At 67.5% G+C, this 230,686-nt stretch carries 185 protein-coding genes (2 of these 185 cut by a window edge); 85 read left to right on the top strand and 100 right to left on the bottom strand.

Annotation, left to right across the window (positions count from 1 at the left end; all coding sequences use genetic code 11):
* Positions 1–883, top strand: partial view of a class II fumarate hydratase gene (fumC, locus tag KY501_RS04920; RefSeq protein WP_224361347.1) — the 3' portion only. It extends 515 nt beyond the left edge of the window; 883 of the gene's 1,398 nt are visible here — the last part of the coding sequence; its start codon lies beyond the left edge, outside the window; its stop codon occupies positions 881–883.
* Positions 884–899: 16 nt separating this feature from the next.
* Here fumC and KY501_RS04915 read toward each other — a convergent pair whose 3' ends face one another.
* Entirely contained in the window at positions 900–1,325 is a 426-nt protein-coding gene (locus tag KY501_RS04915; RefSeq protein WP_224361346.1) for a nuclear transport factor 2-like protein, read from the bottom strand.
* 41 nt (positions 1,326–1,366) lie between these two features.
* Positions 1,367–2,053: a phospholipase D-like domain-containing protein gene (locus tag KY501_RS04910; protein ID WP_224361345.1), complete on the bottom strand. Its 687-nt coding sequence runs from the start codon at positions 2,051–2,053 to the stop codon at positions 1,367–1,369.
* 100 nt (positions 2,054–2,153) lie between these two features.
* Here KY501_RS04910 and clpP point away from each other — a divergent pair, with 100 nt between their 5' ends.
* From clpP to KY501_RS04870, 8 genes are all read left to right on the top strand, one after another.
* On the top strand, positions 2,154–2,759 hold the full coding sequence (gene clpP, locus KY501_RS04905) for an ATP-dependent Clp endopeptidase proteolytic subunit ClpP (RefSeq protein ID WP_224361344.1): 606 nt from the start codon (positions 2,154–2,156) through the stop codon (positions 2,757–2,759).
* A 126-nt stretch (positions 2,760–2,885) separates the two neighbouring features.
* Positions 2,886–3,245 carry a hypothetical protein gene (locus KY501_RS04900; RefSeq protein WP_224361343.1) on the top strand — a complete coding sequence of 120 codons (360 nt, stop codon included), beginning with the start codon at positions 2,886–2,888 and terminating at the stop codon, positions 3,243–3,245.
* 152 nt (positions 3,246–3,397) lie between these two features.
* Positions 3,398–4,822 (top strand): WGR domain-containing protein, encoded by a 1,425-nt coding sequence (locus tag KY501_RS04895; RefSeq protein ID WP_224361342.1) that lies wholly within the window; start codon positions 3,398–3,400, stop codon positions 4,820–4,822.
* Between the two features lies 1 nt (position 4,823).
* Positions 4,824–7,913, top strand: a complete 3,090-nt coding sequence (locus KY501_RS04890; protein WP_224361341.1) for a WGR domain-containing protein — start codon at positions 4,824–4,826, stop codon at positions 7,911–7,913.
* The gene (locus KY501_RS53870; RefSeq protein ID WP_224361340.1) at positions 7,903–9,549 is read left to right on the top strand and encodes an SWIM zinc finger family protein; all 1,647 of its coding nucleotides are present in this window, start codon (positions 7,903–7,905) and stop codon (positions 9,547–9,549) included. Before KY501_RS04890 ends, KY501_RS53870 begins: the two co-directional genes overlap by 11 nt.
* 280 nt (positions 9,550–9,829) lie before the next feature.
* Positions 9,830–11,425, top strand: a complete 1,596-nt coding sequence (locus KY501_RS04880; RefSeq protein WP_224361339.1) for a reverse transcriptase family protein — start codon at positions 9,830–9,832, stop codon at positions 11,423–11,425.
* A 27-nt stretch (positions 11,426–11,452) separates the two neighbouring features.
* Complete coding sequence (locus KY501_RS04875; protein WP_224361338.1) at positions 11,453–11,701, top strand: hypothetical protein; 249 nt, start codon at positions 11,453–11,455, stop codon at positions 11,699–11,701.
* A gap of 117 nt (positions 11,702–11,818) precedes the next feature.
* The gene (locus KY501_RS04870) at positions 11,819–12,442 is read left to right on the top strand and encodes a hypothetical protein (protein WP_224361337.1); all 624 of its coding nucleotides are present in this window, start codon (positions 11,819–11,821) and stop codon (positions 12,440–12,442) included.
* 6 nt (positions 12,443–12,448) lie between these two features.
* Here the strand turns inward: KY501_RS04870 and KY501_RS04865 are convergent, their stop codons facing one another.
* The 3 genes from KY501_RS04865 to KY501_RS04855 all read right to left on the bottom strand — a co-directional run bounded on the left by KY501_RS04865 (position 12,449) and on the right by KY501_RS04855 (position 15,812).
* Positions 12,449–12,778, bottom strand: coding sequence for a hypothetical protein (locus KY501_RS04865; protein WP_224361336.1), 330 nt, complete (start codon positions 12,776–12,778; stop codon positions 12,449–12,451).
* 77 nt (positions 12,779–12,855) lie between these two features.
* Positions 12,856–13,407 carry an ester cyclase gene (locus KY501_RS04860; protein ID WP_224361335.1) on the bottom strand — a complete coding sequence of 184 codons (552 nt, stop codon included), beginning with the start codon at positions 13,405–13,407 and terminating at the stop codon, positions 12,856–12,858.
* A gap of 65 nt (positions 13,408–13,472) precedes the next feature.
* A complete protein-coding gene (locus KY501_RS04855) occupies positions 13,473–15,812 on the bottom strand; it encodes an acyl-CoA dehydrogenase family protein (RefSeq protein WP_224361334.1) in 2,340 nt (779 codons plus the stop codon).
* 147 nt (positions 15,813–15,959) lie between these two features.
* On the opposite strand from KY501_RS04855, the gene KY501_RS04850 reads away from it, so the two are divergent.
* Positions 15,960–17,228 carry a phospholipase D-like domain-containing protein gene (locus KY501_RS04850; RefSeq protein ID WP_224361333.1) on the top strand — a complete coding sequence of 423 codons (1,269 nt, stop codon included), beginning with the start codon at positions 15,960–15,962 and terminating at the stop codon, positions 17,226–17,228.
* A gap of 4 nt (positions 17,229–17,232) precedes the next feature.
* Here the strand turns inward: KY501_RS04850 and KY501_RS04845 are convergent, their stop codons facing one another.
* On the bottom strand, positions 17,233–17,922 hold the full coding sequence (locus KY501_RS04845) for an endonuclease III domain-containing protein (protein ID WP_224361332.1): 690 nt from the start codon (positions 17,920–17,922) through the stop codon (positions 17,233–17,235).
* A 123-nt stretch (positions 17,923–18,045) separates the two neighbouring features.
* Positions 18,046–18,552: a GNAT family N-acetyltransferase gene (locus KY501_RS04840; RefSeq protein ID WP_224361331.1), complete on the bottom strand. Its 507-nt coding sequence runs from the start codon at positions 18,550–18,552 to the stop codon at positions 18,046–18,048.
* Positions 18,553–18,697: 145 nt separating this feature from the next.
* Between KY501_RS04840 and argC the strand changes: the two genes are divergently transcribed.
* The 9 genes from argC to KY501_RS04795 all read left to right on the top strand — a co-directional run bounded on the left by argC (position 18,698) and on the right by KY501_RS04795 (position 32,558).
* Complete coding sequence (gene argC, locus KY501_RS04835; RefSeq protein WP_224361330.1) at positions 18,698–19,762, top strand: N-acetyl-gamma-glutamyl-phosphate reductase; 1,065 nt, start codon at positions 18,698–18,700, stop codon at positions 19,760–19,762.
* The gene (argB, locus tag KY501_RS04830; RefSeq protein ID WP_224361329.1) at positions 19,759–20,607 is read left to right on the top strand and encodes an acetylglutamate kinase; all 849 of its coding nucleotides are present in this window, start codon (positions 19,759–19,761) and stop codon (positions 20,605–20,607) included. Before argC ends, argB begins: the two co-directional genes overlap by 4 nt.
* Positions 20,608–20,804: 197 nt before the next feature.
* On the top strand, positions 20,805–22,706 hold the full coding sequence (locus KY501_RS04825; RefSeq protein WP_224361328.1) for a glycoside hydrolase family 15 protein: 1,902 nt from the start codon (positions 20,805–20,807) through the stop codon (positions 22,704–22,706).
* Between the two features lie 53 nt (positions 22,707–22,759).
* On the top strand, positions 22,760–23,266 hold the full coding sequence (locus KY501_RS04820) for a pilus assembly FimT family protein (RefSeq protein WP_224361327.1): 507 nt from the start codon (positions 22,760–22,762) through the stop codon (positions 23,264–23,266).
* Entirely contained in the window at positions 23,263–23,661 is a 399-nt protein-coding gene (locus KY501_RS04815; RefSeq protein WP_224361326.1) for a hypothetical protein, read from the top strand. Before KY501_RS04820 ends, KY501_RS04815 begins: the two co-directional genes overlap by 4 nt.
* Complete coding sequence (locus KY501_RS04810; protein WP_224361325.1) at positions 23,655–24,710, top strand: PilW family protein; 1,056 nt, start codon at positions 23,655–23,657, stop codon at positions 24,708–24,710. The genes KY501_RS04815 and KY501_RS04810 overlap by 7 nt, the downstream gene beginning before the upstream one ends.
* Before the next feature lie 8 nt (positions 24,711–24,718).
* Positions 24,719–26,527 carry a hypothetical protein gene (locus tag KY501_RS04805; RefSeq protein WP_224361324.1) on the top strand — a complete coding sequence of 603 codons (1,809 nt, stop codon included), beginning with the start codon at positions 24,719–24,721 and terminating at the stop codon, positions 26,525–26,527.
* Positions 26,528–26,740: 213 nt separating this feature from the next.
* On the top strand, positions 26,741–32,107 hold the full coding sequence (locus tag KY501_RS04800; RefSeq protein ID WP_224361323.1) for a hypothetical protein: 5,367 nt from the start codon (positions 26,741–26,743) through the stop codon (positions 32,105–32,107).
* A 70-nt stretch (positions 32,108–32,177) separates the two neighbouring features.
* Positions 32,178–32,558, top strand: a complete 381-nt coding sequence (locus KY501_RS04795; RefSeq protein ID WP_224361322.1) for a hypothetical protein — start codon at positions 32,178–32,180, stop codon at positions 32,556–32,558.
* 14 nt (positions 32,559–32,572) lie between these two features.
* Here the strand turns inward: KY501_RS04795 and KY501_RS04790 are convergent, their stop codons facing one another.
* Genes KY501_RS04790 through KY501_RS04780 form a run of 3 tightly spaced genes read right to left on the bottom strand, consistent with a single transcriptional unit; the run spans position 32,573 to position 35,885 of the window.
* Entirely contained in the window at positions 32,573–33,442 is an 870-nt protein-coding gene (locus KY501_RS04790; RefSeq protein WP_224361321.1) for an ABC transporter permease, read from the bottom strand.
* Positions 33,439–34,350, bottom strand: a complete 912-nt coding sequence (locus KY501_RS04785; protein ID WP_224361320.1) for an ABC transporter permease — start codon at positions 34,348–34,350, stop codon at positions 33,439–33,441. The genes KY501_RS04790 and KY501_RS04785 overlap by 4 nt, the downstream gene beginning before the upstream one ends.
* Positions 34,347–35,885, bottom strand: a complete 1,539-nt coding sequence (locus KY501_RS04780) for an ABC transporter substrate-binding protein (RefSeq protein ID WP_224361319.1) — start codon at positions 35,883–35,885, stop codon at positions 34,347–34,349. Before KY501_RS04780 ends, KY501_RS04785 begins: the two co-directional genes overlap by 4 nt.
* Positions 35,886–36,179: 294 nt before the next feature.
* On the opposite strand from KY501_RS04780, the gene dacB reads away from it, so the two are divergent.
* The 4 genes from dacB to KY501_RS04760 all read left to right on the top strand — a co-directional run bounded on the left by dacB (position 36,180) and on the right by KY501_RS04760 (position 41,133).
* Positions 36,180–38,417, top strand: coding sequence for a D-alanyl-D-alanine carboxypeptidase/D-alanyl-D-alanine endopeptidase (gene dacB / locus KY501_RS04775; protein ID WP_224361709.1), 2,238 nt, complete (start codon positions 36,180–36,182; stop codon positions 38,415–38,417).
* 213 nt (positions 38,418–38,630) lie between these two features.
* Entirely contained in the window at positions 38,631–39,122 is a 492-nt protein-coding gene (locus KY501_RS04770) for a single-stranded DNA-binding protein (protein WP_224361318.1), read from the top strand.
* 121 nt (positions 39,123–39,243) lie between these two features.
* On the top strand, positions 39,244–40,557 hold the full coding sequence (locus KY501_RS04765) for an AHH domain-containing protein (protein ID WP_224361317.1): 1,314 nt from the start codon (positions 39,244–39,246) through the stop codon (positions 40,555–40,557).
* A gap of 12 nt (positions 40,558–40,569) precedes the next feature.
* The gene (locus KY501_RS04760) at positions 40,570–41,133 is read left to right on the top strand and encodes an imm11 family protein (protein ID WP_224361316.1); all 564 of its coding nucleotides are present in this window, start codon (positions 40,570–40,572) and stop codon (positions 41,131–41,133) included.
* 30 nt (positions 41,134–41,163) lie between these two features.
* Here KY501_RS04760 and KY501_RS04755 read toward each other — a convergent pair whose 3' ends face one another.
* Positions 41,164–41,847, bottom strand: a complete 684-nt coding sequence (locus KY501_RS04755) for a succinate dehydrogenase/fumarate reductase transmembrane subunit (RefSeq protein ID WP_224361315.1) — start codon at positions 41,845–41,847, stop codon at positions 41,164–41,166.
* Positions 41,848–42,088: 241 nt separating this feature from the next.
* On the opposite strand from KY501_RS04755, the gene hslO reads away from it, so the two are divergent.
* The 6 genes from hslO (at position 42,089) to KY501_RS04725 (ending at position 51,233) form a co-directional block, all read left to right on the top strand.
* Positions 42,089–42,982, top strand: a complete 894-nt coding sequence (gene hslO, locus KY501_RS04750; RefSeq protein ID WP_224361314.1) for an Hsp33 family molecular chaperone HslO — start codon at positions 42,089–42,091, stop codon at positions 42,980–42,982.
* A gap of 70 nt (positions 42,983–43,052) precedes the next feature.
* Positions 43,053–43,748 carry a phosphoribosyltransferase gene (locus KY501_RS04745; RefSeq protein ID WP_224361313.1) on the top strand — a complete coding sequence of 232 codons (696 nt, stop codon included), beginning with the start codon at positions 43,053–43,055 and terminating at the stop codon, positions 43,746–43,748.
* A gap of 210 nt (positions 43,749–43,958) precedes the next feature.
* The gene (gene selB, locus KY501_RS04740) at positions 43,959–45,875 is read left to right on the top strand and encodes a selenocysteine-specific translation elongation factor (protein WP_224361312.1); all 1,917 of its coding nucleotides are present in this window, start codon (positions 43,959–43,961) and stop codon (positions 45,873–45,875) included.
* Entirely contained in the window at positions 45,872–48,382 is a 2,511-nt protein-coding gene (locus KY501_RS04735; protein ID WP_224361311.1) for an ATP-binding protein, read from the top strand. The genes selB and KY501_RS04735 overlap by 4 nt, the downstream gene beginning before the upstream one ends.
* Positions 48,383–48,450: 68 nt before the next feature.
* The gene (locus KY501_RS04730; protein WP_224361708.1) at positions 48,451–49,839 is read left to right on the top strand and encodes a sigma-54-dependent transcriptional regulator; all 1,389 of its coding nucleotides are present in this window, start codon (positions 48,451–48,453) and stop codon (positions 49,837–49,839) included.
* Between the two features lie 572 nt (positions 49,840–50,411).
* Positions 50,412–51,233, top strand: a complete 822-nt coding sequence (locus tag KY501_RS04725) for a GNAT family N-acetyltransferase (protein WP_224361310.1) — start codon at positions 50,412–50,414, stop codon at positions 51,231–51,233.
* A gap of 8 nt (positions 51,234–51,241) precedes the next feature.
* Here KY501_RS04725 and KY501_RS04720 read toward each other — a convergent pair whose 3' ends face one another.
* From KY501_RS04720 to KY501_RS04685, 8 genes are all read right to left on the bottom strand, one after another.
* Positions 51,242–51,982, bottom strand: coding sequence for a hypothetical protein (locus KY501_RS04720; RefSeq protein WP_224361309.1), 741 nt, complete (start codon positions 51,980–51,982; stop codon positions 51,242–51,244).
* A gap of 170 nt (positions 51,983–52,152) precedes the next feature.
* Positions 52,153–53,718: an NADH-quinone oxidoreductase subunit N gene (locus KY501_RS04715; RefSeq protein ID WP_224361308.1), complete on the bottom strand. Its 1,566-nt coding sequence runs from the start codon at positions 53,716–53,718 to the stop codon at positions 52,153–52,155.
* A gap of 15 nt (positions 53,719–53,733) precedes the next feature.
* The gene (locus tag KY501_RS04710) at positions 53,734–55,440 is read right to left on the bottom strand and encodes a complex I subunit 4 family protein (protein ID WP_224361307.1); all 1,707 of its coding nucleotides are present in this window, start codon (positions 55,438–55,440) and stop codon (positions 53,734–53,736) included.
* Entirely contained in the window at positions 55,440–57,650 is a 2,211-nt protein-coding gene (gene nuoL, locus KY501_RS04705; protein ID WP_224361306.1) for an NADH-quinone oxidoreductase subunit L, read from the bottom strand. Before nuoL ends, KY501_RS04710 begins: the two co-directional genes overlap by 1 nt.
* A 28-nt stretch (positions 57,651–57,678) precedes the next feature.
* Complete coding sequence (gene nuoK, locus KY501_RS04700; RefSeq protein ID WP_224361305.1) at positions 57,679–57,981, bottom strand: NADH-quinone oxidoreductase subunit NuoK; 303 nt, start codon at positions 57,979–57,981, stop codon at positions 57,679–57,681.
* A gap of 3 nt (positions 57,982–57,984) precedes the next feature.
* Positions 57,985–58,491, bottom strand: a complete 507-nt coding sequence (locus KY501_RS04695; protein ID WP_224361304.1) for an NADH-quinone oxidoreductase subunit J family protein — start codon at positions 58,489–58,491, stop codon at positions 57,985–57,987.
* Positions 58,488–59,822, bottom strand: coding sequence for an NADH-quinone oxidoreductase subunit NuoF (nuoF, locus tag KY501_RS04690; RefSeq protein ID WP_224361303.1), 1,335 nt, complete (start codon positions 59,820–59,822; stop codon positions 58,488–58,490). The genes KY501_RS04695 and nuoF overlap by 4 nt, the downstream gene beginning before the upstream one ends.
* A gap of 38 nt (positions 59,823–59,860) precedes the next feature.
* Entirely contained in the window at positions 59,861–60,349 is a 489-nt protein-coding gene (locus KY501_RS04685) for an NADH-quinone oxidoreductase subunit NuoE family protein (protein ID WP_224361302.1), read from the bottom strand.
* Positions 60,350–60,675: 326 nt separating this feature from the next.
* Here KY501_RS04685 and KY501_RS04680 point away from each other — a divergent pair, with 326 nt between their 5' ends.
* Both KY501_RS04680 and KY501_RS04675 read left to right on the top strand, forming a co-directional pair.
* Positions 60,676–61,137, top strand: a complete 462-nt coding sequence (locus tag KY501_RS04680; protein ID WP_373691555.1) for a response regulator — start codon at positions 60,676–60,678, stop codon at positions 61,135–61,137.
* Between the two features lie 71 nt (positions 61,138–61,208).
* Positions 61,209–62,732, top strand: a complete 1,524-nt coding sequence (locus tag KY501_RS04675) for a serine/threonine-protein kinase (RefSeq protein WP_224361300.1) — start codon at positions 61,209–61,211, stop codon at positions 62,730–62,732.
* Positions 62,733–62,847: 115 nt separating this feature from the next.
* Here the strand turns inward: KY501_RS04675 and KY501_RS04670 are convergent, their stop codons facing one another.
* Positions 62,848–63,669 (bottom strand): GspE/PulE/PilB domain-containing protein, encoded by an 822-nt coding sequence (locus KY501_RS04670; RefSeq protein ID WP_224361299.1) that lies wholly within the window; start codon positions 63,667–63,669, stop codon positions 62,848–62,850.
* A gap of 32 nt (positions 63,670–63,701) precedes the next feature.
* Between KY501_RS04670 and KY501_RS04665 the strand changes: the two genes are divergently transcribed.
* The 3 genes from KY501_RS04665 (at position 63,702) to KY501_RS04655 (ending at position 64,857) form a co-directional block, all read left to right on the top strand.
* A complete protein-coding gene (locus KY501_RS04665) occupies positions 63,702–64,052 on the top strand; it encodes a DUF309 domain-containing protein (protein ID WP_224361298.1) in 351 nt (116 codons plus the stop codon).
* 3 nt (positions 64,053–64,055) lie between these two features.
* Positions 64,056–64,250: a CPXCG motif-containing cysteine-rich protein gene (locus KY501_RS04660; RefSeq protein WP_224361297.1), complete on the top strand. Its 195-nt coding sequence runs from the start codon at positions 64,056–64,058 to the stop codon at positions 64,248–64,250.
* A 157-nt stretch (positions 64,251–64,407) separates the two neighbouring features.
* Positions 64,408–64,857, top strand: a complete 450-nt coding sequence (locus tag KY501_RS04655) for an Hsp20/alpha crystallin family protein (protein ID WP_224361296.1) — start codon at positions 64,408–64,410, stop codon at positions 64,855–64,857.
* An 84-nt stretch (positions 64,858–64,941) separates the two neighbouring features.
* Here the strand turns inward: KY501_RS04655 and KY501_RS04650 are convergent, their stop codons facing one another.
* From KY501_RS04650 to KY501_RS04630, 5 genes are all read right to left on the bottom strand, one after another.
* On the bottom strand, positions 64,942–65,571 hold the full coding sequence (locus KY501_RS04650; RefSeq protein WP_224361295.1) for a response regulator: 630 nt from the start codon (positions 65,569–65,571) through the stop codon (positions 64,942–64,944).
* 60 nt (positions 65,572–65,631) lie between these two features.
* The gene (locus tag KY501_RS04645) at positions 65,632–66,186 is read right to left on the bottom strand and encodes a KdsC family phosphatase (RefSeq protein WP_224361294.1); all 555 of its coding nucleotides are present in this window, start codon (positions 66,184–66,186) and stop codon (positions 65,632–65,634) included.
* Between the two features lie 28 nt (positions 66,187–66,214).
* Positions 66,215–67,039 (bottom strand): 3-deoxy-8-phosphooctulonate synthase, encoded by an 825-nt coding sequence (gene kdsA, locus KY501_RS04640; RefSeq protein WP_224361293.1) that lies wholly within the window; start codon positions 67,037–67,039, stop codon positions 66,215–66,217.
* Positions 67,036–68,682, bottom strand: a complete 1,647-nt coding sequence (gene pyrG / locus KY501_RS04635; RefSeq protein WP_224361292.1) for a CTP synthase — start codon at positions 68,680–68,682, stop codon at positions 67,036–67,038. The genes kdsA and pyrG overlap by 4 nt, the downstream gene beginning before the upstream one ends.
* A 672-nt stretch (positions 68,683–69,354) precedes the next feature.
* Complete coding sequence (locus KY501_RS04630) at positions 69,355–71,118, bottom strand: ABC transporter ATP-binding protein (RefSeq protein ID WP_224361291.1); 1,764 nt, start codon at positions 71,116–71,118, stop codon at positions 69,355–69,357.
* A gap of 121 nt (positions 71,119–71,239) precedes the next feature.
* Here KY501_RS04630 and KY501_RS04625 point away from each other — a divergent pair, with 121 nt between their 5' ends.
* Positions 71,240–72,088 (top strand): aldo/keto reductase, encoded by an 849-nt coding sequence (locus KY501_RS04625; RefSeq protein WP_224361290.1) that lies wholly within the window; start codon positions 71,240–71,242, stop codon positions 72,086–72,088.
* A 42-nt stretch (positions 72,089–72,130) separates the two neighbouring features.
* Here KY501_RS04625 and KY501_RS04620 read toward each other — a convergent pair whose 3' ends face one another.
* Positions 72,131–72,997, bottom strand: a complete 867-nt coding sequence (locus KY501_RS04620) for an AAA family ATPase (protein ID WP_224361289.1) — start codon at positions 72,995–72,997, stop codon at positions 72,131–72,133.
* 436 nt (positions 72,998–73,433) lie between these two features.
* On the opposite strand from KY501_RS04620, the gene KY501_RS04615 reads away from it, so the two are divergent.
* The 3 genes from KY501_RS04615 to KY501_RS04605 all read left to right on the top strand — a co-directional run bounded on the left by KY501_RS04615 (position 73,434) and on the right by KY501_RS04605 (position 79,900).
* Positions 73,434–75,275 carry a hypothetical protein gene (locus KY501_RS04615; RefSeq protein ID WP_224361288.1) on the top strand — a complete coding sequence of 614 codons (1,842 nt, stop codon included), beginning with the start codon at positions 73,434–73,436 and terminating at the stop codon, positions 75,273–75,275.
* 117 nt (positions 75,276–75,392) lie between these two features.
* Complete coding sequence (locus KY501_RS04610; protein WP_224361287.1) at positions 75,393–79,400, top strand: TOMM system kinase/cyclase fusion protein; 4,008 nt, start codon at positions 75,393–75,395, stop codon at positions 79,398–79,400.
* Positions 79,401–79,579: 179 nt separating this feature from the next.
* On the top strand, positions 79,580–79,900 hold the full coding sequence (locus KY501_RS04605) for a hypothetical protein (protein WP_224361286.1): 321 nt from the start codon (positions 79,580–79,582) through the stop codon (positions 79,898–79,900).
* A gap of 10 nt (positions 79,901–79,910) precedes the next feature.
* Here KY501_RS04605 and KY501_RS04600 read toward each other — a convergent pair whose 3' ends face one another.
* The 3 genes from KY501_RS04600 to KY501_RS04590 form a co-directional block, all read right to left on the bottom strand.
* Positions 79,911–81,071 (bottom strand): amidohydrolase family protein, encoded by a 1,161-nt coding sequence (locus tag KY501_RS04600; protein ID WP_224361285.1) that lies wholly within the window; start codon positions 81,069–81,071, stop codon positions 79,911–79,913.
* A 9-nt stretch (positions 81,072–81,080) separates the two neighbouring features.
* Positions 81,081–83,291: a TOMM precursor leader peptide-binding protein gene (locus KY501_RS04595; protein ID WP_373691554.1), complete on the bottom strand. Its 2,211-nt coding sequence runs from the start codon at positions 83,289–83,291 to the stop codon at positions 81,081–81,083.
* A gap of 81 nt (positions 83,292–83,372) precedes the next feature.
* Positions 83,373–84,698 carry an amidohydrolase family protein gene (locus tag KY501_RS04590; RefSeq protein WP_224361283.1) on the bottom strand — a complete coding sequence of 442 codons (1,326 nt, stop codon included), beginning with the start codon at positions 84,696–84,698 and terminating at the stop codon, positions 83,373–83,375.
* Positions 84,699–84,884: 186 nt separating this feature from the next.
* Here KY501_RS04590 and KY501_RS04585 point away from each other — a divergent pair, with 186 nt between their 5' ends.
* Positions 84,885–86,279 carry a SagB/ThcOx family dehydrogenase gene (locus KY501_RS04585; protein WP_224361282.1) on the top strand — a complete coding sequence of 465 codons (1,395 nt, stop codon included), beginning with the start codon at positions 84,885–84,887 and terminating at the stop codon, positions 86,277–86,279.
* A 1-nt stretch (position 86,280) separates the two neighbouring features.
* Here KY501_RS04585 and kdsB read toward each other — a convergent pair whose 3' ends face one another.
* The gene (gene kdsB / locus KY501_RS04580; protein WP_224361281.1) at positions 86,281–87,033 is read right to left on the bottom strand and encodes a 3-deoxy-manno-octulosonate cytidylyltransferase; all 753 of its coding nucleotides are present in this window, start codon (positions 87,031–87,033) and stop codon (positions 86,281–86,283) included.
* Between the two features lie 94 nt (positions 87,034–87,127).
* On the opposite strand from kdsB, the gene wecB reads away from it, so the two are divergent.
* Positions 87,128–88,255 (top strand): non-hydrolyzing UDP-N-acetylglucosamine 2-epimerase, encoded by a 1,128-nt coding sequence (gene wecB, locus KY501_RS04575; RefSeq protein ID WP_224361280.1) that lies wholly within the window; start codon positions 87,128–87,130, stop codon positions 88,253–88,255.
* A 20-nt stretch (positions 88,256–88,275) separates the two neighbouring features.
* On the opposite strand, the gene KY501_RS04570 is transcribed toward wecB, so the two are convergent.
* Positions 88,276–90,387, bottom strand: a complete 2,112-nt coding sequence (locus KY501_RS04570; RefSeq protein WP_224361279.1) for an ATP-binding protein — start codon at positions 90,385–90,387, stop codon at positions 88,276–88,278.
* A 212-nt stretch (positions 90,388–90,599) separates the two neighbouring features.
* Here KY501_RS04570 and KY501_RS04565 point away from each other — a divergent pair, with 212 nt between their 5' ends.
* Entirely contained in the window at positions 90,600–91,631 is a 1,032-nt protein-coding gene (locus tag KY501_RS04565) for an RluA family pseudouridine synthase (RefSeq protein WP_224361278.1), read from the top strand.
* Between the two features lie 89 nt (positions 91,632–91,720).
* On the opposite strand, the gene KY501_RS04560 is transcribed toward KY501_RS04565, so the two are convergent.
* From KY501_RS04560 to KY501_RS04550, 3 genes are read right to left on the bottom strand one after another with little or no spacing between them, the layout of a single operon-like run.
* Entirely contained in the window at positions 91,721–94,858 is a 3,138-nt protein-coding gene (locus tag KY501_RS04560) for an efflux RND transporter permease subunit (RefSeq protein ID WP_224361277.1), read from the bottom strand.
* Between the two features lie 13 nt (positions 94,859–94,871).
* Complete coding sequence (locus KY501_RS04555; protein WP_224361276.1) at positions 94,872–96,062, bottom strand: efflux RND transporter periplasmic adaptor subunit; 1,191 nt, start codon at positions 96,060–96,062, stop codon at positions 94,872–94,874.
* Positions 96,059–97,393: a TolC family protein gene (locus tag KY501_RS04550; RefSeq protein WP_224361275.1), complete on the bottom strand. Its 1,335-nt coding sequence runs from the start codon at positions 97,391–97,393 to the stop codon at positions 96,059–96,061. Before KY501_RS04550 ends, KY501_RS04555 begins: the two co-directional genes overlap by 4 nt.
* 229 nt (positions 97,394–97,622) lie before the next feature.
* Between KY501_RS04550 and KY501_RS04545 the strand changes: the two genes are divergently transcribed.
* The gene (locus tag KY501_RS04545) at positions 97,623–98,609 is read left to right on the top strand and encodes a sugar ABC transporter substrate-binding protein (RefSeq protein WP_224361274.1); all 987 of its coding nucleotides are present in this window, start codon (positions 97,623–97,625) and stop codon (positions 98,607–98,609) included.
* A gap of 51 nt (positions 98,610–98,660) precedes the next feature.
* Entirely contained in the window at positions 98,661–100,172 is a 1,512-nt protein-coding gene (locus KY501_RS04540) for a sensor histidine kinase (RefSeq protein ID WP_224361273.1), read from the top strand.
* Here KY501_RS04540 and KY501_RS04535 read toward each other — a convergent pair.
* From KY501_RS04535 to purF, 3 genes are read right to left on the bottom strand one after another with little or no spacing between them, the layout of a single operon-like run.
* Positions 100,169–101,533: a sigma-54-dependent transcriptional regulator gene (locus tag KY501_RS04535; protein ID WP_224361272.1), complete on the bottom strand. Its 1,365-nt coding sequence runs from the start codon at positions 101,531–101,533 to the stop codon at positions 100,169–100,171. The two genes, KY501_RS04540 and KY501_RS04535, sit on opposite strands and share 4 nt — an antisense overlap.
* Positions 101,530–103,152 carry a sensor histidine kinase gene (locus tag KY501_RS04530; protein WP_224361271.1) on the bottom strand — a complete coding sequence of 541 codons (1,623 nt, stop codon included), beginning with the start codon at positions 103,150–103,152 and terminating at the stop codon, positions 101,530–101,532. Before KY501_RS04530 ends, KY501_RS04535 begins: the two co-directional genes overlap by 4 nt.
* 21 nt (positions 103,153–103,173) lie before the next feature.
* Positions 103,174–104,649 (bottom strand): amidophosphoribosyltransferase, encoded by a 1,476-nt coding sequence (gene purF / locus KY501_RS04525; RefSeq protein WP_224361270.1) that lies wholly within the window; start codon positions 104,647–104,649, stop codon positions 103,174–103,176.
* A gap of 201 nt (positions 104,650–104,850) precedes the next feature.
* Here purF and KY501_RS04520 point away from each other — a divergent pair, with 201 nt between their 5' ends.
* The gene (locus tag KY501_RS04520; RefSeq protein WP_224361269.1) at positions 104,851–106,170 is read left to right on the top strand and encodes a hypothetical protein; all 1,320 of its coding nucleotides are present in this window, start codon (positions 104,851–104,853) and stop codon (positions 106,168–106,170) included.
* A 160-nt stretch (positions 106,171–106,330) separates the two neighbouring features.
* Complete coding sequence (locus KY501_RS04515; protein WP_224361268.1) at positions 106,331–106,930, top strand: hypothetical protein; 600 nt, start codon at positions 106,331–106,333, stop codon at positions 106,928–106,930.
* Positions 106,931–106,954: 24 nt separating this feature from the next.
* Here the strand turns inward: KY501_RS04515 and yhbY are convergent, their stop codons facing one another.
* From yhbY to KY501_RS04455, 12 genes are all read right to left on the bottom strand, one after another.
* Positions 106,955–107,245 carry a ribosome assembly RNA-binding protein YhbY gene (gene yhbY / locus KY501_RS04510; protein ID WP_224361267.1) on the bottom strand — a complete coding sequence of 97 codons (291 nt, stop codon included), beginning with the start codon at positions 107,243–107,245 and terminating at the stop codon, positions 106,955–106,957.
* Positions 107,246–107,301: 56 nt separating this feature from the next.
* Entirely contained in the window at positions 107,302–110,166 is a 2,865-nt protein-coding gene (locus KY501_RS04505) for a DnaJ domain-containing protein (RefSeq protein ID WP_224361266.1), read from the bottom strand.
* 186 nt (positions 110,167–110,352) lie between these two features.
* A complete protein-coding gene (locus KY501_RS04500) occupies positions 110,353–111,168 on the bottom strand; it encodes a hypothetical protein (protein ID WP_373691552.1) in 816 nt (271 codons plus the stop codon).
* Between the two features lie 126 nt (positions 111,169–111,294).
* On the bottom strand, positions 111,295–112,350 hold the full coding sequence (locus KY501_RS04495; protein WP_224361265.1) for a virulence RhuM family protein: 1,056 nt from the start codon (positions 112,348–112,350) through the stop codon (positions 111,295–111,297).
* Entirely contained in the window at positions 112,347–113,180 is an 834-nt protein-coding gene (locus tag KY501_RS04490) for an AbiJ-NTD4 domain-containing protein (protein ID WP_224361264.1), read from the bottom strand. The genes KY501_RS04495 and KY501_RS04490 overlap by 4 nt, the downstream gene beginning before the upstream one ends.
* On the bottom strand, positions 113,177–115,132 hold the full coding sequence (locus KY501_RS53865; RefSeq protein ID WP_224361263.1) for a DUF3732 domain-containing protein: 1,956 nt from the start codon (positions 115,130–115,132) through the stop codon (positions 113,177–113,179). The genes KY501_RS04490 and KY501_RS53865 overlap by 4 nt, the downstream gene beginning before the upstream one ends.
* Entirely contained in the window at positions 115,129–115,626 is a 498-nt protein-coding gene (locus tag KY501_RS04480; protein WP_224361262.1) for a three component ABC system middle component, read from the bottom strand. Before KY501_RS04480 ends, KY501_RS53865 begins: the two co-directional genes overlap by 4 nt.
* Positions 115,623–116,864, bottom strand: a complete 1,242-nt coding sequence (locus tag KY501_RS04475) for an ABC-three component system protein (RefSeq protein WP_224361261.1) — start codon at positions 116,862–116,864, stop codon at positions 115,623–115,625. The genes KY501_RS04480 and KY501_RS04475 overlap by 4 nt, the downstream gene beginning before the upstream one ends.
* 378 nt (positions 116,865–117,242) lie before the next feature.
* Positions 117,243–117,953: a glycosyltransferase family 2 protein gene (locus tag KY501_RS04470; RefSeq protein WP_224361260.1), complete on the bottom strand. Its 711-nt coding sequence runs from the start codon at positions 117,951–117,953 to the stop codon at positions 117,243–117,245.
* 908 nt (positions 117,954–118,861) lie between these two features.
* Entirely contained in the window at positions 118,862–119,809 is a 948-nt protein-coding gene (locus KY501_RS04465) for a DUF2381 family protein (RefSeq protein ID WP_224361259.1), read from the bottom strand.
* Positions 119,810–119,908: 99 nt separating this feature from the next.
* Positions 119,909–121,906: a serine/threonine protein kinase gene (locus tag KY501_RS04460; protein ID WP_224361258.1), complete on the bottom strand. Its 1,998-nt coding sequence runs from the start codon at positions 121,904–121,906 to the stop codon at positions 119,909–119,911.
* A 219-nt stretch (positions 121,907–122,125) separates the two neighbouring features.
* Positions 122,126–122,929, bottom strand: coding sequence for a hypothetical protein (locus KY501_RS04455; protein WP_309242946.1), 804 nt, complete (start codon positions 122,927–122,929; stop codon positions 122,126–122,128).
* A 119-nt stretch (positions 122,930–123,048) separates the two neighbouring features.
* Here KY501_RS04455 and KY501_RS04450 point away from each other — a divergent pair, with 119 nt between their 5' ends.
* Positions 123,049–123,816 carry a TSUP family transporter gene (locus KY501_RS04450; RefSeq protein WP_224361257.1) on the top strand — a complete coding sequence of 256 codons (768 nt, stop codon included), beginning with the start codon at positions 123,049–123,051 and terminating at the stop codon, positions 123,814–123,816.
* A 9-nt stretch (positions 123,817–123,825) separates the two neighbouring features.
* On the opposite strand, the gene KY501_RS04445 is transcribed toward KY501_RS04450, so the two are convergent.
* The 3 genes from KY501_RS04445 to accC are packed head-to-tail and all read right to left on the bottom strand — an operon-like array spanning position 123,826 to position 126,398.
* Positions 123,826–124,341 carry a YfbM family protein gene (locus KY501_RS04445; RefSeq protein WP_224361256.1) on the bottom strand — a complete coding sequence of 172 codons (516 nt, stop codon included), beginning with the start codon at positions 124,339–124,341 and terminating at the stop codon, positions 123,826–123,828.
* Between the two features lie 4 nt (positions 124,342–124,345).
* The gene (locus KY501_RS04440) at positions 124,346–124,855 is read right to left on the bottom strand and encodes a biotin/lipoyl-containing protein (RefSeq protein ID WP_224361255.1); all 510 of its coding nucleotides are present in this window, start codon (positions 124,853–124,855) and stop codon (positions 124,346–124,348) included.
* A 25-nt stretch (positions 124,856–124,880) separates the two neighbouring features.
* Positions 124,881–126,398 carry an acetyl-CoA carboxylase biotin carboxylase subunit gene (accC, locus tag KY501_RS04435; protein WP_224361254.1) on the bottom strand — a complete coding sequence of 506 codons (1,518 nt, stop codon included), beginning with the start codon at positions 126,396–126,398 and terminating at the stop codon, positions 124,881–124,883.
* 127 nt (positions 126,399–126,525) lie between these two features.
* Between accC and KY501_RS04430 the strand changes: the two genes are divergently transcribed.
* Positions 126,526–127,701, top strand: a complete 1,176-nt coding sequence (locus KY501_RS04430; RefSeq protein ID WP_224361253.1) for a hypothetical protein — start codon at positions 126,526–126,528, stop codon at positions 127,699–127,701.
* 32 nt (positions 127,702–127,733) lie between these two features.
* Positions 127,734–128,120: a hypothetical protein gene (locus KY501_RS04425; protein ID WP_224361252.1), complete on the top strand. Its 387-nt coding sequence runs from the start codon at positions 127,734–127,736 to the stop codon at positions 128,118–128,120.
* Positions 128,121–128,147: 27 nt separating this feature from the next.
* Here the strand turns inward: KY501_RS04425 and KY501_RS54195 are convergent, their stop codons facing one another.
* The 6 genes from KY501_RS54195 to KY501_RS04395 all read right to left on the bottom strand — a co-directional run bounded on the left by KY501_RS54195 (position 128,148) and on the right by KY501_RS04395 (position 134,047).
* Positions 128,148–128,879: an immunity 52 family protein gene (locus KY501_RS54195; protein WP_373691549.1), complete on the bottom strand. Its 732-nt coding sequence runs from the start codon at positions 128,877–128,879 to the stop codon at positions 128,148–128,150.
* Positions 128,880–128,889: 10 nt separating this feature from the next.
* Positions 128,890–130,497: a Tox-REase-5 domain-containing protein gene (locus KY501_RS04415; RefSeq protein WP_224361251.1), complete on the bottom strand. Its 1,608-nt coding sequence runs from the start codon at positions 130,495–130,497 to the stop codon at positions 128,890–128,892.
* 127 nt (positions 130,498–130,624) lie between these two features.
* Positions 130,625–131,524, bottom strand: coding sequence for an MBOAT family protein (locus KY501_RS04410; RefSeq protein WP_224361250.1), 900 nt, complete (start codon positions 131,522–131,524; stop codon positions 130,625–130,627).
* A gap of 83 nt (positions 131,525–131,607) precedes the next feature.
* The gene (locus tag KY501_RS04405; protein ID WP_224361249.1) at positions 131,608–132,210 is read right to left on the bottom strand and encodes a hypothetical protein; all 603 of its coding nucleotides are present in this window, start codon (positions 132,208–132,210) and stop codon (positions 131,608–131,610) included.
* Positions 132,211–132,319: 109 nt separating this feature from the next.
* Positions 132,320–133,888, bottom strand: coding sequence for an acyl-CoA carboxylase subunit beta (locus tag KY501_RS04400; protein WP_224361248.1), 1,569 nt, complete (start codon positions 133,886–133,888; stop codon positions 132,320–132,322).
* Positions 133,889–133,897: 9 nt separating this feature from the next.
* The gene (locus tag KY501_RS04395; protein ID WP_224361247.1) at positions 133,898–134,047 is read right to left on the bottom strand and encodes a hypothetical protein; all 150 of its coding nucleotides are present in this window, start codon (positions 134,045–134,047) and stop codon (positions 133,898–133,900) included.
* 271 nt (positions 134,048–134,318) lie between these two features.
* On the opposite strand from KY501_RS04395, the gene KY501_RS04390 reads away from it, so the two are divergent.
* Positions 134,319–136,004 (top strand): hypothetical protein, encoded by a 1,686-nt coding sequence (locus tag KY501_RS04390; RefSeq protein WP_224361246.1) that lies wholly within the window; start codon positions 134,319–134,321, stop codon positions 136,002–136,004.
* Between the two features lie 93 nt (positions 136,005–136,097).
* On the opposite strand, the gene KY501_RS04385 is transcribed toward KY501_RS04390, so the two are convergent.
* The 3 genes from KY501_RS04385 to KY501_RS04375 form a co-directional block, all read right to left on the bottom strand.
* A complete protein-coding gene (locus KY501_RS04385; protein WP_224361245.1) occupies positions 136,098–137,219 on the bottom strand; it encodes an MBL fold metallo-hydrolase in 1,122 nt (373 codons plus the stop codon).
* Positions 137,216–138,352, bottom strand: coding sequence for a tetratricopeptide repeat protein (locus KY501_RS04380; RefSeq protein ID WP_224361244.1), 1,137 nt, complete (start codon positions 138,350–138,352; stop codon positions 137,216–137,218). The genes KY501_RS04385 and KY501_RS04380 overlap by 4 nt, the downstream gene beginning before the upstream one ends.
* Positions 138,353–138,991: 639 nt before the next feature.
* On the bottom strand, positions 138,992–141,772 hold the full coding sequence (locus KY501_RS04375; RefSeq protein ID WP_224361243.1) for an NHL repeat-containing protein: 2,781 nt from the start codon (positions 141,770–141,772) through the stop codon (positions 138,992–138,994).
* Between the two features lie 378 nt (positions 141,773–142,150).
* On the opposite strand from KY501_RS04375, the gene KY501_RS04370 reads away from it, so the two are divergent.
* The 3 genes from KY501_RS04370 (at position 142,151) to KY501_RS04360 (ending at position 146,702) form a co-directional block, all read left to right on the top strand.
* Positions 142,151–144,985: a CBM96 family carbohydrate-binding protein gene (locus tag KY501_RS04370; protein ID WP_224361242.1), complete on the top strand. Its 2,835-nt coding sequence runs from the start codon at positions 142,151–142,153 to the stop codon at positions 144,983–144,985.
* A gap of 85 nt (positions 144,986–145,070) precedes the next feature.
* Positions 145,071–145,448, top strand: a complete 378-nt coding sequence (locus KY501_RS04365; protein ID WP_224361241.1) for a hypothetical protein — start codon at positions 145,071–145,073, stop codon at positions 145,446–145,448.
* A gap of 102 nt (positions 145,449–145,550) precedes the next feature.
* Complete coding sequence (locus KY501_RS04360) at positions 145,551–146,702, top strand: site-2 protease family protein (RefSeq protein ID WP_224361240.1); 1,152 nt, start codon at positions 145,551–145,553, stop codon at positions 146,700–146,702.
* Between the two features lie 18 nt (positions 146,703–146,720).
* Here KY501_RS04360 and KY501_RS04355 read toward each other — a convergent pair whose 3' ends face one another.
* The 3 genes from KY501_RS04355 to KY501_RS04345 all read right to left on the bottom strand — a co-directional run bounded on the left by KY501_RS04355 (position 146,721) and on the right by KY501_RS04345 (position 151,454).
* Positions 146,721–148,868, bottom strand: coding sequence for a M4 family metallopeptidase (locus tag KY501_RS04355; RefSeq protein ID WP_224361239.1), 2,148 nt, complete (start codon positions 148,866–148,868; stop codon positions 146,721–146,723).
* Between the two features lie 242 nt (positions 148,869–149,110).
* Positions 149,111–150,502, bottom strand: a complete 1,392-nt coding sequence (locus KY501_RS04350; RefSeq protein ID WP_224361238.1) for a hypothetical protein — start codon at positions 150,500–150,502, stop codon at positions 149,111–149,113.
* 91 nt (positions 150,503–150,593) lie between these two features.
* Positions 150,594–151,454, bottom strand: a complete 861-nt coding sequence (locus KY501_RS04345) for an alpha/beta fold hydrolase (RefSeq protein WP_224361237.1) — start codon at positions 151,452–151,454, stop codon at positions 150,594–150,596.
* Positions 151,455–151,671: 217 nt separating this feature from the next.
* Between KY501_RS04345 and KY501_RS04340 the strand changes: the two genes are divergently transcribed.
* Entirely contained in the window at positions 151,672–152,535 is an 864-nt protein-coding gene (locus tag KY501_RS04340) for an alpha/beta fold hydrolase (RefSeq protein WP_224361236.1), read from the top strand.
* Between the two features lie 47 nt (positions 152,536–152,582).
* Here the strand turns inward: KY501_RS04340 and KY501_RS04335 are convergent, their stop codons facing one another.
* From KY501_RS04335 to KY501_RS04315, 5 genes are all read right to left on the bottom strand, one after another.
* A complete protein-coding gene (locus KY501_RS04335) occupies positions 152,583–154,670 on the bottom strand; it encodes a PAS domain-containing sensor histidine kinase (protein ID WP_224361235.1) in 2,088 nt (695 codons plus the stop codon).
* A 12-nt stretch (positions 154,671–154,682) separates the two neighbouring features.
* Positions 154,683–155,051: a response regulator transcription factor gene (locus tag KY501_RS04330; RefSeq protein ID WP_224361234.1), complete on the bottom strand. Its 369-nt coding sequence runs from the start codon at positions 155,049–155,051 to the stop codon at positions 154,683–154,685.
* Between the two features lie 3 nt (positions 155,052–155,054).
* A complete protein-coding gene (locus KY501_RS04325; RefSeq protein ID WP_224361233.1) occupies positions 155,055–155,711 on the bottom strand; it encodes a response regulator transcription factor in 657 nt (218 codons plus the stop codon).
* A gap of 68 nt (positions 155,712–155,779) precedes the next feature.
* Complete coding sequence (locus KY501_RS04320; protein WP_224361232.1) at positions 155,780–156,604, bottom strand: alpha/beta hydrolase; 825 nt, start codon at positions 156,602–156,604, stop codon at positions 155,780–155,782.
* 105 nt (positions 156,605–156,709) lie between these two features.
* Positions 156,710–157,348 (bottom strand): TetR/AcrR family transcriptional regulator, encoded by a 639-nt coding sequence (locus tag KY501_RS04315; protein WP_224361231.1) that lies wholly within the window; start codon positions 157,346–157,348, stop codon positions 156,710–156,712.
* A 95-nt stretch (positions 157,349–157,443) separates the two neighbouring features.
* Between KY501_RS04315 and KY501_RS04310 the strand changes: the two genes are divergently transcribed.
* Positions 157,444–158,244 (top strand): SDR family NAD(P)-dependent oxidoreductase, encoded by an 801-nt coding sequence (locus KY501_RS04310; protein ID WP_224361230.1) that lies wholly within the window; start codon positions 157,444–157,446, stop codon positions 158,242–158,244.
* A gap of 33 nt (positions 158,245–158,277) precedes the next feature.
* Here KY501_RS04310 and KY501_RS04305 read toward each other — a convergent pair whose 3' ends face one another.
* Both KY501_RS04305 and KY501_RS04300 read right to left on the bottom strand, forming a co-directional pair.
* The gene (locus tag KY501_RS04305) at positions 158,278–159,561 is read right to left on the bottom strand and encodes a S41 family peptidase (protein WP_224361229.1); all 1,284 of its coding nucleotides are present in this window, start codon (positions 159,559–159,561) and stop codon (positions 158,278–158,280) included.
* Positions 159,561–160,058 (bottom strand): MarR family winged helix-turn-helix transcriptional regulator, encoded by a 498-nt coding sequence (locus tag KY501_RS04300; RefSeq protein WP_224361228.1) that lies wholly within the window; start codon positions 160,056–160,058, stop codon positions 159,561–159,563. Before KY501_RS04300 ends, KY501_RS04305 begins: the two co-directional genes overlap by 1 nt.
* A gap of 103 nt (positions 160,059–160,161) precedes the next feature.
* On the opposite strand from KY501_RS04300, the gene KY501_RS04295 reads away from it, so the two are divergent.
* Complete coding sequence (locus tag KY501_RS04295) at positions 160,162–161,424, top strand: MFS transporter (protein WP_224361227.1); 1,263 nt, start codon at positions 160,162–160,164, stop codon at positions 161,422–161,424.
* A gap of 5 nt (positions 161,425–161,429) precedes the next feature.
* Here the strand turns inward: KY501_RS04295 and KY501_RS04290 are convergent, their stop codons facing one another.
* From KY501_RS04290 to KY501_RS04250, 9 genes are all read right to left on the bottom strand, one after another.
* Positions 161,430–163,865, bottom strand: coding sequence for an ABC transporter permease (locus KY501_RS04290; protein WP_224361226.1), 2,436 nt, complete (start codon positions 163,863–163,865; stop codon positions 161,430–161,432).
* 197 nt (positions 163,866–164,062) lie between these two features.
* Complete coding sequence (sugE, locus tag KY501_RS04285) at positions 164,063–164,389, bottom strand: quaternary ammonium compound efflux SMR transporter SugE (protein WP_224361225.1); 327 nt, start codon at positions 164,387–164,389, stop codon at positions 164,063–164,065.
* Between the two features lie 30 nt (positions 164,390–164,419).
* Positions 164,420–166,393 carry a sulfatase-like hydrolase/transferase gene (locus KY501_RS04280; protein WP_224361224.1) on the bottom strand — a complete coding sequence of 658 codons (1,974 nt, stop codon included), beginning with the start codon at positions 166,391–166,393 and terminating at the stop codon, positions 164,420–164,422.
* Positions 166,390–167,964 carry a spermine/spermidine synthase domain-containing protein gene (locus KY501_RS53860; RefSeq protein ID WP_224361223.1) on the bottom strand — a complete coding sequence of 525 codons (1,575 nt, stop codon included), beginning with the start codon at positions 167,962–167,964 and terminating at the stop codon, positions 166,390–166,392. Before KY501_RS53860 ends, KY501_RS04280 begins: the two co-directional genes overlap by 4 nt.
* The gene (locus KY501_RS04270; RefSeq protein WP_224361222.1) at positions 167,961–169,052 is read right to left on the bottom strand and encodes a spermidine synthase family protein; all 1,092 of its coding nucleotides are present in this window, start codon (positions 169,050–169,052) and stop codon (positions 167,961–167,963) included. The genes KY501_RS53860 and KY501_RS04270 overlap by 4 nt, the downstream gene beginning before the upstream one ends.
* A gap of 155 nt (positions 169,053–169,207) precedes the next feature.
* Positions 169,208–169,570, bottom strand: a complete 363-nt coding sequence (locus KY501_RS04265; RefSeq protein WP_224361221.1) for a cupin domain-containing protein — start codon at positions 169,568–169,570, stop codon at positions 169,208–169,210.
* 38 nt (positions 169,571–169,608) lie between these two features.
* Positions 169,609–170,622, bottom strand: a complete 1,014-nt coding sequence (locus KY501_RS04260; protein WP_224361220.1) for an MvdC/MvdD family ATP grasp protein — start codon at positions 170,620–170,622, stop codon at positions 169,609–169,611.
* Positions 170,619–171,632, bottom strand: coding sequence for an MvdC/MvdD family ATP grasp protein (locus tag KY501_RS04255; RefSeq protein ID WP_224361219.1), 1,014 nt, complete (start codon positions 171,630–171,632; stop codon positions 170,619–170,621). Before KY501_RS04255 ends, KY501_RS04260 begins: the two co-directional genes overlap by 4 nt.
* A gap of 21 nt (positions 171,633–171,653) precedes the next feature.
* Positions 171,654–171,830 (bottom strand): microviridin/marinostatin family tricyclic proteinase inhibitor, encoded by a 177-nt coding sequence (locus KY501_RS04250; RefSeq protein ID WP_224361218.1) that lies wholly within the window; start codon positions 171,828–171,830, stop codon positions 171,654–171,656.
* Between the two features lie 132 nt (positions 171,831–171,962).
* On the opposite strand from KY501_RS04250, the gene KY501_RS04245 reads away from it, so the two are divergent.
* The 4 genes from KY501_RS04245 (at position 171,963) to KY501_RS04230 (ending at position 176,194) form a co-directional block, all read left to right on the top strand.
* The gene (locus KY501_RS04245; protein ID WP_224361704.1) at positions 171,963–172,736 is read left to right on the top strand and encodes an ABC transporter ATP-binding protein; all 774 of its coding nucleotides are present in this window, start codon (positions 171,963–171,965) and stop codon (positions 172,734–172,736) included.
* Between the two features lie 150 nt (positions 172,737–172,886).
* On the top strand, positions 172,887–173,885 hold the full coding sequence (locus KY501_RS04240) for a class I SAM-dependent methyltransferase (RefSeq protein WP_224361217.1): 999 nt from the start codon (positions 172,887–172,889) through the stop codon (positions 173,883–173,885).
* Positions 173,886–173,908: 23 nt separating this feature from the next.
* Entirely contained in the window at positions 173,909–174,721 is an 813-nt protein-coding gene (locus KY501_RS04235) for a hypothetical protein (protein ID WP_224361216.1), read from the top strand.
* 63 nt (positions 174,722–174,784) lie between these two features.
* Positions 174,785–176,194, top strand: coding sequence for a WS/DGAT/MGAT family O-acyltransferase (locus tag KY501_RS04230; protein ID WP_224361702.1), 1,410 nt, complete (start codon positions 174,785–174,787; stop codon positions 176,192–176,194).
* Here KY501_RS04230 and KY501_RS04225 read toward each other — a convergent pair.
* A complete protein-coding gene (locus KY501_RS04225) occupies positions 176,170–176,580 on the bottom strand; it encodes a VOC family protein (protein ID WP_224361215.1) in 411 nt (136 codons plus the stop codon). The two genes, KY501_RS04230 and KY501_RS04225, sit on opposite strands and share 25 nt — an antisense overlap.
* 102 nt (positions 176,581–176,682) lie before the next feature.
* On the opposite strand from KY501_RS04225, the gene KY501_RS04220 reads away from it, so the two are divergent.
* Complete coding sequence (locus tag KY501_RS04220; RefSeq protein WP_224361214.1) at positions 176,683–177,033, top strand: hypothetical protein; 351 nt, start codon at positions 176,683–176,685, stop codon at positions 177,031–177,033.
* Between the two features lie 2 nt (positions 177,034–177,035).
* On the opposite strand, the gene KY501_RS04215 is transcribed toward KY501_RS04220, so the two are convergent.
* Positions 177,036–178,427, bottom strand: coding sequence for a sigma-54-dependent transcriptional regulator (locus tag KY501_RS04215; protein WP_224361213.1), 1,392 nt, complete (start codon positions 178,425–178,427; stop codon positions 177,036–177,038).
* Entirely contained in the window at positions 178,412–179,962 is a 1,551-nt protein-coding gene (locus KY501_RS04210) for a sensor histidine kinase (RefSeq protein ID WP_224361212.1), read from the bottom strand. Before KY501_RS04210 ends, KY501_RS04215 begins: the two co-directional genes overlap by 16 nt.
* A gap of 162 nt (positions 179,963–180,124) precedes the next feature.
* Here KY501_RS04210 and KY501_RS04205 point away from each other — a divergent pair, with 162 nt between their 5' ends.
* The 8 genes from KY501_RS04205 to KY501_RS04170 all read left to right on the top strand — a co-directional run bounded on the left by KY501_RS04205 (position 180,125) and on the right by KY501_RS04170 (position 188,288).
* Entirely contained in the window at positions 180,125–181,012 is an 888-nt protein-coding gene (locus KY501_RS04205; RefSeq protein ID WP_224361211.1) for an AraC family transcriptional regulator, read from the top strand.
* A gap of 39 nt (positions 181,013–181,051) precedes the next feature.
* Positions 181,052–181,468: a DUF2000 domain-containing protein gene (locus KY501_RS04200; RefSeq protein ID WP_224361210.1), complete on the top strand. Its 417-nt coding sequence runs from the start codon at positions 181,052–181,054 to the stop codon at positions 181,466–181,468.
* Positions 181,469–181,637: 169 nt separating this feature from the next.
* On the top strand, positions 181,638–183,227 hold the full coding sequence (locus KY501_RS04195; RefSeq protein ID WP_224361209.1) for a CotH kinase family protein: 1,590 nt from the start codon (positions 181,638–181,640) through the stop codon (positions 183,225–183,227).
* On the top strand, positions 183,224–183,991 hold the full coding sequence (locus tag KY501_RS04190; RefSeq protein ID WP_224361208.1) for a VTC domain-containing protein: 768 nt from the start codon (positions 183,224–183,226) through the stop codon (positions 183,989–183,991). The genes KY501_RS04195 and KY501_RS04190 overlap by 4 nt, the downstream gene beginning before the upstream one ends.
* A gap of 45 nt (positions 183,992–184,036) precedes the next feature.
* A complete protein-coding gene (locus tag KY501_RS04185; RefSeq protein ID WP_224361207.1) occupies positions 184,037–185,290 on the top strand; it encodes a porin in 1,254 nt (417 codons plus the stop codon).
* On the top strand, positions 185,290–186,969 hold the full coding sequence (locus KY501_RS04180) for a dTMP kinase (protein ID WP_224361206.1): 1,680 nt from the start codon (positions 185,290–185,292) through the stop codon (positions 186,967–186,969). Before KY501_RS04185 ends, KY501_RS04180 begins: the two co-directional genes overlap by 1 nt.
* Entirely contained in the window at positions 186,956–187,624 is a 669-nt protein-coding gene (locus tag KY501_RS04175; RefSeq protein ID WP_224361205.1) for a DUF4956 domain-containing protein, read from the top strand. Before KY501_RS04180 ends, KY501_RS04175 begins: the two co-directional genes overlap by 14 nt.
* A 37-nt stretch (positions 187,625–187,661) precedes the next feature.
* Positions 187,662–188,288, top strand: a complete 627-nt coding sequence (locus KY501_RS04170; protein ID WP_224361204.1) for a DUF47 domain-containing protein — start codon at positions 187,662–187,664, stop codon at positions 188,286–188,288.
* Between the two features lie 135 nt (positions 188,289–188,423).
* Here the strand turns inward: KY501_RS04170 and KY501_RS04165 are convergent, their stop codons facing one another.
* The 4 genes from KY501_RS04165 to KY501_RS04150 form a co-directional block, all read right to left on the bottom strand.
* Positions 188,424–191,183: a valine--tRNA ligase gene (locus tag KY501_RS04165; protein ID WP_224361203.1), complete on the bottom strand. Its 2,760-nt coding sequence runs from the start codon at positions 191,181–191,183 to the stop codon at positions 188,424–188,426.
* Positions 191,184–191,398: 215 nt separating this feature from the next.
* Entirely contained in the window at positions 191,399–191,962 is a 564-nt protein-coding gene (locus KY501_RS04160; RefSeq protein WP_224361202.1) for a hypothetical protein, read from the bottom strand.
* The gene (locus tag KY501_RS04155) at positions 191,955–192,275 is read right to left on the bottom strand and encodes a hypothetical protein (RefSeq protein WP_224361201.1); all 321 of its coding nucleotides are present in this window, start codon (positions 192,273–192,275) and stop codon (positions 191,955–191,957) included. The genes KY501_RS04160 and KY501_RS04155 overlap by 8 nt, the downstream gene beginning before the upstream one ends.
* A gap of 41 nt (positions 192,276–192,316) precedes the next feature.
* Complete coding sequence (locus tag KY501_RS04150) at positions 192,317–193,129, bottom strand: siderophore-interacting protein (RefSeq protein WP_224361200.1); 813 nt, start codon at positions 193,127–193,129, stop codon at positions 192,317–192,319.
* Positions 193,130–193,363: 234 nt separating this feature from the next.
* On the opposite strand from KY501_RS04150, the gene KY501_RS04145 reads away from it, so the two are divergent.
* Complete coding sequence (locus KY501_RS04145; RefSeq protein WP_224361199.1) at positions 193,364–194,725, top strand: sensor histidine kinase; 1,362 nt, start codon at positions 193,364–193,366, stop codon at positions 194,723–194,725.
* Here KY501_RS04145 and KY501_RS04140 read toward each other — a convergent pair.
* From KY501_RS04140 to KY501_RS04125, 4 genes are all read right to left on the bottom strand, one after another.
* Positions 194,626–197,490: a GspE/PulE/PilB domain-containing protein gene (locus tag KY501_RS04140; protein ID WP_224361198.1), complete on the bottom strand. Its 2,865-nt coding sequence runs from the start codon at positions 197,488–197,490 to the stop codon at positions 194,626–194,628. The two genes, KY501_RS04145 and KY501_RS04140, sit on opposite strands and share 100 nt — an antisense overlap.
* A 52-nt stretch (positions 197,491–197,542) precedes the next feature.
* Positions 197,543–198,775: an RDD family protein gene (locus KY501_RS04135; RefSeq protein ID WP_224361197.1), complete on the bottom strand. Its 1,233-nt coding sequence runs from the start codon at positions 198,773–198,775 to the stop codon at positions 197,543–197,545.
* Between the two features lie 166 nt (positions 198,776–198,941).
* On the bottom strand, positions 198,942–199,208 hold the full coding sequence (locus tag KY501_RS04130) for a GlsB/YeaQ/YmgE family stress response membrane protein (RefSeq protein WP_224361196.1): 267 nt from the start codon (positions 199,206–199,208) through the stop codon (positions 198,942–198,944).
* Positions 199,209–199,320: 112 nt separating this feature from the next.
* Positions 199,321–200,055, bottom strand: a complete 735-nt coding sequence (locus tag KY501_RS04125; RefSeq protein ID WP_224361195.1) for a 16S rRNA (uracil(1498)-N(3))-methyltransferase — start codon at positions 200,053–200,055, stop codon at positions 199,321–199,323.
* A gap of 129 nt (positions 200,056–200,184) precedes the next feature.
* On the opposite strand from KY501_RS04125, the gene KY501_RS04120 reads away from it, so the two are divergent.
* Positions 200,185–201,510, top strand: coding sequence for an adenylate/guanylate cyclase domain-containing protein (locus tag KY501_RS04120; RefSeq protein ID WP_224361194.1), 1,326 nt, complete (start codon positions 200,185–200,187; stop codon positions 201,508–201,510).
* Between the two features lie 27 nt (positions 201,511–201,537).
* Here the strand turns inward: KY501_RS04120 and KY501_RS04115 are convergent, their stop codons facing one another.
* Complete coding sequence (locus tag KY501_RS04115; RefSeq protein ID WP_224361193.1) at positions 201,538–202,029, bottom strand: Mpo1 family 2-hydroxy fatty acid dioxygenase; 492 nt, start codon at positions 202,027–202,029, stop codon at positions 201,538–201,540.
* Between the two features lie 101 nt (positions 202,030–202,130).
* Positions 202,131–203,150, bottom strand: a complete 1,020-nt coding sequence (locus KY501_RS04110) for an AraC family transcriptional regulator (RefSeq protein WP_224361192.1) — start codon at positions 203,148–203,150, stop codon at positions 202,131–202,133.
* 107 nt (positions 203,151–203,257) lie between these two features.
* Here KY501_RS04110 and KY501_RS04105 point away from each other — a divergent pair, with 107 nt between their 5' ends.
* Positions 203,258–204,535, top strand: a complete 1,278-nt coding sequence (locus KY501_RS04105) for an MFS transporter (RefSeq protein WP_224361191.1) — start codon at positions 203,258–203,260, stop codon at positions 204,533–204,535.
* Positions 204,536–204,541: 6 nt separating this feature from the next.
* Here KY501_RS04105 and KY501_RS04100 read toward each other — a convergent pair whose 3' ends face one another.
* Positions 204,542–205,408, bottom strand: coding sequence for a 50S ribosomal protein L11 methyltransferase (locus KY501_RS04100; protein WP_224361190.1), 867 nt, complete (start codon positions 205,406–205,408; stop codon positions 204,542–204,544).
* Between the two features lie 40 nt (positions 205,409–205,448).
* Here KY501_RS04100 and KY501_RS04095 point away from each other — a divergent pair, with 40 nt between their 5' ends.
* The 8 genes from KY501_RS04095 to KY501_RS04060 all read left to right on the top strand — a co-directional run bounded on the left by KY501_RS04095 (position 205,449) and on the right by KY501_RS04060 (position 214,579).
* The gene (locus KY501_RS04095) at positions 205,449–205,811 is read left to right on the top strand and encodes a hypothetical protein (protein ID WP_224361189.1); all 363 of its coding nucleotides are present in this window, start codon (positions 205,449–205,451) and stop codon (positions 205,809–205,811) included.
* Positions 205,808–207,073, top strand: a complete 1,266-nt coding sequence (locus KY501_RS04090; protein ID WP_224361188.1) for a hypothetical protein — start codon at positions 205,808–205,810, stop codon at positions 207,071–207,073. Before KY501_RS04095 ends, KY501_RS04090 begins: the two co-directional genes overlap by 4 nt.
* Positions 207,074–207,246: 173 nt before the next feature.
* On the top strand, positions 207,247–209,586 hold the full coding sequence (locus KY501_RS04085) for a carbohydrate-binding domain-containing protein (RefSeq protein ID WP_224361187.1): 2,340 nt from the start codon (positions 207,247–207,249) through the stop codon (positions 209,584–209,586).
* 20 nt (positions 209,587–209,606) lie between these two features.
* Positions 209,607–211,283 (top strand): DUF1501 domain-containing protein, encoded by a 1,677-nt coding sequence (locus tag KY501_RS04080; RefSeq protein ID WP_224361186.1) that lies wholly within the window; start codon positions 209,607–209,609, stop codon positions 211,281–211,283.
* Between the two features lie 54 nt (positions 211,284–211,337).
* Positions 211,338–212,102: an AAA family ATPase gene (locus tag KY501_RS04075; RefSeq protein WP_224361185.1), complete on the top strand. Its 765-nt coding sequence runs from the start codon at positions 211,338–211,340 to the stop codon at positions 212,100–212,102.
* Positions 212,103–212,113: 11 nt separating this feature from the next.
* Positions 212,114–213,469, top strand: a complete 1,356-nt coding sequence (locus tag KY501_RS04070; RefSeq protein WP_224361184.1) for an AHH domain-containing protein — start codon at positions 212,114–212,116, stop codon at positions 213,467–213,469.
* Positions 213,470–213,479: 10 nt separating this feature from the next.
* The gene (locus KY501_RS04065) at positions 213,480–214,043 is read left to right on the top strand and encodes an imm11 family protein (RefSeq protein ID WP_224361183.1); all 564 of its coding nucleotides are present in this window, start codon (positions 213,480–213,482) and stop codon (positions 214,041–214,043) included.
* 146 nt (positions 214,044–214,189) lie between these two features.
* Positions 214,190–214,579: a hypothetical protein gene (locus tag KY501_RS04060; protein ID WP_224361182.1), complete on the top strand. Its 390-nt coding sequence runs from the start codon at positions 214,190–214,192 to the stop codon at positions 214,577–214,579.
* A 549-nt stretch (positions 214,580–215,128) separates the two neighbouring features.
* Here KY501_RS04060 and KY501_RS04055 read toward each other — a convergent pair.
* The 4 genes from KY501_RS04055 to KY501_RS04040 all read right to left on the bottom strand — a co-directional run bounded on the left by KY501_RS04055 (position 215,129) and on the right by KY501_RS04040 (position 221,508).
* Positions 215,129–216,046, bottom strand: coding sequence for an HNH endonuclease (locus KY501_RS04055; protein WP_224361181.1), 918 nt, complete (start codon positions 216,044–216,046; stop codon positions 215,129–215,131).
* A 161-nt stretch (positions 216,047–216,207) separates the two neighbouring features.
* Entirely contained in the window at positions 216,208–217,170 is a 963-nt protein-coding gene (locus KY501_RS04050) for a helix-turn-helix transcriptional regulator (RefSeq protein ID WP_224361180.1), read from the bottom strand.
* A 564-nt stretch (positions 217,171–217,734) separates the two neighbouring features.
* A complete protein-coding gene (locus tag KY501_RS04045) occupies positions 217,735–218,844 on the bottom strand; it encodes a hypothetical protein (protein ID WP_224361179.1) in 1,110 nt (369 codons plus the stop codon).
* Between the two features lie 66 nt (positions 218,845–218,910).
* Entirely contained in the window at positions 218,911–221,508 is a 2,598-nt protein-coding gene (locus tag KY501_RS04040) for a M16 family metallopeptidase (protein ID WP_224361178.1), read from the bottom strand.
* 190 nt (positions 221,509–221,698) lie between these two features.
* On the opposite strand from KY501_RS04040, the gene KY501_RS04035 reads away from it, so the two are divergent.
* The 4 genes from KY501_RS04035 to KY501_RS04020 all read left to right on the top strand — a co-directional run bounded on the left by KY501_RS04035 (position 221,699) and on the right by KY501_RS04020 (position 227,733).
* On the top strand, positions 221,699–223,993 hold the full coding sequence (locus KY501_RS04035) for a coiled-coil domain-containing protein (protein WP_224361177.1): 2,295 nt from the start codon (positions 221,699–221,701) through the stop codon (positions 223,991–223,993).
* A gap of 7 nt (positions 223,994–224,000) precedes the next feature.
* Positions 224,001–225,206, top strand: coding sequence for a radical SAM family heme chaperone HemW (gene hemW, locus KY501_RS04030; protein ID WP_224361176.1), 1,206 nt, complete (start codon positions 224,001–224,003; stop codon positions 225,204–225,206).
* An 81-nt stretch (positions 225,207–225,287) separates the two neighbouring features.
* Positions 225,288–226,094, top strand: a complete 807-nt coding sequence (locus KY501_RS04025; protein WP_224361175.1) for a tetratricopeptide repeat protein — start codon at positions 225,288–225,290, stop codon at positions 226,092–226,094.
* 109 nt (positions 226,095–226,203) lie between these two features.
* Positions 226,204–227,733: a DUF4388 domain-containing protein gene (locus KY501_RS04020; RefSeq protein ID WP_224361174.1), complete on the top strand. Its 1,530-nt coding sequence runs from the start codon at positions 226,204–226,206 to the stop codon at positions 227,731–227,733.
* 20 nt (positions 227,734–227,753) lie between these two features.
* Here KY501_RS04020 and KY501_RS04015 read toward each other — a convergent pair whose 3' ends face one another.
* Together KY501_RS04015 and KY501_RS04010 are read right to left on the bottom strand one after the other, a co-directional pair.
* Entirely contained in the window at positions 227,754–228,371 is a 618-nt protein-coding gene (locus tag KY501_RS04015; RefSeq protein WP_224361173.1) for a hypothetical protein, read from the bottom strand.
* A gap of 127 nt (positions 228,372–228,498) precedes the next feature.
* Positions 228,499–229,719 (bottom strand): ABC transporter substrate-binding protein, encoded by a 1,221-nt coding sequence (locus KY501_RS04010; RefSeq protein ID WP_224361172.1) that lies wholly within the window; start codon positions 229,717–229,719, stop codon positions 228,499–228,501.
* Between the two features lie 184 nt (positions 229,720–229,903).
* On the opposite strand from KY501_RS04010, the gene KY501_RS04005 reads away from it, so the two are divergent.
* Together KY501_RS04005 and sufB are read left to right on the top strand one after the other, a co-directional pair.
* A complete protein-coding gene (locus KY501_RS04005; RefSeq protein WP_224361171.1) occupies positions 229,904–230,386 on the top strand; it encodes an SUF system Fe-S cluster assembly regulator in 483 nt (160 codons plus the stop codon).
* Positions 230,383–230,686 carry the beginning of a Fe-S cluster assembly protein SufB gene (sufB, locus tag KY501_RS04000; protein ID WP_224361170.1) on the top strand. 1,133 nt of this gene lie beyond the right edge of the window, so 304 of the gene's 1,437 nt are visible here — the first part of the coding sequence; it begins with the start codon at positions 230,383–230,385; the stop codon falls past the right edge of the window. Before KY501_RS04005 ends, sufB begins: the two co-directional genes overlap by 4 nt.

Below are 230,686 nucleotides of genomic sequence, written 5' to 3'. Positions count from 1 at the left end.
GCTCGCGAAGAAGGCTGAGGACTTCCGCGACATCGTGAAGGTGGGTCGCACGCACCTGCAGGACGCCACGCCGCTGACGCTGGGCCAGGAGTTCAGTGGGTACGTGGCGCAGCTGGACCATGCGCGCAGCCACCTGGAGCGCACGCTGCCTCACCTGCTCGAACTGGCGCTGGGAGGCACGGCGGTGGGCACGGGGCTCAACGCTCCCAAGGGCTATGCGGAGCGCGTGGCGAAGGAGATAGCCCGGCTCACCGGCCAGCCCTTCGTCACGGCGCCGAACAAGTTCGAGGCGTTGGCGGCCAATGATGCGCTGGTGCAGGCGCACGGGGCGCTCAAGGGGCTGGCGGCGGCGCTGTTCAAGATCGCCAACGACGTGCGGTGGCTGGCCTCGGGGCCGCGCTCGGGGATTGGAGAGATCACCATCCCAGAGAACGAGCCGGGCAGCTCCATCATGCCGGGCAAGGTGAACCCGACTCAGTCCGAGGCGCTCACGATGCTGAGCGCCCAGGTGATGGGTAACGACGTGGCGATCAGCCTGGGAGGGGCCTCGGGGAACTTCGAGCTGAACGTCTTCAAGCCGCTCATCATCCACAACTTCCTGCAGAGCTGCCGGTTGCTCGCGGATGGGATGCGCAGCTTCCGCCTGCACTGCGCGGTGGGTATCGAGCCGAACCGGGCGCGGCTGAAGGAGAACCTGGAGCGCTCGCTGATGCTGGTGACGGCGCTCAACCCGCACATCGGCTACGACAACGCGGCGAAGATCGCCAAGAAGGCCCACAAGGAGGGCAAGACGCTGAAGGAGGTTGCGGTGGAACTGGGCCTGCTGACGGCCGAGCAGTTCGACCAGTGGGTGCGCCCGGAGAAGATGATCGGCAACCTGTAGGACAGGTGGACGGGTTTCAGAGCTTCGGCCGCAGACCGCCCGTCCCGGGCACGACGATGTACCACTTCCCGTCGTGCCACCTCAGGGCGATGGTGTCCGAGCAGTCGCGGTCGTACGGCATCTGGCCCAGCGCACGGAAGGTCGCGGTGCACTTGAACCTCACTGCGGCCTCTTCGTCCGGGCGTGTGACGAGCGCCTCATCGATGGAGAGATCGATGTCCCGGACGTCCTGGAAGACGCTGTAGTAGAAGGCCGCGACTCGCTGGGGGCCGCCGGACTTCGACAGGCTGTCTGGATCGACCATCTCGGCGAGGTCCATCCAGTCCTGGGACTCGATGGTGGAGTAGAACGACTTGATTGTCCCCTCGGGACTGCCCTTGGGGCCTCCACATCCTGCGACCAGAGTGAGACCCAGGGCTGCGAGCAACACGGCGCGTGGCATGGCGCCTTCATACTCCATCCCGGCAGCGCCCTCCATACTCGCTATTCGAGCGCGGCCCACAGGTCATCGAAGGCCCGGCAGAAGGGCTGGACGAGGCGCGAATCATCCGAGACGAGCACGTTCTCATGGTTGGCGTCCGCGGCTGAGCGGGTCCAGTTGTAGCTGCCGGTGAGCAGGCGCAGCCGGTCGAACACGGCGAATTTGTGGTGCATGTGGGACGGAGCCCGGTCCAGGCGGACGGGGATGCCGGCATCGCGCAGGCGCTCCATGTCCGAGCCGGGATCGAGCGCCTTCTCGTCATCGCTCACCACTCGCACGCGAACGCCGCGCTGGTGGGCCTCCACGAGGGCGCGGGCGAGACGGTCATCCGTCACCGTGAAGACACAGACGTCGATGGATCCACGGGCCTCCTGGAGGAGCTTGACGATGGCGCGCAGGGGGCCGTCGCCGGGAGAGAAGTGGGCCTCCGTGCGAGAGGCCTCGGGGACGCGGCGGGTGGGCAGCAGGGCCTGGACGGTGTCCTCGAGCCAGGAGATGACCTGGCGGGCGCGCGGGTCTGTCACCGAGTCCCGGGCCAGGGCAAAGGCGCGGGAGCGGAACAGGGCGAGCACGGCCTCGCCTGCACGCCTGTCATCCAGCACGGCCTGGAGGGCGCGGCGCTCGGAGCGGGTGAGCTGCCGGTCCGCCAGGGTGGCGGTCAGGATGGCGTCGATCTCAGAGGCGTCCATGGAGACCCGCCGGGGGCGGGGGGGCCAATCGTAACGCAGCGTACGCTCTGTGAAGAACAGACGAGCGTGCGGGCTGGAGGGGGATTAGGGTAGGGGAGCCATGAACGTCCCCTTTGTCATCGAGACCACGCACCGCGGCGAGCGGGCGTACGACCTCTACAGCCGGCTGCTGAAGGACCGGATCATCCTGTTGGGCACGCCCATCAATGATGAAGTGGCCAACGTCATTGTCGCCCAGATGCTCTTCCTGGAGTCCGAGGACCCGGACAAGGGCATCAACATCTACATCAACTCACCTGGCGGCGTGGTGACTGCGGGCCTGGCCATCTATGACACGATGCAGTACGTCAAGTGTCCGGTGTCGACGATCTGCATCGGGCAGGCGGCGTCTGCTGCGGCGCTGCTGCTGCTGGCGGGGACGAAGGGCAAGCGCTACGCGTTGCCGAACGCGCGCATCATGATCCACCAGCCGCTGGGTGGGGCGCAGGGCCAGGCGACGGACATCGAGATCCAGGCGAAGGAGATCCTGCGCCTGAAGGCCTACCTCAACGGGCTGATGGTGAAGCACACGGGGCACACCATCGAGCGCATCGAGAAGGACACGGAGCGCGACTACTTCATGAGCGCCGAGGATGCCCGGCAGTACGGCATCATCGACGAGGTGGTGGTGAAGCAGGGCGTGCCGTTGCCCAACAACAAGACCTGAATGTGCTGGTAGCGGCTCCGGCGCGAACGTCCTGCGCGCCGGTGGAGGAGGGCGCAGGCTTTGCGCCCTCTTCGACGTTCAGGGCCTGGGAGTGGTCCTGGCACGGCGCATGCTCAACGTGAGGGCATGATTCGCTCAAGCCTGTCCTCCCTGATTCTCTTGTCCCTGCTGATGACTGCTTGCGCCACGACGGCGACGGAGCGTCCTCCCCAGCCTCCCGCGTCGCCGACGGTGCAGGCGGAGCTGGGCTATCGCGAGGTGCTCCAGGCCGGAGAGGAGTACGCCCGGATGCAGGGCTACGCGCTGGCGGAGAAGCGTGAGGCGATCGAGGTTCGCCCGAACTACTGGAGGCTGCGTTTCGGGTTGGCGGAGAAGGACTCGGGCCGGTTGCTGGACCTGGAGTTCGATGGGGCGTCGCGCTCGGTGGTGAACGAGGTCGTCGTGCCCGAGGCTGCGGGTAGCTCCGCAAATTCGCTGAGCCCATAACTACGAGTGGCTTCCGAGCCTGAGCGACGCTGCTCTCTGTTGTGGGTAGGCCGCAGCTCCCGTGGGGCCGGATCCAGTTGGCAAGGGGCTTCCGGAATGTCAGTCCGTAAGGCTACGCTCCACGTCGTTCGCCATGAGGGGGCAACAAGGGAATGGCTGATCAGACGACGTACCTGGAGTTGTCGGAAGACGGTGGCAGTTCGCACAAGTTCTACGAGGTGAAGGTCGAGGGCAAGAAGCTCTCCATCCGCTATGGCCGCATCGGGGACTCCGGCCAGCTCAAGGTCACCGACTTCCCCAGCGCCGACAAGGCTCTCGCCGAGGCGCAGAAGAAGATCGCCGAGAAGAGCAAGAAGGGCTACGCCCCCGCCGTCATGGGCGTGCGCAAGAAGCGCGCCGTCACCCGCCGCGAGATCACCAGCGGCACCTCCTCTGCCAACCAGGCTCCCATCCGCTGGAAGTTCGCCACCGGCGACCGCGCCTTCGGCATCTTCGTCGATGACGCGCGCTGCTGGGTCGGCAACGAGAGCGGCAACATCTACTCGCTCAGCCATGACGGCAAGGTGCTCGACCAGTTCCGCCTGCCCGATGGCGTCAAGTGCATCGTCGCCGATGACCGCTGGCTCTATGCCGGCTGCGATGATGGCAACGTCTACGACTTGGGCGGCAAGGTGCCTCGCAAGGCGTATGAGATCGCCGAGGACGTGGACATCTTCTGGCTCGACATCAAGGACGCCGTGCTCGGCGTGTCCGATGCCAACGGCAAGCTCACCTCCATCAACCACGAGGACGAGTCCGTCTGGTCCCGCCAGAGCAAGGGCACCCACGCGTGGATGGTCCGCTGTGACGAGGTGGGCATGTACCACGGCCACGCCAAGGGCGTGACCATGTACGACTGGGAGGACGGCCGGGAGATCTGGTCCAAGCCCACCCAGGGCCACGTGATGTTCGGCTGGCAGGAGGAGTCCACCCTCTACGCCTGCACCAACACCGGCTACGTGCACCGCTTCTCCAAGAAGGGCGAAGCGGGGCCGGTGATGAAGTGCGACTCGGCGGTGTTCTCCTGCGCCGCCGTGGATGACGGCAAGTACGTCTTCGCCGGCGACAACATGTCCAGCATCTACTGCTTCAACGACAAGGGCGAGCGCCTGTGGAAGCTGTCCACCGGCTGCGGCTCGGCCTTCTCGATGCAGTTCTTCAAGGACCGGCTCTACGTCGTCACCACGGATGGCGCGCTGGCCTGCATCGATGCGAGCGAGGCCGCCATCCAGGCCGCGCAGAAGGGCACCATCCCCAAGGCCGTCACCGTCAAGGCGCCCAAGCCGCTCGCCGCCGCTCAGGTCGGCACGGTGGAGACGACTCGCAGCGCGGGCTCCGGCGTCATCGTCGAGTGCTACGAGGATGGTGGCCACGTTCGCGTGCGCGTGGTGTCCCCGGGCTACAAGAAGGACTGGCACGTGCAGTTCCCCAAGGACATCCGTGAGGCGGGCTCCCGCTTCGTGGTCGAGGGCGTGCGCGAGTCCGCTCGCGGCGGCTTCTATCGCGCCTATGGCGACATCAAGAAGCTGGTGAACTGACGTGAAGCTCATCGAGCAGGTGACGCTGCTCTTCCAAGAGGGGAAGAGCGACAAGGTGTATGAGGTGGACCTGCTCGAGGTGGGGGCGGGCCAGTACGTCGTCAACTTCCGCTACGGCCGGCGTGGCACCGCCCTCAAGGACGGCACCAAGACGCCCACGCCTGTTTCCATGGCCGAGGCGCGGAAGGCCTTCGACAAGCAGGTCCAGTCCAAGTTGGACACCGGTTATGTCCGCGCGGGCCATCCCTCCACCGGCCTGCCGCCTCCGGCGCCTCGGCCTGCCGCTCCTGCTCCCTCGGCTGCTGCTCCTGCTCCGGCGGGGGCTCCACCGGGGGCCTCTGCTCGCGAGAGCACCCTGCTGCAGCAACTCACCCAGGAGGTCAGCACCCGCCGCTGGTTCCGCAGCACCGAGGTTCGTGCGCAGCCTCGGCCTCTGGAGCGCGTCATCTGGCGCGTGGGCGAACTGCGCATTCGTGCCGCCGAGCCCATCCTTTTGCCCATGCTGGAGCGGGCCACTCCGCTGCGTGCGTACTGCATTGCCGCGGCGCTCGGGCGCCTGGGTTCGGCCCAGTCCATGTCCGCGCTCGGGCGGCTCTATGGAGACCCGGGCACTCCGGACATGGTGCGCCGCGTCGCCACCGAGGCGCTGCTCCAGCTCTCCGATGAGGCCACACGTGCCGAGTTCCGTCAGGACCTGATGGGCAAGCTGCCTCCCGCGCTGCGGGACGCCGCTCAGGCCGGCAATGCCGAGGCCTTTGGTCAGGCGCTCGACAAGCACCTGGCCGCTGGAGGCAAGGAGCCGTACTCGGTGCTGGAGACCGTGTACCTGGTGGACTCGCCAGTGGTGCGGCCCGCGCTGCTGCGCGTCCTGAGGACGACACCCTTCCAGCGCAGCGCGGTGAAGGCACTGCGCCACGTCTTCAAGATGGCCGAGTATCGCCGCGACGGCGAGGTGTTCGGCCTCATCGGCTGGCGCTACGAGAAGGAGCGCTCCACGAATCGAAGCTCGCGTGACGGTTTCGCGAAGGCCACGCGTATGTTCCTCCGCCGCCGTGTCTGGCGTGCGCTGCGCCGGCTGGGCCAGATCGAGGATCCCGACTTCGTGAAGATGGCCGTGGGCGTGCTGCTGGCCTTCAGTGATGCGGATGCCGTCGCGGAGTCCACGACGAGTTCGGGCTATGGACGCAACCGAGAGGAGCATCACTGGGAGGCCTTCGCTCCGTACTGGGCCTTCAATCACCTGCTACACGGGCGAAGCCGCCGCTTCGTGGCCGTGGACCGCAAGCTCTCCTTCTATGCGAAGTGGAAGCTCCGCTCGAGCGAGACATTGCCCGACCGCGAGGAGACCTTTCCCCAATTGTGGGACCGCACTCCGCAAGGGCTGATGCACCTGCTGGATGAGAGCCGCTGCGCTCCTGTGCATACCTTCGCTGCGCGTGCGCTCCGCTCCCTGCCTGGATTCCTCGCTCAGCTCGATGCGGATGCGGTGGCGATGCTGCTCGAGAAGCCGTATGCGCCCACGGCCCAGCTCGGCCTGGACCTCGCCGTGCAGCGGGTGAATGCGGTGGGAGAGCCTCGGGCCTTGGTGCTCGCTGCCGCGCGCTCTCCCTATGCGCCCGCGCGCCAGCAGGCCTTCCGGTGGCTGGACCTGCTGCGTGACGTGCTGCTGAAGGATCTGGCCTTCCTCGCCGCGCTGGCCATCTCGCCCCAGACCGAGACCCGCCAGTATGTCGCCAACCTGCTGCGCGGCTCCGTGCTGCCCGACGATGTCGCCGAGGCCTTCATCCGCCAACTGCTCCAGGCTGCTCGGAAGTTGGGGCCCAACGATGGGCCGCTCGCGGCCGATGTGAAGCAACTCGTGCTCGCCGCGCTGGGACCTCTGGGTCGCCCTCCGGGCACCGAGGTCCTCATCGAGTTGCTCGGCCATCCGCTCGTCGAGGTGCAGGAGCTCGGCGGAGAGCTGCTGCTGCGCCGGGATCTGCGCACCGAGCCCGTGCCTCCCGAGGTGCTCGGTCACCTTCTGCAGTCTGCGAGCGCCTCGCTGCGTACCCTGGGCCTGCGTCTGCTCGGGAAGATGCCGGATGCGGCTTTCCTCGCGAACGAGGAAGTGCTCGGGCGGTTGGCTTCCAGTCCCCACGCCGATGTGCGCCAGGGCATCCGCCCGTTGATTGGGCGCCTCGTCACGCTGGATAGGGCAGCGGGGGCTCGAGTGGCGGAACTTCTCCTCGCCGCGCTGCTGCGCCGCAGGCTTCCCGAGGGTGTTCCGGAGCACGTGAAGGCCCTGCTCACCGGCGAGCTGGCCACCGCGTTCCAGGGCATCTCCGCCGAGACGCTGTGGCGGCTGCTGGATTCCGAGGACGCCACGGCGCAGAGCCTGGGCGCCGAGCTGCTCGAGAAGAGGGGAGATTCGCTGCCGGTGGATGTGGCGCGGGCCGTGAAGCTGGCTGGCCATGACGTGCTCAAGGTGCGCGAGTGGGCCTGGCGCTGGCTCGAGGGGCATGTGCCCCAGGTGGGCCAGGAGCTGGCCACGGCGGTGCAGTTGCTCGATACACGCTGGGACGATGCGCGGGCCTTCGCCTTCCGCTACTTCCGCGAGCGCTTTGCTCCCGAGCAGTACTCGCTGGAGGTGCTCGTCTCCGTGGCCGACAGCGTGCGGCCGGATGTGCAGGCGTTCGGGCGGGAGATGCTGGCGCGCTCCTTCCGGGATGCGGACGGGCCGGAGCTGTTGCTGCGCCTGTCCGAGCATCCCGCTCCGCCGGTGCAACTCTTCGCCACGCACTACCTGGAGCGCTTCGCCAGCGGCAACGCGAGCATGGTGGAGAAGCTGGTGCCCTACTTCGTCCGGGTGCTGAGCCAGGTGAACAAGGGCCGCGCCGCGCGAGGCCGCGTGCTGGAATTCCTTCGCAAGGAGGGCCAGCGCAACGAGGTATCCGGCCGCCAGGCGATGGATGTGCTGCACCGATTGTCAGCGACGATTGCTATAGAGAACCGCGCTGCGGCGCTGGAGGCCATGCTCTCCATCGGGAAGGCGCAGCCGGCCATCCCGCTGCCCGTGCGCTTGAAGCCGGTGGAGGTCCGTCGTGGAGTTTGAGTACGCCTATCGGGGCAACACCACCGTGGAGAACCGGGGCGACCGCACGGACCTGTCCTTCTCTCCGGACACCAAGCGCCCCCCCACGTACTTCTCGGGAGAGCTGAGACAGAACGTCGCCTTCCGCGAGGCCATCTCCGCCCTGCACAGCGTCGTGGTGTCGGACCTGCGCTTCAAGCCCAAGGACAAGACGGCCTACAAGGCCTGGGCCGCGAAGCAGGAGGACCGCGACATCGATTCCATCCTCGCCCAGCGTCAGGCGGTGGCCAGCCGGCTGAAGGGCCTGCGCGAGGAGTTGACGGAGCTGGAGAAGCAGAGCGCTCGGAGGATGGGGCCGTTCCTGGAGGCCCGGCGCCGCTACTTCAACTACCTCTACGAGCGGAACAAGGACTTCTGGTTCGTGCTGGATCCGGTCATCACCGTTCATCCGGACGAGGCCTTCTTCGAGTGCTTCAGCCAGGACGAGTCCAGCTACGGCCGCCTGGGCGCCAGCTACGAGGTGTTCCAGAACGTCGGCGAGTTCTCCTGCGGAACCACCAACATCGACTACTCGTCGCCGCTCTATGACGAGTTCCAGAAGATCCGTTCGTACAAGCGCACCCGCTTCGAGGTGGACCCCACGGGCTTCACCACCCAGACGGGCGCGGACGCGGCGTATAAAGAAGTGAAGATCGACCTGCCGGACTCGTGGGTGCGCGGGTTCCTGCAGGTGAACTCGGCGATGAGTCTGCAGGCCACGCGCGTGAACCTGCACCCCATGGACGTGCACAACTTCCTCTTCGTGCTCAAGCGGCGCAAGGAGAAGAAGGGCCCGCGCTCCATGCGGTACAAGCTCTCTCCCGGCCAGCCGGTGAAGATCGTCTTCGAGCCGTGGAACCTCGAGGTGACGTGCCCGCGCTCCATCTTCGAGGGCGAGGGTACCCATGACATCCGAGTCTGGGGCCGCCGCCGCCTGCTCATCCTCGAGCGGCTCATCCCCGTAGCGCGGCGCTTCACCGTGCACCTGCTCGGCAGCGGGATGCCGTCCTTCTACGTGGCGGACCTGGGAGATTTGTCCTTCACGCTGGGGCTCTCGGGCTGGACGGCCAATGACTGGTCCACGGCGGGCAATTTCGACCTGATGGCCCCTCGCACAGAGGTGGATGAATTCACCCGTCGCCGTGTCTTCGACGCGCTCAAGGAGAACTGGCGCGAGGCGCCGGAGGCGCTAGCCGCGCGGCTGGGGTTGGATCGGGCCACGGTGCTCGGCGCGCTGGGCGCGTATACGCAGGCGGGCCGCGCCATCTGGGATCTGAACAAGAACGTGTACCGCGCACGCGAGTTGAGTCGCGAGCCCCTGCCCATGGAGAAGCTGCGCTTCTCCAACGAGCGCGAGGAGAAGGCCACGCGCTTCCTCGAGGCCAAGGCGGTGATGGTGCAGGCCCAGCCCTCGAATGTGGATGGCTCGCTGGAGCTGAAGGGGACGGTGCGGGACGCGAGCAAGGTGCATCGCGCAGCTTTGCGGCTCGATGGGGATCAGCGTATGGTCTCCGCCGAGTGCACCTGCAACTTCTTCCAGCAGAACAAGTTGTTCAAGGGGCCTTGCGAGCACCTGCTCGCGCTGAGGCTCCAGCACTCGAAGTCGTATCGGACATGAAGAATGGGAGGGTTCGCGCACGCGGCGGTCAGAGGGCGGTACCTTGCAACCCGGGCGGCGTTTCGCCGTCCTTGCCTGATGGCCTGTGATGCATCACTGGCCCGCTCTTGACTGTGCCGTACCTCCCTACCCCAGGCGTATGGCGGTTTGGATTCCGTAAATCCATAGCGCCCGGGGTAGGGGGTACGGCTTGAGTCGAGACGAGCCAGTCCTGAGAGCAGTACGAAGGTGCTCTCGGACCGCCGCGTGGACGGACCCTCCCAGTTCTTCGTGAGAGCCCATGTCCCAAAAACCCCCGAGAAACCGGCAGGAGTTGTACGAGCGCATCCAGGGCAGCTCCAAGGATGAAGTCGTCCTCGAGGAGATGGTGCGGCTGGGCTTCTGGCCGGCCCGCAGCGGCATGCCCGGGGATCCGGCGGATGAGATTCACCGCAAGGCGGAGCTGGAGAAGCAGATCCGCGCGCTCACCTCCGAGCAGGCCCGCCTGGGCAACCTGGAGCGCCTGAAGAAGGACCTGCGCAAGAAGCGGCTCGCGGAGAGCAAGCTCAAGCAGAAGGAGACCAAGGAGCGCCGCGAGCGCGAGCGGGTGGCTCGGGCCGAGGCGTGGAAGGCGCGCAAGGCGAAGGAGATCCTCTTCCTGGGCCGCGGCGTGTCCGGTGGGTTGAATCACCGCACGCTGGATGTGCCCAGGCTGGAGCGCCAGGGGCTGCCGAAGCTGGAGACCCCCGAGGCCCTGGCGCAGGTGTTGGGGCTCACGGTGGGGCAGCTGAGGGCGCTGTGCTACGCGCGCACGGTGTCCACGCGGACGAACTATGTGCGCTTCGCACTGCCGAAGAAGACGGGAGGAATGCGGATCATCTCCGCGCCCCTGCCTCGGCTGAAGGCGGCACAGCACTGGGTGCTGAAGAACCTGTTGGAGAAGCTGCCGATGCACGATGCGGCCCACGGCTTCCGGCCCGGGCGCTCCATCGTCAGCAACGCGCGGCCCCATGTGGGCGCGGCGGTGGTGGTGAACCTGGACCTCAAGGACTTCTTCCCCACGGTGGTGTACCCGCGGGTGAAGGGCTTCTTCGTGAAGCTGGGGTACAGCGAGGCCACGGCCACGGCGCTCGCGCTGCTGTGCACCGAGCCCGATGTGGAGGAGGTGGAGCTGGACGGACAGCGCTACTTCGTGGCCCAGGGAGGCCGGCGGTTGCCACAAGGCGCGCCCACCTCTCCGGCGCTGACGAACTTGCTGTGCCAGCGGCTCGACCGGAGGTTGAAGGGCGCGGCCGGCAAGCTGGGCTTCACCTATACGCGCTACGCGGATGACCTGACGTTCTCGGTGGCCCGGGGCGGCAAAGGGGACGTGGGGAAGATGCTGCGGCTGGTCCGGTTCGTCGTCCGGAAGGAGGGCTTCACCCCGCACCCCGAGAAGACGCGCGTGCTGCGACGTGGGGGCCAGCAGGAGGTGACGGGCGTCGTCGTCAACGACAAGCCTGGTGTGGATCGCGACACGCTGCGGCGCTTCCGGGCGCTGCTGCACCAGATCGAGAAGAGCGGACCCGACGGCAAGAAGTGGAACGGGTCGACGGACGTCATTGCCTCCGCGGTGGGCTTCGCCAACTACGTGGCCATGGTGGATCCGGCCAAGGGCAAGATCTTCCAGGACAAGGCTCGGGCCTTGGAGCAGAAGTACGGACGCAAGACGCCTCTACCGCCCAGGCCCAAGGTGGGCGCTCCCGCGCAGCCGGGCACTGCCTCCACGGCCCCGTCCACGCCTGCGGGTGGTACCTCCGCGACAGGGGGTACCTCCGCGACAGGGGGTACCTCCAAGCCCGAGGATCCGAAGGATCCCAACGAGCCGCCGAAGAAGAAGTGGTGGAAGGTGTTCTGAGCCTCGTGGCCCTAGAGGAGGTAAGGAGTGGAAGACAGTCCGGCGCTGATCATCGTCGCCTTGATCGTGGTGGTCGTCATCCTCGGGTTCCTGCTCCGGGGCACTGAGGCCCAACGGCTGCGGCGCGCCTGGTTTCGCAACACGCCCCTGCCCCGGACGCAGGCTGAGGAATCCCTCGCGCGGCACGTGATGGCGTTGAAGGAGCGGTTTCCCGGCCGGACCGAGGCCTGGTACCTGAGGAAGATCCTCGCGGAATTGCAGCGGGACCGGCGCTGAGAGGCGGTCGCGCCCTGTTTCCAAGGGGACAGAGGGGCGCGCATCTTTCTTGAAGGTCCGTTAGCCTATGCCTGTCCGGGCCCGCCTCCATGGGCTCCGAGCAGGAGGCTGTCGCACATGGAGAACCTCGACTCGCGGATGGAGCGGTTGGAGCGTGGCTACCGGCGCATGCAGGGCATTGCCTTCGCGGCCATGGCCCTGGCTGGCGTGGGGCTGGGCGTGGCCGTGCTCAAGGACGAAGCTCAGGGGGGCTCTTTGGTGGTCTCCCGGCTGACGTTGACGGATGCGCAGGGCCGCACCCGTGCCACGCTCGCTACCCAGGGAGATGGGAGCGCGGGGCTGGTGCTCAGTGATGCCTCGGGAAACCCAAGGGCACTGCTGGGGGTGACGCAGGACGGCTCGCCGAGGCTGCGCTTCTCCACGGATGACGGGAACACGCTCGCGGAGCTCACTGTGTACTCGAACGAGGCGCCGCGTCTGGCGTTCGCGAAGAAGGGTGGGCCGGAGTTCTTCGCCGTGGGGCTGTTCGCGGACGGTTCGTCCCGGCTGGAGCTGGCGGACCCGGATGGCCGGCCCCGAGCCATTCTCGGGGCGGATGAGTACGGCTCGCCGGGGTTGTTGCTCGTGGACCGGACGGGGCAGCCCCGGGCGACGCTGCGGGTGTCTCCGTCCAACAGCGCCAGCCTGGTGCTGGAGGGCCACGACGGAGAGGTGTTCCGCGCGCCCTCCAGCGTGCAGTGACGAGGACTACTGCTCCAGGGCTGTGGCGCGCCGCTCCAGGTTGTCGACGCGGGTGTTCAGGCCTTCGTAGTTTCCGCCGAATGATGGGAGCTCGGTGAGCATCGTCGCGATGCGCTTGACGTAGCCGAGAATCTGCACGTTCGACGCTTCGAGCTTGTCCATCCGCACTTCGAGTTTGTCCATCCGGCCTTCGAGTCTCTCCATCCGGCTTTCTAGCCTGTCCATCCGGCCTTCGAGTCTCTCCATCCGGCCCTTGAAGTCCTGAAACTCCAGGTCGAGCCGCTGGACCCCCTGAACCAACTGCACCATCGCCTCTCCACTGATTGCTGTCGCCATCGGCGCCCTCCACATCGGTTCAACACCGCCACTCTATCGCGGTGAGGAGGACCCTACCAAGGGGGTCTGACAGAGACTCAGGACTCAGCAGGTGAGGAGGCGGGAGTTCCGGAAGAACCCGGGGAAGCTGGAGCCGGGGGCAGGAGCTTGAAGCCCTGCTGGAGCAGGAAGCCCAGCTGATCCGTGATGTCCCAGGACTCCACGAGCTTCGCCCCCTGCAAGCGCAGCAGCGAGTGTCCCTGGAGCTGGAGCTGCTTCGGCTTACCCGTCTCGTCCAGCGCCTTGGGGTTCGTCCCCGTCGCGTTCCAGTGGACGAGCACCAGATCCCCCTCGGCCACCACGTGCTGGATGTCGAAGTGCAGATCGGGGATCGAGGAGAGCATCTCCTCCGCCTGCTTGCGCACGAACTCGGGCCCCTTGTGGTCGGGCGTGGCTCCCGGCGAGTGGTCCACGAAGTCCGGTGCCACGAACTGGGGCGCCTTGTCGAACTGGCGCTGGTTGTAGAGCTCCTCGATGAAGGCACGGGCCACCTGTTTGTTCTCCTCCTCGGCGGAGAGGTTCCGAGTTCCGGACGTGGTGGCACAGCCCGTCAACAGCGTGAGTGTCAGCAGCAGCTTGAATCGGTTCATAGGAGCCGGAGTGTGCCACCGGCCCCGGCTCACGTCAGCCGACTGTCTTCACGTCCCCGTCCACCTCATGGAGACGGCCGGCCCAGGCCGATGGGCGCCGCCAGACACGCCTCGGGGATGCCGAAGGCTCGCGTCAGCGCCACCGCGTCCGGCCGCAGCTCCGCGCACAGGCGCGTCACCTCCTTGCGGATGGCCTTGGCCTTCGAACTCTCGATGTGGTCGTTCTCCAGGAACCAGGCGCTCGCATCCAGCAGGCAGCCCAGGCCGTAGAGATCGCACAGCTTGCCGAGCACGGCTTTCAGCGCCGGATCCTCCACCTGCTCCACGCCCGCGAGGAACTGTTCCAGCACCACGCGCTCCACGTGGGCATGCGCCAGCGCCTGCAGGTGATCCTGCACCTGGATGAAGGCCTGGAACGAGTCCACTCCCGAGCCCAGCCGCTTGCGCAGCCGCCGCGCCGCGGAGGCCAGTAGATCCGACTCCCGGAAGCGAAGAGCGCGCAGCTGGAAGTCCCCGTCTCGCAGGTGCTCGCTGCCCGTGCGCCGCACCTGGAAGGGGTTGCGATCCGTCAGCGCTCCCGAGGCTCGCTCGACGATGAACTTCATCACCGTGAAGACGCGGTCATCCTCGAACTGTTGCCGGTAGCCTGTGAGCAGGCTCTTGGCCACCAGCTGCATCAGCACCGTGTTGTCACCCTCGAAGGTGGTGAACACGTCCGTGTCCGCCTTCAGCGAGGGCAGTCGGTTGGCCACCAGGTAGCCCTGGCCGCCGCACGCCTCGCGGGCCACCTGCAGCGTCCGTGTGGTCTGCCACGTGCCGTACGCCTTGAGTCCCGCGGCCAGAGCTTCCACCTCCAGCGCGTCCTCCTCCTTGCGTCCCACGTAGCGCTTCACCAGGTACTTGAGCGCGAAGTCCATCGCGTACGTCGTCGCCAGCGGCCGGAGCAGCCGGAGTTGGTGGGTCTGGTAGTCCAGCAGCCGGGCCTCCGGTGCTCCCGCCGGGCCGAACTGCCGGCGCTCGTCCCCGTAGGAGATGGCGATGGCCAGCCCGCTCTTGGCCGCGCTCAGCCCCGCGCACGCCACGCTCACCCGGCCCGCCACCAGCGTGCCCAACATGGTGAAGAAGCGCCGCGAGGCGCTGCGGATGGTACTCGTGTACTCGCCCTCGGGGCTCACCTGCGCGAAGCGGTCCAGCAGGTTCTCTCGGGGCACGCGCACCTGGTCGAACCAGATGCGTCCATTGTCCACGCCGTTGAGCCCCATCTTCAGCCCGCAGTCCTCCACGCGGACACCGGGGAGCAGATGTCCACCCTCGTCTCGCAGGGGCACCAGCAGCGCATGCACACCGTGGCGCTCGCCGTTCACCTCGAGCTGCGTGAACACCGTGGCCATGCGCGCGTGCTGCGCCGCATTGCCGATCCACTCCTTGCGTGCCGCCTCCGAGGGCGTGTGCAGCACGAACTCTCCGCGCTCGGCGTCATAGCGGGCCGTCGTCTCCACATCGCGCACGTTGGAGCCGTGGCCCAGCTCGCTCATCGCGAAGCAGCCGGGCAGCTCCAGCGAGGCGATCCGGGGGAGGACCTCGCGGTGGTGCCGCTGCGTGCCGAGGAAGTACACGCTCCCGCCGAACAGCCCGAAGTTCACGCCCACCTTCACCGTCAGGCTGAGATCGAAGAAGGCCAGCGTCTCGAAGGCCGCGATGAACGCGCCCAGGTCCACCTTCGTGAGGTCATCCGGATAAGCGATCTTCCCCAGGCCTTTGTCCGCGAGCTGCTTCAGCCAGGAGAACACCTGCTCCCGATAGGTGGCGGTGTTTCGCTCGTCCGCGTAGCGGAAAGACGGGGCGGAGAGCCACTCGCGTACGCGGGCGCGCTCGGAGGGGTAGGTGCGCTCCAGCACCGCGCGCAATGCCTCCACGTTGAAGGAGGGTGGGGTGGCGGAGCTATCCGCCGTGGCGGGCGTGCGAGGGACCAGGGTTCGCACGGCCTCGGCGCTCGAGATGCCCAGGGCCGTCTCCAGCGGAGCCAGGGTGCGCGCCAGCTCCGCCAGGGAGGTGGGCAGGGCGTCCGTGCCGCCGAGAACCTCCGCGAGCTGTGCCCCCAGCTCCGCCAGGCTTTGCTGCCCGCTGGAGCCCAGGCGCTCGGCGGTCTGGCGGATGTGCTCGCGCAGTTGCGCCAGGGCGCGAGGCGTGGGCGGAGCGAGCGGGTCCAGCCAGCGGGCCAGCACGGCACTGGAGCGCAGATCCAACCACGGCTGGGCGCGAGCCGCGGCACCCAGGGCGCGGATCTCCTCGTGAGTCAGCTCTCCGTCCGTCCAGGCCACATAGAGCATGGGGACGAGTGGCGCCAGGCGGGGAAGGGACAGCAGTTCCTGGGCGGAAGGGTCCTGCACTTCATCGGTGGCCATGGATGTCTCTCCGGAGAGCAGGCGAACAGGCACAGTTCGCCACGGTGTGCCCATTGGGGCAATGGGAGGTTGCAGCGTTGCCGGGGCGACAGGTGGGAGATGTGCACAGGCTGGCTGTGACTCAGTGCATCCCTAGCTTGGCACGGCATGGACATGGATGTGACCGATGGGGTGCTTCCGCAACCAGGGGCGCATGGATGGGACGCGAAGGACGGCCAGCGCCATGAGATGAAGGGGCCGTTCCATCTGCCCCCCGGACCGGACGCCTTCTCCTTCGTGCTGTACCAGTCCACCGGCGTGTGCCTGGAAGAGGGGCACCGGGTGGAGTTGCTGGAGAACGGCACGGTCTTCGACCGGATGCTGGAGGACATCCGCCAGGCGAAGGAGAGCGTGCACATCCTCGTGTACATCTGGCGCCCGTGCGAGCTGTCCGATCGCTTCGTGGAGGCGCTTCAGGAGCGGGTACGCGCGGGAGTGAGCTGCCGTGTGGTGGTGGATCCGGTCGGCAGCGAGGAAGTCTCCGGCGACAAGGACTTCGACCAGAAGATCGAGCGTCGCCTCGTCGAGTCCGGCGTGGAGGTGCACTACTACCGGCCGCTGGCAGGCAAGGTGCTGGGGCGGCTGCTGGGGCGCAACCACCAGAAGCTCGTCATCGTCGACGGGCGCATTGGCTACACAGGGGGCTTCGGCATCTGGAAGGTGTGGGAGGGGGATGGCCGTGCGCGCGAGAACTGGCGCGACACGCACGTGCGCGTGGAGGGCCCCGCCGTGTGCCGGATGCAGCTGACGTTCTCCCGTTCGTGGCAGGAGTCGGGAGGCAGCCTGCTGCACCCGAAGGATCTGCCTGGGCCCTGCCACGTGGGGCCTGTGCGCGGCGGGTTCGTGGACAGCATTGGCAAGCTGGGGATGACGGACGCCGAGCGGATGGTGCGCATCGTCATCGCCGCCGCGCGCAAACGGCTGTGGATTGCCAATGCCTACTTCACGCCGCCCAACGCCGTGCTCGAGCAGCTCGTCCACAAGGTGCACGAGGGCGTGGACGTGCGGGTGCTGGCGCCGGGCCCCATCCATGACGTGCCCATCGTACGCGCGTCGCAGCGCTCCACGTACGAGAAGCTGCTGAACGCGGGCGTACGCATCTGGGAGTACCAGCCGTCCATGATGCACGCGAAGACGCTGCTGGTGGACGACTGGCTCACGGTGGTGGGCTCCACCAACCTGGACGCGCTGTCGCTCAACAAGCTCGGCGAGGGCTCGCTGGTGCTGGCCGACCCGGAGTTCGCCGCGAAGCTGGAGCGGTGCTGGGAGCGTGACCTCGAGTGTTCGAAGGAGATCACTCTCGAAGCCGGGGGCAGGACCAACCCCTGGCGGCGGCTGGCCCGGCGGGCCACGCAGTTGGTGGGCCAGGACCGGTAGCGCGTTAGCGCGGATTCGTCACGCCGACCTGACGGCACATGGACAGCACGGGGCACGTGGAGCACTTTGGCCGTGTCCCCGTGCACACGTGCTTGCCGAATGGCACCAGCAGCCGGTTGAGTTCGGTCCAATACGGTCGAGGCAGCCGTGCCTCCAGCGCCGCCAGCGTCTGCTCCGGCGTGCGTGCCTGGACATAGCCCCAGCGGTTCGTCACCCGGTGGACGTGGATGTCCACGCTGATGGCCGCGTGCCCACACGCGATGCCCAGCGCTAGGTGGGCGCACTTGGGACCCACGCCCTTGAAAGACTGCAGCACCTGCGCGTCACAGGGCAGTTGCCCGTGGAACTCCTTCACGGTGCGCACTGCGATGGCATGGATCTGCTTCGCCTTCGGCTCGGGGTATGTCACCGCGCGGATGAGGGATTCGATCTCCCGAGGTTCGAGACGGCTCATCTCCTCGGGAGTGCGCGCTCGTTGGAGCAGTGCCAGGGAGGTGGGCAGGCTCACCTCGTCCAGGGTCCGGATGGACAGGATGCACGCGACGAGCTGCTCGAACAGCGTGGTGTGCCCTTGCGCTGCCAGCGCGAACATCGCCGCGTCCGCGAAGCTCCGGACCGCCTCCCGGATGTGCCGCAGGACCTGATCGATGTCGAACTGTTCCTTCTCCGCTTCCGTGCTCCCTGTGGGCCCCATGTGACCTCCTGACCCAAGCTAGGAGGTAGGGTGGCGGCAAGGCAACCTGGGACGTTGGTTCAGCCCGGTCTGGGGCCGCGCGGATGATCGCTGGGTGACAAAGTGACTCGAAAGGGGGCCCGTTCAGCCGCTGAGGGGCCGGTTCAAGTCCCGGGTGTAGAAGCGGTTGCAGCCGAAGTGGCCGGTGTTCCCCATTGCCTTGGGGATCTGCCCGAAGCCCACTTTCTCGTAGAGCTTCTGGGCCTGGTCCATGCCCGTGAGCGTCTCCAGATAGCAGAGCTGGTAGCCCGCCTCTTTCGCGAAGGCCAGGCACTCTTTCAGCAGACGCTCACCCACGCCACGCCCTCGCGCCTCTGGGAGGAAGTACATCTTCCGCAGCTCGCACACCGACGGGTCTCCCCCTGTCAGTGGCGCGATGCCCGCTCCCCCAAGCACCCGGCCGTCATGCGCCACCACGAAGTACCGGTGCCTTGGACGGGAGTACGATGCGCTCATCGTGTCCACCTCCGGGTCGTGGATGGCGAAGCCCGGGCCGCTGGCTCCGAACTCCGGCATCACCTTGCGGATGATGGTTGCCACTGCCGCGTCGTCTCTCGATTCGATGGGCCGCAGGATCCACTCAGTGCTCATGTCCGCACCGTTCCACAGCGCGTTTCGAGTAGTCAACGGTGCGCCTGTCCGCCAGGAAGGAAGGACACGGAGGCTCTGAGCGGGGTGGATTCGCGCGCGGCAAGCCCCTATACACCCGCTCGGAACTTCTCAGGAGTCCAGGCACATGGCCAACAAGGTCAAGGCGGTTCTCATCGGTGGTACGGGCTACGGCGGCGCGGAGATCCTCCGTCGGCTCCTCTTCCACCCGAACGTGGAAGTCACCCGCATCACTGCCGTGGACAACATCGGCAAGAAGGTGGGCGACGTCCACCTCAACCTCGCCGGGCTCACGGACCTCACCTTCCAGCAGATGCCTCCCGCCGAGGCCGTCGCGGGCGCGGACGTGGTCTTCCTGGCCATGCCCCACAAGACGACCGCCCAGGTGGTGGTGGAGATCCTCTCCTCGGGCGTGCGCATCGTCGACCTGTCCGGAGACTTCCGCCTGCGCGACCCGGCCGCCTATACGAAGTACTACGGCGTGGCGCACCCGGCGCCCCAGCACCTGACCGACGGCACCTTCGTTTACGGCATGCCCGAGCTCAACCGCGACGCCATCCGCAAGGCGCGCTATGTCGCCAGCCCGGGCTGCTTCGCCACGACGATTGCCCTGGGCCTGCTGCCGCTCGCCAAGGGCGGCAAGCTCCGGGGGCCCATCCACACCGTGGCGGCCACGGGCTCGTCGGGTAGCGGCGCCAACCCGCAGCTCACCACCCACCACCCGCTGCGCGCCAGCAACCTGCGCACGTACAAGCCGCTCGAGCACCAGCACATCCCCGAGATCCTCCAGACGCTGCGCACCGCGGGCGCCGCGCAGGACCTGTCGCTGGAGTTCGTCCCCGTGTCCGCGCCTCTGCCGCGCGGCATCTTCGCCACCTCGTTCGCGGACGTGCCCGCCTCCACCACCCAGGAAGAGCTGGATGCGCTGTGGAAGGAGACCTACGGCAAGGAGCCGTTCATCCGCATCATCGGCGGCGGGCGGCAGCCCGAGGTGGTCGGCGTGTCGGGCAGCAACTACGTGGAGGTCGGCTTCACGCTCGGCCCGGTGACGGGTGACACCCGGCGCGTGGTCTGCTTCTCCACCCTGGACAACCTGGTCAAGGGCGGCGCGGGCCAGGCCATCCAGAGCTTCAACGTGATGATGGGCTTCGACGAGCGGACCACGCTGGCCGAGCCGGGGCTGTGGCCGTGAGCGGGCTCGCGGCGTTCAAGGGTCGCTGGTTCGTGGTGAAGATTGGAGGCGAGCTGGCCGCCGACAAGCCGAAGCTCGCCGCCAGCGTGGGCGCCGCCGTGCGCGCCTTCCTGGATGCCGGGATCCGCGTCGCCGTCATCCACGGCGGCGGGCCCCAGGCTACCGAGCTCACGCAGAAGCTCGGGTTGACGCCGAAGATGGTGGGCGGGCGCCGCGTCACCGACGAAGCCACTCTCGAGGTGATGAAGATGACGCTCGCGGGCCAGGTGTCCGTGGACGTCGCCGCCGCGTTCCGCATCGCGGGCGTGCCGGCGCTGTGCACCACGGGCGTGTCCGCGGGGCTCATCGAGGCGCGCAAGCGTCCGGCCAAGGTCATCACCGGTGCCGGGCCAGACCCCATCGATCTGGGACTCGTGGGCGATGTCTCCGGGGTGAACACCGCGCTCTTCGAGAAGCTGTCCGACGCGGGGCTGGTGCCCGTGCTGGGCTCGCTGTCCGGAGACGGGCAGGGCAACGTGTTCAACATCAACGCGGACACGGTGGCCACGCGCGTGGCCGCGAAGCTCAAGGCCGCCAAGCTGTTCCTGGTGTCCAACGTGCCCGGCGTGCTCGCCAACAAGGATGATCCGTCCACCCGGCTGCCAACGCTGACGCCCGCCGAGGCCAAGGAGAAGATCGCCTCGGGTGTCATCCAGGGCGGGATGATCCCGAAGGTGGAGGAGAGCCTCGCCATGCTGGAGGAGGGCATCGAGGCCATCCACATCGTCGGTATTTCTCCCGCGACGGCGCTGCTGGGAGAGGCGGAGAAGGCCGGGAGTTTCGGCACCGCGTTCCTGCGGGGGTAGGTGAAGCAGCCAGGCGGGCCCGTGGATCCGCTGGCCGGCCGAGCGCCCGCTTTGTGCGTTGCCGCACGGCGCATGCTCTCCTGCCAGGAGTCGAAGCGCGCCCTCGGAGTCCAGGGCGTGTCTCGGGTTGCGCCCGCTCCGTGCCGTCACCAAACCGAAGGGAGGCGCCGGATGCTGGCGTGGCTCGTGGAGGCGGGATGCGGCAGCGGATCGACGACTACGCCTTGCTCGGCGACTGCCACTCCGCCGCGCTCGTGGGCCGGGATGGGTCCATCGACTGGGCGTGCTTCCCCCGGTTCGACTCGCCTGCCGTGTTCTGTCGCATCCTCGATCTGAGCAAGGGGGGCGCCTTCCAGGTGTGCCCCGAAGGCCCCTTCCAGTCCAAGCGCCAATACCTCGATGACACCAACGTGCTGGTGACGACCTTCACCACGCGTACCGGCGTGCTGGAGCTGACCGACTGCATGCCCGTCCGCATCGGTCAGAAGCGCGGCCCTCGCGTGGGGGCACGGTATTCGCTGCTCCGGCGGGTCCGCTGTATCGGAGGCGAGGTGACGGCGCGCGTGATGGTGGCACCGCGCTTCGAGTATGGCGCTTTCGTTCCGAACATCCGGCTGACTTCCTTATATACGGCGGAACTCGTGGGCGGCGCAGACGCGCTCTGGGTCACGGCCACGCGTCCCCTGGTGGCCTATGAGAAGGCACTGCGCGCTCGCTGGCACCTGTGCGCGGGAGACGAGGCCTGGGTGGAGGTGGCCTGGACGCCCTCGCTCGTGGAGCGCACTCCCGAGGAGATGCCGGACCTGGCCACCCTCCGCCAGCGGCTGGATGACACCGTGTCCTTCTGGCGCGAGTGGATCTCCCGCTGCGCCTACGAGGGCGAGTACGTGCGCGAGGTCCGTCGCTCGGCACTGGTGCTCAAGGCGCTGACGTATCTGCCCTCGGGAGCCATCGTCGCGGCTCCCACCACGTCCCTCCCCGAGGAGCCTGGCGGCGTGCGCAACTGGGACTATCGCTACACGTGGCTGCGGGACACGGCCCTCACGCTCATCTCCCTGATGCTGCTCGGCTACCAGGAGGAGGCCATCGCCTTCCGACGCTGGCTGTGGCGCACCAGCGCGGGGCGCATCGAGGACATCCAGATCATGTACGACATCCGTGGGCACCGGCTGCTGCCCGAGCTGGAGCTGGCGCACCTGGAGGGCTATCGCGGTTCACGGCCCGTGCGCATCGGCAACGGCGCGGTGAAACAGCTCCAGCTCGATGTCTTCGGGGAGCTGCTGGAGGCGGCGTGGCTGTTCTCGAAGATGGGCGGCATCCTGCGGCTGAACACCTGGGACTTCCTGCGCAGGCTGGTGGATGTCGTATGCGAGCGGTGGCGCCAGCCGGATCAGGGGCTGTGGGAGATTCGCGACGAGCCCCGGCACTTCATCCACTCGAAGCTGCTGTGCTGGGTGGCGCTGGACCGGGCGCTGCGAATTGCTCGGGCGCGGCGGTTTCCCGCCCCGGTGGGACGATGGCGGCGTGAGCGGGAGCTGCTTCGGGAGTACCTGTTGCAAGAGGGCAAGCGGTGCGGGTGGTTCCCCCAGGCGGTGGGTTTTGAGCGGGCGGATGCCTCGGTGCTGCAGATGCCCGCGCTCGGCTTCCTTCCCGCGACGCACCCGCTGATCATCCGCACCGTCGACCAGGTGCGGCAGCGGTTGGAGAAGGGCGGACTCCTCTACCGGTACCACGCACCGGATGGTTTGAGCGGTGGAGAGGGGACGTTCCTCCTGTGTTCCTTCTGGCTGCACGACGTGCTGGTGCACTCCGGAAGGACGCAGGAGGCAGAGGCGCTGCTGCGGCGCCTGCTGCATCTCGCCAATGACGTGGGGCTCTATGCGGAGGAGGCCGTGCCCGGCACGGGCGAGGCGCTGGGCAACTTCCCCCAGGCCTTCACCCACATGGCCCTGGTCTCCTCGTGCGCCCAGCTCTCCGCGGCTCGGAGGTTCCAACTGCCTCGGCCCGGCGCCTATGACTTCGCGGATTTGGCGCTTACCTACCATCTGGGGCAGCGCTCGCTCTTCATGTCCCACTTCTCGGCGGAAGCCGTGTCTTGAGCCCGTGAGGGGGAGGTGCCCTCCAAGGCGGGTTCATGCTCTGCTAGGGGCGGATGCGCGGCTACACCCTCATGGAGCTGATGGTCACGGTGGCGCTGCTCGCCATGATGAGCGCCATGACGGCTGTCGGTCTGCAGCCGCTGCAGGCGCGCTTCCGTCTCCGCAAGGCTGCAGATGCCACCGCTCAGATGCTGGTGCGCGCCCGCCAGCGGGCCGTCGAGACCGGTCGCTGCCATCAGGTCGAGGTTCTCGCCGAGGGCATCCCCGTGAAGGCGGGCACGCCTGGCGACGCGCTGAGGATGAGCCGCCGGCGAGATGCGGACTGTGAGGCTCCCGCGGATCCGCTTGCCCTCGACGAGGTGGAGCGCATCCCGCTGCCCGATCGCATGCACGTCGTCCAGGAGAGGGGGGGCTCGCTGGTGTTTCGTCCCACCGGGCGGACCTGGGATGGCGTTGCGGGGCGCTACCGGGTGGGAGTCATGGAGGAGTTCCTCATCGTGGTAGCCGCGCCGAACGGGCCGGTGTGTACCCTCGAGGCGTCGGGGGAGAGCTGCCCGTGAAACGGTGGGGCTCGAAGCGGAGGAGGGCAGGCCACCTGCTCGTGGAGGCGCTCGCGGGCGGAGTCCTGTTGTCGCTGGCCCTCGCCGCGCTCGCCTCTGGAGAGGTGGCCTCCCATCGGCTCCTGGCTCGCGGCATCGATGATCTGGAGATGGAGCGGGCCGCCACCGAGCGGCTCGAGTATCTGCGTGCCCAGCCCGCGAACTCTCCCCTGTGGACACAGCCCTCCGGAGGCACCGTTCCGGGACACCCGGAGTGGGCCTGGACCATCGAGCCCGAGCTCGTAGAGGACAGCAACGTCCACATGGGCTTCTCCTCGTTCCACTATCTGCGAGCGAAGGTGACCATCTCCGCGGGGGATGGGCGCACCGTGGTTCGGGAGGCGCTGCGATGGTAGGCCGCGCGTCCACTCGAGCACGGCGGGGTTTCACGCTCATCGAGGTGATCGTCGCCAGTGGTATGGGGGTGATCATCCTCACGGCGCTCATGGGCTATCTGGTGCACCGCGCGCGGATGGACCAGCAGGAGGCGCAGCTCGGCCGGCTCAAGCAGGATGCCAGCCTGGTGTTGGGGCAGCTCGGCCGGGAGCTGAGGCAGGCCGGGCTGGGGCGTCCCACGCGAGCCCGCAGTGAGGGCGTGGGGGAGCTCTACCCCGGACCGCTGATCGCCGCGAGCGAGGCCTCCGTGGCCTTCGTCGCGGACCTGCCCCGCCCGGATGCGAGCCTCAATGGCGTGTCGGCCTTCGCCGCCAACCAGTTCGCGCCGCCGCTGCCCGCTCGGGGTGTGGCGCTGCTGAACGAGCTGAACGGCGGCTGTGACGTGGACGGCTCCTCGCCTACGGCCTGTCGCACCGATGAGGCCTCGTTGCTGCTCAGGCCGTCCGGGGTGGACTGCCGCAACTCGCCCGATTCCGCGCCTACCTGTCCCTGGGGACTGAAGAAGTACCGGCCCGGTGAGTGGTTGGTGTTGGTGGACGGCGCGGGACGCTGGGTGGAGCGCCAGGTGTCCTCGAACCTGTTCGCCCAGGCGCTCGGTCGCACGGCCCTGTTGCTCGACGAGCAGCTGCCGGAGGACTTCTTCGATGTGCCCAACCGCGGCTGGGTGGCCTCCGTCGACCGCGTGTACTACCGGCTCCGGGACGGCGCCATCGAGCGCAAGCAGTGCTGGGGGCAGGCGGGGAGCCCCGCCTCGGTGAGTGTCCTCGCGACTCCCTGCAGCGCACCGGCGGACGGGACGCCCTGGGAGCCGATGCTGCGCTCGGCGGGCCTCCATGGGCTCGTCTTCCGGTACTTCGATGCTCAGGGCGTCGAGCTCACCCTGCTGCCTCTTTCCGCTCAGGACCTCCGGCGCGTCCGCCTCGTGGAAGTGCGGTTGCACCTGAGCGCTCCCGTTTCGAGCGATTCCGTGACGTATGACACCTTCACCTCCGTCGCGTTGAGGCACTAGGAGCCGCCGTGTCCCTCTCCTCCTCGCGCCATGCTCGGGGCTACATCCTGCTCGCGGTGATGTTGTTGATCGCGGCGCTCGTGCTGCTCGTGGCGATCGCTCAGCAGCGGGCGGGTGATGAGGGCGCCACCGCCAACCTGGAGCGCAGTGATGCCCAGGCCCGGGCCCTGGCCGAGGCGGGGCTGGAGCGCACTCGCGCGTACCTGGGAGGGCTGCTGGAGCGAGACGTGGATCTCGATCGCGCCCTGGATCCGCTCCTGGACACCGACTGCACGCGATTGCCGGTGCTCGTCGATGGTACCGCGGATGATCACCTGCCTCCCTTCGCGGACGGCAAGCTCGTCATCGCTCCGTCCAGCGGGAAGGCCTACTGGCGCGTGCCCCGGGATGACAACGCGGACGGGGCCTACTTCGTGCGCATCGACGACAACGATGATGATGCGCAGGACTCCAGCACCCTCGAGCCCGCGACGACGAACAACCTCGGGCAGAACTGTCTGGAGGGCCCCGCGCTGGGCCCGCTGCGAGATGATCCGGTGCGGGATCGAGATGGGATGGTCTGGGTCACGGTCATCGGCGTTCACCCTGGGACGAGCCTCGAAGGCAATGCCGCGCGCACCACCCTGCGGGTGCTTGTGGGACCGGGTGAGCCGGCCGGCATCGTCTCAGGCGGCACTGTGAGGATGCAGGGCGCATCGCACGTGTGCGGCCAGTTCGGCGACGTGGTGGCCTCAGGCTCCATCGAAGGTGGGTGCCTCTGCGGCGCGTCCTGTTCCTCGGGACCGCCGTGGAACAGTTGCGCCACGAGTGAGGCCTGCATCGCGCAGAGCGCCGGGCCGCTGTGCACGGCCACCGCGGGTCGGCCGACCGAGGAAGACGTGTGCTCCGCAGGTATGTCCGTGCCGCCTCCGCCGCGTGTCTCCGCGTGGGATGTCACCAACGCTCCGCAGGACTGTGTGGGCGCGCCCTGCCTGCCCTTCTATTACTTGCGCATGGAGGACAGGGCGAAGTTGTACGGGTGGAACTATCTCGCCTGCCACTCACCGCGCTCGGCGCCGCGCATCTGCACGCCCTCGGAGTGCACCTCGTGCTGGGCGCTGCTCGATGCCACCCCGAGCAAGAAGCCGCTGGACGTTCATCTGTCGGATGAGGATCCGGGTCTTCGCGCTCAGACACCGTCGATGACCATTCCGAACGACAAGGCGCCGCGGGTCTGGCACGCGGATGGGGAGACCGGCGCCACCTCGGGAGGGACGGGCTGTGATGCGAATGACACGTCGGTCTACCCGGACACGATGGGGCTGAGGCGCAGGGAGGTGCCCAAGGCCACCTTCGAGTATCGCCCCACGGGAGTCGCGTCGAGGCTGCCGCGGGGTGTCTGGTTCGTGGAGGGCAATGTCCGCTTCCCGCAGTTGGACACGCCGGGCTGCGCCGCGCTCAGCGCTGAGCCCAGGTATGGCGTGAGCATCATCGCCACCGGCAGGATCTTCCACGAAGCGGGAGCGCTCTCGCTTCGCCCGGCGAGCCCCAAGGGCTTCGTATTGCTCGCGGGCAGGGACTTCAGGGTGAGCGGCACGTCGCGCCTCTTCACGTGTGACACCAGCGCGGTGGTGATGGTGCACGAGCAGGCTGCACTGGAGAATGACTCGCACCTGGAGGCGCAGTTGGTGGTGGAGAACGCGTCTACCTGTGACTTCAATCTCTATGGGGATGCCGTTCAGATGAGCGGCACCGCGACCGTGTCCGTCCCTCAGTTCCCACCCCTGCCCGTGGGGCCTCCACTGCGCGTGCGGTTCTCCTCCGAGTCGACGCATTGAGGGGGCTGGACAGGGTTGTGCAGCACGGTGCACACCCCGCGGTGCGCACCGCGTCGCGTGGGTTCCAGATTCGAGTGCACGTGGTGCCTAAGTGCCCGAGACTGCTAGGGCCGTCGAGTGGCACGGCTGTTGTTATGGGGGGAGAGCATGTATTGCCCACGATGTGAGCAGGAACGTCTCGGCGGTCGCGAGTGCATCCTCTGCGGGACCGTGATGACGACGCGGGCCCGAGAGGTGCTGGAGACGGAGCTCGCCCATGTGCACTTCCTTCTCAGCGAGCTGAAGCGCTGGGATGCGAGCGAGGTGCCCCCGGGTGTGAGGCGGTATCTCTCGGCTCGGTATGAGCGGCAGACCCGTGTCCTGCTCTCGGTCCTGGCCGAGTCTCCCGAGCAGGTTCTTGTGTCCCCGGAGGCGGACTCCGAGCAGGTCGTCGTGGAGGCGCCGCCCGTTCAGGTGGTGGAGGAAGCGGCGCTGCCGGTGCCCGCTGCGCCTGCCGTACAGGAGGTGATTCCGGTTGCTGTCTTCTCGGAAGAGCTTCCTGCGCCTGAGAGCGTGACGGCCGAAGCGGCCCCGCAGCCTGCTCAGCCCGAGTCTCTCCCTGAGGCAGAGGAGCTCCTGCCTCCGGTGACCACGGAGCCCATCTTCGATCCTCCTCCGGTGCGGAGCATCGCTGCTCGCGTCGTCGAGGAGACCTCCACCTGGGATCGCCTGTGGCGGCCCTTCCTCTACGAGAGCATCGCCTGGTTCCTCGGCGCCTTCCTCATCCTCGCGGGTACCCTGTACTTCGTCTTCGAGAGCTGGGAGGGCATGACGTCGCTCTCGCGCTCGCTCGTCGTCTTCGGGATGACGGCGTTCTACTCGCTGGGCTTCTCCGCCTGGGGCGCCTTCCTGTCGCGACGGCAGGAGCTGACGAACGCGGGACGCATCCTGGGGATCATCGGTTCGGCGGTCGCGCCGCTCGCGGGTCTCGCGCTAGGGCCCATGGGGGGAGCGCTCCCTCTCGGCGCGGAGCTACAGCTCGATGGGGTACAGCCCGTGCTCCTCGTTCCGTTGCTGCTGGGCTGGTCGGCCCTTGCCGCGGTGATGGTGCGGCGGCCCGCGGACTCGCTCGATGCGACCTCGCGCCCTCTCATCCAGGTGGGCATGGTGGGCGCCACGCTGATGATGGGGCTGGCGCCGATCGTCGCGAAGCCTGGCGCTCCGATGTTGTGGCTGAATGTGCTGCCCTGCGTGCTCTTCTTCCTGCTCTCCCGCCGGCCTGCTCCCGAGCCCCGGCAGGGCGCTGCGTTGGCCTTCGCGCTGTGCGCACCGCTCTATCTGCTCGCGCTCTTCGCGATCCGCCTGCACCTGGCACTCGTAGCGGGCGGGACTCCTCCCTCGGTGGGCACCTACGCGCCGTTCATCGCTTTCCTGCTCGCCACGTGCCTGGCCTTCCGTGAGACCCGGGAGGAGCAGGCCGCGGACGCGCTCGAGGTCAGTGTGGCGGCGCTCCAGGTGGGCTGCATCGTCCTCGCGGGGACGGGAGCGGCTCCTGCCTTCTTCGCCACCGCGGCAGTGTTCACCTGGACCATGTACCGGTTGTCGCGCGGCACGCTGCCGAGGCTGCGCTGGCTCTATCCCGCGTATTTCGGGGCGTACCTTGCCTATGGTTCCAGCAGCCAGCTCATCCCGGGCTTTATCGATGCGCTCATCGTGGCCATCAAGGCGAAGCTTGGCTATGCGTCGGCCGAGCCCCTGCCGTTCCAGTTCGGAGCGCTGACCGCTCTGCCGTTCATCCTGGCGGGTGTGGCCCTGGCGGCGCGGTTGATGGCGCGTGCGGAGCGGAATGGCGAGGCGCGCGATTCCGGGATCGCGGAGGTGCTGCTGCGTTCCACGGCTGTGGCCAGCGTCCTCTTCGTCGTGCTGGCGCATATGGGGCCGGACTACCGGCCGGCGCTGTGGAGCGCACTGGCGCTGGGCGCCATCTGTGTCTTCAGCGGCCTGTGGTTCGAGCGCCTCTATCTCTCCTTCGTGGGTGCGCTCGTGACGCTCGCGCTGCCGTTCGCCGCGCATGAGCTCTTCGGTTCGGCACAGGCGTCCGTGGCGGCTGGCGTCGTGGCGGTGATGTACGCGGTCCTGGCCAGCCTGTGCTCGCGCTCCACCCGGCGCATCTTCAACGGGGCGGTGGCGGTGCTAGCCCTGGCGGGCTTCGCCATGGGGTTGGCCTCGGACCCGGGGGTGGCGGGAGCCTTGGGCATCGCGTTCTCGGGTGCTGCGGTCCTGCTGGTGGCCTGGACCGTGGCGGATCCTCGGCTCGTGGCGCTGGCGGGCTTTGTCATGGCCGCCTCGTTGCCCAAGCTGCTGGCGGCCCATGCACCGATCCATGAGGGCTCGTGGGAAGGCGTGTCCCCCGCGATGGCCGTCGCGGCGCTGGGGCTGGCTGGGCTGGGTGAGCGCAAGGGCCTGCTGCGACTGCTCGGCGTGCCGGGCATCCTGTATGCCTTCCTGGCGGTGTGCGTCGCAATGCTGGCGGAGACGCCCGCGCTCGGCATCATCCTCCTGGCCTCGGCGGCGGCAGTGGCCATTGCCTCGCGCAGTTTCCCGGTGATGCGCCCCTTCGCGGTGATCTTCGCGGGGCTGGCGCTGCTGCCTTCCGTTGTTGGCTTCTCTCCGTGGTCCTGGATGACGCCGGAGCTGTCCATGGGGAGCATTCTCCTGTGGGCGCTGGGGGCTTCGCTCGTTGCCGCGCGCTGGGGCCGCAGTCCGAGCACCACCACCGCGGGTTTCGTGGCTCTGGTTGCCGCAGTGGTGCCGGCCATTGTCGTGAAGTCCTGGGACTCGAGCTCGGTGCTCCTGCTCGGGGCGGCCCTGGCGGCGTTGCTCACGGTTCGCGCGGTGCACCCCTCGCTCAGCATCGTCGTCGCGACGGGCTATGCCGGAATGGGCCTCGTCTCGTCTCCGATGGGAGCGCTTGGGCTGGCTGTGGCTCTGAGTGTCATCGCGCTCCTGGAGGAGCGGCCTGCTGTGGTCTCTGTGCTGGCGGGAGGGAAGCGCTTCGCGCTCGCGGCGACGGTGTGCTCGGTGTTCATCCTCGGCGTCTGCATGGTGCCCTGGTGGGGCAAGCCAGGCCTGCCCCTGCTGCTGGGGGCGCTGGTGCTGCCGCTGCTGTGGACGCGGGCCACCCGCCAGCCGTTCTTCCTGGCGCTCGGGGTTCCGTTCACCGTCTGCGCCGTGCTCGTCGCGAAGCACGTCCCTCCCTTTGCTCCCGTGCTGCCGCTGCTCGCGCTCTTGATCGTCCGCGCCGTGGAACACCTGCCCGCCGTGCGCTCGCTGCTGCTGGGCAAGGACGCGGGTGAGAAGCGCGCGCTCGCGCTGTCCGAGTGGATGCAGTTCGCGCTCGCCTTGTTGGGGCTCGGTTTGGTGCCCGTGAGCCGTGCGGTTGACGTGTTGACCGTGAGCGCGGTGGCGCTCGCGCTGATGCCGGGGCGAAGGCCGTGGGTGCGCGTGGGGTTCGCGACGCTGTTGCTCGCCTTCGTTCCCGCGGCCCGTCCGGTGGCGGCTTGCGTGTTGCTGGCAATAGGAGTGTTCGAGTACCACCGCCCCGTCGCGCTGGCTGCCTTCTTCCGCTGTGCGCCGGATTCGGCGCTAAGGCCCTTGGTCACCCTGGGGGCGCTTTGCCTCATGGGTGTGTCCGCGCTCATCGAGCCGACTCCTGGCGCCATCGCGGGAGTGGCTGGAGTGCTCTTCCTGGCGTCGTTCCTCCTCTCCACGCGCTGGCTGCTCACCGCTGCGGTGCTCGCGCTGGCCGCCACATCGCTGGGCCAGACGTCCACCCATGCGTTCCTGGAAACTCGGCCCCTGACCGCGCTCACCTTTACGGCTGTGGCGCTCGCCGCCGCGATCCTGTCCGCACTGTGCCAGTCTGGTCGTGTGCAGCGTGCGCTCTCGACTGCGGCGGCGAAGGTGCTCCCGAGCCTCGAAGAGACGTGGAGCGAGCCTCTCTGGGTGGGTGGGGCGCTCTCTCTCGGCGGACTGCTGGCGTACCTCCTGCTGGATCGCGGTCCTGGGACGTTGCCGCTCGTCATCGCGGTGCCTGCGGGTCTGGCCACGCTCGTGCTCATGGTGACCCGCGAGGAGTGGATGGCGTACGTCGGTGTCGCGCTGCTCGGCGGAGTGCTCCTCGCCGTGGTGCCTCCCGAGTGGCTCTCCGTGGTCGTGGGCGGGACGGGGCTCGCGCTGTGCCTGGCGGGCACAGAGTTGGAGTCTCGTGAGTACAGCGTGGGCCGGGCGCTGCATCACGGTGGGTGGATGCTCTCGCTCCTGGCGCTCGGCGGCCTGGACGGCCTGAGGCACGTGAGTACACCGCTGACCTTCGCACTGGCGACGGGGGCCGCTTGGGCGGTCGTGCACCGGCGCCCTGAGCGCGAGGTGGTGGGCTGGCTCGCGTCGCTCGTCTCCGCCCACGTGGGGGTCATGTACCTGGGCGCGGTGTTCTCCAGCGGCCACGGCAAGGAGTTCGTCCTCCCGCACCTGGGAGCGGCCACCGCGCTGCTCGCCACGTTGGCGCTGTCCCTGGCGGGAGAGAAGGTCCGTCGCGGGGTGGGGCACCTGTTTGCCGCCGTGGCGCTGCTCGAGGTGCTCCTGGGCCTGGTGTTCGTGGATGGCACTCGGGGCGCGCTGCGCGAGGCGCTCGTGGCTGGTGCGGGCCTGACGGTGCTGTTGGTGGCGCTGGTCCGCCGTGCGGCTCGGGAGCAAGACGAGCTGTCCGCCTACTACGCGCAGGGAACCGTCGCCCTGGGCTATCTCGGCGCCCGATTGTTGGGCATGGGCGTCGAGTCCCTGACGGGAGCCGACAGCCTCGTGGCGCTCATGGGTGGCGCGTTCTTCTCGGGCCTCTATGTGTTCGTGCAGCGCGAGGGCTCGGGGCTTCCGGCCTTCCGCCGTCCCGCGCTCGTGGGCGCCTTCCTCTTCCCGCTGGCGGGCCTCCTCACGGCTCCTTGGAATGAGCCGCTGTATGCCGCCGCGCTGCTCGTGGGCCACGCCGCGCACTTCGCCGCGCTTGCCTCTCACCCGTCACGTCGAGGCATGGCCTCGCTGGCGTCCGTCATCGCCTTCAACGCGGCCCTGTTCGTCGTCTGGATGGGGACTGGCGCGGGCGAGCCGCAGTACTACGTCATCCCCGCTGGCCTCTCGCTGCTCGTGCTGTTGCGTGCCTTCAAGGACTCGCTCGCGCCCGAGATAGCGTCGCGGCTGCGCACCTGCGCGGTGACGATCATCTACGTGGCCGGGGCCTGGAGGCCGCTGATGTTCAGCGACTCGGGAGGCATGGTGCTCTGCGTGCTCGTCTGTTTGCTGGGAGTCGCAGCGGGTATCGCTCTGCGTATCCGTTCCTACGTCTACCTGGGCAGTGCGTTCCTGGTGACGTGCATCGTCGCCAACCTGGTGCGCTTCGGGATGAGGGATCACCGGATTGGCGCCGCATTCCTCACGCTGCTGGGACTGCTGGTGGTGGGATTCATGGTGTTGCTCAGCGCGCACCGGGAGCGGTTGCTCCAGAGGTACGCACGGGTGCGCTCGCTGCTGTCCACGTGGGAGGGATGAAGACCTGGGACCGTGTTCAGGGTGCGCAGTGCGATTGAAGGAACTGCCCACATGGCTCTATGGAGGCGGCATGCGAATCCTGATGCTCGTGGGTGTCCTGCTGTTGGCTCCTGGCTGTGTGGTCGTTCCGGCTCGCAGAGGGGCCGCTCCGCCGCCTCCGCCGCCTTCGCGTCAAATGAGCTACGACGAGGCCGTGGGGCTCGGCTACCGGTTCTGCCGCTCGCGCGGATATTCGTGCGACCTCCAGGAAGCCCACAAGACGGGCAATGACGTCTGGAAGGTGAAGTTCCGCGCCTCCGCTCCTGGTGCCAGGGGCCAGCTCCACCTCGACTACAACGCGTACTCGCGCGAGCTGCTCCGGGTGGATGACGATGTGAAGGGGAAGAGGGGCGGCCGGGATGATGACTGGGATGGTGATCACCGTCGTGGCCGCGGGCCCGGCAGGCACTGAGCCCGAGGTGCTGCTCACTGGGAGCGCTTGGGATCCAGAGCGTCGCGCATGGCGTCGCCGAGGAAGTTGAACCCCAGCACCGTGAGCGCCAGGGCGAGCCCGGGGAACAGCGCCACGTGTGGCGCCACGAGCAGGTACTGCGTCCCCTGGTCCACCAGCGCGCCCCAGGACGGTGTACCCGGAGGAGCCCCCAGGCCCAGGAAGCTCAACGAGGCCTCGGCGAGGATGGCTCCGGGAAAGGCGAACGTGGCCTGGATGAGCAGGGGCCCCGCCGCATTGGGCAGCAGGTGGCGGAAGAGGATGCGCGCGTTTCCGCCCCCCAGCGCCCGGGCCGCCTGGACGTAGTCGCGCTCGCGCAGCGTGAGCACCTGCCCACGGGCCAGCCGCGCGTAGCCCGTCCACCCTGTGAAGGACAGGGCGAACACCACGTTCGCGAGGCTTGGTCCCAACACCGACGTGATGAAGATGGCCAGCAGGATGCCCGGGAACGCGAGCAGCACGTCCACCACGCGCATGACGACTTCGTCGACCCATCCGCCCAGGTACCCCGCCAGCCCTCCCAGCGTTACCCCTACGAGGGCCGACACGATCACGGCGAAGAACGCGACCACCAGCGACACCCGCGCGCCATAGAGGACGTGGGTGAGCACGTCGATTCCATTCTCACCCGCTCCCAGCAGGTGGCCCGCCCCCGGCGGAGCCAGCTCCGCGGACAGTTCAATCGCTTCCGGCGAGTACGGACTGAGGACGGGAGCCAGCAGTGCGGTGATCACCAGCAGCACGGCCACTCCCAGCCCGAACCTCCCGCCGAGCGTGTGCAGCCGGAACCCCCTGCGCGAGAAGGCTGCAGGCGCGGCAGCCACCGCTGGCGCGGACTCGCTCACGAGCGCCTCCGCACGCGCGGGTCCACCAACGTATAGGCCACGTCGGTGAGCGTGTTCACGAGTACGTAGCACAGCGTGAACACCAGCACTGTCGCTCGCACGGTGTTGTAGTCGCGCCTCTCGATGGAGTTGAGCAGCAGCGTCCCCATGCCCGGCCATGCGAACACCTTCTCGGTGACGATGGCTCCTCCCAGGAGCGTGCCGAACTCCAGCCCCAACACGGTGAGGATGGGCAGCAAGGCATTGCGGAAGGCGTGCTTCCACAGCACCACGCGCGGATGCAGGCCCTTGGCCCGAGCCACCGTCACGAAGTCCTCTCGCAACGTTTCGAGCATCGCTGCCCGGGTCATCCGCGATAGGAAGGCCGCCAGCGCCGTGCCCAGCGTCACCGAGGGCAGCACTAGGTGTCTCCACGACTCGGCGCCCGACACAGGCAGCCAGTCCAGCCAGAGCGCGAAGACGATGATCAACATGGGGCCGAGCCAGAAGCGCGGTAGGGCCACTCCCGCCACCGCCACGCCCATCGCCGCCGAATCCACCGCTGTCCCCTTGCGCGCCGCCGCCGCCACGCCCAGCGGGATGGCGATGGCCACCGCGATGAGCAGCGAGGCCACCGTGAGCTGCAGCGTCTTCGGCAGTGCCACTCCGATGGCGGGCAGAACCTTCTTCTGGAAGGGGGGCAGCGAGGTGCGCAGCTCGCCCGTGGCGAAGTCCTTCGTGAAGGTCCACAGTTGCGCGTACCAGGGTTGATCCAGGCCCACCGCGCGCCGCAGCGCCTCGCGATCCACTTCAGCGGATTGCTCGCCCAGCATCACGTCGATGGGGTCACCCGGCACGAGGTTGAGGAACAGGGAGACGAGCAGCAGCGCCCCCACCACCGCGATGCTCGCGGAGACCACGCGCCTCATGGCTCCACCCTCCGCGCCCGGGCCAGGGGCGTCAGGAACCCATGGGCGCTGGGCTCGAAGCCTTCGAGCCGCTGTGACACCACGGCCACGCTGTTCTCGTGCCACAGCGGTGCGTAGGGCAGTAGCGCATCCAGCCTCTCCTGCACCTTCGCGTAGAGCTCGGCTCGCTTCGAGGGCTCCGCCTGGCTCGCAGCGTCCAGCAGCGCGTCCAACTCCGCATCTTTCAGGGCGCCTCGGTTGAAGCCGCCCCAGTGGTTCTCCTCCGTGGGCACGTTCCTCGAGTGGTACGCGCCCCGCATCAAGTCCGGCTCGATGACCGAGGCCCACTTCAGCGTCACCATCTCGAAGTTGCCCCGGCGGATGTCGTTGAACAGCGTGCCGAACTCCAGCGAGCGCACCTCGACGGCAATGCCTCCTCGCGCCAGTTGCTCCTGCAGCACCAGCGCCACCGACTTGCGGAACCGGTCCGTGCTCACCTTCAGGCTCAGCGTCAGCCGAGGCTTCCCTCCCGGCCCGTCCGGATCCGGGTAGCCGGCGGCATCGAGTAATCGCGCCGCCTCGGCCGGGTCGTACCGGCAACCTCCGGTCGGTGCGTAGGCCCAGTGTGTGGTGGGCAGCATGCCCGTGGCCGGCTCCGCCAGTCCGTGGAACTTGTGCTCCACGATGGGCCCCACCTCCAACAGGTGGCACACCGCCTGGCGGACCCGTACGTCGGCAAGTGGCCCTGAGCGCAGGTTGAAGCCCAGGTAGGCATAGCCTGTGCCCGGTCGGACAAGAACCCGCAGCCCTGGCTCCTTCCTCAACATCGGCAGCACCGCCGGAGACACCGCGTTGATCACCAGGTCCGCGCGCCCCTTCAGCAGCTCCAGCACCCGTGTCGTCTCATCTCTTACGACCCGAAAGTGCAGCCGGGAGATGGCGGGGGGGCCCGCGTAATACCCCTCGAAGGGTACGAGCGAGAGGTGCTCTTCATCCGGTTGGGCCTCAAATCGGAAGGGGCCCGCGCCCACCGGATGGGCAGCCTGAAGCGCCATTCCCTCCGGGCCAGCCCGTTCGGCTGGCAGGATGCTCAGGGAGAGTTCTGCCAGCAGCGGCGCAAGGGGCCGCCGGAGATGGAAGCGGACGGTGCGATCGCCTACCACCTCCACCTCTTGAATGGCTTCGTACCGGTCGGACCTCGGACTGCGCAGCGCTGGGGCTCGCACTCCGTCATAGGTTGCCTTCACGTCATCGGCTGTGAGCGCCGTGCCGTCATGGAACCGGAGCCCCGCACGCAGAGTAAACTCCATGACAGTGGGGGACAGCGTGCGGAAAGACTCTGCCAGTGCGGGCATCGGCCGGCTGGCATCATCAAAGGTGACGAGGCCTGGGGCGATGAGCTGGCTGATGCGCTGGCCGATGGCTGTCAGGGCAAACCGATCGTCCAGGCTGTCGGGTGGGGACTCGACCAGCACGGTGATGCCATCGGGCGGAGGCTCGGGCAGGCAGCCGCCCGCCAGTGCGAGCAGCATCCCCAGAGCAGCGCGGCGGAGCATAGCGGGCATCCGTTTTGGGTTGTGTCACACCCGGGTGGTAGGGTCGACGGTGTTGCGCACCCCCGACAGGCCCTTATTTCTCCTGAGCATCGTGACAGCGCTGGAACAGCAGGTCGGTCCACGGGGTTGCAGGTGCGTACGACTCTCAGTCCGATGAAGAAAAGTCCACATCCCCGGCACCCCAGCTTCGCCTGGTGGATGAGCGAGCGCCCAGCCGTGGACGCGCCTACTCTTCCACCCTTGATTCTCAAGGATCTGCTTCTCATGATGGCCCGCGTCTTCCCCGGAGCCCTTGTGCAGGTTCACCGAGCCAGAGTCCTCTTGGCCGCGACGGCCGCGATCATTCTTTCGCTTCCCTCAGCCCATGCCGCCCCGGCGGACAAGAAGGCTGAGCGCGAGGCGCTGAAGACGGCGTTGCTCGACGTGCTGCAACGCACGCCGCTCAAGGCGAGCCGCGTCGGCGTCTATATCCAGAGCCTGGATGATGGCTCGGTGGTGTTCAGCCAGAACGCGGACGATCTGCTCAATCCGGCCTCGAACGTGAAGCTGGTGACGTCGGCCGCGGCGCTGGCGAGCCTGGGGCCCGAGTACCGCTTCGACACCGAGTTCCTGGTGGATCCGGAGTTGCCGCCCGACGGCAAGGTCAAGACGCTCTACGTGCGCGGCAAGGGCGATCCGTCGATGACGACCGAGCGCCTGTTCGGCATCGTCGCGGAGCTGTACCACGCGGGTTTGCGTGAGGTGCAGGACATCATCATCGACGACTCGTGGTTCGACACCGAGCGCACGCCTCCGGGCTATGACCAGGAGGAGTCGGACCGGGCCTACATGGCGCCCACGGGCGCGGTGAGCCTGAACTGGAACGCGGCGGCCATCTTCCTGCGAGCAGGGGATGCGCCGGGCGCCAAGGGCACGGTGGAGATGGAGCCCGCCAGCGACTTCTTCGTCGTGGAGAACGGGTTGACCACGGGCGCCCACCGGGCGCGGCGCGTGTCGGTGGCGAGCAAGCCGCTGGGCGACAAGCAGCGCATCATCGTGAAGGGGCAGCTTCCGTCGGACGAGGGTGCGGTGAGTGTCTGGAAGAAGATCGACAGCCCGCCCATGTACTTCGGCTACACCCTGAAGGAGCTGCTGAAGGCGCGAAGCATCAAGGTGAAGGGCAAGGTGAAGCAGGGGCTGGCGCCGTCTCGGGCCCGGCTGGTGCACGTGGCGCAGTCGGACACGTTCGACATCGTCCTCAAGCGGCTCAACAAGCTGTCCAACAACTTCGTGGCGGAGACGCTGCTGAAGACGATGGGCGCCGAGCTCAAGGGCTCGCCGGGCACCTTCCAGAAGGGCATCGAGGTGGTGGAGTCCTTCCTCGAGCGGGATGTGGGCATTCCCAGCGGCTCGTATGTGATGAAGAACGGCAGTGGGTTGAATGACACCAACCGGTTCTCGGCCACGCAGTTGGCTCGCATCCTGCGCTTCATGTACTCGCGCTTCCCGCTGGCTCCCGAGTACCTGTCCTCGGTGGGTATTGCCGGCAAGGACGGCACGCTGAAGTACCGCTTCGAAGGCAGCGAGGCCGTGGGCCGCCTGCGCGCCAAGACGGGCACGTTGGAGAATGTGTCCGCGCTGAGCGGCTACGTGCAGGCCACCGGTGGGGAGATGTTCGTCTTCTCGATGATGGTGAACGACTACCCGGGGCGCTCGGGGCCGGTGGTGCAGGGCCTGGATGCGCTAGGCGCGGCGGTGGCGGCCACGGGCTCGTCGCTGGGGCCCTCTCGCGCGGTGGCGGCGCTGGCGGACAGTCCCAAGACGGGCGGTGAGCTGGGCGCGGTGGTCAGCCGCATCAAGACGTATCTGGAGCTGGGCAAGCAGCGCGACCAGCGCAACATCAGCTTCCTGCGCACGGCGTGGCGCAGCGAGCGGGATCCGGCCGTGCGCGCGGTGCTGGCCGACAGCCTCTATCAGTCCAACCCGAGCGACTACCTGGGGGCGCGCACGCTCCTGGACAGCTACTCGGCGAACAATGACGTGTACGGGCGCCTGCGGGCAGTGGCTCGCGAGCTGTCCGTGGATGTGCCGGGCGTGGGCAGCATGGTGGAACTGGCTGCGGGTGGGAACGCGGAGGCACTGGCTCGCGTGGTGGAGCTGGCAGGGGCGTCTCGCGGGGACACGCCGTCGGAGGCCGAGCTGGCTGTGGCGCTGGGCGAGGTGGCTCGCACTGCTCCGGAGGAGCTGGTGGTGGCCTTGCGTGAGGCGGGAGCACCCGAGCGGGATGTGGCCGTTTCGCTGCTGGCCCGAGGGCTGGTGCAGGCAGGCGACGCGGAGCATCCGTTCTGGAAGTCCCTGCGCAAGCAGCTCGGAGCGCCGGATCCAGCCGTGGTGACGTTCGTACGGAACCTGGATGCCACGCTCTCGAAGAAGGTGGCCGAGCAGAAGGCGCCTCGGGCTCCGGATGCGGCGGAGGTGGCGGCTCCGGGCACGGCGGCTCCGGTGGGGCCTGTGGGTCCGTCGCGGACGGCGGAGACCCGCCCTGGCGGGTAACACCCATCCCTGAATGATTTCAGGGATCTGTCGGGCGAGCAGGCAGGCGTCCAGGGGTGCGAGCGGGAGGGCCGCGCGCGCGTGGGCCCTATCGTGTATACCTGTGAAGTATTCCGCGAGGTGACTCACCTGCGGGATGGCGCCGATCCGTGGTGGATCGGCTACCCAAGGAGCCTGTCCGTGGTGGACGGGCCATCGAAAGGAAGGGCAGTCATGGCTGGAGGCGTGAACAAGGTCATCCTCATCGGCAATCTCGGAGCGGACCCCGAGGTGCGCTTCACCCCGGGCGGTCAGGCGGTCGCCAACTTCCGCATCGCGACGAGCGATAGCTGGACGGACAAGAACGGGCAGAAGCAGGAGCGGACCGAGTGGCACCGCATCGTCGTCTGGGGAAAGCTGGCGGAGCTGTGCGGCGAGTACTTGAAGAAGGGCCGGCAGTGCTACGTCGAGGGCCGCCTGCAGACGCGCGAGTGGACGGACAAGGAGAACCGGAAGAACTACACCACGGAGGTGGTGGCGACGTCCGTGACGTTCCTGGGTGGGCGTGACGCGGGGGCGGGCGAGGGCGGTGGACGGCGTAGCAGCAGCGGCGGTGGTTCGTACTCGAGGGGTGGGGAGGGCGACTACGGCGCACCGCCTCCGGGGATGGACGACGGCGGCATGAATCAGAGTGGGGGCAACGGGGACGACGACATCCCATTCTAGCCTCCCGTTTCCAGGCCTTCTGTGAGGGCCTCGAATAACAAGCCGGCCGCCCCGAGTCTTCGGGAGCGGCCGGTGTTGTTTCCAGGCGGTATCGTGGCGGCCCTTGGAGAAGGGGTGAGCCATGAGTCCGTGGAGGGTGGGGGACTGCCTGCCTGTCGTCCTGTGCGTGGTGCTTTTTGCGGCCTGCGCGACGACCGATGAACTCGTCCGTGAGGAGCCTTCGGGTTCCGAGCCGGACTTGCCGCTGGTGAAGGTGAGCGAGCTCTCGGAAGAGAGGCTCCAGCTGACCTTTCCTCGCGTTCCTTTGGATCCGGCCTTGCGGCGGTTCTCCGTAGAGGATGCTCAGCGCGCCCTGGCTGCGTTCCGTGAGGCTCTGGCGCAAGTCGACCCGCGACTGCTTCAGGCCGCGGAAGCTCGAGCCTGTGCAGGGCTCAGGGAGCCATCAGAGTTGGAGCGCACGCTGCGAGCGCAGTACATCCAGCGCTACGGTGCTCCAGCCGTCCCGCTACCGCGCTGTCTGGAGGACAGTCCTCTGGTGATGGCCCTGCGTCTTTCGCCCCGGTACATGCCCGAGGGTGTGCGTGAGGGGATGGAGCAGCTCGTTCAGGATCCTGTGTTCCTCGCGGGGCTTGCCACCTCGCTGGTGGTCTACGTCATTGCCTGGGCGGCTCCCGAGCCGATCTTCAGCAAGGCTTTCGCTGCTTCCGTCACCCTCGTGCTGGCGCTCACCTTCACCGTGGCGGAGCTGGTTCACGTGGGCATGGTGGCCTTGAAGTTGTACCGGGAGACGGAAGGCTCACGGACGCTGGCGGAGATTGAGGCGGCCGCTGAGCGATTCGGCAAGGCCCTGGGAGGAGCAGGAGCCCGCATCCTGGCTTATGTGGCGTGCCGGGGACTCGCCAGGAGTGTGCAGGGGCCTCCAAATGGGCTCGGAGCCTTGCTGTCACCGCGCCGGTTCGCTCTGCCCGGCGGGTTCAATTGGGGCACGGCGACATTGGCGCGCGCTGTTCCAGGGGAGGGAGCGCTCGTGGTGGCGGGAGTGGCCGCGAGTAGCGCGAGTGGGGCTCTGCGCAGCGCCTGCATGGAGGGCGAAACCAAGTCCCCGGGCTATCAAATCCACCATCTCGCCACCGTCGAGAACGAAGTATCCAGCGCGAGAGGAGGGCCCTGGACACAACGCTTCGCCCTCATTTTTGCCAGGGCGGGAGTGAGCCTTGAGGATCCAGCGAACAAGGTCACCCTTTTGGGCCACTTTGGCCCTCATCCAGAGGAGTATCACGCTGAACTCTTCAGACGTCTCCGGGATGCTGTCAGGGACTGCTCGGTACAGCTGGAATGCAGGGCCAAGTTCCTGGAGGAACTCAAGAAGATCGCTGACGAAGTCTGTACTCCTGGTTCCAGGCTTCATCAGCTGATAGCAAAATCGCCCAAGTGAAGCGGAGGGGGCGTGAAGTACTTCGATCTATTTGATGACATGCGCCACCCAGACCGCTGGCTCCTTGGTGACCCTACGGATGCGGGCGGTGGGGAAATCGATCCTTGGCAGTTCGAGAAGGGAATCCCACTCGAACTGAAAGGCACGGCGCGATTCGCGCAGTACCATCCAGGAGAAGCCTTGGACTTCAGCCTCGCAGGCATGGGCGTTCCCGTTGTTCATCGACGGGTCGTATCCGTGTTCGAGCGGTTGGGTCTCTTCCAGCAGGTGCAGTTCTTCCCCGCTCAAGTGGAGGGCCACCCCGAGCCCTATTTCATCCTGAACGTTCTACGCACCATCCGCTGTATCGACGAGGCACGCTGTGAAGAGGTGCTCTACTGGACGCCGGAGGATGGGCGCCCCGAGAAGGTGGGGCAGTACCGCAACGTCGCTGGCATGCGCATTGATCCCAGCAAGGTCGGCGACGCACATATTTTCCGCCCCTGGGGCTGGCGCGTAGCCTTGATCCTCTCCGAGCACCTCAAACAGGCGCTGGAGGCGGAGGGCATCACCGGCCTCCGCTTCGTCGAAGTCTGAGGCGCGCCAGCAGCGCGCCCAGCACTCCCACTACATCTCGATCGAGTGTCCCGGCCCCGGCCCGAACGCGTCGCCAGCCTGGTAGAGCGCGAAGATGGCGCCCCACGCCATGGCCGTCAGCACCAGGAAGACGATGATGACCACCGGCTCGAAGCGGCGCATGGAGCGCTCGCTGGCGAAGATGCCCCACGCCATGCCGAAGTTCTGCAGCCCGTTGGCCAGGTGGTACGCCACACCCAGCGAGCCCACCAGGTATACGAACAGCGTGGGCCCGTGGAAGCGCATCTCCCGGGCAATGTCATCGAAGGCCTCGGGGCCGTGACCCAGCAGACGCGGCGCCAGGAAGGCCTTCCACAGGTGCGCTCCCAGGAAGAACAGCACGCCCACCGCGCTGACGCGCTGGAGGATGTACTTCAGGTTGCCGTAGTTGTTGTACGCGAGGTTGTTGGGCTTGAAGCTGAACAGCCGCACCAGGCCCCACCCGGTGTGCATCAGCAGCGGCACCAGCGAGATCAAGAACCCCAGGGCCATGGAGAACGGGTGCGCGTACGTCGTCACCGAGCTCTGCCACGCTGCGGCCCCGCTGAAGGCCGCCAGGTTGTCCCACAGGTGGTTGATGGTCCAGAGGGACAGGGGAAACACCGCCAGGAACGAGCCCAGTCGGGACTGGAGGAGCGGGTTCTTGCGAGGAAGAGTGGCGACGTCGGTGCTCATCGGGACTCCGGCAACGCGCGGGCAAGCAACTCCGCGGGTAGGTGGGTCGGACCGTGCTTTATAACCCGTCCCCATCCGCAAGCGACGGGGATCCGCCAGTGGGGGTGGCAGCCAGGGCGCTCGGAGGCATAAGCCGGGCCGATGCCCCGCCCCCGGACTCCTCCCCCCAGGGCAGCCGGGGTGTCGGGCGTCTTACCCATTGGCGAGCGCGGCGCTCTTGGGCACGCTACAGCCTCTCCTTATGGCCGATGAACTCGTCAGTGGACTGTTGAAGGACGTGGACGTCCGGGTCGTGCTTGCCCTCACCTCCGAGCTGTCTCGCCAGGCGCGCGCCACGCACAAGAGCGAATCGGCCTCGGCCGCGCTGTTGGCCCAGGCCCTCACCTCCGCCGCGCTCATGGGCTCGATGCAGAAGGGCGAGGCGCGCATCAACCTGCAGCTCGAGTGCGATGGGCCCCTGCGCGGCCTCTTCGTGGACGGGGACACCTCCGGGCTGGTGCGCGGCTACACCAAGAACCCCCATGTGGCCCACGTGGGCGCCGAGGGCGAGTACCGCTGGCGCCCGGTGTTCGGCAACAAGGGCTACATCTCCGTGCTGCGAGACATCGGCGAGGGCGAGTACTACCGCTCCTCGGTGGAGCTGGAGCGCTTCGTCTTCGAGGAGGATCTGGAGCGCTACTTCATCATCTCCGACCAGGTGGCCACGCAGCTCAAGCTGGAGCAGGTGGCCCTCTCCAAGGAGGGGGGCACCGAGCCGCTCGGAATCGTCGCCGGGCTGCTCCTCCAGCCGCTGCCCAATGGGGACCGGGAGGCCTTTCAGGCGCTCGGCCGCCAGCTCAAGCAGGAGTTGCGTGGCGCGCTCCAGGCCCATGCCGCCGAGGGTGCGGCCGCGGTGCTCAAGGCGTTGCTGCCCGGGCGGAGCGATCTGGAGATCATGTCTCGCTACCCCCTGCGCTTCGGGTGCACGTGCAGCCGGGACCGGGTGAAGAGCGCGCTGCTGGCCATGGGGCGCGAGGAGCTGACGGATCTGCTGGAGAAGGACGGGAAGGCGGAGGCCACGTGCCAGTTCTGCACGACACACTACGTCATTCCCGGCGAGGAGATCCGCGAGCTGCTGGCGGCTGCCGCGAAGTGACGTCTCGCGCACAGCCAGGCGGTGGAGCCCGACGCGGGAAGTAGCCCGCGGGCGTGGCTCAAGATATGACGTGGCCGCACCTCAGCTGGAGTTGTCATCCGTGGCCACGAAGCGGTCAGTGCCCGGCAGGGGCAAGAGCATCAAGAAGAGCAAGCCTTCGCCCAGGCCTTCCAAGAAGAAGGTGGAGAAGCTCGTCTCCATCCCCTCGGACGTCGTGCTGGCGCCTCAGGCCGAGGTCCCGCGCATGCCCACGGGGAGGGATCAGTCCCGGCAGCGCTCCTCCGTACAGGAGCTGACGTGGATGGACTTCGACAAGGCGGTGCAGGAGCTGGCACGCGCCATCCGCCAGGACTTCAAGGTCGAGGCCGTGGTGGGCGTGGCGCATGGCGGCGTCTTCATGGGCGGAGCGCTCTCGAGCGCGCTCGGCTGCGAGTTCTTCCCCGTGCGCATCAGCCGGCGCAGCCGCGATCGCGGCGATGCGAACAAGCCTCAGCTCTTGGGAGGGATGCCCCGTGAGCTGAAGGGGCGCCGCGTGCTCATCGTGGACGACGTGGCCGCCAGCGGCGACACGCTGGAGATGGCCATCCTGCTGGCAAAGAAGGCAGGAGCCCGCCAGGTGAAGACGGCATGCATGGTGGCCCGGCCCGAGGGCTATGCGCCGGACTACCAGGCGATGTCCACCCAGGCGGTCCTCGTCTTTCCCTGGGATTACGAGCCCTCGGGGATGGACCGTTCGGATGTGGATCCGGACCTGGCTGGCGCCTGACCGCTCAGGGCGTCGCCTGGGCGACGCTTCCGCTGCCCTGTTCCCTGCGCGGCCAGGCTTCTACGCGTTGCGTGGGCCCGACCTGTCCCGTAGTCTCGCCGGGATGTAGGACCCCCCGTCTTCTCACGACCTGGGGACGGGGACCCACGGGGGGAGGCGGCTCCATCCCGGAGCTGGCACAGGCGGGCATTTGAGGAGCAGGCCGGCGCGATGATCATCGGGACGGCGGGGCACATCGACCACGGCAAGACGTCCCTGGTGAAGGCCCTCACGGGTATCGACACGGACCGCCTGAAGGAGGAGAAGCGCCGGGGCATCACCCTGGAGCTGGGCTTCGCCCACCTCACGCTGGACGATGGGACCCAGGCGGGCGTGGTGGACGTGCCCGGCCACGAGCGTTTCGTGAAGGCCATGGCCGCGGGCGCCGGAGGCGTGGACCTGGCCGTGCTCGTGGTGGCCGCGGACGAGGGGGTCATGCCCCAGACGCGCGAGCACCTCGACATCTGCCGGCTGCTCGGCGTGAAGGCCGGTGTCATCGCCCTCACCAAGAGCGACCTGTTGGCGGAGCTGGGCGAGGAGTGGCTCGCGCTGGTGAAGGCGGATCTGGTGGCGCTGGCGGCGGGCACCTTCCTGGAGGGGGCTCCCGTGGTGCCCTGCTCGTCGAAGACGGGCGAGGGGCTGGAGCAGTTGAAGGTCGCGCTCTCCCGCGCCGCGCAGGGGCTGCCCCAGCGTCCGTCGGATGGCCCCGTGTTCCTCCCGGTGGATCGCGTGTTCACCATCAAAGGGTTCGGCACGGTGGTGACGGGCACGCTGCTGTCCGGCTCGCTGGCGGTGGAGGAGAGCGCTTCTCTGCTCCCTGGCCGGCCCGGTCCCTTCCGCGTGCGAGGCCTGCAGGTGCATGGCCAGGCCGCGGAGAAGGTCCAGGCGGGCCTGCGCACGGCGGTGAATCTCGCGGGCGTGGAGCCCGAGGAGATCGATCGGGGCATGGTGTTGGTCCGCGCCGGCGAGCTGCCCGAGACGCGGATGCTGGATGTGGAGCTGAGCCTGTTGCCCGCCGTGGAGGAGCCGCTGCCTCGGCGCCGCAAGCTGCTGCTGCACCTGGGCACCGCGCAGGTGGAGGCCACCGTGGCGCTCCTGGATCTGGAGAAGCTCGAGCCCGGGGAGCTCGGTCTGGCACAGCTGCGCCTCTCCGCGCCGCTGGCCGCGCTCGTGGGGCAGCGCTTCATCCTCCGAGGATCTCGCGCACTGCCGGGCCGCGGTGCCACCGTGGCGGGCGGCCGGGTGCTGGCCATCACTCCGCCACGCCGCCGCAAGGGAGCCTCCACCGTGGTGGCGCCGCTGCTGGAGGCGGACGCGGGCGGGCACGTGGCGTGGCTGCTGCGCCAGGCGGGCTACCGGGGCCTCACGCAGGCGGAGCTGTTCGGCCGCTCGGCGCTGACTCCCAAGGTGCTCTCCCGCGCGCTGGAGTTGCTGGGGGCGCGGGGTGGGGCGTTGCTGGTGGATCGCGACAAGCGCCTCTACCTCTCGGGCGAGGTGTTCGAGGGACTCCAGAAGCGAGCCCTCGCGCTGCTGGCCGCCTTCCACGAGCGCGAGCCGATGCGCGAGGGGCTCTCCCGCGAGGAGCTGCGGCAGCGCCTCTCCGCGGAGCTGGATCCGCGCATCTTCCAGCGGGTGGCCCAGGCGCTGGTGGACACGGGCAAGGCGGAGCTGGACAAGGAAGTGATGCGGCTCAAGGGCCGGGGCCGCACCCTCACTGTCAGCGAAGAGGGGGCCCGGGCCCGCGTGGCGGCGGAGCTGTCCGCTGCGAGCCTCGCGCCGCCTACCTTCAACGAGTTGGCGCAGAAGCTTCAGCTCCCAACGCCCCGGCTCCAGGAACTGCTCAAGGTGATGGTGGCCGATGGCGCCATCGTGCGGGTGAGCGAGGAGCTTCACTTCGACGCGGGCGCGCTGGGAGGCCTGCGAGAGCGGTTGGTGGCATGGCTGCGCGAGAAGAAGGAGATCTCCACCCAGGCCTTCAAGGAAATGGTGGGTCAGAGTCGGAAGTTCGTCATCCCCTTGTCGGAGTACTTCGATCGCGAGAAGGTGACGTTGCGAGTCGGGGAGAAGCGGGTGTTGCGTCGGGGATGAGCCAGATTCCTTACAGTCCAGGGGCTCTGCGCACCCTGATCGAGACGTTCCGCAACCCCATGGTGGTGGTGCGCGAGCGGGCGATGTGGCTGGTCAACGAGCCCTTCCTCCGCCTGGTGGGGCTCTCCCGGGAGCAGGTGGAGGGCCGCCCCGCCCTGGACTTCGTCAACCCGGACGAGCATGGCCGGCTGTCCGCCCGGTTCCAGCTGATGCTCGACGGAGAGATTCCCTTCCCGAACGACGTCGTCCGGCGACTCATCCCCTCCTCGGATGGGCGCATGCATGACATGGCGACCTACATCCAGCAGGTGGCCCTCGAGGGAGGCGAGCGGGGGTTTCTCGTCAACTACCTCGAGCTCGTCGAGCGGCCTCCCGCCGTCATCGTCGCCGAGCGTCTGGTGGAGACCTCCGCGCGGCTGGTGGGCGTGCACTCCGAGGAGGAAGTGGTCCTGGTGGCCACGGAGGGCCTCGCCTCAGCCGGCTTCCGTGCGCGCTTCCTGCGCTGGGATGGCAAGGAGCTGTTCGCCCAGGATGGGACTCTTCTGGCCGAGGAGATGAAGCTGGCGGCCGAGGCGCTCGGAGAGGGGCGTGCCATTTACGGAGGCGTGGAGACGTCCGAGGCGACCCACGTCTATCTGCCCCTGGGAGACGCTCGCAACGGCGTGCTGTGGGTGGAGGGGCAGGGGATCGACCCGACGAACGGCTCAACGCTGGCGCTCTTCGCCAAGGTCGTGGGGACCGCGTTCTCGGAGGCCCGCGTCGAGGCCGAGCGCATGCGTGGTCAGTGGGAGCTGCGAGTGCTCGCGGCCGTGGCCCGCTTCGTCGCCCAGCCCGTACCGCCCACTCCCGAGTCCTTCATCGAGAAGCTGGTGGGGCTGCTCTCCGCGGACGCCGCGCTGTTGATGCTCCGGGAGGAGCCGGAGGCACCCCTCGTGCTCTCCGCGCAGGTGGGGCTCGCCGAGCTGCGCAAGGTGGCCGATTCGCTGGGCGCCATCCTGGGAGATACGGCGGTGAAGGTGGAGCAGGGGCGGCTCTCGACCCAGGCGGAGGAGCAGGCGCTCCGTGAGGCCTCGGGCGGGCGGTTCGGCAGTGGCGCGGCCGTGCGCATCACCCGAGGCGGTCAGGTGCACGGCACCCTGCAGTTGTTCCGCGCGCCCGGCAGGCCCTTCCAGGAGGCGGACCTGCGGCTGTTGGGCACGGTGATCGAGCTGCTCACCACGCTGCTCGAGCAACACCGCCTGCGTGCCGAGGCCGCGCGGCAGCTCTCCGAGACGCGCCTCCTGCTGGAGCTGGCTCGTACCACCGCGGGCGTGCTGGACTCCGCGGGCATCCTGGATGTGGCGGCGGACTTCCTCGTGCGCCTGTTGGATGTGTCCAACTGTCACATCATGGTCTACGACGAGCAGGCCAAGGTGCTGCGAGGCGCCGCGGGCTCGGCCGCGCACCGAGAATTCCTCCGCGGCCTGGTTCTCCCGCTGGACAGCGACACTCTCTCGTCCCGCGTAGCCCGGGAGCGCCGGCCCCTCTTCATCGAGGACGTCGACAAGGTGCCGGGTGGCGGCTACAGCCCGGAGCTGGCCCGCCGCTTCAAGGCCAAGGCGATCCTTGGGTTGCCTCTGACTTCCCGTGACGAGCTCATCGGGGTGGTGACGGTGGACGATACGCGGGGGCCACGCGCCTTCGGGCCCGCGCTCATCGAGCTGGCCGAGGCCACCTGTGGCCAGATCGCCCTCTCGATTGCCAACGCGCGTCTGTACGAGTCCCTCTGGGGTTCATATGCGGAGCTGGCGGCGGCCCGTGCGGAGATGGTCAAGCGCGAGCGCCTGGCCGCCCTGGGCGAGCTGTCCGCCATCGTCGCCCACGAGGTCCGCAATCCCCTGGGCGTCATCTTCAACGCCGTCACCTCGCTGCGCCGCCTGCTCAAGGTGGAGGGCGATCCGGCCATGCTGCTGGACATCCTCTCCGAGGAGAGCGATCGCCTGAACCGCATCGTGGCGGACCTGCTCGACTTCACCCGCCCGAGAGATCCCATCCTCCAGCCGGAGGACATGGGCCGCGTGTTGCAGGATGCGATCGAGGCGGCGCGAGCCCAGGGCGGCTCGGACGCACAGACGGTCAACTTCGTGGCCGAGGTGGAGCCACATCTGCCACCTGCTCGCATGGATCGGCGGCTCATCCGACAGGCACTCATCAACGTGCTCGTCAATGCCCTGCAGTCCATGCCTCAGGGGGGTGTGGTGACCGTGCGTGCCCGTCGCGAGCTGCATGGCGGCCGGGACTGGCTGCGCAGCGACGTATCGGATCAGGGCATGGGCATCCCCTCGGAGTTGCTGCACCGCGTCTTCGAGCCCTTCTTCACCACCAAGGCCCAGGGTACGGGGCTTGGCCTCGCCGTGGTCCGGCGTATTCTCGATGAGCACGGCGGCGAAATCACCGTGGAGAGCACCCCTGGCCGTGGCACGACGTTTATCATCCGTCTTCCCCTCCTCCCCCCGACGCTCCCGTGACTGACGCCAGCACCTCCGCCAGCACCCCCGGCAGCACCGCCTCCGCTCACAGGGGACGCATCCTTGTCGTGGATGATCAGCGCAACATGCGCACCATCACGGCCCTGGTCCTGCGCACCGAGGGCTATACCGTCTCCGAGGCGGCCACCGGCCAGGAGGCGTTGGACCTTCTCACCGGCAACAGCGTGGACGTGCTGCTGACGGACCTGAAGATGGAGCCCATGGACGGGCTCACGTTGCTGCGCCGGGCGCTGGAGGTTCAGCCGCGGCTTCAGGTCATCGTCATGACGGCGTTCGGCTCCATCGACAGCGCGGTGGAGGCCATGCGGCTGGGGGCCTACGACTACATCACCAAGCCCTTCAAGGACGGAGTGCTGCGCCACCGCGTGGAGCTGGCGCTGGAGCGCTCCCGGATGAAGTCCGAGTTGGACTTGTTCGCGGACGAGTTCCACCAGCGCCACAACATGTCCGCGCTGGTGGGCAGCAGCCCGGCCATGCGCGAGCTGAAGAACCGCCTGTTGCGCGTGGCGCAGAGTGACGCCACCGTCCTCATCCAGGGCGAGAGCGGCACCGGCAAGGAGCTGGTGGCCCGCTCGCTTCACACCCACAGCCGTCGCACCTCCAAGCCCTTCGTGCCCGTCAACTGCGCCGCCATCTCCGAGAGTCTGCTGGAGAGCGAGCTGTTCGGCCACGCCAAGGGGGCTTTCACGGGCGCGGTGAAGGCCCGGCGCGGTCTCTTCGAGGAGGCGGACGGGGGCACCCTGTTCATCGACGAGGTGACGGAGACCAGCCCTGCCTTCCAGTCCAAGCTGCTGCGTGCGCTCCAGGATGGCGAGGTGCGCCGTGTGGGCGAGTCCACCTCGGTCCGGGTGGACGTGCGCATCGTGGCGGCCACCAACCGCGAAATCGAGCTCGAGGTGCGCGAGAAGCGCTTCCGGCAGGACCTGTACTACCGCCTCAACGTGGTGACGCTGCGGGTGCCGCCGCTGCGCGAGCGCCTGGAGGACGTGCATGACCTGGCCCGGCACTTCCTGGAGCGGGCCAATGCGCGCAACTCGCGGCCCAAGCGGCTGTCGGGCTCGGCCGTGGCGCACCTGATGGACTACAGCTTCCCGGGCAACGTGCGCGAGCTGGAGAACCTGGTCGAGCAGGCCGCCGCGCTGGCCGAGGGCGACGAGCTGATGCCCGAGGACTTCCCGCTCCGGCCGCAGGCGCAGGTGTCGCAGGGAGTGGGTGACCTGGGCACTCCGAGGGCTCCGGGCGGGCCCGTGCAGACCCTGGCCGAGGTGGTGGATGAGGCGGAGAAGCGAGCCATCCTCCAGTCCCTGGAGCGCAACCAGAAGGACCTGGCCCGCGTGGCGGATGAGTTGGGTGTCTCCTCCACGACACTCTGGCGGAAGATGAAGCGCATCAAGCTGCTGGAGACGGGCCCTACGGGTGATCCCCAGGGTAAGTAGGCAGCCAGGCCTCATCCCTGGGTGTTTCACGTGAGCTGTATCTCTACTGGCCCAGAAGAATGCTGTTGACATCCAGTGGATGAAACAAGCACGGGGAATGTCAGTGGATTTTCAGTCTCGAAACCTCGGGACTGAGAGCCGCCCGGGGCCGATGTCGGATGAGCACCCAAGCCCCTGAAGTTCCAGGGCTTTTGGCGCTTCCAGGGGGAGGTTCTCCGACAGCCCGGCGATTTCAATCTTGAAATCATGGCAGCGATTTCAGATCTGAAACCTCGATTTCAGGCCTGCAATGACGAACTTGAAATCGGCAAGACCCGTTACTGTTGGGTCTTTCTTCAAGTGCCTGAGAAAACTGGAGATCTCCTTGGCACGAGGGCTGGCACGCAGACTGCTATATCCCTCGTCGGGACGCATCGAAGCGAGGCTGAAGGTGGTTCCCCCCCACCCCTTCAGCACTTCCGGTGAGTCACCTTTAGAAGACCCGCGGCCCGATACCCTTCTGGGGTGTCGGGCCGCCTTCTTTTATACGCACTCCTCTACCGCGTGGTTTCATCCGCGGGGAGGTCTTCCACATGGCTGAGCGTGCTCCCGGTGAGTGGGCCCTGAGGCCGGCCCGAGGCGAGGACTACAGCGCCTTCGCGCGTCTATTCCTGGAACTGGGGGTGCCTGAGTCTCCCCCTCCCGAGGCGGGGTGGGCTGCGGAGCTGATGCCCCTGACCCTCGTCCTGGAGGGGCCTGGAGGGTTGTTGGCGTACGTGGCGGCGGATGCGCTGGGGGAGCTGGGCTACGTGGTCCAGCTGGTGGTGGCTCCAGAGGCCCGGAGGCAGGGGCTGGGGAGGCGGTTGCTGGCGGTGGTGGCGGACCGCTTCCGAGAGCAGGGCTGCCGGAGCTGGGCGCTGAATGTGAAGAAGGACAACACGGCGGCGATCGAGCTCTACACGGCCCTGGGGATGAGGCCGGTGCGAGAATCCGTCACGCTGGCGGTCTCCCGGGCTCAGGCGGAGGTGCTACCGGCGGCGCCCGAGGGCCTCGAGGTGGTGCCCGTGGTGGCTTCGGAGTGGGAGCCACTGACGGCGGCCTTCCAGCTGCTGCCAGGCAAGCTCGAGCGCTTCGCGAAGCGGGGTTCCCACCAACTGTTGAGGCTCGCGCGGGCCGGTGCGCCCGAGCGGATGGATCTGGGGATGATGGATCTGCGGCCGGGGAACGTGCTGTTCCCCTTCTTCGCGGCCAGTTCCGGGCACGCGCATGCGCTGCTTCTGGAGGCCTTCCAGCGGACGGGAGCCGAGGCCTTCCACGTCTCGGTGACGGATGACGCGCCGCTGGTAGGGCTGCTGAGGGGGGCGGGCGCCATCGTGAAGATGGAGATCCAGCAGATGCAGGGGCCGCTTCGGTAGACCTCTGCTTAGTGGGGAGTGCGTCCTTCCTGGCTCTGCCGATAGGTGGGGATGCGCAGGGAGTGGACGAAGCCCGTGGGGCTGATGCCTCGCCCGGTGCGATAGGGCCAGAAGCGCAGCGTGGCGGGATCCAGGGTCACCTGCTCCACCAGGCGCAGTTCCGCGAGTGGGTGCCAGCGTCCGGCTCCTTCGCCGCGTCGGGGCAATACCTCGAGGGTGAAGCGGGCCTGGCCGCTCTGGAGCGCGGCTTCGAGTCGCTCCAGCCGTGTATGGCCCGGAGCATCCGCGTGACTGGAGACGACGCGCAGCTTCGCCCGGCCGAGCCCGCTCACCTGGAAGGGGGACACGGCGTAGTAGTCATTCTCTAGCCAGTCGTGCACGTCCGTGGAGAGCGGCGCCAGCCCCAACGTCAGCGGCGAGCGCACGGTGGCGAAGAGGAGATCCTGATCCCCCTTCGAGGGTTCCTCAGTCACGGTCTCGTCCGAGCGCAGGCGTACGGCGAGGCCGAGGATGTCCGGCCACTCGCGCTGGTGTCTCCAGAGCGCGCTGGACAGGCGCACCAGAGCGGGCCCGGCCAGGCGAGAGGCCACGGGCAGCAGGCTGTCACGCGTCGTCACTTCCTTCACTTCGGCGCGGTAGGTGATGCCGTCGGGGTGGAAGAAGCGCGCATGCCGGAGCGTCGCCCCCATGCGGATGACAGGTGCCCATAGCGCGCCCATGGCGCGGCCCAACTCCTCCGGAAACGACATGCGGAAGCCTCCTCCCGGGGCAAAGGTGTGGCAGGAACCTGGCAGCGGAAAGAGGCTGAGGGAACGAGGCTGCCTGCCTGCTCGCAGAGTGCAGGGGAGGCGCTGAAAACACGACGCCCGCCCGAGCGAGACGCTGGGGCGGGCGGAGGGTACCGCGGGAGGCGCGAGGGCTACTTGCCGCCGAAGAGGCTCCCGGCCTGGGTGAGCCACTCGGTGAGGGATCCGGGGAGGATGCCCAGCACCACCACGGCGACGGTGGAGATCACCAGGGTCAGCTCGGTGGCCCAGTTGCGCTCCAGCACGTGGGCGCCCTCGGGCACCGGGCGCATGAACATGTAAACGACGACGCGCAGATAGTAGTAGACGCCGGCGGCGCTGGAGAGCACGCCGACGATGGCCAGGCCGATGAGGCCGGTGTCCACGGCGCTGCGGAAGATGAGCAGCTTGCCCATGAAGCCGATGGTGGGAGGGATGCCACCGAGCGACAGCATGAAGGCGGCCATCGCGAAGGCCCAACCCGGCCGGCGCTGCGCCAGACCGCTGAAGCGATCCAGATCCCACGCGGTGCCCTTGTCCTCGTCCTCGCGGCGCTCCAGCGCGGAGATGAGCGCGAAGGCGCCCACCGCCGTCACGGTGTAGGCCAGCAGGTAGAAGAGGATGCCGCGCAGCGAGTCCGCGCGAGCCACATCCAGCGGCGAGCCCTCGCCCATGGCCGTGGCGCCCAGCAGCCGGAACTTCTCGCCGGGCCGGGTGACGAAGAGCGCGGCCACGCCCACCAGCAGGTAGCCGGCATGGGCGATGGAGGAGTAGGCCAGCATGCGCTTCACGTTGCGCTGCGGGATGGCCAGCAGGTTGCCGACGATCATCGTCAGGAACGCGAGCGTGGAGAAGATGGCCAGCGGTATCTGGGGATCGCCCATGCCCTTGGCCACCGAGAGGAACACGCGCACCAGGGACGCGAAAGCCGCGGCCTTCACTCCGGCGCTCATGAGCGCGGTGACGGGGGTGGGCGCGCCCTCGTACACATCCGGCGTCCACATGTGGAAGGGCACGGCGGCGACCTTGAAGGCGAAGCCGGCGGCCACCAGGATGATGCCGCAGTAGACGAGCCCCTTGTGGGTGGCCAGGCCCTGGGCCAGCAAGCCGCTCATCTCGGACAGCTGCGTGGTGCCGGTGGCGCCATAGAGCAGGGCGGCGCCGTACAGCAGCACCGCCGAGGAGAAGGCGCCGAGGATGAAGTACTTGAAGCCGGCCTCGCTCGGCCGGGTGCCGCGCCGCAGGTACGAGGTGAGCGCGTAGGTGCCGATGGAGAGCACCTCGATGTTGACGAAGACGGTGATGAGCTCGTTGGAGATGGCCAGCAGGCTCATGCCGGCGGTGGCGAACAGCATGAGCGCGTAGAACTCACCGCGCTCGGCGCCGCGCTTGTGCAGGAAGGCGGCGGCGCTCAGGGCGGCCAGTCCCAGACCCACGCACAGGATGAGCGAGAGGAAGCTGGAGAATGGATCCAGCACCGCGTAGCCGAGGAACACCAGCTGCGCGGGCTTGAACATCAGCCACACGGAGACGACGGCACCCACCACCGCGGTGCCGGCGGTCAGCACCGCCTGATAGGCACGCGACGAGGTGGCCGAGAGGAAGACTTCCGAGAGCAGCAGCACGCACGCTCCCAGCACCATGATGATGGCGGGCAGCAGCGGGAGGAAGTCTGCCGAGGTGATGTTGGGCAGGTTCATGGCGGGAGGGGCCTCTTACTGCCGGGCGGAGGGGAGGGCAGCCGCCGGGACGACGGCGAGCGGGCTGGAGGGAGCGGAGGGCGCCGCGGCCGTCTTCTCGGGCAGCGGCATGACCTCCACGTTGAGCTGGGACGCGTCCGGGGTGGCGCCCGGAGTGCCCACGCTGGCGCGGGCGATGAAGCGGTTGGTGGAGGGCGCGATCCGATCCAGGAACGGCTGCGGCTTCAGGCCCATGATCAGCACCAGCGCCAGGAAGGGCGCCGCGGTGATGAACTCGCGCAGGTTCAGGTCCGGCAGGAACTGATTCTCGCGGTGGGTGAGGCTGCCGAAGAACACCTTCTGCACCATCCACAGCATGTACGCCGCGCCGAGGATGACGCCCAGGGCGGCCAGCACGCCGAAGCCGATGCCCAGGTTGCTCTTGAAGGTACCCAGAAGCACGAGGAACTCACCGATGAAGCCGTTGGTGCCCGGCACCGCCACCGAGGAGAAGGTGATGATGATGAACGAGGCCGTGTACACCGGCATCACCTTGGCGATGCCGCCGAAGTCCGCCATGAGGCGGGTGTGGCGGCGCTCGTAGAGGAAGCCGAACAGGAGGAACAGCGCGCCCGTGGACACGCCGTGGTTGAGCATCTGGTACGCGCTGCCCGTGGCGCCCTCGGCGGTGAGCGCCAGCATGCCCAGCATGCAGTAGCCCAGGTGGCTCACGGACGAGTAGGCGATGAGCTTCTTGATGTCCCGCTGCGCCAGGCACATCAGCGCGCCGTAGACGATGCCAATCACCGACAGCGTGGCGAGGATGGGCCGCGCCTGCTGGGTGGCCACCGGGAAGAACGGGATGGCGAAGCGCCAGAAGCCGAAGGTGCCCATCTTCAGCATCACGCCGGCCAGAATCATGGAGCCGGCCACGGGTGCCTGCACGTGAGCGTCCGGCAGCCACGTGTGCACCGGCCACATCGGGACCTTGATGGCGAAGGCCAGAGCGAAGGCCGCGAACATGATCGGGCCCCAGGTGTGCAGCGTCCTGGCAAGTCCCGTGATGGAGTCACACGAGCCCGCGGCGGTGCACCGGGAGAGCTCCTGATTGGCGCTCAGCAGCGTGTTGTAGATGGTGGCGTAGTCGAACGAGCGCGCGCCGTTGGGGCCACTGAGGAAGTACAGGGCGACGATGGCCACCAGCATCAGCAGCGAGCCGAAGAGGGTGTAGAGGAAGAACTTCACCGCCGCCATCTGGCGATCCTCGGCGCCCCACACGCCGACCATCAGGTACATGGGGATGAGCATCGCCTCGAAGAAGACGTAGAACAGCAGCACGTCCAGCGACACCAGCGCGCCCAGCATCGTCGTCTGGAGGACGAGCAGCGCCAGGTGGAACTCCTTGATGCGGTGGCTGATGTACGTGGTGGAGGCCAGCACCACCAGGGGGCCGAGGAAGACGGTGAGCAGCAGCAGGCTGGCCGCGATGCCGTCCATGCCGATGTGGTAGCTCAGCCCGAACTCGGTGAACCAGGGCACGCGGTACTCGAGCTGGAACTCGGAGCCGCCCGGCACGTACTTCGCGTACGCCCAGGCCCCGAACACCAGGTCCACGAGCATGCCCACCAGGGTGGCGGCGCGGATCTGCCCGTGCTCGCCCGAGGGCAGCATCAGCACCAGCACCGCGAACACGAGCGGCAGGAAGATGACGATGTTCAGCAGGTGCGTATCGAAGAAGCCCATTAGAACACCTTGAGGATTGCGTAGATCACGCCGCCCAGCAGCGCCAGTGCCATGACCGCGGCGTAGGCCTGCGCATCGCCCGTCTGCACGTAGCGCAGCGCGCTGCCCACGCGAGCCGTGACCCACGCGGTGCCGCGCACCACCACCGTGTCGATGAGGAGCGCGTCCACCACGCGGTAGAACACGAAGCTGATGAACTTCACCGGGCGGATGATGAGGAACTCGTACAGCTCATCCACGTAGAACTTGTTGAGGGCCACCTGGCGCACCCAGCGAGCCAGGGCCGGAGCCGGCTGGCCCTTCCGCGCCGGGAAGAAGCTCAGGTACAGGAAGGCCGCCGCCGCGCCACCCATCACCACGATGATCCACGCCACGCCGTAGTCCCCGAGCGTCGGGCGGCTGGTGTCCAGCTCCACCGTGTTCGCGCCCTTCTCGCCCGCGATGATGCGGGCCGCGTTGAACACCGGGCTGAGGAAGTTCTCCATCAGCGTCTGAGGCGAGTTCTTCAGCAGCGGGAACGCGTAGATGGAGGAGACGACGGCGAGCACCGCGAGGATGACCAGCGGCAGCGTCATGTGCCAGGCGCTCTCGTGAGCATGCTCCACGCGCGCCTCGGGCGAGCGCTTGCCCTCGAACGTCAGCAGGTACAGGCGCGTCATGTAGAAGGCCGTGCACACGGCGATGAGCAGGCCCACCGGGTAGAGGAAGTGACCCACCCAGTGGTACCCCTCCAGCACGTTGTGGTGCACGCCGTGGTAGATGGCGTCCTTCGAGAAGAAGCCCGACAGCGGGAAGATGCCGGTGATGGCCAGGGTCGAGATGAAGAAGGTGACCCACGTCCAAGGCATCTCCTTGCGCAGGCCGCCCAGCTTCTTGATGTCCGTCTCGTCCCCGTTGCCGTGCATCACGCTGCCGGCGCCGAGGAACAGACAGGCCTTGAAGAAGGCGTGGGTGACCAGGTGGAACACGGCCGCCCAGAAGATGCCCATGCCCACGCCCATGAACATGATGCCCAGCTGGGACACCGTGGAGTAGGCCAGCACCTTCTTGATGTCGTCCTGCGCGAAGGCGATGAGCGCGGCCAGCAGCGAGGTGGCCGCTCCGACGATGGCCACCGTGGCCATGGCCGCCGGGCTCAGCACCAGCAGGAAGCTCATGCGGCTGAACAGGTAGACGCCCGCGGTGACCATCGTCGCCGCGTGGATGAGGGCCGAAACAGGCGTCGGGCCGGCCATGGCGTCCGGCAGCCACACGTACAGGGGCAGCTGCGCGCTCTTGCCCGCCGCGCCCAGCAGGAACAGCAGCATCGCCACCGTCAGCACGCCGCCGTAGGTGTGGCCCTCCAGCGGGCCGGAGCTGATGGGCACATCCAGCTTCACGGTGCCGTTGGCATCGGGAAGCGCCCGCGCGAACGTCTCCAGGCCGTGGAAGGTCAGCGGACCCCGCTGCTCCAGGGCGGAACTGTACCGGGCCACGTTGCTGCCCACCGGCTGCAGGTCCGCGTCATTGGACTGCTTCACGTAGGCGCCGACCAGCAGCACGATGAGGAACGAGGCGATGAGGAAGGCGAAGTCGCCGATGCGGTTGGTGATGAACGCCTTGCGGCCCGCCCACGCCTTGGCCGCGTCCGTGTACCAGAAGCCGATGAGCAGGTAGCTGGCCATGCCCACGCCCTCCCAGCCCACGAAGAGCAGGACGAGGTTGTCGGCCATCACCAGCGTCAGCATCATCGCGACGAACAGGTTCAGGTACGCGAAGTACCGCCAGTACCCGTCGTCGTGCTCCATGTAGCTGGTGGAGTACAGGTGGATGAGGAAGCCGACGCCGGTGATGACCAGCAGCAGCGTGCCGGACAGGTGGTCCACCGCCAGGCCAAAGTTCACGCGGAAGTCGCCCGCGCTGAACCACGTCCCCAGGTCATTCCACAGGACGTAGCGAATCTGCGCGCCACCGAAGCTGTTCGAGATGACGGCGAGCGGAGCGTTGTTGGGGTCCGTGGCGCTGCTGGCCCAGAAGGCCAGCACCGCCAACACGAAGGAGCCCGCCACGGCGGAGCAGGCCACCAGGTGCACGTTGGCGCGGCCCAGCATCTTCCCGAACACGCCGCAGACGAACGCGCCCAGCAATGGCAGCGCGATGATCATCCACAGCGACTGGGAGAGGATCTCGGGGGCGATGAGCCCGGTCTTGAGGAGACTGTTGAAGTCCATTCGGAAGCTCGTGAAGGCGCGGACCGCGTCAGTGCTTCATCGTCTTGATGTCTTCGATGTTGACGCTGCCTCGGCTGCGGAACACGGCGATGACGATCGCCAGGCCGATGGAGGCTTCGGCAGCGGCCACGGCGATGACGAAGAAGGCCGACACCTGGCCGATGCTGTCACCGCGCATGCGCGAGAAGGCGAGGAACGTCAGGTTGGCCGCGTTGAGCATCAGCTCCACGCACATGAACACCACCAGGGCGTTGCGGCGCACCAGCACGCCGAACATGCCCAGGCAGAAGAGCGCGGCGGCCAGGAACAGGTAGTAGTTGATGGGAACCATGGCTCAGATCCTCGACTTGGCGACGACCACGGCGCCCACCATCGCCACCAGGAGCAGCAAGCTCACCGCCTCGAAGGGCAGCAGCCACGTCGTGAAGATGGACGCGCCCACCGCTCGCAGCGTGCCGAACGTCGCCTGCTGGCTGGCGTCCAGCACCGCCATCTGGTTGGGCACCCGGGCGATGGCCAGCGCCAGCGCCACGAAGAGCCCGATGGCCGCCCCGCCCCCAAGGATGCGCGAGAGCGTCAGCCGTGGCCCCGAGGTGTCCTCCCCCAGGTTGAGCAGCATGATGACGAAGAGGAAGAGCACCATGATGGCGCCCGCGTACACGAGCACCTGCAGCGCGGCCACCGTGTGCGCCCACAGCAGCACGTAGATGCCGGCCAGGAAGAAGAAGGTGGACACCAGCGCCATGGCCGAGCTGATGGGGCTCTTGGCGAAGATGACCAGTGCCGCCGACAACAGCGTCAGCGCAGCAAAGGCTCCGAAGAGGACCTGTTCGATGTTCAAGACCAATCTCCGAACGCACCCCAGGGCTTGTCGCCGAACGGGCAGCGCTTCTCGTGGATGTGCGCCTCGAACTCGGCGCGGTACCGCATCAGGAAGGAGTGCGTGGGGAGCGCCGCCGCATCACCCAGGGCGCAAATGGTGTTGCCCAGGCCGATCGGCGGGTACGGCGCGATGGACGAGGCCACGTTGCTGAGCAGCTCCAAGTCGCTCGGCTCGGCGCGGCCCTCTTCGATCTTGCGCAGCAGCCGCGTCTGCCACGGCGTGCCCTCGCGGCACGGGGTGCACTGGCCGCAGGACTCTTCCGCGTAGAAGCGCGCCACGCGCCACAGGCAGCGCACCATGCAGGAGCTGTCGTCCATGACGATGACGCCGCCGGAGCCGGCCATCGTCTGCTTCACCTTGAGGGCCTCGAACTCGAGCGCCACGTCCAGCTCATCCGCGCCCAGCACCGGCGCCGACGAGCCACCAGGGATGACGGCCTTCACCTTGCGGCCAGCCGGCATGCCCCGCCCGTACTTGTCGTTGTGGATGAGGTCCAGGATGGTGCAGTCCAGGGGCACCTCGTAGACGCCCGGGCGGTTCACCGTGCCGGACAAGCACACGAGGCGCGTGCCACCGGACTTGTCCGTGCCCAGCTTGGCGTACCAGTCCGAGCCTCGGCTGAACACGTGGGGCACGCTGGCCAGCGTCTCCACGTTGTTCACCACCGTGGGAGCGCCGAACAGGCCCACCACCGCGGGGAAGGGCGGCTTGAGGCGGGGCCAGCCCTTCTTGCCCTCGAGGCTCTCCAGCAGCGCCGTCTCCTCGCCGCAGATGTATGCGCCCGCGCCGCGCACCACGTAGCAGTCGAGGTGGAAGTCCTTGCCCATCAGCGTCTTGCCGAAGATGCCGGCCTTGTACGCCTCGTCGATGGCCGCCTGCGTGCGCTCGGTGGGGAACTTGAACTCGCCGCGGATGTAGATGTAGCAGGTGTGCACCCCCAGCGCGTAGGCCGCGATGGCGATGCCCTCCAGCATCATGTGCGGATCCAGCTCGAGGATGTAGCGGTCCTTGAAGGTGCCCGGCTCGGACTCGTCCGCGTTGACGGCCAGGTACTTGGGCTTCGGGTTGTCCTTGGGGACGAAGCTCCACTTCAGGCCGGTGGGGAAGCCCGCGCCGCCGCGACCGCGGAGGTTGGACTTCTTCACCTCGTCGATGATGGCGGCGGGCTGCATCTCCAGCGCCTTCTTCAGCGCCTCGTAGCCGCCCCGCTTCCGGTAGTGGTCCAGCGTCCAGGACTTCGGCTGCCCCCAGGCGCCGGAGATGATCGGTTCAAAGGCCGTTGTCGCCATGTGCGGTCAGGTTCCCAGGTTCCTTGGAGGAATGCCGATCAGGTGAGCTTCGCCAGCAGCTCATCCAGCTTCGCCTTCGTCAGGCTCTCGTGGTGCTCTTCATTGACCTGCAGGCAGGGCGCGGTGCCGCACGAGGCCAGGCACTCGGTCTCCCGCAGGGTGAACTTCTCGTTGGCCTCGCCCGCCTTCAGCCCGAGCTTGTCTTCCAGGTAGGCGAGCATCTTCTCCGCACCCCACAGGGCACAGGAGAGGTTGGTGCACACGTCCACCACGTACTTGCCCGGCTTCTTCAGGTGGTACATCACGTAGAAGCTGGCGACCTCGTAGGCGCGCTCGGGCGTCACTTCCAGGTGCTTGGCGACCAACCTCATGCCATCGGGGGGACACCAACCCTTGATGTCCTGCAGGAGGCGCAGCGCGGGCAGCATCCCGGCGCTCTTCCGATCAGCAGGGTAGTGGGAGAGGATTTCCGCGATCCCCGCGTCGAACTTCTTCTGCTCTTCAGGGGTGAACAGGGGCTCCGCCATGGCGGGCGCTTCGTATTGCTCAGATGGCTTCCTTGTCAACATAAACCCTCGAAGTTCCTTGGGCGGGCCATGAGCCAATTGCTGAGCGATTTCAACCCTTTGTTATAGGGCCGCACGGACGGTCGGTCCGGGTGCCGCGATCAGGCGGGCGCCACCGCACGCGCGCCGGGCGAGCGTCCACCGTCTGGAGGAAGGCGCTGGCACTTTCTTTTCGGAGGCGTCCGGATCCGGTACAAGTCGGAGAGATCAGAGTCCGGCTGAGGCCGGCGGGCTGGAGACTCGGGGGGAAGTGCCCGCGCGACAGGCCCGAGCAGGACCGGCGATAGGTGGATTCATTGAGTGCGGCAGGACCTCACAGCGACGGGCAGCTCCCGGCGGGCGTCAATCCCGAGGGTTACCGTGTGCTCATCGTCGAGGACAACCCGCACATCATCGAGATGTACGCCTACGTCCTGAAGAAGCTGGCGAGCGGGGAGCTGGCGGGCAAGGTGCCGTTGGAAGTGCACTTTGCTCCGGACGGGCACCACGCGCTGGCCCTGCTGCACGAGCAGCGCTTCAGCCTGGTGATGACGGACCTGTACATGCCGGTGATGGACGGCTTTGCCCTGGTGGAGCGCATCCGCGAGGAGGAGAAGCTGAAGACCATCCCCATCATCGCCATCTCCGCGGGCGGCAAGGAGGCGCAGGACCGGGCCATGCAGCTGGGGGTGGACATCTTCCTGCGCAAGCCGGTGCGCTTCGTGGAAGTGCTGGAGACGGTGAAGCAGCTGCTGCGCATCGGGAAGTAGGGCGAGGGCCCATTTCATTCAGCGCGAAATTTGACGCCAGGGCGCGGAGCCGACGTAAAGTCGCGCCACCCATGCTCAAGCCCGCCGTCAACCGCGAGACCGTGAGTGGCGAGGCGCTGTTCATCCTTCGGAACCTGAGGGAGAACGGGCGCCTGGGACGCTCGAACAAGCTGGCCGATGTGAAGGCCGCGCTCGAGCCGTCCGTTTCACTCGAGTTCGACAGCTACTTCTTCTTCCTGCGCAAGTTTCACTACATCGCGATGGATCGCGAGGCGCAGCTCAAGCTCACCGATCAGGGTGAGCGCGTGGTGGACGGGGACTACCTGGACAAGTTCACCCTGGAGGTGGGCGAGTTCTTCGCGGATCAGATCCTGGGCGAGGACGAGGCCACGCAGGCCGGGAGCCTGGAGGACCTGGGGATGGTGCCGCCGCCTCCGCCGGAGCTGACGTTGGAGGAGTCGGACGTGGCGCGCATCGTGGCGCCTCCGCCCATTCCGCTGCCGCCGGCCCGGGCCTCGCGCACGGCACTGCCGACGGTGGATCCGGTCATTCCGCCGATGCCGGCGGTGGCTCCCATGAGCGCGCCTCCGGTGGCCGCGCCTCCCCCAGTGGCAGCGCCTCCGGTGGCCGCGCCCGCGCCCGCGTCCGCTTCGTTTCCTTCCATCACCTCTCCGCTGACGACTCCCTCTTCCATGCCTCCTCCTGCCGCTTCGTCCGCCGCGACCGCTGCCGCCCCGAAGGGAACCGAGCTGGACCTGCGCTACCAGAAGTTTGATCCCATCGGCAGCGGGCCGTTGGGCACGGTGTTCAAGGGCCGGTTCAACGCGCTGGGGTTGGACATCTCCATCAAGGAGCTGAAGGACATCTTCGGGTACTTCTCGTTCCTGCAGCGGGGCGAGGTGCTCAAGCGGCTGAAGAAGGAGCTGTGCGCGCAGGCCCAGGTGCGCCACCCGGCGATCGCGCAGATCGTCGATCAGAACGTGGACTCGCCGCGGCCGTACTTCGTGGTGGAGCTGCTGCGCGGCAGCCTGAAGGAGAAGCTGGAGGCGGGTGGTGGCAAGGGCGTGCCGGTGCCGCTGGCGCTGCGGTGCTTCCTGCAACTGGCGTACGGTCTGCGTGCGGCGCACGCGGCGGGGCTGACGCACCACAACCTGAAGCCGGAGAACATCCTGTTCGACAGCTACGGGAACGCGAAGCTGGCGGACTTCGGGTTGGGGCGCGTGGTCGAGGTGGATGCGACCAAGGGGATGCCGCAGGTGTTCATGGGCACGGGAGGCATGGCGTACATGGCTCCGGAGCTCATCCACCGGGCGAAGGATGCGGGCCCGGCGGCGGATGTGTATGGGCTGGGCATCCTGCTCTACGAGATGCTCACGGGGCAGATCCCGGGTCGTCGCTCGCCGCTGCCGTCCGAGGTGAACACGGACGCGCCGGGTGGGCTGGACGCCATCTTCGACAAGATGACGCAGGACAAGAAGGAGCACCGCTACCCGGACATCGACGCGATGCTCGAGGATGTCTACAAGGCCTTCCCCGAGAAGGAGTACATGGAGAAGGGTGATCTCGTGCTCTCGTCGGAGCCGAGTCAGGGCTGAGCGGTGGAAGGCACGCCCATCCAGCGTCGCGAGGGTCCCGGTGAGCCGGGTCGCGATGCTGGGGGCCGGTGATTCCTCCCCGGTGTCAGACAGGCCCGCGCGCAGTCGGTGCGAATCAGGACCGCATCCGGGACGCCAGCTCCTTCTGGGTCAGGGCGTTCTTCTCCAGCAGCAGCTCCAGCAGGGCCCGGAGGATCTTCGAGCTCTTCTCCTGGTTCACCCGCACCGTCTCCAGCCGCTGCATCTCCTCTGGAGAGAGGCCCGGAGGCGCCGAGCCACCCGAGAGGATCTCATCGAGCAGGTCAGCGGCGCTCGAGCCCCCACCCGATGGAGGTGCGGCCGCTGCCTGCGAGGGCGCCACATCGGCCATACGCTTCACCACCGTGTTGCCGCTCATGTCGACGACCTTGAACTCGTCCTCTTCTCCGCCGCCGGAGGTGGGGGCATCCTGCCGCTGGGACTCGCCGGTGTAGCGCGAGCTCATGGCCGGCTCCTGGCCCCGGTAGTGGCGCAGGATGGCCGTCTCGATCTCGCGATCACTCGCCACCACCACCACCACCCGCGCGCGGCTCCGGGCCGCCACCTGATCCACCGTGTTCAGATCGGTGGGGTCCGACATGGCGAGCACCAGCGTCTTCCCGTTGTCTTTGAGAGCGACCGGGAACACGCCCTTCTGCTCGGCCAGACTGACGTCCACCTTGGCCAGTGCGCCTGGATCCCGGGTGACGTTCCCCAGGTGGAGGCGCTGAGTGCCCGTGCCCTGGGCAATGGCGCTGATGACGGTCTCTTCCTTGGCGATGCCCATGTCCGTGATGACGCGGGACAGGCGGCCTCCCCATTGATCGTGACGGGCGAGCGCGCTGCGAAGCTGCAGCTCGTCGATGACTTTCGCCTTGACGAGGAGTTCCCCAATACGGTTGCGCGGTGGTGCGGCCATGGGCCCAGTGTAACGTCAGGAACGGGCGAACGATGAATTCCCGCTTCAACGAATGCCTGGCCGAGGGGGTGGCCCTCTTCAACGCCGGCCAATGGTTCGAGGCCCACGAGGCCTGGGAATCCGCTTGGCTCCACGAATCCGGGGACCGCCGGAGCCTCCTCCAGGGCCTCATCCTCGTCGCCGCGGGCTGGCTCAAGCGCGAGGCGGGCCGGGCCGAGGGTGCTCGGACGCTCTTCAGCCGGGCGCTCGAACGCCTGGAGCCCCTGCCCGCCATCTGTGAGGGAGTCGACGTGGGAGTGCTGGTTCCCCAGGTACGCCACTGGCGCGAAGGCGGCGCCAGCGCGCCGCCACAAGTGTCCCTACGCCCCACAGAGGAGGCCTGAGCCATGCAGCCCTTTGCCGACGGAGCCCTCCAGAGCTGTCCCTACTGCGGTGAGGAGGTGGAGGTCGAGGTGGATGCCCTCGGGCCCTCCTCGGAGACGTACGTGGAAGACTGCCCGGTGTGCTGCCGGCCGTGGACGGTCTCCATCACCCGAGAGGAGCAGGACGTCTTCATCCAACTGGGCCGGGATGACGACTGAGGCCCGCAGAAGTCTCGCCTTGACACTCCCCGAACCATGGTTCTCTTGAGTCTAGCGAGGCGCTGACCCCCGATGGGACGGGGGCCGGACTCGAGAACACAAACGACCAGGTTGATGAGCCGTCCGCTGCTCTCAGCGGAACGGAGAGGAGAAGACCATGCTGAACCGTTGGAACACGTTCCCCTTTGGCAATGGCGCGGTGGTTGCGGGTCCTCTGATGAAGGACTTCGAGCAGCTCTTCCAGGAGCTGTCCCACCAGACGGTGCGCCAGGGCCGCGAGTTCGCTCCGGCCACGGACATCTACGAGACCGAGAGCGGCGTCACCCTGCAGGTGGACCTGCCGGGGCATGATGCGAAGTCCATCGAGGTGAAGGTGGAGAAGGGCGTGCTGACCCTGCGCTCGGAGCGCAAGGTGGACGAGAAGGCCAAGGAGGGTGCACGGAGACTGGAGCGCAACTTCGGTGTCTACACCCGCTCCTTCAAGCTGCCGGAGACGGTGGACGCCACCAACGTGGACGCGCGCTTCGAGAACGGCGTGCTCACGTTGACGCTGCCCCGCAAGGAAGAGGCCAAGCCCCGCGTCATTGAAGTGAAGGTGCAGGGCTGAGCGGGGACACGCGCCCCAGTCCCCTCCATTCGGAGGGGGTAGGACGTCACGGAGAAGGGCTTCGCCCAAGGGCGAAGCCCTTTTCTACTTCTTGGTGCCGAGCGCCAGCGGGATGCGGAACAGCTCCAGCACCTGCTGCACGTCCAGCGGCTTGGCCAGGCACGCGATGGCGCCGGCCTGTTTGGATTGCTCGACCACCTCAGGCGAGTGGTTCGACGTCATGGTGATGAGCCGCACGCTCTCCATCTGCTTGCGAGCGCGGATGCGGCGGCACACCTCGAGACCGTCGATGTCCGGCATGTTCAAGTCGATGAGCATGCCGTGCGGCTTCTGCTCGGAGACGAGCAAGAGCGCCTCCACGCCGCTGCTGGTGGTCTGCAGCTCCACCTGCGCCGCGTAGGGCTTGAACGCGCGCTTGATGGCGTCGAGCACGGGGCGCTCGTCATCCACCACCAGGAGCTTCACCGTCCCGCTGCCCAGCTCATCCGGCACCGGCATCTGGTGGGTGATGAGGAATGCCCGCAGATCGGCCGAGCGGACACGCCGGTGCCCGCCGGGCGTGCGGAACGCCATCAGGATGCCCCGGTCGATCCACTTGCTCACCGTCGATGGATCCACCTGCAGCAGTCGACTGATGTCGTGGGTGGTGTACAGCTGGTCCGTCGTGCCCGACGGCAACAATTCTTCCTTTGGCTGACCCGAACCGGTGCTCATGGAATTAAACACCTACCTTGAAACCGAGGTGACTTCAACCTACCCGACTGCCTTTTTGTATCAGGACCTTTTCATCAAACCTACTACGTCTTCCCACCGACCACTCGCCTTCAGACACAGTTCGACCAGTTCCCTCGCGGCGCCGTGGCCTCCGCGGCTCTGGGCCACGAAGTGCACTTCCTGCCGAACCTCCGGCACGGCGTCGGCCGGACAGGCCGACAATCCTACCCGCGACATAGGACCCAGATCGTTCAGGTCATCCCCCATATAAGCACAGGACTCACCGGGTATGGAGAACTGGGTGAGCAGTTCGTCCAAGGCGGGGCCTTTTTCCTTCTTTCCCTGGAGAATAGCGGCAAGTCCCAGCTCGCGCCCACGTACATCGACAATGGTGGATGTGCGGGCGGTGAGAATGGCCGCCGGCAGGCCCGCAAGGCGAGCGAGGACCAGGGCGTGCCCATCCTTCACGTCGAAGCGCTTCATGGCCTCGCCGGTACCGTCGTAATAGAGGCCGCCATCGGTGAGGACGCCGTCCACGTCGAACACGAGCAGGCGCACCCGGGCAGCTCGGGCGACCAGTTCCTGCTTGCTCGGCTTGGGAAGCGAGTCCGTCATGGCCGCTCCACGCCCCCTCCCTCGACTCTCAGACCGCCGGCTCGTGTCCCAGTGCCCGGCGGATGGACAGCACACTTCGTACCACGTCTTCGAACATTTGGGGGTTCAACGAGCAGGGACCATCGCACAAGGCGCGGTCCGGGTCCTCGTGAACCTCGGTAAAGAGTGCGTCAATACCCGCCGCGGCGGCGGCGCGGGCCAGGAGCGACACGAACTTGCGCTCGCCGGCCGTCTCACCGTTGCCGGCCGAGGGCAACTGGACCGAGTGGGTCGCGTCGAAGCAGACGGCGAGGCCAGCCTCGCGCATCTGGAGGAAGCCGCGCATGTCCACCACGAGGTTGTTGTAGCCGAACGAGGCGCCGCGCTCGGTGACGAGCACGTTGGGGTTGCCCACCTCCATGGCCTTGCGCGCCGAGTGGACGATGTCCTTGGGCGCCACGAACTGGCCCTTCTTGAGGTTGACGCCCCGGCCGCTCTGGGCCACGGCCTCCACCAGGTCCGTCTGCCGGCAGAGGAAGGCGGGAATCTGGATGATGTCCACCACCTCGGCGGCGGGGCCCACGTGGCTCGTCTCGTGGACGTCCGTGAGGATGGGCACGCCGACTTCCTCACGGATGCGCCGCAGCACTCGCAGGCCTTCCTTGAGGCCGGGACCGCGGAAGGACTTGCCGCTGGTGCGGTTGGCCTTGTCGTACGAGCACTTGAAGGCGTAGGGCACGCCCAGTTTCTGGGTGATGCCCTTGAGCAGGTGCGCGTGGCGCAGCGCCAGCTCCTCGGACTCGATGACGTCCGGCCCGGCGATGACGAACAGCTTCTGGCCTGGACCGACCTGATGGCCCGCGAGGGTGATCATGATGCCGCCTGTACCTGCGAGGCTCCGCGGAGGGCGTCACGCTGCGTGAGCGCCGCCTTGATGAAGCCGGAGAAGAGAGGGTGGGGAGCGAACGGCTTGCTCTTGAACTCGGGGTGGAACTGGCAGCCGACGAAGTAGGGATGATCCTTGAGCTCGATCATCTCCACCAGGTTGAGGTCCGGGTTGTGGCCGGAGATGACGAGCCCCGCCTCCTGGAGCCGCGCGCGGTAGGTGTTGTTCACCTCGTAGCGGTGGCGGTGGCGCTCCTGGATGATGTCCTGGGCATAGAGCTTGTGGGCGAGCGTGCCGGGTTGGAGCACGCAGGCGTAGCTGCCCAGGCGCATGGTGCCGCCCTTGTCCTGCACCTTCACCTGGCTCTCCATGAGCGTCACCACCGGATGCGGGGTGTGCTCATCGAACTCGAGCGAGTTGGCATCCTTGAGCCCCAGCACGTCGCGGCTGAACTCCACCACCGCCATCTGCAGACCCAGGCAGATGCCGAAGAAGGGGATCTTCTTCTCGCGGGCGTAGCGCACCGCCGCGATCTTCCCCTCCGTGCCGCGCACGCCGAAGCCGCCCGGGACAAGGACGGCATCCACTCCAGCCAGCAGCTTCTCGGCGCCATGCTCCTCCACCTCCTGGGAGTCCACGAAGAGCAGGTTCACCCGGACGTCGTTGGCGATGCCGCCGTGGAGCAGCGCCTCGTTGAGGCTCTTGTAGCTCTCCTTGAGGTCCACGTACTTGCCGACGATGCCGACCTTCACCTCGCCGCGCGCGGGCTGGTAGATGCGGCGGGTGATGTTCTCCCAGCGCTCCAGGTGGGGCGCGCGACTCCAGATGTTGAGGACTTCGGCCAGCCGCTCGTCCAGGCCCTGGCGGTGCAGCTCCAGCGGCAGCTCGTACACGCTCTTCACGTCCGGCGAGGTGAACACGTTGCCCGTGTCCACGTTGCAGAACATGGCGATCTTGTCCTTGAGCTCGCGCGAGATTTCACGGTCCGTGCGGCACAACAGGAAGTCCGGCTGGATGCCGATCTCCCGCAGCTTCATCACCGAGTGCTGGGTGGGCTTGGTCTTCACCTCGCCGGCCGCGCCGATGTACGGCAGCAGCGTCAGGTGCACATAGACGGCGTTCTGGCTGCCCACGTCGTAGCGCATCTGCCGGATGGCCTCGAGGAAGGGCAGCGACTCGATGTCACCCACCGTGCCGCCGACCTCGACGATGACGACGTCCACGTCCTGGGCGGCCTGGCGGATGTTGGCCTTGATCTCGTCGGTGACGTGGGGAATCACCTGGACCGTCTTGCCCAGATACTCACCGCGCCGCTCCTTCATGATGACGGAGTGGTAGATGCGGCCGGAGGTGAAGTTGTTCATCCGGCTCATCCGAGCGTTCGTGAATCGCTCGTAGTGGCCCAGATCCATGTCCGTCTCGCCACCGTCCTCGGTGACGTAGACTTCGCCATGTTGGAAGGGGCTCATCGTGCCGGGATCCACGTTGATGTACGGATCCAGCTTGATGAGGGTGATGTTGAGACCTCGGTTTTCCAGCAGGGCGCCGATGGACGCGGAGGCGAGCCCCTTGCCCAGGGAGCTGACCACTCCGCCGGTCACGAAGATGTACTTGGTCTTCTTCGAACGCATGACCCTTCCTGCCAAGGAGGTTGGGATGCGTCAACGATTCTCTGGGGGCAGGCTGCCTGGTTGGGGCTCCAGCGGTTCAAATTCCGTCTGGACCGCGCGGCCGGGCATGCGCGTAGTCCCGGGCTTCCGGTTCTCCGACGCGTAGGTCGCGCAGCGGACAGTGGCGGCAGCTCCAGCCGTCCCAGGCGCGCTTCACGGCGAGGTGCAGGCAGCGGTCATAGTGGCCGCAGAAGAGGTTTCGCTGAGCCTCCACCGCCTCCTCTTCGCGGAGGGCTGAGGGCAGGGGCGTGGGGCAAGGTGTAATGGACACGTCGGGGCTTCTCCAGAGATGACGGAAAGGCTTTCCCCCCTCCGCGCGCCAACAGGCTGGAGGCGAGGGCATTCCCGACGAAGGAGCCGTAACGCGGGCATAAAAAACCTGCTCTCCCCGTGCGCCCCTTTCGGGTACTGCGCGCTCGGGAGGAGCAGGTCCTCACTGCTTGGCTCCACATCCGCTGGGTAGCGTTAGCGCGCCATGCCAGCGGAGGTGGATGCCTGACTGTTCTGGGTCAAGGCATCACCTCCTTTCGTCTGCGGCACCAGTGTTAATCGAGAAGGAGGTACGTGCGCTAGTGCTTGATGTGTGTCTGGCTGCTGGGCGTGCAGGCGGGCGACTTTGAAACACGTGTTCTCTCAAGCCGCCACGAACTGTCGCTCCACGAGCCGGCGGTACAGGCCTTCCTGGCCCATCAGCGCGGAGTGACTGCCGCTCTGGACGATCTTCCCGCCCTCGAGCACCATCACCCGGTCCGCATCCATCACCGTGGAGAGCCGGTGGGCGATGATCAGCGTGGTGCGGCCCTTCATCAGTCGATCCAGCGCATCCTTCACCAAGTGCTCGCTCTCGGCGTCCAGCGCGCTGGTGGCCTCATCCAGGATGAGCAGGCGCGGATCCTTGAGCACCGCCCGTGCAATGGCCACGCGCTGCTTCTGACCTCCCGACAGTTGCACACCGCGCTCGCCCACCAGCGTCTTGTAGCCATCCGGGAAGCGAGAGATGAAGTCGTGCGCGTTGGCCGCTCGCGCCGCCGCCTCCACCTCCGCGTCGCTCGCACCCACCTTGCCGTAGCGGATGTTGTCCGCGATGGACGAGGAGAACAGCAGCGGCTCCTGCGCCACCACGCCGATCTGTTGCCGCAGCCACTCTGGATCCAGTGTCTTCAGGTCCATGCCATCCAGTAGGATGTGGCCACCCTCCGGGTCATAGAGCCGCCCCAGCATGGCCGCGATCGTCGACTTGCCCGCGCCGGAGGGACCCACGATGGCCACCACCTCGCCGGGTTCAATGTTGAGCTGGATGCCCTGGAGCACCGGAACGTCCGGCCGCGCGGGGTACGAGAAGCGCACCTCCTGCAACTCCACGCGCCCCTGGATGCTGGTCGGCCGCTCGCCGCCCGAGATGGGAATGGCGGGCTGGCGATCCAGCAGCTCGAACACGCGCTCGGCAGCGCCCGAGGCGCGCATGAAGTCCGCCCACAGCTCCGTCAGCGCGCCCAGCGCGAACGCCACGAACATCGAGTACACGAGGAAGGACGTCAGCCCGCCCACCGTGAGCTTGTTGTCCAGCACCAGCCGGCCGCCGTACCAGAGCACCGCCGTCGCCGCCGCGAAGCCACTGAACGACGCCACCGCCATGAAGGTGGAGGACTGGCGGATCCGGTTGCGCGCCAGCTCGAAGGCCTTCTCCACCGCGCTCTGGTAGCGCTGCACCTCATTTCGCTCCGCGGCAAAGGAGCGCACCGTCCTCACTCCGGACAGGCTCTCCTCGGCCACCTCGTTGGAGGTCGCCAGCGCGTCCTGTACCTCCTTGGCCAGCTTGCGCACCCGCCGCCCGTAGGTCACCGCGCCCACCGCCACTGCTGGCACCACCGCCAGCATCACCAGCGTGAGCCGGGGAGAGGTGTAGAAGAGCATCCCAATGCCGCCCAGCGCCTGCGCCCCGTTGCGCAGCACCATGGAGATGTTGGCGCTCACGGTGTTCTGCAGCACCGTGGTGTCCGAGGCGAGCCGGTTGGTGAGTTCTCCCGTCTTCCGCTCATCGAAGAAGGCCACCTCCTGGGACATGAGGCTGGCGAAGAGTTTCTGCCGCAGCCGCGTCACCACGCGCTCTCCCACCGTGGTGAAGAGGTAGAAGCGCAGCGCCACCGCCAGGGACTGCAGTGCCAGGATGAACGTCATCCCCAGCGCGGCCCGATCGATGAGAGCCTGATTCCTCTCGCCGAGCGCCTCGTCGATGATCATCCGCATGGCCTGCGGGTAGAGCAGGCTCATGCCGCTGCCGATGGCGAGGAAGAAGGTGCCGACCAGCAGGGTGCGCAGCTCCGGGCGAGCCAGGCTCAGCAACCGGCGCAGCGTCACCTTGGGCGGAATACGGGGGGACTTGGGGGCTTTTTCCACGCGGCCAGACTAACGCGGCTGTGTCGGGTGCGCAGCGGTTCAAACGGAGAGCCTGCTGCCGGACGAGCGGTGGGGTGCTAAGCCTGCGCCCCGTTTCGAGCACCCAGGAGGGCCGGCGTCCATGGAGGAGCACGTCTTCGGCAGCACCGCGGTGAATGTCCGCGTCATCGGGCAGGGCACCTGGCAGATGGAGAATGATGATCGAGCCGGTGCCGTCCGGGCCCTGCAGGTGGGACTCGAACTCGGTTTGACGCACTTGGACACAGCGGAGCTATACGGCCGCGGCCGCGTCGAGGAGTCCATCGTCGCCGAGGCCATCGCTGGGCGCAGGGATGAGGTGTTCCTCGTCTCCAAGGTGATGCCCTCTCACGGGACGTACGAAGGAACGCTCAAGGCTTGTGAGCGCAGCCTCCAACGTCTGAAGACCGACCGGCTGGACTGCTACCTGCTGCACTGGCCGGGCTCGCACCCGCTGGAGGACACCATCCGGGCCTTCGAGAAGCTGGTGAAGGACGGCAAGCTGCGCTCGTGGGGCGTGAGCAACTTCAGCGTTCCGGAACTAGAGGAGGCGGTGCAGATCGCCGGCCCCGGACGCATCGCCTGCAACCAGGTGCTCTACCACCTGGAGGAGCGCACCATCGAGCGCAACGTCCTGCCCTGGTGCGAGCGCGCCAACATCGCCGTGGTGGGCTACAGCCCCTTCGGCAACGGAGACTTCCCCGGCCCGCGGACGCAGGGAGGCCGCATCCTGGCCTCCATCGCCCAGGCCCACGGTGCGACTCCTCATCAGGTGGCGCTGCGGTTCCTCATTCGCCGGCCCTCGCTCTTCGCCATCCCCAAGGCGAGCCGCGAGGTGCACGCGCGAGACAACGCGGCGGCCCTCTCGCTCCACCTGTCCGCGGAGGAGCTGGCTCGCATCGACGGAGCCTTCCCCGTGGGGCCGGACACCGGTGAGCTGTCGATCATCTGAGCCGCGAAGGCTCGCCTCCAGGCACTTCGAGGCCGCCCGGACTCATGACGGCTCGGTGGGACGGCCGCGCCAGTCCTGCGAGTCATGGAGCGGGGCATTCACTCGCACCGATCCATCCTCGGTCGAGCGCGAGAGCAGCCGGACCTCCTCCGGCTGGATGTACTCGAGCAGCTCGTAGGAGTGCGTGGCGATGATGACCTGAACGGGCGACGCCTGCGGCGTACCGACAGTGAGCCGCCGCAGCAGTCCCGCCACTTCTCCCAGCATTCGCGGCGGCAGCCCCCGCTCGGGCTCATCAATGGTGAGCACATCCGGCATCGGCGTCTGGTGAGGCAGGACCAGGAACGCCAGCAGGATCAGCACGCTGTCGGCCACCTGCCACGGCGTGAACCAGAGGTTCGGCTGCCAGCGGTCCCGGAACCGGAGCTGCTGCGAGCGCGGCCCCGTCTGGTGCAGGCCCACGTCCCCGATGTGCGGCACCAGCCGGCACAGTTGCCCCACCACGAGCTCTCGCTGCGCGGGGTTGAGCGAGGAGAAGACGCTGGCCAGGTTGTCTCCGTTCGCGTTCAGCACGGAAGAGCGACCCAGGGCACTGTCGCTGCGCAGGGCACCCATCTCCAGCGTCAGCCCCTGCACCGCGTGGCCATGCGCGGACCACGAGTCCAACTCCACGAGCGGAAAGGCCAGCCGGACCTGGTTGCCGTCCGAGAACGTCCACTGCAGCGAGACGGGCTGCGTGTTGTCCATGCGCCAGTAATCCGAGTGCTCGCACGCCATCCGGTACTGCAAGCCCTCCAGCAGCGACGACTTCCCAGAGCCGCTCGGCCCCACCAGCACCGTCATGGGTGTCAGGCACACCTCCACCTCTCGCAGAGCGCGGAAGTTTTCGAAGCGAACCGAGCGAATCATGGACTCCCCTTCTGTGGATGTGGCTCGCACACTCTCGGTGGCTGGTTACAGCTGAGTGTTATAATTTATCCTTGGGTGAAATTTCCAGCAGCCGGACCGTAAGGGTAAGCCAGTGTCAGTGGGTGGGCAGAGACCCACACGCTCGGACCAAGAATCCGACACCTGACAGATGCGGCGGGAGCAAAGCGCTCGGTTCTCTGCCGAGCAATGTTCCCTAAAGGACGTCGTTAAGAGTTCCCAAGTCGTCATTCGGAATTTCCGCTCGGAGATCCCAGGCGACATGTTCACGACAAGACAGCCCTGGGGGGGCTTTGTGGATCACGATTCCCTGCTCACTCGCACCTTGGCGGGGGCGTCCCTCCGCTGAAGGTGCATGTGAACGTTTGTCCTCTTCAACTCAAGTCCGACGCCGCTCGTGCATTCACAGAGGTCCACCATGAGAAGAGTGCTGAACTGTGTGCTCGTCGTGGGAGTGCTCGTTTCCTGTGGTCCCCCCCCGTCTCCGGATGAGCTGACGGAGACCTCCGAGTCCCTGGGGGAGTCCATCGATTCGCCGCTCTGGCTCGGGGGGTTCAACAACCCGCTGTCGTGGCCTCAGTGGGGACATGACGCGCAGCACCGGGGGATGACGCCGGTGAAGGGCCAGGACCTGGACCGGGTGCTCGCCGACATCACCTACGATCCCTTCGTCGAGCAGGAGATGGCGGAGCAGAACGGCATCCTCCTGGCGCACTACCAGGTGCCGCTCGTGGACGGCCGGGACGTCTTCATGGAGTTCAAGACGGGGACATATGTCTCCTGCGATCCGCCGGGCTGGGAGAGCAACACCCACGCGCCGTGCGGCGTCAACACCTGGTACACGCAGATCTGGAACGAGCGGCGGCTCGAGTGGCGGAACGGGCAGCTCGTCACGCGGTGGAACTTCGCCTCGGATTGGAAGCCACCGCAGGTACCCGCGCTGAACATTCTCGGCCCGTCCGAGCCTGTCTTCCATTCCCTGCTGGCCAACGGCTCCGTCTACGTGCCGGGCGCGGGCGGGACGTTGTTCCGGGTGTCCCGGCTCAACGGGACGGTGCTGGCCCGCATCAACCCGTTCGGCACCCTGGATCCCCTCACCTATGAGGTGGGGCCGCCAGTGGCGGACCGGTTTGGCAACGTCTACTACCAGGCCATCCAGCTCGCGTCGGCGAATCAGTGGACTACGAACATCCAGGGAGCCTGGCTCATCAAGGTGAGGCCTGACAACACCTTCTCCAAGGTGAGCTTCACCACGCTGGCTGTAGGCGCACCGGCCGCGACAGCGTCCTGCAACCTGAATTTCTCGGAGGATCAGCTCCCCTGGCCGCCCAGCCCGACGGCCGTGCCGCCCTCGACGCAATGCGGCTCCCAGCGGCCTCCCATCAATGGCGCACCTGCGGTCGCGCCGGACGGGACCCTCTACGTGGTGAGCCGGGCGCACATGGCGGACCGGTACTCGTACCTGCTGGCGGTGAACCCCAACCTGACACCTCGCTGGGCCGCGTCCTTCCGCAACCGGCTGAACGATGGCTGCGGCACCTCGACGCTGCCGCCGACTGGCGCGCCGGGGGGGTGCCGGGCGGGCGCTGCCGTGGGCGTGGATCCGGCGACCAACGAGCCGCCGGCGGGCCGGGCTGTAGACCCGGGTACGAATTCACCCGTGGTGACCCCGGACGGCAGCATCCTCTTTGGCACCTATTCCGAGTACAACCGGCTGCGCGGCCACCTCTTCAAGTTCAGCGCGACCGGGCAATACCAGGGCTCGTATGATTTCGGCCTGGACATCACCCCCGCCATTTATGCCCACGGCGGCACGTACTCGATCATCATCAAGGACAACTACTACAGCCTGGGCACCTACTGCACCAACCCCACCTACTGCTCGCCCGATGGATGGTGGGAGGTGGGGCCGTATTACATCACCCAACTCTCGGCCAACCTGCTGCCCGAGTGGCGGTTCGCCAATACCAGCACCCAGGACTGTCAGCGCAACCCGGATGGGACGGTGACGTGCGTGCCGGATCCGAACCACCTGTTCGGCTTCGAGTGGTGTGTCAACGCGGCGGCCGTGGACCGCAATGGTGTCGTCTATGCCAACAACGAGGATGGGTATGTCTATGCCATCGGGCAGGGGGGCGTGGAGAGGAGCCGCCAGTTCCTGAACCAGAGCATCGGGGCCGCATATACACCCATCTCCCTGGGGCCTGACGGCAAGGTCTACGCCCAGAACGCGGGCCGCCTCTTCGTCGTGGGAGACTGACCCGGGCCCTACACCGCTGGTGAGACGTCTCAAAGGGTAACTCGACAGAGGGGCTTTGATCAGAGTTCAATACTGCTCATTGCGTTGCACGCTCTCTGTCCCCTGAAGGGTTGCACATTGGATTCCATCACCACGGGTACAGTGTTCCAGGATCGCTACGAGGTCCTCTCGAAGATCGGAGAGGGAGGTTTTGGACAGGTCTATCGAGCACGCCAGCGGACGACCCACCACGAGGTGGCCATCAAGGTCCTGCGGGCACTGCACACCACGAACGACACGCATATCGCGCGTTTCCAGCGCGAGATGCAGCTGTGCGCCCAGCTCTATCATCCGAACATCGTGCGGCTGGTCGACTCGGGACGGGTGGAGCCGGATCTGCTGTACACCGTCTTCGAGTACGTGCCGGGGAAGACCCTGACGGATGTGCTGGTGGCGGAAGGCGCGCTGCCACCCCCAGAGGCCGCGCAGTTGATGCTCCAGGTGCTCGACGCGCTGGCGTGCGCGCACAAGAAGGACGTCATCCACCGGGACCTCAAGCCCCAGAACATCATGGTCACCACCACGGGCGCGCGTCGCAACGCCATGGTGCTGGACTTCGGCCTGGGGACGTTGCCCTCCGAGCAGCAGGAAGAGCTGGCGAAGATCACCCGCACCCGCGAGGTGCTGGGCACGCCCACCTATGCCGCGCCGGAGCAGCTCCGGGGTGAGCCCGTATCGCCGAGCTCGGATCTCTACTCGTGGGGCCTCATCTTCCTGGAGTGTCTCACCGGGCGCCGGGCGGTGGACGGAGCCACCCTGCAGCAGGTCATCTACAAGCAGTTGGGGCCTGAGCCCGTCGTCATCCCCGATTGGCTCGAGCGCCACCGGCTGGGCCGGCTGCTGCGGAAGGTGACGAACAAGAACCCCGAGCAGCGAATCCTCAAGGCCGAGCTCGTCATGCGCGAGCTGGAGGCCTGCACCGCGGAGGGGTGGCCCGTTGACGAGGCCGGCCCGAGGGCTCCCACGCCCGCGCAGCTCGCGGTGCTCGACACGCTCCCCTCGACGAGGGAGGGCGAGCGCCGGCAGCTCACCGCGCTCTGTTGCAGCCTGCGCTTCTCCAACGGGGAGGGGCAGGCGCTGGACGAGGAGGATCTGGATCGCCTGCTGAGATCGCTCTACTCGAGCTGCGCCGAGACGGCGCGCCGCTACGACGCCCACGTGGGCAGCGTCCTGGGCGAGTGGATGCTGTTCTACTTCGGCTACCCCCGCGCGCAGGAAGATGACGCGCGGCGAGCGGCCCGAGCGGCGCTGGAGATGGCCGCCAGGATGGAGAAGCGCGGCGCGGAGCTGGCGCGCGAGCACAACGGCCGCCTGGACTTCCGGGTGGGCATCCACACGGGGTTGGTGATCAGCCAGGAGCCGCGGGCCGGAGGCTACGGTGGCCTGCCTTCGCTGATGGGCATCACGCCCAACCACGCGGTGCGGTTGGAGGCGAGGGCCGAGCCCGGCACCATCCTCATGAGCGAGGGGACCTCGAAGCTGCTCCGGAGCTACTTCGCGCTCGAGCCCGTGCGCACCGGAGCGAACGCCTCGGCCGAGCCGGTGTTCCGCCTGCTGCACGAGTACCGGGGCTCGCATGCGCTCACCTCCCAGGAGGGCCAGCTCTACGGCCGCGCGCAGGAGCTGGATTTTCTCGAGCAGCGCTGGATGCAGGCGGGAGCGGGCACGGGGCAGAGCCTCCTGCTCACCGGTGAGCCGGGTATCGGCAAGTCGCGCCTGGTGCAGGAGTTGATCCGCCATGCCCGGAGCAAGCCGCACACCTTTCTCGAGTGCCGCTGTGTGCCGGAGGGCCGCAACAGCGCCCTGTCTCCGATGGTGGACCTGTTGGAGCGGCTGCTGGGCCTCAGCCGCGAATGGACGCCGGTGCAGACCGTCTCCGCGCTGGAGGGGCTCCTCTCCCAGTACGGCTTCGTGCTCTCGGAGGTGATGCCGCTGTTCCTGGCGCTGCTCAACATCAAGGGAGGCGAGGACCGCTACCCGCCGCTGGGCGTCGCGCCGAACCGCGCCAAGGAGCTGACGCTCGACGCGCTGGTGAGCCTCTTCTTCGAGATGGCGCAGCAGCAACCGCTGCTGCTGCTCGTCGAGGATCTGCACTGGTCGGACCCGACGACGCTCGAACTGCTCGCGATGATCGTCAAGGACGTCTCCAGCGCGTCCATCTGTCTGGTGCTCACCGCGCGCCCCGAGTTCTCCGCGCCGTGGTCGACGGCCCACCACCTGCAACTGAGCCGCCTGGACCGCAAGCGCGTCGAGGAGATGGTCAACGGCCTCACGCAGGACAAACACCTGCCGCGCGAGGTGCTCGATCAGCTCGTGAATCGCACGGACGGAGTGCCGCTCTTCGTGGAGGAGCTGACCCGCGTCGTGGCCGAGTCCCTGCCCCAGCAGGGCGAGCACCCCTCGCTCTCGTGGACACCCACCCGCCTCGCCATTCCCACCACCCTGCGCGACTCGTTGATGGCGCGTCTGGACCGGCTCGGGACGGCCAAGGAGGTGGCGCAGTTGGCCTCGGCGCTGGGCCGCGAGTTCAGCTACGAGGTGCTCAAGGCCATCTCCGAGCGCGACGAAGCCGAACTGCAGCAGGAGCTCAAGGTGCTGGTGGACGCGGACCTCGTGCACCGCAGGCGTGGGGTGCGCAACCCCACCTACCTCTTCAAGCACGCGCTCATCCGCGACACGGCCTACGAGTCCATGCTCCGGCCTCTGCGCCGCCAGGTGCATGCCCGCATCGCGGCCACGCTCGAGGCGCACTTCCCGGAATTGGTCGAGACGCGCCCGGAACTGCTGGCCATGCATCACTCGGATGCGGGCCAGAAGCGCGAGGCCATCACCTACGCCCAGAAGGCCGGCATGTCCGCCCTGGTGCGCTCGGCCAACGCCGAGTGCGTGGCCTACATCACCGAGGCCCTCTCCTGGCTGGATTCGGTGGAGGACGAGCGCGAGCGCGCGCAGATCGAACTGGGCCTCAATGGCATCCTCACACCCGCCTCCATGGCCACCCGGGGGTGGGCGAACGAGCGCGTCAAATCCCTGATGGAGCGCTCCCAGCAGCTCATCGACTTCCTGGGAGACAGCCCCCAGACGGTGCCTACATTGTGGGGACTGTGGCTGTACCACTTCAGCGGCTGCCACCATGAACAGGCGTGGATCCAGGCCCGGCGCGTGATGGCCATGGCGGAGAAGTCCGCGGACACCAGCTTGAAGGTGATGGCGCTGTGCATGCTCGGCAACAGCGCCCTCACCGAGGACCGGCTGGATGAGACGCGGGACTACTTCGAACAGATGCTCGCCCTGTACGATCCGGCGCAGCACGCGAAGATGGCCTCGCTGCTGGGATTGGACTTCCGGGCCACGGCCTCGCAGTGCCTCTGTCTGGTGAAGTGGCTCCAGGGCTACGCCGGTCAGGCGCAGGCCATCATCGAGGCGGGCCACCGCTGGGCCGAGGAATCCAGGCACGCGGGGAGCCAGGGGCTCATGTACCTCTATCACCTGCCACTGCTCCAAGGGCGGGGCGACCGGGAGAAGACCCGGGTGATGGCGGAGACCGCGCTGGAGCTGGCGCGCCGGTTCGGTCTGGTGACCCAGACCATGTATTTCCAGATGTACCACGCCTGGGCGCTGCGGGATGTGGAGGCGCTGCGCACGGCGCTCGCCATTCCAGACAGCGTGGGCCAGGACCTTGGACGCAGCTACTACAGGGCCCTCCTGGTGGAACTGCTGTGGGAGCTGGGCCGGCACGAGGAGTCGCTCCAACTCGCGGAGGAGATGATCCGCTGGGGCCAGTCCACGGGTGAGACCTACTCGATTTCCCTGCTGCTCCGGTTCAAGGGGCTCAATCAGCAGGCACGGGGAGAGCGCGAGGCCGCCGAGGCCAGTCTGCGCGAGGCCATCGAGGTGGCGCGCCAGCAGGGGGCGAAGATGCTGGAGTTGAAGGCCTCCCTGTCCCTGTTCCAACTCCTCCAGGAGCGCGGGCAGGCTGCCGCAGTGCGTCCTCAACTCGCGGAGTTGGTGTCTTGGTTCACTGAAGGTCTGGATTTGCCAGACTTGATCCAGGCACGAGCCCTGCTCACCGCGCTCCCTGCATAGCGTGTACCGACGTCTCGGTTGAGTGGGGTTTGTCTCGACTCCCCCCGAGTAGAAAATGATTTCAAAATAAGTAATTGCCTATGCAATTAACTCCCTGCATAGGTAATTCAGGCAAAAGACTGGCGCTTTCACCGGTCGGGGCCGCACCGCAGCACGTCGTCAAAAAAAGGGAGGAAGCCGTGAACAACGCCGCTGAGATGGAGCAGTTCGGAGTCGTCTGGCCGCAGTGCGTAGCGCGTGCGTGGGAGGATGTGCAGTTCCGCGAGGCCCTGAAGCGTGACCCGGCAGGCACGCTGCTCAAGGACTACCAGTTCCCTGTTCCCCAGGAGGTTCAGCTCCAGGTGGTCGAGGCGGGAGAGGCCGTCGAGGCCCAGGGCGCCAACACCCTGCGCCTGGTCATCCCCCCCGTGCCCGACGTGGACATGAGGGAGATCGCGCTGGTGGGCCCCAAGGACGGCAAGAAGGAGGCCCGCTTCACCTTCACCGTTACGGCTTGTTGAGCAGGCTCGCTCAGGTGCCTACGCCGTAGAACCGGGCGGGGTTGTCCCAGAGCAGTTTGCGGACGACATCGTCAGACATCCCCGCCCTCAGCGCCATGGCATGTTCGACGATGTCGTCCCCGTGGTCGGCGTGAGGGTAGTCGGTGCCGAACATGAGGTTGTCGGCTCCCAGCAGCCGAACGACGTCCGCGGTGCCCGGCTCCTCCGGCTCGATGGTGACGAAGCACTGGCGGCGGAAGTACTCCGAGGGCTTGCGCCGGACGTTGTCCGCCACCTCGCCCGCCATGTAGTGGTAGGTCTCGTCCATGCGCCAGAGCCAGTAGGGCACCCAGCCGCAGCCGGCCTCGAGGAAGGCCACGCGCAGGTGGGGGTGCCGCTCCAGGACGCCTCCCTCAATCAGTGTCAGCAGGGCCAGCATCTGCTCGAGCGGGTGTGAGGAGGCATTGAGCGCGAAGCGGGTGCTGAAGCGTTCCGCCCCCGCCGTCGGCAGCCGCGCATGGGTTCCCTCGTGGATGGACACGGCGATCGAGTGGCGTTCGCAGGCGGACCAGAAGGGTTCGTAGTCCGGGTGCGAGAGCGTCCGACCTCCGACAGGGTTGGGAGGCACCACGACCACCTTCCATCCGAAGCTCGCCACGCGTTCCAGCTCCGCGACCAACCGCTTCGGATCATGCAGGCTCAGCGCACCGACGCCGCGCAGGCGCTCGGGATCCACGCGGCAGAAGTCTCGCAGCCAGTCATTGTAGGCGTGAGCGAAGGCCGCGGCGCGGGCGGGGTCCATGCCATCAATGCGCAGCAGGAACGAGGCGGACGTCGGATAGAAGAAGGCCATGTCCACGCCGGTGCGCTCCATGGAGCGCAGGTGGTGCTGGGGCGTAGAGCCTGCCGAGGAATCGGCGTGCCGCTGGGAGAGGGTCCATGCCACCTCGAGCATGGCGCGCTCCGAGTACCGGGCGAGGACGGGCTCTCCGTCGAGCATGAGTTGCGGCATGAGAGGGAGCATCCCCTTGGGGCCCAGGCGTGCCACGCGCTGCGCCATCGTCTCGTCCGGTGCGAGCGCTTCGTAATAGGGGGCTGCCGCCCGGTACTCCGGCGGCAGGTATTCCTTCCACATCTCGATGGGTTCGAGGACGTGGCGATCCGAGTCCAGGAGTCGAAGGCCGTCGCGCATGGAAGACTCCTACAAGAAGAGAGGGTACGGGTTGAACTGCGACTCATCCAACGGATGGGCTCTCCAGCCCAGTCGCACGGGGACATCAAAGAGGCGTCCGGGTCCGAAGCGGGGCCAGAAGTGGCGCAGCCCTGGGACGATGACCTTCACCGCATGCAGGCCCACGTCCGGCCGGGTCTGATCCAGCACCAGCGTCTCCAGGCCGGCGCGAGCCGCTCGCGCCACGCAAGTCTTCACGTCCTCGAGGATGTCCTCGTGGGAGGGAGTGGGGAAGTCCGCGGGGGTCCTGAGCGGCACCGTCTCGTCGGGGAGCAGGAAGGAGGAATCCTCGAGATCCGCCTCCGTCCAGGGAGGCGTGAGCTTCTGGTGGGGATCAAAGAGCTGGTTGAACTCGGTGAGCGCGCGCTGGAGGGCGATGCGCGCGTCCAGGTGCGCCCCGAGGCCCATGCAGTAGCGGCCATTCTCCGGGAACCGCCCGAGCGCCACGAAGGTGGGGATGCCCAGGTCATGCGTGAGATCCAACGCCCACAGGCGCCAGCCCAGAGAGCGGTGGTGCTCCATCAGCGCCTGGAAATAGGGCTCGGAGAAGCTGGCGAGGTCCACTCCGGGACGGCGCACGCGGTTGTACCACCAGACGGCGGTGGCATCGCGCTCGGCCAGTTCCAGGAAGCCCTGGAGGATGGCCTCCTCCACGCAGTTGCCAGCCGCGTTGCCGTTGGAGTCCATGGTGCTGAAGCGGGCCTCCGCCGGAGAGGGGTGGCGGTTGTAACAGTACGAAGTGGCCACGTACCGCCGGCGGTCGTGCGTGATCGACCAGACGGGAGTCCAGTCCACCTCCAGGCGATCATCGAAGGGGATGGGAATGGCGGCGCGTGGCAGCCGGTACTCCGCGTTGAGCTTGTCGCGCTCGCGGTACTGGGTGTCGCTGAAGAGCAGCACGTGGTGTGGGTGGACGGCCTCCGCTCCCAGCTCCTCGATGCGCGCGTGGATGCGCGGTTCATCCCCCTGGAAGAGGGAGCTCCAGCGCTCGATCGACTCACCGAGCGCGCTGACGCGGGACTGCGCCGGGGTGCGGCCCTTGCCGAAGCCCAGCGCATGAAACTCATGGAACACCGGCGCCTCACCTCGGAACGGCGTGAAGTACGAGGCGTAGAAGGTCGGCCGGAGCGGGTGGTTGCGATCCTCGACGGTGCCCAGGCTGCTGAGCACACCGGTGATGGGACTGATGTGGTGCTGGAGCCGCGCGTAGGTCTCCTCGGGAGACACGCTGCGGAAGCCGTTGTCCTCGGTGAAGCCTCGCGGGCGGGACTGCAATACGAGCGGCCGGGTGCCACGGGCCTTCAGCAACTCCGGGTCTCCGCATGCCGGGCACTGGGGACGCCGGACCACGGTGTGTTCGGTGAGCTGGAATTGTGGGAACTCCAGCGCCAGCAACGTCTGGCCCAGGGAACCCTGCCGTCCCATCGCCAGCCATCGCGCCAGGGCGGTGGCGGCCAGGTGAAGGCCAGCCTGGAGGCTCGAGGGCAGCTCCGCTCGTGGCGGCAGGAAGGGCTCTCGAGCGCCCGTGCTCTCGCGCAAGAAGGTCTCCACGGGGCGATTCCATCTCAGCCGGTGCGCGAGACAGTCCCAACATGGACCCTCGCCCGGGCGGAACACCGGACCCACCCAGGCCATGGTCCCCGAGGGCTTCACGAGCAACCAAGGTTCACGCCGCTCCATCGCTCGCTGGTTGATCGCCTCCAGTTCGGGCGTGAGGTAGTCGCGGACGAGGATGACTTGAAACGGAGCGCCGTCGCGGACGGTGAGGCCGGCTCCCTCAAGGGCTCGGGCCAGGGGCGCGGGCTCCAGCCCATCCAGGGCAAGGGCCGCCACGGGGGCAGCAGCGAGCCTCGCGGCCGCTTCCGCGGGTGCGACTCCCGAGGCCTGCCAGAAAGCAGCGGCTTCCGGAGAGAGCGCGGAGGAGGCGTCGACGACATAGCCTCGCTTCTCCAGCAGAGAGATTGTGTACAGCACCTCGGGTGCGGAGACCTGGCCTTCGAGCGCGGCGACGATGTCTCGAATGGAGCGGCGTCCATCCAGCAGGGGCGCCAGGAGGACCTGGATCCTGCCGGTGAGCATGAATTGCTCTCGCTCGCCGATGAGGAAAGCCCGCTCCGAACCCACAATCTCCAGACGAAGGTGCGGCTTGAATTGCGGAACTCGGTCGAAGAGATCACTCATGGCGATGGCCAGGAGTGTAATCCGCTTCAAGAGTTTGTTGAACGCGCTCAGGAATCAGACGCGTTCAACAAAAGGCTTGCATTATTGCTTTGCAGTCGCCTGCCGCTCCGCCTGGATATGTGCGCGGTAGGTGTCGCGGTCCAGCTTCTTTCCCAGTTTCCACACCGAGATGATGTTCCGCGTCACCTGGATGTCCGTGGTGGGGTCCCCTCTCACGAGGAGCAGATCCGCCCTCAGCCCTGGCGCGAGGTGGCCGCGGTCCGAGAGCTTGAAGCGGTCGGCGGGCAGGGCAGTCGCCGCGGTGAGTGCTTCGGTGGGGGTGAGCGCTGTGGAGACGAGCATCTCCAATTCCTGGTGAAGGGTGGCTCCCACGGCGGTTCCCGGATTGGCGCAGTCCGAGCCCGCGAGCAACGGAACATGTGAGGCCTTCAGCTGGCGCACATTCTCTTGCATCAATGCGGGCTTGACGCCCTGACCGAAGCCGGGTGGGAACGTCATCTTCAGGCCGCTGAGCCCACTGGGGGGCAGATAGGCCTCGAGCCGTGGGTCTCCGAGGATGGCCGCATCGTTGTGAAAGCCCGCGATGCCGGCGTAAACGGCCAGCGTCGGGATCACGAAGGCCTTGTGAGACGAGACCAGCTCGGCGAAGGCCGGGTCGGAGCGCGTGTTGACGATGGCGTGGGTGAGTCCATCCGCGCCGGCCTCGATGGCCTCGCGGGACTCGCGCAACGTGATGGCATGAACGACCGCCACCACCCCGTGGGCATGAGCGGCCGCGATGCAGGCGGCGAGCACGTCGCGGCCGAAGGTGGGCAGGGTCTGCGCGGACCAGCTCTCTCCCGCGTCGTAGATGATCTTGACGAAGGAAGCGCCCGCGGCGAGCTGGTTGTCCACTGCCTCCTGGCACTCCTTGGCGGAGGTGACCTGCGGCATCGGGAATTCGCCGTACTCGGTGCCATGGCCCTTGGGCGCGGTGACGAGCAGGCTGACCAGGGTGTCCGCCTCATCCGGTGCTCGGTGCGCGAGTCCAGTCAAGGTCGTCTTGATGGCCGCGGCGGAGTACTCGCCGAACATGTCGATCACCGTGGTGACACCAAAGGCCAGCGCGGCCTTGTACGAGTCGGGCCCCTGGAGATGGAAGTGGGCATCAATGAGACCTGGCAGCACGGTCATGCCCTGCCCGTCGATGATCTCGGTGACGCCGGAGAGGTTCAGGTTCTCGCCCACGGCGGCGATTCGCTCTCCACGAACGACGATGGTGCCCGAGGGGATGACTCGCTCGCCATCGAAGATGCGGACGTTGCGGATGGCGAAGGAGGGCTCAGTGGACTCTGCGGCTTCGAGACTCTGTGTGGTCGCGCAGCCAGCCAGCACGAGCATCAAGAGGATGCTTGAGAGACGTTTCATGGTTTTTCTTGGATCAGCGAGAGGGGGGAGTGAGGCGCGGTATCATCTGGCGAGAGGACCTCGATTTCCAGGTAGCGACCACGTCGTTCCTCTGAAGCTCCGGCCCAGGGCTTTTCATCCGCTGACTGGCGCTGTACATCCGTCGAGTCGCTCGAATTCCTCTTCTCCCTTTGATTCAAGGCTGCCATGAGCACACGCGAGACGATTTCCTGGGGAACGGGCGTGAGTGTGTCGCTGGCTGCTGATGGCCGACGCGAGATCACCGGGCGCGTCGAGCTGACATTGCCTCCTGTTTCTCCGAGCGTCGGCGCCGCGCTCGAGGCCTTGAGCGAAGGGGACCGGAGCTTCAGCGAGTTGAGCGCGCTGGCGGGTCACGATGGAGTGACGCACGCCGCCATCTTCCACAGCTTGCTGGAGGGGCTGAGGAAGCAGGGGTTGCTGGCCCGGACGCTCCACGTGGATGGCAGTGTCATCGCGAGGCTCGCTCCCGCAGCTCCTCAGGCAAGGGGACATGCACTCAAGGAGGGTGTGCGCTACAGCCTGTCTCGCTTCGCCTTCATGCATGTGGTGGATGGGAGCCTCATGTTGGAGACGCCGCTGTCCGAGGGGCGTGTGGAGTTGTCGGCCTGGCAGGGGCCCGCTCTCCTGGGCGCGCTCGCCACGCCGAGGTGTATCGAGGATGTCACGGCCGCGGTCCCTGGCCTGCCGACAGAGGCCGCTACAGCCTTTCTAAGGATGCTGGCGGAGGCGGGCCTGCTAACGGAGACGGGCGCGGATGGTGTCTCGGTCGAACCCGGAGTGCTCGCGACCTGGGAGTTCCACGACCTGCTGTTTCACAGGCAGACCCGTTGGGGAAAGCGCGAGAGCATCTATGGGGGAGCTACGTATCGGTTCCGTGACGTGCTCCCCGCGCCCGAGAAGAAACCGCCGCTCCAGGGCGAGCGGTTCTCACTGGAGAAGCCTGATCTCTCAGAGGTGGAGAGGCGCGATCCTCCCTTCTCAGTGGTGATGGAGGGTCGCCGTTCGATTCGCGCACACGGCGCGCGGCCCGTGACGCGCACCCAGTTGGGCGAATTGCTCTATCGGGCGGTGGGCCACCGCCATGTCGTCTTTCATGGGAGGGGCGAAGGAGAAGCGCGGCCCTATCCCTCCGGTGGCGCCATCTATGAGACAGAGGTGTACGTCATCGTCGAGCGCTGCGAGGGATTGGAGGAAGGGCTGTATCACTACCAGGGAGCGGAGCACGCACTCTGCCGCATCTCGGGACGCACCCCGGAACTGGACATGATCCTGCAAGCGGCCATGAGCGGTGCGCTCATCAAGGAGCGTCCGCAGGTGATGATCATCCTGACGGCCCGCTTCGCACGGATGGCCTGGAAGTACGAGACCATGGCCTACGCGGCGATGCTCAAGAACGTGGGGGTCATCTACCAGACGCTGTATCTGGTCGCGACCGCGATGGGGCTCGCGCCGTGCGCGCTGGGAGGAGGCAGCGCGGAGGTCTTCGCCCGCGCCTCGGGGCTGGATCCGCTCGAGGAGGGCTCCGTGGGCGAGTTTCTCCTGGGAACCCGGCCGGAGTGACTCAGCGGCCGATGCCGCGGCTACGCATCACGGCCTCCACCCGGGCCACGTCCTCGGGGACATCCACCGCCACCGTGTTCCAATGCACCTGACCGCAGCGGATGCGCAGGCCGTGCTCCAGTGCTCGGAGTTGCTCCAACTTCTCCGCCTCTTCCAATGGTGTGGGCTGCAATGTGGCCAGCTTCAGCAGCGTCTCGTGCCGGTAGCCGTACAGCCCGATATGAGCCCAGCGCCGCACGCTGCCCTCGTGTCCCGCCTCGCGGATGAAGGGCAGCGCGGCCCGGCTGAAGTAGAGCGCGTCCCCGTTCCGTGCGATCACTGCCTTCACCACGTTGGGGTTGGGTACCTCCGCCGCCTCCAGTGGCCGGACCAGCGTCCCCATCTGTACCTCGGGATCGGCGAACAGGTCCGCCAGCACCTTCAGCGCCTCGGGGTCCAGCAGAGGCTCGTCTCCCTGAACGTTCACCCACACCTCCACGCCCGTGCGGCCCCGCGCCACCTCCGCCACCCGGTCCGTACCCGTGGCACAGGCAGGGCTCGTCATCACTGCTGTGCCGCCAAAGCGCGTCACGGCCTCGCGGATGCGCTCGTCGTCCGTGGCCACGAGCACCTCATCGAAGGCCTCGGCCTCCTGACAGCGGCGCCAGACGTGCTCCACCATGGGAGTGCCGGCGATGAGGGCGAGCGGCTTGCCAGGGAAGCGGGTGCTGGCATGGCGAGCGGGGATGACGGCGACGATCCGAGAAGAGGCCATGGAGGGGCCGTCTATCAGATTCAGGACGTCTCGCCCCACCTGTAGTGCCCCGGACACTGGCCACCGGACAGACAGTGCCTAGCTTCCGGAAGCCATGAAGAAGGTTCTTCACATCGTCGGCGCGCGCCCCAACTTCATGAAGGCCGCGCCCATCCACAAGGCCATCGCCGAGCGCGGCCAGCTCGCCCAGGTCCTCGTCCACACCGGCCAGCACTATGACGTGAAGATGAGTGATGTCTTCTTCACGGATCTCGGCATGGCTCCGCCGGATGTGTACCTGGGCATCGGCTCGGGCAGCCACGCGGAGCAGACCGCTCGCACCATGATCGAGCTCGAGAAGGTCTTCCTGCGCGAGAAGCCGGATCTCGTCTCCGTGGTGGGAGACGTCAACAGCACCCTGGCGGGCGCCCTGGTGGCCTCGAAGATGGGCATCCGTATCTCCCACGTGGAGGCGGGCCTGCGCAGCTTCGACCCGACGATGCCCGAGGAGATCAACCGCATCGTCACCGACCGGGTCGCGAATCTGCTGCTCACGCCGTCCCAGGACGGGGATGCCAACCTCCTCAAGGAGGGCGTGGACCCGTCGCGCATCCACTTCGTGGGCAACGTGATGATCGACTCGCTGCTGGCTTCCAAGGCGCGGGCCGAGAAGCTCTCCACGCTCGCCGACCTGGGGCTCACGCCCAAGGGCTACGCGGTGTGCACGCTGCACCGCGCCTCCAACGTGGATGACCCGAAGGTGCTCAGCGGGCTGCTGTCCGCGCTGTCCCATGTCTCCCACCGGGTGCCGGTCATCTTCCCGGTGCACCCGCGCACGCGGAAGATGCTGGCGGACCACGGCCTGAGCGGCATGCTCGAGCGCTCTCCGGGACTCCGGCTGGTGGAACCCATGGGTTATCTGGAGTTCCTCGCGCTCACCTCGCAGGCCCGACTCATCCTCACCGACTCGGGCGGGCTCCAGGAGGAGTCCACTGCGCTGAGCGTGCCGTGCCTCACGCTGCGCGAGAACACCGAGCGCCCCATCACCGTCGAGCAGGGCACCAACCTCATCGTCGGCACCGATCCGGTGCGCATCAGCGAGGAGGCGGACCGGGCCCTCGACGGGAACGGGAAGAAGGGCCGCGTGCCCGAACTGTGGGACGGGCGCACTGCCCAGCGCGTCGCCGAGTTGTACGAGCGCGTGCTGAGCATCGGCTCTGGAGAGCTGCGCGCGACAGCCTGAGCGCGAAGGGCGTGCCTCCCTCAGCCGGTGGGCGTGGTGAGGCTCAACCCATCGAAGGGAAGATAGACGGTGAAGGTAGTCCCCCGGCCGGGCTCGCTCTGGACGTCGATGCGGCCTCCGTGCCGGGTGACGATGTCACGGCTGATGGACAGTCCCAGCCCCGTGCCCTGGCCTCGCGGCTTGGTGGTGAAGAAGGGCGTGAAGAGCCGGGCGAGTGTCTCCCGTGACATTCCCTTGCCCGTGTCCGAGATCTCCACCACCACCTCGTGCTGCCGCGGTGAGGTGCGGATGCGGATCACTCCTCGGGTCTCGATGGCCTGGGCCGCGTTGACGAGCAGGTTGGTGAACACCTGGTTGATCTGCGTGGGGTAGCAGGTGACGGAGGGCAGCTCTCCAAAGTCACGCTTCACCTCGCACTTGTACTTGAGCTCGTTCCACACCATCCGTAGCGTGGACTCCAGCTCCGTGTTCAGGTCCACGATCTGTGGCGTGCCCTCGTCCTCCCGCGAGAAGGAGCGCAGGCTCTGGACGATCTCCTTGATGCGCCGCGCGCCCGTCAGGGACTCCTGGATGATCTCGGGCATCTCCGTGATCAGGTTCTCCACATCCACTTGCTTCCACAGCGCGCGCAGGCGTGCGAGCAGCTCCGCGGACAGGACGCGCTCCTCGGCGCTCTCGCCGGCCAGCAGCTCTCGCTGCAGCTCCAGCAGGGGCCGGAGCTCGGAGAGCTGCCGGTCGAGCGTCTGGAGGTTGCTCGTCACATAGCCCACCGGGTTGTTGATCTCGTGGGCGATCCCCGCCGCGAGCTGGCCCAGCGAGGCCAGCTTCTCGGCTCGGACGAGCTGGGTCTGCCGCTCTTCCACCAGCTTGCGCTCGGTGATGTTGCGCACGATGCAGACCGCTTCGTCCGGGCCGCTGCGGACGACCCGGGCCTCGTACCGCTGCACTCCCTGTTCCATCCGCTCCAGCTCGTACTCGTAGACGGCCAGGTTCCCCTCGCGGATGACGCGATGGACGTTCGACAGCGTCAGCTCGATGAAGGAAGGTGGCAGCGGGAGCTCCGAGAGTTTCCTGCCCAGGATTTCCTCCAGAGGCAGTGACTTCGGCGCTGGGGTTCCGTCGTGCCAGTCGATGAGGGTGCCGTCGACGCGGATGCGGAAGAGGATGTCCGGGATGGTGCGGATCAACGCGCTCAGCCGCGCCTCGCTCTCCTTCCGGGCGGTGATGTCCACGTCGGTGCCCATGACGCGCACCGCTCGGCCCTGTTCGTCGCGCGCCACCACGCGGGCTCGGGTCAGGACCCATGCCCACTCACCGCTCTTGCGCCGCGTGCGATAGGTGAACTCGAAGGTGGGAACGAGCCCCTTCAAGTGCGCGACGATGTGCTGTTCCGCCGCGGCCAGGTCCTCGGGATGGCAGATGCTCCGCCACGTCGAGAGGGTCGGCGCGAGTTCCCCATCGTCGTAGCCCAGCATCTCGAGGAAACGGCGGCTGAAGTAGATCTCCTGGGTGGGGACCCTCCAGTCCCAGAGCGCGTCCTCCACGCTGGTGAGCGCCTGCTTCAGCTGCTCCAGCAGCAGTTGCCGGGCGCGGTCCGTCTCTTCCTGGACCCGCTGGGCAGGCTCGTGACGCCAGGCCATCAGGAGGAGGGCACCGGTCTGCAGCGCTGACGGGAGCAGAGGGAGGCTGTTCGCGTCAGGAAGACCCAGGGGGTTGGCAATACCCATGAGACCTATCAACTCGTCCGCACTCTGGATGGGCAACAGCCATAGGGAGTCGAGCGGAGGAGTTCCCGGACCCAGCGGGGCGTCGTCGGGGGATTCCAGCCTGTTCCAGGACACGGGTTGTCCCGTCGCGAGGGCCGTGGCCAGGAGGGGACGGAGGCCGGTGGTGGTCTGGGCGCGTGAGGGCTCGTCCAGGGAGACCTCGTGCAGGGTCTCCATCCAGTCCGGTGGGCTGCTGGTGAGGACCTGGAAGCGGGGTCCCGCTTCCGGCGTGGGGTGCACCTCTCCCACGAAGCCGCAGGGACTCTGCGTGTATTCGAGGAATGCGCCCAGCAGCCTGTCGAGCAGGTTGCGCACGGCGACGCCTCGGATGAGCTCCGATTGAATCTCGACGAGTACGTGCAACAAGAAGCATGATCCCGGTGAAGACGTCGAGTGTGACGTCACGATACCAGAGCCCGTGAAACCCCTTGCATGAATAATGGTTCATGTCTCACGGGGGGTACGGGAGCGAGGGTGGATCCATGCCGCCACGCCGCTCCCCCCTTCGGATGGCGGGGGAGGGGGCTGCTACCCCAGCACGGACCTCGCTCCGCGTGTTAGGAGGCGAAGGTGCTGGCATGAGCGAGAAGAGAGCGGACAGTCCCCCTGCGTCTCCACCCTCGGGTGAGGTCGCCGGGAGCTACATCGACATCGAGTATGTCGTGGAGCCCAACTATGCGGGTTGGCGCCTGGAGCGCTACCTTGGGGAGAAGATCCGCCGCCTGTCTCGCGCTCGCATCCTGGGGATCATCCAGCGCGGCCTCATCAGCGAGCATCGCCTCAAGCCCTCCTCGCTGGTCTACCCGGGGTTGGTCTTCCGCATCCGGCGCCGTATCACCGAGGAGCCCGACACTCCCACCGAACTGCCCGTCGTGTTTCAGGACGACTGGCTCCTGGTGCTCGACAAGCCGTCGGGTCTGCCCATCCATCCCTCGGCGCGCTACCAGAACGGCACCCTCGTCTCGTTGCTCCGGGAGCGCTTCGGAGAGAGTTACGCGGAGCCTGCCCACCGTCTGGATCGTGAGACGAGCGGCCTGGTCGTCTGCGGGCGCACCACCGAGTCTTGCCGGGTCCTCGGCCGCCTTTTCCTCTCGCGCGACGTGCACAAGGAGTACCTCGCCATCTGCGAGGGCCATCCGCCCGAGGACACCTTCTTCGTGGATGCGCCCATCGCGGAGGGGACGGAGCTGATCCGGATTGCCGTCCGCATCGATCCCGTGGAGGGGAAGGAGAGCCGCACCCGCTTCCAGGTGCTCCAGCGCTTCACCCGCGACGGCGAGCCGTTTGCTCTGCTGCGCTGCTACCCGGAGACAGGGCGCCAGCATCAGATCCGCATCCACCTGCACGAGGTGGGCTTCCCGCTCGTGGGCGACAAGATGTACGGCCCTGATCCGGGCTACTTCGATCGCTTCAGCAAGCGCTGTCTGGAGCCCGAGGCCTGGGTGCGGCTGCGCTTGCCTCGGCACGCCCTGCACGCCGCGCATATCTCCTTCCCGCATCCGGGGACTGGGGAGACTGCCCGCTTCGATGTGCCGCTTCCCTCGGACCTGGCCGACTTCATCGACGGCAAGCCCGTGGACATGGGGCCTGGGTCCTCCAGCGCCGCGTGAGCGATTGACTCCGCCAAACCAGGGGGGCAGGAGATTCGAGATGTCGGGGCGTCCTCGAAGCTCCCTGCCCTCCCTGGCCTGGCGAATCCTCAGGTGCCGGTCTTGCGCAGTTTCTCGGCGGAGGGCACCACGCGCAGCAGCCGCGCCGGCATCCGGTCCGCTACCCGCTCCAAGCCTTGCAGGAAGAGCCGGTACATCACGGGCAGCAGCACCAGCGTCAGCGCGCAGGCGGACATCGTGCCCGCGACGATGACCACGGCCAGTGGCTTCTGTGTCTCGGAGCCAATGCCGTGGCTCAAGCACGCCGGCACCAGTCCCAGCGCCGCCAGCGAGGCCGTCATCAGCACTGGCCGCAAACGCTCCGTGCAGCCGTTCACGATGGCCAGGTCGAGCGATTCACCCGCTTCGCGGCGCTCGGCGATGGCGGACATGACCAGCACTCCGTTGAGTGCCGCCTGACCGATGAGGGCGATGAAGCCCACTGCCGCCGCCACGGATACCGGCATCCCCACCACGTACAGGCCGAATACGCCGCCCATGAGCGCGAAGGGGACATTGAGCAGCGTCACCACCGCCCGGCCGAACGAGTCGAAGGCCTTGAAGAGCAGCAGGAGCGTGAGCACCAGCGCCACCGGCACCACCGTGGCCAGCCGCGTCATGGCTCGCTCCTTGTTCTCGAACTCGCCGCCCCACTCGAGGCTGATGCCCGCGGGCAGGGGAGCCTCCTGCGTGACGCGGGAGCGCGCCTCGGACACGAACGAGCCCAGGTCCCGGCCGCGCACGTTCATGCGGATGCCGATGTAGCGCCGCCCGTTCTCCCGGTTGATGGAGGCCCGGCCCAGGCCCGTCTCCACGCGTGCCAGGGACTCCAGCGGCACCGTGACACCGCCCTCCACCGGCACCTGGAGCCGGGAGATCTTCTCCACGTCATCCCGCGTGGACAGCGGCAGGCGCATCACCACGTCGAAGCGGCGCTCGCCCTCCCAGAACTCGGACACGGGCCGGCCGCCCACCGCCGTCTGGAAGACGTGCTGGAAGTCTCCCAGCGACATGCCGTGCCGGGCCAGCGCCACCCGGTCCGGTGTGACCTTGATGTCGGGCACTTCACCGCTCTTCACGATGCCCAGGTCCGCCACGCCCTCCACCTTGGCGATGACGTTCTTTACCTTCTCCGCCTGCTCCTGGAGCACCTTCAAGTCGTCTCCGTAGAGCTTCACCGCCACCTGGCCGAACTGGCCGCTGATGCTCTCGTTGACGTTGTCCCGGATGGGTTGGCTGAAGTTCACCTCGAGGCCCGGCACCTCGTCGATGCGGCCTTGCAGGTCCGCGATGACGCTGGCCAGGTCCGGCGTCTGCTTGGGCCACTGTTCGGGTGGCTTGAGCTTCACGAAGAACTCCAGGTTGTTGGTCAGCGTGGCGTCCGTGCCGTCCTCGGGGCGGCCGAGCTGGCTCAGCACGGACTCCACCGCCGGGCCCTGGCGGATGAGCTGAGTCAGCCGAGGCACCAGCTTGCGGCCCTCCGAGAGCGACACGTTCGAGGGCAGGGTGAACGTCATGTAGAGGCCGCCCTCGTTCAGCTCCGGGAGGAACTCGCTGCCCATGCGTGGCAGCATCCACCCCGCCAGCAGCAGCCCGGCGCAGGCCAGGCTCAGAACTACCACCGGGTACTTCAAGCTGAAGCGCAGCGTAGGGCCGTACGCGCGTTCGGCCAGCTTGAGTACCGGTGATTCCTTGTGGCGCACCGGCTTGCGGTACACGAACGAAGCCAGCACGGGGATGAGCGTCACCGAGAAGATGAGCGCCCCCACCAGCGCGCTCACCACCGTGTTCGCCATGGGGGCGAAGATGCGTCCCTCCACCCGCTGGAGCATGAAGATGGGCAGGTAGGCCGCGATGATGATGAGCAGCGCGAACACCGTGGGCCGCACCACCGCCCGTGTCGCCATCGCGATGCGCTCCATGGGGGTCTCTGCCTTGTGCCGCTCGTCCGACAGGCGCGCGAGGATGCTCTCGATGATGACGACACCTCCGTCCACGATGACGCCGAAGTCCACCGCGCCCATGGACAGCAGGTTGGCCGACATGCCTCGCAGCTTCAGGTAGATGAACGAGGTGAGCAGTGACAGCGGGATGAGCACTCCCACCACCAGCGCGGCTCTCAGGTCCAACAGGAAGACGAAGAGCACCAGCGTCACCAGGATGGCGCCCTCCAGCAGGTTGTGACCCACCGTGCGCAGTGTGGTGTTCACCAGATCCGTCCGGTCGTAGAACGGGTCCACCTTGGCTTCATCCGGCACCAGCCGTGCGTTGATGCCGTCGATGGCGGCCCGCACCCGCGCCAGCACCACGGAGGGGTTCTCCCCTCGCCGCATCAGCACGATGCCCTCCACCACGTCGTTGTCCGCCTCCCGGCTCACCACGCCCTGGCGAGGCGCCCAGCCCTCCCTCACCTCCGCTACGTCCTTGATGAAGACGGGAGTGCCATCGTGCGTGGCCACCCGGACGTTGCGCAGGTCGTCCAGCGTGTGGAAGAGCCCCTCGCTGCGGATGACGAACTGCTCGCTGCCTCGCTCGAGCGTCCCGCCGCTGGCGTTGAGCGAGCCGTCCTTCAGTGCCTGCTCCAGATCCGCCAGCGTCAGCCCGTATGAGGCGAGCCGCGCGGGGTTGGGCTGCACGTGGATCTCCTTGAGCAGTCCGCCGTAGCTCACCACGTCCGCCACTCCGTCCACGCGCAGCAGGCCCGGGCGTACCACCCAGTCCTGCAGGGTGCGCAGCTTCATCGGATCCCCGCGCGCTCCCGCGAGCGTGTAGCGGTAGATCTCTCCGATGGGAGTGGCCAGTGGGCCCAGCTCCGGAGTGACACCCTCGGGCAGCTCCGCGTCCCTCAACCGCTCCAGCACCTGCTGCCGGGCAAAGAGCGCGTCCACGCCGTCATTGAAGGTGAGGGTGACGAAGGACAGGCCGAAGAGCGAGAGGTTGCGCAGCCGGCTCAGCCCCGGCGTGCCATTGAGGGCGCGCTCCAGCGGAAGGCCGATCTGCCGCTCCACCTCCTCGGAGGGCTGGCCGTCGTACAGCGTGATGACGTTGACCTGGGTGTCCGTTGGATCCGGGAAGGCCTCGACGGTCAGGTCCTTGAAGGAGAAGTAGCCCCAGATGGCCGCCAGCAGGGTGACGAACACCACCGCCGCGCGGTTCTTCAAGCTGAACTGGACGATTTTTTCGAACATGGTCGTCGCCCGCCTAGTCCGCCAGCTCGATCTGGTTCTCCAGCAGCAGCGCGCCTCGAGCGACGAAGCGCTGCCCCGCGCTCAGGCCTTCGCGCAGCTCCACCTGTCCGTCCCGCTGCCGCCCCGGGACTACCGCCACACGCTCCAGGCGAGAGGATTCCCGAGCCACGAAGACCACCGAGCGCGCTCCGTCCGTCACCACCGCTGAGACCGGCACTCGCACCCGTGCCACTCCGGACGGGGGCTCGGGCGTCACCTCGACGAAGGCGTTGGGGTGCAGCACCCGGTCCGTGTTGGCCACCCGGACGCGCACCTCCACCGTGCGCCGCTGCGGGTCCACCACCTCCGAGATCCGCTCCACATTTCCCGGACGCACCGCGCCGCCGTTCTGCGTGCGCACGGAGACGGACTGGCCCTCGCGCAGATCCGCCGCGTCCGCTTCCTGAAGGTCCGCGACGACGAGCACCTCGTCCAGGTCCGACAGGCGCAGCAGCGGCTTGTCCCGATCCGGCGTCACCTCCTGGCTGGCCACCACATCCAGGTCCACCACCGTGCCCGTTCGCGGCGCCGTCACCCAATAGAGGTTCTTGCCCTCACCGGAAACCTTGAGGCTGGCCTGCCGCGCGCGCGCGGCCTCCAGGGCCAGCTCGGCCTGGCGCTGCTCCGTCTGTGCCGCCAGCAGGTCCTTCTCCGGCGCGGCTCGCAGCGCCACCAGCTCCTTCAACCGCTCGGCGTTGCGCTGCTTCTCCGTCAGCTCCGCCTCCGCGCTGTGCAGCTCGCGGTCCAGGTCCGCGAAGGCTCCCGAGCGCACGGAGAAGAGCCGGTCGCCCGCCTTCACCCGGTCGCCCAAGCGTACGCGCATCTGCTCCACCCGTCCGGCCAGTGGCGCGCCCACGGAGGCCGTGCGGCTCTCGTCGAAGTCCACCCGGCCCGGAGCTGCCAGGGGCGCCAGGGCGGGAGCCTCCTCTGCCACCGCCAACTCCACGTACTGCCACTGCGGAGCCCCGTCCGGGATGACCACGGATTCGCCCTTCACGGAGACCACGGGGTGGGAGAGCCCCGCCTCCGCGGGAGCAGGGGGCGCGAATGCCAGCAGCGCGAGTGCGGCCACGATGCAGGCGCCGCCCGCGAAGGCAATCCACAAGGGCACACGGCGCGAAGAGGGTACGGCAGCAGGGAGAGGCGTCTCGGGGGTAGAGGTCATGATGGGTTCTCCTGTGAGGGGGCTGAGATGGCGTCGCGCAGCGAGGAGGGAGCGGACGGACCCGCGGCGCGCGCGCGGTCCAGCTCCACGGTCAGGTGGAAGGCCGTGAGGTCCAGGTCGGCGGCTCGCAGCAACAGCTCGCCGTAGCTGCGCCGGGCCAGCAACAGATCCTGCAGCGCGGCTCCGCCCGCCCGCACCGCCGCATCCAGTCGTTTCACCACACCCTCGGCGAGCGGAAGCGTCTGGTCTCGCAGCCGGGCGCGCCGTTCCTGCACGGCCTGAAGTTGGGCGGTGAGCGAGACCACGTCGCGCTCGGCCTGGGCGCGCAGCAGTTCGCGGCTCTGCCGCGCGGACTCCAACGACGCGCTCGCCGCCGCGGCGTCCGCCTGGCCATGATCGAAGAAGGTCAGCGGTACGGACAGGCCGACGAAGAGCGAGTCGCGCTGGTTGCCCGAGATGAGGAACTGGTCGCGCACGTAGCCTGCTCGCACCGTCGGATCCGGCAGCCAGCGGCGGCGGGCGAGCGTGAGCGAGGCGCGGGCGCTCTGCTCCTGCGCCGTGAGCGAGCGCAGGTCCGGACGGGCGTCGAGGTCGGCGGGAGCGGGAGCACGGGACAGGCGCGCAGAGAGGAACGCCGCCGCCGTGTCCCGGCCGCCAAAAGATTCGCACGTCAGCCCCGCTGCCCGCGTACAGGAGAGCAGCGCGTCGGATAGATGGGCCCGCTCCTCTCCGAGCGACGTCTGGAGCTGTTCCTCCTCCAGCATCGCCCGGTCCACGTCCAGGCCGGCGGTGTCTCCGTGCTTTTGCCGGGCCCGCTGGAGCCCGCTCAGCTTCGCGGCATCCGCGGCGAGCGCCTCCAACTCGGCCAGTCGTACCTCGGTCGCGGCCACCTCCGCCGCCCGGTCCAGCACCTCATAGGTGCGTGAGCGCAGCGCGGCCAGGGTGTCCAGGGCCGTCGCGGTCAGCGCCGCCCGTGCGGCATTCTGCCGGGGCCCTCGCTTGCCGAGCTCGATGAGCTCCGAGAGCCCCACGTTGTAGTTGGGCACGTCCTTCAGTCGGGACAGGCCCGGCGGGTTGGTGGGGCCTATCGGCAATGTGTTCCACGAGAGGTCTGCCTCCGGGTTTGGCAGCAGGTGCGCGCGAGTCACGTCTGCCTGGGCAGCAGCCACACGGGCTCGCGCCACGGCGAGGTCCGGCGAGTGCTCCCACAGCAGCGCGGACAGGTGCTCCGGGTCCGGAAGCGAGGAGAGGGGGAGGGTGGCGGACGACTCGGCCCCCGCGGCGGTGGCGCCGAGGAGCGCGATGGAGACAAGGAATGGTCGAAGTCGCACGAAGAGAGCTCCCGGTGGGATGACCGGAGTCCCTTCGCAAGCCTCATGCCGCGTCGCGTCTCAGCAGTTCCGAGGAGTTAGGTCCCACGCAGGCTTCAAATTCCTTGTATCAAGCGCGGGCACTTCAAAAGGCTTTCACCGGGTCGAAGGGGAAGATCAACGCACTCGGGATCTTCCATTAGACTTGGAGAGGCCCCGTTGGGGAGGCTCATCATCGGAAGGCGGCCACATGAGCACGCGCTTCAAGGTTCTGCTGGCAGCGGTGATCACGCTGCTGATCGCAGGGGCGGCGGTGGGGATGATGCTCGTCCACCGGGAGGGTACACAGCCAGCCCAGGGCTCGGCCCCCGCGGAGAAACGCCGCCTGTTGATCGGCCTGTCGCTCCATATGACGACGGATGACTACGGCCGCTTCATGAGCCAGGCCTTCAAGGACACGCTCGGCGCCGCCAAGGTCGACTACGTCATCACGGATGCCCAGCACAGCGGACAGCAGCAGCGGGAGGACATCGAGCGGCACATTGCCCGGCGTGTCGATGCGCTGGTGATCGTCCCCACCGATGATCAGCTCATCACCCAGGAGACCAACAAGGCCGCGGACCAGGGCATCCCCATCATCGCCGTCACCGCGATGCCCGGCTCGCGTGTCACCACCACCATCCTGGGGCGCGATCGTGACAATGGCTTCGACGCCGGGACGATCCTGGCGAAGAAGCTCGGTGGCACGGGAAAGGTGATGGTGCTCAACACGCCGACGGATCTCACCCGGTTGAACCTGCGCCATGAGGGCTTTCGCGACGCCATCCGCGACACCGGACTGGAGATCGTCGCGACCAAGCGGAGCATCAGCAAGGAGGGCTGCATGGCGGCCGTCGAGGAGGTGCTTCGCGAGCACCCGGATCTCAAGGGCATCTACGCGCCCTTCGGCACTGCGCTCATCGGCGCCGCGTCTGCTATTCGCGCCAGGGATCGCAAGGACATCGTCATCACGGGGATCGACGCCGACTTCGAGGTGCTGAAGCTCATCCAGGAGGGTTGGATCGCGGCAACGCTCGCGCAGTATCCGAGCGAGCATGGCCGCCTGGCCGCGGAGGCCGCGCTGCGGATCCTTCACGGCGAGCCGCTTGTTCCCTCCGTTGATGCCCCGTTCAAGATCGTCACCCAGGAGAATGCCGCCGCCATGGCGCAGGAGCTCTGGGGACGCGAGCTGCGCTGAGACACCCTGGCGCCCACCCGAGGGACGGGCTATCCAGCGCCGATACACTCCATGAGGACTTCCCGGTATGCAGCCCTGCTGACCTCAATGGCCCTGCTGCTCATGCTGGGCGGGGTGGCCCTCTATTCGTTCCTCAGTCTGCGCCGGGCCATGACCCGGCTGGATCTGATCGTGCGAGAGGTGCTCTCGGCCAACGAGGCCAGCGAAGAGTCGGATCGGCTGCTCCACCATGTCTCCGACGCCATCGTGGCTCGGGACGAGGCGAGCCGGGACAAGATGATGCGTTCGGTGTCGGCGATCCAGGCGCAGATCGAGATCCTGGGCGAGGAAGCCCAGGCACCGGAGGTGGGCCACCGTCTGGAGTCGCTCCGGCGGATGGCGATCACCTGCGGGGAGCAGAGCCAACACATCTTCCATCTCGCCCTGACGAACCGCATCCCCGAGGCTGTCATCGAGAAGGCCGCGCTGGAGCGGACGACCCGGTTCATGAAGGAGGACATCAGCAACGTGGTGTCCGGAGAGCTGATGCACTATCGCGGCCTGCGCGCCGAGCTGAGCGATCGGGCGGCGCGGATGGCGGTGCTGATCGTCACGGCCACGGGGGCCATCCTGCTGGCGAGCTTTCTCCTCCTGGGCTTCGCCTTCCGGGACGAGCTGCGCAAGCGGGAGCGGCTCAATGTCGAGCTGGAGGCGCGAGTGCGTGCTCGGAGCCAGGAGCTGGAGGCCACGCAGCGGCAGCTGGTGGAAGCTGCCCACCTGGCGGGCCGGGCCGAGGTCTCCGCCAGCGTGCTGCACAACGTGGGCAACGTCCTCAACAGCTTGAACATCAACGCCAACCTGTCCGCCGAGGCGCTCAAGCATCTGGCGCTCAACCGGATCGCGCGTACGGGCGAGCTCATCGAGCAGCACCGCGATGAGCCCGGGTGGCTCCGGGATGATCCGCGGGGCAAGATGGTGCCCGAGTTCCTTGGACGGCTCGGCCGGGAGCTGGAGCGGGAGCGGGAGCGGCTCATTGCCCAGCAGCACGAGATGATCGAGCACGTGGAGCACATCAAGCAGGTCATCGCCACGCAGAATGCCTTTGCCAGCCGGCAGCGGCTGGTGGAGCAGCTCCCGCTCACCGAGATCATCGAGCTGGCGCTGCGGATCAACCATGGGGCGTTGCAGCGGCACGCGGTGGATGTGGTGCGGCGCTTCGACAAGCTGCCCGAGGTGCGGGTGGAGAAGCACAAGGTGTTGCAGATCCTGGTGAACCTCATCTCCAACGCGCAGCGGGCCCTGGTGGAGGGGCGAGAGACGGGGAGGCGGATGATCGTTCACCTGGGCTGGGGCGGCCCCGGCCGCTGGCGGATCGAGGTGGAGGACAACGGGATCGGCATCGCCACGGAGAACCTGAACAAGCTCTTCCACTTCGGGTTCACGACGCGAAAGGACGGGCACGGCATCGGGTTGCACTCGTGCGCGCTCGCCGCTCAGGAGATGGGAGGCACGCTCATCGCCCGCTCCGAGGGTCCCGGTCAGGGGGCTCTTTTCCAGTTGGAGGTGCCGATGGAGGAGGCTTAAGGCTCCTCGGCGGTGCCGATGCGCTTGAGGAAGGTGGGGTAGGACAGGCCCAGCGCCTTGGCTGCATCCATGCGCCGGCCTCCCATCCGCTCCAGCACCCAGCGCGCATACGCGCGCTCCAACTCCTCCATGGGAAGGGGTTCTCCGCTCACCACGAAGGAGTCAGGGCTCGCCGCTGCTGGGGCAGAGGAGGACACGGAGCCATTGCCCAGCACCTCCAACTCCAGCTCCGGGCCGGGCTCCAGCACGAGCGCTCGCTCCAGGATGTTGCGCAGCTCCCGCACGTTGCCTGGGAAGCGGTAATGCGAGAGCCGCACCCGCGCCTGTGCTCCCAGGTGCACCTCCTTGCGGCCCAGCTCCCGGCTCAGCTCGGCCAGCAGGCCCTCGGCCAGCGGGAGGATGTCCTCGCGCCGCTCGCGCAGCGGCGGCACGTCGATGCGGAACACGCTCAGCCGGAACCAGAGATCCTCCCGGAAGGTCCCCTCTCGCATCTGCGCCTCGAGATCCCGGTTGGTCGCGGCCACGATGCGCGCCTGGCTCGTCTGCTCCGTCGTCCCACCCAGTCTGCGGAAGCGCCCTGAATCCAGGAACGTCAGCAGCTTGGCCTGGAGCCCCAGCGGCAACTCGCCCACCTCGTCCAGGAAGAGCGTGCCCCCGTGAGCCACCTCCACCAGTCCCCGGCGCGCGGCGCGCGCATCCGTGAAGGCGCCCCGCTCGTGGCCGAACAGCTCGCTCTCCACCGTCTGCTCCGGCAACGCCGCGCAGTTGATGTGGATGAAGGGCGCGCCCTCTCCCTTCGAGGACAGGCCATGCAGGTGCCGCGCGAGCTGCTCCTTGCCCACGCCCGTCTCTCCCAGCAACAACACCGGGCTGCGTGGCGAGCCAGCGATGCGCTCCAGCATGGAGAGCACCCGCTTCATGCGCTCGGACACCGGTGAAACCAGCCGCCGGCGGCCGGACAGCTCCGCCTCGGCCGCCTCCAGCCGATCCTTCAGCCGGCCCGCGTCCACCGCTCTGCGCGCGCGCAGCACCAGGTCCGCCAGCTCCACCGGCTTCGCCAGATAGTCCGCCGCTCCCGCTCGCACGGCGTCCACCGCGCTGGCGATATCCCCGTGCGCCGTCACCATCACCACCGCCGCGCCCGGCGCCTGGGCCTTCACCTCCTGGAGGAAGGACAGCCCATCTCCATCCGGCAGCCTCCGGTCCAGCACCACCAGCTCTGGCGTGCTTCGTGCCAGCGCTCCACGGGCCTCGTGCAGTGAGCGCGCCAGCGTCACGGTGAAGCCCTCGCGCTGCAGTCCCGCCGCGGCGACGGAGGAGAAGGCTCGGTCATCATCGACGAAGAGGGCCGACAGGCTCATGGGTTCGGCTCCTGCAAGGGCAGACGCACCCGGAAGCGGCTGCCTTCGGGGGTTCGTTCGAAGGTAAGACTACCGCCTTGTTGCTCCACCGCCTGGCGCGTCATCGCCAACCCCAGGCCAATCCCCTTGGGTTTGGAGGTGACGAAGGGCTCGAACAGGCGCCCCTCCAGCTTCGCCGCCGGTCCGCCCGCGTTGTCCTCCACCTCCACCACCGCGGAGCCCTCCACCTCGCGCACCCGCACGTGCACGGTGGGTTGGCTCTGTTGGCCCAGATCCTTGGCGGCTACCGTGGCCTCCATGGCGTTGCGCACCAGGTTGTCCAACGCCGTGGTGAGCAGCAGCGGGTCGCAGGTGAGCAGCAGGCTCTCCGGTGCCTCCACCTCCACGCGAACCTCTTCCGCCTCCGGCAGCGTGCGCAGCCCCTCCACCACCTCGCGCGCCAGCCGGGCCAGATCTGTCGGGGTGCGCTGGGGCAGAGGGGGGCGGCCGAAGTGCAGCAGCGAGGTCGCCAGGTGCGCCAGCCGGTCGATCTGTCCGGAGAGGGTGCGAACCACCAGGGCCTGCTCGCCCTGGCCGGACAGAAGGCCCGTGGCCGCCTTCAGCCCGTTGAGAGAGTTCTTCACCTCGTGGGCGATGAGGCTCGCCGCTCCTCCGAGCGCCGCCATCTTCTCCTGCCTCGCGGTGCGCTCCTCCATGTCCAGGAAGAGGCCGTAGACGCGCCGCCAGTGGAAGGCGAACAGCACCAGCGTGCCCACCTGCAACAGGGCGATGACGAACAGCTGCATGAGGAAGCGCGAGTGGATGGAGGCGAGGAAGGTGCTCTCGTCCGCCGCGAGCACCAGCACCAGCTCCGTGCCCGGCACCGGCGTGGCCGACGCGTACACCTCGCGTCCCGAGACCGTCAGCGGCATGCTGCCATCCGCGAGCAGCTCGCGCACGGTGCGGGGGAAGTCCGGCGTGCTCGTCCAGGTCGGCGGAGTCTCTGGGAGGAACACGTCCCCTGCCCGGTTGAGCACCAGCAGCTCCAGGTGCTCGCCCACGGGCCGGCCGCCCGGCAGCGCCGACGAGGCATTGAGCAGCCCCGCCAGCACGCCCACCAGGTGCCCCCGCCGCTCTACGGGCACAGCCACCACGAAGCTGGAGGCTCCCGGCTCCAGCGCATCCACCACCGGCTCGCGCTTGGTGAGCACGTGCTGGAACCAGGGGCGCTCCCGGAAGGACTCGGCGGGCGTGGAGCGCGGCGGATCGCTCCAGCGCACCTGCCCCCGCTCATCCAGGAGCACCGCGCCGGTGTGGAACAGCCCCTGCGGGGTGGTGAGGTCCAGCATGTCCTCGGCGGCCAGGGCTTCGACTTCGAGGCGAGGCCCCAGATCCTTCGTCACCCGCCGCAGCTCCGTCTCCAGGGATTGGAGGTGGAGGCCGAGCGCGTCCGCGTACACGCGCGCTTCATGCACGACGCGGTGCTGGTTCCACGAGCGCACCTCCGCCACGTCACTGCGGTACGAGAGCAGGGGCCCAGCCACCGCCACCAGCCCGAGCAACACGAGCCCTCCCAACACGGAGCGGGCGAACTGCCGCTCCGCGTGGAGGAGCTCAGGCCGGGCAGAGGAGGGGCGCATACCAGCGAGGCGGCGGGCGCCTCATGCGCTGATCGGCCGGGACGGGATGAGCGCTGGGCCCGTGGCCACCGCGGAGTCGGATGCCTCCGCTTCGGCCATGGCCGTCTCCGCCGAGTGGTGGGCCTTGGCGCTCAGGGCCGTGGCCTCCGGGCTCAGCTCGCCCGCCAGGTACTTCCCCGAGAAGCACGCCGTGCAGAAGGTGCTGCGCTCCGGGTCTCCCAGCGCCTTGCCCAGGCCCTCCAGCGAGAGGTAGCCCAACGAGTCCGCCGTCACGTAGCGGGCAATCTCATCCGTCGTGTGGCTGGAGGCGATCAGCTCCTGCCGGCTCGGCGTGTCGATGCCGTAGTAGCAGGGCCAGCTCGTCGGAGGAGACGAGATGCGCAGGTGCACCTCCACCGCGCCGGCCGCCTTCAGCATCTTGACGATCTTCCGGCTCGTGGTGCCGCGGACGATGGAGTCGTCCACCACCACCACCCGCTTGCCCTTGAGCACCTGCCGCACCGCCGACAGCTTCAGCTTCACCCCGAAGTGCCGGATGGACTGCTGCGGCTCGATGAACGTGCGCCCCACGTAGTGGCTGCGGATGAGCCCCACGTCATACGGAATCCCGCTCACCTGCGAGAAGCCGATCGCCGCCGGCACTCCCGAGTCCGGCACGGCGATCACCAGGTCCGCTCCCGGCGCGGGCTGCTCGCGGGCCAGTTGCCGCCCCAGCTCCTTGCGCGACTCGTACACGCTGGTGCCGAACAGCACCGAGTCCGGCTTGGCGAAGTACACGTGCTCGAAGATGCAGCGGCCCAGCCGCGACGGCGCGAAGGGCTGCATCGTCCGCATGCCCTGCGCGTCGATGACCACCATCTCGCCGGCCTCGAGCTCGCGGATGTACTCCGCCTCGATCAAGTCCAGCGCCGTCGTCTCGCTGGCCAGCACGTAGCTGTTGCGCAGCCGTCCCAGCACCAGCGGCCGGAACCCGTAGGGGTCCCTCACCGCCACCATCTGGTTCTGCGTGAGGAAGAGCAGGCTGTAGGCGCCCTTCACCTTGCTCAGCGCCTCGATGACCTTCTTCTCGAAGGTGGGCTGCCGCGAGCGGGCGATGAAGTGGATGATGACCTCGGTGTCCGAGTCCGACTGGAAGATGGCTCCATCCGCCTCGAGCGAGGAGCGCAGCTCCCGGGCGTTCACCAGGTTGCCGTTGTGCGCGATGGCCAGATGCCCGCCCGCGTACTCCACGGACAGCGGCTGGGCGTTCTTCAGCTGGCTCACTCCCGCCGTCGAGTAGCGCACGTGGCCGATCGCCGAGGTGCCCGGCAGCTTCTCGATGACGGGCGCGGTGAAGATGTCCGCCACCAGCCCCATGGCCCGGAAGGTTCGCAGGTGGTTGCCGTCCGCGGCGACGATGCCGGCGGACTCCTGCCCGCGGTGCTGCAGCGCGTGCAGCCCCAGGTAGGTCAGGTTGGAAGCCTCAGGATGGCCGGTGATTCCGAAGATGCCGCACATGGTGGCGCCTTATCCCCTTTTCAAGCGCTCAGCGGAACTGGAACCCGTGCTCCTCTGCCTGGTATTCCACCCGTCGCCAGGGTCGGGCCGTGTGGGCAGGGGCCTGCTTTCAGCAGGCAGGCGGGCAGGAGATGGCCTGGAGTCCACTCCCCGACAGCGAGTCCCCATGCCTCTGGCATGAACAGCTAGGCTGGATTCCTTATGGCGATGCGACGGCGCTCCTGGCGCTCCCTGCTCCCTTTCGCACTCCTCACCGCGGGGGCGGCCTATGCGCTGGCTTCGTGGAACTGGTGTGGCCGCTGGGACGAGAGCGCCCCCGTGCTGCGCGGTCAGGTGAAGGCCGAAGGCCCGCTCCGGGCCGGTGCCGCGAAGGTGGACCTGGTGCCTCCCTTCCCCATCGTCGTCGCAGGGTACCCGCCTCCGCGCCCCGAGGCCTCTCAGGCCAACCCGCCGCTCCATGCCCGCGCCGTCGTCCTGCAGGCCGGAGAGGCCCGCGTGGGCATCGTCTCCCTGGAGTTGATGTTCGTCACGGCTCCCATGGTGGAGCAGATCCGCTCGCGAGCCTCGGACCTGGGGCTCCACGGCGTCCTCGTGTTCGCCTCGCATACGCACTCGTCCTTCGGCGGCTATGACGCGCGGCTCGTGTCCGAGATCGGAGGCACCGGGCGCTACCGCGAGGACTCCGTGGGCGTCATCGTCTCCGCGGCCAGTGAGGCCCTCCATCAGGCCGCGGCTCGGCTCGGCGATGTGTCGCTGGAGGTGGGCGAGGCGGCCGAGCCCGGCTTTGTCTTCTCTCGCTCCGGCGGGGAGACACCGGATGGCAAGCTCACCCGGATCGTCCTCCGAGGCGCCTCGGCCCCTGTCGCGGAGCTGCTCGTCTTCGCCGCGCACCCCGCACTGATTCCCCGGCAGCGGGAGTACGTGGATCCCGACTACCCCGGACGCCTCAGCGAGCTGCGCGAGGCCCAGGGCGGCGTGGTGCTCGTCCTCCAGGGTGCGGTGGGCAATGCCTCCGTTGCCTTCAACGAAGGGCAGGGCGTGGAGCGTGCCTCGGGCTTCGCCCAGGCGCTGTCGGGCCTGGCGGACAAGACGGCGCCCGCGGCCGCTCCGAACCCGGTACGGCTCGCGCTGGCCCGCGCGGAGGTGGCGCTGCCTCGGCCGGATGCCTCGCGGCTCGTGCCCGCGCTCACCCGGGCCGCGGGGGACAACTTCTTGTGCAACTCGGCCGCGCGCACCGCCGAAGTGAGTGCGCTCACGCTCGGACCCGTGGAGCTGATCACCCTTCCCGGCGAGCCCACCACGGGCGCGGGGCTGTTGCTGGCCCAGCGCACCGGCGCCACGCGGGTGCTCGGCCTTGCCGCGGACTACCTGGGCTACGTGGAAACTCCCGAGCTCGTCAACCAGGGCGCCGGCGAGTCCAAACGCCAGTACTACGGGCCTGTATTGCTGGAGCGTCTCAGTGGTGCGGCCCAGCTCGCCTCCGAGGCCGCGGGCTTCAGCCGCGATACTTCCAAGGACTGAGCCCGTAAAAGAGCAGCCTCACCACAACCCAACTGTCTTCACCGTGTCGCTCGGAGGCGGGGCCCTCATCCCACCTGTTCGAGAAACCGTTGAAGTGCTGCAATGGAGAGAGAGAACGGAAGCAACCGCTGTTGCGTCGACGCCTTCAGGGGGGGCATCCATGCGCATGAGCGTGCCGAATCATCTGGGAATCGAGGTCACCGGGAGGGTCATCCCCGCGGCGCTCGAGGCATTTGGGGAGTTCACGGTGCTGGCCGGGCAGATGTTGATGGCCAACGGAGTCGGCCGGCCTGACAAGAACGGGTTCATCCGGGTGGACACCGAAGGCTGGTACCCGCTCGATGGCTATCTGAAGACGTACAAGGAAGTGGAGCAGCAGCTGGGCTCGCGCATGGTCCGCAAGCTGGGCGCGACCAAGGCGCGCTATGCGCTGTTCCCACCCACGCTGGTGGATATCACCACGGCGATGGGTTCCATGGACGTCAGCTTCCACATGAACCACCGGCAGCACGGGCGAGTCATGTTCGATGCGGTGACGGGCGTGATGCTGGAGGGCATCGGCCACTACCACTGCCAGTACACCACCGGGCAGCGGCGCATTTACATGCGGTGTGACAGCCCGTACCCCTGCGCGTTCGACGAGGGCTTCCTCGAGGCGACGGCCCGGCGCTTCGTGCCGACCGCCATCCTCGAGCACGACACTCCCAGCTCCTGCCGGAACAAGGGCGCCACGAGCTGCAGCTACATCGTCTCGTGGTAGCGCCCCGGAGCCGGGGCGGAGGCCTCAGAGGTCGTCGAACTCCGAGTCCTCCTCGCGCTTCTTGAAGAGCAGCGCGGTGCGGCCCAGCAGCTGGACGAGCTCCGAGCTGGTGCCCTCGGCCATCTTCTCGGCGGCCTCGTGGCGGTCCTCGGGGCCCTCGTTGACCTTCACCTTGATGAGCTCGTGATCGTTGAGCGCCTGTGTCACGGCGCTCAGGACACCCTCGGTCACGCCGGACTGGCCGACGATGACCACGGGCTCCATGTGGTGGCCCATCGCGCGCAGGGCTCGGCGCTGTTTCCCGGTAAGCGGCACATCTCCTCCTCTAGAGTGGTGGGGGCGCCTCCCGGCGGCCCCTGGGAGGGCGCACCCTACTTCTTCTGGGTCGCAATGCGGATCTCTCGCTGCGCCTCGATGTGGTCTGGCTGAATCTCCACGGTCCGCTTGAAGTGCTTCTGGGCGCCGGAGTTGTCACCCAGCGTCTTGGCGATGACACCCAGGAAGTAGTGGGCGGCGGCGCAGCGCTCGTTCTTCTTGATGGCGCCGTGGATTTCCCGGAAGGCCTCGGCCTGGGCGACCTTCTTGTCCGTGGCGGCGCAGAAGCGGGCGTAGCCTCGCCAGGCCTGGAACTCGGCCTCCGCTCCGTTGAGCTGGATGGCTTCGTCGAAGATCTTCACGGCCTCGGCGTACTTGCGCGCCTTCATGAAGACGATGCCCCGCTTGAAGCGCTCCTCCGCCTGGAGGATGGCCACCACGTCCACCTCTTGGCTGCCCTCCTCTCCGGCGCTGAGCTGCTCGATGTACTCCTTGCGGGCGTTCTCGTCCGTGAGCGTCCGGTAGGCGTCGCCGATGTAGCCGAAGATCTCGGCCTTGAGCTTCTCCAGCTCCGGAGGCGCGCCGGGCGGCAGCGTGTCCGGGTGGTACTGCCTGGCCGCCTTGAAGTAGGCGACCTTCACCGCGCCGGCGTCCGATTGCTCGGTGAGGCCCAGGCGCTCGAAGTGGTTCTGCGCCTTCATTGCCGCGGCGGTCTGCCGGAGCACGGGGATTTCATCCGCGCTGGAGCCGCTCGCGGGGGCGGCTGCCGGGTGGGTACCCGAGGCTGGGGAGGCGGGAGCCGCGGGTTTGGCGGCAGGTGCTCCGGGGGCTGGAGCCGCGGCCGCTGAGGCGGGCTTGGGTGCTGCGGCGGCCGGAGCCGGATTGGGAGCGGCGGGCCTGGCGGCTGCGGCGGTGGGATCGGGGTTGGGCGCGGCAGGCCTGGCGGCTGCGGCGGCTGGGGCCGGGTTGGGAGCCGCGGGTCTGGGCGCGGCGGCAGCGGCGGGAGCGGGGTTGGGGGCGGCGGGCCTGGCGGCAGCAGCGGCGGGAGCGGGGTTGGGCGCGGCAGGCCTGGGCGCGGCGGCAGCCGGAGCCGGGTTGGGTGCGGCGGGATTGGGCGCCGCGGCTGGAGCGGGGTTGGGAGCTGCGGGCCTGGGAGCTGCGGCAGCAGCCGGAGCCGGGTTGGGCGCGGCGGCCCTGGGCGGCTCGGGAGCTCGCTGGGCGACGGCGGCGAAGGAGACGGCCTCGAGCTCCTTCAGGAGGAACGCGAGCCGCAGGATGTGCTCATGGTCCTGCGGGAAATCGGTGAGCAGTTGCGCGAGGGATCGCACCCCGTCGACGACGGTGAGCACGCGCACCTCTTGAGGGGTGAGGCGCAGGTCACTCGTGGCGACGACGCCCTCGGACTTCATGATGGGCAGGTTCAGCACGGCCTGCAGGCGCCGCTTGAGATCCGCCGTGGGGAGGCGGCGGACCTGATCGGTCAGCACCGCCCACTTGCTGCCGAGCGGCATGGCCTTCGCGGCTGGGAGATCCCGGGCCTCGTAGGTGAAGGTGCCGGACTCCGCGCGCAGCCCCTTGACGAGGATGGAGACCGCGCGCTGGGAGAGGTGGTTGAAGGCGGTGGCCGGCTGCAGCAGCCCCAGGCCGAACAGGGCCGCGACCACCTCGCCTCCGAAGCGGTCTCGAGCGGCCTCGGCCTGCTGGAACTGCTCGGGGGTGAGCAGCCGCGCCTGGGTGAGCATCGTGCCGAGAGCATCCTCGGGGTGCGACGAGTCGATGAACTCGGGGCTGCCCTTGCGGAAGTGGATCTGGATGGCGCGGTCGCTCAGGGTCAGGGTGAGCAGTCCCGTGAGGCTGCCCGCGGCGATCCGGCCATAGAGGGCCACGGGGGAGAGCTGGGCGAGCGAGCCCTGCGCGGGAGGAGCCGGGGGCGCGGCCACCGCGGCGAAGGTACCCGAGGGGCTGGCCACCGAAGGAGGCCTCGCCGCACCCGAGGCGGGCGCGGCGCTCGCGGGAGCGGCCACCGTGGCGAAGTTCCCGGAGGGAGCCCCGGCCGGCTGCGGTCTCTGCGCGGCACCCTGGGGAGCCGCAGCGGGGGCGGGCGGTGCGAGCGGACTTCCCCCGGAGGGAGCCCCTGCGGGCCCGGGACGAGCTCCTGGAGCGGCCCCTGGAGCGGCCCCTGGAGCGGCCCCTGGAGCGGCTCCTGGAGCGGCCCCGGGGGCGACAGGGCGGAAGGTTCCCGAGGGGTTCGCGGGGGTTGCGCCAGGAGGTGCCGCGGCCGGACGAGCCCCAGGAGCAACTCCGGGAACAGCGCCAGGAACAGCTCCTGGAGCAGCCCCAGGAGCGACAGGGCGGAAGGTTCCCGAGGGACTGCCAGGCGTTGCACCGGGGGGAGCCGCGGCGGGACGGGCTCCGGGGGCGCCAGGGGGAGCGCCCGGAACAGGCCCCGGTCTGGGTGCACCGGGCTGGCCTACGGCAGGCATTCCCGTCATGGACGCCGGGCCTCGCGCCACGGCCCCTGGACCGGCTGCAGGCGCTGCTCCGGGGGCGGGTCTGGGCGCGGCGGCCTGGGCGATGGCTCCCGGGCCCGCCATGGGGGTGGCACCCGGGACCGCCGGAGCCGGAGCCACAGGCGGAGCGGCGGCTTTGGGCCCGAGCATTTCGGGGGGCAACTCGGGCCGGGTGAGCTGAACGGTCTCACCGGGGGCAATGACATCTCCCCACTGTTCGCGAGGGAAGGCATCGCGGATGTGCGGGAAGCGTCCCGGGAAGGCAAAGCGGAGCCCGTCCTCGGACACCTGGAGCCGGCCCTGGATGACGCCATTGTCGATGAGCAGCTCAATGGTCGACAGCGTCAGCGGACCCCAGATGGTGCCCTGTTCGTTGCGGACGAAGTACTGCCGGACCTCACCCTCCGCCATGCGCAGTCACGCTCCTTGGAATGTCGAACCCTACCGCCACCAGCGAGCCGAACCAAGCAAGCGGGCACGGGCACAGCTCAGGGCGCGACAGCAAGCAGTTTCTCAGAGGCCCCTTGATGGGCAGGCTGGCCCGGTTCAGCCTTCACGGACACGGTTGGCCAGAGCCGCATGCCGCGGCGCCATGCGTCAGCGCCGGTGGCGCTCGGCGACGCGGTAGAGCTGGGTGAGGGAGAAGTCCAGCAACGCCTGCCGCGAACGCAGGTACTTGAAGGCGCGCACAAATGGCAGCCACACCCGTGAGCCTACGCGCACTTGAGTTTCCTCCAGCTTCTTGCGAGGAATCCACTGGCCATCCAGGTGGCGTACCAGCACCTCGCCCAGGTAGGCGCCCACGCTGGGCACCGCGCGCTGGTCGATGAGCTGGCGCTCGAAGATGCGGGGGAAGTCCTCCCACCAGAGGTGGAAGTCCAGGTCGGTGAGGGACTCGGGGCTGAGCTTGAAGAGAGAGGGCACTTCGGTGTGGCGCATGGCCACCATGTACTCCGCCAGCAGCGAGTAGTGCTCCAGGGTGGCCTTCACGTCCGGCACGTCCGAGGGCAAGGCGGCGTGTACCGGCAGCCACTCCTCGGGCTCAGGGGGCGGGTGGGCATTGAGCTCGGCCACCTGCCGCTGGCGCATGGCCACGCTCCTCCGAGCCACCAGGCGCGAGAACAGGTCGGCCACCTCCGGAGGGAAGCGCGGCTCGACGGGGACGAGGGCGGCGTTGCGCTCGTGCAGCGAGCCCAGCACGGTGTCGTAGACGAGCTCCGGGCGCAGGTGGAGCAGGGCGCGGGCCTGGGCCTGGCGGGCCTCTTCGCGGGTGAAGCCGGCGGCGGTGGGCCAGGTCACCAGGAGCACCGAGCCGTTGGGGAGCTCCTCCACCCGGTGGGCCGGGGTGGACAGCATGCGCTCTCGCCCCAGCTTCTCTACCAGGTGGGGCCCGAAGACGTTCAACCAGCACACGTCGTAGATTCCCGGAGAACTGGAGAACGGGCGTTCTGCCGATCGGTTGCAGGACGGAGCGCTCGGCGCGACGCGCGGGCATCGGGCGCGTGGGTGGGCAGGTGAACGGGGCGAGGGTGCAGCACATCACTTGCCGCGCCCCTTCTTCCCGCGGGTCTGGGCAGGCTTCTTGAGCTGCTTCGCTGTCGCCTCGAAGGCGGCGTCGATCATGCGCGGTTTCGCGTCCTGGAGCGCCTGGTAGCGCTCGTACTCGCGCTCGGCCTTCGCCTTCGCGACTTCTGCCGAGATTGTCCCCGCGTGATCGAGCAGCTTGCGGCCGGACGCCTTGAGGAACTCGTCGAGCTTGTCGACCCAGTCGCGCATCGTCATCGGCTTCCGCTCGAGCGCCTGCAGCTCGGCGAACTCGATGTAGAGGTTCACGATGCGATGGAGGACCTGCAGCTCGGGCTCGGTCAGGTAATTCTTCGCGATCGCGGCGTCGGCCTTGCGGACCACGCCTCCCGGCCGCGTCGTTTGCAGGCCCATGAAGGGCTTCTCGCCGTCGGCGCGCTCGTGGACGATCTCGGCGGCCGTGTGCCCGTGCGCGGCCCAGTGCATCTTGTTCTGCACCGTCGCAAAGAACTGCTGCGAGAGGTCGATGTCGGCCTGATAGTCGACGCTCGTCGCGTAGATGTCGAGGACCTTCTGGTAGAAGCGCCGCTCGGACGCGCGGATGTCGCGAATCCGCTCGAGCAGCTCGTCGAAGTAGTCGGTGTGGCCTGGACCGGGCGGGTTCTTCAGCCGCTCGTCGTCCATCGTGAAGCCCTTGACCAGGTACTCCGACAGGCGAGCGTTGGCCCACTTGCGGAACTGAGTGCCGCGATGACTGCGGACGCGGAAGCCGACGGCGAGGATCGCCTCGAGGTTGTAGTGCTCGATCTCGCGCGCGACGGTGCGCTGCCCCTCGGTTCGAACTATTCGATGGCGTCGAATAGTTGCCTCCGGCGCCAGCTCCCCCTCGGCGAAAATCTCCTTCAGGTGGTGGTTCACCGTCCCGACGCCGATGTCGAAGAGCTGGGCCATGAGCGCCTGCGTGAGCCAGAGCGACTCGTCCTCGAAGCGGCACTCGATGCGCGCGCGCCCGTCCTCGGTTTGGTAGAGGATCAGCTCGCCCTTGGGCGTGACCTCGGTCGACTTCGTCACGGTCGTCTCCCAGCGTCGTGCTTCTTCACGAGGTACGTGACGACCGCAGCGCAGACTGTCGTGACCAGCTCGGCCTCCTCGGCCGACGGCTCTCGGCCCTCCTGAAGGTGTCTGCCGACCTCGGAGGCGTAGCCCCACGCCTTCTCGACTGCCGCATCCAAGGGACGTGGGATCGAGAGCGTGGCTCCGTGACTCTTCAGGAGCGCGCCGAGGGTTTGCTTGGGGTCGCCGCTGATGTCGCGAGCGACGCACTCAAGGGCTGCCATCGAGTGCTGGATCGCACCGGTTCGATCGGGCGCCGGTCGGCGCGACAGGTCGCTCAGTGCCTCGGCGACCTCGTTCTGCGCAGTGCTCCGGTTCGACTGCTGCAGTACATGCCAGGCTGACGCGACGGTCTGCTCGAACGGCTGGTCGCCTCGGTAGATGATCTGCCCACGCTCCATTTTCCAGCCGATGCCCTGCTCGTAGAGGACCTCGTTGAGCTTGCTCTCGAACTCGGTCGCGCTGCCGTTGGGCGCGCCGAATCCACGCTTCGACGCTGCAGCCTCAGCGTAGAACGCCTCCGCGATGTCGTAGACGCGGAACCACTTGCAGGTCGTGATCAGGTCCTCCACCTCGCCCGCGACGTTCGGGTACTCGGACCAGTTGCTCCGGTCTGGCATCACGCGGAGCACGCGGCAGATCAGCGCTCGCTGTGCGGACGGCGTGCCGAAGCCCTCCTCGGCGGCGATCTGCACGACCGCGTGCCGCAGAGCATCGGGTGCGTCCTCGCGCACCGTGATCGGCGCGGCTTGGCCGGAATAGCCGTGGCGTCGGCTGAACGAGGTCACTCGGCGGCTCCTTCCCCAGCGCGCGGCCAGTCGTCGGGCACGAGCTTCTTCCCGCCGCGCCAGCGCTCGACGATGGAGTCGCGGTACCAGTCCTCGTTGATGTCGGCGTGCTCAATGAGGATCACCTGCAGGCCAGGGGCGACGGCTTCGACTGCTTCGAAGATCAGTCGGAACATCTGGAGCACTCTATGCCGATCGTCATCAGGCACGAGGCCCATCGAACCATCGACGTCCTTGTCGGCCGGGAAGTAAACCTGCGACGGCTGGTCGAAGAAGATGAAGTTCGGCACGGGCCGCTTCCTCTGCACGAACCACTGGTGCAGAGCCAGATGGGCGATCAGGTGGAAGCCAACGCCGTTCTCTCCGCTGCCAATGCGGCTCATCGGAACAGCGCCATCGAGCGTGTCGGCGACGAGCGTGAGCTTCTTCAGGTCGAGGCGCATCGGTGACACCGAGTGCTCCAGCCCAAGGCGCCTCGCCCACTCGGTGAGCTTCTCGGAGAGACGAGATGCGATCGACGCAAGCTGCTCTTGGACTCGCTCATCGCTGAGCTCTTCCTCCAGTTGCTTGCTCTTCGCGGTGAGCGACTCCACCTGCGCCTCGAGCTCCTTCGTGTCGGGCACATCAGGCATGCTCTCGAGGTACAAGCTGACGCGGCCGAGGACGTGGGCCTTGCGCGCCGAGTCCGCCTGCGCCTCCGACAGCGCCGCGTTCGCAGTGCGTACTGCCTCCATCTGCGTCCGATTGCGAGTCAGCTCCTGCTGAACCTTCTGCAGACGGCTCTCGAGTTCGCCGATGGCCGCCTCGATGTGCGGTTCGACTCGCGCGACCGAAACCATCTTGCTGGCCACATCTGTAAGGGCACCTTGCAACGCTGCCAAAGGCGGCGGTGCACGTTGCTGCGGAAGCTCCTGGGCACACAGCGGGCACGAGTGTCCCGGCTCGTTCCCGTCGAAGATGCCGATCGTCGTCAGGCGCGCCCGCTGCTCCTTGGCCTCGTGTGAGAACCCCTTCTCGTCCTTGGAGAATGCGCGCGCCGCGTCGATGTCGGCGCGAATGCGACGCTGGTTCTGGAGCAGCTCCGCACGCTCGTTCGAGAGGCGCGTGAACTCACCTCCATCGGGCAGTTTGACGTCGACGGCTGTAAGGGGCGTCTGAAGCACAACGCGGAGCGCCGCTACCGCGTCCTCCCATGTCGTGGTGACGGCGTTCGATAGGCCCGTGTCGCGAGCTTGCGCGAGGAGCGCATCTGCCTTTGTCGCGCCATCTCCGCGTAGCGATTTGATCTCTGCAAGCCGACGTTCGAGGGCGCGCAGCTGCTCGCGGAGACGACGAAGCTCGCCTTGCCTCCGCACGTGGTCGTCGTCGACCGCACCGAGCAGGAACGGGAGCGTGTCCTTCAACGCCATCGCGAACCAGTGATCTGTCGTCCCGTGAAAGAGGTGCTTCTTGCTGGTGATCTCGTCTTGTTGCTGCAGGCACAGCGCCAGCGCGTGCCGCACCGTCGCGGACAGCGCCGCGCGCTTCTGGCCTGCGGGAGGCTCGTGGAGGTTGTCCCGGATACCAACCCACGACGTGAGCGTGGTCGTCGCGCCCTTCAGGTTCGTCGTGGCCCTCAGGTCCTTTGCCTCGGGCACCGAAACGGTACGCGCGGTCGCGATGAAGTACTCATCGCTCGTCTGGGCCTTCGGTGCCGGGCAGCGTCGTGCAACGAAAGCCTGCCCCGACGCGAGCTGAAGTCGGAGGCCATACCAAGACACGTGGAGACGAAGCGGACCGTGGGCAATGTGGCACTCACTGCTGCCGAAGCAGTAGTCGATGATGTCGCTGATGGCCGACTTGCCGGTCTGCGAAGCACCCGTGATGACGTTGACTTTGCCGGGCTTCAGCGAGAGCACGCGCTTGCGGCCGTCATGGCTGTAGAGGACGATGTCGAGGATCTGGACGCTCACGGTTGCACCCCCAGCAGCGCCATTACGGTTTCCGGGCCGCCGGCTTTCTCGAGCCATCTCCCGAGAAACTCGGCGCGCTTGGCGCATTCGCGGACTTCGTCGCTCGTCGTCTTGAGCGCCGCGTTCACGCGCTTCTTCATCTCGTTGTGCGCGCGGACCCCATCCTGCGAGATCGAGAGCAGCCCGTGCGAGCCGCCGAAGACGAGCGCCTCGCGCGTGAAGAGACGCAACATGGCTGCTCGTTCCCCGAGCCGCGTACGAACGAGCGGATGCTCCGAAAGCCACGTCGGCAGTGAGGTCGTGATGGCACGCGGCAGACTCTCCCGCGTCTCGAGGTGCAGTACGAACGGGAGCACGAGGAACGACACCTCGATGGCCATCGGCGTCTTCCGCTCAGAGGCATAGCCCTGCGCCGCGTGCCACAGCAGCGTCGCGCAGAACCCAGGGTTCAGCAGGTTCCGCTCTTCGATTGAGCGCTCGTGCCAGGGAGTCATTCGTCCTTCCCATCCGCATCCGCGTCACCAGGAGGGACGCTGCCGCTCGGGTTGAGAAGCTCGGCGAGCCGATCATGAAAGTCAGGGTGCCACCCGATGCGCGGAGGCTTCTCGTCCGCCAGCATGTGGAAGGAGCCGCGAACGACGAACGGCTCGGTGACGCCAGGTCGAATCGCGATGGTGGTACGCTCGGCCCAGGTGAGAATCGAGCGCGCCGCCTTCCGCTTTTCGGTCTCGGCGGCGGTGGCCTCGATCTCGTCCTTGGCGGCTTCGAAGACCAGATCCCACTCTTCGACAAGCTTCCCTTCGTATCGGGAAAGATCGCCGATGAGCAGCAGTTCCTCGCGGAGCCAACGCGAACGTTGAGCCCCAGCGCGATAGAAGTCTCGGATGGCGGCGGCGACGCGTCCTTTGCCTGCCTCGATCAGCCGGAGCTGGTGGACGAACTGATAGTTCTCGTGCGCCGCGTGGGTCGCGTCATCGAGCGTGAATTTGAGGATGTCGTCGTCGATCGGGAGGTTGTCCTGCTTGAACTGTTCTCGCAGCTCGGCCATCTCGGCTTCGATCTCGACGCTGAGAATTCCTGCTGGCTGCGGGCTCGCTGAGAGCTGCTTGATGACACGGCGGAGCCACCAGCCCTCAAGGCGCTGAAGGAATGCGTCGTGGTGCTTGGGGTCGGCTGTCCAGAACACTTCGGCCTTCAGGTCGTTGTCGATGGTCAGAACGCCCGAGGCCTGGTCGAGCACGATGACGTGATCGAGGATCGTGCGGCGTGCGGTTGCCGACACCGCGTTGAATGCGGTGAACGCGGGAACGAGTGCTTGATTCTGCGAACTCGACGGAACGGCCTCGAGCAGCGTCTGCGCACGCGCGATGTCACGCCCCTCACGTCGAAGGTACGATGCCGCACTTCCTGCGGGGGCTGCTGCCGTTGTGAGGAGATACAGGCTCGTCCCTGCGGGAATCCGGCCGTTGGCGTGGCCCTCGAACCAGACGCGCAGCGACTTCCAGAGATCGCCGCTCATGTCGCTGAGCGAGGCCTCGCGCGTCCGGTGGTGCTTGGTCTGCAGAAGCTCCTCGGCAGTGCCGCCCTTGGCTTCGAACGTCACGTCGTCGAGGGTCTCGAGCGAGACGACGAACTCCCCCTGCTTGATGCGGGATAGCGACCAGAGAAGCGCGACGCGCATCTGGTACAGGTACCCGAGCGCCGAGTCGGCAGCGGAGAACGCGGTGGTCATCAATGGCCGCCCACCGCAGTCTTCGTGGTAGAGCCGTAGTGGGTCACGGGCGGGCGGCAGCTTATCTTCGTTGCTCCCCTCGTGAACGCCTCGTCGGTCGACGCGCCATTCTCCTCGGCCGGCGATGCCGCTTCTGACTTCGCTGCAATCGTAGGCCTAGCCATTCTTGCGCCCCTCTCGCGATTGGTTCGAGACCGACCAGCGGCATCTTCCAGTGACGAAAGCATCCATCCGGACGAGTACGCGATGCGCTGGCCGAGCCGCATCATAAGAAAGGCCACACGCCGCATCATCGGCACGCCAGCCGAACTGTAGACCCGATCTGTCGCCTGCAAGTCCCGCAATAGGTTTCGGGGCGTCAAGGGCATCGGTGCCAGTTCATCGACCCATGACAAGACGGACTCCTCGGCCATACCTGAAGAAGGTTCGTAAAAAGTCGATGGCAATCTCCCGGTAGTGATGGCGAACAACCGCCTCGGCACAGCACGTGAGAGCATGGCCTGCACGCGTGATGGCAAATGAGAGGCCGGGGTCCTCTCCACCCAGCTTGGTCACCGCCTCGTCGAACCCACCGACGGCGAGGAATCCCGAGCGCCGAAAGATGCAGTTGGCGGTTACGAGGTACTTGCACGAGGGCGGCGGGTCCAGAATCCCGTGAATCGTCATGTAGTCGGCGACGAGTCCGGGAGAGGCAGGCAACACTCGGCCACCGATGCCGGCAACGTTTGGTTTCGCCCTCTGTGCCTCGTTCACCAAAGCCCTTAACCATCCGGACTCTGGCTCACAGTCATCGTCAGTGAAGGCAATCCACTCACCGCGCGCAAGCTCAACACCCCGTTTCCGCGCGCGGGCTGGACCAGCGTTTCGAGCCACGCGCTCTACGCGTAAGCAAAACGGAAGGCGTCTCTGTTGCCACGCTCGAAGCAGGTCCTGGGTTGAATCTGAGGAAGCGTCATCAATGACGACGACGTCCGAAGGTGGATGGAGCTGGGCAACCAGTGCTCGAAGACAGCGATCAACCAGTTTGGCGCGGTTGTGCGTAGGCACTACGACGGACACCGCGACCGGCCGTAGCTCAGTTCCACCCATGGTCCCCTCCCAACCCAACTTATACCGTCCCTCAATTCGAGCATCAACGAAGGGGCATCGGCTCCGCGGGAGAACCTGTGGGCGGCACTGGGAACTCTCCTCCGCCTGGAGAATGGGTCCGAGGGAGATGCAGGCGAACGCATCCGCCCTGTGCTCGATAGCGAGCAGCGCGCGCGGTCGATGACCTATGGGCGTGACTGCGAGTCGAGCGCCGAGTGCGAGCCACCGCTCGGCTGCGTGTGGGCCGCCCGGTACAATCGCTCGTACTGCACCGACAGTCAGTGCACCACGGATGCGCAGTGCTCGGAAGGCCAGGTTTGCCGCAAACTCGCCACGGAAGAGCACGGGCAGTTCGTGCGCGTCTGCACCCCTGTGGGCGTTCGGCAGGAAGGCGAGAACTGTAACGACATCCCGTCAGACCAGAAGAGTGCCTGTGCCGCGGGACTGGTATGTGCGGGAAAGGATGGATGGTGTGCCCGCCCCTGTCAGCCAGGCGCTCCGGTGCAGTGTCCCAATGGCTTCTTCTGCGCGGACACCACGCCCGAGCCCGCGTGTCTGCCCACCTGCGAGAAGCGAGGGTGCCCTGAAGGTCAGCAGTGTCTTCGGTTCGAGGAGGGCTCCTCGCAATGCGAGCACGTGTATGGCGACAACTGCCAGCAGACCTCCTGCCCCGAGGGCCAGGAATGCCACATGCTCCCGGCCCCGTCTCAGCCCGGCAAGGCGTGGCTCTGGTGTGTCGAGTTGTGTCGCAAGGATTCGCCTCGTTGCTCCGCCGGGAAGGTCTGCGATGGTTGGAAGTGCATCCCTGCTTGCGATCCCCAGGGCCCTGCCATCTGCGCCGAGGGGTTTCGGTGCCGACAGCAGGAGCCGGACTCGCTCTTGGGATGTCGCCCGGATTGGTAGTGGAGTCAGTGAGCCGTTGAGCCCGGTGCTGGAGGGAAGACCACACCCTCCACCGTGACGCTGCGCGCGCCCCCCGCCTCCCATAGCTTGAGGGTGTAGCTGCCTTGAGCTTCCGTTGTGGAGGCCTCGGCTTCCACCACCACGCTCTGTAACCATCCCAACGCGATCGGTGCGGCCTGCCAGGGCGGGAGCACCGGCAGCTCGCGCCCGTGCGCATCCACCAGCGTGGCGCCCTCTGCAACCCAGGGCGGCTCTCCGGAGAGGAGTTGCAGCCTCAATTCCACCGCGACCCGGGTACTCGATCGGTAGCTCCACACCCGCGCTGGCTTCAGCGCGCTGCCCTTGCGCACGGTATAGCGGCGCGGAGGAAGAGAGAGGTTCTCGGAGGAGATACCGCCCAGGTCCCCACCCATGAGTCCCGCACTCACCAGGCCTCGCAGCCCCTCGGGCTTGTCCTGGAAGTCCCGCAGTTGGGCGTTCTCCTCCTGGCACTGCCGCACCTGCTCCTTCTGCTCGGCCACCTCGCGCTGGTAGGACTCTACCGTGCGCGGTTTGCGTTGCACCTCCACCTGCCGCGCCGCGCGGGCTGGATGCACGTAGAGCAGCACCGTGACCATGGCTGGCGCCGCCCCGTCCCCGAAGCGCACTGTCAGCTTGCGCCACTCGCCGGGCAGCAGGCGTGCCGAGGGCACCAGTGTCACCACTCCGGGCCCTTGTGCCAGCCGAAGCTCTTGCTCGGTGGCCTGCACCTCCACCGCTCCGGGCGCCAGCGGCGTGTCGAAGAGCAAAGTGGTGGCCGTGTCCGGGCCGAGGCAGAGCACAGGCGGCGTGCTCGGTTCCGCGGAGAGCACCAGGGGTTGGGGCGCGGCTTCACAGTCCGGCGGACTGGGAGCAGCCTCCACCCCGGGCGTGGCGGCGAGCACGGCAGACAACAGCGGCAGAGCGGCGAGCACGGCGAGGTGACCTCCTAGGGTGGCAGGCGGCAACGTGTCCTGCCACGTCGCCTCTACCACGCCTCAGCTCCCCGCCACGCCTGCCCTGCTCGCGCGGCCTCACTTGAACTCGCGCACCGCCTTCACGCCGACGGTGGACTCGATTTCGCCCTCATCCGTCCGTGGCTGGTTTGACTCCAGGCAGACCGGGTACGTCTTGCCGTCCATGGTGGCCTGCACCCAGTGCCCATATGCCCGCTTCTCCGAGAGGATGATCCGCCCCGCGAGCAGGAAATTCGGCGGCTCGAGCTGCCCGAGGGCATCGCCCATGCGCAGCGTCGTCCACCCCTCCTTGATGGGCACGGGCCCCACAGGTCCCTTGTGCCAGGTGAAGATCCCATCCGCTCGTTTGCCGATGCGGATGCCCAGCTGCTCCATGGCTTGGAGCGAGCCCGGCGGGCACGGCTCGGCCGTCACCGGGGGGGGACGTACTTCCGCGCCAGGCCCGGTGCAGGCGGGGGCGGTGCAGGTGATGAGCAGGGCCGCCGCCTTCTTCGCGGCCCCCAGGCGCTTGGGTTGCTTCTGCTGCTCAGTCTTCACGGAAGCCTCAGGCTCTTGAGCCGTGGCGCCAGCGGCCACGGGCGCGGTGGGAGTCCCCTCGGTTTCGAGAGGAACCGTGCGCTCAGCTTCCGGTGGTTTCAGAGGGGGCGCTACTTTCCCATCGCTCTCCCAGGTAGGCAGGCTCCCATCCAACCTGAACTGGAACTCCGGGGTTGCAGACACCTCGGCTATGGTGCTCTGGGTGGAGGGCTCCAGGGCCGCTCTGTGCCTCTGTGAAGCGAGCCACGCGGCGAGCCCACCCAGCATGAGGAGCACGCCCACTGTCGCCACTCCCGCCGCACGATGCCGCCATGGCAAGGCCCGGCGAGCCGGAGGCTGAATGGAGGCCACTGGCAACTCCGGAGCAGAGGCTACCTCCGGCACAGGTGCGGCAATGGGAGCAGCGGGACCACCGTCCGGTGCTGGGAGTTGCTGCGGCACAGCCACGCTGCCCGGCTCTGGCGCCTCCGGACGGGCCGGGCGCTTGCCTCGCCGGGGCCTGGAAGGCACCCTCGCCCATTCCTCCTCCTCGTCCACGTCCCCCTCTGCCGCTGGGGGGAGGAGAGGCTCGACGTGAGGCTCGCACAACGGCTCTTCCCACTCCGAGCCCTGCCGCGCGAGCAACTCGTCCACGCCCCGCTCCAACCCCGCCGCGTCCGGCCTGGCTTCGGGCTGCTTTGCCAACAACTTCAGGCACAGCTCACCCAGCTCTCGCGGTACCCGCGGGTTGCGCTCGTGCGGCGGCACCGGCTCTCGGCTGAGCACCCCCTCCACATCCTCACGCTTCTCCACCGGGAAGGGTACGTCGTCCGTCAACAGCCAGTAGAGCACCACCCCCACCGCGTACACGTCATCCGCAGGCCTGGGCCGGTAACGCGCTCCGTGCTTGAAGCCATGTTCCCGCATGAAGCGCCAGGCCTCGGGGCTGCGGTACTCCCAGGTGCCCGGCGGCATCGGCCCTCGCGTCACCGGAGCCGCCTGCTCGCAGCCGCTCACGCCGAAGTCCACCAGCACCGCCGCACCGTCCTCCGCCCTCACCAGCAGGTTGGCCTCCTTCACATCCCGGTGCACCACGCCAGCCGCATGCACCGCGCCCAGCCCCTGGCTCATGTCCCTCAGCAGCTGCAGCACCCGGCGCGCCGACGGGTTCTCCTCGTCGACCCACTCGTCCAACCGCCTCCCCGCCACGTACTCCATCACCACCACCAGGTAGCGCGGCTGAGCCTCAGGCCACTGCCAGAAGCCGCACAGCCGAGCCACCTGGCCGTGGTGCACACGACTGAGCACCACCACCTCGCGCTCGGCCCATCCCGAGTGGTCCTTGAGCGACAGGAACTTCAGCGCGTGCAGTTGCTCGCCCCGCCGCGCCAGGAACACCGTGCCGAAGCCCCCCGCCCCCAGCTTCCGTTCCACCACGTAGGGGCCCACCTCCGTTCCTGGCCCTATCTGCGACACCGAGGAGTGGCGCCGCCTCCGGCGCTCCTGGGCCACAGCGGGCCTGATGGCAGGTTCACTCATGGCGGTCCTCCCTGGCAGGGAGGCTCAGGCTAACACAACCGCTCAGGTAGGTGCGTTCAGCCGCCCATCACGCGGACTTCTCACCCCAAGGGAGGCCTGCGCGGCCCAAGGGAGGGCCCTGCCTGCAGATGACCGGACGTCATGTCATAGGGGCAACTGGGAGGGATGACCTCTCCTCTGCCTGGTCGGGCTGCTCACGAAAGGCGCTTTGCCTGTGGCTCAAGGCTTTGCCCCCTCCAGTGACGCCAGTCCGAGCAGGGCCAGGCACGAGGACTCGGCCTGGAGGGTGCTCGGAGGGTCGAAGCAGCGCACCTCGCTGTCGAACACCTTGCAGATGCCGCGGGGCGTCGTGGCGCACACCACCCGTCCATACGCCGAGGCACACCCGTAGCCACAGACCGCCTGGCCCTCGCTGCTCTTGCACTGAGGGGGTGGGAGCGAGCGCCCGAAGGCGCAGATGGCCTCGGGAGCGGGATCGAAGCAGGTAACGCGGCCCCCCTCGGCCTTGCAGATGCCAAAGGGGGTGGAGGCGCACTTCACTCCCTCGGAGCCCGCGACGCAGCGGTAGCCACAGGCGAAGTCCGTCCCCTGGGAGCGGCATTCGATCTTGGGTGTCTCCTTCCCATAGATGGCGAACACCGAGGCGGGAGGATCGAAGCACTCCACATCGTTGCCACGTCCCCGACAGACTCCGGCCGGGGTTCGCGCGCACCTCAACTTTCCGAAGTACATGGTGCAGGAGTAGCCGCAGGCCACCTCGCCCTCGCCCGCCTTGCACTCGGGGTCCGGCAGCGAGCCGCCATAGGCTCGAATGACATAGGCCGGCGGGTCGAAGCACACCACCTGTCCATCCATCACCTGACAGCGTCCCTGGGGCGTCTGGGCACAGCGCACGCGCATGCCATCCGACTTGCACGCGTAGCCACAGGCAATCTGCCCGTCGATGGCGCGGCAGTTCGCAGCCGAGGGATCCGGCTGCGCGGGAAACTGCGACAGCAGTACGAGCATCACGGGAACGAGCACGGTGAGGACCCTCGGCGGGAAGCGGTCTGGGGATTGATGCTCAGGTTGGGCCGGGGCGCAAGCAAGCGGCCAGCGGGCGTGGTAGTGGGAGCGCCGCCCGCCTGGAGGAGGGCTCCACCTTGGACGTGACCGGCCTCGAACTCGCCCTGTTGTGCCTGGCGGCCCTGTGCGCCGGGTGCGTGGATGCCATCGCGGGAGGAGGCGGGCTCATCACGCTGCCCATTCTGTTGACCACGGGACTGCCGCCGCACGTGGCGCTCGGTACCAACAAGGGCCAGTCCGTCTTCGGGGCCTTCTCTGCGCTGGTGCGCTTCTCTCGCGCGAGGCTGCTGAGCGGGAAGCTGGCGTGGGTGAGCTTCCCGCTGGGGCTGCTGGGCGCGTTCGCGGGAGCGCGGCTGGTACTGTGGGTGAAGCCGGAGGTGCTCAAGCCGCTGGTGCTGGTGCTGTTGATCGCCGTGGCGGCCTTCCTGGCCTTCCGCAAGGGGCCTCCTCCGGGAGACCGGCCGGAGCCGCCCCTGGCGAAGCTGCGGCTGCTCGGGGGCGGGGTGGCGCTCCTCATTGGCGCCTATGACGGCTTCTTCGGCCCGGGGACGGGCACCTTCCTCATCGTGGCCTTCTCCACCCTGCTGGGCCACGGGCTGGTGCGCGCGTCCGCGGATGCCAAGGTCGTCAACTTCGCCTCCAACATCGCCTCGGTGGTGATCTTCACCTGGAAGGGCGTGGTGCTGTGGCACGTGGCCCTGCCGATGGCCGTGGCCCAGTTCGCTGGCGCGTGGATCGGCGCCCACCTCACCGTGAAGGGCGGGGACAAGCTGGTGCGCAAGGTGGTGCTCGCCGTGGTGGCGGCGCTGGTGCTCAAACTGGGCCGCGACCTGCTGATGGGGTGAGCGGCTGGCTCAGCCGATGTGCACCAGCAGCGAGTGCCCGCGCTGCGCCACGTGGCTCACGAACTTCTTCAGCTCCGCGAAGTAGCTGATCAGCTCCTCCAGCGGATCCGTGTCGTCGGCCGGCTCGTCCCAGAGCCCTGGGTAGATGTCGAGCTGCTGGAGCTTCGCGGGATCGAAGCGTTGGCGCAGCGTGGCCTGCGAGAGGCCCTGCAGCGCCTCGGAGAGCTTCTTCACCTCGGCAGGCTTGAAGACGCGCGCCGTGCCCTCATCGGAGGGGATGTCGCCCACGTCCTCTCCTCCGCGCACGAGGAAGTCCAGCGGCGCCGCGCCCTCCCAGGCCGTCTCCGTCAGCAGGTACTGGAGCCCGTGCCACGTCTCTCCGATGTCGAGCTCGAGGAACTTCGCTCCATCGGAGTCCCCGAAGTCCTCCTCGTCATCCAGGAAGTCCTGCATCCGCTCCGGTTCCTTCAACAGCGCCTGGCGCTGGGACTCCGTCGCGCTGCGCAGGGTGCAGAGCATCTCCATGATGTCACTCCACCACCACGAGCTTCGCGTTGTTCTCGACCGTCGTGCCCTCCTTGGCGAGCAGCTCCACCACCTTGCCGGCCTTGGGGCTCTTCAGCTCGTTCTCCATCTTCATGGCTTCCACGACGACCAGGCCCTGGCCCTCCTTCACCTCGTCGCCCAGCTTGATGAGGACCTTCACCACCTTGCCGGGCATGGGCGCGTTGATGACCTGCTTGCCCTCGGCGGTGAAGCCGGCCGAGCCCGCGCGCAGCCGCAGCCGCCGCTCGTCGGCCACATCCACGCGGCTCACCTGGCCGCGCACCAGGACGCCCACCTCGTCCCCGTTCTCCTCGAACTCGACGGGGTAGGAGGTGCCATCCACCAGCATGGACACCGCGCCATGGTCCAGCGTGAGCGCGTCCACCGTGTACGTCTTGTCGTGGAGCGTCAGCCGGTACTGGGTGCCCCCCAGGTGCTCGATGTCCACCGGCACCGCTTCCTTCTGGCCCTGCAGCTTCGCGAAGTAACGCATGGAGTGTCTCGGGAGAGGGGGAGTGCTAACGCCGACGGGTGCGCAGGCCCAGCCGCCACGGGGACATGCCGCCCGCGCTCGCCGCCGCGCCGGCCTTCTGGGGCAGCGTCTTGGCGCGCTTCTGGTCTCGCTGGTGCGCGAACACCGCGCTCGCCAGCAGCGCCACTTCCTGCAACTGCGGATCGTCCTGGCCCAACAGCGTGTTGTGCTCGCGCGTGAGGAAGCTCGTGTCGTAGTCGCCGCCCACGAACTCGGGGTGCCCGACGATGGCCTTCAGGTAGCGCGTGTTGGTGGTGATGCCCTTCACCACGTACTCGCTCAGCGCGCGTTGGGCCCGGGCGATGGCCTCGGTCCGCGTGGGCGCCCACACGGAGAGCTTGGAGATCATCGGGTCATAGAAGTTGGGCACCGTGTAGCCCGCGTACACGCCCGAGTCGTCCCGCACGTTGGGGCCACCCGGCACGCGCAGGTATTGGATCCTCCCGGGGCTCGGCATGAAGTTGCGCGCCGGATCCTCCGCGTAGATGCGCACCTCGATGGCGTGGCCGTGGGGCGTGGGCGCCTGGGTGAAGGGCAGCTTCTCGCCCTCGGCGACCTTGATCTGCAGCGCCACCAGGTCCAGGCCCGTCACCCACTCCGTGACAGGGTGCTCCACCTGGAGGCGCGTGTTCATCTCCAGGAAGTAGAAGTTGCGGTGCACGTCCACCAGGAACTCCACCGTCCCGGCGCCCACGTAGTTCACCGCCTTGGCGGCCTGTACCGCCACCGCGCCCATCTTCGCCCGCATCTCCGGGGAGAGGATGGGGCTGGGTGTCTCCTCCACCACCTTCTGGTGGCGGCGCTGCGCCGAGCACTCGCGCTCGTTCAGGTGCACCACCGTGCCGTGCTGGTCGGCGAAGACCTGGATCTCCACGTGGTGTGGCTTCTCCAGGTACTTCTCGATGTAGACGGCGTCATTGCCGAAGGCGTTGAGGGCCTCGCCCTTGGCGCCGCGCCACGCGGACGAGAACTCCTGGAGGTTCTCCACGCGGCGCATGCCCTTGCCGCCACCGCCGCCCGCGGCCTTGAGCATGATGGGGAAGCCGATCTTCTCCGCGTACGCCCGTGCCTCCTCCTCGGTGGCGATGGGCTCGGCGGTGCCGGGGACCACGGGGACGCCCGCCTTGATCATGTTCTGCCGGGCACGCGTCTTCTCGCCCATGGCGTCCATGGCGGAGGCCGGCGGGCCGATGAAGAGGATCCCCGCCTTCTCGCACGCGCGCACGAAGGAGGCGTTCTCCGAGAGGAAGCCGTAGCCCGGGTGGATGGCGTCCGCGCCGGACTTCTTCGCCGCCTCGAGGATGCGGTCCTGCACCAGGTAGCTCTCTCGGGAGGGCGGTGGGCCGACGAAGTAGGCCTGGTCGGCCATGCGCACGTGCAGTGCGGAGCGGTCCGCCTCGGAGTAGACGGCCACTGTGGCGATGCCGAGCTCCTTGCAGGTGCGCATCACCCGGATGGCGATCTCTCCGCGGTTGGCGATGAGGATCTTGCGAATCTTGGGCATGGGGTGCCCTTTAGCACACGCGGGCACCGGCTCGGTGAACGCCGTGGAGTCCATGGAGAGTGACTCCCCGCTCCGGAGCGAGGATAGTCTGCCCGCGTTGTTCTACTTTGGACTCCCGAGGAGCCTCATGTCTCTGCGACGCTGGAGCCGTGCGTTGCCGTTCGCCGCTCTCGCCCTGGCGGGCTGTAAGTCCAACAACCCTCCGGCCAGTGCGGCCCAGGACGCGGGTGCGCCGACGGCGGCAGTTGCCCCGGCCAAGGCTCCCGCCGCCCCGCCCGCTCCTGAGCCTGTCCCCGCGCCCCCACCTGCTGCCCCCGCTGTGGCTACGGGGCCCGCTCTGTCGTTCTTGAGGCCGTCGGACCCGGAGCGCTGCGATTGGGTGAGACAGCCGCTGCCCTCGGGGGAGCCGACGAAGGTGTTCTCGTTCGACGCGGCGTGCGACCGGTCCATGGTGTCCTGGAGCCCGGATGGGAAGGAGGGGCTCGTGTTCACGTGGCCCTCGGGTGAGGGCGAAGTGCCCAAGGCGTGGCGGGTGGACCTGGTGGCGCACAGCGGCAAGCCGCTCGACTTGAAGACGCTGCCGGGAGGGAAGGATGCGGGGGGACAGGACCAGCCGGCCCTCGAGCAACTGGGCTTCGACAAGGAAGGGGTCCCGGTGGCGTTGATCTCGGATGCGTACGTGGCGCGCAAGGCCGAGAAGGGGCCCGGCGGTAAGAAGTTCATCACCTTCGAGGGGACGCGCTATCCGGTGGGCGGCGGGGAAGGAAGCGCGGGGTTGGCGCACGCGTACCGGCTCGAGGCGGGCGGGTGGAAGCGCATCGAGACGGTCGCGACGTCCTATGGATCGGACCTCTCGCCGGGTGTCCTGGAACTCAAGGTGAACCAGCGCCTGCTGCCGGTGGCGAAGGCTTCGCCCTCGCACCACAATCCTGGCGAGGAGGCTGCGGAGCCTGCGGTGAAGAAGCTGGACAAGGCCTTCCCCGGGCTGGATGAGTCCGGGCAGTGGATGGTCCTCTCGACGCCGGGCGGCAAGCTCTATTACCGGGGGACGCTGGGAGGAGAGTTCCTGTACCCGGGGGCGCCGATTGCCTGGGAGCAGGACGGGAAGCTGGTGGAGTTGGAGGGCCTGTTCGCGAAGCCGAATGACTACCTGGACATCGTGTTGCAGGAGGGCTGGCTGCTGGTCGCCAACTATGGGGATCCGCGGTCCGCGCAGGTCTGGGACGCGAAGACGAAGGAGCGCATCGTGTCGGCGGAGGAGGCCAGTGCTCCGGCTTTCTGGCCCGGGCCCGGCGGACCGTGATAGCGCCATCGCTCGATAGGAGGAATTTCGCCGTGCGCAAAGCTCTTGGACCGATCCTGTTCACCGCGCTGTTGTGGGTGGGGTGTGAGGACGGCAAGCTCGTGACGCCTCCGCCCGCCGAGAAGCCGGCTCAGGTCAGTCCCCCCGAGGCCACCCCATCCCCGGCCACGCCCGCTCCGGAGGCGCCGCGCCAGCACGGTGCGACCGGCGTCGGAGATACGGCACCTGCTCCGGTGCGGGAGCCACCGAAGGGTGCCAGCACGCCGCCGGCCGCGGGCGAGTGGGGGCGGCGGAGTGAGTCGGATGGCGGCACTGCTTCGGATGCGGGGGCTCCGCAGCGCTCGCCGGAGGACGGGGGGGCTCGTCCGGGACCGCGGAGTCCGCCAGCGGGAGAGCGCAAGGGGTCCGGGAGTCCGTAGCTCGGATGAGCTGAGTGGGGCTGGTGCTCAGCGGGCCGCTGGCTTCACGGTGAGCAGCCCCGCGCGGTCCAGGAGTTCGCGGACCCGCTCGGCCAGGGCAACGTGCTCGGGGTTGGAGGCGGTGAAGCGCTCGGGCGTGAGGATGACGAGCGCGCCTTTGTCCTCCACGGGCTCGATGCGTACGGGCGCGGGGAGCGGGGGGACACGGCCCAGACGGCGGGAGAGATAGGTCACCCAACCTATCCACACCTCTGGGGACTTTTGGTCGATGATGTCACGGTGGTCATGAGAAATGGCCACGCCCCAGTCGGGATCCCATGCAGACGCGAGCGCTCGCAGCGCTTGCGTCTGGAATTCGGTCATCAAGACGCGCTCCGAACCCGGTCCTTTATGAGGAGCAGTGAGAAGACAGCTGTTGCCCACATGCTCGGAAGACCCGCCGCAGAAAATCCTCAACCAGGCATCATTTTCCCCCTGGCACCCGTTCCATAGACCCACACTGAAGCCCAGCTGTTCCATGGGTTTCCGCCTGTCGTCGCGCATGAGGTTGCGCTGGACGTACTGGGTGAGGGCGGGCAGGTCGAGTTCCAGTGGCCGTGTGAGTGATAGCTTGAGCGTCTTCGCACCCTTGTACCAACTGGTGAACAGTGGGTCGATCGGCGCCAGACGCTGAATCATGGCTGCCAGACGTTGGGCGCACGTCGCTGCATCCTCCTGGCGCGCTCCCCAGTAAGAGCCGATGAAGTATGTCTCCACCATCACCTCACTCTTATTGCAACGCAGGTGTGTGGACCACCTGAATTCCCTCGACCTTCTCACCGCTCAACAGCTTGCGGATGGCGTTCGCGGCCTTCTCCTCGGCGATGTGCCACCGGATGGGGATACCCGGAGCTACCGTGATTTGGCGTCTCGCCTGCTCGAGGAGTTGCTTGGCTCCTGATTCCGTGAACCACCGCTTCGGTAACAGGTCAGCGCCGAACTTGTTGGCGTATCCAGGTCCTTTGGCCTCGAGGAGGACACCCTCCTCGAAGCCGTCGAACTTCACGCCTCCGCTCTTCAGATCCTTCCCGCCCACCCAGTACGCCTCGCTGGTGGAATGGCCGGTGATCTGCTCCTGATAGCGGGCCGAGCGCTTGCTCATGGATTCACGGGCGGGTCCCCATTCCCCAGGACCTTGAGGGGCTGCGGGCTGCCCTCGCCTCGCCGAGTCGTTGGCTCGCTGGAGGATGATCGCGGCTCCAGGTCCGCCGCTCAGCGCGGTGACGACTCGCCCGACGGGTACCACCACGCGTCCCATGGCCAGCGCCCCATCGGCTGTCAGTGTGAGCGTCGGCACCGAGACCGTTTCCAGCCCACTGTCCACTGCCGCCAACGTGCGCGAGGTACCTCCGGCCGCTCCGTATGTGGACAGCAGCGTGGTGGTCAGCTTCGACAGCGCCCGGATCTGCTCTCCTCGCGTCATCATCCGGAATCGCTCCAGGTACTCCGGCGAGTTCTCGATGAGCGCAGCCACCGCTTCGGGCAGTTGCTCCAGGTCCGTCACGCTCTGGAGGGGGTGGCTCAGCAGCTTCCCGATGGCCAGGGCCAACTCAACGAAGGCCTCTTCCGAGCCGTCCAGGACCCGGCTGATGACGTCCGCGTCGTCATACACCTCAGCCAGGACACCGGATTGCCCGACCTCCCGAAGCTGCTCGTCCACTGCGAAGAATGCCCGGCCTTTTCGGCCCGAGTAGAAGTGCCCCACCTGGAAGGCACGGGCTCGGAACGCGCCGTCCTTCCACTCCACGGGAGCCACGCGCTGTTGCGTCTGGCCTGTCAGTGCCCATGCCAGGTAGCCATCGGGCCGCAACACGGCCAACCCTCGGAAACGTTCCACACGCTCGATCAGGACAGCGCGGGGAAGCTCCTCGTTGCCCTCCATCACCTCGCGCAACAGATAGGAGGCGACGAGCCGCTGGCCAAAGCAGGCCAGGGTGACGGGCTTGTCCAGCAAGCGGTCGTATAACTCCGCCGCGTCCTCTGGCGTGAAAGGAGCGTCGCGGTCAGGCAGGTCTCCAACGTTGTTCAGCCCGGCAAAGGTGAGCACCGCTTCAAAGGGATCCACCTGCACCAGTCCGCCCAGCACCGAGCGGGCCACCATCCCCGCAGGTCCTCCACCACCGGAGCGTGCGAGCTGCTGCTGCTTCCTGCGCGCTGCCGTGTCGGGAGCATCCTCCGGAGTGGAGGGCCGGTAGCGCAGTGCATTGAACGTCGCCACTCCGCCCAATGGCGGCCCTGGGTGTCCCGTCGCGCAGCCCGCAATCAACCCCCAAAGAACCAGCGTTACCCACCATCGAGCGGCGCAGAGATGGAGCAGGTTCGAGCAGCCTGCAGGCATGTGTCCTCCCCCCTCCGCTCATCAGGACAGTCGCGGAGTCAGGGAGAAGTAAAGGGCTCTGCTCGAGCGAAGACCACGCCCTCTCGGGTTGACTCGTGAGGGCAACCTGTCTGCCTCAACTCACGGCTCATCCCCAGGTGTCGACGATCTGGAGCACCGGCTCGACGAAGAGAGGAGAGCTGAGGAGCAGCAGTCCCAGGGTCCACACCCGGTTCCACGGGGCCCGCCAGCGGACGACACCCAGGGCCCGCTCCGCCCACAGGAAGGGAAGCTGCAGCAGGAAGAAGGCGCCCATCACGGCCGCCCAGCCCAACCCCACCGCCGGCACCATGAAGGTGAAGTGGATCAGCGCGCTGACGACGAACGCCAGCGCCAAGCCCAGCTCCGTGTATCCACGGCGGGCCAGCGGCGCGAAGAAGGTCTGCTTCAGGAAGCGGTGCACCGCCCGGTTCCACCGGCGGCTCCAGAACTCCGTGATGCTCTTCGATCGGATCGGATCATCGTGAAGCGGGCGCGGATCGACACCGACCAGGCCATAGAAGAGGATCACGACAGAGACCACTGTCTCCACGGCTGAGTACGTGAACACCACGCCGGTGCTCCATCGCACTGCGAGCCGGGCCGCGCCCGACAGGGAGTGGCTGCTGAAATACACCCCGGCCCAGCCCGCGACCACCAGCGGCCCGCAGATGAGCAGCCGGCTCAACGCGAGCCGATCCAGCGAAGGGGCGATGCGCTGCACCCGCAGCGTGTCCACCAGTCCCACGGTGTGCCAGAGCCGACGCGCCACGGGCACAGGCCGCCGTTCCCGGAGCAGCTCCACGGTGCGAGCCGTGAACCAGATACTGCCCAGCGCCAGGAACGCTCGGTAGGTGGGGTGATCGCTGGGCGCCAGATAGGGCACAGGGGCCGTCGCCGCGACGAGCACCACCGCGGCACCTCGCTGCCAGACGGGACCCGTGGCCAGCAGCGCCGCGATCAGCGCCACTGCATAGACCAGCCCCACGTAGAGGACGAGCAGCAGCACACGGCGAATCTATCACGCGAAGGATCCGCCCTCGTGCTCCCTTTTCTCGCTTCGGGCCACGAAACAGCGGCCCCGGCTCACGGCTACTTGCGCGTGGCGCTGAGGTAGCGCTCCATCAGGGCGCGAGCCTCACTGAGCTTCGCCTCGACGAAGCGATCCTCCTCATCCGGCTCCGGAGGAGGCGCCGGTTGCTCGGCTGCTGCCTTGCCGTCCTCGCCGAAGTCCACCGCGGCGGCCAGCAGGTTGCGCGCCGGGTTGTTGCCCAGCAGGCGGGCGAGCACCGTCGTTTCCACCTCCAGCCACTTCGCCGCTTGACGCAGCACGTCCAGGAACTCGCCCTCCAGCATCTTCGAGGGCCGCCCCGGGCCGCCAACGCACACCCGCGCGTAGCTGTTGGCCCGGTCCGCGAACAGCCCCACGGCGCGATCCCGGAAGTCCTGCGCCAGCGCCTGGGTCACCTTGTCCAGGTGCTCTTCCATGTAGCTCTCCCGAGGCTTGCGGGCCGCGGGCACCGTCACCTCGGCCACATGCCAACCCGCGTCCGCCAGCGCGTTGTGGCTCTGGATCCACTTCACTTCTGGCATGGTCTGTCCGAGTTCCTCACATACCCGCTTCAGTGTCTGGCGCAGGGCAGTGAGGTTTCCTTCGACGTCGGACAGGAACAGGATGAGGCGCGGGTGGGACAAGAAGTTCTCCTGAAAGTGAGCACCGTACAAAGCTCGCGCGCCGCCCGAGAATTTCCCGGACGGCGCGTGCCTGCCTGCTTGGCGGGTGCTCCCGGAGTCCGTCCCGCCCCTACAGCGGGATGTTCCCGTGCTTGCGCGGCAGGTTCTCCTGGCGCTTGTCCTTGAGCATCTCCAGGGCCCGGATCACCTTCGCCCGGGTCTGCTCGGGGCGAATCACCTCGTCGATGTAGCCCAGCTCCGCCGCCTTGAACGGGTTGGCGAACTTCTCCCGGTACTCGTTCACCAGCCGCGAGCGCTCCTCGTTGGCGTCCTTCGCCTTGCCCAGCTCGTTGCGGAAGATGATGTTCACCGCGCCCTCCGGCCCCATCACCGCGATCTCCCCCGTCGGGTACGCGTAGTTGATGTCCGCGCGGATGTGCTTGGACGCCATCACGTCATACGCCCCGCCGTATGCCTTGCGGGTGATGATCGTCACCTTGGGCACCGTGGCCTCGGCGAACGCGTACAGCAGCTTGGCCCCGTGGGTGATGATGCCGCCCCACTCCTGGTCCGTGCCCGGCAGGAAGCCCGGCACGTCCACGAACGTGACGAGCGGGATGTTGAAGCAGTCGCAGAAGCGCACGAAGCGGGCCGCCTTCACGCTCGCGTCGATGTCCAGGCAGCCCGCCAGCACCGCCGGCTGGTTGGCCACGATGCCCACCGGCCGGCCGTTCATCCTCGCGAAGCCCACGACGATGTTCTTCGCGTAGTGCTCCTGCACCTCGAAGAAGTGCTTGTTGTCCACCACCGCGCGGATGATGTCCTTGATGTCGTACGGCTTGTTCGGGTTGGCCGGGACGATGTCCTTCAGGCTCTCCTCGGCTCGGAACGGATCGTCGTCACACGGCTGGACGGGCGGATCCTCCTGGTTGTTGGAGGGCAGGAACGAGAGCAGCTCGCGCGTCATCACGATGGCGGCCTGCTCGCTCTCCGCCGCGAAGTGCGCCACGCCGGACTTCTGGTTGTGCGTGAGCGCGCCGCCCAGCGCCTCCTTCGTCACCTCCTCGTGCGTCACCGTCTTGATGACGTCCGGGCCGGTGATGAACATGTAGGAGGTGTCCTTCACCATGAGGATGAAGTCCGTGATGGCAGGCGAGTACACCGCGCCGCCCGCGCACGGGCCCATGATGAGGGAGAGCTGCGGCACCACGCCCGAGGCCAGGGTGTTGCGCAGGAAGATGTCCGCGTAGCCGGCCAGGCTCTCCACGCCCTCCTGGATGCGCGCGCCGCCCGAGTCGTTCAGCCCGATGACAGGCGCGCCCACCCGGGTGGCCATGTCCATGATCTTGCAGATCTTCTGCGCGTACGCGCCCGACAGCGAGCCGCCGAACACGGTGAAGTCCTGGGCGAAGACGAACACCTGGCGCCCCTCCACCGTGCCGTAGCCGGTGACGACGCCGTCGCCGAGGATCTTCTTGTCCCCCATCCCGAAGTCGCTCGAGCGGTGGGTGACGAACTTGTCCAGCTCGGTGAAGGAGCCAGGGTCCAGCAGCAGATCGATGCGCTCGCGAGCGGTGAGCTTGCCGGCCTCGTGCTGCTTGGCAATGCGGTCCGCGCCGCCGCCCAGCTCGGCCTGCTTCTCCATCTGTTCGAGCCGTGCGCGAAGAGGGTCCTTCTCCGAAGTTCCGTCGATGGGCATGGGCGCCGTCTAGCACGATTGGGGAACGGCAGGCAGCAGGTGGGCCCGGACGTACTCCGCATCCGTCGTGGCCAGCAGCCGGGGCAGGGCGTTCAGGTCCAGGTGGTTGGACGACAGGTGGTCCGCGAAGGCGCGGCCCAGGGTGCCCGCCGGGGGCATGCTCAGTGCTCGAAGATCCACTGGGCCCAGCCGAGGCCGCTCACGCAGAGCCAGTGCTGCGCGAACCGCTCTGTTTCATCACCAACGGAGCCCTGCCTGAGCTTGAGAAGTGTGTGGTGATGTATCCCACTTACCCCTGTGTGGAATCAGGCGAAAAGATGCAAATGGGCTGAATTGCTGGTGTAGGGGAAATTCGCCGGAAATAGCCTTGTGTAACCGAATATCAGCGGACTCCGTACGAGAGAGCACTCCCTCTCCCAGGAGCATACACATGCTGACGACTCGGAGCGTTTCCACTGGTACCCCCCGTCGTGCGGAGCAGCCGAAGCCGGCTCCCGCTCCTGCGCCCGCGAAGGCGAAGCCTTCCAGCCCTGCGGCGGCCTCGACGAATCCTGCTGTCGCCGCCTACCGCGGTGAGAGTTCCTACGCTCCGGCGCAGCGGACGACGGCGTCCACCGTCGCTGGGGCTCCTGGGCCCACGCCGTCCCCCTCTCCGGGTCCTCGGCCCACCCCCGTGCCGGGCTCGATCCAGGAGCTCAAGGACGCCAAGGAGAAGGTGAAGAAGAAGGATGAGGAACTGGCCGGGAAGCTGGCCCACCTTGGCCCCGCGTTGACGGATGCGCAGAAGCAGAAGTTCATCAAGGCCTGGCACGACGAGAACAAGGAGACCTACCAGGCCGAGGCCAAGGCCGCGTCGGCGCTGAAGAAGCAGCTGCAGGATCCCGAGGTGCCCGCGGATCAGGCGCGCAAGGGCTACGCCGCGTTGGCCGACAGCCCCGAGGCCAAGGCCGCGCTGGACTGGGCGTCCAAGGAGTGGGCGAAGCCCGGTTCGCCGCAGTACCACAACCAGGAGGTGGCGGACCTCGCGGCGAAGGCGGGGGCCAACGCGGCTCCGGAGATCATCAGTGAAGCGGAGACTCCCCGGAAGGGGGTGGAGCAGCTCGAGAAGGCGCTGAAGCCTTTCATCGACGGGAAGGACGTCGTCAAAGGCGCGGGCGACGTGCAGCGGGGAATCGAGATCGCCAAGGCCGCCGCTGATGGAAAGTATGATCAGCTGAAGTTCCTGGCCAAGGACTGGAACGAGAAGAGCCCCCTCTTCAAGGCCTTCGCCGTGGGCGGGGTCGTGGCCGGTGCGAGCAAGGCGGCCAAGGAGGGCGCTGACAAGGAATACGCCGCAGCCATCAAGGATCTGGCGGGGGCTGGCAAGGACGGCCTGAATGTCCTGGCGGGGGCCACGCACTCGCTCTCGGAGAGCGGCAAGCTGGCCGATCTGCTCGGGAAGAACGCGCCCAAGGCCGAGAAGCTGGCTGAGCTGGGGGCACGGTTCGCGCCAGCGCTCGGCGCGGTGTCCAGCGCCGCTTCGTTGGCCGATCACGTGGGAGAGGAGGACAAGAACGCGGGGACTTTCGTTGCCATCGCCGGTGACGCGCTCAGCATCGCTGGCAACGTGCTGGAGTTGACGCCCGCTGCGCCGGTGGGAGCCGTGATCAACGGCGTGGGCTCGTTCCTGTCCGCGGCGGGAGACTTCGCCAGCACCCTCATCACCCGCCACGCGGACCAGAGAGAGGACAAGAAGCTGCTCGAGCAGGCCGGAGTCCCCAAGGAGATCGTTGATCCCCTGTCGAAGGCGAGCTCGAATACGCGGCAGTTGGAGAAGTACGGCCTGAAGCCCGAGCAGGTGCAGCAGCTCGTCAGCCACCACTCCGACCTGATCAATCTGGGAGGTTATGGGGAGAGCATCGTGAAGGCAGGGAAGGCGGTGGGCGTGCCGGCGGACAAGCTCGACACGTTCATCTCGAAGCTCGATGAGGCGTACAAGTCCTCCCAGGCCCAGTACGGCGACATCTTCCGGAACATCATCGAGAACGCCGAGACAACTGGGGGCGATTACACCCAGACGCTGCGCGAGCAGATCAAGTCGAGGGCTCCCGAGGCCTACAAGCTCGGGAAGGCCTGAGCCTCGTTCCCGCCAAGGGCGTTCTCACTGAAACGTCCTCGAGACATGGACGGCCCTACCCTTCTCTAGGAGGGCAGGGCCACCTGAGGCTGGTCAGTGAATGAACCACCGACCCTGGCCGCCTGCCGACATGTCCACCGAGCCGTCCTCCTTGAGGACAACGGCAACGAACGGGGCCGCCGACTGCATGGCGGATGTGGATCCCAGCTTCCAACCGGCGGCCTCGACGCGCTTCTGAAGCCCTGCATCACAGGCAGAGATACCCATCTGGGCACTTCGCGAGAGAAGCTCTTTCAAGACAAGGTCGGCTGGTAATGGCGTTGGGGTGAAGGGCGCCAGGACTGACAGGGTCGAATCGTCCGGTTTGCGGTGTCGGTCCCAGGCGGGGGGGTAGAAGGAGTGCCTGGATCCATGATGCGCCACCTTGATCAAATCCAGCTCACGCAGAAGGGGACCATAGCCATCCCGATCCGCATGGGCGATAGCTCCCTTCCAGCCCGAGTGAGGCGAGCGGTTCCCGTTCTCGACGTCTCCTGCGAGTAGGAGCTTCCGGTTCTTCCACCGGATGGCCAACGCCAGAGAAAGAACGTTGGCTGCCAGCGGCAGTTTGGCCTCGCCGCGCAGCAACTTCCCGGCGAAACCTGCCAGCTTGGGCTCTCCCAGGGGCCCCGTGTCGATGATGCGCTGCCACAGTTTCCGGACGCGCCCCTGGTCATAGCTCGTCGGCGCCAGGCACTGGACCTCATACTCCGTCGTGTCGTGTGGCCAGCGCCTGCTGCTGTGGTTGGCCTCGATGACATCTCCCACAGCCTCGGAATAATCATCGATCGCCTTCAGAGCCTCATGAAGTTCCTTGAGGCGCTGGCTGGTCTTGTCTCGGCGGGCCCAGTGCGCCACCAGATCGCGTACATATCCCGCGAACGGATAGCGCCAGATCCGTGTAGGAGAGAATCGCTTGACCAACTCCGCAAGACCGCGAAGGTGATCGAGGTCTGGGTGGCTGAAGACGAGGAGGTGGATCTGGGAAACTCCCAGATGGCTCAACAAGGAAGCAGTCAGGTTGACTCCTCCCTGCATGCACGAATCCACGACGACGCAGCGTCCGTCCGGCAGGAGCAAGACCTGGCTCTCTCCTACTCCCGCACCCAAGACATAGACGACGAGCCGATCCACGCCGGAGCGAGGAGTATTGGCGCCAAACAGCGCTCCGCTCATGTGCCCGGAGTCCCCTCGGGGGCTGCGGGCCGCGCGTTTCTCACGACTCGCGGGGCGAACCGATCGAGCGTGGTGCCCCAGCGGGAGAAGATCTGGCTCAGCTGTCCTTCCTGGTGCCCTCTCTTGAGCCCACGAAGGACTGCCTCGGCGAAGTAGGAGACAGCTTCCTCGTCACCGAACTCCTGGATGTACCGTTTCAGCCCCTTCTCGAAATCACTGAGGACAGGCTCCCCCAGTTCGCCTCGGAACCCCAACCATCGCCCATGATAGAGGGGGTTGTTCGGAACCAGGCTGTGCGCCCTTCTATAGGCGTCGCGAATCTTGTCCCGCTTCATGCCGCCGTGAGCGCGAGCGAGATTGTACCCAAGATACTCCCATGAGTATGGGTCCTGCTCATCGAATTCCTTGACGAGGAGCTCGAAGAGCTCCGCGGCGCGTGAGTGGTCCTGGCGCGCCTTGCTCAGGTAGGTGGCCAATGAGCGGAGCTCATTTCCATAGAAAGCAGCCGTGCTCTTGGCGCGCTCGATGTTTCCTGCTTGTACTGCATGGAAGTGGATCTCGATCTTCTCGTCTGTCGAAGACCCTTCGAGTGGTTGAGCCGATAACCATTCGTGGGTCTGCCGGATGACGTCCGTCATGCTGAACCGCGCATGGCGGGCCACCATGGTGCGGATGAAGCGAGGCATGTAGACCTTGTCCGGGGCCTCACCGGGCGCTTGCTGCAACAATCCCCCCTCCAGCAACTGCGTTACGGCCTTCCGTGGAACGCGCTCTGCACCCACTTCCTGTGAGAACTCGAAAGCCCCCAGGGAACCGTTGAGGTGCTGCGCCGGGCGGACAGCACTCAGGACCTTGGCGGCGTCCTGGCAGGAGGAAGGAAGCGCGTCGTAGGCCACGGCGAGGACGTGCGCATTGAAGTCATCGACCGTCTCTACGATATCCACCAACTCCTGGGGCTTGAGGAGCTGACGTTGCAGGAGCCACGAGACGACGGGACGGCATTCCGGAGCAAACGCCGCGGTTTGTTGTACGCCTGTAGACGCGACGAAGTCCTCCTCGGGTTCCACGACTTCCGCGTCCAGTTCAGCGAGCTTGGGAGATGCCTCCTTCGCTACGCTGGGACGCAGAATCAACCAACCCCCTCGATTGATTGCCTCACATAGGGTGTTGAAGAACTCCGCCCGGCCCCGAGAAGTGTAGGGGTCCTCCCATCGGTCCGCTGTAGTGGGGTAGAGCGCATCGATATCCGCGATCGCAATAAGGAAGCCATGGCTGTGATGGGCCGCTCCTTCGATGATCCGCTTCAAGGCAGAATGTCGATCAGCCCAGGAGGAGCGCTTGTCCCGACAGACCCGAGCCTCCTCCTCTCTGTCTCCCGCTTTGGGAGCAAGGTGATCGGCAAGCAACACCGTCAGTCTGAGGTGATCATCCGAATCCCCATAGGCCGTCAGGCACGGAGGCAAGTGAGTAGCCAGGGGCACGGTTCCTACCGAGATCACTGAGCGCTTGAGAGGACTCATCAGCTTGGAAGACTGCGACTCCAGTACGCCCTTCGCAGGGGAATTCGCGGCAACGCTGCCCGCAGACGCTGCTGTCCCCTCAAGTGTATCAGGAACCCACCTTGTGCGCAGGAGAGTGAGGGCTCAGCCGTTCCTCCTGTTGGGTCCGCATCTCCAGGAGATGACGGTTGCAGGGCCAGTGCGCCAACTCTGAAGGCACAGTTCCAGGGTGGGACTGTGCCTCAGAGGGAGCATGGCCCTGGTCAGCGTGGTTCAGGGAGACTTTGGCAGGACGAAGTACCAGAGGAAGAGATCCCCCGGATCCTGGCTGAGCTCGACCGTGACGCTGCAGGCATCCCCGAGCACGTCGAACGACTCGTTGTCCCGGGTGCCATAGGCCGCGTACCAGACGCACTGATAGCCGGCGGGCGGCGTGAAGGTGAACGTTCGCGTGCCTGTGCCCAGCGGCATGGGCTGGCCGAGGTAATCACCGAAGTAGAACGCGGGCTCGTCGCAGTTCCAGCGGGCCTCGCCGAGTTCGGGCTGGGTGACATGGATTGTGGACCCGAGCCCCGCGGCGGTGATGAAGGGCGTGCCAGGGCAGGGCCCGCGCGTGAGCCGGTTCCCATCGAGCATGTCACTGCCGGAGACCCCCACGGCGCCTGTGACGTTGAAAGTCGCGGGAGCAGCGAAGGGCGTGAAGTAGATCATCACCCGGCCCCGGTTGGCGTCATAGACGTAGAGGTTGTCTTCCGCGTCGAAGGTGGCGCCCACGGCCCATCCATAGAAGTCAGCGAGCTGGCTCGTAGGGCGGGCGTAGGCCGGGTCCCGCGGGTTGCTGGGGTTCACGAGCGTCGGATCGTCGTACACCTGGACGAAGCGCTCGCCGGAGTACGGGTTGAAGCCCACCACCATCCGGTTGGAGCTGTCGAACGCCGGCTCGAAGGTCATGTGAGCGTGAGGGAACTCCGGCGTGGAGTCGCGGGGGAACTCCTTGCTGGCCGCGGGCGCATAGAGGACGGCGGTGGGAGCGCTCGGGAAGAGCTCCTGGCGGAACATCAGCATGCGCCAGTTGCCCTCCGCCTCGAGGAAGTGGTCCGACACATAGAGGTTGCCCTGGCGGTCCAGAGAGAGCGCCCCCGGGTAGCAGAGCATGGTGAGGTCCGCGACCAAGGGGGTGCCGGTATTGGGCGCTGGCACGATGCCCTGGTTGCACTGGGTTCCGGTGGCGCTGGTCTGCCCGAGGATGATGTCCACCACCGGGCTGGCGGTGAGGGGACCCCGGATGCGGAAGACGCGGTGCAACCGCGGCTGCGCCACCCAGAGGTATCCACCCTCCGGAGTGGGCGCTAGGCCGTACACCTCGCCATCGTCGGCGAAGGAGATGCTGCCGCCGCCGAGCACGTTGACGGAGCTGATCGTCTTGAGCGAGGACGCGCCGGTGGTGAGCGGCGCCTGGTAGACGCGGATCTCGTGGGTCTTGGTGGCCCACACGCGTCCGCTGGCGTCGGCCTTGAGCTGGCCGAAGCCAGGAGAGGGGATCTCCGTGGCGGAGGAGGCACCCACGTAACCATCCGGCGCCTCGCCCTGGGTGAGCGTGGCGGGATCATTCCAGAAAAGGAGCCGGCCATCCGAGACAAAGAGCTGGTTCTGCGTGACGGCGACACCGACCCAGGCGGAGTGCTCCAGCCGCCGCGCGGTGGTGAGGTTGTAGCTGCCCGGCGGGGTGAAGAAGTTCAGGTCCTTGAGATAGCTGCCGTTGGCCTGGGGCGTGAGCCGCTCGACGTCCTGGCCATACACATAGGAGGTGAGGAGCATGCGCTTCTGCGCATCGAAGCCAATCGCTCCGCCGCCATGCTGGGTCAGTCGCGGGGGCTCGGCGAGGAGCGTGCCGGTCCACGACCAGAGACGGATCTGCGTGTCCCACACGTAGTGGTTGGTGGCCCAGAGGCCGCGGCCGTCTGGATCCAGCTCCACGCTCATGGGGCCCTGGTCCTGCGCGAAGCTCCCGAAGGTGGCGGTGGCCGCCATTCCACTCGTGAAGGGAGGCTGGAACACGAGGATGCGAGAGTTGTGCAGATCCGCGACGTAGAGCCGGCCATTCGGGTCGAAGGCGATTGTCTGCGGTGCATGCATCCGGTTCATCGCGGAGTCATGGGACCAGTCGCCTCCGGTGGTGAGGTTGGGCTGGCCGAGCACGAGATCCGCCGTCTTGGAGATCTGCCCATTGGCATCCACGGGGAAGCGCAGGACGCGGTTGTTGCCACCGTCGGCCACCCAGAGGTTGCCCTGGGCGTCCAGGCGAACTCCGCCCCCTGAACCGCTGATGGAGCTGAAGCAGAGCGAGGATGCGGTTGGCGCGGTGTTCGAGCCTCCCGTGTTGCAGAGGTTGCTGGCGAAGTCGGGCTGTCCCCACACCTCATCCGCGACGGTGTCGGTGGCCCACGGCTGGATGAACTTGAGGACGCGGTGGTTGCCCATGTCCGGGACGTACAGGTTGCCCTGGCCATCGACGAGCATGTTGGCGAAGGACTTGTCCTCGAGCGTGGTGTGGGTGGACTCGGGCATTCCGCACAGGGTGGAGGCCGAGGACGGGGGACGTTGGGGCCAGCTCTGGAAGCTCGAGTCGCGGTTGCACGCGCCGTGGTCGGACGCGGAGGGCTGGCCGAAGACGAGCGCCGCCGTACAGCGCTGGTTGCTCTGCCGCGCCGCATAGCAGGCGGCGAGATCGATCCCGAGGATGCGGCTGTTGCCCGAGTCCCAGACATAGGCCCGGCCCGGAGAGACGGAGCGGTCGACCACGACGCCGCCAGGGGCACTCACCTTGTCGGGGACGATCTCGCGCGGGGAGATCTCCACGAAGTCGCGCTTGCCCACCTGCATGTCGGCGATGAGATCTCCCGGCAGGCCACGGGTGAGCGTGAGTGCTTGGGCTGTCTGGCGGGTGGAGGCTTCGGGGGTGTGTGCCGGCGTCTTGCTGTCACAGGCCGCGCAGAGCACGAGGAGGACTGGGAAGTGAAGCGCTGCTCTCCAGCGTCTTGGCAATGTATCCATTTGCATCGAGAGGGTCTCCGTTGTCGTTCGTCGCAAAGTTGGAGGGAGTGGGCACTCAGCCACGCGGGACTGACGCTCGGTGAGGGGGCCCGGTTCCCCAATTCTTTGCAGCTCGAGCCCATTCGAGATGCGCGGCCAGCGTTCCAGCGCTCTGGGCACACCGTTTCTTCGGGCGGGAGCCAAGAGTGCTCCTCACGGCGAGAGTCCTGGCATGGCAGTGGAAGGCTTTTGCCCCACTCCCAGTGGCTACCTTCGCGTTGGCTTCTCTACAGGCGTCCCCGAGGAGGGCACATCGTGTGCACGCACTCACCGTCGAGTCGGACGGCATGGGGGCGTGACATGGAATGGAGGAAGTGGCCCAGGAGCGCGGGACTCCTGATGGCCCTGGTGGCATGGGTGGGGTGTGGCGGAGCGGTGACGGACGGGCACGAGCCCGAGGCAGCCGGGCCGGAACCCGAGCAGGGCGCTCGGGAACAGGAACTCGGCACCACCGTCAGCGTCAGTCCGGTGGCAGATGCCTATGTGGAGGAGGCTGCTCCCAACGCGAATCGAGGCACCACCGCGGACCTGCAGACGGATGGCTCTCCTCGCGCCGAGGCCTATCTGCGCTTCCAGGTGCCCGTCTCGAGCGGGACGATCCGCAAGGCCACCTTGCGGCTCTACGCGTTCAACGGCAGCTCGGACGGGCCGCAGCTCTACACCACCTCGACACCGTGGGACGAGCAGACGGTGACGTGGAACACGCGGCCCTCGCACGGGGCCACGCCGGTGGCGGACGTAGGCGCCGTTCCGGTCGACACGTGGGTTGAGTACGACGTGAGCTCCATCGTGCGGAGCAGCGGAGTCTATGCCTTCGCCCTGGTTCCCACGGCCACGGATGGCGTGGACTTCTACTCGCGAGAGAGCACCCAGGCCGCACTGCGGCCACAGCTCGTCATCTCCACGGAGGGTGGCGGTGACACCTGCGCACCGGGAGTGAGGACGCGGCTCTTCACCTTCTCTCCCGTGGATGACACCCAACTGTCCGAGTCCTCTCCAGGCACGGTGGGAGGCGCGACCGATTGGCTCTACTCGGATGCCTCGCCGATGACGGAGACCTACTTCCGGTTCGCGTTCGACTCGCTGGTGGGGCAGGTGAAGAGCGCGAAGCTGCGCTTCTACGCCTGGGATGGCACGAGCGACGGCCCCGCCGTCTACCCGGTGGACACCTATCAGCTGCGCGAGAGCTCGACGACCTGGGCCACCCGCCCGCCGCGAATCGGCCCGGCGATCGTGGATCTGGGGAGCATCACCTCCGGGAGCTGGGTGGAGGTGGACGTCTCGAGCAAGGTGCAGCGTAACGGCATCTTCGGCTTCGCGCTGGTACCGACCTCGTCGGACGGCCTCCGCCTGTGGAGCAAGGAGTACGCAGCCAATCCAGCGCTGAGGCCGCAACTCGAGGTCGTCACCGAGTCCACCGTCACGTGCGATGCCGAGCGCGTCTGTGATGTGGGGGGCACCTGCTGGTTCAATCCGATGCCGCACGGAGTGGATCAGACGGACACGTGGGGCAGCAGTCCCTCGGATATCTGGACCACGGGACCACAAGGCTCGGTCCTGCACTGGGATGGGGTGCGCTGGCGCTCCGTTGACAGCGGCACCCCCAACGCCCTGAACGGCATCTGGGGCAGCGGGCCTCAGAACATCTGGGCGGTGGGGGCGCAGGGCAGCATCGTCCGCTTCAATGGGACGGCGTGGACGGCCGTGCGGCCCGGCAGCACGCTCCAGCCGACGCTGCGCGACGTGTTTGGCACCGGGCCCTCGGATGTCTGGGCCGTGGGGCTGGGCGGGACGATGCTCCACTTCAACGGCACGCAGTGGCAACCGTTCGCCAGTGGCACGAGCGAGGACCTGTACGGCGTGTGGGCGTCGTCGCCGACGAACGTGTGGGTCGTGGGAACCCGAGGCGTCGTGAGGCAGTGGAACGGCACCACGTGGACCCAGCTCGCCTGGCGCGACGATGACGGGTTCTATCTGTACGGCGTCTTCGGCTTCGGGCCGAACGACGTGTGGATCATGGGCAACGAGTCCACGATCCAGCACTGGAACGGGAGCACGTGGACCACCGTGAACTACGACGGCGAGGGTGGTTGGTTCACCGCCGCCTGGGGCAGCTCGCCAAACGACGTGTGGTTCACGGGCCTCTGGATCAAGCACTGGAACGGGAGTTCCCTCGAGACGGTTCAGTTCGACGCTCCCAGTTGGCCGGATCCGATGATCGGTATCTGGGGCACGTCACCTCAGGACGTCTGGGCGGCAGGATGGTCGGGCACGTTCACGCGCCTGAAGGCCGGCAATGAGTGGGAGCTGCTGGGGCCGAAGAATCCCGGGCCAGGAGGCAACGCCATCGTCTATGAGCTGTGGATGGACTCGCCGGACAACGGCTGGGCGGCGGACGACGAAGGGCTGCTCCACTGGGACGGCGCCGAGTGGACCTGGCTGGAGGAGGTGGCCGGCTATCGGACGGGCTTCTACAGCGTGTGGGGCAGTGGCGCGAATGATGTCTGGGCCTCGGGGGCCTGGAGCACCGTGTCCCACTTCGACGGGACGCGCTGGAAGCACATGTATTGGGACGGCCAGCAGATGAAAGAGGGACTGGGCTTCTTCGGCAACTACCCCAATGGCACGACGATCTATGACATCTGGGGCAGCGGTCCGAACGATGTCTGGTTTGTCGGCCCGGGGTTCCTCCTGCACTGGAACGGGACCACATGGACCCAGATGCAGCCGCCCTCGTGGCTGAACTGGTTGACCAGCGTCCACGGCTCGGGCCCGAACGACGTGTGGGCGGTGGGATCCGGCGGGACGATGTTCCACTTCGATGGCACCTCGTGGACCAACTACACCATCGACATGGCGGACACGCTGGAGGCGGTCTGGGTGGCGAGCCCGACCGATGCGTGGGCGGTGGGTTTCTCCGGCAGGGCGATGCACTGGAACGGCACCTCCTGGGCGCAGGTGCCCACGAACACCTCCGTGGGTCTCAACGGTATCCACGGAACAGGCCCGAACGATGTCTGGGCCGTGGGTGATCAGGGCACGGTGATCCATTGGAACGGCACGGTCTGGACGCCGGTGCGCAGCGGAACGGGCCTCGGACTGCAAGGCGTCTTCGCGACGAGCTCAGGGAAGGTCTGGTTCAGCGGCCTCAGGGGAACCATCCTGCGCCGGTGAGCTTCTTCGCGGGCAGCGCACGGGCGGTTCCATTCTGGAAATGGCGGCCGCATATACTCCCGGAGTTCTCAGAAACGAGGGGGATATGAGCCAGAAGGATGCAGAGACCGCCCCGCTGCTCGCGAAGTTCGAAAGCCTTCCGGACCTCCTCGCGCTCGCCCGGCGCGAGGAGGAACAGAGCGGGGGAGACCGCTACGCCATCCAGGAGCGGCTGGCCAAGGAGCACCGGGCGCAACAGAAGCCCTTCGTTCTCGCCACGCCCATGCGCCACATGGAGCACTGCGCCTCGGGGGAGCACCGGTTCGGCGCCGTGCGCTACGAGCTCATCGTCCCTCAGGGTCGAGGCCTCTTCGGGGCGCGGGAGCTCTCGGTGAAGTTCTCCGAGGTGGATCTCCACGAGGTGCGCGAGCACGGGACCTCGTTCGCTCCCGAAATCTCGGACGTGTTGCGCTCACTGCCCTGAGCGCTCCACGAGCGGCCAGCAAGGCCCTCTCCCGCCACGTGCTTCCCTCCCTGGCACGACGGAGCTTTTCCGTGTGCCGGAGTCTTCTCCCAGGAGGCGGTGATGCGAGGAAGGCGTGGTGCGTTCCAGGTGGGCTCGTTCCGGGGCATCCCCATCCGCATCCACTTCTCCCTGCTCCTCGTGCTGCCTCTCCTCGCGTTCCTCTATGGAGGCGTCTTCCGGCAAGCCGCTCGCACCGCGCAGGTGCCGCCGGAGCTGGTGGGCGGCGTGCCCCTGCTCTGGGGCCTCGGGATGGCGGTGGGCCTGTTCGCCTCGGTGCTCCTCCACGAGATGGCCCACGTCCTCTACGCACTGCGCACCGGAGGGCAGGTGCGCTCCATCACGCTGATGATCGTCGGCGGGGTGTCCGAAGTGACGGAGCTGCCCCAGCGCTCTCGGGACGAAGTGCTCATGGCGCTCGTGGGTCCGCTCACGAGCCTGGGGCTGGGGGGCCTGCTCCTCGCGGTCGCGTGGCTGCTGCCCGAGTCCGGCGCCTTCAATCCCCGGTTCGCCCTCTCGTACCTGGGAGGCCTCAACCTCTTCCTCGGCGCCTTCAACCTGGTGCCTGCCTTTCCCATGGATGGTGGGCGCATCCTGCGGGGGTTGCTCGTGGGGCGCATGGGCCTGGTGCGCGCCACGCGCGTGGCCGCATGGGTGGGCAAGGGGCTCGCGCTGGTGTTCTTCCTGCTGGCGCTGCTCTCCCTCAACCCCTTCCTCGGGCTCGTCGCCTTCGTCATCTTCACGGGCGCCGAGGCGGAGTCCCGCCAGGTGCTCCTGCGCCAGGTGCTCGAGAAACTCCATGTGGAGCAGGTGATGACGCCCCGGTTTCACGGGGTGGAACTGAGCAGCTCCGGGGCGGAGGCCCTGGGCGATCTGCGCCGCGCCAGGAAGCCCGCGCTCCCCGCTATCGAGAACGATCGGCCCGTGGGGTGGGTGTTGCTCGAGGACCTCACGCAGGTCTCCGAACCGGAGCGCTCCCTCATCACCGTGCGAGACCGGGTGCGGCCGGCGGTGGAGGTGGCCCCCGAGGACAACGCGTGGCAGGCGATGCGGAAGATGGTGGAAGCACAACCGCCCCTGCTCCTCGTGCTGGAGCAGGGGCGGCTGGTGGGAACCGTGGACGCGGAGGATCTCAACGCGGCGGTGGAACTCCACCTGTCCTCCGAGGAGCGCGGAGGAGGCTGGCCGCGCTGGCGTCAGGAGCGTCCGGCCTGACGCCAGCCCGGAGGCTGACTACTTCTTGGTCTCGACGCCCACCGCGCTCCAGGCGTCCTTGACCTTCTGCACCTCGGCGGAGGTGGCGCCGTACAGGTCCGTGGCCGCCTTGATGCAGGCATCCCGCGCCTGGGAGAACGTGGTCTTCGGCGTCATGTACGTGGTCAGCGCGCGGCCGAAGATCTTCAGGCCCTTCTCCATGCCGATGCCGTCCTTCACTTCCATCTTGGAGGTGCGGTTCGTGCCGCCCTGGACCAGCAGGTAGAAGGCGTTGTTGGCGATGCCGCTGGAGCCGTGCACCTCGGTCTGCTTCGGGTAGTTCTTGTAGTTGTCGACCGAGTACCCGTCCTTCGTCGGGTCGTTCATGTAGCGCAGGGCGTCGTTCGGGTCGCCGTTGGTCGGCGTCCAGGCGTCCTCGCCCACGGAGAAGTCGAACTTCACCGACGGGTTCTTCTGGCTGGCGTACCACTCCACGCCGGTGCCCATGATGTCGCTCATGGCCTCGTTCAGGCCGCCGGACTCGCCGCTGTAGATGAGGCCCGCGGTGCGCTCGGTGAGGCCGTGGGTGATCTCGTGGCCGGCGATGTCCAGCGTGGTGAGCGGGCCGGAGTCCTTGCCGTCGCCATCACCGTAGTTCATCTGCGTGCCGTCCCAGTACGCGTTCACCAGGTTGTTCTCGATGTGCACGTTGGAGATGAGCTTCTCGCCCTTGCCGTCCAGCGAGTTGCGGCCGAGGATGTCCTTGTAGAAGTCGTAGGTCATCTCCGCGCCGTAGTGCGCGTCCACCGCGGCCTTGCTGCGGGGGTCATCCTTGGCCTCGCCCCAGACGTTGTTGGCGTCCTTGAAGTCGGTGGCCTTGGAGGCATCGTCCGCGTTGTGCGCGTCCCTCGTCACCACGCCCGAGCCGCGGGTGCTGTCCTCGAGGCTGTAGGTGCCGTCCGCGTTCTGCTTCGTGGAGAGGTCCACCTTGCCGCTGTAGAGCGTGTTGTCGTCCGCACCGCCCGTCGTCGGGGGCGGCTGCTGGGGCTCCTCCGCCTTGGCGGTGGCCGTCAGCGTCCAGCTCTTCAGCGTGCCCGTGTCCGCCTTGGCCTTGTCCTCGACGGTGAGCGTCCAGTCGCCCTTGGTCTTCTCACCGGCGAACTGGCTCAGGTCGAACGAGCCCTTGATGTCGTCGGCGCTGCCGCCCGCGCGGTCGCTGATGGTGGCCGTCTTGCCCGAGGGGCTGGTCAGCTTCACCACCAGGTCACCGCGGTAGGTGTGGCCCAGGTCCAGGTCCAGCTTCAGCTTGTCGATCGTCACGTCATCCGTGAGGGTGATCTTCGAGCTGGTGGTCTTCAGGTCCTCGATCTTCGCGTTCGGGGAAGCGGTGCCGGTGACGGTGGACGGCGAGGTGGCGCCGGCCTTGGGCTTCTCGATGCCGCCCATCTGGTTGAACTTCTCGACGACCTTCCCCGTGTCGCCGTCGATGAGGTAGTTCATCCGGCGGGGGCTCTTGTTGGCCTCGGTGGTGTTGGTCAGCTCGGCGCGGTAGCCGGAGTGATACTTGCCCTCGGCGTCCTGGAAGATGACCTTCTCGAGCACGGGGGCCTTGTCCGTCTTGCCCGCGAAGTCCTTCTGGGCAATGGCCAGCGCGTCCTTCTCGGAGAGCTTCAGCTGCTTGGTGCCCAGGCCCTCGGGGATGACGGACGCCTCACCGGTGACGCTGTCCATCTTGCCGTCGCGGTCCAGGTGGCCGATGACCTGCTCGCCGAACACCTTGACGCCCTCGTGCGTGCGGTCCATGCGCACGTGCGTCATGCCCAGCTCATCGCGCTCCACGGTGCGCGGGGTGAAGGCCTTGGAAGCGTCGAACGAGGGGCCGTTGCCACCGCGCAGCGAGGCGAGGCTCGCGCCGCCCGAGTTCTGCTGGTTCAGGTAGCTCAGCGTGGTCTGGATGGCGGCCTGGCCCTCCTTGCTGGTGGGGGACAGCGGGCCGGGCAGGGGAACCTCGCGGGCCGCGGCGCCCGTCAGGTTCGTCAGCGCCTTGGTGGCGGGGGTGAAGCCGGACGTGTCGGCCACCGTGTTGCGGGCCTGCGGCGTGGCGGACTTCACGGTGTTGCTCGGCTGCGTCTCCGTCGAGCGGGTGGTGGGAGCAACGGGGGTCTGATCAAGGCGACGGATGGTCACGGTATGCCTCTGAAGTGGGGGATTAATGTGTGAGGGACAACCGGATTATCGGCGTGGAGTGAAAGGTGTTGCGTCGTGGGATTAAATAAGTGGAAGTAGGTGTGAGTCGGTACTGGGCCCACGTGATTCTTGAGTCACGAGAGGAAAGTCCGCCGGGCCTTTCAGCGGAGCCGTAGTTTTCCTGGATGCTAGCACTCCTGGCCGGCAGATCCAGAGGGGGGGGACCTGAGAGGTCTCCCGGCTCAGGGGGACGGCTTGGGGCTGGAGGCGGGGAGAGCCCACGAGAGGGAGAAGCGGTGGGCGCCGCCGGGGGCGCTGTCGAGCCACCCGCTGAGACGCTCGCTGTTGGCGAGGAGCGGGCCGACTTCGGTGCTCATGGCGAAGAGGCCGGCGAGCTGCTGGTTGGACATGATGTCCATGAGGGACACCTGGGAGAGCGCGCGGGCCATGCGCTTGGGGTCCGCGGTGAAGTCGACGGCGTGAGGCAGCTTCGCGCCCTTGTCCGAGAGCGATTGCAGCAGGCCCTTCACGACGGCCTCGTCATTGCCGATGAGCAGGTGGTTGCCCTTCTGCCGCACGAGGACGGAGCCGCCCTTGAGGGCCAGTGCGTACCCGTCCTCCAGGGGTTGGGCACCGGGGAAGCGGGCCAGGGGGGCGAGTGCCTCCTTCACCTTGGAGGGGTCCTTCACCTCGGCGGCGATGACCTGGCGAGGGGCGAAGAAGCGGCCTTCGGGAGTGCGCAGCGAGGCCTTCACCTGCACGCTGTCCACGAGCACGAGGAGGTGTCCGGTGAGCTGCTGGGTGAGGGCCTGGGTGACGGCGTTCACCTGATCCGAGGGGCACTCGGTGCACAGTTGCTGGATGCTCGCGCGCACCGAGCCGACGGCCTGGGTGAGTCCGGCGGGTGCTACCTGCGCGCGGCTGAAGAGGAGACCTGGGAGCGTGATGGCGCCATAGGGGCTGGCGCTCGAGGACTGGAAGGGGGGCAGGGGGAGCTGGGTGGCGGTGCCATCGACCTGGAGACCCTCGGGGGTGCCGTCGAGGCCGAGGGCCATCCGCGAGCCCTGGAGGACATAGACGGCGCCGGGCAGCTTGCCGAGCCGCGCGTCGGGAGCGGGGGCCTTGCCGAGGACCTTCACCGTCTCATTGAGGAGATCGTCATCATCATAGAGGGTGGCGAAGGAGCACACGTCCTGGCCCTTGAGGGCGTAGCCTGCACGTCCAGTGCCTCGCGGGGCGCTGGCGGTGGTGATTCCCTTGGAGGTGGCGGTCTTCACCTCACCACCGGTGGCGAGGGCCTCTTGGGCCTTGGCCTGGAAGAGCTTGGCGTCGGTGAGCCGCACGCAGGAGATCTTCCCGCGCGTCACATAGGAGAGGGTGGCGGAGGCGGTGGAATCGATGCCCACGGTGGAGAGGGACTCGGGGCGCATCGGGTCCAGCGAGAGGAAGGGATGGAACTCGGGGCTCCAGGTGGAGGGGCGAGCCAGGGCGGCATAGGTACCGGCGCGCGACATGAAGGCGTTGAGGCCGGAGAGCTTGTCGAGCCGGGGGATGTGAACGACGGTGTTCGCCGATGCGGTGGCGCGAGGAGCGGGCGCCGCCGCGAGAGTGGTAACCAGGAGGAGCGAGAGCATGGACCCAGGTGAGAGCAGCGGTGCTCCCACCCTGTCAAGCTGAAGGCCCCGGGTTCATTCAGCACGGAGCAGTCGGGGCCTGAGGCTCGAATCAGCTATTCGCGATGAAGCTGGTGATCAGGTCCGCACTGATTTGGGGCGCTTCGTGCTGGGGCCCGTGGCCCATCTGCGGGAACACCATCAGGTGCACGGACTTCGTCTGTGGAGTCACGTCGAACCAGTTCTCGACAGGGAAGACGATCTCCTGATCTCCGGAGATGACGAGGGTGGGGATATCGGTCGCCTTGAGGAAGTCGCGGTAGCCGTTGTCATCGACGAAGATGTCATCGCTCTTGGTCTCGGCCAGCAACTTCATGACGGTCTCGATCGGGATCGCCGGGCTGACGCTCGTGGTCCGTGCCGCGATCCGGTTGTGCGAAGCCAGCGCGGCGGCGCGAGACTTCGGAGAATCCGGATGGAAGAAGAGCACGATCTCATCATCCAGATCGTTCACCGGCTTCAGGGCGCGCTCGTAGAAGATGGGCTTCGCTCCGAGGCGGACCTTGCCCGGCGGGGTGGTTCCGATCAGGACAAGCTTGATGACGCGCGCGGGATTCAGGCGCGCCACCACCTGCGCCGCGATGCCACCCAGCGACCAGCCGCCGATGACGAAGCGCTCCAGGCCCAGCGCGTCGGCCAGGTCGACGGCATCCTGCGCCATCCTCGTGCGCACGTAGCTGGGCTCGCCGGTCGACTGGCCGAGGCCGGAATAGTCGAAGGTGATGACGCGGTTGTGGGCGGCCAGCGCATCCAGGAAGGCCGGGTCCCACGAGTCGAGGATCCCGCGAAACCGCAGGCACAGGATGATGGGGACGCCCTTGCCGATGTCGCGATAGGCGATGCGACGGCCCTTCACCTCGACGAAGCGGGTGGGCACATTGACGGCGGTATAGGTGGGGACAAACGTGCTCATGGTCGGGTCCTTTCTGCAGTGGAAGGAGGCTCGCCTCGTTGTTTCGAAATCGAGACAGAGTATGGAGACGGACTGTTGAACTGTCTTTTGTACGCTTGGGTGAGCCGACCTAAACCTTGGTATGGGTCCTCCACCGCTGAGTACGATGGCGGATCGCCATCCCGAGACTCATCCTTGCGGCGGTTTCATCTCCACGCGCTATCGAAAGGAAGCTCGCATGCCCTCCCTCACCGCTCAGCCCGGAAAGATCTCCGGCAGCTACCTCACCACCCAGGACGGGACCCAGATCTACTTCAAGGATTGGGGCCCGAAGGATGGTCAGCCCGTGGTCTTCTCGCACGGTTGGCCCCTCAGCTCGGACGCCTGGGAGGACCAGATGCTGTTCCTCTCGGATCGTGGCTATCGCACCATCGCTCACGACCGCCGCGGCCATGGCCGCTCGTCGCAGCCGTGGGACGGCCACAACATGGACACCTATGCGGATGATCTCGCCCAGTTGACCGCCGCGCTCGATCTCAAGAAAGCCATCCATGTCGGCCACTCGACGGGAGGCGGCGAAGTCACGCGCTATCTCGGCCGCTACGGCACCTCACGCGTCGCCAAGGCCGTGCTCGTCGGCGCCGTGCCGCCCATCATGCTCAAGACCGACTGGCACCCGAACGGCCTCCCCATCGAGGTCTTCGACGGCATCCGTGCCGGAGTGCTCGCCGATCGCTCGAGCTTCTTCAAGGAGCTGACCCTGGCGTTCTACGGGTTCAACCGTCCGGGCGCGAAGATCTCCGAGGGCCTGCGTGAGAGCTTCTGGCTGCAAGGCATGATGGGCGGCCTGAAGGCCGAGTACGACTGCATCAAGGCCTTCTCAGAGACCGATTTCCGAGCGGATCTCGCGAAGTTCGATGTACCTACCCTGGTGATGCACGGCGACGACGACCAGATCGTGCCGATCGACGGCTCGGCGAAGCTCACGGCCACCCTGGCCAAGGGCGCTCAGCTCAAGGTCTATCCGGGCTTCGGCCACGGCATGGCCTCGGTCAACAAGGACGTCATCAACAAGGACCTGCTGGCCTTCATCAAGGGCTAGCGTTCGGGCTCCAGGGTTGCGCGGGCGCTCGGTCCGCGCAGCCAAGCCTATCGCGCGAACGGCAGGGTGAAGATGAAGCACGCCCCGCCGGACGGGAGGTTCTCGGCCCAGATGCGGCCGCCGTGCGCCTCGATGATGTTGCGGCAGATCGACAGCCCCATGCCGAGGCCGTTCGCCTTGGTGGTGAAGAAGCTCTGGAAGAGCCGCTCCTGGATGGCCGGTGGGATGCCTGGCCCCGAGTCCTTGATCTCGAAGCGCAGCTCTCCTTCTGCCAAGAGGGTCACCATCCGCAGCCGCGGTTGTGGGCAGTGGGCGCGCTTCATCTCCTGCATGGCGTTGAGTGCCAGGTTGACGATGATCTGCTGAAGCTGCACGCGGTCGGCCTCGATGTCCGGCAGGCCGTCGGCGAACTCGAGGCTCAGGTCGACCTCATGCGCCATCAGCTCGTGACGCAGGAACTTCACGGCCTCCTCGATGACCTGGTTGGGCGACAGGCTCTGCCGCTCCGACGTCTTGTTCGAGGCCATGGCGCGGATACGGGCGATGATGTCCGCGGCGCGCTTCGCGTCGCTGACCATGTTGGTGTGGATGGAGCGCACCTCGTCGAGATCCGGCACGGGCCGTGACAGCCAGCGCGCCCCCGCCGCGCCATTGGCGGAGATGGCGGCCAGGGGTTGGTTCACCTCGTGAGCGATGGACGCGGTCAGCTCTCCCAGCATCGACAGGCGCGAGGCATGGGCGAACTCGCTTTGCAGTTGCCGCAACGCCTTCTGCGCCGCCACGCGCTCGGTGATGTCGGTCAGGCCGACCAGCGCCATGTTGCGCGCCCGCAGTTCGGGGGACGCGTTGACGATGAACTGCGTGTGGATCTCCCGGCCATCCAGCCTGTAGTGGACCGTCTCCTCCTCGAAGGTGACGTTCTGCCGCAGGCCGGAGACCAGGGCACGCCGGATGACTGGGTAGGACGGCTTCGGCCAGAAGCGCGTCACGGGCAGACCAATCAGCTCGGAGCGATCCCTGGCGCCCATGATGCGCACTGCCGCCTCGTTGACGTCGCCAATGGTCATGGCGTCCATATAGGTGACGAGGAAGTCCGGGTCGTTGTCGACATGGGCGGCGATGTCTGTGATGCCGCGAGCCATCAGGTCGGCGATGAGCGCGCGCTGGCGCGTGGTGTCGAGCTGGAAGAGCGCTGTCGACATGGCCTGGAACAGGTTCCGGTAGCGCAGCTCGCTGGCGCGGACCTCCTGCTCGGCCGCCACCCGATCCGAGATGTCGATGACGCCCACCAGGACCGTGCCGCGCCCATGGTGGCCCGGAGGCCAGCAGACCGTGAACAGCGCATGGATCGTCCGCCCGTCGAGCGTGGACAGGCGTGTCTCTTGAGACAGGCTGGGCAGGCGGTGGACCGAAGCCAGCAGGCTCTCGGCGTAGACGTGGCGGCTCTCAGGAGGCCAGAAGTGGGTGATCGTGCCTCCGACGAGCTTTTCGCGGCTCCCGGCGCCGAACAGCATCACGGTCTTCTCATTGACGTCGACCACGCGCGTGGCGGCGATGGCGGCGTCGATGAACTCGGGATGCGCCTCGAAGTAGGCGCGGAAGTCCGTGACGCCGCCCTGGGCGAGCTGGGCCAGCATCCTCCGCACCTCCGAGAAATCCAGCTCCCAGAAAGCCGCCGCCATGGCCTGGAACAGGTTGCGGTAGCGGTGGGCCTGCATCCGCGATTCCACCTCGATGTCGCTCAGGCGGGTGACGTCGCGTCCGTATTCGATGATCGACACCGGCTGCCCGCTCGGGTCACGCACCACCGTCCACCGGATGTCGACCTGCTTGTCTCCACCGGACGCGGTGGTCCGCTTCAGCTCGCCTTCCCAGTGGCCCTGCTCGAGCAGGTGCCGCTCGAGGTCCGCCGTGCTCGCCGGGCGATGGGCGGGGAGGAGTTCATGGAGGTTGCGACCCAGCACGGCCTCGCGTGAGTGGCCGTAGAGGGCCTCGGAGGCCTTGTTCCACAGGAGGATGCGGCCGCTCAGGTCTCGGACGATGACGCTCTCCGCCACACCGTCGACGATGGGCGCCAGGAGGCCCGGCAGGTGCGGCATGTTCTCGGCGGACTCCGACCCGTTTCCTTCCGGCATCGGGCCGCGACCTTACAACGCCAGGGCGCGCTCGACACAAGCGACGAATTCGTCGCTATCGAAGGGCTTCTTCAGCAAGTAGGACGGGTTGCTCGCCCGTGCCCGCTGGAGGACGGCCTCCTCGGTCTTGGCGGTGATCATGATGACGGGCACGGTGGAACCCTTCGCATCGAGTTCCCGCTTGAGGTCGATTCCGCTCATGCCCGGCATGTGGATGTCGGTGATGACCAGCCTGGTGCTCTGGAGCTCTCCCGATTCCAGGAAAGCCTCGGCGCTGTCGAAGCCCAACCCCTTCAACCCGAGCGACCGCAGCAGGCTGATCACCGCCTGGCGGACCGACGCGTCGTCGTCGATGACGGAGATGAGGGCTTGGGAAGACATGGGCTAGGGCTTGCGCGCATGGACATAGAGAAGGGCCGCGTCCAGGGTCCTTGGGAGCTTCAGCGCCTCGGCCATGCGCACCAGGTCGGCCAGGGACTCCGCTTCCATCTTCCGCATCGCCGAGCCGCGATGGATCTTGATGGTGATTTCGCTCAGCTCGAGGTCGGCGGCCACCTGCTTGTTGAGCCGCCCGAGCGTCACGAGCGCCATCACCTGCTGCTCACGCGGGGACAGGCTGTCGAAACGCTTGCGCAGGCTCTCCAGGTCCTCGCGCTCGGAGCGCAGGCTGCGATGTTTCTCCACCGCGAGCGCCACGGCGTCGAGCAGATCCTGCTCGCGGAAGGGCTTGGGCAGGAAGTCGACCGCGCCCGCCTTCATGGCGCGCACCGACATGGGGATGTCTCCGTGGCCGGTCATCATGATCACCGGGAGGTCGATGCCAAGCGAGTGGAGCTGCCCCTGGAAGTCGAGCCCGCTGGTTCCGGGCAGGCGCACGTCGAGCAGGAGGCAACCGGGAGCGTTCCCCCGCTCGGCATCGAGGAAGGAGCGCACCGAATCGTAGGCCCTGGCCTTCATCCCGACAGAGCGGAGAAGGGTCTGCAGGGCTGTCCGCAGCGAGCTGTCGTCGTCAACGATGTGGATGACGGCTTCCTCACTCATGCCGGCACCTTGGCATGGGGAAGAAGCCCTCCACAATCATACGAGGGTATGGCCCAGGGCGTGGGGGCTCACGCCGCGCTCGCGGACGCGGCGGGCACGTGGGACCCGGCCGCTTCGACGGCCCAGTCGAGGACGAAGTCGGCCACCTCTTCCCAGCCCTTTTCGAGGCACAGGACGTGCGAGCGGTTCGGGAAGAACTTGTACTCGGTCTTCGACGGCGACTTCGACTGCTTCTTCGTGGTCGCCTGGACCATCGGCGGGGGCACCGTGCGGTCGAACTCCGCGGCCGTGAGCAGCAGGGGCGGGCGCTCCGGGTTGGGGGACTTGATCTTCGAGCCCTTGCCCAACAGGGCCTGGAAGAAGATGCGGCCCGGAGTCTGCACGATGAACTTGTCGTAGGCCGGGCGCAGCTCGGATTCCGGCAGGGTGTTGGCGAAGCCTTCGCGGAAGCCCTCGAAGCTCATGGTCAGGGCGCGGTTCCACGCGTTCCACGTCGTGAAGACGTTCCGGGACGTCCAGACGGCCACGGGGTGTGCCAGGACGCCGGCGGGGGGAGCGGGATCGATGGCGACGCCAGCCGCGCCCAGGCCGCGATCGAGCAGCATCTGCACGATCAGCCCGCCGAAGGAGTGGCCGATCAGGATGGGCTTCTCCGGCAGGGCGCGGATCAGGGCGTCATAATGATCGACGATGTCCTTGAGGTTCAGCTTGGCGAATCGCGGATCAGGGTTGGCCCGGAGCTCTTCGACGCTCCGATCGAGGTAGGGCCAGGACGGCGTGTGCACGGTGAAGCCCTTGGCCTCGTAGTGGGTGCGGAACGAATCCCACGAGATGGGCGTCAGCCAGGCGCCGTGGATGAGCATGATCGTCTTAGAAGGGGTGGAAGCAGGCATTGCGCAACCTCCAGAAGCGTTGATGGGAGCAAGATGCCAGGGAGCAGTTCCAAAGCCCATTCTACGTGGGATTGGGAGAACTAAACCTTGGTATAGCCCCAGGACTCAGGCAGTGGAGCTGGGATCCTCATTCATCAAGACGTCGAACAGCACCTGGAGCCGGGCGGAGAGAGCCGCTGGCTCGGCGTCGAGCAACCCAGGAATTCCAACGACCTGCCGCAGGACCTGAAAGCCCGCGATGATCGCCAGGAACATGGCCGCGCGTTCACTGGGCCTGACTCCTGGAAGGATGTCCGCCAGGGGCTTCTCGAAGTGCGTCGTGAACTTCCTGCGGAGGATCTTCGCGGCGCTCTCGTTCGCCGCCGAGCGGAGCATGAGCAGGAAACCGTCCATGGGAGTGGCCTCCGGAGCTGTTCTCGCCACCAGCGCATCGGCGACGTTCCGGCTGAGTGTTGCCAGCTCCCGGCCCCCCGCCGTGACCTGGCTCGTGAGGATGCCGGGCGCGGACAACGTCACCTCGACGACCTCTTCGAACAACTGCTCCTTGGAGCCGAAGTAGCGGTTGACCAGCATGGCCGTCACCCCAGCCCCCTGGGCAATCTCCCGAACACCCACGCCGTCATAGCCTGAACGCGTGAAGGCCAGGCGGGCCGACTGCAGGATCGCCTGCCGGGTCGCTTCCGCATTCCTTGGGCGCCGTGGAGTCCGGCCAGCCCCTGTCTTCCTGGAGATTCGTGTGCTCATGCATACACCTGTAGACTTGCTTGCGAACTTCGCCGCGCTTGTTAGTCTACACCTGTAGACTATTGGCCGAGAAGGAAATCCCGATGGATATGCAGATGAAGGAGAGACGGGCGCTCGTGACGGGTAGCAGCTCTGGTATCGGAGCCGAGATCGCCAGGATGCTCGCTGCCGAGGGAGTGAGGGTGGTCATCCACGGGCGCGATCAGGCTCGAGTGCAGGCTGTCGCCAGGGAGATAGAGACCGCTGGAGGCCAGGCGGCAACAGCGCTGGGCGATCTGACCACGGATGAAGGAATCACGGCCACGATCGAGGCGGCACGGCAGGCCTTTGGCGGCATCGACATCCTCGTGAACAACGTGGGCGGCTCCGCCAGCGTGGCGCACTCGACCTGGTTCGATGCGTCCTTGGATGAATGGGGGGAGAGCTACCGTCACAACACGCTCGCAGCGGTCCGGCTGATCCAGGCCTTCGTGCCCGGGATGAGGGAGCGTCGCTGGGGACGGGTGATCCAGATCTCGTCACGTAACGCCATCTCGCCTCACGCCCAGTTTGGCGCGTATGCCGCCGCCAAGGCGGCGCTGAACAACCTCACGCTCAGCCTGTCGAAGGCGCTCGCGGGAACAGGCGTGACTTCCAACGGGGTGATGCCGGGATTGATCTATACACCCCAGCTCGACTCCTGGTTCGTCGAAGTAGCGCAGAAGCAGGTGGGGACCGCTGAGCCCAGGGCCGGCCAGGCGTATGTTCTGAAGAACGTCGTCCATCAGACCGTGGAGCGCCTGGGACAGCCGAGGGATATCGCGGCGGCGGTCTGCTACCTGGCGAGCCCACTCAGCGATTTCATGACGGGAACCACCCTGAGGATCGACGGCGGCGCCACTCCGACCGTGGGGTGAGGCGGAGTGACGCTCAATCTCGGGAGAACGGTTCTAGCTCTTCGAGTAGAGGAGTGGAGCGGGGTCGTCCTGCCAGAGCAGCTCCAGCCCCTGGGCTGTGAAGCGCACGCGCAGCATGTCCACGCCCTCGACGGCGAACAGGCCGTCGGCCGTCAGGGGTGACAGGCGCCGCGTGGGGCGATCGGGGCGGGTCAGCCACAGGGCGTTGTCGCGCAGGGAGATGCTGGCTGTACCGTAACGGCCTGCCAGCGCCTTCAGCCGAGCGGGGGAGACAAAGACGGGATTGCGGCGAGCCTCGACCGAGACAGCCGCCCAGGCGTACTCGGCAAGCACGGGGGGAGCGACACCTGGAGCCTGTGCCAGCCGCTTCAAGGCCAGTGACTGGGCGACGTCTAGCGCCTTCTCGGGAGGTGCTTCCACGGTGGGGGGGATGCCCACGCCCTCCCAGTTGGTGTGGCTGATCGCATGAACGGGTCGACCCACCGAGATGCTGAGGAGGAAGCCCGGAGCAATGGGCACGAGGGTGTTGTTGTTGGCCGCGCCTGCCGTTCTGGCACCGACCAGCTCCCCCAGCTTGAACTGCTGGACGTGGTAGGTGAACTCCTCGGCGGCCGAGGCCACACCCCCGTCGATGAGCACGTAGAGGGGTTTGCCTTTCAGCCGTCCCGCGGGGAGGTGGTTCAGTGTCCGTGACTGCGCCCCGCTCAGGAAGGTCAGCAGCAAGGTGTCCTCATCGAGGAAGTGGCTGGTCAGGTACTGGACCGCCGCGGCATCTCCGCCGCCATTGCCTCGCAGATCGATGATCACCGCGTCGCCATCCTTCAAGAACCGCATGGCATCGTCATAGGCCGAGCCCGTCTCGTCCCGGACCCACTCGAAGCCTGTGATCTTCAGATAGCGGATGTTGCCGGGCAGGATCCTCGTCTCGGCCAGCCCATGATGGTGGCGAATGGCCTGGCTGCGCATGAAGGCCTCTACGCCTGCATCGCTGGCTTTGGGCGCCAGGGCCGCGGCGTATTGCGCCGGGTCGAAGCGCAGCGACAGGTGCCTGTCATGGCTGACACCGCGCAGGTCCTCGGTGATGCGCTCGGCGAACAGGAGCGGATTGTCCTGCTCGTAGCGCCCGGCCTGCTGCGCCTGATTCAAGCGCTGGACGATCTGCGAGCGCATCTCGGGAAAGACATAGGACTTCTCGAACTCCGCCTTGATCGCCTGCAGGGCCTTGGCGCGGTCGGTGGCGGACAATGGAGCAGGTTGCGCTGCGGCGCTGCCACAGAGCAGAACGGCGATTGCCATCGCTACGAAACGCAGAGTCATCAACGCACCTTCCGGGTAGATCGTTCCAACTTCGCCGCCGCCTCGGTGATCCGGTCCGAGAAAGGCCGGCGTTCCAGGGCTGCGATCGCCTCGCGCAGCACCTGGGAGAGAGGAGCGGAGAGCTCACCCTCCAGGGCCGCCGCCGCTGCGTTGGTCGCTGCCCACTGGCGCTCGAGCGCGGGAACCATCGTCTCGGCTTCGGGAGTGAGTACGACGATCCGCTCGCGTGCATCCTCTCCGGGTTGGAGGCGGACCAGCCCTCGTGTCGCCATCTGGGACACCGTCTGGCTGACCGCCGAGTGGGTCATCTCGGCACTCTGCGAGATTGCCCGGATGGACGTGGGCCCGAGCGCCATCAGTGCGCGCACGACCGGGGTGTAGCGCGGACGGTAGTCGAGACCCGCGCGCGCATAGGCCTGTTCCACGGCATCGTCGAGCGTCTCGACCAGGTGCCTCAGCAGCGTGCCGAGCGTAGGAGGAGGGGGAGGAGCCTTCATCGTGCCTGGATGTATAAGCGCTGTTATAAATTGCGCAAGCAAGTCTGCAAGGGCCCGAAGCGGGGCTCTGTTCAAGCGGGGCTCGGTGAGGTCAGATGCCAGCGTGCGTCAGAGGCTGCTCTCCATCTTCGGTGGCTCGGTCGGCAACCTCATCGAGTGGTACGACTTCTATATCTACTCGGCCTTCTCGCTGTACTTCGCGAAGGCGTTCTTCCCGAGCGACAACCCCCTGGTCGAACAGCTCAACTCGGCCGGTGTGTTCGCGCTCGGCTTCCTCATCCGTCCCATTGGCGGATGGTTGATGGGGCTCTATGCGGATCTGCGGGGGCGTCGCGCCGCGTTGTCCCTGTCCGTCTTCCTGATGTGCCTGGGGTCGCTCGTCATCGCCGTCTGCCCGACGTATGCGCAGGTCGGCGTGCTGGCGCCGAGCGTGCTGCTCCTGGCCCGGCTGCTCCAGGGGCTCTCGCTCGGCGGGGAGTACGGCACCAGCGCCACCTATCTGAGTGAGGTGGCTACCTCGCGGCACCGGGGTTTCTACAGCTCCTTCCAGTACGTCACCCTCATCATGGGCCAACTTTTGGCGACGGTGACGCTCCTGGTGCTGCAGCGCCTGGTACTCACCCGCGAGCAACTGGAGGCATGGGGTTGGCGCATTCCCTTCGTGTGTGGCGCCGCGCTGGCGGTGGTCGGCTTCTTCATGCGCCGCAACATGGTCGAGACGGAGGCCTTCCAAGCCACGGCGGCGAAGAAGGCCACGCATCAGCCCATGAGCGAGCTGCTGCGCCACCCGAAGGAGATCGCCCTCGTCGTCGGGCTGACCATGGGCGGGACGCTCGCGTTCTACACGTACACCGTCTACATGCCGAAGTTCCTGGTCAACACGGTGGGGCTGTCCCGGGACCAGGCCACGCTCATCTCGGTCGCGTCCCTCTTCTTCTACATGCTGCTGCAGCCGGTGCTCGGCCTGCTCTCGGACAAGGTGGGCCGCAGGCCCGTGCTGATGGGGTTCGGTGTGTTGGGGACGCTGTGCACGGTGCCGCTCCTCACGGCGCTGACTCAGGCGCGCGATGCGTTCACGGCCTTCCTGCTGGTGATGGCGGCCCTGGTCATCGTGTCGGGCTACACGTCCATCAACGCCGTGGTGAAGGCTGAGCTCTTCCCGGCGAACATCCGAGCCCTGGGCGTGGGGCTACCCTATGCGCTGACGGTGTCCCTCTTCGGCGGGTCGGCCGAGTATGTGGGCACGTGGCTCAAGCTGTCCGGTCATGAGTCCTGGTTCTTCTGGTACGTGACGGGCTGCATCTTCTGCTCGCTGCTCGTCTACAGCCTCATGCGGGATACCCAGCGGCACCACCGCTTCGATTGAGGCCTCTACTCGCTGCGCAATGCCTCCACGGGATCGATGCGGAGCGCACGCCGGGTCGGCAGGTAGCTGGCCAACAGCGCCGTCCCCGTCAGTGCCACCACGCCCATGGTGAAGGCCATGGGGTCGGTGGTGCTCAGCCCAAAGAGCAGCCCTTCCATCACCCGGGTGAGCGCGAGCGCGCCCATGAGGCCTACCGCGACACCCGCGAGCACCGCCGCCATGCCCTGTCCCATCACCAGCCGCAGCACGTCCCCGGGCCGTGCGCCAAGCGCCATCCGGATGCCGATCTCCCGCGTCCGCTGAGCCACCGACCAGGACACGATGCCTCCAATCCCCACCGCGGCCAGCCCCACCGCGAGCGCGGCGAACAGGCCCAGCAGCAAGGCCCGGAAGCGTGGCTGAGCCATGACCCCCGACAGGAGCGCCTCCGCGGTGCGCACGTTGAACAGGGGAATCTCCGGATCGATGCGCCGCACCACATTGCGGATGGCGGCCAGTACTGCGTCCGTGTCGCGGTCCGCACGCACCACCAGCGTGTACTGCCACGCCGGGACCTGGAACTGGGACTGGTAGAGCTCCGGCGAGGGCTCCTTGTCGAGCCCGAGCTGCCGCACATCTCCCACCACCCCGATGACCTCCAACCAGGTGGGCCGCGCCGGGTTCCCCACGCTGATCCGCTTGCCGAGCGGCTCTCCCTGCGGGAAGAAGCGGCGAGCCATGGTGCTGTTGATGACCACGACCCGCGGCTGGTTCTCCGTGTCACGCGCGTCGAACAGGCGTCCGGACAGCAGGGGAACGCCCATGGCCCGGAAGTAGTTAGGGCTGCTCGTGCGCTCCTCCGCGCAAGGGGGCAGCCCAGACGCTGGAGGATGCCCTTCCACGATGACGGGCTGGCACGAGTTCACCCCACCCATCGGCAGCAGATTGATGGTGCCGGCCCCGATCACGCCCGGCAGTGCTCGCACCTCGTCCACCAGTCTTTGAGAGGTCGCCAGCACCTGCTCGGGGCGCGTGGTCTGGGGCCTTGGCGTGGTGAGCTCCAGCATCAACACCTGCTCGGGCTGGAACCCCGGGTCCACCTGTTGGAGCCGCCAGAAGCTCTGGAGCAGCATCCCCGCTCCCACCAGGAGGATCAGCGAGAGCGCCACCTGCCCCGCGACGAGCAATTGCCGGGTCCACTTCTGCCCACGTCCCACGGAGGCCGTGCGTCCCGCGGCTCCAGAGGTGGCCTGGAGCGCCAGCCGGGAGCTCTGCAGCGCGGGGAGCACGCCGAGGAGCAGTCCCGTCAACAGTGATACCCCGAGCGCGAAGCAGAGCACCCACAGGTTCACGTGCACCTGTTGCATGCGGGGGAACCGCCCGCCGCTCAGTGAGACGAGCAGATCCGTGAGCCACAGGGAGAGCAACAGCCCCAGGACTCCACCTGCGAGCGCCACCAGGACGTTCTCCACCAGGAGCTGGCGGAGCAGTCGGCCGCGGCTCGCTCCCAGCGCGGCGCGGATGGCCAGCTCCTGATGGCGCATGGCGGAGCGGGCCACCAGGAGGTTGGCCACGTTGGCGCCGGCGATGAGCAGCACGAAGCCCACCGCGCCGAACAGCAGCAGCAGGGCCGGGCGGATCTCCTGGACGATGGAGTCCGCCAACGGCATGACCAGGGCCCGCTGGCCGGTGTTGGTGGCGGGAAAGTCCTTCGCGAGCCGCTGGTTGATGGCGTCGAGCTCCTCCTGCGCCTGGGCTACCGTGACTCCCGGCCGCAGGCGGCCCAGCACCCACATCCATCGGGCTCCGCGCATCGCGGGCGCGGCATTCAGCGAGTGGGACTGCCAGAGATCCGGGGTGCCTCGCCGCTCCACGATAGGAGGCTCGAGCTCCAGCGGCGCCACACCGATGATCGTGCTCGGAGCGCCGCCCACGAGCACGGTGCGCCCCAGTACGGAACGCTCCGCGCCGAACTGCCGCCTCCACAGCGACTCGCTGATGACGATGACGCCGTCCTCGGAGCTGCCGTCCTTTCCCGTCTCGAAGAAGCGGCCGAGGACCGGTGTGACACCGAGCAGGGGGAAGAACTCTGGAGAGACGGAGCCGATGCGCACCTGCAGCGAGCCTGTCGAGTTCACGAGCGAGACGGCTCCACTGCCGTACGCCGCCAGCATCGAGAACGACTGGCTCTCTGCCTTCCAGTCCAGCAGATCGTTGGACGACACGCCGTAGTCATTGCGCCCCGCGTCTCGGGCCTGCTTCGCTCGCTCTTCATCCACCCCCCACACGCGCACCAGGCGCTCCGGCTCGTGGAAGGGGAGGGGCCTCAGGAGTACGGTGTGGATGACGCTGAAGATGGACGTGTTCGCGCCGATACTCAGCGCCAACGTGAGGAGCACCGTCAGTGCCAGCCCGGGGTGTCGGGTCCAGAGCCGAAGGCCGAAGCGAAGATCCTGCCACATGAGCGCATTCTCCCGGGCCGAGTGCCCTGGCGCTGGCACGGTGCAACGTATGTGCCTGGAAAACCGGCCGGCTTGCAAGGGCAGGCCAGAGGAAGCACATCGCTCGACTCCGGGGGATGGGAGCCCGGGTGTTCGCATCCGGGATTCATGCGTCCCAGGATCGGGCGCTCTCGGTTGCCGCCGAACCTATGGGCTCCTCAGTGGGAACTGCCCGAGGTGAGCTTCAGGCCGACGATGGACGTGAGCAGCAGGGCGAGGAAGAAGAGCCGCGCCGCCGTCACCTGCTCATGGAAGAGGACGATGCCCAGCACCGCCGCGCCCAACGCTCCGATGCCCACCCACACGGCATAGGCGGTGCCAATGGGCAGGCTGCGTGCGGCCATCGACAGCAGGACCATGCTGGCGATGATGGCCAGGCCCGTGAGGACCGTGGGAATGGGCCGGGTGAAACCCTCGGTGTACTTGAGGCCGATGGCCCAGCAGACCTCCAGCAGCCCGGCGATGATCAGGAGTACCCATGGCATGGCGTGCTCTCTATCACGAGCACCGCCCCGCTACTCCGCGGCGGGTGAGGCCACCTGGGGCGGAGCGCCGCCCAGGAGCTCACGGTACAGCGCCTCGCGGTCCTTCACGGCGCCGCTGTGCTCCGCGGAGCCCCACCGCTCGCTCCAGTACTGCAGCCAGCCGAAGTACCGGGCCTTGAGCGCGCGCCCCTCCTCCTGCCGCTCCTGCCACAAGTCGTGCCGCTCGCCGGGATCCGCGACCAGGTCATAGAGGCGCTCGTCCGCGACCTTCGTCCCCAGCGGGGCCACGTACATGTACTTGAGGCGACCCTGCACCAGCGCGCCTCGCATGCTGGCCACGTCCAGGTGGCTGATGAGGTACGCCGTCTGCGAGGGGTGCTCGTGGAAGACCGTGCTGCCCAGGTTCAGCACGGGCCGCGAGTCTCCCGCCAGCCACGCCAGCGTGGCCGCCACGTCCTTCTGCTGCACCACCCGGTCATCCCGCTCGCCGTGGAAGAGGCGCGGGTTGATGAACACCAGGGGAATGTGGACGGACATGTCGAAGAGCCGATCCCCATGCGCCGAGCCCGCCTCCGGGTGCTCGCGGAAGGCCTCGCCATGGTCGGCCACCAGCACGAGCACCGTGTTCTCGAATTGCCCGCGCCGCTTCAGCATCTCCACCAGGTCGCCGATGACGAGATCCTGGTAGGCCACCGCGTCCCGGTAGGCCGCGAAGGAGTTGGGCGGGTGCGCGTTCTCCATCGGCTTCGGGAACTGGTACGGCAGGTGCGTGTGGTGCGGCCAGAGGATGGCGCCAAAGCGCTTCCCCGGAGCGCCCTCGATGAAGCGGTCCAGTGCTTTCACCAGCGTGCGGTCGGTGATGGGCGAGTCCAGCTCCGCCATGTCCTTGGGGGTCGAGTAGTACGAGAAGCCTCGCCGGGTGAGGAAGCCGGCCTCCCCCATGAAGGGCACCTCGTTGTGGCTGATGAAGGCGTTGCGCAGGCCGAGCGCCGTCCACCGTTCGCCCACCGAATCCAGCGGGATGTCGGGGAACTTGCCGCCCGCGGTCTCCCAGTAGGGTGAGGGGTAGATGCCGAAGAGCAGCGACTCCAGCCCCTTGGTGCTGAGCGGCTCGTGCGCATAGGCGCGGGTGAAGACGGCCGCGTGGGGCGCGAGCTCCGCCAGGTGCGGCATGGGTGGCGCGTCGGGCGAGGGCCAGAAGACGCTCGCGCGCACCGACTCCAGCACCACCACCACCACGTTGAAGTCGCGCGGCACCCCGCCGAGCGGCTGCCAGCGGGTCTCCAGCCGCGTGGAAGGCGCCCAGTCCTCGGGAGCGGGCCGTCCATGGGGCACCTGGCCCAGCTGCTCGGGCAGGGTGTTCACCACCAGCAGCGTGAGTGGTGAATGGGCCACCGCGGGCACGGCCAGCGGATAGCGCACGAGCCGGTACACGGCACCACCGGCCGCCAGCATGAGCAGCAGCAACAGCACGCGCATGCGGAGCGGCGGGCGCTGCCGCTCCACCGAGCCCTCTCGCCCGAAGAAGAGCGCGACGAGCACCGGCAGCCCCAGCGCCGCGAGCATCTTCGGCTCCAGGTAGCCCCCCATCATCCGGCCCAACTCGGGCAGGGAGAGGCCCGAGAGCTGGAAGCCCTTGGCGTAGGTGTTGATGACCATGAACACCTGGGTGCCCGCAAGGTTCAGCCACAGCAGCGCGAGCAGCCCTCCGCGCGCGAGCCACCGCGCCGCCATGCCACTGCGCGTGAGCCGGCACAGCAGCAGCAGCGAGAGCAGCTCGAAGCACAGCGAGGACAGGAAGAGCTGCACCAAGCCGACTGCCCCCACGGGGTTCGTCCGCCAGTTCGCGAGCAGATCCTTCACGGAGAAGCCCATGCCGTCGGACGCGAACACCACGCCGCGCAACCCCACCAGGAAGAGCGCCACCAGGAGGAGCACGGCTCCAGATCCGAGCCCGCGCGCTCCCTTCTCTGGAGGGCCCAGGGTGATGGGCAGTGGCTTCATTCCAGGCGCCCCCACAAGCTCCCCCAGCTCCGCGCCGGGTCATAGAGGTGCAGGCCCGCCTTGTACTCGGTGGCCATGTTGTCGTCGGTGATGAGCCGCAGGTCTCCACGGGCCCGGAGTGCGTCTCCCTCGTCCGGCAGCGGCATGTGCACCATGGTCTGCAGGGCCTTCTCCCGCTTCGCGTTGTCCGGAGGGAAGACGGGCTGGCCGTGGTGGGTGAAGGCGCGCAGGGCCTGCTCCTTCTCCGCCTCGGTGCGGTTGAAGGGCGTGTCGCTGCCCGCGGCGCTGTTGCGCACCGTCACCACGTGGGGGAAGACCTGGGCCAGCGTGTACTTCACCTCGGGTGCGCCGGTGGTGTTCACCAGCACCGCGCCCCCAGGCGTGAGGTGGCGCTTGCAGAGCTCGAAGAACTCCTGGGACAGCAGGTTGGTGCTGTGGCTGCGCCAGTTGAACGTGGTGTTCATCACGATGAAGTCGAAGCGCTCGTCCGGGTTGCGCACCAGCCACCGCCGCCCATCGTCGATGTGGATGTGCACCCGCGGGTTGTCCAGGAGTGGGGCGTGCTCGGGGTAGCGGCGGATGACCTCCAGGTAGCCCGGGTTGATCTCCACCGCATCCAGGCGCTCGATGGCGGGGTGCTCCGCGAGCACCTGAGCCCACGAGCCGCTGGCCAACCCGATGACCAGCACCCGCTTGGGAGCAGGGTGGATCGCCGGCACCATATACGCGCGCTCGATGCCGTTGACGTTGGCGGCCGGGTCCAGGTTGAAGGCGCCGTCGTACACACCGCCTCCGAAGATGGTGTCATCCCCGTTGGGGCCGCCCACCGAGACGGTGCCGCTGCGTGTCTCCACGACGATCCGGTAGGGCTTGGCCGCGGTGAACTCCTCCTTGAAGTGCAGCCGCTCCAGGAGGAACTGGTACTGGTCGTGGTGCGAGACGGCCACCACGGCGGCCGTGCCCGCCACCGCGGCGAGGAAGCCCACGCGGCTGCGAGCGGGAGCGGGCAGGGTGAACACCGTCACCGCCGCGGCCACCAGCGCCACCGCCGTCACCATCAGGACGATGGTCGGCAGCGGGTAGAGGTCCATCAGCACGAAGGTGGTGAACAGGGGGCCCAGGATGCAGCCCAGCACGTTGAAGAGGTAGAGGCGTGACAGGGACACGCCCACCTCTCCCCCGGCGCGGATGCCGAAGTGGCACAGCAGCGGGAAGAGCAGCCCGCCCGGGAAGCCCACCAGCGCCACGGAGAAGTACGCGTAGGCGGTGCCCGTCGTCTGGCCAAGCTGGAACACGCGGGCAGTCGCGGGCAGGGTGAAGTAGCCGAGGATGGCCGAGGCCAGGAACAGCGAGCCGAGCACCACCGGCGCGGGCAGGCGCTGACTCTTGGAGACGCGCTCCGCGCACAGCGAGCCGATGGCCAGGCCCGTGAGGAAGCAGGCCAGCAGGTAGGCGAAGGCGCTCGGCGCGCCGCCCGTGCCATAGGAGATGATGCGGTACCAGAGGATCTCCTGGCTCAGGGCGATGTAGCCGGCGACCAGGGACAGCAGCAGGGCGACGATGGGTTTCACGCGCTGGCCCTCTGTTGCTCCACGGCGGGCAGCTCCGGAGGCGCTCCGTGCGAGGAGTTTCCCCCGCGCGAGGAGACAGCCTTCATGTACCGCCAGACGAGCGCGCCCACCGTCAGGTTGAGTGCCGCGGCGCACAGCACGGCGGACTGCTGGCCTCCGAGCACGAAGAGGACAGAGGCAGTGAGATAGCTGGAGGCGGCGGAGCCCAGCGTGTTGACGAAGTAGAGGAGCCCCACGGTGCGGCCCACGTGCTGGAAGTGCTGGTTCAGGTAGGCCACGAGGATGGGCAGCGTGGCCCCCATCATGAGCGTGGGCACCGCGAGCAGCACGGAGATGGCGAGCGCGATGACGGGCAGCGAGCTGTGGACCATGAGGGCGCCCGTCGCGTGGATGAGCGGAATGCTGATGATGCCGAAGGCGCCCACCACCACTTCACACAGGAGGAACAGGCGCGGCAGGGCATCCGGGTAGCGCTTCGACAGCACTCCCCCGAGCATCGAGCCCACCCCGAGCCCGAACATGAAGATGGTGACGACGAGGGTGACGGACTCGATGTTGACGCCGAAGGAGGCGAAGAGGACGCGCTGCCAGGTGACCTGATAGACGAGGGCGGCCATCCCCGAGAGGAAGAAGAGGAAGCCCAGCCATCCGGTGGAGCCCAGCAGGCGCGGGCGCGCGGCCGCCTCGGCACGCAGCACCAGCACCAGGTTGAGCATCAGGAACAGGAACGTGAGCGCCAGCGGCATCACAGGCCCGGGCAGACGCAGGCCCGTGGCGCCCACCGCGGTGAGGAGGAAGACGAGCCACGTGGCCGGGTGCCTCGCGCGCACCGACGCTCGGGCGGATTCCTCCGTCACGAGCCGCTCCAGGAGGCTTCGTGCCAGCCGCTGGCCGAGCATGAAGAGCACGGCTCCGGCCACGGCTCCCAGGGCCACTGTCAGCCACAGCTCCTGGCGCGAGGGCGGAGGGGTGATCCGCTCGGCGAGCCGGTTGAGCTGGGTGAAGGCCCCGGTCCCCAGTCCGGCCAGGGGAGCCAGGAGCCCACTCCACGAGCCTGGAGGCGGGGAATGCCGCTCTGTGGCTGTCATGGAGCGGAAGTCTCAGGGGGGATGTGCCGCTTGTAAAGGCGACGACTCCGCTGGCACGGGGAGCGGGCGTGCCTCGCTCCCGAGGGGAGACGCCCTCCTGGTTGCTTGCTGCCCCGGGGAGGACCGCGGCCGGGAGGCAGAGAGCCGAGCGCTGGCTACGAATCCCGGTGGACGGTGTCCGGAGAGAAGGCGGGGAGGCAGACGGCGATGTACTCGGCGCCCTCGTCCCCCGGCGTGCTGTAGCGCACCCACTCGCCGGGCTCGCAGATCACGGCCTGGCCTGCCTTCACGTCGAGCGCTCCACCCTTGTGCTCGACGCGCAGGCTGCCCCTGAGCACCACGGTGAACTCGCGGAACTGGGGCGTCTGTCCGGGCTCCACCCAGCCGCCGGGGCTGCGCATGTGGGCCACGCTGAGCTCCGAGGTCTTCGAGTTCACGCGGCCCACGTACTCGTCGATCAGCTTCGGCTTGTTGCCAGCGGCTTCGATACGGGTGGGGGCGGGGATGAGGGTGGGCACGGTTCGTTCCTCGGGAAGGTGTGAAGGCCGCAAGGCTATCAGCGCGGTGCGGCTCCGGGGGCAACCAAAGGGGGGACCATGCGGCGAGGGGCGCGCCCTGCGAGGACATCCGCGAGCGCCTCGACGATGGGAAGCCCCGGGCTGCGCGTCAGCCACATGAACTCGCCGACTGGGTTCACCTCGAGGAAGACGTGGCGGCCCTCAGGCGTGACGATGAAGTCGAACGCTCCGTAGTTGAGCCCGAGCTCATCCATCAGCTTCAGTGACCGCACACGCACCGGCTCGGGCAGCTCGTAGGGCTTCCACGCATCGATCAGCGTCAACCCCTCGCGCCGCCAGTCGTGCCGTGCGCCCGGCAGGGCCTGTGAGTCGATCGCCGCCGCCATGACCTGCTGCCCCACGACTGTTACCCGCAGCTCGATCTGCTTGGGGATCAGCTCCTGGAACGTCATGGGGCACAGGTCCAAGCCCTCGAGGTCCTCCAGATCCTTGGGCCCCAGGGGGGTGGTGAACACCACGTGCTCTCGGTTCTGCTCGTCGTGCACGGAGAACGCCGTCATCATCTTCGTCACGATGCCTGAGGGACAGCTCGCGGCGAACGCGCGCACGGCGGGCGGGCTGTTCGTTACCAGCGTGCGAGGGACTTCCAGACCCAGCGCTCGTGCCAGCTTGAGCTGGAGCGGTTTGTGGTCCGCCCGCCACACCCGGTCGAGCGGGTCCACCGTGAACACACCGAGCGAGGCCAGCAGGCCGTACACCACGCGGCGGCTCTCCTCCCTCGAGGGGTGGCGGAGCTGCGGATCCATGTCCTGGGGGATGCGGCCTCCCGTCTCGTTGCGGCGATACCAGACGGCGGTGATGTCAGACAGGGCGAGCTCACCCTCGGGGCCCACGAGCCTTCCGCCGCCGGCCTCGTCGAGCAGGAGCTGAAGCTCGGTGGGGAACAGGTCCGTGTCGAATCGGTACGTTCGCTCGCTGCGGGCCTCGAGCGCGCGGGCCACGGCGACGGGTGCGTTCTTGTCCCCGGTGCGAGTGACGATCAGGATGGTCATCCGATCTCCTGTCTGGGGCCGGCTGCGGGGTGGACTGGGGCCGTGAGCGCTTCGGCCAGGGCCGCGGCGATGGGCAGGCCGAGCTCCTTCTCGAGCATGCCCCACTCGCCGCCGGGGTTGACCTCGAGGAACACGTGTCGGCCCTCCGGGGTGACGATGAGATCCACGGCGCCGTAGCTCAGCCCCAGCATCGCCACCAGCCGAACCAGCTGCGTCGCCACCTCTGGAGGGACGGTGCCAGCCTGCCAGGGGCACTCGCCCGGTTTCGAGCGCCGCCAGTCGACCTGGCCCGCCGCCGAGCGCGAGGTGTCGATGGCCCCCACGAAGCAGCGCTCTCCCACGACCGAGACGCGCAGCTCTCGGGCCTTGGGGATCCGCTCCTGGAACACCATGGGGCTGTAGCTCAGCCCCTCCAGCTCATCGAGGTGCTCGGCGCGCAGCTCGTTCGTATAGAGGAAGGGCTCCGAGCCGTTCATGGACTGGCTCAGCGGCGTCAGCATCTTCGTCACGGCTCGGCCTTCCACCTGCGCGAAGAAGGCCCGGACCCGGGAGGCGTCATTGGTGATGAGCGTGCGCGGCACCTCCAGCCCCAGGGCTTGGGCGAGCCGGAGCTGCCGGGCCTTGTTCTGGGCGAGTCGCTCCGCGCCAGGAGCATTGACGAAGCGGCAGCCCGAGGGCTCCAGCGTGTCGAGGAAACCTTCGAGCGTGGCCAGCGACTCGCGCGCACAGGCCTCGCGGTAGGCGGGCTCCAGGGCCTCGTCGAAGCGGGGGAGCACCACGCGGCGCAGCCACACCGCCTGGAGCTCCTGCTCCCGCAGCTCGCCCGCGGGAGTTTTCAGCCAGCCTTCCTGCCCGGGCACTGTTGCCAGCGCCCACTCCGCGGGAAAGCGGTCCGTGTCGAGCCGCACCGGGTGGTAGCCCCGGTGCGTCAGCTCCTCCGCCACGCGATCCACCGTGTAGTAGTCACCGCTGTGGGTGAGCAGGAGAACCACGCGGCGGAGGGCGGACATGCAGGGAATGCTCGCGGTGGCTCAGAGGTCGCTGGGGAGCGAGTGGTCTTCCTTGTCGGAGGGGGACTTGTTGGTGGAGTCGATGGGCTCGGCGTAGCCACCCGCCACGGACTCCAGCTCCTGCGTCTCCAGCAGACGCGCGAAGAACGGCTTCTTGGCCTGCGGCTTCTGCTGCGTCTCGTTCTTCTGCTTCTCCATGGTGCGGCCTCCTGGGGTTGGGGAGACCCACTTGCCTAGTCGAGGCAGCCAGAGCGCGTCAATCCAGTTTGGCCCCTGCTCGGCTATCATCCCCCGCGCCCCGGTGCATGGGAGCGTGCCGTGTCACGACCGATGATCGAGCTGATAGGCGTCCACAAGTCCTTCGGCGAGCAGCAGGTGCTGCGCGGGGTGGACCTGACGGTGGCCGAGGGGACCACCTGCGTGCTGCTGGGCGTGTCCGGCTCGGGCAAGACGGTGTTGATGAAGCACATCGACGGTCTGCTGAGGCCGGACGCGGGCAAGGTGTGCGTGGATGGCGAGACGCTCAACCAGCTCTCCGCTCGGGAGATGGAGGCCGTGCGCCGCAAGCTCGGAATCCTCTTCCAGGCCGGAGCGCTGTTCGACTCGCTCACCGTCTTCGACAACGTGGCCTTCCCGCTGCGCGAGCGCGCCCACCTGCCCGAGGAGGAGGTGGCTCGGCAGGTGCGGCACACGCTCGCGCTCGTGGGGCTGCAGGGCGCCGAGAGCCTCTACCCGGGCGAGCTCTCCGGGGGCATGCAGAAGCGCGTGGCGTTCTCGAGGGCCGTGGTGCTCCAGCCCCGGGTGCTCCTCTATGACGACCCGACGGCCGGCCTGGACCCGTTGACCACCGAGTCCGTCATCGACGTCATCGTCACCGGCAAGAAGCGGGTGGGGGCCACCTCGTTCATCGTCACTCCGGACGTGTCCATGGCGTTTCATGTCGGGGACCGCCTGGCCTTCCTCCACGAGGGGCGCATCGTCGAGCACTCGCCTCCGGAGGAGTTCCGTCAGTGCAGGCACCCCGCGGTGAAGGCCTTCCTCCAGGACTGGCTGCAGCGCGAGGCCCTCCGGCACCCGCGCGGCGACACGCGCCTGCCTCCCTGAACCCGTAATGTTCAGAGGTGGATGGTGGGCTCGTACCGAGGTCCCATGGCCGTCCCCCTCCGAGGCGCAGAGCATGCGGGGCCCGGTCGAGGGAGCTCAGCGAGCGCTTCCTGTCCGGGAGCGGGCTCGATGCCCGGGGGGACTCGTCACATGGTGAACCTTCTCGACCTGCCACGGCAGGCGTTGTTCGATCTCCAGGCGCGGCTGCGCAACCACCCGGTCGTCAACACGCTGCGCCATGTGTTGCCGGACAGCCTGACGCTGTCGAGCCCCGCGCCGCATGACCCGACGCTCGCGGATCCGGCTCGCGTGGAGGCCTACCGAAGCGCCATTGGACGGTACGTGCGGCCCGGGCAGGTGGTGATGGACGTGGGGACGGGGACCGGGTTGCGGGCGCTGCTGGCGGCGCACCGGGGGCCGCGTCGTCTCTATGCGGTGGATCCCTCGCGTCACCTGGACACGGCGCGGTGGGTGGCTCGCCGCCACGGGCTGTCGGATGTCATCGCCTTCGTCCGGGAGGACAGCCGGCGCTTCACGCCTCCGGAGAAGAAGGTGGACGTGCTGCTCCACGAGCAGCTGGGCCCGGCGCTCTTCGATGCGGGGTTGGTGTCCCGGCTGGTGGGCCTGCGGGAGCGGCTGCTGCGGACCGGTGGGCGCATCCTCCCGCACCGCTTCGAGGTGTTCATCGAGCCGGTGCAGCTCCGGGACGAGGCCTGCCTGCCCTTCATCTGGAGCCAGCGCCTGCCCAGCGTGGACTTCAGCTGCCTGCAGACGCTGCGCGAGGCGATGAACCCCTCGTACTTCACGCGGCTCATCCGCTCCTATGAGGTGGCCCACCTGCTGTGCGAGCCGGAGCCCGCGTTCACCTTCGACCTGGAGACGGTGAAGCTCGGGGAGATGCCGCGCTCCCTGCGGTTCACGCGGACGGTGCGACGCGCGGGCCGGCTGGATGGCTTCTGTGTCTTCTACCGAGCATCCTTCGACGAGGAGATGTCCTTCTCCGCCTCGCCCCTGAGGGAGAACAACCCCATGCCGATGATGTTGCTGCGCGTGGACTCGCGAGCCTTCTCCCTGGGGGATGCGCTGAGCCTCGATCTGGAGATGCCGGAACTGGAGGATGTCACCTCCTGGCGCTGGCGCTTCGACTGACGAGGATTACCTTCGTCAGGACGATGGCGCGTTCACTTTGTGTCTTCCTGATCCTGGGCTGGGCGCTGTCCGCCATGGCCCAGGCTCCCGCTCGCAAGCCGCGGACCCTCTCTGGAGGGGTATGCGGCACCACCAACTGGGTCTGCGTGTCCGAATGCATCGATTCGGAGTGCGTGGAGCAGTGCATGCGCGAGGGCTGCGAGCAGGCGCTCGCGCGGCTCCGGGCGTGCACCGAGAAGGCGGGCTGTGCGCCAGATGACAGCACGTGCTCGGCGAAGATGTGTGGAGGCACGTGCCAGCAGGCGTTCGAGCCGGCCCCCCGGAGCCCGGAGAAGGAGAATCCGCAGCCGTGCGCGGGCTTCCAGGCCCAGGGCGGTGGCAAGGGGCTGGAGAAAGTCATCGGGCGGTGGGAGCTGTCGGCGGCGACGCTCACCGGCGAGCCCAAGGAGGAGCCGGCCGAGCTGGATCCGAAGCCCCGCCCCGACTACGTGAGGACGTTGGAGGTGACGCCCTCCGGATGCTTCTTGCTGTCCACGGAGCTCAAGGAGGCCACGCTCGGGCGGGGGAATTCGCTGGCGGTGCGCGCCTGGGGCACGTTCGCCGTGAGTGGAGATGAGAAGGTGGTGCTGCTCCCGAAGGACGGGCAGGCCGTGGGGCAGGTGTGCGGCAAGCCGCGTACCTTCGGGCTGTCGAAGGGCCGGTTCATGGGGCCTCGCTATACGTTCACCGTGGAAAAGGACACGCTCACCCTCGTCGCGGACGACGAGACGAAGCGCACCTTTCAGTTCCAGCGCGTGCAGGGAGATGGCGCGCCAGAGCCTGCGAAGAAGAAGTAGCGCGGGCCTCGCGCAGTCCGTTGCCGCGACACGCGCCGAGGTGAGGTACTACAGGGCGTGACGATGGAACGGATGGCGGGTATCGACGCGGCGTGGCTCCGGATGGAGGAGCCCACGAACCTGATGATGATCACCGCGGTGCTCTGGTTCGACGAGCATCCGGACTGGGAGCGACTGAAGGCCGTGCTGCGAGAGCGGCTGGTGGAGCGCTTCCCCCGCTTCCGGCAGCGGCTGGTGGTGCCCGATGGGCTGCTCTCGGCGCCGTACTGGGAAGAGGATCCGGCGTTCGAGCTGGAGTCACACCTGGGGCATGCCGTGGTTCCGCCGCCAGGAGACCGGGAGGCGCTGGAGACGCTGGTGAGCGAGTGGATGAGCACTTCGCTGGATCGCTCGCGTCCGCTGTGGCAGTGCCACCTGGTGGAGGGCTTCGGGCAGGGTGGAGCGTTGCTGGCCCGCATCCACCACTCCATCGCCGACGGCATGGCGTTGGCGCGGGTGCTGCTGTCGCTCATGGACGACGGCGCGGAGGAGCACTTCACGCCCGAGCCCTTGCTAACGGAGCGGTCCTCGACGCCGGGGTGGATGAAGTTGCTGCGCGGGGCGCGCGCGGTGGCCTCGGGGACTCGTGCGGCGTGGAAGCGCGGGGCGGAGCTGATCTCCGAGCCGATCCATATGGGGGACCTGGTGCGCGAGGGGGCGCGGGGGGCGGCGGCGCTGAGCCGGTTGGCGCTGATGCCGTCGGATCCGCCCACGGTGTTCCGGGGCAAGCTGGGGACGGAGAAACGGGCGGCCTGGTCGGAGCCCATTCCTCTCGAAGAGGTGAAGGCGCTTGGCCGCGCCATGGAGAGCACGATCAACGACGTGCTGCTCGCGGCGCTCACGGGGGCGCTGCGCTGGTACCAGGAGGAGCGGGGCGGGCCGGTGGAGGATCTGCGCGTCTTCATCCCCGTGAACCTGCGGCCGTTGAATGAGCCCATTCCCCGCGAGCTGGGCAACCGCTTCGGGCTGGTGTTCCTGGACCTGCCGGTGAAGGAGGTGGAGCCGCACAGGAGGCTCCGGCTGCTGAAGCAGCGGATGGATGCGCTGAAGCGCTCTCCGGAGGCGGCGCTGACGTTCGGGATGCTGGGGATGTCGGGGATGGCTCCGGCGGCTGTGGAGAGGGCGGCGGTGGATGCGCTGGCCTCGAAGGGGACGCTCATCATGACGAACGTCCCCGGGCCTCGGCATCCGGTGTACCTGGCGGGCACGAAGCTGGCCGGGCTGATGTTCTGGGTCCCTCAGTCGGCTCGGGTGGGGTTGGGCGTGAGCATCTTCAGCTACGCCGGGCAAGTCACCGTGGGAGTCTCGGTGGATGCGGGGCTGGTGCCGGATCCGCATCGGCTGGTGAGCGGCTTCCGGGATGAGCTCCAGGCGCTGGCCTCGGCGGCCTCTTCCTCTACGGAGCGGGGTCAGCCTCCGGAGATTTCGTCGTAACCCCGGCCCTTGAACTCGAGGATGCACAGGCCGTGGCCGAACGGGTCGGCCAGGATGGCGATGCGGCCCCACTCCTGCTCCTTGATGCCTTGCTCCACCGTGGCCCCGTACGCCTGTGCCCGCTGGACTGCCGCGTCGAGCCCCGTCACTACGAAGTCCAGGTGGACCGGTGTCCAGTGTCGGCGGTAGTCCCGCGTGGACGATGCGCTCGCGGTGGCCTGGGTCCCCGCGGGCTTGGCGAGGATGTCGATGGGGGACGATGCGCCCAGCAGTTCCGCCGCCTTGTCTCCAAACCGCCGGCCCAACCGTAGACCCATACCCTGCGTGTAGAACGCGATCCCCTTCTCCAGATCATCGACGTCGATGCAGACGCGCAGCTCCAACATGGACCCTCGCTCAGTGTGAAATTCGTGCAAATCAGGTATTGACTGTCAAAGCCTAAAATGTAGGATGGCCTGGATGATGTCCACCGGGGGAGCCATCTCACCATGAGCACGAAGAGGAATGCCCAGCTGTTGTGGGCCACGCCGCTGGCAGCGCTGCAACTCGCGTGTGGAGGTGGAACCCTTGAAAACAGCGGGCCGGAGGGAACCTCGACGGCTCACGCCATCGTGACGTGCCAGAGCACGACGATGTACGCGAACTACTCGCCGTCCGCGGGTTCGAAGGATCCGATCAAGACCCTGTCCTATGGAGACAAGCTCAGCTTCCGCGAGGACGTGGGCTATCCCTCGTGGGCTGTCACCCTGGGCGAAGGGTTGGACAACTGGGGCTATCTGCTGCGCTCCTGCTACACGCGCTGTTTCGGCGTGAACAACCCCATCCCCGGGTGCTTCTGAGCTCACACCAGCCCGTGCTCCTCGAGCTTGTTGTAGAGCGTGCGGCGGCTGATGCCCAGCAGCCGCGCGGCCAGTGTGCGGTTGTCCCCGGCGCGCCTCAGCGCGTCCAGCAGGGCCTGCCGCTCCGTCTCCCGGCGCTGGGACTCCAGCGTCTTCGGCTCGGTCCCTCCAGGCGTCGCTACGGGCGCGGCATTCGGGGGGGCTACCTGGGGCGGCGCGGGCATCAGCCCCGGTTGCCGTGACAGCTCGCGCGCCACGTCCTCTCCGGTGAGGGCAGGTCCGTCCGACAGCACCACCAGCCGCTCCATGAAGTTCTGGAGCTGGCGCACGTTGCCTGGCCAGGGCTGGGCCTGCAGGGCCTGGAGCGCATCCAGTGCCAGAGTGAAGGGCTGTTTCCCATTGGCCTTGGCGTGCACCTCCAGGAAGTGCCGCGCCAGCGGTTCGGTGTCCTCGGGCCGAGCCCGCAGCGGCGGCAGCCACACCGGCACCACGTTGAGCCGGTAGAAGAGGTCCTCGCGGAACTCTCCCTTCTTCACCATCTCCTCCAGCGGCCGGTGGGTGGCCGCCACGAAGCGCACGTCCACCTTCAGCGTCTGTGTGCCGCCCAGCCGCTCGAACTCCCGCTCCTGCAGCAGCCGCAGCAGCTTCACCTGCACGTGCGGAGTGATGTCGCCAATCTCGTCCAGGAAGAGCGTACCCCCGTTGGCCAGCTCCACCCGGCCCGGCTTGCGCGTGGCCGCCCCGGTGAAGGCGCCCTTCTCGTAGCCGAACAGCTCGCTCTCCAGCAGCGTCTCCGGCAGCGCCGCGCAGTGCAGCTTCACGAACGGGCCGCTCCGGCGAGGGCTCTCGTCATGCACCACCTTGGCCGCCAGCTCCTTGCCCGTGCCGGACTCGCCGCGCAGCAGCACCGTCGCCGTGCCTCCCGCTGCCCGCCGCAGCAGGGACTCCACCTCCGCCATCGCCGCGCTGCGGCCCACGAAGGCGCTCGTCTTCAGGGGCTGGCGCTCCGCGTCTCCCTGCGCACGCAGCAGGGCCTTGCGGATCGTGAAGAGAATTTCCTCCCGGTCGAACGGCTTGAGGATGAAGTCCGCCGCGCCCGCCTTCATGGCCTCCACCGCCATGGGCACCGTGCCGTGCGCGGTGATGAGCACCACCGGCACGTCCGCGTAGGCGCGCGTCACCTCGGCCAGCAGCTCCAGGCCACTCATGCCCGGCATCCTCACGTCGCTCACCACCACGTCGATGGGCTTCTGCCCCAGGACGGCGAGCGCCTCCGCCCCGTTCTTCGTGGTGTGCACCGTGAGCCCCGCCTGCGCCAGCAGCGCGCCGAGCACCTTGGCCACGGCGGGGTCATCGTCCACCAGCAACACGCTTCCCTTCAGGGGCTCGGCCACGGTGCTCCTTCTCCTGGGGCGGACACGCCCTCGTGCGCCTCGGGTGCGGGCAGGCGCAGACTCACGATGGTACCCCGCCCCTCCCGGCTCGTCAGCGATACCGCTCCGCCGTGCGCCTCCACCACCCGCCGCACGAACGCCAGCCCCAGCCCGCTGCCCTGGGCCTTCGTGGTGAAGAACTCGTCGAAGGCCCGCTCCCGCGTGCGAGCATCCATGCCCTCGCCCGTGTCCTCCACGCTCACCATTACCCCTCCGGCCTCCGGATTCTCACGCTGGGTGCGCACGGTGACGGTGCCGCCCTGGGGCATGGCCTCGCATGCGTTTCGCACCAGGTTCTCCAGTGCGTTGGCCAGCAAGTCGTAGTCCCCCGCGCAGCGCGGGAGCTCCGGGTCCAGGGCACGCTCGAACTTCACGTTGGCGTACCCGGCGAAGGCCTGGAGCGACAGCACGTCCGCCACCAGCCCGTTCATATCCAGGGGCCGAGGCAGTGGCTCCACGCGCCCCAGGCGCTGGTACGTGCTCACCACCCGGTCCAGCCGCTCCACCTGGTCCAGCAGCAGGTCCAGGAACTCGCCCTTGTCGTCCCAGGGGCGCTTCTGCGCGTGCTCCTCCTGGAGGTACTGCGCGGCGCCCTTGAGCGCGGCGATGGGGTTTCGCAGGTCATGCGCCATCTGCGCCGAGAAGCGACCCAGGGTGGCCAGGCGCTCCAGGCGCTCGCGCTGGGTGACGAAGGCGCTCACCCCTCGGCGGGCCGCGGCCAGCAGCGCGAACGTGATGGCGGCGGTGCCCACTACCAGTGCGCCCTGCTCGGCGGCGAAGAGCCGGAAGACGATGAGGTACGCCAGCACGCCCACCACCGTCAGCGTCACCGCGTACAGCGCCGAGCCGCTCGGGTCCTTGCCGAAGAGGTGGAAGCGCAGGGCCACGGTGGCCATCACCGGCAGTCCCAGCAGTGTGCCCAGAGTGCCCAGCCGGGGCACGTTCAGCCCCAGGTCCGCCATGAGGTTCGTGCCGGGCAGCGCCACCAGGAGCACCAGGCCCAACAGGAGCAGGGCCGTGCGGATGCGCTCCTCCAGGCGCAGTGCTCGGCGGAGGTGGAGCAGCAGCAGGCCCCACCCCAGGCCCAGCAGCAAGGTGACGAGCAGCAGCGTCAGCCGGGCGAAGGTGAGCGAGTTGGCGCGCGCCGCGATCCACGGAGAGCCCAGCGCGGACAGGGCCACCGCCGCGAAGAGGCCGAAGAGGCCATAGGTGGAGTAGATGACCACGGCGAAGCGGCGCCGCTGGCCGGTGAAGGCGAGGATGAAGTGCAGTGCGCAGGGGGCCGTGATGACCGTGGCGCTGAGCGCGACGAGCCGCCAGCCCTCCTCGCCGGAGACGCCGTACGCGAAGTGGGAGAAGTTCCACGTAGATAGCGCGATGGACAACAGCGAGAGCGGCAGGGCCAGGGGGCTGCGTCCCACGCGCGCCAGGGCCAGCCCCGCCAGTGCGAGCTGCCCCGCGCACGCCACGAGGCTCAGCCAGGCCTGCCCGCTCATGTCTCACTCCCCCTGTTGCCCAACGCGCCCTGCTCCTTGCTCCGCGCCATCATAGTCCGGTCCCCGCGAAGGAGCCCCCCTGTCGGGCCGGACCAGAACCAACCGGTATGCTGGCCATACCAGTTCGCAACTTCTCTGAAGGGTCTAGAGTGCGGGTTTGAGATGTCCGGTCCCCGCTTGCACTCCCCGGGAAGTGCCCGCGCACGCCCGCCTGGTGATGACTGGGTCGACGTCACCCGTGATTCGGCCACGAGCATCGAGACCATCCGCGCCCACTTCACGGGCCATGCGTACGATCCCCACTTCCATGCCGAGTACCTCGTGGGCGTGACGGAGCAGGGGCTCCAGGAGTTCTCGTGCCGCCGAGCGCTTCACCGCAGCACTCCCGGGCGCGTCATCCTCATCGAGCCGGGAGAGACGCATGACGGCCAGGCTCGGGGCGATGAGGGCTTCACGTACCTGATGCTCTACCTGGCTCCCTCCTGGCTGGCCCAGGCCTGCACCCGGGCGGCGGATGGTGCCTTCCCGCACGTGCACCCTGGCTTCCGCGCCACGCTCAATGACGAGCCCCGCCTCGCACTCGCCATCCGCCGGGCCTTCTGGAGGCTCCACGAGCCAGAGTCGCGGCTCGCGCGAGATGAGGCCCTGGACACATTGGCCGCCGCGCTCAATCCGCTCCTCGGAGCGTCCGTTGTCAGCCGGATGGGAGAGACCGCCACCCGCGCCGCGCGCCGTGCTCGAGACCTGTTGCGGGAGCGGATGGAGGAGGACCTCGGGCTCGATGAGCTCTCCCGGCTCTGTGGAGCGGACCGCTTCCAACTGTCCCGAGCCTTCCGAGCGGCCTATGGGCTGCCACCCCACGCCTACCTCGTCCAGCTCCGCCTGGCCGCCGCGCGCCGGAGGCTCGCCCTGGGGGAAGTGCCCGCCTCTGTCGCGGCCTCGGTGGGGTTCGCCGACCAGAGCCACCTGGGCCGTTGGTTCCGCCGCGCCTTCGGGCTGACCCCCGCCGCCTACCGCGCGATGTGCACAAACGTTCCAGACGGGCAGTGACTCCTCCGCTGAGGATTCGCCTCAACAGAGGAGACACCCATGCCCGAGCCGTTCACCACCAAGGTCGCGCTGATCGTGCGCGATGATCTCGCCACCTGGCAGCGCTTGAATGTCACTGCCTTCCTCGCCACCGGCATCGCCTCCGCCGCCCCGGAGGCCATCGGCGAGCCCTACGAGGACGCCGCGGGCCGTCGCTATTGCCGCCTGCTCGGCCAGCCGATGATGATCTTCAGCGCGTCCCGGGCCCAGCTTCAGGGCGCACACCGCGCAGCCGTTGATCGCGGCCTGACCACCGCTGTCTACGTGGGCGCCATGTTCTCGACAGGAAACGATGAAGCCAACCGCACGGTGTTCCGGGCCGAGAACCCGGAGGACCTCGATCTGGTGGGCCTTGCGGTGCGAGGGGATCGGAAACAGGTGGATAAAGCGGTGAAAGGACTGGCCCTTCACGGGTGAATCGGCTGCCAGCCCGGAAACCTGCCATTCAAGGCTTCCGTGGAAATAGTTCGTCACAGTCACGAAACAAACAGGTCACGACTTCCAGGCAGGGTGTCTCCTCGCAGCACCAGGGCCGGCAAGGCGCCGGTCCGGGCAGAGGGCCACTTCGCCCTTCAGGGAGAGTCGTATGCCGGGAGTTTCGAGACTGAGCGCGCTGGGCGCTTTTGTGTTGCTCACAGTCGCTTGTGGTGATGGCCGACCCGAGGGCTGGACCGACGAGACGCACGGCAAGAACGCCCCTCCTGACTACGAGACCGTCTTCCCTGCCGACAAGGTCCAGCGGTTCGACATCGTCATCTCCGCCGAGGACTGGCAGGCGATGCAGGACGACATGACGGACATGCTCGGCGCATTCGGCACGGGCAGCGGAGAGGGCGCTGGCGGAGGTGGAGGAGGTGGAGGGCCCGGTGGTGGAGGTGGAGGGCCTCCGGTGGAGCTGACGCAGGCTTGCGAGGGCAAGGCCGCGGGTGATGCCTGCACGGCGAACTTCAACGGCACCACCATCACCTCCACGTGCGCCCAGTTCATGGATCAGGCCCTCCTGTGCGCGCCTCAGGGCGGACCCGGCGGTGGCGGTGGCCCTGGTGGCGGCGAGGGCGGCCCGGGCGGTGGAGGAGGCGTGGACCTCGTCCCGCGCACGCCCGTGTATGTGCAGTCGACGGTGCAATTCAACGGCAAGACGTGGTGGAACGTGGGGATCCGCTACAAGGGCAACTCCACGCTGTCGGGGGGCTGGCGCTCCGGCGTGGGCAAGCTGCCCCTGCGGCTCAACTTCGACAAGTTCGAGGACGACCACCCCGAGATCGAAGGCCAGCACTTCTACGGCTTCAGCAAGCTGTCTCTCTCCAGCAACCAGGGGGATGTCTCGTACATCCGGGACCATGTGGCCTCGGACACGTTCCTCGCCGCGGGAGTGCCGGCGGCCCACACCGGCTTCATGGCCGTGTACGTGGACCACGGCAACGGTCCCGAGTACTTCGGCCTCTACACCGTCGCCGAGGATCCCCAGTCCTCGCTGCTGGACACGCACTTCGGCAATCACGACGGCGCGCTCTACGAGGCGGACGGCACCGGTGCCCGGCTCGGGACGTTCGATGAGGCTTCCTTCGAGGCCCAGAGCGACGCCGCCGAGAAGGGCTGGGAGAGCGTGCAGGCGCTCATCACCGCGCTCAACTCGGATCGCAGCGACGCCGCGGCCTGGCGCGCGGGGCTCGAGGCGAAGCTGGACGTGGACGGCTTCCTGCAGTGGCTCGCCATCAACACGGTGATCACGAACTGGGACAGCTACGGGTCCATGCCGCACAACTACTACCTCTACGCGGACCCGAACGATGGGAACCGGGTGCACTGGATCACCTGGGACCACAACCTGGCCCTGTCCTCCATGCAGGGGCGCTCGTTGACGCTCTCCGAGGTCACCGCGGACTGGCCGCTCATCCGCTACCTCCTGGATGATGCGGTGTACAAGGCCCGGTACGAGCAGTATGCGCGCGAGTCCATTCTGGGCCCGACCTCCGCGGCGGCGATGAAGGCCCGGATTCAGCAGGCGCATGAGCTCATCGCCCCGTGGGTGGTGGGTGAGAACGCCGAGGTGCAGGGCTTCACCTATACGAGTGCGCAGCAGTTCCAGGACTCCCTCGCCGGCGCGTCGGGCCTGCTCGAGTTCGCCGAGCAGCGTGAGGCCGCGGTGAAGACGACCTTTGGTACCTCCCCATGAGCGCTCTGGCCTGGACGGATTCCTCCATGGAGTGCCACTCACCGATGCTGGATCACGAGCGGCGCTTCCTGCCTCCGCAGGCAGCGGTGGAGGCCTTCTTGAACGCCACGGGGCCCTATACCGAGCCCCGTCTGTACGCCAGCGACTACCCCTACGCCTTCACACGCACGACGTACTTCGACACCCAGGAACTGGCCCTGCTGAGCTCCCGAGGCACGGGCCGGGCGCAGCGCCTGCGGTTGCGCGAGTACGCGGGCGCCGCGGAATTGGGCCAGCCCGCTGTCCTGACAGGCCTGCGGTACTTCGAGCTGAAGGTGACCTCTGGGGAGCGGCGGATGAAGTCCCGCTGCCCTGTCTCCGGGGCAGAGGCGGAGGCGCTGCTGACCGGCGCGCCGCTCTCGGACGAGAGCACGGCGGGCGCACTGTTGAAGCAGTTCCTCGCGACACCGGTGAAGCCGTGGGTGACGGCCTGGTATCGGCGCACCACGCACGAGACGTCCGATGGCCGGGTCCGCATCACGCTCGATGAGGATCTGCTCTTCGCGCTGCCGCCCGCACCGGGGAGCTCCGCGCTCCCCTCCCAGGTGCTCCAGCGTTCTCCCGCGGCCCTGCTCGAAGTGAAGTGGCAGGGGCGCCCGCCGTTCTGGCTGGAGCACGCGCTCCGGTTGCTGGGGCCCTCCGAGAGCCAGGGCTCGAAGTTCGAACAGGGGATGCGCGCCCTCTTTGGTGGCCTGCTTCCCGTTCCGTTGTCCCGAGCACGCTGACCCCCCGCGGCCCTCCTGGCGTGGCTTCTTCAAGGATTCTGCATCGTGTCTGACGCGTTCCTCTCCGACTCCCGCCGTCGGCCCTTCGGGGCCCTCGCTGGCGGGAGACTGCTCCTCGCCGCATTGCTCCTCGTGGGATTCTCCGCCAGGGCGCAGGCTCCTGCTTCGGAGCAACCCGAGGCTTCCGCTCCGGCAACGGAGGCATCTTCGGCTCCAGCCACCCAGGAGTCCGCGGCTCCATCGGCTTCCGGCGCTCCCTCGGTGGCGGACAGCCCCGAGGACTCGACGCCCACGGATGCGAAGGATGAGGCCATCGTGCTCTCCACCGCGGCCGGTTCGGTGGAGGTGGGAGGCCGCCTCGATGTGCGCGAGAACCTCGAGCGCCCTGAGGGTGGCATCTGGGCGGGTGAGCTCTCCATCCCCTCCGCGCGAGTCGAGGTGACCTACCGCTGGAAGAAGCGGCTGCGCGCCGTGGTGGAGTTCGATGTCCGGGCCGAGATCAAGGATGCGTACGCCTGGCTGAAGATCGCCAACGGGTTCGCGGCTCGGGCCGGGCGCTTCAAGATGCCCCTCTCGCTGGTGGAGTCCGAGTCCACCACGAGGCTCCCGCTCGTCCGGCGCGGGCTGCTGCGCGATGTGCTGGATGACTCCTTGAGCCTCAGTGGCCGGCGCCCGGGAGCTCAGCTCGAGTGGAAGTGCCCGAGCTGCGAGCGCGAGCTGAAGCTGCAGGCGGCGGTGTTCCAGACGAAAGACCTGGACGGCAAGGTCGCGCTGGAGCGCGGGATTGGGCTCATGCCCGCGCTGCGCGGCACCTGGGATGTGGGACCCGTGGTGGTAGGCGCCTCCGCGCTGCTGCAGCCCAAGGGCGCCAGTGCTGGGGGCGATCAGGGCAGCTGGCTCGCGGAGTTGGATGTTCGGCATACCTTGAATCTCGGCTCGGGGGCGCTGCGTACCTGGGCCGAGCTCATCACCGGCAAGGCCGCCCTCATCGGCGGAACGGGCAATGCCCTCATGGGCCGCGCGGTGACCGCGTGGCGCATCGGCGGCGCCAAGGCGGGCAAGGGTTACCTCGAGCCTGTCTTGATGGTGTCGGCGATCGATCCCGACCGCGACCGCGCGGAGGACCTGCTGTGGGAGGGCTCGTTGGGCCTCAACGCGGGGATGTGGGAGCGGTGGCGGGTGCAGGCGCAGTTCGAGGTGCGCAAGGTGGGCGCGGGCGTTTCTCCCGCGCTCCTGTCCCTGGATGACGGGCTTGCCTCGCGGCGGGCCCTGTTGGTGCAGCTGGAGGTGGGCTTCTAATGTTGATCGTCTTCGAGGGAATCGACGGGTCTGGAAAGACGACCCTCTCCAACCGTGTGGCTCAGGAGTTGCGCAAGGCGGGCCTCCGGGTCCGGCATGTCCGCGAGGGAGGGACGCTGGCGTCTCCCGTCTCCGAGGGGCTGCGGCGCTTCACGCGGGATCCCGCCAACCTGGCGCTCACTCCCACTGCCGAGTTGCTGCTCTACACCGCGCGAGAGGCCCAGCTGCTGGAAGAGGTGACGCGCCCCGCGCTGGCCGAGTGCGAGGTCGTCATCACCGATCGCTTCTTCTACACGGCTGAGGTGCTCGCGCGCTGGGGCCGTGGGCTGTCCGAGCAGGTGGTTCGGCCCGTGGTCGATGCCTGCACGCGAGGCCTGGCGCCGGACCGCGTCTTCCTCATGGATGTGGATCCCGCCCTGGCGAAGGCCCGCCGGCGCCTGTCGAAGATCCTCACGCCGAAGCCTGGCTCTCCGTCTCGGAAGGGGCTGGCGGGGGCAGGGCTCCAGGTGCGGCTGCGCTCGGGCTATCGGACGCTGGCGGCCGAGTCTCCCGAGCGCTGGCGCTTGCTCGAGAATGCGGGTGTGCCGCTCGAGACGCTCGTCCAGCAGGTGGTCCAGGAGATCCTCCAGGCGCGTTCGGGAGCCGTGCTTGCAGTGCCTGCTTCCCGTCCGATGCCCCCGGTGGTCCGCACGGTGGTGGAGGCCCGTGCGAGTTTCCTCCGTCACATCGACATCTGGGCCGAGGAGGAGCCTTCGCTCGCCGCGTACTTCCTCTCGGGAATGGAGGGAGAGGACATGACGGAGCGGCGGAAGCTGCTCGCTGCGCGCTGCCCGGAGCTGGTGGCGCACAGCCTCGGTAGCCTCACGGATGTGGTCTCCTGGGCACTCCGGCGGCAGCTCGCGGACGCGGCCCCAGTCCAGGTGCTGGGCTCCCTGAGGAACGAGACGGCGGATACGCCGGAGGCCTGGGAGCTTCGCGAGCGGCTGGCGGAGCGGGCGCCCGGGGCGGTGGCAGAGTCCCTGGATCTGCTGGACTCGGAGCAGGCGTGGCGGCTGCGCGAGCGGCTCTACTTCTCTGCCTCGGAGAGCGTGATCGCCTCCTTGGAGGGACTGGATACGGAGCGGGCCTGGGCCGAGCGGTTGAGGTGGCTCTCGGATGCTGGCGGGGAAGAGGCGCTCGGCTTGGAGAAGGTGGCTCGCACGGCGTGCCGCTCCATCCGAGGGCTGGACAGCGAGCAGGCGTGGGCGTGGCGCAAGCGCGCGTGGGCCATTGCTCCGGACGCGGTGCTGCGCTCGGTGGGAGGGCTCATGAGCCCTCGGGCCTGGGAGCTGCGCGAGCAGCACGTGGCGCGTGCGCCTCGGGCCGTCTTGAGCACGCTCGATGGCCTGGACACTCCTCGCGCCTGGGCGCTGCGGGAGTCCTTCGGTGCGCAGTGCGAGGAGGTGCTGGACTCCATGTGGGGTCTGGAAGGCGGCGCGGCCTGGGGGTTGCGCACGGCGCTGGCGGACTCCTGGCCTGCGGCGACGGTGAGGAGCCTGGGGCCTCTGCTGCAGATGGCTCGTGGGCGAGTCCTCGCCGAGCGGCTGCTGGCGAGTCACCCTCAGGACTTCGCCCTGCTGCGCCAGGCCGCGCGCGGTGCACCGGATACCGCTCGGGGAGCCCTGCATGCCACCGCTTGATACGGTGATGCAGGACCTGGATGCGGGTCCGCACAAGTTCAACGCCCTGATGCTGCTGCTTCGCTTTACCCTGGCCCTGGTGCTTGGAGGGATCCTGGCCTACCGGCCGTGGCGCAAGGTGCTGCCGAATGCGCCCGCGCTCGTCTCCCAGACGGCGCAGACGCAGGTGCTGGTGGCCGTGGCGGGCGCGCTGGTGACCACGGTCATTGGCGACAGCATGTCCCGTGCGTTCAGCCTTGTGGGGCTCGGAGGCTTCATCCGTTTCCGTTCTGGCATCAAGGATCCGCGGGACGCGGCGGTCATGTTCGTGATGATCGGCGTGGGCATGGGATGCGGGCTGGGCGCGGCGTCGATCGCGCTCTGCGCGGCGGCGTTCTTCGGCTGCGTGCTGCTGGTGTTGGATGCGACCAGCGAGGGGCGCATGGAGGTGGTGCGGCTGTCGCTGGGGCTCGAGGACCTGAGCGCAGCGATCCCTCCCTTGCGGGAGATGCACCCGACGGCCCGCTTCCTCTCGCTGGAGCAGGCCTCGGAATCGCGAGAGGGCACTGCGGTGGTGGAGCTCACCGTGCCGGCGCGGACGGACGGGCTGGCATTGCTGGAGGCCGTGCGCAAACGGCTGCCCGGAGTCCAGAGCGCATCGATTGATCCGGATTGACGGTGTCTTGCGACGAGAGCGGAGCTCAGGAGGTCGAATGCTCAGGAAGCTGATGCCCAAGACTGACGATTTCTTCAACGACTTCGATGCCCAGTGCGCGATGACCGTGGAGGGCACACGGATGCTGCACGCGCTGCTGAGCGACTACCGTGACGTGGCCAACCGGGTCCAGGCCATCGAGGAGATCGAACTCAAGGGAGACGAGGTGACGCACACCGCCGTCAACCGGCTGCACAAGGAGTTCATCACCCCGTTCGACCGGACGCAGATCCACTCCCTGCTGTCGCGCATCGACGATGTGCTGGACTTCGCCCACGCGGCGGCGGCCCGGCTGCTCTACTACGAAATCCAGACCGGATTGCCAGACGCGGCTGAGCTGGCGCGGTTGCTGGTGATGTGCGCGGAGAAGGTGCAGGAGGTGGTGGCGCTTCTGCGGCTCATCAAGCAACCGGAGCAGATCCTCGCGGGGTGCAAGGCGATCAAGCAACTGGAGACGCAGGCGGACGAGGTGCTGCGCGCGGCGATGGGCCGGCTCTTCAAGAGCGGAGTGGATCCCGTCACTCTCATCAAGTGGAAGGAGATCTACGACTTGATCGAGACGGCCACGGACAAGTGCCTGGACGTGGCGGACGTCATCGAGGGCGTGGTGCTGGAGCACTCCTGAGCCCCTCCGGGCGCGGTCCGAGCCAACTGGTATGCTGGCCATACCAGTTCGGTTCATTCCTGCCGCCAGAGGGGCTATCACTCCAGGCGGGCCCTTGCCCGCCGCTGTTCGTGCGAGGGGCGCGGCCTCCTGGGTTCAGGCGCCGAGCCGGCGGTGCTGTTCGCGCAGGGCGGTCACCTGCTGGGTCCAGTCCGACAGGCGCTGCCGCTCTTGAGCGACCACGGCAGCGGGCGCGTTGTTGACGAAGGTCTCGCTTGCGAGCTTGGTGTTGCACTTCGCGATGTCTGCCTCCAGGCGCTTGATCTCCTTGTCCAGGCGGGCCTTCTCCGCGGACAGGTCGATCAGTCCAGCCAGGGGGATCAGCAGCTTCAGCTCGCCGACGATGCCCGTGGCCGAGGCAGGCGCCTCGCCCTCGAGCCATGCGATGGACTCCAGGCGGGACAGGAACTTCAGCCCGGCCTCGAACCGCTGGGTGCGCTCACGGTCCTCGGCGGTCCCGCCTTGTAGCAGCAACGGCACGGGCCGGGTCGGCGCGATGTTCATCTCGCTCCGGATGCGGCGCAGTTGCGACACGGCTGCCTTGAGCCACTCGATGTCGGCCTCGGCCTGGGAGTAGTCGCTGGTGAAGTGCTTTGGCTCCGGATAGGGCTGAGTGCTGATCGAATCGCCAGCGATGCCGAGCTTCGGCGCGACGGAGTGCCAGATCTCCTCGGTGATGAAGGGGATCAGCGGGTGCAGCAGGCGCAGCGTGTTCTCCAGCACGAACAGCAGCGTGTGGCGTGTACTCTGGGCCGCCTCGCTGTCGCCGCCGGTGAGCGCAGGCTTGGCCAGTTCCAGGAACCAGTCGCAGAACTCGTTCCAGGTGAACTCGTACAGCGCCTGTGAGACGAGATCGAACCGGTAGGCGGCGAACTGGGTCTCGACCTCCCGGACGGTGCGGGTCAGGCGCGAGAGGATCCAGCGCTCGGCATCCGTCTTGGGAGAAGGACTCCCCGTGGCGGTGAAGCCCTCGCAGTTCATCAGCGCGAAGCGGGCGGCGTTCCAGAGCTTGTTGCAGAAGGCCTTGTAGCCCTCGGCGCGCTTGAGATCGAACTTGATGTCTCGGCCGTGAGTGGCCAGCGAGGCGAAGGTGAAGCGCAACGCATCCGCGCCGTGAGCGGAAATGCCGTTCGGGAACTCCTTGCGCGTCGCCTTCTCGATCTTCTGAGCCATCTGCGGCTGCATCAGGCCGCTGGTGCGCTTGGCGAGCAGCGCGTCGAGCGTGATGCCGTCGATGATGTCGATCGGGTCCAGGATGTTGCCCTTGGCCTTCGACATCTTCTGGCCTTCGTGGTCTCGCACCAGGCCGGTGATGTAGACGTCTCGGAACGGGACCTTCCCGGTGAAGTGGTCGGTCATCATGATCATCCGGGCGACCCAGAAGAAGATGATGTCGAAGCCGGTCACCAGCACCGAGGTAGGCAGATATCGATCGAAGCCGTACTTCTTCATCTGCTCCGGGTCGGGCCAGCCGAGCGTGCCGTGCGACCACAGCGCCGAGCTGAACCAGGTCTCCAGTACATCGCTGTCCCGGGTGAGGGCCACCTCGGCGCCGAGTCCATGCCGGGCGCGGATCTCTGCTTCGTCGCGGCCGACGTAGGCCTTTCCGCTGGCGTCGTACCACGCGGGGATGCGGTGTCCCCACCAGAGCTGCCGGCTGATGCACCAGTCCTGGATGTTGCCCATCCAGTGCCGGTAGGTGCTGACCCAGTTCTCCGGAACGAAGCGGACGGAGCCATTCTCGACCAGCTCCAGTCCGCGCTTCGCCAGCGAGTCCATCTTCACGAACCACTGGCTCGTCAGATAGGGCTCGATCACCTGCCCGGTGCGGTCACCGCGAGGCACCTGGAGCTTGTGCTTCTTCTCCTCGACCAGTAGACCGGCCGCTGTGAGGTCAGCGAGCACGGCCTTGCGCGCGACGTAGCGGTCGAGCCCGCGATACTTCTCCGGGGCGTTCTCGTTGAGAGTGGCCTCCGGGGTGAAGATGTTGATCATCGGCAGCGAGTGCCGCTGGCCGACCGCGTAGTCATTGAAGTCGTGCGCCGGGGTGATCTTCACGCAGCCGGTGCCGAAGTCCTTGTCGACGTAGGTGTCCGCGATGATGGGGATTTCGCGGTCGGTCAGTGGCAGCTTGACCTTCTTGCCGACCCACTGCGTGTAGCGCTCGTCCTCCGGGTGCACGGCCACGGCGACGTCTCCGAGCAGCGTCTCCGGTCGCGTGGTGGCCACGACCAGCGAGCCACTGCCATCCGCCAGCGGGTAGGAGATGGACCACAGCTTGCCGTCCTCCTCCTCGCTGACCACCTCCAGGTCGGAGATGGCGGTCTTGAGCACGGGATCCCAGTTCACGAGGCGCTGGCCGCGATAGATGAGTCCTTCCTCGTACAGGCGTACGAAGGTCTCGATGACGGCCTTGCTCAGGCCTTCGTCCATCGTGAAGCGCTCGCGGCTCCAGTCACCGGACGTGCCGAGCCGGCGCATCTGCCGGGTGATGGTGTTGCCCGAACTTTGCTTCCACTCCCAGACCTTCTCGATGAACTTCTCACGGCCCAGGCCCTCGCGGGTGAGGTTCTCGAGCGCGAGGTTGCGCGAGACCACCATCTCGGTGGCGATGCCAGCGTGGTCGGTGCCGACCTGCCACAAGGTGTCGAAGCCGAGCATGCGGCTGTGGCGGATGAGCGCATCCATCAGCGTGTGCTGGAAGGCGTGGCCCATGTGCAGCGTGCCGGTGACGTTCGGCGGCGGCAGCATGATGGTGTAGGGCGTACCCTGGCCGGACGGCTTGAAGCAGCCGCTGGCCTCCCAGCGCGCGTACCACTTCGATTCGATGCTCTGCGGTTCGAAGCTCTTATCCATGAGGGGGGACTTCCAATACTCACGGCCCCCGGTCAAGCAGCTCGTACCTCAGGCCCGGATGACCGTCACCGAGCGTCCGGATGGCGAGGTTGATGACTCAGACCGTGTCCGTACCGCAAGAGGGCCGAGCCCTTTGCGCTGGTCGAAAATCACCAGCCAGCCAGAGTCCAGGTTCAGCCCCGCGAGGTACCTGTCGAGCTGCGCGAGCCCTTCAGTTAGCGGAAGGGAGGCAGTGCCGCACGCGAGGGAAACGAGAGCTCGCGGACAACCACCTCGCGGTAGATGGGGTTGGCGACCTCGAAGGCACCTGCCTCGTTCATCCGGATGAGGCCCAGGTCCGTGGCGAAGCGCACATCATCTGGCGGGAGTGGCCCCGGAATGGTGCCGGCGAGCATGGGCTCGAGGATGGCGCGCACGCGCGGCTCTCGCAGGCGCTCGGTCAGGCTGTCCAGGTGTGTCTCCTGGCGCTCGATCAGCATCGCCTTGGCGCGCTCGATGTCCGCACGCCGGACGGGCTGGGAGGTATCGGGGACGACTTCCTCGACAGCCACTTTCGCCAGGGCGTTGACGAGCCACGGCTGGCCCTGGGTGAGTTCGAAGGCCCGGGTGAGCGCTTCCGGCTCGAAGCGCTGGCCTGTGTCCGCGGTGTGCTGGGAGTAGAGTTCCACCACCTCGTCAGCAGTGAAGTCGCGCAGGGTGAGCGAGCGCACCTTGATGTTGAACGGGCTGGCGGTGCCCAGTGACTCTCTATCCTCCGTGGCCACCTTGTAGTCACGCACATCGCGCAGTCCCACCAGCGCCAGGGAGACGGGGAATCTCCCCGAGGATGGCCGCTTCCGCCGCGCCGATGTCGTCATGGAAGGCGGCACCGACCTCCATCGAGACGAGCGCAGCGACATACCTGCCCTCCGAGGTGAGCTCCTGGGCCAGCGAGAGCAGCGCCGTCGTCCTGCCCACCTGCCGCGGGGCGTGGACGACGAAATACCCCTCCTGGTCGATGAGGCGGCGCACCTCGGGCAGGCGCCTCATGGCCGGAAGCATGTAGTGGTGATCCGGCCGGCAAGGGCCTGCGGTGTTGAACCAGCGGGGCATGGAGCGGAACCGTATCACTCCCGGTCCCCTGCTCACGCCGCTCAGTCGTGGGGCTCGTGGTGGTCCGCGGTGTTTCGCTTCCAGTAGCCGCTCACGCTGAGCCACTTCTTGTCCACCTTGCGCTCCTCGACCAGGTACTCACGCAGCGTGCGGAGCGTGTTGGCCTCGCCCGCCAGCCAGGTGAAGAAGTCTCCCGGTGGGAACTGCAGGTTCCGGAGGGCGTCCTCCAGCAATGGGGTGGAGCCGGCCTCCGCGCCGTTGCGGTGCAGCCAGATGACCTGTGCCTGGGCTCGCGTGTTGAACTGCTGCTCCTCGTCGGCGTTCGCGACCTCGATGAGCGCGATGGCGCGTGCCCCGGCGGGGAGTTCCTCCATCCAGCGGCCAATGGCCGGCAGCGCGGTGGAGTCGCCCACCATCAGGTACCAGTCGAAGTCATGCGGGATGAGCACCGAGCTTCGCGGGCCTCCCACGCCGAGCAGATCTCCCGGCTTGGCCTGCGTCGCCCACGTCGACGCCGGGCCGGTGCCATGCAGCACGAAGTCGAGGTCCAGCTCGCCTCGGGCCGCGTCATGGCGCCGCGGCGTGTAGTCGCGGGAGACAGGACGAGGCTTGCCCTCCGGGAACACCAGCCCGCGCGGACCCACCGAGGGCATGAGCGGCTTGCGCTCTCCGGGCGTGGGGAAGAACACCCGCACGTGATCATCGGCCGAAGGGCTCTGGAAGCCCTGCAGCTCCGGGCCACCCAGCGTTACCCGGATCATCTCTGGGCTCAGCCGGGTGACGCGCAGTACCTCGAGGAGCCGGAACTGGAGGGGGAGCGGGACTCGACGCAGCTCTCGTTCTGTCTGTGCCATCTTTTCGAGATTGACTATCGTTCTCAGAATCACGATGCAAGAGGGAAGGACGGACTGCGTGAGGCCCTGGCCGAAGGGGTGGGGCGTCTGTCCTTCGCGAAACCCTTGCCAGATTTCCTCCGCGAGAGTTGTTCTCTCAACGACTCGGAAATAGTCCGTGATTGCGGAGAAAGATGACTATCCCCACTCTTCTCTTCGATGAGTTCGGGACTTCCATCATCGGCGAGCGAACGGTTGCGTCAGCGGACGTTGGCGCTGTTCGCGGTGATGGTCGTCCTCCTCTATGGCGTGGACTGGCTGGCCCTGGGGCATGCCAGCTGGGAGATGCTGGGGGTACGGGTGATCTGGGCGTTGTCCATGGTGCTGACGGCGCTGGGGATGAGGCGCGCGCGCCCCCTTCAGGCGAGGCTGATCAGTGCGAGTTACGGCGTGGTGGCCGCGCTCTGTTATCTGGGCCTGGTGGCCTTCGGGGGCGGGACTCGGAGCGGGTACTTCTCCTTCTTCCCCGCGCTGCCGCTCATCGTCGCCATGGCATCCACCGAGACGTTCGGGGCCGGCCTGACGTGCGGAATCGTCAGCGCGCTGGGCGGCGGGTCGATGATGCTTGCTGCCGGGGAGTCCCTGCTCGCGGCCTTCCTGTGGTCCTTGGTGATGGTCGTCTTGATGTTCTTCGGGATGCACGGGGGCCTGCAGTTTCGCAAGGTGCGATCCGCGGAGAACGAGGCGCTGCTGGAGCGTTCGCGGCGTGAGGCGCTCGAGAAGCTGGCCGAGAGCGAGCGCCGACGGGCCCAGTCCGAGAAGCTGGCGACCATCGGCCGGCTGGCGGCGAGCGTGGCGCACGAGCTGAACAACCCCATTGCCTATGTGCGCTCGAACCTGGTCTTCCTCGAGCGGGAAGTGCTGCTCGCGGCGGGAGGCTCCAGGGCGGAGCTGTCCGAGGCGCTTCGGGATGTGAACGCCGGCGTGGAGCGCATCCGGCAGATCGCCTCCGATCTCCGAAACTTCTCGCACATGGACGAGACGGAAGAGCCCTCGCGATGCGTGCTCGCGGAGGTGGTGCAGGATGCTGCCCGGCTGGCCTCGGTGCGGCTCAAGCACGTGGCGAGGTTGCAGGTGGAGGTGCCCTCGGAGCTGCCTGAAGTCCATGTCGTGCGCCGGCGGCTGGCGCAGGTCATCCTCAATCTCCTGGTGAATGCGGGCGATGCGCTGGAAGGGCACTCTCGCGGGGACGGAGAGATCCGGGTCCTGGCTCGCGCGGAGGGAGAATTCGTGCAACTCCTCATCGAGGACACGGGGCCTGGGTTCCCGGAGGAGGTGCTGTCACGCCTGTTCGAGCCCTTCTTCACCACGAAGGGCCCGGAGAAGGGGACGGGGATCGGCCTGATGCTGTCTCGGGAGTACGTGGAGCAGTTCGGCGGCACGCTGACGGCGGCGAACCGGGAGGAGGGCGGGGCTCGGCTGTGCATCCTGCTGCCGACCCGCCCGAGCAGCCCGGCTCAGAGCGCGCCGAGCCTGCGGGCCCTGGCCGGATCCACGGCGGCGGATTCCCAGCGGCGCACGGCGGCTTCGCGCTCGGCCTCGGGTGCATCCGCGTAGTAGCCCAGGGTGTCATTGAGCGCGCGGCTGAGCTCCTCGATGGCCGCCAGGCGCACGTCCAGCTCCTTGTGCCGCAGCGCCGCCACCAGCCAGTCCGCGCGGCGACGCGTGCGGTTCTCCGCCCACCACGCCGTCCACTGGCGCGGCTGCAGGCCAAAGGTGGCGCGGGTGATTTCTCGCAGCGCCTCGGCGGCGGCCTGGGCGCACATCTCGTCGTCGCTGCCCGTGAGGTTGATCAGGCCCTCGATGGCGTCGCGATCGTGCAGCGCGCCCAGGGCGCGTGCCGCCAGCGAGCGCCGCAGCGGATCCCGGTTGGCCAGTTCCTGGCGCAAGTCTCTCATCGCCGCGTCGAAGCGGGGCAGGTGCTTGAGCGCCGAGGCCGTCGCGCGCGCGGCGCTGGAGATGTCCGGCTCCAGGTCGAACAGTCCGCGCAGCACGCCGTCCACCAGCTCCACATAGGGCAGGTTGCCGGCGGTGAGCAGCGCGAAGTAGCGCGTGTCTGCGTCTCCCGAGTCCAGCAAGGGCGCCAGCATCTGCGCCGCGGGCCGGCCGAGCCGCGACAGGGCGGCGGGGATGGGGCCCAGCTCATCGGCTTCGGGCAGATCCACCACGGGCAGGCGGCTCCAGGCCGTGGGGCCCGGGAAGTTCGTGGCGAGCACGCGCGCGCTGGCCTCCGGGGTGCGGGTCAGCTCCGCCATCGCGCTGGCGCGCTGGGCGGCATCCGGGCCGGTGAGGCGCTTGATCAGCGGCGCGAAGTCCGGAGGCGGACGCTCCTCGCTCATCACCGCGGGAGGCATCGTCGCGGCGCGACCCAGCGAGCCACTGGCGCGGCCGAAGAACGGGCTCCAGCCCAGGCCCGCCGCGGCCGCGGGAGAGGGCACCGCCGTGCCGAACGTCGGAGTCGCCTCGGGAGGCTCCGTGGGGCGCAGATCGGTGATGCGCTGCTTGCGGAAGAGGATGAGCTCCTGGAAGGCGCTCGGCAGGTCCTGGCAGAAAAGGATGAAGTCGGACAGGCGCCGCTGGCTGATGGGCTTCTGGCCGCAGTCTCCGTACACCAGCGCCACGAGCCGGCCGCGCACCTCCACCGGATAGAGGAAGATGGCGCGAGGCGCCTGGCGGCCGAAGAGCTCCACGTAGTGCTTGCTGAGCGCATCCGGCGGGAGCGGCCCGGCGTAGCTGCCACGGGTGACGGCGACCGTGCGGAAGACGCTGCTGGCATCGAGCGGGATCGACACCTGGGAGAGCTGCTCACCCGTCACGCCATCGCCACGTGCCTCCCAGCCTCCCGCGGAGCCGCGGAGGACGGCGAAGGCCGACACATAATCGAACGTGCGGCGGCCGAAGCGCAGGGCCACATCGATGAGGCGATCGCGGTCCCGGGTCGCATCCTTCAGCGCGGCGCGAGCCTGGGCCAGCGTCCAGTCCGGCACGTCCTGGCTCGCAGGCGGCGCGGGAGGCCGTGCGGGTGGGGGCTGCGGGGCCCCGGGAGCCAGCGAGGTGATGGGAATGGGAGCGGCGCTCGGAGCCGGAGCTGCGGGGGCCGCCGTGGGAGCCGGGGCCGCGGCGCGAGCAGCGGGCGTGGGCGCGGGCGCGGGCGTGGCGGGGGTGGGCAGCGGGAATTCAGGCTGCGTCGACGGCCGGCGCGCGGGAGGGACGGCTGGCGTGGGATTGCTGAAGACGAGGAACTGCGGCTCCTTGGGGATGACGGGCGCGGGAGAGGGCGTGAAGCCCGGCGCGGGCGCGGAGGAGCGTTGAGGGGGAGGCGTGGGCTGCGCGGGCGGAGCCGCGGGGCGCTGCGGTGCCGGGGCCTGACCGGCCTGCATGTTCAGGCGCAGCGGCTCTCGCGTATAGGCCGGAGGAGGAACCGGGGCGGCTGGGGGCGCTGCGGGCGGAGGCTGGGCCGCAGGCCGAGCAGCGGCTGCGGGCTGCTGAGGCGCCTGCGCCTGCTGAGGCGCCTGGGGCTGCTGGGGCGCGGCAGCAGTGGGTGCACCGGCCGGCATGTTGAGGCGCAGCGGAGCGCGCGTGTAGGCCGGCGGCGGGACCGAGCTGGCCGCAGGGGCCGAGGGCTGCTGCGCGGCGGCTGGAGGCGGAGGCGGGGGGGCCGCGGACGGGGCTCCCTCGTTCTTCTTCGTCTCCAGCGGCACGGGCTCGGACGCCACCGAGCGCGCCAGCCGCTCCACCATGGCGGGAGTGAGCGAGCCCTCCTCCTCCATGGCCTCGGGGGGAGGCGGCGGGGGGCCTGAGGGAGCAGCGGCGGCAGGGGCTGGAGCCGAAGCTGCAGCCGCAGGCGTGGGCCGGCCATGAAGGGCGGCGATGAGGCTCGAGAAGCGCTCGGTCAGGGGCTGCTTGTAGACGGCGGAGATCCACTCGCGGACGCGGGCCTCGATGGCCACCCACAGCTCCAGGGGCTTGCCGAGGAGGAAGCCCACCTCGTCCAGCTCCTTGCGCGGTACCGGGAAGCCGCAGGCCACATGCAGCGTGTTCCCGTCCAGCGACAGGGGCACCACGCACAGCCGCTCGGCGATCTTCGGGGGGATGAAGGTGGCGACCTCGGCGTTGGGCTCGAAGTCCGCCAGGTTCACCGGCTTGAAGCCGGAGGCCTCGCCCAGCAGCGAGAGCAGCTCGGGCTCGGGGATCCTCCCTGTTTCCAGCAGAGCGGTGTCGATCAGCCCGCCCCGCGTCTGTTGCTGGCGCAAAGCGGCATCCACCGTCTCCTGGGGGAGGAGACCGCGCGCAACCAGGAGCTGGGCGAGTCGGGCTGGCATGAGAGCCGCGGCATCTTACGGCCACGGCCGCAAGGCACAATGACAGTGTGGATCAGCTGGGTTGAATGACGAAGGTGGAGGTCAGCTTGTCATGAAGCGTCTGGCCGCGCCGGTCGAACAGCGCCATCCAGAAGCCCCCGAGGAACAGTCCGAAGGAGACGACGGACAGCATGGCCCGGATGATGGCACGTGTAGGCGCGGGAGCCACGCCGTGGGTGTCCACGAGCCGCAGCCCCAGCAACAGCCGGCCGAGCGTCCGTCCATTCCACAGGAATGCCGCGACGGCACAATACACGGCGGCCAGCACCACCAGCAGGATGGCGCCGGGCAGCAGCACGGCCTTGAGCGCGTGCATCCACGCCGCGATCGAGTCCAGAGCGGTCAACCCCTGGGACGAGGGGGCCTTCACGCCCGCGACGGACGAGGCCAGGGTGATGTAGAGCGTGGCCACGCCGACGATGGCGGCGGTGTCGATGCTGAAGGACAGCAGGCGGCGCCAGAGCGAGGCCGGGCGCGCGTGGATCTCCTGGACCCCCGGCTCCGGCCGAGCGGCGTTGCTGACCCCGGTCCGCACCTGCGCGGGCGCGGATGAAAGCGGGGGCGGAATGGGCATCGGGAGCCGCGGCGTCAGGTGCTCATCCGAGGGGAGCAGCGCCGGAGAAGTCGGGATGGACACCCTGGCCGGAGGGGAGAACGTCACCACCTCGACGGGGTGCGGCCGCGAGTGGGTACCGGGCTCGGGCGCCACGGGGTGGGAGGGTGGTGCCGTGGGAGGCACGGGCAGCCCCGGGCGCTGTGCCGGGCTGGCCATGGCCGTAGGCGGCGGGGCGGCGAAGGGCGGATATCCCGGAGCGGTCTCCTCGGGATCTCCCCCGGGGGCTGGCACCGCGCTCCGCGGCGGCGGCGGCACCGGGAGAGGCTGGGCCAGAGGCGCGGCGCCAGGAGGCGGGATGGTGGGGGCCTGCGTGCCCATGGGCGGCGTCTGGGTCCGAGGCGCGGCCAGCGGGACTGCAGGCTGGGGCGGAGGCGTGGGGCGCCGCGCGGGCATCATCCCGGGAGGGGCGGCCGGGCCGCTCGCCAGATCCGCGAAGCTGGGAACGGTGGGCTCGGAGACGGCCGGGGTGCGCTCCGGGGTGCGCCGCCGGTCGATGTGGATGTCCTGGTTGAGCAGGCCGGGCACGGCCGGGGGGGCACCCGGCAGGGTCTCCGCGGCGGCGGCAGCGGCGCAGGCAGGGCACTCGCCCACGGGCGGCAGGGCAGCTCCGCACTTCATGCACTTGGACAACGGTTCCTCCAGGCAGCAACGGCAGGTGCTACATGAAAGGACGTCCCCGCGTCTGGAGCAAGAAAAGCGCGAACCCCCGCCGGTTCCTTGGTTGAGGAACCGTCAGGGGCTCACCCCCCTCCACCGCCTCGTTCGTTCGGCACAGGACGTGTGGGGTACCTCACACTCAGGCGTGGATGCGGCGCCGGCCCGCGGCTCCCACCAGCAGGAGCACGACGATGGAGCCCACTACGGACATCAGGATACCGGTCGGGTGCACATCGAAAAGGCGCCCGTCACGCACGAAGAGCGAACCGATGAGGCCGCCGACGAGAGAGCCGACCATACCCAGCAGGGTGGTGGCCAGCAGCCCCATGCTCTGACGACCCGGGAGGATGGCGCGCGCAATGAGGCCGGCGATGAGACCGATGATGATGAAGGCAATGATACCCATGGAAAGGTTCTCCTGTGATGAGGAGCCTGAGGTGGCCCCGGACGCAGGAAACGTAGGAATGGCGACGTGAGGGTGGCAGCCGGTACGGGGCGAGCGCCTGCTCTCCTGGCTGCTACCCGAGTTCTCCGTCCAGGTGGGCCATGACGGAGAGTGCGGCCAGCGCCGCGGTCTCCGTGCGGAGGATGAGAGAGCCCAGGCTGACGCCGCGAGCGCCCAGCGCCCTGAGCGCGGCCACCTCCTCGCGCGCGAGCCCTCCCTCGGGGCCCACCACGAGTGCCACGGGAGCTCCGGGCGCGCAGGCGCGGAAGGCCTCTCCGAGAGGTACCGCGGTCTCCTCCTCGTCCAGCACCAGCAGCGCCGTGCCCGGCGTGAGCGCGCGTGCGGCCTCCAGCAGGGGACGGGGCGTGTGCACCTGGGGCACGTCGTTGCGCCGGCATTGGCGCGCGGCCTCCTCGACGATCTTCGTCCAGCGCGCGGTGCGCTCCTCGGCGCGGCGGGGCTCCAGCTTCACCACGCTGCGCACGGTGGCCACGGGGTAGAAGGCGGCGGCGCCCAGCTCGGTGCCCTTCTGGAGCACCCACTCGAGCTTGTCGCCCTTGGGCAGTCCTTGCAGCACGCTCACCGCGCGGCGAGGAGGGGCGCTTCGGGCAGGCCCCAGCGAGAGGCGGACCTCGTGCGTGTCCACGCTCACCACGCGCGCATCGAAGGCGCGGCCCGTGCCGTCGAACACCTCGAGCGAGGCGCCCTCCGCGAGCCGCAGGACGTGGAGGAGGTAGTGGCGGCGATCTCCCGTGAGCACCACCTCGGTGGGAGGAGTCTCCGGGACTGGGGCGAAGAGGCGGACCACGCGAGGGTTCCTTCCGGTCGGGACGGTTGGCTGGAGCCCGAGTTCAGCAGGAAGCCATCGCTCTCACCAGCGTCTCCGCTTGGGTGGCCGCTGTGCTATGGGCCTGCGCGCCATCCTGGGAAAGAGACGATGATCCATCGCATCTGGACGACGCGGAGGCCCGGCCTCGACACGACCGTGGCCCGGTTCGCCATGGCGGGGCGAGCCAATCAGCAGGGGGTGATCGCCAAGGGAGCGCTCCAGGGGGAGCGAGCCGTCTCCGTGGTGCGGCTGATCATGATCGGCCTGTTGGCGCTGAGCCAGGCGAAGATCGCTCGCCTGTTCGGGGAGGAAGTCATCCGCGATCCTCGCCTGGCCTGGATGGGGCGCGTGTACGTCCTCATGGCGATCATCAGCTGCATCGTCCTGTTCCGCCAGAAGCCCAGCGTCTGGCGCGCTCGGTGGATGCCCATCCCCACGGCGCTGATGGATCACGGCTTCCTGGTGGCGCTCACGTGGCGCACATACAAGCTCGATGGCGGGTTCGACGGGGCCATGTTCGCCGCGTGCAGCGCGGTGATGCTGACGTTCTCGGTGCTTCGCTACAGCGCGCTGCACGTGCTGCTGTCCACGGTGCTCGCCTCGGCGGGGTATGTGTTGCTCGCGTGGGCCACGGGGAACCACTCCGCCGGGCGGGTGAGCTTCGTGCTGGGCAGCTACATCGCGCTGGGGCTGCTGCTGGCGTGGACGAACCGGCAGATGCACGGCATGTTCCTGGAGCTGCGCGGTCTGGACAACCTCACGCGCTTCCTGCCGCCGCAGGTGGCGCAGCGGCTCGTGAAGCAGGGCGAGACGTCCCTGATGCCGGTGCAGCGCGAGGTGACGATCCTCTTCAGCGACATCCGCGACTTCACCACGCTGAGCGAGACGCTGCCGCCGCAGCAGGTGCTCAAGCTGCTGGACGACTACTTCGGGCACATGACGCAGATCGTGATGGCGCGAGAGGGCATGGTGAACAAGTTCCTGGGGGACGGGATGCTGGCGTGCTGGGGCGTGCCGGAGCACACCGAGGATCACGCCGAGCAGGCCATGCGAGCGGCGCTGGACATGCGAGCGAAGCTGGTGGAGCTCAACGCGTGGCGCGAGCAGCAGGGCGAGCCGCCGCTGCGCATCGGCATCGGGCTGCACACGGGGATCGTGGCGGCGGGGATGCTGGGGGGAGCGCAGCAGCACGAGTACACGATCATCGGCGACGCGGTGAACGTGGCCTCGCGGGTGGAGGGGCTGACGAAGGTGCTGGGGGTGGACATCCTGGTGAGCGAGAGCACCTGGAGGCGCGGAGGCGCGCGCTTCCAGGGAGAGCTCATGGGCGAGGAGCGGGTGAAGGGCCGCCAGGAGGCGGTGGTGCTCTACTCGCTGAAGGGGCGGGATGCGGCCCCGATGGCGGTGCTCCCCGAGGCCCGGACGGGCACCTGAGCCGGGGAGCCTCGCAGGCCGTGCGGCTCAGGCGCGCGAGGGAGAGGAGGCGCTGAGCTGCGTGGGCTTGATGGAGTAGTCGCCGGTGAGGAGGGCGACGAAGAACAGGGGCCCGACGAGCGCGTGGACGAGGTTGGTGAGGAAGGACGGAGACTTCTTCTCCCAGAGGGTGTGGCCGGCCAGTTGGATGAGCCACCCGCCCACGGCGATGGCGATGACGGCCCAGACAGGGAGCATGCGGCCGATCGGGAAGCAGAGCGCCATGCCCACGGAGACGATGAGTCCCAGCTTCACGTCGGCTCGCAGGTACCACAGGGTGGCGAGCGCCCAGGCGATGAGGCCCAGGGTGAGGACGCCGCCGGGGAGGAAGGGAACGGCCACCAGCTTCACCCAGTCGAGCATCGCGACGACGTGCAGGACGATGACGGGGATGGCGATCTTGTGGGTGAGGCGGTTGGTGGGGTGTTGGTGCGAGGAGGCGTATTCGTCGAAGAGGGCCAGGGTGCGGGGATTGAGCATGGCGGGAGTCCTCGGAAGGGGCGCTACTGTAAAGGTAGGGGACTCCTGGGAGGATTTCCTGGCCGCACGCGCCAATTTCCTGATGGATGGCGCCAGGGCGCTCAGCCGCGGAACTCGCGAGGGGTCATCCCGGTCCAGCGCTTGAAGGCGCGATCGAAGGTGCTGAGGTCCGAGTAGCCGAGGCGGAAGGCCACCTCGCTGATGCCCAGGTGCGGGTCTCTCAGGTACTGGCGGGCCAGCTCGCTACGCACCGCGTCAGCGACATCCTGGAAGGTGGTGTGGTGTTCGGCGAGGCGGCGCTGGAGGGTGCGAGCGCTGACATGAAGCTGCTTCGCGACGGTCTCCATCTTGGGAGGTCCGTCTCGGAGTGAGCCGCGGATGGCCTCGTGGACGCGGAGGACGAACTCGGGCGGCGCGGGCTCTCGGGTGGGAGGGGTGCCGGCGGCACGCTCGAGGACGGAGAGCAGGACAGGATCAGCGGAAACGACAGGCAGGTCCAGGGTGGAGGAGGCGAGGGTGAGGACGTTCATCCCACTGCCGAAGGAGGGGGCGAGGCCGAAGTGGGCGGTGAGGGGGGCGCAGTCAGGCGGAGCCGGATGGGCGAAGGTGACGGCGAGCGGGTTCCACGGTTGCCCGGCGAGCTGGCGTCCCACGTGGACGAAGAGGGCGAGGCCGAACTCGTTGGCATGGCGGCCATAGGAGAGGGGCTCGCCCGGAACGCCATAGGTGAAGGTGCCGGTGGTGGCGTCCTCATGGAAGGAGGCGACCATCCGGTCATTGAGGAGCGCCATGTACCGCGCGAGGCGGCGGAAGGTGTCTCGGAGGGTGGGGGCGGCCCGGGCGATGTACTCGACGAGGCCATAGGTGCCGCGCTTGAAGGCCTGGGCGGCATGGAGCCCGATGAACGCATCTCCCGATTGCTGCTCCGCGGCATCGAGGAAGGCGCGGAGGGTGGAGAGCGGGAGGGAGATCTCCGGGGAGGATTCGGCATCGGGAGGGAGCTGGAAGTCCCGAACGAGCGCTGCCGGGTCCTGGCCATGCGCCCGCAGCCAGGCGAGGAACGGGCCCACGAGTTGGGTCCGCACGTCCTGGGAGGGTTGTCCACCGCTCTGGGGAATCATCGGCACCAAGCGAGGTTCAGACGCTAGCGTGTTCCGAGAAGAGGCCCAACCGGTGGGGTCCTCTCTTGTGCATATACTCCGGCCCTCCATCCTCCCGTGAGAGCTCCTTGATCGAGACCGAGACGGCCCTCCCCGCCACTGCCACCACTGATGAGCGCTGGTCCTGGCCTCCCTTGTTCGGCCTTCTCGAGATCCAATTTGGCGCCGCCGTGGGCTACCTCCAGGTGGCCGTGCCCTACTGGCTCGCGAAGGACGGGATGCCCCTCGCCGAGATCGGCGTGCTCTCGGGGACCGCCTTCTCTCCCCACGCCTGGAAGCTCCTCTGGGTGCCGCTCATCGATCTGGGGCCCTGGCGCCGGGTCTGGTACGGCGTCTCCACGCTGCTCACCGCGGTGCTGCTCCTGGCGTGCTCGGTTCTCCCCGAGCCCTCGAAGCACCTCGGGGTCTACACCCTGCTGCTCACTGCCCTTCAGGCCGCCGCGACCACCGCCCACGCGGCGCTCAACGGGCTCATGGCCATCACCACCCGCATCGAGGACAAGGGGCGCGCGGGGGGCTGGCAGATGGCTGGCAACGTGGGCTCCACGAGCCTCATCGGTGCACTGGCCATCGGCCTCGCCAGCTCCCACTCCCGCGCGGTGACAGGCATCATCCTGGCCGTGCTCGTGCTCGCCAGCAGCGCTGGCATCTTCTGGATCATCGAGCGGCCGGGAGAGAAGGCCGGGCAGTCCGTCCCCGCGCTGCGTGCAACTTGGGAGCGTACCAAGGGCATCCTGGCCGACCTCTTTCGCACGGCCTTCAGCCGGGACGGCCTCATCATGCTCGTGCTGTGCCTCATGCCTGTGAGCTGCGGCGCCCTCACCAACCTCTTCAGCGCCATGGCGGGCGACTACCACGCCCCCGAGCATGTCGTGGAATGGGTCAACGGATTGGGCATGGGCATTACCGGCGCGGTTGGCTCGCTGCTGGGCGGATGGATCTCGGATCGCATCAACCGCAAGCTCAACTACGCCATCATGGGAGGCCTCACCGGCCTGTGCGCGCTCGCCATGTCCGCCGGGCCGATGACTCCGACGACGTACATCGTCGGAGCGCTCGCCTACAGCTTCGCCAACGGCATGGGCTTCGCCGCCTTCGCCGGCATGGTGCTGGAGATGGTCAGCTCGGGTGCGGCGGTGACCACCAAGTACACGCTCTTCGTGGCCGCCTCGAACTTCGCCATCAGCTACGTCACCGCGCTCGACGGCCACGCCTCGACCTTCCTGGGCATGGGCACTCGCGGGAGCATCGTCTTCGATGGCCTCATCACCTTCGCAGGCATCGCCGGGATGGGGCTGCTCTTCCTGCTCTTCCTGCGCAAGAAGCCGCAGCCCACCACGGCCTGAGTTCGCTCACCGGTGGAAGTCGAGCCGCACCCACTCGCCCTGGGCCGCACCCGCCTCGGGGATGAGCCCCTGGGCGCGGTACGCCGCCTCCACTTCGGCCTTCTGGTGCGCGAGCACTCCGGCCAGTACCAGCCGCTCCTTCACCTTGGGCCCAATCAGCGGTGCCAGCGCGATGAGCGTGTTCGCCAGGATGTTGGCGACCACCAGATCGAACGGGCCCTTCACCTGCGTCAGCTCCTTGCCGGACAGCTCCAGTTCGGGCGTGTTGTTCACCGAGGCGTTCTCGTGTGCCAGCTCCACGGACATCGGATCGTTGTCCGTGCCCACCACGCGGCCCGCGCCCAGCTTCTTCGCCGCGATGGCCAGCACCCCCGTCCCCGTGCCCACGTCCAGCACGCTCGCCCCCGGGTGCGAGGTCATGTACGCATCGATGGCTGCCAGGCACAGCGAGGTCGTCGGGTGGTCGCCCGTGCCGAAGGCCATCTTCGGCTCGATGACGATGCGGATCTTGTCCTGGGGCGCCGACTCCGCCTCCCACGGCGGCCCCACCCAGAGCCGCCCCACCTGCACGGACTTGATGAGCGCCTTCCACTCGTTGCTCCAGTCCTGCTGCGGCTTCTCCTCCAGCAGCAAGCGGGCGTCTGGATGGTCCGCGGCGACCTCGGCCTTGGCGGACTCGGCGGTATCCATCTCCTCGAAGTAGGCGATGACGATGGCCTCGCCCGGGTTGGGGCCGCGCACTCCCGGCATGGGGGGAGCCTCCCGGTCACGCACCTCGAGGCCCATGGCGCCCGCGTCGTGGAGCAGGTCCTGTACGGCCTCCGACTGATCCTCGGGCAACTCCACGGTGAGCGACAGATAGGTCTGGGACATGCGCGCCCTTTATCCCTGGTGTGACTATGGTGGAAGAGCCATGAGACTCCTTGTCCTCGGCCCCCTGGCCCTCACCCTCGCGTGCTCCGGTCCCGAAGCTCCGGACGATGCGCTCTGTCGGGATGTCATCACCCGCGTGTGTCTGGCGCGGACCTGTGCCGGGGTGAGCGAACAGCTGGCCCTGGGAACCGGGGACTGCCAGGCCACGCTCCAGGAGCGCACTGGCTGCGCCTCGGAGGACTTCGCCTTCTCCTCGCCGTCACGTGAGCGCATCCTGAGCTGCCGCCTGCCGCTGGTGCGCAAGAGCACCGACCTGGACAGGGCGCCGTCCTGCGGGGATGTGGCGGAGGTGCTGCAGAGCTGCCCGGACGTCATCAACTTCCTGGGAGGGCGCCAGCCATGAAGTGGAGGCGACTGGCCGGCGGAGTCCTGGCGCTGACGGTGGGGTGCGCGCCCATGCAGTCGGAGCGCCGTGTGGAGCGGGGCCCGCTGTTGCGCACCTATTCCAAGGACGTGGCGCTCGGGGACCGCATGCTGACGGCGCACGTGGAGGCGCACTGGCCTCGGCTCCTGGTGCACTTCGCGACCTCGGAGATGTGCCGCACCGAGCAGCACGAGGAGTACGTGGAGAACGTCATCACCGAGCGCTACGAGCCCTCGGCTGGGCCCGCCATCAGTGCCGGAGCGGCGAACACGGCGGTGGGCGCGGGGCTGCTGCTGGCGCGGTCGCTCTTCTCGGCGGAGCCCAAGCGCGACGTCATCGATCGCGAGGGCCACTACGGCGCCTCCTCGCGGAAGGTGGCCACGGTGTGGGGCGTGGTGCTGCTGTCACTCGGGGCGCCGGCGCTCGTCACGGGCATCATCCAGACGCTGCGAGCAGGGGAGGAGACGGACACGCGCAAGGCGGACTCCGTGGTGAGCCTGCGCGAGGCGCCCTGCCACCCGCAGCCGGCCAGCGGCACGGTGGAGTTCGCTGGAGGGCCGGGTGCACCTCCGGAGCCTCGGCCTCTCACGAATGGCACGCTGGAGTTCACGGCGGAGGAATTGCGAGGCACGGGCTTCGTGGGGTTCCTCGTGGGCACCGAGCCGGCGGCGCTCAGTGAGGAAGACCAGGAGCTGCTCTCCACCTTCCGCATCTGCAGCCGCGCGCTGGTCGAGCGGTTGGATCCGGCAAAGCTCGCCCAGGAAGAACCCGCGCACCTCCAGGCGATGCGCAAGCGGGTGGCGGCGTGCAAGGTCATCCCCGAGGCGCCGGTGGAGGATCGGTTGAAGGCGTTGGACGAGGCGCTGGCCGCGCGTGGCGAACAGCCTGAGCCGCCGGACGCCCCGAGGGTGAACTCCTTCGAGGAGGCGGTGGCGGCCTACAAGCCGGCGCTCACGCTCACGGCGGACAGCCCGGATCTGGAGAAGCTCGAATCTCCGGCGCTGGAAGGCCAGACGGTGCTGCTGCGCGGAGTGCTCGAGCGGCGCGAGGAGCAGAACATCGCTGTGGTGCAGGTGGGCGACACGCGGGTGCTGGTATTCGTGGCGCCGGACCGTTTGTGGGCCCAGGACTTCCCCCGGGGCTCGCGCGTGGAATTGGTGGGCGTGGTGATGGGGCGGCAGCGACTCGGGGTGCTGGAGGCCCCGCTGGTGCGCGCCGTGTGGATGCGCACCGCGCTCTGACAGTGTAGTCAAATCGCGCTGCCGCAAGATTCCACTGACGATGCCTTAGACCCCCAAATAATCTCAGGGGTTTATGAATTGTCTTGGTTTTCAAGGAAACTGTTGAAGAGTTCACCCGACAACTCCGAGTCCGGAGGATCAGGGTGAAAGCGTACCGCCACCATCGATTGCACATGCTCCTGGCGGTTCTCGCCGCGAGCACCCTGGGTTGTTACGGCGAGGCCAGCCTGGAGATCCCCTCCGTGGGCGGGCGGCCGGATTACGACGACCCGAATCCGCAACCTCCCCCCGTGGATGGGACGGGGACGCTGCACTGCCAGGAGTCGAGCGTGCCGGCCAGCGTGAGCCTGGCGACGATCTCGGCGGACTTCGGGCAGGTGGTGTACCCGGCGATGATGCGCCAGGACTCGGGGTGCGTCTCGTGCCACTCCACCACGAGTGGCCGGCAGTTCAAGGTGAGCGCGGACCCGACGGAGACTTTCTACGCGGCGCGCGCGGCGGGTTTCCTGAGCACGCAGCCGGGCTCCATCGTGTCGCGCCTGGTGGCCACGGATGAGAGCGCGCGCATGCCGCGCGGCCAGCCCGCGTGGAGCGCCCAGGAGATCTCCGCGATGGCCAGCCTCACCTGCCAGCTGGCGGCGGTGGAAGTGCGCAGTCCGCAGACGCCTCCGGACGAGGAGTTCCCTCCGGCGCTGCTGCAGGCATACACGGGGCCGCAGGTGGCCACCTATGACAACCCCTTCCTCGGCTACGTGCAGTTGAAGGGGAAGGTGAAGCAGGTGTTCAACGACGACTGGATCCGCGGCGGGGTGGACAAGTTCGCCTCGCACGTGGGCCTGTTCGGCGGCGTGGACTACGAGCAGTACTTCGTCGAGGCGCGCGTGGCCTCGCCGGACTTCCTGCTGGGGTTGGATGATCTGGCGGCGGACGTGTGCCTCCAGGCGGCGCGCAACAAGACGGGGCCCTTCGCGGGCCTGGACACCTCGGCGTCCATCATCGACACGCCACCGGCCGCCACCAAGCAGTACGAGGCGGAGACGACGGCGGACCTGACTCCCAGCACGGGTCAGCGCACCTCCACCGGGTGGGACCTCTATACCAACGGCACCCTCACCACGACGACGGGTTACAACTTCCCCGTCACCGGCACGTACGTGCTCACGGCGCGGGCCTACGGCAGCCAGTGCGGCCCGGACCTGCCTTCCATGGATCTGCGCGTGGACGGCACCACGGTGAAGACGTTCGCCGTGACGGCCACGACGTACGCGGACCACGCCGTCACGCTCCAGGTGACGGCGGGGCTGCACACGGTCTCGGTGGCCTTCACCAACGACTACAACCAGTCGGGCGTGTGCGATCGCAACCTGTACGTGGACTGGCTGAAGGTGAACGGCCCCACGGAGGCCTCCACGGGCACCACGCGCGCGGACGCGGCCAAGGCCAAGGTGGACACCCTCTACCGCCGCATGCTGTTCCACCCGGCCAGCACGCAGGAGAAGACGGATGCCTACACGCTGGTGAAGGATCTCTCGAGCTACGAGGCGGATCTGCCCAAGGCGTGGAGCGGGGTGTGCGAGGGGCTGATGCGTGCGCCGGACTTCCTGTTCACGCTGCCGCCCTCGTACGAGGTGCGCACGGGCGTGGACCGGGACCGGCTGCTGCTGGTGAAGCTGGCGCAGGACCTGGTGGGCCGGCCGCCCAACGCCACGGAGCTGGCGGCCTTCGAGGGTGGGAGCAAGACGTGGGAGCAGATGGTCGATGGGTACCTGGCCTCCACGGAGTTCCGCTCGTACTACTTCCACAAGATGCGCATCCGCACCGAGAGCGAGGGCACGGCGGACACCGACGAGCCCGCGCGGCTGTGGACGTACCTGGCCACCACGGGCACGCCGATGCAGGAGCTGCTCACGGGTGACTACTCGGTGTCGGCGGACTACGCGAAGGTGTCGCGCCCGGCCGAGCACGGCCACACGGGCGTGCTGACCATGAAGGGCTTCATCAAGAACAAGCCGGGCCTGCCGCACTACAACTACGCGGCGCGCGTGATGACGGACTTCATGGGCTCCATCTTCGAGATTCCCTCGGAGGTGTTCGACATGCGCGGGGCTGCGACGGCGGCCTCCACGGTGGACCCCACCAGCATCTGCTTCTCGTGCCACCAGACGCTGACGCCGCTGTCCCACCAGCGGCTGCGGTGGAACGACGACGGCACCTACCGGACCACGGATGATCAGGGCCGCACCCTCGATGACAGCGACCGGGGCCTGGTGGGCACCTACGCCTTCAAGGGGCAGGGCATGCCGGCCTTCGCGCAGCAGGCGGTGAAGAAGGAGGCCTTCATCCGCCGCACGGTGAACGCGCAGTACATGATCTACTTCGGGCGGGAGATGCGGCACACCCAGGATGAGCGTGTCATGTACAAGAAGCTCTGGGACGTGGCGCACGAGAGCGACGGCAACCTGAAGGCGGTGCTGAAGACGATCGCCCTCTCCAACGAGTACACCCACCGCTGAGCCTTACAGGGAAGCGCACCATGAAACGTCGCCAATTCCTCGCCGGCGCGCTCGCTGGCACCGCGATCAGCACCTTGGACTGGCTCCGCTTCTTCCGCAGCTTCGGCGTGCCGGGCACGGCGAAGGAGCTGGGGATCGCCGAGGCCGCTGCCGCCGAGCAGTCCGCCACGCCGCACTTCCTCATCTACTTCTTCCAGGAGGGAGGCTGGGACGGGTACTCGATGTTCAACCCGGTCCACACGCCGAATGACGCCACGCGCGTCATCCCCGCGGGCACGCTGACGCCCACGCCCTCGTGGAGCCAGCACCTGTACCGGCCGAAGGGCTACGGCACTTCGCCTCTCAACCCGCCGAAGACGGCGGGCAACATCCAATACGGGTACCTGGCCGAGGACGCGGTGTCACTGTTCCCGGACATGGCGGTGGTGTCGAGCCACAACGGGAATACGTTCCACTCGGGCGGACGGTGGGAGTACCACTACGGGCGCTACAGCGCATCGCTGTCGGCGTACCGGCAGCCGAACGAGCGCACGGTGATGCAGGCCTTCTGCGAGGCCTACGGCAACGGCTACCTGCTGCCGCATCTCAGTTGGCACCGCTGGCTGTCGGACGGCGAGCTGTCGGTGCCGTCGTATCCGGAGGGTACGGGCTATTACGAGAAGCTGGGGCCGGTGCACGCGCACACGCAGTACGGCAAGACGCCGACGGACATGCGCAACCGGCTCATGTCGCTGGGCAGCGTGTCGCAGGGGCAGCGCAACCAGCGCATCCGCCAGTTCACGGACAACCTGCAGGCCAACCTGCTGGCGGAGAAGAACGGCGAGTCGGTGCGCGCCTTCTCCTCCGCGCTGACGATCCACAAGGCCCTGACGGGGGGCACCAACGTCACCATCAACCCGGCGGCGATGTTCACGGACGCGAACCTGCGTGCCGAGTTCGGTATCACCTCCGCGGACGAGACGACGGAGGCCTCCTCCATCAACGGCAACCCGGCCCGTTCGAAGGAGACGCCGAACACCAACGTCCAGGCGATGATGACGTACGAGATGATGACGAAGGGGCTGTCCATCGGCTTCTTCATCGAGAACCGCGGGCTGCGGCTGTACGACTCGCACCGGGATCGCCGCTTCATCATGAGCAACCAGGGGCAGGCGGACCAGGCGGCCACGATGCGGAAGAACCTGTGGGCTCCGCTGAAGACGCTGGTGGCGAAGCTGAAGGCCACGCAGTACGGGACTTCGGGCAAGAGCTACTTCGACTACACCACGATCGTCCTGGCCTCGGAGATGGGGCGGACGATCAGCGGGGACGTGGCGGCGATCCTGGCGAACACGGGGCTGACGGACACGCAGAAGTACGACGAGATCATGAACCAGGATTGCTGCCAGCACTGGCGCGTGAGCAGCGTGGCGTTCCTGGGAGGCACGGTGAAGGGCAACACGCAGTTCGGGCGGGTGGGCAGCGTGTCGCTGGAGGGCATCCCGATGATGCCGGACGGCACGCTGGACCCGGCGTACAACCCGGACACGGGCTTGCTGATCTCCGGGCGGACGAAGAACGCGAACAGCTTCATCTCGGACCCGGGGCATGTGTACTCGACGGCGCTGCATTTGTCGGGTCTGGATCCGGTGGCGCTGCGCACGGCGGGCAAGGGCAAGAACGACCGGCCGGCGATGACGTTCGTGAAGAAGCCGTGAGTGGAGGCCCTCGCTGACCGGTGAGCCTGTTGAGTGGTATGGCTCCCGGTCGCGATGGCACGGAAGAGTCAGTCAGAGGGTGGCTTCACGGGCGGGATGGATACCTTCCTGCGCTCGGTGACGTTCTTGCGCGAGAACGTGCCGGACCTGGGGAAGTACCCGTTCACCATTCCGGCCGTGAAGGGCCTGGAGACGCTGGAGTTGCATCCGCAGGTGACGTTCTTCGTGGGAGAGAACGGGAGCGGGAAGTCCACGCTGGTGGAGGCGATCGCGGTCGCGGCGGGCTTCAACGCGGAGGGTGGGAGCCGGAACTTCAACTTCGCGACGCGGCGGTCCGAGTCCGACCTGCACAAGTACCTGCGGCTCTCGCGAGGGATACGGAGGCCGAAGACGGGGTACTTCCTCCGGGCGGAGAGCTTCTTCAACGTCGCGACGGAGATCGAGAACAACCTGGACGCGCTGGCGGGCCATGGAGGGATCAGCCACCACGAGATGTCCCATGGCGAGGCGTTCCTGGCGTTGGTGAAGGAGCGCTTCTGGGCGAACGGGCTCTATCTCCTGGACGAACCGGAGGCGGCCTTGTCGCCGCAGCGCCAGCTCGCGTTGCTGAGGGCGATGCATGAGCTGGTGAAGAGCTCCTGCCAGTTCGTGATCTCGACGCACTCGCCGCTGTTGCTGGCGTATCCGAACGCGCGCATCTACCACCTGTCGGAGCAGGGGCTGAAGCAGGTGGAGTACGAGGAGACGGAGCACTACTCGCTCACGCGGGACTTCCTGTTGAATCGGGAGGCGTACCTGCGCCGGTTGCTGGAGGAGTGAAGGAGCCGTTCATGACTCTGTATCGGGCAGGTTTGCTGTGGTTGTTGGTGGTCTCGATCGCGTGCAGCGGCGTTCCGCAGGTAGTCCGCGTGGAGAGAGGCCCGCAAGGGAAGACCCTCCTCCATATCCCCCGTGCCTCCTCGCTGCAGCCCGTGCCCGTGGAGAAAGCGGAGTTCCAGCAAGCCCTCAGACCTCTGGCGCAAACCGTACGGCTGCCCGGCACTCCGCGCGAGACAGTGGAGCAGACGTTTCAGATGGATGCGCTCAGTGGCAACTACCTCTACCTGCAGCGGGACAAGAAGCTGGTACCAGCGGGACCTGGAGAGGCCTGGGAAGGCACGCTGACGCAGGAAGACCGCGACACGGCTGAGCGCTACAGGCTGTGGTGCCGGAGCGTGCACGGCTTCTATGGCGACTGTCTCGGGGGAGCGTTGGTGGGCGGGCGCTACCTGGACATGCAGGGCCGCTACGTGTGGGCGCTGGCGCTGAGCAAGAGCCCGGTGCTGGACGAGATGAAGCGGGCACTGGGGGACATGGCGAACTTCCGAGCTGTCTTCGGCGCGGCTCTGTGGGCGGGAGCGTCCATGCTGCTGATCCTGGTGCTCAACCCTCTGGCGCCCGGGCTGGTAGCGGCGATTGGAGTCGGGTTGGTGCTGTACGTGGGCTACGAGACGCTTCACAGCCTGATCAGCGGTTGGTACCGGTTGATGGAGGACGTGAAGGCAGCCCGTACCTTCGAAGAGATCCGCGACGCGGGGGAGCGCTTCGGAAAGGTGATTGGGACTGAATCGGCGCGTGCGCTGGTGATGCTCGTCATGGCGGCGATCGGGCAGACGGCACAGGGGTTCGCGTCGAAGTTGCCGACGCTGCCGGGCTCGGCACAGGTTGCTGTGCAGGCGGAGACCCAGATGGGGCTTTCGCTACCGGCGCTGGCAGAGGTGGAGGAACTGGCTGTCACGGCGGAGGGCGTGCGCGTCGTGTTGCCGCCGGGGGCTGTGGCGATGGCGGGACGGCCCAGCGGCGGAGAGGATCCCTGCGTCCAGACCCATCACATCGCGACCATCTGCAACGACAAGTCCACCGCACGTGGCGGACCATGGACGCCGCGCTTCCGAGAAATCTTTGCCAAAGCGGGGATGGAACTGGACGATCTGACGAACGAACTCCCCATTTCAGGTCATAGGGGACCGCATCCCCAGCAGTATCACGAGATGGTGTACCAGACGCTGCGCAGGGCGACAGCCAACTGTCGTTCGGTCGCCGATTGTCGACTGCGGTTGACGAGTGCGCTGCGGGAACTTGCCAGCCAGATCGCTACGCCGGGTACGAAACTGAATCGACTCGTCACCCGAACCGAACCGCTGTAGGTGCGACTTCATGCCTCGGCGCTTCTTCGAGTTGTGCGATGACGTGGAGTTTCCGGGACGCTGGCATCTGGGAACCCCTGTTGATGGTACAGGCCTCAAGCTGGAGAGTGAGCGGTTCACGAACGGAAGACCGGTGAGTATCGAGGGGCGCTTGAAAGTCCCTGTCGAGCAGAGGGGAACTCCATTGGACTTCTCGGAGGCTGGCATAGGCGTCGCGGTCGTCCACGTGAAGGCTGCTGCCCTCTTTGCGGAGCTGGCCCCGGAAGACGTGCAGTTGATCCCGGTGGAGGTTGAGGGACGACCCGAGGAGTACTCGATTCTCGTCGCCACACGTCTCATTCCCTGCATCAACGAGGAGCTATCGGGAGTACGGTTCTGGACTCCTGAACACGGTATACCCGAGATGGTGGGCCAATATATCTCGATAGATGATCTGCACATTGATGAGGCCAGAGCAGGCAGCGCCAAGGTGTTTCGCCCCGATGGATGGGAAGTTGCCCTGATCATCTCCCATGAGCTCAAGGAAGCACTTGAGCACCTGGGATGCACGGGAGTGAGGTTCAAGCCTGTGTAGCCTCGTTGCGGGCAGGCGACTGGCGGGACGAGAAAGCTGTGAGTGACTGGGGGCACGCCGTGGCGGATGAACTCTCTGCAGTCGCCTCTAACAGGGATAGGCTGTCGGTATCGAATGGCCGTGTCCGTGGATTCCTCAGGCGGCTCGTGGGAGCACTTGATCTCTTTACGGGCGTGACCGCCATCTGGGGCGGCATCGAGTTGGCAGGCTGGCCGGATGGCACGGGGCCTGTGATTCGGATGCCCCTGTCGATGCTGGAACACAGCCCGTTCCACGACTTCTTCGTGCCTGGGTTGTTGCTGTTCTGGCTCGTGGGCGTGCTCAACCTGATAGCGGGAGTGCTCGTGCTGAGGCGTCACAGGTGGAGCGAGTTCCTCGCGGTGATGGGAGGCGGCTCGCTCACGGTGTGGATCGTGACGGAGATGGTGATGCTGCGCGCCGCCCACTGGCTCCAGGTGCTCTACCTGGTGGTGGGGTTGGGCACCTTGGCGACGGCCCTGGGCCTCTGGCGTCTCCGGACGCTTCGCAGAAGCTGAGAGCAGGCCCTGGGGCGGCGCGCTCTGGCTGAACCGGCATGCTTGTCATACCAGTTGGCGCGTTGCGCGCGGAGGGGGCTGGCCTCCAGCTCTGGATGCAGGGGATTGCCGCATGATTCGGTTCCAGCGCTGTCTCCTACGTAGTAGGTATGTAGAAGCCTGCTAACGTAGTGGGTTGAATGCACCCTTGAGATGAGCTACTGGTTGGAGGTGAGCGAGAAGCGAACGGAGACCTGCACGGCAGCTTCGCGGTATCGCGAATGTCTGGTGGCGTCGTTGGCGGAGGTACTGCGCTCGGGTGCGCGTTGGGGCGCACTGTTCGCTTACCGCCTGGAGGAACTGGCGGACGTCCTGGTCAGTCAGGAAACCCCAGGGCAGACCAACGGCCCCTTCTGCTTGGACTGTGGAGGTAAGGGCTGGCTGCACATGACGAGTGGCCTGCGTGGGCGTGAGGTACAGCGATGCGACTCGTGCCTTGTCTTCTCGACGGACGAAGATGCTACAGAGAAGCATGCAGTGGACTGTGGCTGCGCGTGGGCAGGCAGCCGTTCACGGTAGCTTCGACCGAAAACGATCCCAGCGGGACTTGAGGGCCTCCCGGCTCACCAGACCGGGCTTACAGCCCAGGAGGTTGCCTGCTAGGTGGTCGTAGCCCATGCCTTGGACTTTGGGATGCAGGCTGAGCTGGAGCGTGTCTGGATCGATGCCGAGCAGATCGAGATCGAAGAGCGTGTGGATATCAGCTCGCAGCAGCAGTCCGTTGGCGCGATGGTGATCCTTGACACCTCGATAGGGCGAGATGTGTGCTGCTTCGAGCAGGTCCGGAAGCCTGCATCCAGTCACCACACAGGTGTCTCCAAAGCGCTTACGGAGTGCCTGGCGGAATGCAGCTTGTCCGCGCCGCGCGCGAATCTGCCGTGCGATGAGCTCGCGCTTGTCCTGCTCATCGAGCACATAGGGATCTTCTGAGGCGTCGTGGGCAAACAGGACAATGCCCTGATGTGAATCGCGAACCGACTCGGCCAGGTTGACGAGCCTCCTGGAATCTCCCCGCAATCGCGTCAGGTCCAGGCGCTGGATGGCCAGTTGCCCGTTGTACTTGAGGCAAGCCTGCCGCACCTGCTCGACTGGAATGCGTTCGGGGACCTTGCGGCACGTGCCGTCAAAGTGCGCCTCGTATTGAGTGCAAGGTCTATAGGTGAGGATCGGGGTATCGAACGCGTGTCCAGCCTTGCACCGATAAGGGGGGCGAGTGTTGCTGCGGACCTTGATGGTCGCGATGTTGCACTCGGGACAGCGTCTGAACTCCTTGCTGCCTTCCCGAGTGACGAGTCGGGTCACCTGTGCGACGCGGAGAACCGCATCGTGGTCGCACAGGATCAGCAGGTCTCCTTCGGCCATCTGCTTGTGGTTCGGGACGAAGCTGTCGTAGCGGTAGACCTTGTCCAGGTCATCGTCATATCCCACGTTCCCTGCATACTCGCGCTCTGCTCCTAGAGAGAGCGCCAACCAGGCACGCTGAGGCTCCATGCCCCGCAGTGGAGGTTTTCAGCGGCCAAGGTTGAAGGACTCGGCAGGTTGGGAGATGCAATGAGGAGGTAGTACGGATGTTGGGAGGTCTCTCTTGTTCAGTTGGATTCCACGAGCTCAAGAGAAAGGGAGTCTCTCTCTGCCTTCAATTCGTCAATCTTCTTTTGCAGCGTCGAGGCCAGGGAGTTTCTCAGAATCGCGACGAGCGATTCTCTCAAAGATCTGGGTTCGAGGATCTCCGCATCGCTTCCCCAGCTTAGCACCCATCGGAGCGCCTCAATGCTGCTGACATTCTGACATCTGACAATGTTTCGCCCGTCAGGCAAGGGGTCCACTGTTTGCGTAACGGACAGAGGATAGATGCGTGCCAGAAGGGTGGTCCATGGGGCCATCATTACTGAAACTGTAATCAGTTCTCCGATATCGGTCTCGACGAGGTTGGAAAGTATCTGATCTCCATCGTATGGGAAGCCTCCCTCGGTGTGAATTTTGCCCTGCTGCATCTGGGTGATGCGCGCAGCTTCAATGAGGCAATAATTGGGGGACTCTGTATTCCAGGCGAAGAGATAATGGCACTTGTTGATGGTGTGTATGCAGTATGGGACGAAAACGCTCGACACCGTGCCGGTTGTGCCGGGTAAGATATAGGAAATGTGTAATACCGTCTCCTCGTCGATGGCTCGGTCGATAATTATCAGGGTGGATGGAATGTCGAGTGTGGATATGATTCGCTCATTCTTGCTCTTCTTCCGTGTTCCTGGAGCAGGTGTGTCGGGCTGTGAGTGGACCGGAGGGATTTGATTGGAGTCGGTGTTGGTGCTTGCTATGGGGAGAGAGGGAATGTTTTGAGAAAACAGGATGATGGGATCGTCAGTGTTTGTCGTCTTGGTGAATGGAAGTCCTGCTTCTTTGAGAATCTCGAGGTCGCGCTCAATAGTGGCTTCGCTGGCTTTGAGTGTTTTTCTCAAGTCCTTCATCGAAAGGCCTTCCGGGCTGCTCCGAACGAGCTCCATCAGGCGCCACTGTCGCACGAGCGTTGTCTTGATGCTTTGTTGGGTCATATGGGGCTCTTTCTGCTCTTTGGCTCATCTCTTGTTTTGGATGGCGCAATGGGCTGATTCGTCAGGCGAAATTCCTGTCGAATCTGCGGGGACGGCTTGGTCGGTCTTGCGATAAAACGAGTCTGAGTAGAGCATGCTGTCGATCATCCGTGCAATCAGGTAGTCTGTCGAGGGCCAACTCAACAGGTAAGGTGATTGCTGGAGCGTCATGGTTGAGGTGCCGCCTGCACCGTGACGACAATGGTGTAGGCCTTCCTTTTACTTCTGGGGCCGGTGTCCGCCGATAGACCGCGCTTCGAACCACTTGGTCTCAAAAGGGCCAGATGGGCAAGAGTCGCCCAATAGAGGGCATCTGACCGGTCTAGAGCGGGGACTGGCGTCGAGCGAGAGCAGGGCGGTCGCAGCAGGAAGATCCTTAAGGGGAAAGCAAGCCCCGCGATCTACACGGTCGGTGGTGTGGAACCGTGTTCTTGCGAACTACGCCGAGAAGTTTGGCGGACACTCCATAAGGGAGGCGGGGGCTTCAATCCGCCCCTTACCTGAGTGCGAGCTGGAGGTCCGCTATCACAGCGCGGACTGGACGGCCTGCTCCAACTCCTGGCGCGTCTGCCAGTCCACCGGACGGCGGCCGTTCGTCAGCTCCAGCGTGTTGCCCGTGACGGCCACGTTTGAGCTGTCCGCCACGCTCAACTGGATGCGCTGGAGCTTCTCCCGCAGCGCCGACTTGCCGACCTTGTCCTTCGCCAGCGCCTCCAGCACTTCTTGCGCACGGTCCGCCAGGAACCCGAGCGACCTCAGGTCCTTCGCGGAGGTCGCCTGCACGTCCGTTCCCAGCACTACGCTCACCGTGTTCTCCAGCAAGCTCCGGAGCTGCGTCTCCAGCGCCGCCAGTCTCCGCCGCAGTTGGAGCAGCGAAGGCGTCGGAGGTGCGTCCCGCCGCAGCGATCCGAACGCAGCGGCATCGTGCACGGAGATCGCCTCGATGGTACCCACCGGCACCAGCACCAGATCCTCGTAAGGTACGCCGCTCTCCCGAGGCACGTGCACCAGCGCCACCCGGCCCTCACGGCGATCCTCCAGGATCTCTCGCAGGATGCCCGTGACACCCCGCCCGCTGCGCAGCAGCAGCGTCATCCTCGGCAGCGCCACCGGAATCCCCGCCTGCTGCCGCCAGAACAGCCGCTGCAGCACGCCCATCGTCGAATCCACGCCATGCGCCTTCCACGAAAGGAACGCAGCCAGTGAATCCTCCACGTACGGATCCTCGGGAGCTGCCTCCAGCACTCGCTGGATCGCCTGCTGGCGGTCCTCCACGTCGTCCACGTTGGTGACGGGCTCGTGGTCCAGCGTCAGCACTCCGTCCTCGAAGCGCACCATGCTGGAGCCCGACGACGCCCTCGTCGTGTTGCGGATGACGATGCGCTTCAGGGTGCTCCGCAGTGCCTCGCGGCCCAGCTCATCCACCGTGATGGCCTTCAGCGCTCCCACCAGTGGCGTGAAGTAGATCTTCGGCCACGCCTCCTCGTAGAGGTGCTCGTAGCCCTCCACCGCCAGCGTGCCCCAGTCCACCTCCACCGGCACGTCGAAGTGCGCGGCGGCCTTCACTTCCTTCTCGAGCTTCGGGTAGGCCGTCTCCTCGAACTGGCTGGCGGCCTTGCGCTCCGCGATTCCCATCCGTTCCTCCTCCAGGAAACGCGGCAGTCTTGTCCAACCCCGGGCGCCAGCAAAGCGCCCGGTGGCTCACGGCCCGACGATCGCCTGCGCGCTGCGGTTGAAGTCGATGACGCGCCGGGCCACCTCTCGCACGTCCTCCACCGTCACCGCAGCGATGTGATCCGCGTAGTGCAGGAAGTTCTCCAGGTTCGTCCCGTAGCACGTGTCCAGCGCCAGCAGCCCTGCTCGCGCCGCATTGCGCTGCAGGCCGATCGCGTTCGTGCCGATCAAGTGCAGCCGCGCCCGCGCCAGCTCCGCCTCCGGAACCCGCTCCTCGCACAGCCGCATCAGCTCCGTCTTGATGCCCGCCAGCGCGTCGTTCACCTTCTCCGGGCTCGTGCCGATGTAGGCCGCGAAGTAGCCTGGATCCACCCCCTCCACCGAGAAGCTGCTCACGCTGTAGGCCATGGAGCGCTTGTCTCGCAGCTCCACGAAGAGACGCCCGCCCTGCCCGGAAAGCAGCATGGAGAGCACCTCCAGCGCATGCCGCTGCGGATCATTCAGCCGCATGCCCATGAACCCGTACACCACGTGCGTCTGCGCGCGGGCCAGGACCCGCTTCTCCTGGCGCGGCGCCTCCGGAATCGGATCCACCGGCACCACCGGCGCTGCCTTTGCCTTGCCTCGCGGCTTGCCGAAGTACTCCCGCGCCAGGGCCATCACCTCTTCTACCTTCACGTCGCCCACCACGCTCAGCGACAGTTGCGATGGATCCATGTACGCCGCGTGGTACTCCCGCAGCGCCTCGGGCGTCAGCGCCTCCACCGGCCCGTGCTCTCCCATCGCCGGCATCCGGTACGGGTGCGAGCGGTACAGCGTCTTCCCGAAGAGCTCGAACGCCAACCCCGACGGCTTGTCCTCGCGCGTGACGATGTCCTGCAGCAGCAGGCGGCGCTCCCGAGCCACCTCGGCCTCGGGGAAGGTGGGCTCCACCACGCACTCCGAGAAGAGGCGGAAGGCCTGCTCGAAGTGCTTCGCGAGGAAGTCCCCGCGCATGCCCACCGAGTTGCGCCCGCCCACCCCGTTCAGCGAGCCCGCGTACGCATCCACCAACTGGGTGATCTCCTCCGCGTCCCGCGTGCGAGTCCCACGCGTGAGGCTGCGGGTCACCAGCGTCGTCAACCCGTTCGTGGCTGGAGTCTCGTACCGGAGCCCACCGGCGAACGCGGCCCGAAGCGCGAACAGCGGCACCCCGTGCTCCTCGCGCACGATGATGCGTGCACCCGAGGGCAGAGTCTCCTGGACGATCTCCCCGGTCCCCGAGCGAGAGGGAACCACCCGCATCGCCCCATCCCGCGTCGGCCTGCGCACCTTGCGCTCGGGACGCAGCGTGGGCGACTCGTGGGCCACCTTGTCGAGGAGCTCCTCGGCCTGGGCCCCACTGAAGGCCGTGCCCGGAGGCAACAGCCCGGTCACCACCGCCTGGTCGAAGCGCAGGTAGCGCTCGGCCGCATCCCGCACGTCCTCGGGGGTCAACCGCGCCACTGCCTCGTAGTAGCGCTGCTCCGCCTCCAGTCCGTCCATTCCGGACTGGTAGTAGCCCATCTTCCGCGCCATGCCCTGCACCGTCTCGCGCTGGTACACGGCCTCGGCCTCGAGGATGGCCTTCACCGTGTCCAACTCGTCCGCGGACACCGGCTGGGCCCGCAGCTCGGCCAGCGCCCGCGTCGTCTCCTCCAACGCCCGGTGCGCGTTCGCCGCGGGCAGCGTGAGCGAGGCGCTGAACAGCCCCGGATCCCTCGGCGTGTACGCGGAGGCATGGATCTCGTTCACAAGGTTGTGCTTGCGCTTCACCTCTACCGCCAGCCGGGACGCCTCCCCCTGGCCCGCCAGCATCGCCAGCACATCCAGTGCGGGCACATCCGGGTGCGCCGCGTGAGGGATGCCGAAACTCAGGTGAAGGTAGGCTTCCTTCACATCATCCTCGCGCACCAGCAGCCGGCGGCGCGTCGCGGGAGGCTCGACCGGGCGCGGCGCGAGCCCCTCGAAGGGCCGGCCCCAGTCCCCACCGAAGATTTCATCCACCCACTCGCGCAGCTCCGCCTCGCGCAGGTCCCCCACCACCGAGAGCACCAGGTTCTTCGGTGAGTAGTACCGGTTGTAGAATTCCAGCACCTTCTCCCGAGTGAAGCTGCGCACGCTCTCCTCGGTCCCGATGACGGGCCGACGGTACGGGTGCACCGCATACGCCGTGGCGAACAAGTCCCTCGAGGCGCGCCGGGCCGGAGCGTCCTGGCTGCGCTTGATCTCCTCGCACACCACTTCGATTTCCCGCGCCAGCTCGTCCTTGTCGAACGCGGAGTGCCGCACCGCGTCGCCCAGGATGTCCAGCCCCTTTCGGGCAAACTGGCTGGCCATGACGATGTGGTAGACCGTCTGGTCGAAGGACGTCCAGGCGTTGATCTCCCCGCCATGGGCCTCCACGTCCCGGGCGATCTCCCCCGGGCCCCGGCGCTCGGTACCCTTGAAGAGCATGTGCTCGTGGAGGTGGGCCAGGCCCGCCTGGTCGAGCCGCTCGTCGGCGCTGCCGACCTTCACCCAGACCTGGAAGGCCGCGACCTTGGCGGCGTGCGTTTCCTCGAAGACAACGGTGAGCCCGTTGGGCAGCGCGTAGCGGAGGGGCATAGGGAGCTTCCGAAGCTGGCACCAGCCCTGCACGGAAGCAAGGCGGAGAGTGAGGTTTCCCCTACTCCCTAACGCCGCGCCCACCCCTGGGCGACCCGGAAGCATGTCCGAGCCCCAGGCGGAGGGGCAGGCTGGATTCCGCGCGTGTATGTTGGAGAACACCCCGGACGGGCGATAACCTGCGCTCGTCATGGCCCCGCCCTTGGAAGAGCTGGATCCGCTCGCGGACCTGCGTGAGAGCTTGGACGGTGGTGCCTCGTCCGCACCCTCGCCGAGCAAGCCTGTGGCCGCGGCGGCGCCTCCCCCCTTGCCTCCTCGCAAGAGCGCCTCGCCCCCGGCGCCCATCCCCAGTGGCAGCCAATCCGGCGTGGCCTCGCCCCTGGCCAAGAGCGCCCGTCCGGTGGGCGGGAATGATCCGTTTGGCGAGCCCGCGGAGCCCCGGCTGCCCATGGGCGCCGCGCCGGAGGAGAAGCTCGAGTTCTTCCGTCAGGTCGTCAAGCAGAAGACCGAGACGCTGGCCCGAGCGCGCACGCTGTATTCCGAGAAGGACTCGGAGCTGACCACCCTGCGTCAGTCGGTGACCCAGCTCACCCAGGACCTCACAGCGGCCAAGAAGGAGCTCACCGACGCCCGAGGGCAGCTCGGCGGGCTGAAGGACCTGCCGCAGAAGCTGGCCCAGGCGACGGAGGCCCAGGCGCGCCAGGAGAAGCGCGCGTCCACCGCCGAGTCGAAGCTGGCCGAGGTCCAGGGCGAGCTCGATGCGGTCGAGGCGGATCGCAAGGACCTGTCCCGCGCGCTCGCGGACGTGGAGTCGGAGCTGCCCCGCCTCAGCGACGAGCTGCGCTCGGAGCGGGAGGCTCGGGCGGCGCTGGCCGAGGAGCTCATCGGCGCCAAGGAGGCCCTCTCGCTGGCGCAGGACCGCGTGGCGGACCTGGCCGCGGAGAAGTCCGAGGCCCAGGGCACCATGGAGGCCGTCCAGGAGCAGTTCCAGGCCGCGCTCGCGGACGTGGAGCGGCTGACAGGTGAGCTCCAGACGGCCACCACCGAGCGGGATGGGCTCACCACCGAGCGTGAGGAGCTGTCGCTGCGGGCCAGCCAGCTCGAGGCGGCCCTGGCCGAGGCCAACGGCAACCTGAGCGCGCTGGAGAGCGAGAGCGAGTGGTCCCGCAGCTCGCTCGAGGAGGCGCAGTCCCGCGCCCAGCTGATGGAGGCGGAGCGGGACGAGGCCCGCTCGGAGATCGCCACGGCGCAGCAGCAGGTGACGACGCTCGAGACGGAGAAGCGCACGCTGAAGACGCGCGTCTCCGAGCTGGAGCGGAACCTGGCTCTCAAGGACGCGGATCTGATCGGGGTGCGCGCTGCGCTCTCGGCCCGCACGTCCGAGGCCGGGGCGCTCATTGGCCGCGCGGAATTGGCTGAAGGCAAGGCGGCCACGCTCTCCGAGCGCGTGCAGGCCCTGGAGTCGGAACTGGTCGAGGCCACCGAGCGCGCCCAGAACGCCGAGGTGGAAGTGGCCTCGCTCCGGGGCTCGTTGGAAGCCAGCGAGGCCGAGCAGGTGGCGCTGCGAGATCGCCTCGATGCGGATACGACGGCCCTGACGGAGACGGTGCGTACCGCCGAGGCCCAGGTGGAGGAGCTGAACGCGCTGTTGGCCACGGCGCGCTCCGAGCGGGATGAGACCGTTGGAGAGCTCGACGCGGTGAAGGCGACGCTGCACTCCGTGCAGTCCACGCTGCAGTCCACGCAGGCCGCGCTCCAGTCCACGCAGTCCACGCTGCAGGCCACGCAGGCGGAGAAGACCAGCCTGGCCTCGCGCGCGACGGCGCTGGAGAAGGGCGGGGCGCAGCGCGACACGCAGGTGGCGGAGCTGAACGCCAAGCTGGAGGCGGCGCGCGCGGAGGCGGAGGACAAGACATCGCGGCTCGCCCAGCGCGCGAAGATGCTGGAAGGAGCGTTGGAGACGGCTCGCAACGAGGCCTCCGCCGCGGCGAAGAAGGCCTCCGCCGAGCTGGCGACCGCCGAGACGAATCTCCGGACGGCCCGGAACAAGGAGGCCGAGGCGACCAAGGCCCGCACGGCCGCGGAGCAGAAGCTCTCCCTGGCGGAGGCCTCGCTCAAGTCGGAGAAGGGCAGCCAGGGAGCGATCGGCCAGAAGCTGGCGCAGGTCGAGGCCTCGCTGGAGGCCGAGCAGGCCGAGCGTGCAAGCCTGGAGGCTCGGATCTCGGAGATGGAGACCTCGCTGCAAGCGGAGCAGGCCCAGCGTGCGAACCTGGAGCAGGAGCTGGAGCAGGCGCGTGCCACCCCGGCTGCCCCTGCGGGCGGCGGGGCTTCCGCGGAGCTCATTGCCGAGCGCGACAAGCTCAAGGCGGACATCACCGCCATGAAGAAGAAGCTGGTGGCGGCCGAGTCTGCCATCGAGGCAGCGGCCACCTACAAGGCGAAATTGGCGCGGCTGGAGGCGCAGTTGAAGGGTGGCAAGAAGTAACCACCCCATGCCGTTCTCCGCGCCCATCGATGCCTGGACCGGGATGCCGGCAGCCCGCTTCGGGCTGTACCTGCACTTTCCCTACTGCCTGGCGAAGTGCCCGTACTGCGACTTCGCCGTGACGGTGGCGCGCCAGGTGCCGGAGGAGCGCTACGCCCACGCGGTGCTGAAGGAGCTGGACGCCCGGCTGGCGTCTACTCCAGAGCTCCGGAAACGGCCCCTGGAGTCCATCTTCCTTGGGGGCGGAACCCCTTCACTGTGGCACCCGAAGTGGGTGGCGCACGTGCTCGAGGGCATCGCGGCGAGGCTCCCGGTGGCGGCGGGCGCGGAGGTGTCGCTGGAGGCGAACCCCGAGCTGGCGGACTCGGAGCGGTTCGCGGGCTTCCACGCGGCGGGGGTGAACCGGCTCTCGCTGGGGGTGCAGTCCTTCCAGCCGGAGACCTTGAAGGCGCTCGGGAGGGCGCACGACGCGCAGGGGGCGGAGGCGGCGTTCCGCATGGCGCGGCGCGCGGGCTTCGAGGTGGTGGCCATGGACTTCATCTATGGAGTCCACGGCCAGACGCGGGAGCAGGTGGAGGCGGATGCCCGGCACGCGGTGGCGCTGGAGCCCGAGCACCTGTCCACGTATGCGCTGACACTGGAGCGCGAGGTGCTCGCGGAGGACACGCCCCTGGCGAAGCGGCTGGCGCGCGGAGAGGTGTCCCTGCCTCAGGATGAAGAGGTGGTGGCCATGTCCTCCGCGCTGCGCGAGGTGTATGCCGCTCACGGCCTGCACCGCTACGAGATCTCCAATCACGCGCGAGAGGGCTACAGCTCGCGGCACAACGCGCTGTACTGGACGGGCGGCGAGTACCTGGCGCTGGGCGTGGGGGCCTCGGGCATGCTGCACACGCCGGCTCCCCACCGGTACGTGAACCTGCGGAGCACGGAGGCCTGGCTGCGAGCGGTGGAGCAGGGCGCCCTGCCCGAGGCGAGCCGCGAGGAACTGGGCCCGCAGGAGCTCTTCGAGGAGCGGCTCGCGATGGGGCTGCGGTTGCGCTCGGGCGTGGACTGGGAGGCAGTGTGCGCCGCGTACGGCCAGGATCCGGAGCCTCGGCGGGCAGAGGTGGCGCGGCTGGTGGCGCACGGCCTGGCGACGCTGCACGGTGGGCGCCTGGTGTTGACAGAGACGGGCGCGGATCTGCACAGCGCCATCTGCGCGAGGCTGATTTAAGGTGCTCGTGTATACAACGGCCCTCTGGAAGCCCGGGGCATGGCTCAGGGCCCTCTCCGTCACAGAGCAGGAATCGAGAACATGAGCACGTGGATGCTGTGGATGATCATCTCGTCCCTCACCGGGCGGCCACTGCTGTCGCTGGCGCTGGTGTTCGTAGTGGTGTGGGCGATGGATCGCTACACCCTCCAGCTCCTGCCGCGTCCGCTGCGCTTCATCCACCGGTGGCGGCGCGCGGGGCAGTTGGAGCGGGCCCTGATGGTCAACACGCATGACCGGCGGGCGCGCTTCGAGCTGGCGGAGCTACGCGTGGGGCAGGGGCGCTACGCGGCGGCGGTGGAGCTGCTCAAGCCCAACCTGGAGGCGGGCGACGAGGACGTGGACACCCTCTTCCTGCTCGGGGTGGCGTACCTGGGGGCCGGAGAGGTGGCCAAAGGGGAACTGCTGCTGGGCGAGGCCGAGAAGCTGAACCCGGATTTCCGTATGGGCTCCATCGATCTGGAGCGCGGCCGGTTGCGGTTGACGCACGGCGACGTGAAGGGCGCGATCGAGGCGCTGGAGCGCTTCGTGAAGGCGCGGCATGGCTCCGTCGAGGGGCGGGTGCTGCTGGCCAAGGCGTTGGACAAGGCGGGGCGGGACGCGGACGCGGCGCTGATGCGGGACGAGGCCTGGAAGGACTATGTGGCGGCGCCGGGCTTCCAGCGCCGCCGGGAGCGGATGTGGGCCTGGCGCGCCCGTCCCAGCCGGCCCATCACCTACGGGGTCATCGCCCTGGTGGTGCTGGTGCTGGGCTACCAGGCGCTGAGCCGTGTCTCTCCGCCGATGGATCCTTCGGCGGATCCGTATGCGACACATCCGTATGCGACAGGGTCGGACGAGGACGAGTAACGCGGATGCCTCAGTCCCTCTGTATTTTCCTGTCCATCCAGGTTTCAATGGTGGTGACGCCTCTCTTGGTTTTCTTGGACTTCTGGCCGACATCTTCCAGAGGTAGCTGATGTTCCCCGCCCCATCCCATGTGCTCCGCCAGCGAGAGGGGACGCTCGCGGAGATGCCGCTGCCCTTGTTGCTGCACGCGCTGGCCATGGAGGAGCGCACGTGCACGCTGGAGTTGAGGGCTCGCCAGCGCGAGAAGCGCATCACCTTCGAGGAGGGCGCGCCGGTGGCGTGCGTCTCGAACCTGCTGCACGAGACGCTGGGCAAGTTCCTGGTGGAGAAGGGGAAGCTGAGCGAGGCGGACTACCAGAAGACGCTCTCGGAGAGCATCCAGACGGGGCAGGACATCGGCGCGCTGCTGGTGCAGAAGGCGCTGATCAGCCCGTTCGATCTGTACAAGCAGCTGCAGGCGAACCTGGGGTTGAGCCTGCTGGACTGCTTCCGGTGGACGGATGCGCGCTACAAGCTGATCGCGGACGTGGATCCGCCGGGCACGAGCGTGCGGACGAACACGGCGCAGCTCATCCTCACGGGCGTGGCGAACATGATGCCGTTCGACGTGGTAGCCACGCACTTCACCTTCACGGATGACCGGCGCTTCGCGCAGGTGCCGGGGGTGGATGGGCCCAAGCTGTCGGCGAAGGACGCGCGGCTGTTCCAGTCGCTGCGGATGCGTCCCACCTTCTCGGAGCTGCTGGAGCGGACGGGCTACGACACGGAGGCGGCGCTGCGCCGGCTGTACGCGCTGTGCATCGTGGGCATCGTGGACTTCGCGGACGCGGTGGACGAGCGGGTGGCTTCAGCGCCGGTGCCTCCAGCCGCTACGGTGCTGGAGCCGGAGCCCGTGACTCCCGCGGTGCCTTCGGGGACACCGTTCTCGGACGAGGACGAGGCCGCGCGCAACGAGCTGGTGAGCGTCTTCATGTCGCATCGGAGCCAGGATCCGTTCGGGCTGCTGGGGGTGCCGGAGGACGTGCAGCCGCTGGCGCTGCGCAAGGCGTTCCTGTCGATGGCGGACAAGTTCAGTCCGCTGCGCTTCAACACTCCGGACCTGAAGGAGAAGGCGGAGATCCTCCTGGCGGCGTACGCGCGGGCGTTCGGTGTCTTGATGGAGCCGGACCTGGCGACGCTGTGGCGCAAGCGGAGGGCTGCGGCGCGAGAGAAGGAGAAGGGGACGGGGAGGCCGACGACGGCGGAGCAGTTCCGTATCAAGACGGAGTTGCTGGATGGTCGGACGCAGTTCGATCAGGGCAAGAAGCGGCTGGAGACGCGCAACTTCACGGGAGCGCTCGAGTACTTCGAGTACGCGTGTGACATCGAGCCTCGGCCGATGCACCTGGCCTACCGGGCGTGGGCGCGCTACCTGATCAAGCCGGAGGCGCACGGCAAGCTGGCGCAGCAGGAGTTGAGCGAGGTGCTGCGCCAGGATCCAGGCCTGGAGGAGGGTTGGTTCTTCTTCGGCGAGGTGTGCCGGGGCGAGAGCCAGTGGTCCCAGGCGGAGGACGCGTACCGGCGGGCCTTCAAGCTGAACCCGAAGAATCGCCGGTACGTGGATCTGATTCAGGAGACGATCAAGAACGCGAAGCGCTGAACTCGCCTCGGCTCACGGGATCAGCGCTTCCCGCCCGCCACCTTCTCCAACGGCCGCTGCTCCGGGAGAACGAAGATTGCCGGAGCCACGGTGTTCGGATCCTCTCGGAAGAGGCTGCCGTCCTGGACGTAGAAGGTGTTCACCTTGTACCCGTCCGCCATGGGCACCCCGTTCTGGATGCGGAGATCCCCCACGCACCGCAGACGCGTGCCCGAGTAAGCCCTCACCAGGTGGCCCTCCGGGCTCAGGACGACCAGATGACCATAGCGGTGCAGGTTCTGCGTGAGTGACCGGCGGGAGAGAGGCTGTCCCGAGTTGATCGCCTCCTGCAGGAGGAACGATGCCAGGACACGCGGCCCGTAGGCCGGCATGTTGCCGTCCACGAACTTGAACCGGAGCAGCAGCAGCAGGTCCTTCGTCTGGCCCAGGGTCAGGACCTCCCCGAGGGGCAGATCCTCCTCGGCCACCCCGGCCTTCGTCAGCAACATGTCGAAGTCGTCCAGCTTCGCCAGGCGCGCCCGCTCCGCCCCGAAGTAGTCGCCGCCGGACGACTCCCGGTGCTTCGCGCATCCCGAGGCCCAGACCGCCAGTCCGAGCACCAACATGCGCACCATCTGCTCATTCCTCTTGTTCCGCATGACATCCCCCCTCAGCTTGATTCACCGAGTAGATGGCACAGACGGACAAACAAGAGAAATTGGACAATCCAATCCCAGGTCCAAGCTCAGACAGTGACAGGGATTGGAGTACAATGGACTGTTCACCTCACGGCGTCACGGTGGTGACGAACTTCGTCTTTCCGTCCTCCACCTTGAGCACCACCGCCTGCTTCTCGGCGTCGCGCTGGGCGTTGATGGTGATCTTCCCCGCCACACCCGGGAAATCCTTCGTCGCGGCGATGGCATCCCGCAGCGCCTTGCCCGACAAGTCCGGCGCCCGCCCCATCGCGTCCACCGCCAGCTTCGTCGCGTCATAAGCCAGAGCCGCCACGCTGTCCGGCAGCGACCCATAGATTTTCTGATACTTCTCGCTGAACTCCTTGAGGAGCGGGTCCGGGTTGTCCAGCGCGTAGTGGTTGGCGAAATAGCTCCCGTTCAGTGCCGAGCCGCCCAGCTCGAAGAGCTTCTCGGACTCCCAGCCATCCCCACCCAGCAGCGGCACCTTCAGGCCCAACTCCCGCGCCTGCCGCGCGATGAGCCCCACGTCCGTGTAATAGCCCGGCACGAACACCCCCTCCGGCTTCGCCTGCTTGATGGCCGTCAGCTGCGCGCGGAAGTCCGTATCCCCCTTCGAGTAGCTCTCGTTGGCGGAGATCTTCCCCCCCATCTTCTGGAACTCTTCCACGAACACCTTGGCCAGACCGATGGAGTACGCCGACTTGTTGTCCGTGAGCACCGCCACCCCGTTCAGCTTCAGGTTCTCCCGGGCGAACTTCGCCATCACCTTGCCCTGGAACGGATCGATGAAGCACACGCGGAAGATGTAGTCGCCCTTCTGCGTCACCTCGGGAGCCGTCGAGGTGTAGGAGATCTGCGGCACCCCCGCCGCCTGCGCCTTCTCCGCCATCGCCATCGACACCGACGAAGCCGCCTCGCCGATGATCACCGCCACCTTGTCCTGGGCAATCAGCCGCGTGACGGCCTGCGCCGCCTCCTCCGGCCGGCCCTGGCTGTCGTACACGCGCACCCCCAGCTTCTTGCCCTTCACCCCTCCTGCGGCATTCGCCTCGTTGATGGCCAGCTCGATGCCGTTGCGCGCCGAGATGCCGAAGGTGGCCTCGCTGCCCGTGAGGCTGCCCACCTCTCCAATCAGGATCGTGTCCGATGGGGCAGGTGGGGTGGTCTGGGCGGACTCGGCAGGTGGCGTGTTCGCCGAGGGAGCAGGCGGGGGCTGAGTCTTCTTCTCGCAGGCCATCACGGTCAGTGCGAGCGCGGCGAGCAAGAGCGAGGCGGGACGGCGTACGGGCAGGGGCAGGGGCAAGGACATGCTTCCTCCAGAGGGCTCCCCCTCTTCACACGTCCCCCCAACGGCTTCAACATCCAACCCCCTCGCCCACCCCTCCACCGGACCAGCGACGTTCCCTTGATTTTAATGTGGACCGATTTGGTACGGTTTAAGTAAGGAGGCGCCGCAGTCTGCGGAGTGCCTCGCGCACAGGAGAAGACACCGGATGTTCCGGATGAGCAAGATGACCGACTACGGCCTCGTGCTGTTGACCGAGCTGGCTCGGGACGAGGGCACCACGCGCACGGCCCGCGAGTTGGCGGAGGCCACACGGGTGCCCCTGCCCTCGGTGAGCAAGGTGCTCAAAGGGCTGCAGAGCGCCGGCGTGCTGGTGTCGCACCGAGGCGCCACGGGCGGCTATGGGCTGGCCCGGCCCGCCGCCTCCCTCCCGCTCACGCAGATCATCACTGCCCTGGAAGGGCCCGTGGCCATCACCGAATGTGTCCAGCACACCGGCACTGAGCCGGCCTGTGAGCTGGAGTCCGTGTGCCGCGTCCGGGGCCACTGGCGCGTCATCAACCAGGCCATCCAGGACGCGCTCGGCCGGCTGACGTTGGCGGACCTGTGCGCCCCCACCCCGCGCGTCGAGCGACTCGTCGGGCTGAACGTGCCCGCTCGCCCGGTCACCACTGGAGGGCTCTCTTCATGAGCACCGAGACCATTCACGAGCTGACCAATCGTCAGTACCAGGCGGGCTTCGTCACCGCCGTGGAGGCCGACACCCTGCCTCCTGGGCTCAATGAGGATGTCGTCCGCCTCATCTCCGAGAAGAAGGGCGAGCCGCAATTCCTCCTCGACTGGCGCCTCAAGGCCTACCGCCACTGGCTCACCCTGAAGGAGCCCCGCTGGCAGAAGGTCCAGTACAACCCCATCGACTATCAGGCCATCCGCTACTACTCGGCGCCCAAGCAGAAGCCCAAGCTGGACAGCCTGGACCAGGTGGACCCCG

The sequence above is a fragment of the Hyalangium versicolor genome (assembly GCF_020103695.1).
GTDB lineage: Bacteria > Myxococcota > Myxococcia > Myxococcales > Myxococcaceae > Hyalangium > Hyalangium versicolor.
Note: the sequence above shows the minus strand (reverse complement) of the source record. Positions and strands in the feature narration are given on the sequence as shown.

What these genes read in the sequence shown, in the direction of transcription:
- KY501_RS04050 (WP_224361180.1), bottom strand. Translation starts at nt 217,170, where the DNA reads ATGACCCAACAAAGCATCAAGACAACGCTCGTGCGACAGTGGCGCCTG.
- KY501_RS04235 (WP_224361216.1), top strand. Translation starts at nt 173,909, where the DNA reads ATGGCGCGTTCACTTTGTGTCTTCCTGATCCTGGGCTGGGCGCTGTCC.
- KY501_RS04325 (WP_224361233.1), bottom strand. Translation starts at nt 155,711, where the DNA reads ATGAGTGAGGAAGCCGTCATCCACATCGTTGACGACGACAGCTCGCTG.
- KY501_RS04195 (WP_224361209.1), top strand. Translation starts at nt 181,638, where the DNA reads ATGCCGGGAGTTTCGAGACTGAGCGCGCTGGGCGCTTTTGTGTTGCTC.
- accC (WP_224361254.1), bottom strand. Translation starts at nt 126,398, where the DNA reads ATGCCCAAGATTCGCAAGATCCTCATCGCCAACCGCGGAGAGATCGCC.
- KY501_RS04755 (WP_224361315.1), bottom strand. Translation starts at nt 41,847, where the DNA reads ATGAGCACCGACGTCGCCACTCTTCCTCGCAAGAACCCGCTCCTCCAG.
- KY501_RS04445 (WP_224361256.1), bottom strand. Translation starts at nt 124,341, where the DNA reads ATGGAGATGCTCTGCACCCTGCGCAGCGCGACGGAGTCCCAGCGCCAG.
- KY501_RS04625 (WP_224361290.1), top strand. Translation starts at nt 71,240, where the DNA reads ATGGAGGAGCACGTCTTCGGCAGCACCGCGGTGAATGTCCGCGTCATC.
- KY501_RS04395 (WP_224361247.1), bottom strand. Translation starts at nt 134,047, where the DNA reads ATGCCCCCGGCGGGCACCCTGGGCCGCGCCTTCGCGGACCACCTGTCG.
- KY501_RS04715 (WP_224361308.1), bottom strand. Translation starts at nt 53,718, where the DNA reads ATGAACCTGCCCAACATCACCTCGGCAGACTTCCTCCCGCTGCTGCCC.
- KY501_RS04045 (WP_224361179.1), bottom strand. Translation starts at nt 218,844, where the DNA reads ATGGGAATCGCGGAGCGCAAGGCCGCCAGCCAGTTCGAGGAGACGGCC.
- KY501_RS04590 (WP_224361283.1), bottom strand. Translation starts at nt 84,698, where the DNA reads ATGAAACGTCTCTCAAGCATCCTCTTGATGCTCGTGCTGGCTGGCTGC.
- KY501_RS04825 (WP_224361328.1), top strand. Translation starts at nt 20,805, where the DNA reads ATGCGGCAGCGGATCGACGACTACGCCTTGCTCGGCGACTGCCACTCC.
- clpP (WP_224361344.1), top strand. Translation starts at nt 2,154, where the DNA reads ATGAACGTCCCCTTTGTCATCGAGACCACGCACCGCGGCGAGCGGGCG.
- purF (WP_224361270.1), bottom strand. Translation starts at nt 104,649, where the DNA reads ATGTGCGGCATCTTCGGAATCACCGGCCATCCTGAGGCTTCCAACCTG.
- KY501_RS04115 (WP_224361193.1), bottom strand. Translation starts at nt 202,029, where the DNA reads ATGCTCAATCCCCGCACCCTGGCCCTCTTCGACGAATACGCCTCCTCG.
- KY501_RS04255 (WP_224361219.1), bottom strand. Translation starts at nt 171,632, where the DNA reads ATGTCCGCCCTCCGCCGCGTGGTTCTCCTGCTCACCCACAGCGGTGAC.
- KY501_RS04025 (WP_224361175.1), top strand. Translation starts at nt 225,288, where the DNA reads ATGAGCACGTGGATGCTGTGGATGATCATCTCGTCCCTCACCGGGCGG.
- KY501_RS04770 (WP_224361318.1), top strand. Translation starts at nt 38,631, where the DNA reads ATGGCTGGAGGCGTGAACAAGGTCATCCTCATCGGCAATCTCGGAGCG.
- KY501_RS04040 (WP_224361178.1), bottom strand. Translation starts at nt 221,508, where the DNA reads ATGCCCCTCCGCTACGCGCTGCCCAACGGGCTCACCGTTGTCTTCGAG.
- KY501_RS04895 (WP_224361342.1), top strand. Translation starts at nt 3,398, where the DNA reads ATGGCTGATCAGACGACGTACCTGGAGTTGTCGGAAGACGGTGGCAGT.
- KY501_RS04375 (WP_224361243.1), bottom strand. Translation starts at nt 141,772, where the DNA reads ATGGATACATTGCCAAGACGCTGGAGAGCAGCGCTTCACTTCCCAGTC.
- KY501_RS04915 (WP_224361346.1), bottom strand. Translation starts at nt 1,325, where the DNA reads ATGCCACGCGCCGTGTTGCTCGCAGCCCTGGGTCTCACTCTGGTCGCA.
- KY501_RS04365 (WP_224361241.1), top strand. Translation starts at nt 145,071, where the DNA reads ATGAGCCAGAAGGATGCAGAGACCGCCCCGCTGCTCGCGAAGTTCGAA.
- KY501_RS04470 (WP_224361260.1), bottom strand. Translation starts at nt 117,953, where the DNA reads ATGGGTGGAACTGAGCTACGGCCGGTCGCGGTGTCCGTCGTAGTGCCT.
- KY501_RS04845 (WP_224361332.1), bottom strand. Translation starts at nt 17,922, where the DNA reads ATGGGGCCCACAGGGAGCACGGAAGCGGAGAAGGAACAGTTCGACATC.
- KY501_RS04780 (WP_224361319.1), bottom strand. Translation starts at nt 35,885, where the DNA reads ATGCTCCGCCGCGCTGCTCTGGGGATGCTGCTCGCACTGGCGGGCGGC.
- KY501_RS04110 (WP_224361192.1), bottom strand. Translation starts at nt 203,150, where the DNA reads ATGATTCCCCAGAGCGGTGGACAACCCTCCCAGGACGTGCGGACCCAA.
- KY501_RS04090 (WP_224361188.1), top strand. Translation starts at nt 205,808, where the DNA reads ATGAAGTGGAGGCGACTGGCCGGCGGAGTCCTGGCGCTGACGGTGGGG.
- KY501_RS04065 (WP_224361183.1), top strand. Translation starts at nt 213,480, where the DNA reads ATGCCTCGGCGCTTCTTCGAGTTGTGCGATGACGTGGAGTTTCCGGGA.
- KY501_RS04005 (WP_224361171.1), top strand. Translation starts at nt 229,904, where the DNA reads ATGTTCCGGATGAGCAAGATGACCGACTACGGCCTCGTGCTGTTGACC.
- KY501_RS04615 (WP_224361288.1), top strand. Translation starts at nt 73,434, where the DNA reads ATGAGAAGAGTGCTGAACTGTGTGCTCGTCGTGGGAGTGCTCGTTTCC.
- KY501_RS04670 (WP_224361299.1), bottom strand. Translation starts at nt 63,669, where the DNA reads ATGGCCGCACCACCGCGCAACCGTATTGGGGAACTCCTCGTCAAGGCG.
- KY501_RS04020 (WP_224361174.1), top strand. Translation starts at nt 226,204, where the DNA reads ATGTTCCCCGCCCCATCCCATGTGCTCCGCCAGCGAGAGGGGACGCTC.
- KY501_RS04820 (WP_224361327.1), top strand. Translation starts at nt 22,760, where the DNA reads ATGCGCGGCTACACCCTCATGGAGCTGATGGTCACGGTGGCGCTGCTC.
- KY501_RS04530 (WP_224361271.1), bottom strand. Translation starts at nt 103,152, where the DNA reads ATGCGCCCCTCCTCTGCCCGGCCTGAGCTCCTCCACGCGGAGCGGCAG.
- KY501_RS04270 (WP_224361222.1), bottom strand. Translation starts at nt 169,052, where the DNA reads ATGACAGCCACAGAGCGGCATTCCCCGCCTCCAGGCTCGTGGAGTGGG.
- KY501_RS04245 (WP_224361704.1), top strand. Translation starts at nt 171,963, where the DNA reads ATGATCGAGCTGATAGGCGTCCACAAGTCCTTCGGCGAGCAGCAGGTG.
- KY501_RS04340 (WP_224361236.1), top strand. Translation starts at nt 151,672, where the DNA reads ATGCCCTCCCTCACCGCTCAGCCCGGAAAGATCTCCGGCAGCTACCTC.
- KY501_RS04315 (WP_224361231.1), bottom strand. Translation starts at nt 157,348, where the DNA reads ATGAGCACACGAATCTCCAGGAAGACAGGGGCTGGCCGGACTCCACGG.
- nuoL (WP_224361306.1), bottom strand. Translation starts at nt 57,650, where the DNA reads ATGGACTTCAACAGTCTCCTCAAGACCGGGCTCATCGCCCCCGAGATC.
- KY501_RS04440 (WP_224361255.1), bottom strand. Translation starts at nt 124,855, where the DNA reads ATGCGTTACTTCGCGAAGCTGCAGGGCCAGAAGGAAGCGGTGCCGGTG.
- KY501_RS04860 (WP_224361335.1), bottom strand. Translation starts at nt 13,407, where the DNA reads ATGAACCGATTCAAGCTGCTGCTGACACTCACGCTGTTGACGGGCTGT.
- KY501_RS04075 (WP_224361185.1), top strand. Translation starts at nt 211,338, where the DNA reads ATGGCACGGAAGAGTCAGTCAGAGGGTGGCTTCACGGGCGGGATGGAT.
- KY501_RS04260 (WP_224361220.1), bottom strand. Translation starts at nt 170,622, where the DNA reads ATGACCATCCTGATCGTCACTCGCACCGGGGACAAGAACGCACCCGTC.
- KY501_RS04370 (WP_224361242.1), top strand. Translation starts at nt 142,151, where the DNA reads ATGGCCCTGGTGGCATGGGTGGGGTGTGGCGGAGCGGTGACGGACGGG.
- KY501_RS04540 (WP_224361273.1), top strand. Translation starts at nt 98,661, where the DNA reads ATGAGGACTTCCCGGTATGCAGCCCTGCTGACCTCAATGGCCCTGCTG.
- selB (WP_224361312.1), top strand. Translation starts at nt 43,959, where the DNA reads ATGATCATCGGGACGGCGGGGCACATCGACCACGGCAAGACGTCCCTG.
- KY501_RS04010 (WP_224361172.1), bottom strand. Translation starts at nt 229,719, where the DNA reads ATGTCCTTGCCCCTGCCCCTGCCCGTACGCCGTCCCGCCTCGCTCTTG.
- KY501_RS04280 (WP_224361224.1), bottom strand. Translation starts at nt 166,393, where the DNA reads ATGAAGCCACTGCCCATCACCCTGGGCCCTCCAGAGAAGGGAGCGCGC.
- KY501_RS04720 (WP_224361309.1), bottom strand. Translation starts at nt 51,982, where the DNA reads ATGTCGTTTCCGGAGGAGTTGGGCCGCGCCATGGGCGCGCTATGGGCA.
- KY501_RS04545 (WP_224361274.1), top strand. Translation starts at nt 97,623, where the DNA reads ATGAGCACGCGCTTCAAGGTTCTGCTGGCAGCGGTGATCACGCTGCTG.
- KY501_RS04150 (WP_224361200.1), bottom strand. Translation starts at nt 193,129, where the DNA reads ATGGCACAGACAGAACGAGAGCTGCGTCGAGTCCCGCTCCCCCTCCAG.
- KY501_RS04155 (WP_224361201.1), bottom strand. Translation starts at nt 192,275, where the DNA reads ATGCCCCGCTGGTTCAACACCGCAGGCCCTTGCCGGCCGGATCACCAC.
- KY501_RS04475 (WP_224361261.1), bottom strand. Translation starts at nt 116,864, where the DNA reads ATGACCACCGCGTTCTCCGCTGCCGACTCGGCGCTCGGGTACCTGTAC.
- KY501_RS04520 (WP_224361269.1), top strand. Translation starts at nt 104,851, where the DNA reads ATGGCGATGCGACGGCGCTCCTGGCGCTCCCTGCTCCCTTTCGCACTC.
- KY501_RS04400 (WP_224361248.1), bottom strand. Translation starts at nt 133,888, where the DNA reads ATGCCCATCGACGGAACTTCGGAGAAGGACCCTCTTCGCGCACGGCTC.
- KY501_RS04180 (WP_224361206.1), top strand. Translation starts at nt 185,290, where the DNA reads ATGTTGATCGTCTTCGAGGGAATCGACGGGTCTGGAAAGACGACCCTC.
- KY501_RS04660 (WP_224361297.1), top strand. Translation starts at nt 64,056, where the DNA reads ATGCAGCCCTTTGCCGACGGAGCCCTCCAGAGCTGTCCCTACTGCGGT.
- KY501_RS04095 (WP_224361189.1), top strand. Translation starts at nt 205,449, where the DNA reads ATGAGACTCCTTGTCCTCGGCCCCCTGGCCCTCACCCTCGCGTGCTCC.
- KY501_RS04585 (WP_224361282.1), top strand. Translation starts at nt 84,885, where the DNA reads ATGAGCACACGCGAGACGATTTCCTGGGGAACGGGCGTGAGTGTGTCG.
- KY501_RS04725 (WP_224361310.1), top strand. Translation starts at nt 50,412, where the DNA reads ATGGCTGAGCGTGCTCCCGGTGAGTGGGCCCTGAGGCCGGCCCGAGGC.
- KY501_RS04415 (WP_224361251.1), bottom strand. Translation starts at nt 130,497, where the DNA reads ATGCCTGCAGGCTGCTCGAACCTGCTCCATCTCTGCGCCGCTCGATGG.
- KY501_RS04240 (WP_224361217.1), top strand. Translation starts at nt 172,887, where the DNA reads ATGGTGAACCTTCTCGACCTGCCACGGCAGGCGTTGTTCGATCTCCAG.
- KY501_RS04200 (WP_224361210.1), top strand. Translation starts at nt 181,052, where the DNA reads ATGCCCGAGCCGTTCACCACCAAGGTCGCGCTGATCGTGCGCGATGAT.
- KY501_RS04555 (WP_224361276.1), bottom strand. Translation starts at nt 96,062, where the DNA reads ATGACCTCTACCCCCGAGACGCCTCTCCCTGCTGCCGTACCCTCTTCG.
- KY501_RS04800 (WP_224361323.1), top strand. Translation starts at nt 26,741, where the DNA reads ATGACGACGCGGGCCCGAGAGGTGCTGGAGACGGAGCTCGCCCATGTG.
- KY501_RS04100 (WP_224361190.1), bottom strand. Translation starts at nt 205,408, where the DNA reads ATGTCCCAGACCTATCTGTCGCTCACCGTGGAGTTGCCCGAGGATCAG.
- KY501_RS04290 (WP_224361226.1), bottom strand. Translation starts at nt 163,865, where the DNA reads ATGTGGCAGGATCTTCGCTTCGGCCTTCGGCTCTGGACCCGACACCCC.
- KY501_RS04900 (WP_224361343.1), top strand. Translation starts at nt 2,886, where the DNA reads ATGATTCGCTCAAGCCTGTCCTCCCTGATTCTCTTGTCCCTGCTGATG.
- KY501_RS04300 (WP_224361228.1), bottom strand. Translation starts at nt 160,058, where the DNA reads ATGAAGGCTCCTCCCCCTCCTCCTACGCTCGGCACGCTGCTGAGGCAC.
- KY501_RS04385 (WP_224361245.1), bottom strand. Translation starts at nt 137,219, where the DNA reads ATGAGCGGAGCGCTGTTTGGCGCCAATACTCCTCGCTCCGGCGTGGAT.
- KY501_RS04345 (WP_224361237.1), bottom strand. Translation starts at nt 151,454, where the DNA reads ATGAGCACGTTTGTCCCCACCTATACCGCCGTCAATGTGCCCACCCGC.
- KY501_RS04710 (WP_224361307.1), bottom strand. Translation starts at nt 55,440, where the DNA reads ATGGGCTTCTTCGATACGCACCTGCTGAACATCGTCATCTTCCTGCCG.
- KY501_RS04460 (WP_224361258.1), bottom strand. Translation starts at nt 121,906, where the DNA reads ATGAGTGAACCTGCCATCAGGCCCGCTGTGGCCCAGGAGCGCCGGAGG.
- KY501_RS04600 (WP_224361285.1), bottom strand. Translation starts at nt 81,071, where the DNA reads ATGCGCGACGGCCTTCGACTCCTGGACTCGGATCGCCACGTCCTCGAA.
- KY501_RS04595 (WP_373691554.1), bottom strand. Translation starts at nt 83,291, where the DNA reads ATGAGTGATCTCTTCGACCGAGTTCCGCAATTCAAGCCGCACCTTCGT.
- KY501_RS04170 (WP_224361204.1), top strand. Translation starts at nt 187,662, where the DNA reads ATGCTCAGGAAGCTGATGCCCAAGACTGACGATTTCTTCAACGACTTC.
- kdsA (WP_224361293.1), bottom strand. Translation starts at nt 67,039, where the DNA reads ATGATCACCCTCGCGGGCCATCAGGTCGGTCCAGGCCAGAAGCTGTTC.
- KY501_RS04865 (WP_224361336.1), bottom strand. Translation starts at nt 12,778, where the DNA reads ATGGCGACAGCAATCAGTGGAGAGGCGATGGTGCAGTTGGTTCAGGGG.
- KY501_RS04360 (WP_224361240.1), top strand. Translation starts at nt 145,551, where the DNA reads ATGCGAGGAAGGCGTGGTGCGTTCCAGGTGGGCTCGTTCCGGGGCATC.
- KY501_RS04645 (WP_224361294.1), bottom strand. Translation starts at nt 66,186, where the DNA reads ATGACGGACTCGCTTCCCAAGCCGAGCAAGCAGGAACTGGTCGCCCGA.
- KY501_RS04685 (WP_224361302.1), bottom strand. Translation starts at nt 60,349, where the DNA reads ATGGCGGAGCCCCTGTTCACCCCTGAAGAGCAGAAGAAGTTCGACGCG.
- KY501_RS04070 (WP_224361184.1), top strand. Translation starts at nt 212,114, where the DNA reads ATGACTCTGTATCGGGCAGGTTTGCTGTGGTTGTTGGTGGTCTCGATC.
- KY501_RS04330 (WP_224361234.1), bottom strand. Translation starts at nt 155,051, where the DNA reads ATGTCTTCCCAAGCCCTCATCTCCGTCATCGACGACGACGCGTCGGTC.
- KY501_RS04765 (WP_224361317.1), top strand. Translation starts at nt 39,244, where the DNA reads ATGAGTCCGTGGAGGGTGGGGGACTGCCTGCCTGTCGTCCTGTGCGTG.
- KY501_RS04015 (WP_224361173.1), bottom strand. Translation starts at nt 228,371, where the DNA reads ATGCGGAACAAGAGGAATGAGCAGATGGTGCGCATGTTGGTGCTCGGA.
- KY501_RS04735 (WP_224361311.1), top strand. Translation starts at nt 45,872, where the DNA reads ATGAGCCAGATTCCTTACAGTCCAGGGGCTCTGCGCACCCTGATCGAG.
- KY501_RS04565 (WP_224361278.1), top strand. Translation starts at nt 90,600, where the DNA reads ATGAGCGAGAAGAGAGCGGACAGTCCCCCTGCGTCTCCACCCTCGGGT.
- KY501_RS04620 (WP_224361289.1), bottom strand. Translation starts at nt 72,997, where the DNA reads ATGATTCGCTCGGTTCGCTTCGAAAACTTCCGCGCTCTGCGAGAGGTG.
- KY501_RS04175 (WP_224361205.1), top strand. Translation starts at nt 186,956, where the DNA reads ATGCCACCGCTTGATACGGTGATGCAGGACCTGGATGCGGGTCCGCAC.
- KY501_RS04230 (WP_224361702.1), top strand. Translation starts at nt 174,785, where the DNA reads ATGGAACGGATGGCGGGTATCGACGCGGCGTGGCTCCGGATGGAGGAG.
- KY501_RS04655 (WP_224361296.1), top strand. Translation starts at nt 64,408, where the DNA reads ATGCTGAACCGTTGGAACACGTTCCCCTTTGGCAATGGCGCGGTGGTT.
- KY501_RS04335 (WP_224361235.1), bottom strand. Translation starts at nt 154,670, where the DNA reads ATGCCGGAAGGAAACGGGTCGGAGTCCGCCGAGAACATGCCGCACCTG.
- hemW (WP_224361176.1), top strand. Translation starts at nt 224,001, where the DNA reads ATGCCGTTCTCCGCGCCCATCGATGCCTGGACCGGGATGCCGGCAGCC.
- KY501_RS04870 (WP_224361337.1), top strand. Translation starts at nt 11,819, where the DNA reads ATGGAGAACCTCGACTCGCGGATGGAGCGGTTGGAGCGTGGCTACCGG.
- KY501_RS04850 (WP_224361333.1), top strand. Translation starts at nt 15,960, where the DNA reads ATGGACATGGATGTGACCGATGGGGTGCTTCCGCAACCAGGGGCGCAT.
- KY501_RS04785 (WP_224361320.1), bottom strand. Translation starts at nt 34,350, where the DNA reads ATGAGGCGCGTGGTCTCCGCGAGCATCGCGGTGGTGGGGGCGCTGCTG.
- KY501_RS04250 (WP_224361218.1), bottom strand. Translation starts at nt 171,830, where the DNA reads ATGGAGAAGCAGAAGAACGAGACGCAGCAGAAGCCGCAGGCCAAGAAG.
- KY501_RS04205 (WP_224361211.1), top strand. Translation starts at nt 180,125, where the DNA reads ATGTCCGGTCCCCGCTTGCACTCCCCGGGAAGTGCCCGCGCACGCCCG.
- nuoK (WP_224361305.1), bottom strand. Translation starts at nt 57,981, where the DNA reads ATGGTTCCCATCAACTACTACCTGTTCCTGGCCGCCGCGCTCTTCTGC.
- KY501_RS04035 (WP_224361177.1), top strand. Translation starts at nt 221,699, where the DNA reads ATGGCCCCGCCCTTGGAAGAGCTGGATCCGCTCGCGGACCTGCGTGAG.
- sugE (WP_224361225.1), bottom strand. Translation starts at nt 164,389, where the DNA reads ATGCCATGGGTACTCCTGATCATCGCCGGGCTGCTGGAGGTCTGCTGG.
- KY501_RS04535 (WP_224361272.1), bottom strand. Translation starts at nt 101,533, where the DNA reads ATGAGCCTGTCGGCCCTCTTCGTCGATGATGACCGAGCCTTCTCCTCC.
- KY501_RS04225 (WP_224361215.1), bottom strand. Translation starts at nt 176,580, where the DNA reads ATGTTGGAGCTGCGCGTCTGCATCGACGTCGATGATCTGGAGAAGGGG.
- KY501_RS04390 (WP_224361246.1), top strand. Translation starts at nt 134,319, where the DNA reads ATGCTGACGACTCGGAGCGTTTCCACTGGTACCCCCCGTCGTGCGGAG.
- KY501_RS04880 (WP_224361339.1), top strand. Translation starts at nt 9,830, where the DNA reads ATGTCCCAAAAACCCCCGAGAAACCGGCAGGAGTTGTACGAGCGCATC.
- KY501_RS04350 (WP_224361238.1), bottom strand. Translation starts at nt 150,502, where the DNA reads ATGCTCTCGCTCCTCCTGGTTACCACTCTCGCGGCGGCGCCCGCTCCT.
- KY501_RS04430 (WP_224361253.1), top strand. Translation starts at nt 126,526, where the DNA reads ATGTCTCTGCGACGCTGGAGCCGTGCGTTGCCGTTCGCCGCTCTCGCC.
- KY501_RS04120 (WP_224361194.1), top strand. Translation starts at nt 200,185, where the DNA reads ATGATCCATCGCATCTGGACGACGCGGAGGCCCGGCCTCGACACGACC.
- kdsB (WP_224361281.1), bottom strand. Translation starts at nt 87,033, where the DNA reads ATGGCCTCTTCTCGGATCGTCGCCGTCATCCCCGCTCGCCATGCCAGC.
- KY501_RS04855 (WP_224361334.1), bottom strand. Translation starts at nt 15,812, where the DNA reads ATGGCCACCGATGAAGTGCAGGACCCTTCCGCCCAGGAACTGCTGTCC.
- KY501_RS04910 (WP_224361345.1), bottom strand. Translation starts at nt 2,053, where the DNA reads ATGGACGCCTCTGAGATCGACGCCATCCTGACCGCCACCCTGGCGGAC.
- KY501_RS04650 (WP_224361295.1), bottom strand. Translation starts at nt 65,571, where the DNA reads ATGAGCACCGGTTCGGGTCAGCCAAAGGAAGAATTGTTGCCGTCGGGC.
- KY501_RS04305 (WP_224361229.1), bottom strand. Translation starts at nt 159,561, where the DNA reads ATGACTCTGCGTTTCGTAGCGATGGCAATCGCCGTTCTGCTCTGTGGC.
- argC (WP_224361330.1), top strand. Translation starts at nt 18,698, where the DNA reads ATGGCCAACAAGGTCAAGGCGGTTCTCATCGGTGGTACGGGCTACGGC.
- wecB (WP_224361280.1), top strand. Translation starts at nt 87,128, where the DNA reads ATGAAGAAGGTTCTTCACATCGTCGGCGCGCGCCCCAACTTCATGAAG.
- KY501_RS04165 (WP_224361203.1), bottom strand. Translation starts at nt 191,183, where the DNA reads ATGGATAAGAGCTTCGAACCGCAGAGCATCGAATCGAAGTGGTACGCG.
- KY501_RS04795 (WP_224361322.1), top strand. Translation starts at nt 32,178, where the DNA reads ATGCGAATCCTGATGCTCGTGGGTGTCCTGCTGTTGGCTCCTGGCTGT.
- KY501_RS04665 (WP_224361298.1), top strand. Translation starts at nt 63,702, where the DNA reads ATGAATTCCCGCTTCAACGAATGCCTGGCCGAGGGGGTGGCCCTCTTC.
- KY501_RS04310 (WP_224361230.1), top strand. Translation starts at nt 157,444, where the DNA reads ATGAAGGAGAGACGGGCGCTCGTGACGGGTAGCAGCTCTGGTATCGGA.
- pyrG (WP_224361292.1), bottom strand. Translation starts at nt 68,682, where the DNA reads ATGCGTTCGAAGAAGACCAAGTACATCTTCGTGACCGGCGGAGTGGTC.
- KY501_RS04515 (WP_224361268.1), top strand. Translation starts at nt 106,331, where the DNA reads ATGCGCATGAGCGTGCCGAATCATCTGGGAATCGAGGTCACCGGGAGG.
- KY501_RS04810 (WP_224361325.1), top strand. Translation starts at nt 23,655, where the DNA reads ATGGTAGGCCGCGCGTCCACTCGAGCACGGCGGGGTTTCACGCTCATC.
- KY501_RS04220 (WP_224361214.1), top strand. Translation starts at nt 176,683, where the DNA reads ATGAGCACGAAGAGGAATGCCCAGCTGTTGTGGGCCACGCCGCTGGCA.
- KY501_RS04210 (WP_224361212.1), bottom strand. Translation starts at nt 179,962, where the DNA reads ATGAGCGGGCAGGCCTGGCTGAGCCTCGTGGCGTGCGCGGGGCAGCTC.
- hslO (WP_224361314.1), top strand. Translation starts at nt 42,089, where the DNA reads ATGGCCGATGAACTCGTCAGTGGACTGTTGAAGGACGTGGACGTCCGG.
- KY501_RS04080 (WP_224361186.1), top strand. Translation starts at nt 209,607, where the DNA reads ATGAAACGTCGCCAATTCCTCGCCGGCGCGCTCGCTGGCACCGCGATC.
- KY501_RS04840 (WP_224361331.1), bottom strand. Translation starts at nt 18,552, where the DNA reads ATGAGCACTGAGTGGATCCTGCGGCCCATCGAATCGAGAGACGACGCG.
- KY501_RS04560 (WP_224361277.1), bottom strand. Translation starts at nt 94,858, where the DNA reads ATGTTCGAAAAAATCGTCCAGTTCAGCTTGAAGAACCGCGCGGCGGTG.
- KY501_RS04320 (WP_224361232.1), bottom strand. Translation starts at nt 156,604, where the DNA reads ATGCCTGCTTCCACCCCTTCTAAGACGATCATGCTCATCCACGGCGCC.
- KY501_RS04085 (WP_224361187.1), top strand. Translation starts at nt 207,247, where the DNA reads ATGCTCCTGGCGGTTCTCGCCGCGAGCACCCTGGGTTGTTACGGCGAG.
- KY501_RS04130 (WP_224361196.1), bottom strand. Translation starts at nt 199,208, where the DNA reads ATGGGTATCATTGCCTTCATCATCATCGGTCTCATCGCCGGCCTCATT.
- KY501_RS04480 (WP_224361262.1), bottom strand. Translation starts at nt 115,626, where the DNA reads ATGACTCCCTGGCACGAGCGCTCAATCGAAGAGCGGAACCTGCTGAAC.
- KY501_RS54195 (WP_373691549.1), bottom strand. Translation starts at nt 128,879, where the DNA reads ATGGTGGAGACATACTTCATCGGCTCTTACTGGGGAGCGCGCCAGGAG.
- nuoF (WP_224361303.1), bottom strand. Translation starts at nt 59,822, where the DNA reads ATGGCGACAACGGCCTTTGAACCGATCATCTCCGGCGCCTGGGGGCAG.
- KY501_RS04505 (WP_224361266.1), bottom strand. Translation starts at nt 110,166, where the DNA reads ATGGCGGAGGGTGAGGTCCGGCAGTACTTCGTCCGCAACGAACAGGGC.
- KY501_RS04675 (WP_224361300.1), top strand. Translation starts at nt 61,209, where the DNA reads ATGCTCAAGCCCGCCGTCAACCGCGAGACCGTGAGTGGCGAGGCGCTG.
- KY501_RS04140 (WP_224361198.1), bottom strand. Translation starts at nt 197,490, where the DNA reads ATGCCAGCCCGACTCGCCCAGCTCCTGGTTGCGCGCGGTCTCCTCCCC.
- KY501_RS04190 (WP_224361208.1), top strand. Translation starts at nt 183,224, where the DNA reads ATGAGCGCTCTGGCCTGGACGGATTCCTCCATGGAGTGCCACTCACCG.